The sequence below is a fragment of the Mycobacterium neumannii genome, assembly GCF_002245615.1.
In the GTDB taxonomy this organism is placed as follows: domain Bacteria; phylum Actinomycetota; class Actinomycetes; order Mycobacteriales; family Mycobacteriaceae; genus Mycobacterium; species Mycobacterium neumannii_A.
This window is the reverse complement of the sequence record NZ_NKCO01000004.1, coordinates 56,261-283,506: the sequence shown is the minus strand read 5'-3', so window position 1 is coordinate 283,506 and position 227,246 is coordinate 56,261. Positions and strand designations below refer to the sequence as shown.

Annotated in this window: 233 protein-coding genes, 2 tRNA genes and 4 pseudogenes (2 of these 239 running past the window's edge); 120 read left to right on the top strand and 119 right to left on the bottom strand. The window is 66.6% G+C overall.

The annotated features are described in order from the left end of the window. From CEX88_RS07945 to metG, 5 genes are all read right to left on the bottom strand, one after another. On the bottom strand, positions 1-714 hold the 5' portion of the coding sequence (locus CEX88_RS07945) for an NAD(P)/FAD-dependent oxidoreductase (protein ID WP_094293052.1). The gene continues 462 nt to the left of window position 1, outside the view; 714 of the gene's 1,176 nt are visible here — the first part of the coding sequence; it begins with the start codon at positions 712-714; its stop codon lies beyond the left edge, outside the window. Positions 715-840: 126 nt separating this feature from the next. After that, complete coding sequence (gene sigJ, locus CEX88_RS07940) at positions 841-1,746, bottom strand: RNA polymerase sigma factor SigJ (RefSeq protein ID WP_066845973.1); 906 nt, start codon at positions 1,744-1,746, stop codon at positions 841-843. Next, positions 1,743-2,948, bottom strand: coding sequence for an NAD(P)/FAD-dependent oxidoreductase (locus CEX88_RS07935; protein WP_094293051.1), 1,206 nt, complete (start codon positions 2,946-2,948; stop codon positions 1,743-1,745). Before CEX88_RS07935 ends, sigJ begins: the two co-directional genes overlap by 4 nt. 61 nt (positions 2,949-3,009) lie before the next feature. Then, positions 3,010-4,359, bottom strand: coding sequence for an NADP-specific glutamate dehydrogenase (gdhA, locus tag CEX88_RS07930; RefSeq protein WP_064399548.1), 1,350 nt, complete (start codon positions 4,357-4,359; stop codon positions 3,010-3,012). A gap of 8 nt (positions 4,360-4,367) precedes the next feature. After that, positions 4,368-5,951 (bottom strand): methionine--tRNA ligase, encoded by a 1,584-nt coding sequence (gene metG / locus CEX88_RS07925; RefSeq protein WP_094293050.1) that lies wholly within the window; start codon positions 5,949-5,951, stop codon positions 4,368-4,370. 24 nt (positions 5,952-5,975) lie between these two features. Here metG and CEX88_RS07920 point away from each other — a divergent pair, with 24 nt between their 5' ends. The 3 genes from CEX88_RS07920 (at position 5,976) to rsmA (ending at position 8,947) form a co-directional block, all read left to right on the top strand. Then, entirely contained in the window at positions 5,976-6,824 is an 849-nt protein-coding gene (locus CEX88_RS07920) for a TatD family hydrolase (RefSeq protein WP_094293123.1), read from the top strand. 90 nt (positions 6,825-6,914) lie between these two features. After that, positions 6,915-8,042 (top strand): resuscitation-promoting factor, encoded by a 1,128-nt coding sequence (locus CEX88_RS07915; RefSeq protein WP_064399551.1) that lies wholly within the window; start codon positions 6,915-6,917, stop codon positions 8,040-8,042. Further along, the gene (gene rsmA, locus CEX88_RS07910; RefSeq protein ID WP_094293049.1) at positions 8,039-8,947 is read left to right on the top strand and encodes a 16S rRNA (adenine(1518)-N(6)/adenine(1519)-N(6))-dimethyltransferase RsmA; all 909 of its coding nucleotides are present in this window, start codon (positions 8,039-8,041) and stop codon (positions 8,945-8,947) included. Before CEX88_RS07915 ends, rsmA begins: the two co-directional genes overlap by 4 nt. Here the strand turns inward: rsmA and CEX88_RS07905 are convergent. After that, positions 8,934-9,731 (bottom strand): serine/threonine-protein kinase, encoded by a 798-nt coding sequence (locus CEX88_RS07905; RefSeq protein WP_094293048.1) that lies wholly within the window; start codon positions 9,729-9,731, stop codon positions 8,934-8,936. The genes rsmA and CEX88_RS07905 overlap by 14 nt on opposite strands. Before the next feature lie 80 nt (positions 9,732-9,811). On the opposite strand from CEX88_RS07905, the gene CEX88_RS07900 reads away from it, so the two are divergent. The 4 genes from CEX88_RS07900 to CEX88_RS07880 all read left to right on the top strand — a co-directional run bounded on the left by CEX88_RS07900 (position 9,812) and on the right by CEX88_RS07880 (position 14,698). Next, the gene (locus CEX88_RS07900; RefSeq protein WP_094293047.1) at positions 9,812-10,786 is read left to right on the top strand and encodes a 4-(cytidine 5'-diphospho)-2-C-methyl-D-erythritol kinase; all 975 of its coding nucleotides are present in this window, start codon (positions 9,812-9,814) and stop codon (positions 10,784-10,786) included. A 340-nt stretch (positions 10,787-11,126) separates the two neighbouring features. Beyond that, complete coding sequence (locus CEX88_RS07890; protein ID WP_094293046.1) at positions 11,127-12,761, top strand: fatty acyl-AMP ligase; 1,635 nt, start codon at positions 11,127-11,129, stop codon at positions 12,759-12,761. A gap of 114 nt (positions 12,762-12,875) precedes the next feature. Then, positions 12,876-13,835, top strand: a complete 960-nt coding sequence (locus CEX88_RS07885) for an ATP-binding cassette domain-containing protein (protein WP_094293045.1) — start codon at positions 12,876-12,878, stop codon at positions 13,833-13,835. Positions 13,836-13,849: 14 nt separating this feature from the next. Next, positions 13,850-14,698: an ABC transporter permease gene (locus CEX88_RS07880; RefSeq protein ID WP_094293122.1), complete on the top strand. Its 849-nt coding sequence runs from the start codon at positions 13,850-13,852 to the stop codon at positions 14,696-14,698. Here the strand turns inward: CEX88_RS07880 and CEX88_RS07875 are convergent. After that, positions 14,695-15,744 (bottom strand): phosphotransferase family protein, encoded by a 1,050-nt coding sequence (locus CEX88_RS07875; RefSeq protein WP_094293044.1) that lies wholly within the window; start codon positions 15,742-15,744, stop codon positions 14,695-14,697. The two genes, CEX88_RS07880 and CEX88_RS07875, sit on opposite strands and share 4 nt — an antisense overlap. An 82-nt stretch (positions 15,745-15,826) precedes the next feature. Here CEX88_RS07875 and CEX88_RS07870 point away from each other — a divergent pair, with 82 nt between their 5' ends. After that, positions 15,827-16,669: an alpha/beta fold hydrolase gene (locus tag CEX88_RS07870; RefSeq protein ID WP_094293043.1), complete on the top strand. Its 843-nt coding sequence runs from the start codon at positions 15,827-15,829 to the stop codon at positions 16,667-16,669. Here CEX88_RS07870 and CEX88_RS07865 read toward each other — a convergent pair. Continuing rightward, on the bottom strand, positions 16,644-17,216 hold the full coding sequence (locus tag CEX88_RS07865; protein ID WP_238381990.1) for a TetR/AcrR family transcriptional regulator: 573 nt from the start codon (positions 17,214-17,216) through the stop codon (positions 16,644-16,646). The genes CEX88_RS07870 and CEX88_RS07865 overlap by 26 nt on opposite strands. A 121-nt stretch (positions 17,217-17,337) precedes the next feature. On the opposite strand from CEX88_RS07865, the gene CEX88_RS07860 reads away from it, so the two are divergent. The 3 genes from CEX88_RS07860 (at position 17,338) to CEX88_RS07850 (ending at position 20,229) form a co-directional block, all read left to right on the top strand. After that, entirely contained in the window at positions 17,338-18,270 is a 933-nt protein-coding gene (locus tag CEX88_RS07860) for a metal-dependent hydrolase (protein ID WP_094293041.1), read from the top strand. 9 nt (positions 18,271-18,279) lie between these two features. Continuing rightward, on the top strand, positions 18,280-19,440 hold the full coding sequence (locus CEX88_RS07855; RefSeq protein WP_238381989.1) for an Rv3169 family protein: 1,161 nt from the start codon (positions 18,280-18,282) through the stop codon (positions 19,438-19,440). A 66-nt stretch (positions 19,441-19,506) separates the two neighbouring features. Then, positions 19,507-20,229: a cutinase family protein gene (locus tag CEX88_RS07850; RefSeq protein WP_094293039.1), complete on the top strand. Its 723-nt coding sequence runs from the start codon at positions 19,507-19,509 to the stop codon at positions 20,227-20,229. A gap of 2 nt (positions 20,230-20,231) precedes the next feature. Here the strand turns inward: CEX88_RS07850 and pth are convergent, their stop codons facing one another. From pth to CEX88_RS07810, 8 genes are all read right to left on the bottom strand, one after another. Then, positions 20,232-20,810, bottom strand: coding sequence for an aminoacyl-tRNA hydrolase (gene pth / locus CEX88_RS07845; protein ID WP_094293038.1), 579 nt, complete (start codon positions 20,808-20,810; stop codon positions 20,232-20,234). Positions 20,811-20,816: 6 nt separating this feature from the next. Further along, positions 20,817-21,494 carry a 50S ribosomal protein L25/general stress protein Ctc gene (locus CEX88_RS07840; RefSeq protein ID WP_094293037.1) on the bottom strand — a complete coding sequence of 226 codons (678 nt, stop codon included), beginning with the start codon at positions 21,492-21,494 and terminating at the stop codon, positions 20,817-20,819. Positions 21,495-21,634: 140 nt separating this feature from the next. Then, positions 21,635-22,507, bottom strand: a complete 873-nt coding sequence (locus CEX88_RS07835; protein WP_094293036.1) for an oxidoreductase — start codon at positions 22,505-22,507, stop codon at positions 21,635-21,637. A 95-nt stretch (positions 22,508-22,602) separates the two neighbouring features. Beyond that, the gene (locus CEX88_RS07830) at positions 22,603-23,286 is read right to left on the bottom strand and encodes an LpqN/LpqT family lipoprotein (RefSeq protein ID WP_094293035.1); all 684 of its coding nucleotides are present in this window, start codon (positions 23,284-23,286) and stop codon (positions 22,603-22,605) included. Further along, entirely contained in the window at positions 23,283-23,624 is a 342-nt protein-coding gene (arsC, locus tag CEX88_RS07825) for an arsenate reductase (glutaredoxin) (RefSeq protein ID WP_094293034.1), read from the bottom strand. Before arsC ends, CEX88_RS07830 begins: the two co-directional genes overlap by 4 nt. Continuing rightward, complete coding sequence (locus tag CEX88_RS07820) at positions 23,625-24,605, bottom strand: ribose-phosphate diphosphokinase (RefSeq protein ID WP_094293033.1); 981 nt, start codon at positions 24,603-24,605, stop codon at positions 23,625-23,627. Between the two features lie 98 nt (positions 24,606-24,703). Continuing rightward, a complete protein-coding gene (gene glmU / locus CEX88_RS07815; RefSeq protein WP_094293032.1) occupies positions 24,704-26,182 on the bottom strand; it encodes a bifunctional UDP-N-acetylglucosamine diphosphorylase/glucosamine-1-phosphate N-acetyltransferase GlmU in 1,479 nt (492 codons plus the stop codon). An 84-nt stretch (positions 26,183-26,266) separates the two neighbouring features. Beyond that, positions 26,267-26,338, bottom strand: a tRNA-Gln gene (locus CEX88_RS07810). Between the two features lie 159 nt (positions 26,339-26,497). On the opposite strand from CEX88_RS07810, the gene CEX88_RS07805 reads away from it, so the two are divergent. From CEX88_RS07805 to CEX88_RS07760, 10 genes are all read left to right on the top strand, one after another. Then, entirely contained in the window at positions 26,498-27,103 is a 606-nt protein-coding gene (locus tag CEX88_RS07805) for a TetR/AcrR family transcriptional regulator (RefSeq protein ID WP_064350709.1), read from the top strand. A gap of 76 nt (positions 27,104-27,179) precedes the next feature. Beyond that, positions 27,180-30,815, top strand: a complete 3,636-nt coding sequence (mfd, locus tag CEX88_RS07800) for a transcription-repair coupling factor (RefSeq protein WP_094293031.1) — start codon at positions 27,180-27,182, stop codon at positions 30,813-30,815. A 278-nt stretch (positions 30,816-31,093) separates the two neighbouring features. Then, positions 31,094-31,678: a hypothetical protein gene (locus CEX88_RS07795; RefSeq protein ID WP_238381988.1), complete on the top strand. Its 585-nt coding sequence runs from the start codon at positions 31,094-31,096 to the stop codon at positions 31,676-31,678. A gap of 168 nt (positions 31,679-31,846) precedes the next feature. Beyond that, positions 31,847-32,917, top strand: a complete 1,071-nt coding sequence (locus CEX88_RS07790; RefSeq protein ID WP_094293029.1) for a nucleoside triphosphate pyrophosphohydrolase — start codon at positions 31,847-31,849, stop codon at positions 32,915-32,917. Between the two features lie 103 nt (positions 32,918-33,020). Continuing rightward, entirely contained in the window at positions 33,021-33,752 is a 732-nt protein-coding gene (locus CEX88_RS07785) for a lytic transglycosylase domain-containing protein (protein ID WP_064419064.1), read from the top strand. Between the two features lie 87 nt (positions 33,753-33,839). Beyond that, positions 33,840-35,129 (top strand): phosphopyruvate hydratase, encoded by a 1,290-nt coding sequence (gene eno, locus CEX88_RS07780; protein WP_066845906.1) that lies wholly within the window; start codon positions 33,840-33,842, stop codon positions 35,127-35,129. Positions 35,130-35,143: 14 nt separating this feature from the next. Next, positions 35,144-35,851: an FtsB family cell division protein gene (locus CEX88_RS07775; protein ID WP_066845903.1), complete on the top strand. Its 708-nt coding sequence runs from the start codon at positions 35,144-35,146 to the stop codon at positions 35,849-35,851. Beyond that, complete coding sequence (locus CEX88_RS07770) at positions 35,844-36,338, top strand: DUF501 domain-containing protein (protein ID WP_094293028.1); 495 nt, start codon at positions 35,844-35,846, stop codon at positions 36,336-36,338. Before CEX88_RS07775 ends, CEX88_RS07770 begins: the two co-directional genes overlap by 8 nt. Further along, positions 36,335-37,276, top strand: a complete 942-nt coding sequence (locus CEX88_RS07765) for a Ppx/GppA phosphatase family protein (RefSeq protein ID WP_094293027.1) — start codon at positions 36,335-36,337, stop codon at positions 37,274-37,276. Before CEX88_RS07770 ends, CEX88_RS07765 begins: the two co-directional genes overlap by 4 nt. 106 nt (positions 37,277-37,382) lie before the next feature. After that, on the top strand, positions 37,383-38,360 hold the full coding sequence (locus CEX88_RS07760; RefSeq protein ID WP_094293026.1) for an Acg family FMN-binding oxidoreductase: 978 nt from the start codon (positions 37,383-37,385) through the stop codon (positions 38,358-38,360). Here CEX88_RS07760 and dosR read toward each other — a convergent pair. The 5 genes from dosR to fdxA form a co-directional block, all read right to left on the bottom strand. Then, entirely contained in the window at positions 38,357-38,995 is a 639-nt protein-coding gene (gene dosR / locus CEX88_RS07755) for a hypoxia response regulator transcription factor DosR/DevR (RefSeq protein WP_094293025.1), read from the bottom strand. The two genes, CEX88_RS07760 and dosR, sit on opposite strands and share 4 nt — an antisense overlap. 23 nt (positions 38,996-39,018) lie before the next feature. After that, on the bottom strand, positions 39,019-39,987 hold the full coding sequence (locus tag CEX88_RS07750; RefSeq protein ID WP_094293121.1) for an Acg family FMN-binding oxidoreductase: 969 nt from the start codon (positions 39,985-39,987) through the stop codon (positions 39,019-39,021). Between the two features lie 16 nt (positions 39,988-40,003). Next, entirely contained in the window at positions 40,004-40,456 is a 453-nt protein-coding gene (locus CEX88_RS07745; RefSeq protein WP_066846076.1) for a pyridoxamine 5'-phosphate oxidase family protein, read from the bottom strand. A gap of 5 nt (positions 40,457-40,461) precedes the next feature. Continuing rightward, complete coding sequence (locus CEX88_RS07740) at positions 40,462-41,871, bottom strand: WS/DGAT/MGAT family O-acyltransferase (RefSeq protein ID WP_094293024.1); 1,410 nt, start codon at positions 41,869-41,871, stop codon at positions 40,462-40,464. A 63-nt stretch (positions 41,872-41,934) separates the two neighbouring features. Continuing rightward, positions 41,935-42,273 carry a ferredoxin gene (gene fdxA, locus CEX88_RS07735; RefSeq protein ID WP_094293023.1) on the bottom strand — a complete coding sequence of 113 codons (339 nt, stop codon included), beginning with the start codon at positions 42,271-42,273 and terminating at the stop codon, positions 41,935-41,937. 131 nt (positions 42,274-42,404) lie between these two features. Here fdxA and CEX88_RS07730 point away from each other — a divergent pair, with 131 nt between their 5' ends. Further along, positions 42,405-43,061: a TMEM175 family protein gene (locus tag CEX88_RS07730; RefSeq protein WP_126315822.1), complete on the top strand. Its 657-nt coding sequence runs from the start codon at positions 42,405-42,407 to the stop codon at positions 43,059-43,061. An 11-nt stretch (positions 43,062-43,072) separates the two neighbouring features. After that, on the top strand, positions 43,073-45,484 hold the full coding sequence (locus tag CEX88_RS07725) for a beta-glucosidase family protein (protein ID WP_094293120.1): 2,412 nt from the start codon (positions 43,073-43,075) through the stop codon (positions 45,482-45,484). A 1-nt stretch (position 45,485) separates the two neighbouring features. Here CEX88_RS07725 and CEX88_RS07720 read toward each other — a convergent pair whose 3' ends face one another. Further along, positions 45,486-45,938, bottom strand: coding sequence for a DoxX family protein (locus CEX88_RS07720; RefSeq protein WP_068194789.1), 453 nt, complete (start codon positions 45,936-45,938; stop codon positions 45,486-45,488). A gap of 92 nt (positions 45,939-46,030) precedes the next feature. Between CEX88_RS07720 and CEX88_RS07715 the strand changes: the two genes are divergently transcribed. Next, positions 46,031-46,699: a helix-turn-helix domain-containing protein gene (locus CEX88_RS07715; protein WP_094293021.1), complete on the top strand. Its 669-nt coding sequence runs from the start codon at positions 46,031-46,033 to the stop codon at positions 46,697-46,699. 18 nt (positions 46,700-46,717) lie between these two features. Here the strand turns inward: CEX88_RS07715 and narI are convergent. The 9 genes and pseudogenes from narI to CEX88_RS07670 form a co-directional block, all read right to left on the bottom strand. After that, positions 46,718-47,452: pseudogene (gene narI / locus CEX88_RS07710) on the bottom strand (respiratory nitrate reductase subunit gamma); the annotation flags it as partial. After that, positions 47,451-48,104 carry a nitrate reductase molybdenum cofactor assembly chaperone gene (gene narJ, locus CEX88_RS07705; protein WP_094293019.1) on the bottom strand — a complete coding sequence of 218 codons (654 nt, stop codon included), beginning with the start codon at positions 48,102-48,104 and terminating at the stop codon, positions 47,451-47,453. The gene narJ and the pseudogene narI, both read right to left, overlap by 2 nt. Beyond that, positions 48,101-49,768 (bottom strand): nitrate reductase subunit beta, encoded by a 1,668-nt coding sequence (narH, locus tag CEX88_RS07700; RefSeq protein WP_094293018.1) that lies wholly within the window; start codon positions 49,766-49,768, stop codon positions 48,101-48,103. The genes narJ and narH overlap by 4 nt, the downstream gene beginning before the upstream one ends. Then, positions 49,765-53,460: a nitrate reductase subunit alpha gene (locus CEX88_RS07695; protein ID WP_202931400.1), complete on the bottom strand. Its 3,696-nt coding sequence runs from the start codon at positions 53,458-53,460 to the stop codon at positions 49,765-49,767. The genes narH and CEX88_RS07695 overlap by 4 nt, the downstream gene beginning before the upstream one ends. Continuing rightward, positions 53,457-54,635 (bottom strand): nitrate/nitrite transporter, encoded by a 1,179-nt coding sequence (locus tag CEX88_RS07690; RefSeq protein ID WP_202931407.1) that lies wholly within the window; start codon positions 54,633-54,635, stop codon positions 53,457-53,459. Before CEX88_RS07690 ends, CEX88_RS07695 begins: the two co-directional genes overlap by 4 nt. 124 nt (positions 54,636-54,759) lie before the next feature. After that, a complete protein-coding gene (locus CEX88_RS07685; protein ID WP_094293016.1) occupies positions 54,760-55,464 on the bottom strand; it encodes a ZIP family metal transporter in 705 nt (234 codons plus the stop codon). A gap of 9 nt (positions 55,465-55,473) precedes the next feature. Next, positions 55,474-55,896, bottom strand: a complete 423-nt coding sequence (locus CEX88_RS07680) for a DUF4383 domain-containing protein (protein ID WP_094293015.1) — start codon at positions 55,894-55,896, stop codon at positions 55,474-55,476. A gap of 90 nt (positions 55,897-55,986) precedes the next feature. Next, positions 55,987-56,469, bottom strand: coding sequence for a DUF4383 domain-containing protein (locus tag CEX88_RS07675; RefSeq protein WP_094293014.1), 483 nt, complete (start codon positions 56,467-56,469; stop codon positions 55,987-55,989). A 343-nt stretch (positions 56,470-56,812) separates the two neighbouring features. After that, positions 56,813-58,681: a propionyl-CoA synthetase gene (locus CEX88_RS07670; RefSeq protein ID WP_094293013.1), complete on the bottom strand. Its 1,869-nt coding sequence runs from the start codon at positions 58,679-58,681 to the stop codon at positions 56,813-56,815. Between the two features lie 40 nt (positions 58,682-58,721). On the opposite strand from CEX88_RS07670, the gene CEX88_RS07665 reads away from it, so the two are divergent. Further along, complete coding sequence (locus tag CEX88_RS07665; RefSeq protein WP_094293012.1) at positions 58,722-59,585, top strand: alpha/beta fold hydrolase; 864 nt, start codon at positions 58,722-58,724, stop codon at positions 59,583-59,585. A gap of 6 nt (positions 59,586-59,591) precedes the next feature. On the opposite strand, the gene CEX88_RS07660 is transcribed toward CEX88_RS07665, so the two are convergent. Continuing rightward, positions 59,592-62,111: a sensor histidine kinase gene (locus CEX88_RS07660; RefSeq protein ID WP_094293011.1), complete on the bottom strand. Its 2,520-nt coding sequence runs from the start codon at positions 62,109-62,111 to the stop codon at positions 59,592-59,594. 181 nt (positions 62,112-62,292) lie between these two features. Here CEX88_RS07660 and CEX88_RS07655 point away from each other — a divergent pair, with 181 nt between their 5' ends. The 4 genes from CEX88_RS07655 (at position 62,293) to CEX88_RS07640 (ending at position 66,452) form a co-directional block, all read left to right on the top strand. Next, entirely contained in the window at positions 62,293-63,777 is a 1,485-nt protein-coding gene (locus tag CEX88_RS07655) for an HNH endonuclease signature motif containing protein (protein ID WP_238381987.1), read from the top strand. 94 nt (positions 63,778-63,871) lie between these two features. Beyond that, positions 63,872-64,651: an SDR family NAD(P)-dependent oxidoreductase gene (locus tag CEX88_RS07650; RefSeq protein WP_094293009.1), complete on the top strand. Its 780-nt coding sequence runs from the start codon at positions 63,872-63,874 to the stop codon at positions 64,649-64,651. Next, on the top strand, positions 64,648-66,243 hold the full coding sequence (locus CEX88_RS07645; RefSeq protein ID WP_094293008.1) for a phytoene desaturase family protein: 1,596 nt from the start codon (positions 64,648-64,650) through the stop codon (positions 66,241-66,243). Before CEX88_RS07650 ends, CEX88_RS07645 begins: the two co-directional genes overlap by 4 nt. A 17-nt stretch (positions 66,244-66,260) precedes the next feature. Continuing rightward, positions 66,261-66,452 (top strand): hypothetical protein, encoded by a 192-nt coding sequence (locus CEX88_RS07640; RefSeq protein WP_094293007.1) that lies wholly within the window; start codon positions 66,261-66,263, stop codon positions 66,450-66,452. On the opposite strand, the gene CEX88_RS07635 is transcribed toward CEX88_RS07640, so the two are convergent. Continuing rightward, the gene (locus CEX88_RS07635; RefSeq protein WP_094293006.1) at positions 66,436-66,780 is read right to left on the bottom strand and encodes a hypothetical protein; all 345 of its coding nucleotides are present in this window, start codon (positions 66,778-66,780) and stop codon (positions 66,436-66,438) included. The genes CEX88_RS07640 and CEX88_RS07635 overlap by 17 nt on opposite strands. A 125-nt stretch (positions 66,781-66,905) precedes the next feature. Between CEX88_RS07635 and CEX88_RS07630 the strand changes: the two genes are divergently transcribed. The 3 genes from CEX88_RS07630 to CEX88_RS07620 all read left to right on the top strand — a co-directional run bounded on the left by CEX88_RS07630 (position 66,906) and on the right by CEX88_RS07620 (position 69,699). Next, positions 66,906-66,979 (top strand) — tRNA-Leu (locus CEX88_RS07630). 202 nt (positions 66,980-67,181) lie between these two features. Then, the gene (locus CEX88_RS07625) at positions 67,182-68,801 is read left to right on the top strand and encodes a helix-turn-helix transcriptional regulator (RefSeq protein WP_094293005.1); all 1,620 of its coding nucleotides are present in this window, start codon (positions 67,182-67,184) and stop codon (positions 68,799-68,801) included. Between the two features lie 88 nt (positions 68,802-68,889). Then, positions 68,890-69,699 carry a class I SAM-dependent methyltransferase gene (locus CEX88_RS07620; RefSeq protein ID WP_202931399.1) on the top strand — a complete coding sequence of 270 codons (810 nt, stop codon included), beginning with the start codon at positions 68,890-68,892 and terminating at the stop codon, positions 69,697-69,699. Between the two features lie 341 nt (positions 69,700-70,040). Here the strand turns inward: CEX88_RS07620 and CEX88_RS07615 are convergent, their stop codons facing one another. From CEX88_RS07615 to CEX88_RS07605, 3 genes are all read right to left on the bottom strand, one after another. Continuing rightward, entirely contained in the window at positions 70,041-71,588 is a 1,548-nt protein-coding gene (locus CEX88_RS07615) for a serine hydrolase domain-containing protein (RefSeq protein ID WP_094293003.1), read from the bottom strand. After that, on the bottom strand, positions 71,585-72,967 hold the full coding sequence (locus CEX88_RS07610) for an alpha/beta hydrolase (protein WP_238381986.1): 1,383 nt from the start codon (positions 72,965-72,967) through the stop codon (positions 71,585-71,587). The genes CEX88_RS07615 and CEX88_RS07610 overlap by 4 nt, the downstream gene beginning before the upstream one ends. A 317-nt stretch (positions 72,968-73,284) precedes the next feature. After that, positions 73,285-73,782, bottom strand: coding sequence for a hypothetical protein (locus tag CEX88_RS07605; RefSeq protein WP_126315823.1), 498 nt, complete (start codon positions 73,780-73,782; stop codon positions 73,285-73,287). Positions 73,783-74,273: 491 nt separating this feature from the next. Here CEX88_RS07605 and CEX88_RS07600 point away from each other — a divergent pair, with 491 nt between their 5' ends. Beyond that, on the top strand, positions 74,274-74,975 hold the full coding sequence (locus tag CEX88_RS07600; RefSeq protein ID WP_094293001.1) for a hypothetical protein: 702 nt from the start codon (positions 74,274-74,276) through the stop codon (positions 74,973-74,975). Positions 74,976-75,217: 242 nt separating this feature from the next. Then, entirely contained in the window at positions 75,218-75,832 is a 615-nt protein-coding gene (locus CEX88_RS07595; RefSeq protein WP_238381985.1) for a YdcF family protein, read from the top strand. 17 nt (positions 75,833-75,849) lie between these two features. Here CEX88_RS07595 and CEX88_RS07590 read toward each other — a convergent pair whose 3' ends face one another. Together CEX88_RS07590 and CEX88_RS07585 are read right to left on the bottom strand one after the other, a co-directional pair. Further along, positions 75,850-76,788: a R2-like ligand-binding oxidase gene (locus CEX88_RS07590; RefSeq protein ID WP_094293000.1), complete on the bottom strand. Its 939-nt coding sequence runs from the start codon at positions 76,786-76,788 to the stop codon at positions 75,850-75,852. After that, on the bottom strand, positions 76,785-77,465 hold the full coding sequence (locus tag CEX88_RS07585; RefSeq protein WP_094293116.1) for a TetR/AcrR family transcriptional regulator: 681 nt from the start codon (positions 77,463-77,465) through the stop codon (positions 76,785-76,787). Before CEX88_RS07585 ends, CEX88_RS07590 begins: the two co-directional genes overlap by 4 nt. Positions 77,466-77,643: 178 nt before the next feature. Between CEX88_RS07585 and CEX88_RS07580 the strand changes: the two genes are divergently transcribed. Then, positions 77,644-78,960 carry a hypothetical protein gene (locus CEX88_RS07580; RefSeq protein WP_094293114.1) on the top strand — a complete coding sequence of 439 codons (1,317 nt, stop codon included), beginning with the start codon at positions 77,644-77,646 and terminating at the stop codon, positions 78,958-78,960. On the opposite strand, the gene CEX88_RS07575 is transcribed toward CEX88_RS07580, so the two are convergent. The 4 genes from CEX88_RS07575 to CEX88_RS07560 form a co-directional block, all read right to left on the bottom strand. Next, positions 78,917-79,432: a hypothetical protein gene (locus tag CEX88_RS07575; RefSeq protein ID WP_238381984.1), complete on the bottom strand. Its 516-nt coding sequence runs from the start codon at positions 79,430-79,432 to the stop codon at positions 78,917-78,919. The genes CEX88_RS07580 and CEX88_RS07575 overlap by 44 nt on opposite strands. Then, on the bottom strand, positions 79,429-79,986 hold the full coding sequence (locus CEX88_RS07570; protein ID WP_082961740.1) for a hypothetical protein: 558 nt from the start codon (positions 79,984-79,986) through the stop codon (positions 79,429-79,431). Before CEX88_RS07570 ends, CEX88_RS07575 begins: the two co-directional genes overlap by 4 nt. Further along, a complete protein-coding gene (locus CEX88_RS07565) occupies positions 79,983-80,597 on the bottom strand; it encodes a hypothetical protein (RefSeq protein WP_066845819.1) in 615 nt (204 codons plus the stop codon). The genes CEX88_RS07570 and CEX88_RS07565 overlap by 4 nt, the downstream gene beginning before the upstream one ends. A gap of 111 nt (positions 80,598-80,708) precedes the next feature. Beyond that, the gene (locus CEX88_RS07560) at positions 80,709-82,070 is read right to left on the bottom strand and encodes an NAD(P)/FAD-dependent oxidoreductase (protein WP_094293113.1); all 1,362 of its coding nucleotides are present in this window, start codon (positions 82,068-82,070) and stop codon (positions 80,709-80,711) included. A 94-nt stretch (positions 82,071-82,164) separates the two neighbouring features. Here CEX88_RS07560 and cynS point away from each other — a divergent pair, with 94 nt between their 5' ends. Then, a complete protein-coding gene (cynS, locus tag CEX88_RS07555; RefSeq protein WP_094292999.1) occupies positions 82,165-82,614 on the top strand; it encodes a cyanase in 450 nt (149 codons plus the stop codon). Between the two features lie 5 nt (positions 82,615-82,619). On the opposite strand, the gene CEX88_RS07550 is transcribed toward cynS, so the two are convergent. Continuing rightward, positions 82,620-84,230, bottom strand: coding sequence for a cysteine peptidase family C39 domain-containing protein (locus CEX88_RS07550; RefSeq protein ID WP_126315824.1), 1,611 nt, complete (start codon positions 84,228-84,230; stop codon positions 82,620-82,622). 16 nt (positions 84,231-84,246) lie between these two features. On the opposite strand from CEX88_RS07550, the gene CEX88_RS07545 reads away from it, so the two are divergent. After that, on the top strand, positions 84,247-84,786 hold the full coding sequence (locus CEX88_RS07545; protein ID WP_126315825.1) for a hypothetical protein: 540 nt from the start codon (positions 84,247-84,249) through the stop codon (positions 84,784-84,786). A gap of 12 nt (positions 84,787-84,798) precedes the next feature. Here the strand turns inward: CEX88_RS07545 and CEX88_RS07540 are convergent, their stop codons facing one another. From CEX88_RS07540 to CEX88_RS07530, 3 genes are all read right to left on the bottom strand, one after another. Further along, positions 84,799-85,026: a hypothetical protein gene (locus CEX88_RS07540; RefSeq protein ID WP_094293112.1), complete on the bottom strand. Its 228-nt coding sequence runs from the start codon at positions 85,024-85,026 to the stop codon at positions 84,799-84,801. A 151-nt stretch (positions 85,027-85,177) separates the two neighbouring features. Beyond that, a complete protein-coding gene (locus CEX88_RS07535) occupies positions 85,178-85,852 on the bottom strand; it encodes a LuxR C-terminal-related transcriptional regulator (RefSeq protein WP_094292996.1) in 675 nt (224 codons plus the stop codon). 231 nt (positions 85,853-86,083) lie between these two features. Beyond that, complete coding sequence (locus CEX88_RS07530; RefSeq protein ID WP_094292995.1) at positions 86,084-86,419, bottom strand: hypothetical protein; 336 nt, start codon at positions 86,417-86,419, stop codon at positions 86,084-86,086. A 187-nt stretch (positions 86,420-86,606) separates the two neighbouring features. Between CEX88_RS07530 and CEX88_RS07525 the strand changes: the two are divergent. Next, a pseudogene (locus CEX88_RS07525) lies at positions 86,607-87,961 on the top strand (acetamidase/formamidase family protein). 22 nt (positions 87,962-87,983) lie between these two features. Here CEX88_RS07525 and CEX88_RS07520 read toward each other — a convergent pair. Together CEX88_RS07520 and CEX88_RS07515 are read right to left on the bottom strand one after the other, a co-directional pair. Then, positions 87,984-88,478 carry an SRPBCC family protein gene (locus CEX88_RS07520; RefSeq protein WP_066845797.1) on the bottom strand — a complete coding sequence of 165 codons (495 nt, stop codon included), beginning with the start codon at positions 88,476-88,478 and terminating at the stop codon, positions 87,984-87,986. Positions 88,479-88,522: 44 nt separating this feature from the next. Further along, positions 88,523-88,861, bottom strand: a complete 339-nt coding sequence (locus tag CEX88_RS07515; RefSeq protein ID WP_202931398.1) for an ArsR/SmtB family transcription factor — start codon at positions 88,859-88,861, stop codon at positions 88,523-88,525. Positions 88,862-88,928: 67 nt separating this feature from the next. Here CEX88_RS07515 and CEX88_RS07510 point away from each other — a divergent pair, with 67 nt between their 5' ends. Together CEX88_RS07510 and CEX88_RS07505 are read left to right on the top strand one after the other, a co-directional pair. Continuing rightward, positions 88,929-89,582, top strand: a complete 654-nt coding sequence (locus tag CEX88_RS07510; RefSeq protein ID WP_094292993.1) for an SDR family oxidoreductase — start codon at positions 88,929-88,931, stop codon at positions 89,580-89,582. 199 nt (positions 89,583-89,781) lie between these two features. Continuing rightward, positions 89,782-90,669, top strand: coding sequence for a DUF4344 domain-containing metallopeptidase (locus tag CEX88_RS07505; RefSeq protein ID WP_238381995.1), 888 nt, complete (start codon positions 89,782-89,784; stop codon positions 90,667-90,669). Positions 90,670-90,672: 3 nt separating this feature from the next. On the opposite strand, the gene CEX88_RS07500 is transcribed toward CEX88_RS07505, so the two are convergent. From CEX88_RS07500 to ectA, 7 genes are all read right to left on the bottom strand, one after another. Further along, the gene (locus CEX88_RS07500) at positions 90,673-91,380 is read right to left on the bottom strand and encodes a Type 1 glutamine amidotransferase-like domain-containing protein (protein ID WP_094293111.1); all 708 of its coding nucleotides are present in this window, start codon (positions 91,378-91,380) and stop codon (positions 90,673-90,675) included. Next, complete coding sequence (locus tag CEX88_RS07495; RefSeq protein WP_238381983.1) at positions 91,377-92,054, bottom strand: hypothetical protein; 678 nt, start codon at positions 92,052-92,054, stop codon at positions 91,377-91,379. Before CEX88_RS07495 ends, CEX88_RS07500 begins: the two co-directional genes overlap by 4 nt. A gap of 102 nt (positions 92,055-92,156) precedes the next feature. Then, positions 92,157-93,500 carry a hypothetical protein gene (locus CEX88_RS07490; protein WP_126315826.1) on the bottom strand — a complete coding sequence of 448 codons (1,344 nt, stop codon included), beginning with the start codon at positions 93,498-93,500 and terminating at the stop codon, positions 92,157-92,159. A gap of 671 nt (positions 93,501-94,171) precedes the next feature. Further along, complete coding sequence (gene thpD, locus CEX88_RS07485) at positions 94,172-95,086, bottom strand: ectoine hydroxylase (RefSeq protein ID WP_066845785.1); 915 nt, start codon at positions 95,084-95,086, stop codon at positions 94,172-94,174. After that, positions 95,083-95,478: an ectoine synthase gene (locus tag CEX88_RS07480; RefSeq protein ID WP_066845783.1), complete on the bottom strand. Its 396-nt coding sequence runs from the start codon at positions 95,476-95,478 to the stop codon at positions 95,083-95,085. Before CEX88_RS07480 ends, thpD begins: the two co-directional genes overlap by 4 nt. 26 nt (positions 95,479-95,504) lie before the next feature. Next, positions 95,505-96,794, bottom strand: coding sequence for a diaminobutyrate--2-oxoglutarate transaminase (gene ectB / locus CEX88_RS07475; protein WP_094292990.1), 1,290 nt, complete (start codon positions 96,792-96,794; stop codon positions 95,505-95,507). Positions 96,795-96,811: 17 nt separating this feature from the next. Continuing rightward, positions 96,812-97,336, bottom strand: a complete 525-nt coding sequence (gene ectA / locus CEX88_RS07470; protein ID WP_274381092.1) for a diaminobutyrate acetyltransferase — start codon at positions 97,334-97,336, stop codon at positions 96,812-96,814. 435 nt (positions 97,337-97,771) lie between these two features. Between ectA and CEX88_RS07465 the strand changes: the two genes are divergently transcribed. The 7 genes from CEX88_RS07465 (at position 97,772) to CEX88_RS07435 (ending at position 102,836) form a co-directional block, all read left to right on the top strand. Next, a complete protein-coding gene (locus CEX88_RS07465; protein ID WP_238381982.1) occupies positions 97,772-98,053 on the top strand; it encodes a DUF732 domain-containing protein in 282 nt (93 codons plus the stop codon). A 132-nt stretch (positions 98,054-98,185) separates the two neighbouring features. Beyond that, the gene (locus CEX88_RS07460) at positions 98,186-99,112 is read left to right on the top strand and encodes an esterase family protein (RefSeq protein WP_238381994.1); all 927 of its coding nucleotides are present in this window, start codon (positions 98,186-98,188) and stop codon (positions 99,110-99,112) included. A gap of 48 nt (positions 99,113-99,160) precedes the next feature. Next, positions 99,161-99,871, top strand: a complete 711-nt coding sequence (locus CEX88_RS07455; RefSeq protein ID WP_094292988.1) for a GAF and ANTAR domain-containing protein — start codon at positions 99,161-99,163, stop codon at positions 99,869-99,871. A 155-nt stretch (positions 99,872-100,026) separates the two neighbouring features. Then, on the top strand, positions 100,027-100,374 hold the full coding sequence (locus CEX88_RS07450; protein ID WP_068195307.1) for an STAS domain-containing protein: 348 nt from the start codon (positions 100,027-100,029) through the stop codon (positions 100,372-100,374). Positions 100,375-100,406: 32 nt separating this feature from the next. Then, positions 100,407-100,856, top strand: coding sequence for an ATP-binding protein (locus CEX88_RS07445; protein ID WP_094292987.1), 450 nt, complete (start codon positions 100,407-100,409; stop codon positions 100,854-100,856). Between the two features lie 170 nt (positions 100,857-101,026). Then, on the top strand, positions 101,027-101,434 hold the full coding sequence (locus tag CEX88_RS07440; protein WP_094292986.1) for an STAS domain-containing protein: 408 nt from the start codon (positions 101,027-101,029) through the stop codon (positions 101,432-101,434). A gap of 385 nt (positions 101,435-101,819) precedes the next feature. Continuing rightward, positions 101,820-102,836 carry a YncE family protein gene (locus tag CEX88_RS07435; RefSeq protein ID WP_126315827.1) on the top strand — a complete coding sequence of 339 codons (1,017 nt, stop codon included), beginning with the start codon at positions 101,820-101,822 and terminating at the stop codon, positions 102,834-102,836. 15 nt (positions 102,837-102,851) lie between these two features. Here CEX88_RS07435 and CEX88_RS07430 read toward each other — a convergent pair whose 3' ends face one another. After that, on the bottom strand, positions 102,852-103,733 hold the full coding sequence (locus CEX88_RS07430; RefSeq protein WP_238381981.1) for an alpha/beta fold hydrolase: 882 nt from the start codon (positions 103,731-103,733) through the stop codon (positions 102,852-102,854). A gap of 99 nt (positions 103,734-103,832) precedes the next feature. Here CEX88_RS07430 and CEX88_RS07425 point away from each other — a divergent pair, with 99 nt between their 5' ends. Then, positions 103,833-104,126, top strand: coding sequence for a hypothetical protein (locus CEX88_RS07425; protein ID WP_094292984.1), 294 nt, complete (start codon positions 103,833-103,835; stop codon positions 104,124-104,126). A 56-nt stretch (positions 104,127-104,182) separates the two neighbouring features. Here CEX88_RS07425 and CEX88_RS07420 read toward each other — a convergent pair whose 3' ends face one another. Both CEX88_RS07420 and CEX88_RS07415 read right to left on the bottom strand, forming a co-directional pair. After that, positions 104,183-104,497 (bottom strand): hypothetical protein, encoded by a 315-nt coding sequence (locus tag CEX88_RS07420; protein WP_197696760.1) that lies wholly within the window; start codon positions 104,495-104,497, stop codon positions 104,183-104,185. 18 nt (positions 104,498-104,515) lie between these two features. Beyond that, positions 104,516-105,715 carry a lipid-transfer protein gene (locus tag CEX88_RS07415; protein WP_094292983.1) on the bottom strand — a complete coding sequence of 400 codons (1,200 nt, stop codon included), beginning with the start codon at positions 105,713-105,715 and terminating at the stop codon, positions 104,516-104,518. 214 nt (positions 105,716-105,929) lie between these two features. Here CEX88_RS07415 and CEX88_RS07410 point away from each other — a divergent pair, with 214 nt between their 5' ends. Further along, positions 105,930-106,979 carry an NAD(P)H-dependent amine dehydrogenase family protein gene (locus tag CEX88_RS07410; RefSeq protein WP_094292982.1) on the top strand — a complete coding sequence of 350 codons (1,050 nt, stop codon included), beginning with the start codon at positions 105,930-105,932 and terminating at the stop codon, positions 106,977-106,979. Between the two features lie 49 nt (positions 106,980-107,028). After that, positions 107,029-107,874: a patatin-like phospholipase family protein gene (locus CEX88_RS07405; protein ID WP_094292981.1), complete on the top strand. Its 846-nt coding sequence runs from the start codon at positions 107,029-107,031 to the stop codon at positions 107,872-107,874. On the opposite strand, the gene CEX88_RS07400 is transcribed toward CEX88_RS07405, so the two are convergent. Then, positions 107,871-108,869 (bottom strand): patatin-like phospholipase family protein, encoded by a 999-nt coding sequence (locus CEX88_RS07400; protein WP_094292980.1) that lies wholly within the window; start codon positions 108,867-108,869, stop codon positions 107,871-107,873. The two genes, CEX88_RS07405 and CEX88_RS07400, sit on opposite strands and share 4 nt — an antisense overlap. A gap of 42 nt (positions 108,870-108,911) precedes the next feature. Then, complete coding sequence (locus CEX88_RS07395; protein ID WP_094292979.1) at positions 108,912-109,337, bottom strand: lipoprotein LpqV; 426 nt, start codon at positions 109,335-109,337, stop codon at positions 108,912-108,914. 265 nt (positions 109,338-109,602) lie between these two features. Here CEX88_RS07395 and CEX88_RS07390 point away from each other — a divergent pair, with 265 nt between their 5' ends. Then, positions 109,603-110,148, top strand: coding sequence for a cysteine dioxygenase (locus tag CEX88_RS07390; protein WP_094292978.1), 546 nt, complete (start codon positions 109,603-109,605; stop codon positions 110,146-110,148). Positions 110,149-110,150: 2 nt separating this feature from the next. Next, a complete protein-coding gene (locus CEX88_RS07385) occupies positions 110,151-110,519 on the top strand; it encodes a rhodanese-like domain-containing protein (RefSeq protein WP_094293106.1) in 369 nt (122 codons plus the stop codon). Here CEX88_RS07385 and CEX88_RS07380 read toward each other — a convergent pair. The 3 genes from CEX88_RS07380 to CEX88_RS07370 are packed head-to-tail and all read right to left on the bottom strand — an operon-like array spanning position 110,516 to position 114,071. Further along, positions 110,516-112,228, bottom strand: a complete 1,713-nt coding sequence (locus CEX88_RS07380; RefSeq protein ID WP_094293105.1) for an alpha/beta hydrolase — start codon at positions 112,226-112,228, stop codon at positions 110,516-110,518. The genes CEX88_RS07385 and CEX88_RS07380 overlap by 4 nt on opposite strands. Positions 112,229-112,237: 9 nt before the next feature. After that, on the bottom strand, positions 112,238-113,023 hold the full coding sequence (locus CEX88_RS07375) for an enoyl-CoA hydratase (protein WP_094292977.1): 786 nt from the start codon (positions 113,021-113,023) through the stop codon (positions 112,238-112,240). Continuing rightward, the gene (locus CEX88_RS07370) at positions 113,016-114,071 is read right to left on the bottom strand and encodes an enoyl-CoA hydratase/isomerase family protein (protein ID WP_094292976.1); all 1,056 of its coding nucleotides are present in this window, start codon (positions 114,069-114,071) and stop codon (positions 113,016-113,018) included. Before CEX88_RS07370 ends, CEX88_RS07375 begins: the two co-directional genes overlap by 8 nt. A gap of 165 nt (positions 114,072-114,236) precedes the next feature. Here CEX88_RS07370 and CEX88_RS07365 point away from each other — a divergent pair, with 165 nt between their 5' ends. Continuing rightward, on the top strand, positions 114,237-115,094 hold the full coding sequence (locus tag CEX88_RS07365; protein WP_066847260.1) for a Bax inhibitor-1/YccA family protein: 858 nt from the start codon (positions 114,237-114,239) through the stop codon (positions 115,092-115,094). 66 nt (positions 115,095-115,160) lie between these two features. On the opposite strand, the gene CEX88_RS07360 is transcribed toward CEX88_RS07365, so the two are convergent. Together CEX88_RS07360 and CEX88_RS07355 are read right to left on the bottom strand one after the other, a co-directional pair. After that, positions 115,161-116,378 carry an acetyl-CoA C-acetyltransferase gene (locus CEX88_RS07360; protein ID WP_066847263.1) on the bottom strand — a complete coding sequence of 406 codons (1,218 nt, stop codon included), beginning with the start codon at positions 116,376-116,378 and terminating at the stop codon, positions 115,161-115,163. A 34-nt stretch (positions 116,379-116,412) separates the two neighbouring features. Next, the gene (locus tag CEX88_RS07355) at positions 116,413-117,375 is read right to left on the bottom strand and encodes an SGNH/GDSL hydrolase family protein (protein ID WP_094292975.1); all 963 of its coding nucleotides are present in this window, start codon (positions 117,373-117,375) and stop codon (positions 116,413-116,415) included. 205 nt (positions 117,376-117,580) lie between these two features. Here CEX88_RS07355 and CEX88_RS07350 point away from each other — a divergent pair, with 205 nt between their 5' ends. The 4 genes from CEX88_RS07350 to CEX88_RS07335 all read left to right on the top strand — a co-directional run bounded on the left by CEX88_RS07350 (position 117,581) and on the right by CEX88_RS07335 (position 121,696). Continuing rightward, entirely contained in the window at positions 117,581-118,642 is a 1,062-nt protein-coding gene (locus CEX88_RS07350) for an alpha/beta hydrolase fold domain-containing protein (RefSeq protein ID WP_094292974.1), read from the top strand. A gap of 41 nt (positions 118,643-118,683) precedes the next feature. Then, positions 118,684-120,084: a cystathionine beta-synthase gene (locus CEX88_RS07345; protein ID WP_094292973.1), complete on the top strand. Its 1,401-nt coding sequence runs from the start codon at positions 118,684-118,686 to the stop codon at positions 120,082-120,084. A gap of 110 nt (positions 120,085-120,194) precedes the next feature. Further along, positions 120,195-120,797 carry an RDD family protein gene (locus CEX88_RS07340; protein ID WP_094292972.1) on the top strand — a complete coding sequence of 201 codons (603 nt, stop codon included), beginning with the start codon at positions 120,195-120,197 and terminating at the stop codon, positions 120,795-120,797. Between the two features lie 17 nt (positions 120,798-120,814). Continuing rightward, on the top strand, positions 120,815-121,696 hold the full coding sequence (locus tag CEX88_RS07335) for a hypothetical protein (protein WP_094292971.1): 882 nt from the start codon (positions 120,815-120,817) through the stop codon (positions 121,694-121,696). A gap of 4 nt (positions 121,697-121,700) precedes the next feature. Here CEX88_RS07335 and CEX88_RS07330 read toward each other — a convergent pair whose 3' ends face one another. Further along, positions 121,701-122,873, bottom strand: coding sequence for an acyl-CoA dehydrogenase family protein (locus CEX88_RS07330; RefSeq protein WP_094292970.1), 1,173 nt, complete (start codon positions 122,871-122,873; stop codon positions 121,701-121,703). Between the two features lie 54 nt (positions 122,874-122,927). Between CEX88_RS07330 and CEX88_RS07325 the strand changes: the two genes are divergently transcribed. Continuing rightward, positions 122,928-124,091, top strand: coding sequence for a cystathionine gamma-synthase (locus CEX88_RS07325; protein ID WP_068195331.1), 1,164 nt, complete (start codon positions 122,928-122,930; stop codon positions 124,089-124,091). Positions 124,092-124,094: 3 nt separating this feature from the next. Here the strand turns inward: CEX88_RS07325 and CEX88_RS07320 are convergent, their stop codons facing one another. From CEX88_RS07320 to CEX88_RS07310, 3 genes are all read right to left on the bottom strand, one after another. Beyond that, a complete protein-coding gene (locus tag CEX88_RS07320) occupies positions 124,095-124,757 on the bottom strand; it encodes a GOLPH3/VPS74 family protein (protein WP_094292969.1) in 663 nt (220 codons plus the stop codon). A gap of 61 nt (positions 124,758-124,818) precedes the next feature. Continuing rightward, positions 124,819-125,313, bottom strand: coding sequence for a transcription elongation factor GreA (gene greA / locus CEX88_RS07315; RefSeq protein ID WP_064394952.1), 495 nt, complete (start codon positions 125,311-125,313; stop codon positions 124,819-124,821). Positions 125,314-125,559: 246 nt separating this feature from the next. Beyond that, positions 125,560-125,982, bottom strand: coding sequence for a DUF4307 domain-containing protein (locus CEX88_RS07310; RefSeq protein ID WP_094292968.1), 423 nt, complete (start codon positions 125,980-125,982; stop codon positions 125,560-125,562). 119 nt (positions 125,983-126,101) lie between these two features. Between CEX88_RS07310 and mca the strand changes: the two genes are divergently transcribed. From mca to CEX88_RS07290, 4 genes are read left to right on the top strand one after another with little or no spacing between them, the layout of a single operon-like run. Next, the gene (gene mca / locus CEX88_RS07305; RefSeq protein ID WP_094292967.1) at positions 126,102-126,971 is read left to right on the top strand and encodes a mycothiol conjugate amidase Mca; all 870 of its coding nucleotides are present in this window, start codon (positions 126,102-126,104) and stop codon (positions 126,969-126,971) included. Beyond that, positions 126,968-127,255, top strand: a complete 288-nt coding sequence (locus CEX88_RS07300; RefSeq protein ID WP_094292966.1) for a hypothetical protein — start codon at positions 126,968-126,970, stop codon at positions 127,253-127,255. Before mca ends, CEX88_RS07300 begins: the two co-directional genes overlap by 4 nt. Next, positions 127,215-129,251 carry a thioredoxin domain-containing protein gene (locus CEX88_RS07295; RefSeq protein ID WP_420799199.1) on the top strand — a complete coding sequence of 679 codons (2,037 nt, stop codon included), beginning with the start codon at positions 127,215-127,217 and terminating at the stop codon, positions 129,249-129,251. Before CEX88_RS07300 ends, CEX88_RS07295 begins: the two co-directional genes overlap by 41 nt. Before the next feature lie 10 nt (positions 129,252-129,261). Beyond that, positions 129,262-129,633: a nuclear transport factor 2 family protein gene (locus tag CEX88_RS07290; RefSeq protein WP_066847297.1), complete on the top strand. Its 372-nt coding sequence runs from the start codon at positions 129,262-129,264 to the stop codon at positions 129,631-129,633. Here CEX88_RS07290 and trhA read toward each other — a convergent pair. Continuing rightward, positions 129,630-130,370 carry a PAQR family membrane homeostasis protein TrhA gene (trhA, locus tag CEX88_RS07285; protein ID WP_094292964.1) on the bottom strand — a complete coding sequence of 247 codons (741 nt, stop codon included), beginning with the start codon at positions 130,368-130,370 and terminating at the stop codon, positions 129,630-129,632. The genes CEX88_RS07290 and trhA overlap by 4 nt on opposite strands. A 55-nt stretch (positions 130,371-130,425) precedes the next feature. On the opposite strand from trhA, the gene CEX88_RS07280 reads away from it, so the two are divergent. The 4 genes from CEX88_RS07280 (at position 130,426) to CEX88_RS07265 (ending at position 133,639) form a co-directional block, all read left to right on the top strand. Further along, a complete protein-coding gene (locus CEX88_RS07280; protein ID WP_094292963.1) occupies positions 130,426-131,217 on the top strand; it encodes a (2Z,6E)-farnesyl diphosphate synthase in 792 nt (263 codons plus the stop codon). Positions 131,218-131,249: 32 nt separating this feature from the next. After that, complete coding sequence (locus tag CEX88_RS07275) at positions 131,250-132,602, top strand: hypothetical protein (protein ID WP_094292962.1); 1,353 nt, start codon at positions 131,250-131,252, stop codon at positions 132,600-132,602. 114 nt (positions 132,603-132,716) lie between these two features. After that, positions 132,717-133,139 carry a hypothetical protein gene (locus CEX88_RS07270; protein ID WP_094292961.1) on the top strand — a complete coding sequence of 141 codons (423 nt, stop codon included), beginning with the start codon at positions 132,717-132,719 and terminating at the stop codon, positions 133,137-133,139. Positions 133,140-133,231: 92 nt separating this feature from the next. Further along, positions 133,232-133,639, top strand: coding sequence for a hypothetical protein (locus tag CEX88_RS07265; protein WP_064420114.1), 408 nt, complete (start codon positions 133,232-133,234; stop codon positions 133,637-133,639). A 4-nt stretch (positions 133,640-133,643) separates the two neighbouring features. On the opposite strand, the gene coaA is transcribed toward CEX88_RS07265, so the two are convergent. Continuing rightward, entirely contained in the window at positions 133,644-134,591 is a 948-nt protein-coding gene (gene coaA, locus CEX88_RS07260; RefSeq protein WP_066847312.1) for a type I pantothenate kinase, read from the bottom strand. 30 nt (positions 134,592-134,621) lie between these two features. Between coaA and CEX88_RS07255 the strand changes: the two genes are divergently transcribed. From CEX88_RS07255 to CEX88_RS07240, 4 genes are all read left to right on the top strand, one after another. Next, positions 134,622-135,833 (top strand): DUF885 domain-containing protein, encoded by a 1,212-nt coding sequence (locus CEX88_RS07255; protein WP_094292960.1) that lies wholly within the window; start codon positions 134,622-134,624, stop codon positions 135,831-135,833. A 188-nt stretch (positions 135,834-136,021) separates the two neighbouring features. Continuing rightward, complete coding sequence (locus CEX88_RS07250) at positions 136,022-137,485, top strand: glycine hydroxymethyltransferase (protein WP_066847316.1); 1,464 nt, start codon at positions 136,022-136,024, stop codon at positions 137,483-137,485. A gap of 60 nt (positions 137,486-137,545) precedes the next feature. Continuing rightward, positions 137,546-138,373, top strand: a complete 828-nt coding sequence (locus tag CEX88_RS07245; protein ID WP_094292959.1) for an acyl-ACP desaturase — start codon at positions 137,546-137,548, stop codon at positions 138,371-138,373. A gap of 220 nt (positions 138,374-138,593) precedes the next feature. After that, positions 138,594-139,907, top strand: coding sequence for a PhoH family protein (locus CEX88_RS07240; protein ID WP_094293104.1), 1,314 nt, complete (start codon positions 138,594-138,596; stop codon positions 139,905-139,907). 6 nt (positions 139,908-139,913) lie between these two features. On the opposite strand, the gene CEX88_RS07235 is transcribed toward CEX88_RS07240, so the two are convergent. The 5 genes from CEX88_RS07235 to glpX all read right to left on the bottom strand — a co-directional run bounded on the left by CEX88_RS07235 (position 139,914) and on the right by glpX (position 148,281). Further along, on the bottom strand, positions 139,914-140,111 hold the full coding sequence (locus CEX88_RS07235; protein WP_094292958.1) for a hypothetical protein: 198 nt from the start codon (positions 140,109-140,111) through the stop codon (positions 139,914-139,916). A gap of 105 nt (positions 140,112-140,216) precedes the next feature. After that, positions 140,217-142,985, bottom strand: a complete 2,769-nt coding sequence (locus CEX88_RS07230; RefSeq protein ID WP_318284628.1) for a helix-turn-helix transcriptional regulator — start codon at positions 142,983-142,985, stop codon at positions 140,217-140,219. Between the two features lie 64 nt (positions 142,986-143,049). Next, entirely contained in the window at positions 143,050-145,707 is a 2,658-nt protein-coding gene (locus CEX88_RS07225; protein WP_238381980.1) for an ATP-binding protein, read from the bottom strand. 97 nt (positions 145,708-145,804) lie between these two features. Further along, positions 145,805-147,229, bottom strand: coding sequence for a class II fumarate hydratase (locus tag CEX88_RS07220; protein ID WP_094292956.1), 1,425 nt, complete (start codon positions 147,227-147,229; stop codon positions 145,805-145,807). A gap of 23 nt (positions 147,230-147,252) precedes the next feature. Then, positions 147,253-148,281 carry a class II fructose-bisphosphatase gene (gene glpX / locus CEX88_RS07215; protein WP_094292955.1) on the bottom strand — a complete coding sequence of 343 codons (1,029 nt, stop codon included), beginning with the start codon at positions 148,279-148,281 and terminating at the stop codon, positions 147,253-147,255. Between the two features lie 54 nt (positions 148,282-148,335). On the opposite strand from glpX, the gene CEX88_RS07210 reads away from it, so the two are divergent. Beyond that, positions 148,336-148,983 carry a DUF4245 domain-containing protein gene (locus tag CEX88_RS07210; RefSeq protein WP_094292954.1) on the top strand — a complete coding sequence of 216 codons (648 nt, stop codon included), beginning with the start codon at positions 148,336-148,338 and terminating at the stop codon, positions 148,981-148,983. A 105-nt stretch (positions 148,984-149,088) separates the two neighbouring features. After that, positions 149,089-150,036, top strand: coding sequence for a dienelactone hydrolase family protein (locus tag CEX88_RS07205; protein WP_094292953.1), 948 nt, complete (start codon positions 149,089-149,091; stop codon positions 150,034-150,036). On the opposite strand, the gene CEX88_RS07200 is transcribed toward CEX88_RS07205, so the two are convergent. From CEX88_RS07200 to CEX88_RS07190, 3 genes are all read right to left on the bottom strand, one after another. Then, positions 150,017-151,204 carry an AI-2E family transporter gene (locus CEX88_RS07200; protein ID WP_094292952.1) on the bottom strand — a complete coding sequence of 396 codons (1,188 nt, stop codon included), beginning with the start codon at positions 151,202-151,204 and terminating at the stop codon, positions 150,017-150,019. The two genes, CEX88_RS07205 and CEX88_RS07200, sit on opposite strands and share 20 nt — an antisense overlap. Before the next feature lie 11 nt (positions 151,205-151,215). Beyond that, positions 151,216-152,043, bottom strand: coding sequence for an SDR family oxidoreductase (locus tag CEX88_RS07195; RefSeq protein WP_094292951.1), 828 nt, complete (start codon positions 152,041-152,043; stop codon positions 151,216-151,218). A gap of 65 nt (positions 152,044-152,108) precedes the next feature. Next, positions 152,109-152,882 (bottom strand): SDR family NAD(P)-dependent oxidoreductase, encoded by a 774-nt coding sequence (locus tag CEX88_RS07190; protein ID WP_094292950.1) that lies wholly within the window; start codon positions 152,880-152,882, stop codon positions 152,109-152,111. 76 nt (positions 152,883-152,958) lie between these two features. On the opposite strand from CEX88_RS07190, the gene CEX88_RS07185 reads away from it, so the two are divergent. Then, positions 152,959-153,408, top strand: coding sequence for an SRPBCC family protein (locus CEX88_RS07185; RefSeq protein ID WP_202931406.1), 450 nt, complete (start codon positions 152,959-152,961; stop codon positions 153,406-153,408). Between the two features lie 20 nt (positions 153,409-153,428). On the opposite strand, the gene CEX88_RS07180 is transcribed toward CEX88_RS07185, so the two are convergent. The 4 genes from CEX88_RS07180 to CEX88_RS07165 form a co-directional block, all read right to left on the bottom strand. Then, the gene (locus CEX88_RS07180) at positions 153,429-154,304 is read right to left on the bottom strand and encodes a formylglycine-generating enzyme family protein (RefSeq protein ID WP_420799198.1); all 876 of its coding nucleotides are present in this window, start codon (positions 154,302-154,304) and stop codon (positions 153,429-153,431) included. A 76-nt stretch (positions 154,305-154,380) separates the two neighbouring features. Next, positions 154,381-155,259 carry an HAD family hydrolase gene (locus CEX88_RS07175; RefSeq protein ID WP_094292947.1) on the bottom strand — a complete coding sequence of 293 codons (879 nt, stop codon included), beginning with the start codon at positions 155,257-155,259 and terminating at the stop codon, positions 154,381-154,383. A 4-nt stretch (positions 155,260-155,263) separates the two neighbouring features. Beyond that, positions 155,264-156,808 carry an arylsulfatase gene (locus CEX88_RS07170; protein ID WP_094292946.1) on the bottom strand — a complete coding sequence of 515 codons (1,545 nt, stop codon included), beginning with the start codon at positions 156,806-156,808 and terminating at the stop codon, positions 155,264-155,266. A 103-nt stretch (positions 156,809-156,911) separates the two neighbouring features. Continuing rightward, positions 156,912-157,631 (bottom strand): alpha/beta fold hydrolase, encoded by a 720-nt coding sequence (locus CEX88_RS07165; protein WP_094293102.1) that lies wholly within the window; start codon positions 157,629-157,631, stop codon positions 156,912-156,914. Positions 157,632-157,726: 95 nt separating this feature from the next. On the opposite strand from CEX88_RS07165, the gene CEX88_RS07160 reads away from it, so the two are divergent. Continuing rightward, on the top strand, positions 157,727-158,005 hold the full coding sequence (locus tag CEX88_RS07160) for a dsRBD fold-containing protein (RefSeq protein ID WP_064395004.1): 279 nt from the start codon (positions 157,727-157,729) through the stop codon (positions 158,003-158,005). 15 nt (positions 158,006-158,020) lie between these two features. Here CEX88_RS07160 and CEX88_RS07155 read toward each other — a convergent pair whose 3' ends face one another. The 4 genes from CEX88_RS07155 to CEX88_RS07140 form a co-directional block, all read right to left on the bottom strand. Beyond that, entirely contained in the window at positions 158,021-159,133 is a 1,113-nt protein-coding gene (locus tag CEX88_RS07155; protein WP_094292945.1) for a 3-beta-hydroxysteroid dehydrogenase, read from the bottom strand. A gap of 63 nt (positions 159,134-159,196) precedes the next feature. Continuing rightward, entirely contained in the window at positions 159,197-159,409 is a 213-nt protein-coding gene (locus tag CEX88_RS07150; protein ID WP_066807947.1) for an exodeoxyribonuclease VII small subunit, read from the bottom strand. Then, positions 159,396-160,643 (bottom strand): exodeoxyribonuclease VII large subunit, encoded by a 1,248-nt coding sequence (gene xseA, locus CEX88_RS07145; protein WP_094292944.1) that lies wholly within the window; start codon positions 160,641-160,643, stop codon positions 159,396-159,398. Before xseA ends, CEX88_RS07150 begins: the two co-directional genes overlap by 14 nt. Positions 160,644-160,662: 19 nt before the next feature. After that, complete coding sequence (locus CEX88_RS07140; protein ID WP_066847356.1) at positions 160,663-161,247, bottom strand: lipid droplet-associated protein; 585 nt, start codon at positions 161,245-161,247, stop codon at positions 160,663-160,665. Between the two features lie 73 nt (positions 161,248-161,320). On the opposite strand from CEX88_RS07140, the gene CEX88_RS07135 reads away from it, so the two are divergent. Further along, positions 161,321-162,322 (top strand): 4-hydroxy-3-methylbut-2-enyl diphosphate reductase, encoded by a 1,002-nt coding sequence (locus CEX88_RS07135; protein ID WP_094293101.1) that lies wholly within the window; start codon positions 161,321-161,323, stop codon positions 162,320-162,322. 22 nt (positions 162,323-162,344) lie between these two features. On the opposite strand, the gene CEX88_RS07130 is transcribed toward CEX88_RS07135, so the two are convergent. Beyond that, the gene (locus CEX88_RS07130) at positions 162,345-163,472 is read right to left on the bottom strand and encodes a DUF6542 domain-containing protein (RefSeq protein ID WP_094292943.1); all 1,128 of its coding nucleotides are present in this window, start codon (positions 163,470-163,472) and stop codon (positions 162,345-162,347) included. Positions 163,473-163,556: 84 nt separating this feature from the next. Between CEX88_RS07130 and ychF the strand changes: the two genes are divergently transcribed. Continuing rightward, entirely contained in the window at positions 163,557-164,630 is a 1,074-nt protein-coding gene (gene ychF / locus CEX88_RS07125) for a redox-regulated ATPase YchF (protein ID WP_094292942.1), read from the top strand. A 10-nt stretch (positions 164,631-164,640) separates the two neighbouring features. On the opposite strand, the pseudogene CEX88_RS07120 reads toward ychF, so the two are convergent. From CEX88_RS07120 to CEX88_RS07100, 5 genes and pseudogenes are all read right to left on the bottom strand, one after another. Then, positions 164,641-165,075: pseudogene (locus tag CEX88_RS07120) on the bottom strand (arsenate reductase ArsC); the annotation flags it as partial. A gap of 55 nt (positions 165,076-165,130) precedes the next feature. Next, positions 165,131-166,184: pseudogene (arsB, locus tag CEX88_RS07115) on the bottom strand (ACR3 family arsenite efflux transporter); the annotation flags it as partial. Next, entirely contained in the window at positions 166,184-166,531 is a 348-nt protein-coding gene (locus CEX88_RS07110) for an ArsR/SmtB family transcription factor (RefSeq protein ID WP_094292939.1), read from the bottom strand. The gene CEX88_RS07110 and the pseudogene arsB, both read right to left, overlap by 1 nt. 97 nt (positions 166,532-166,628) lie before the next feature. After that, positions 166,629-167,171 (bottom strand): DinB family protein, encoded by a 543-nt coding sequence (locus CEX88_RS07105; protein WP_094292938.1) that lies wholly within the window; start codon positions 167,169-167,171, stop codon positions 166,629-166,631. 60 nt (positions 167,172-167,231) lie between these two features. Further along, complete coding sequence (locus CEX88_RS07100; RefSeq protein WP_094292937.1) at positions 167,232-167,714, bottom strand: ArsI/CadI family heavy metal resistance metalloenzyme; 483 nt, start codon at positions 167,712-167,714, stop codon at positions 167,232-167,234. A 101-nt stretch (positions 167,715-167,815) separates the two neighbouring features. On the opposite strand from CEX88_RS07100, the gene CEX88_RS07095 reads away from it, so the two are divergent. From CEX88_RS07095 to CEX88_RS07080, 4 genes are read left to right on the top strand one after another with little or no spacing between them, the layout of a single operon-like run. Continuing rightward, the gene (locus CEX88_RS07095; protein ID WP_094292936.1) at positions 167,816-168,175 is read left to right on the top strand and encodes an Rv2640c family ArsR-like transcriptional regulator; all 360 of its coding nucleotides are present in this window, start codon (positions 167,816-167,818) and stop codon (positions 168,173-168,175) included. A 40-nt stretch (positions 168,176-168,215) separates the two neighbouring features. Further along, positions 168,216-168,581, top strand: coding sequence for a DUF1801 domain-containing protein (locus tag CEX88_RS07090; protein WP_066847373.1), 366 nt, complete (start codon positions 168,216-168,218; stop codon positions 168,579-168,581). Beyond that, positions 168,578-169,114 (top strand): GNAT family N-acetyltransferase, encoded by a 537-nt coding sequence (locus CEX88_RS07085; RefSeq protein ID WP_094292935.1) that lies wholly within the window; start codon positions 168,578-168,580, stop codon positions 169,112-169,114. The genes CEX88_RS07090 and CEX88_RS07085 overlap by 4 nt, the downstream gene beginning before the upstream one ends. 22 nt (positions 169,115-169,136) lie before the next feature. After that, positions 169,137-169,688, top strand: a complete 552-nt coding sequence (locus tag CEX88_RS07080) for a VOC family protein (protein ID WP_094292934.1) — start codon at positions 169,137-169,139, stop codon at positions 169,686-169,688. 7 nt (positions 169,689-169,695) lie between these two features. Here CEX88_RS07080 and CEX88_RS07075 read toward each other — a convergent pair whose 3' ends face one another. Continuing rightward, positions 169,696-169,962 (bottom strand): hypothetical protein, encoded by a 267-nt coding sequence (locus CEX88_RS07075; RefSeq protein ID WP_094292933.1) that lies wholly within the window; start codon positions 169,960-169,962, stop codon positions 169,696-169,698. A 124-nt stretch (positions 169,963-170,086) separates the two neighbouring features. On the opposite strand from CEX88_RS07075, the gene CEX88_RS07070 reads away from it, so the two are divergent. The 3 genes from CEX88_RS07070 (at position 170,087) to CEX88_RS07060 (ending at position 172,124) form a co-directional block, all read left to right on the top strand. After that, positions 170,087-170,572, top strand: a complete 486-nt coding sequence (locus CEX88_RS07070; protein ID WP_094293100.1) for an SRPBCC family protein — start codon at positions 170,087-170,089, stop codon at positions 170,570-170,572. A gap of 155 nt (positions 170,573-170,727) precedes the next feature. Then, a complete protein-coding gene (locus tag CEX88_RS07065) occupies positions 170,728-171,003 on the top strand; it encodes a WGxxGxxG family protein (protein WP_066807980.1) in 276 nt (91 codons plus the stop codon). Between the two features lie 302 nt (positions 171,004-171,305). After that, complete coding sequence (locus CEX88_RS07060; protein WP_094292932.1) at positions 171,306-172,124, top strand: LmeA family phospholipid-binding protein; 819 nt, start codon at positions 171,306-171,308, stop codon at positions 172,122-172,124. Between the two features lie 86 nt (positions 172,125-172,210). On the opposite strand, the gene CEX88_RS07055 is transcribed toward CEX88_RS07060, so the two are convergent. After that, positions 172,211-172,888: a guanylate cyclase gene (locus CEX88_RS07055; RefSeq protein ID WP_094293099.1), complete on the bottom strand. Its 678-nt coding sequence runs from the start codon at positions 172,886-172,888 to the stop codon at positions 172,211-172,213. Positions 172,889-172,930: 42 nt separating this feature from the next. On the opposite strand from CEX88_RS07055, the gene CEX88_RS07050 reads away from it, so the two are divergent. Further along, the gene (locus CEX88_RS07050) at positions 172,931-173,107 is read left to right on the top strand and encodes a hypothetical protein (RefSeq protein WP_094292931.1); all 177 of its coding nucleotides are present in this window, start codon (positions 172,931-172,933) and stop codon (positions 173,105-173,107) included. Here CEX88_RS07050 and CEX88_RS07045 read toward each other — a convergent pair. Continuing rightward, a complete protein-coding gene (locus tag CEX88_RS07045) occupies positions 173,089-173,874 on the bottom strand; it encodes an adenylate/guanylate cyclase domain-containing protein (RefSeq protein WP_094292930.1) in 786 nt (261 codons plus the stop codon). The genes CEX88_RS07050 and CEX88_RS07045 overlap by 19 nt on opposite strands. Positions 173,875-173,899: 25 nt before the next feature. Between CEX88_RS07045 and CEX88_RS07040 the strand changes: the two genes are divergently transcribed. Beyond that, a complete protein-coding gene (locus tag CEX88_RS07040; RefSeq protein ID WP_094292929.1) occupies positions 173,900-174,856 on the top strand; it encodes a hypothetical protein in 957 nt (318 codons plus the stop codon). 94 nt (positions 174,857-174,950) lie between these two features. On the opposite strand, the gene CEX88_RS07035 is transcribed toward CEX88_RS07040, so the two are convergent. Then, complete coding sequence (locus CEX88_RS07035) at positions 174,951-175,808, bottom strand: alpha/beta fold hydrolase (protein WP_094293098.1); 858 nt, start codon at positions 175,806-175,808, stop codon at positions 174,951-174,953. Between the two features lie 99 nt (positions 175,809-175,907). Here CEX88_RS07035 and CEX88_RS07030 point away from each other — a divergent pair, with 99 nt between their 5' ends. The 13 genes from CEX88_RS07030 to CEX88_RS06970 all read left to right on the top strand — a co-directional run bounded on the left by CEX88_RS07030 (position 175,908) and on the right by CEX88_RS06970 (position 190,107). Continuing rightward, a complete protein-coding gene (locus CEX88_RS07030; protein WP_238381978.1) occupies positions 175,908-176,522 on the top strand; it encodes a TetR/AcrR family transcriptional regulator in 615 nt (204 codons plus the stop codon). Positions 176,523-176,779: 257 nt separating this feature from the next. Then, entirely contained in the window at positions 176,780-177,547 is a 768-nt protein-coding gene (locus tag CEX88_RS07025; protein ID WP_064397605.1) for an MlaE family ABC transporter permease, read from the top strand. Then, positions 177,544-178,398 (top strand): ABC transporter permease, encoded by an 855-nt coding sequence (locus tag CEX88_RS07020; protein WP_064397607.1) that lies wholly within the window; start codon positions 177,544-177,546, stop codon positions 178,396-178,398. Before CEX88_RS07025 ends, CEX88_RS07020 begins: the two co-directional genes overlap by 4 nt. Before the next feature lie 2 nt (positions 178,399-178,400). Continuing rightward, a complete protein-coding gene (locus CEX88_RS07015) occupies positions 178,401-179,861 on the top strand; it encodes an MCE family protein (RefSeq protein ID WP_094292928.1) in 1,461 nt (486 codons plus the stop codon). Positions 179,862-179,898: 37 nt separating this feature from the next. Next, positions 179,899-180,930, top strand: coding sequence for a virulence factor Mce family protein (locus CEX88_RS07010; RefSeq protein WP_066847593.1), 1,032 nt, complete (start codon positions 179,899-179,901; stop codon positions 180,928-180,930). Further along, positions 180,927-182,279 carry an MCE family protein gene (locus CEX88_RS07005; RefSeq protein ID WP_066847596.1) on the top strand — a complete coding sequence of 451 codons (1,353 nt, stop codon included), beginning with the start codon at positions 180,927-180,929 and terminating at the stop codon, positions 182,277-182,279. The genes CEX88_RS07010 and CEX88_RS07005 overlap by 4 nt, the downstream gene beginning before the upstream one ends. Then, entirely contained in the window at positions 182,276-183,601 is a 1,326-nt protein-coding gene (locus CEX88_RS07000) for a virulence factor Mce family protein (RefSeq protein WP_094292927.1), read from the top strand. Before CEX88_RS07005 ends, CEX88_RS07000 begins: the two co-directional genes overlap by 4 nt. Next, the gene (locus CEX88_RS06995; RefSeq protein ID WP_420799197.1) at positions 183,598-184,752 is read left to right on the top strand and encodes an MCE family protein; all 1,155 of its coding nucleotides are present in this window, start codon (positions 183,598-183,600) and stop codon (positions 184,750-184,752) included. Before CEX88_RS07000 ends, CEX88_RS06995 begins: the two co-directional genes overlap by 4 nt. 1 nt (position 184,753) lies before the next feature. Next, a complete protein-coding gene (locus CEX88_RS06990) occupies positions 184,754-186,253 on the top strand; it encodes an MCE family protein (RefSeq protein ID WP_068195451.1) in 1,500 nt (499 codons plus the stop codon). 142 nt (positions 186,254-186,395) lie between these two features. Further along, positions 186,396-187,118, top strand: coding sequence for an Mce protein (locus CEX88_RS06985; protein ID WP_094292926.1), 723 nt, complete (start codon positions 186,396-186,398; stop codon positions 187,116-187,118). Next, on the top strand, positions 187,115-187,912 hold the full coding sequence (locus CEX88_RS06980; protein WP_420799196.1) for a hypothetical protein: 798 nt from the start codon (positions 187,115-187,117) through the stop codon (positions 187,910-187,912). The genes CEX88_RS06985 and CEX88_RS06980 overlap by 4 nt, the downstream gene beginning before the upstream one ends. Positions 187,913-187,919: 7 nt before the next feature. Further along, positions 187,920-188,828 carry an alpha/beta fold hydrolase gene (locus CEX88_RS06975; RefSeq protein WP_094292925.1) on the top strand — a complete coding sequence of 303 codons (909 nt, stop codon included), beginning with the start codon at positions 187,920-187,922 and terminating at the stop codon, positions 188,826-188,828. A gap of 10 nt (positions 188,829-188,838) precedes the next feature. Next, positions 188,839-190,107 (top strand): WS/DGAT/MGAT family O-acyltransferase, encoded by a 1,269-nt coding sequence (locus tag CEX88_RS06970; RefSeq protein WP_094292924.1) that lies wholly within the window; start codon positions 188,839-188,841, stop codon positions 190,105-190,107. Here CEX88_RS06970 and CEX88_RS06965 read toward each other — a convergent pair. After that, positions 190,104-191,603, bottom strand: a complete 1,500-nt coding sequence (locus tag CEX88_RS06965; RefSeq protein ID WP_094292923.1) for an HNH endonuclease signature motif containing protein — start codon at positions 191,601-191,603, stop codon at positions 190,104-190,106. The two genes, CEX88_RS06970 and CEX88_RS06965, sit on opposite strands and share 4 nt — an antisense overlap. Positions 191,604-191,855: 252 nt before the next feature. On the opposite strand from CEX88_RS06965, the gene CEX88_RS06960 reads away from it, so the two are divergent. Both CEX88_RS06960 and CEX88_RS06955 read left to right on the top strand, forming a co-directional pair. Then, a complete protein-coding gene (locus CEX88_RS06960; RefSeq protein WP_064397629.1) occupies positions 191,856-192,377 on the top strand; it encodes a DoxX family protein in 522 nt (173 codons plus the stop codon). 59 nt (positions 192,378-192,436) lie between these two features. Then, positions 192,437-194,179 carry a DUF3556 domain-containing protein gene (locus CEX88_RS06955; RefSeq protein WP_094292922.1) on the top strand — a complete coding sequence of 581 codons (1,743 nt, stop codon included), beginning with the start codon at positions 192,437-192,439 and terminating at the stop codon, positions 194,177-194,179. On the opposite strand, the gene CEX88_RS06950 is transcribed toward CEX88_RS06955, so the two are convergent. Beyond that, the gene (locus CEX88_RS06950) at positions 194,176-194,967 is read right to left on the bottom strand and encodes a FadR/GntR family transcriptional regulator (protein WP_064397634.1); all 792 of its coding nucleotides are present in this window, start codon (positions 194,965-194,967) and stop codon (positions 194,176-194,178) included. The genes CEX88_RS06955 and CEX88_RS06950 overlap by 4 nt on opposite strands. Positions 194,968-195,280: 313 nt before the next feature. Between CEX88_RS06950 and CEX88_RS06945 the strand changes: the two genes are divergently transcribed. From CEX88_RS06945 to CEX88_RS06935, 3 genes are read left to right on the top strand one after another with little or no spacing between them, the layout of a single operon-like run. Then, positions 195,281-196,438, top strand: coding sequence for a thiolase family protein (locus CEX88_RS06945; protein ID WP_066847446.1), 1,158 nt, complete (start codon positions 195,281-195,283; stop codon positions 196,436-196,438). Further along, on the top strand, positions 196,435-197,232 hold the full coding sequence (locus CEX88_RS06940) for a crotonase/enoyl-CoA hydratase family protein (RefSeq protein WP_066847449.1): 798 nt from the start codon (positions 196,435-196,437) through the stop codon (positions 197,230-197,232). Before CEX88_RS06945 ends, CEX88_RS06940 begins: the two co-directional genes overlap by 4 nt. A gap of 38 nt (positions 197,233-197,270) precedes the next feature. Further along, on the top strand, positions 197,271-198,413 hold the full coding sequence (locus CEX88_RS06935) for an acyl-CoA dehydrogenase family protein (protein WP_094292921.1): 1,143 nt from the start codon (positions 197,271-197,273) through the stop codon (positions 198,411-198,413). Between the two features lie 101 nt (positions 198,414-198,514). Here the strand turns inward: CEX88_RS06935 and CEX88_RS06930 are convergent, their stop codons facing one another. Further along, positions 198,515-199,276, bottom strand: a complete 762-nt coding sequence (locus tag CEX88_RS06930; protein ID WP_066847453.1) for a fasciclin domain-containing protein — start codon at positions 199,274-199,276, stop codon at positions 198,515-198,517. A 172-nt stretch (positions 199,277-199,448) separates the two neighbouring features. Here CEX88_RS06930 and CEX88_RS06925 point away from each other — a divergent pair, with 172 nt between their 5' ends. Genes CEX88_RS06925 through CEX88_RS06915 form a run of 3 tightly spaced genes read left to right on the top strand, consistent with a single transcriptional unit; the run spans position 199,449 to position 201,887 of the window. Then, positions 199,449-199,973, top strand: coding sequence for a gamma carbonic anhydrase family protein (locus tag CEX88_RS06925; protein ID WP_094292920.1), 525 nt, complete (start codon positions 199,449-199,451; stop codon positions 199,971-199,973). 46 nt (positions 199,974-200,019) lie between these two features. Next, positions 200,020-201,168: an NAD(P)H-binding protein gene (locus CEX88_RS06920; protein WP_094292919.1), complete on the top strand. Its 1,149-nt coding sequence runs from the start codon at positions 200,020-200,022 to the stop codon at positions 201,166-201,168. A gap of 26 nt (positions 201,169-201,194) precedes the next feature. After that, the gene (locus CEX88_RS06915; protein ID WP_420799202.1) at positions 201,195-201,887 is read left to right on the top strand and encodes a CPBP family intramembrane glutamic endopeptidase; all 693 of its coding nucleotides are present in this window, start codon (positions 201,195-201,197) and stop codon (positions 201,885-201,887) included. A 1-nt stretch (position 201,888) separates the two neighbouring features. Here the strand turns inward: CEX88_RS06915 and tet(V) are convergent, their stop codons facing one another. Continuing rightward, positions 201,889-203,136 carry a tetracycline efflux MFS transporter Tet(V) gene (gene tet(V), locus CEX88_RS06910; protein WP_202931405.1) on the bottom strand — a complete coding sequence of 416 codons (1,248 nt, stop codon included), beginning with the start codon at positions 203,134-203,136 and terminating at the stop codon, positions 201,889-201,891. Between the two features lie 153 nt (positions 203,137-203,289). Continuing rightward, positions 203,290-204,108, bottom strand: coding sequence for an enoyl-CoA hydratase (locus CEX88_RS06905; protein WP_094292916.1), 819 nt, complete (start codon positions 204,106-204,108; stop codon positions 203,290-203,292). 88 nt (positions 204,109-204,196) lie between these two features. Here CEX88_RS06905 and CEX88_RS06900 point away from each other — a divergent pair, with 88 nt between their 5' ends. The 3 genes from CEX88_RS06900 to CEX88_RS06890 are packed head-to-tail and all read left to right on the top strand — an operon-like array spanning position 204,197 to position 207,087. Continuing rightward, the gene (locus tag CEX88_RS06900) at positions 204,197-205,288 is read left to right on the top strand and encodes a CaiB/BaiF CoA transferase family protein (RefSeq protein ID WP_094292915.1); all 1,092 of its coding nucleotides are present in this window, start codon (positions 204,197-204,199) and stop codon (positions 205,286-205,288) included. A gap of 19 nt (positions 205,289-205,307) precedes the next feature. Continuing rightward, positions 205,308-206,060, top strand: a complete 753-nt coding sequence (locus tag CEX88_RS06895; RefSeq protein WP_094292914.1) for a 3-hydroxyacyl-CoA dehydrogenase — start codon at positions 205,308-205,310, stop codon at positions 206,058-206,060. Positions 206,061-206,088: 28 nt separating this feature from the next. Next, the gene (locus tag CEX88_RS06890) at positions 206,089-207,087 is read left to right on the top strand and encodes an NAD(P)H-dependent flavin oxidoreductase (protein ID WP_094292913.1); all 999 of its coding nucleotides are present in this window, start codon (positions 206,089-206,091) and stop codon (positions 207,085-207,087) included. 114 nt (positions 207,088-207,201) lie between these two features. Here the strand turns inward: CEX88_RS06890 and CEX88_RS26500 are convergent, their stop codons facing one another. Further along, on the bottom strand, positions 207,202-207,333 hold the full coding sequence (locus CEX88_RS26500; protein WP_090346444.1) for a hypothetical protein: 132 nt from the start codon (positions 207,331-207,333) through the stop codon (positions 207,202-207,204). Positions 207,334-207,451: 118 nt separating this feature from the next. Then, positions 207,452-207,994, bottom strand: coding sequence for a DoxX family protein (locus CEX88_RS06880; protein ID WP_066847472.1), 543 nt, complete (start codon positions 207,992-207,994; stop codon positions 207,452-207,454). 152 nt (positions 207,995-208,146) lie between these two features. Between CEX88_RS06880 and CEX88_RS06875 the strand changes: the two genes are divergently transcribed. The 3 genes from CEX88_RS06875 to CEX88_RS06865 are packed head-to-tail and all read left to right on the top strand — an operon-like array spanning position 208,147 to position 211,725. Next, a complete protein-coding gene (locus tag CEX88_RS06875) occupies positions 208,147-210,429 on the top strand; it encodes an MMPL family transporter (protein ID WP_094292912.1) in 2,283 nt (760 codons plus the stop codon). Next, positions 210,426-211,106 (top strand): TetR/AcrR family transcriptional regulator, encoded by a 681-nt coding sequence (locus tag CEX88_RS06870; RefSeq protein ID WP_094292911.1) that lies wholly within the window; start codon positions 210,426-210,428, stop codon positions 211,104-211,106. The genes CEX88_RS06875 and CEX88_RS06870 overlap by 4 nt, the downstream gene beginning before the upstream one ends. Continuing rightward, positions 211,087-211,725 carry a class I SAM-dependent methyltransferase gene (locus CEX88_RS06865; protein WP_094292910.1) on the top strand — a complete coding sequence of 213 codons (639 nt, stop codon included), beginning with the start codon at positions 211,087-211,089 and terminating at the stop codon, positions 211,723-211,725. Before CEX88_RS06870 ends, CEX88_RS06865 begins: the two co-directional genes overlap by 20 nt. A 26-nt stretch (positions 211,726-211,751) precedes the next feature. On the opposite strand, the gene CEX88_RS06860 is transcribed toward CEX88_RS06865, so the two are convergent. Further along, complete coding sequence (locus tag CEX88_RS06860; RefSeq protein WP_094292909.1) at positions 211,752-212,465, bottom strand: NAD-dependent deacylase; 714 nt, start codon at positions 212,463-212,465, stop codon at positions 211,752-211,754. Between the two features lie 36 nt (positions 212,466-212,501). Here CEX88_RS06860 and CEX88_RS06855 point away from each other — a divergent pair, with 36 nt between their 5' ends. After that, positions 212,502-212,867: an Rv1152 family transcriptional regulator gene (locus tag CEX88_RS06855; protein ID WP_066847485.1), complete on the top strand. Its 366-nt coding sequence runs from the start codon at positions 212,502-212,504 to the stop codon at positions 212,865-212,867. Between the two features lie 10 nt (positions 212,868-212,877). Here CEX88_RS06855 and CEX88_RS06850 read toward each other — a convergent pair whose 3' ends face one another. The 3 genes from CEX88_RS06850 to CEX88_RS06840 form a co-directional block, all read right to left on the bottom strand. Beyond that, entirely contained in the window at positions 212,878-213,654 is a 777-nt protein-coding gene (locus CEX88_RS06850) for a class I SAM-dependent methyltransferase (protein WP_082961790.1), read from the bottom strand. An 89-nt stretch (positions 213,655-213,743) separates the two neighbouring features. Further along, on the bottom strand, positions 213,744-214,265 hold the full coding sequence (locus CEX88_RS06845; protein WP_094292908.1) for a DUF1697 domain-containing protein: 522 nt from the start codon (positions 214,263-214,265) through the stop codon (positions 213,744-213,746). Next, positions 214,265-215,101 carry a class I SAM-dependent methyltransferase gene (locus CEX88_RS06840; protein ID WP_202931396.1) on the bottom strand — a complete coding sequence of 279 codons (837 nt, stop codon included), beginning with the start codon at positions 215,099-215,101 and terminating at the stop codon, positions 214,265-214,267. The genes CEX88_RS06845 and CEX88_RS06840 overlap by 1 nt, the downstream gene beginning before the upstream one ends. 30 nt (positions 215,102-215,131) lie before the next feature. Here CEX88_RS06840 and CEX88_RS06835 point away from each other — a divergent pair, with 30 nt between their 5' ends. Together CEX88_RS06835 and CEX88_RS06830 are read left to right on the top strand one after the other, a co-directional pair. Next, on the top strand, positions 215,132-215,575 hold the full coding sequence (locus tag CEX88_RS06835; RefSeq protein WP_066847492.1) for a PPOX class F420-dependent oxidoreductase: 444 nt from the start codon (positions 215,132-215,134) through the stop codon (positions 215,573-215,575). A gap of 42 nt (positions 215,576-215,617) precedes the next feature. Then, positions 215,618-215,785 (top strand): DUF5302 domain-containing protein, encoded by a 168-nt coding sequence (locus CEX88_RS06830; RefSeq protein WP_094289178.1) that lies wholly within the window; start codon positions 215,618-215,620, stop codon positions 215,783-215,785. Here the strand turns inward: CEX88_RS06830 and CEX88_RS06825 are convergent, their stop codons facing one another. The 4 genes from CEX88_RS06825 to CEX88_RS06810 form a co-directional block, all read right to left on the bottom strand. Continuing rightward, entirely contained in the window at positions 215,786-216,955 is a 1,170-nt protein-coding gene (locus tag CEX88_RS06825) for an MFS transporter (protein ID WP_420799195.1), read from the bottom strand. 111 nt (positions 216,956-217,066) lie between these two features. Further along, positions 217,067-218,698, bottom strand: coding sequence for a solute symporter family protein (locus CEX88_RS06820; RefSeq protein WP_094292906.1), 1,632 nt, complete (start codon positions 218,696-218,698; stop codon positions 217,067-217,069). After that, complete coding sequence (locus tag CEX88_RS06815; RefSeq protein WP_094292905.1) at positions 218,695-219,045, bottom strand: DUF485 domain-containing protein; 351 nt, start codon at positions 219,043-219,045, stop codon at positions 218,695-218,697. The genes CEX88_RS06820 and CEX88_RS06815 overlap by 4 nt, the downstream gene beginning before the upstream one ends. Before the next feature lie 244 nt (positions 219,046-219,289). Continuing rightward, entirely contained in the window at positions 219,290-220,192 is a 903-nt protein-coding gene (locus tag CEX88_RS06810) for an acyl-ACP desaturase (RefSeq protein WP_238381977.1), read from the bottom strand. Between the two features lie 319 nt (positions 220,193-220,511). Between CEX88_RS06810 and CEX88_RS06805 the strand changes: the two genes are divergently transcribed. Beyond that, the gene (locus CEX88_RS06805) at positions 220,512-221,090 is read left to right on the top strand and encodes an HhH-GPD-type base excision DNA repair protein (RefSeq protein ID WP_066847508.1); all 579 of its coding nucleotides are present in this window, start codon (positions 220,512-220,514) and stop codon (positions 221,088-221,090) included. Here the strand turns inward: CEX88_RS06805 and CEX88_RS06800 are convergent. Together CEX88_RS06800 and CEX88_RS06795 are read right to left on the bottom strand one after the other, a co-directional pair. Further along, entirely contained in the window at positions 221,087-221,467 is a 381-nt protein-coding gene (locus CEX88_RS06800; RefSeq protein ID WP_064397985.1) for a recombinase family protein, read from the bottom strand. The two genes, CEX88_RS06805 and CEX88_RS06800, sit on opposite strands and share 4 nt — an antisense overlap. Positions 221,468-221,559: 92 nt before the next feature. After that, positions 221,560-222,219: a nitroreductase family protein gene (locus CEX88_RS06795; protein ID WP_094292903.1), complete on the bottom strand. Its 660-nt coding sequence runs from the start codon at positions 222,217-222,219 to the stop codon at positions 221,560-221,562. A gap of 47 nt (positions 222,220-222,266) precedes the next feature. On the opposite strand from CEX88_RS06795, the gene CEX88_RS06790 reads away from it, so the two are divergent. Beyond that, entirely contained in the window at positions 222,267-222,413 is a 147-nt protein-coding gene (locus CEX88_RS06790; protein ID WP_066808023.1) for a DUF1059 domain-containing protein, read from the top strand. A gap of 198 nt (positions 222,414-222,611) precedes the next feature. Here CEX88_RS06790 and CEX88_RS06785 read toward each other — a convergent pair whose 3' ends face one another. Both CEX88_RS06785 and CEX88_RS06780 read right to left on the bottom strand, forming a co-directional pair. Continuing rightward, positions 222,612-223,634, bottom strand: coding sequence for an Rv1157c family protein (locus CEX88_RS06785; protein ID WP_094292902.1), 1,023 nt, complete (start codon positions 223,632-223,634; stop codon positions 222,612-222,614). Positions 223,635-223,700: 66 nt separating this feature from the next. After that, positions 223,701-224,273, bottom strand: coding sequence for a hypothetical protein (locus tag CEX88_RS06780; RefSeq protein WP_094292901.1), 573 nt, complete (start codon positions 224,271-224,273; stop codon positions 223,701-223,703). A gap of 172 nt (positions 224,274-224,445) precedes the next feature. On the opposite strand from CEX88_RS06780, the gene CEX88_RS06775 reads away from it, so the two are divergent. After that, the gene (locus CEX88_RS06775; protein WP_094292900.1) at positions 224,446-225,606 is read left to right on the top strand and encodes a mannosyltransferase; all 1,161 of its coding nucleotides are present in this window, start codon (positions 224,446-224,448) and stop codon (positions 225,604-225,606) included. Here CEX88_RS06775 and CEX88_RS06770 read toward each other — a convergent pair. Continuing rightward, the gene (locus CEX88_RS06770) at positions 225,584-225,868 is read right to left on the bottom strand and encodes a 4a-hydroxytetrahydrobiopterin dehydratase (protein WP_094292899.1); all 285 of its coding nucleotides are present in this window, start codon (positions 225,866-225,868) and stop codon (positions 225,584-225,586) included. The two genes, CEX88_RS06775 and CEX88_RS06770, sit on opposite strands and share 23 nt — an antisense overlap. Before the next feature lie 27 nt (positions 225,869-225,895). On the opposite strand from CEX88_RS06770, the gene CEX88_RS06765 reads away from it, so the two are divergent. Further along, complete coding sequence (locus CEX88_RS06765) at positions 225,896-226,288, top strand: (deoxy)nucleoside triphosphate pyrophosphohydrolase (protein ID WP_066808028.1); 393 nt, start codon at positions 225,896-225,898, stop codon at positions 226,286-226,288. Here the strand turns inward: CEX88_RS06765 and CEX88_RS06760 are convergent. Continuing rightward, positions 226,282-226,545 carry a hypothetical protein gene (locus CEX88_RS06760; RefSeq protein WP_068195547.1) on the bottom strand — a complete coding sequence of 88 codons (264 nt, stop codon included), beginning with the start codon at positions 226,543-226,545 and terminating at the stop codon, positions 226,282-226,284. The two genes, CEX88_RS06765 and CEX88_RS06760, sit on opposite strands and share 7 nt — an antisense overlap. A 73-nt stretch (positions 226,546-226,618) precedes the next feature. Continuing rightward, positions 226,619-226,789 (bottom strand): hypothetical protein, encoded by a 171-nt coding sequence (locus CEX88_RS06755; RefSeq protein WP_094292898.1) that lies wholly within the window; start codon positions 226,787-226,789, stop codon positions 226,619-226,621. Positions 226,790-226,844: 55 nt separating this feature from the next. On the opposite strand from CEX88_RS06755, the gene typA reads away from it, so the two are divergent. After that, positions 226,845-227,246: the 5' portion of a translational GTPase TypA gene (gene typA / locus CEX88_RS06750; RefSeq protein ID WP_094293093.1), read on the top strand. Its footprint extends 1,488 nt past the window's final position; 402 of the gene's 1,890 nt are visible here — the first part of the coding sequence; the start codon lies at positions 226,845-226,847; the stop codon falls past the right edge of the window.

Genomic DNA, 227,246 nt, shown 5'->3' with positions numbered 1-227,246 from the left:
GCTGGCGGCGGCCAGACCCGGCACACCGAATCCGGCGGTCCATACCGTCACCGCGCTCGGCACCTCGCGGCCGTCGGCCACCACGACCCGGTCGGCCGCGACTTCCGCGACGGCGCTGCCCTCGACGATGATGACGCCCAACTTGGCCAACCGCTTGGCCACCGATCGGCGCCCGCTGGCCGCCAGCGAAGGCCCGAGGACATCGGTCACCAACGTGACGGGGCGACCCGCCTCGGCCAGCTCTGCCGCGGTCTCGATCCCGGTCAACCCGCCGCCGACCACGACGACCGGCGCCGACTGCAGAACATCGGCCATCCGCGCGGTCAGCCGCTGCGCCTGCTCCAATTCACTGAGGGGGTAGGCGAATTCGGCGGCCCCCGGCACCGCCGCCGGCATGGTGCCCGTGCTGCCGACGGCGTACACCAGATAGTCGTAGGGCAACGACGCACCGGAGCTCAGCATGACGGTGCGGGCGGCCGCGTCGATCCGGTCTGCTCCGTCGACGACGATCCGCACGGCGGGCGACAGCACGGCCGAGTAGTCGGCGACGGCGTCGTCGTTGCCTGCGACCAACTGGTGCAGGCGGATCCGTTCGACGAACTCGGCGCGCGGGTTCACCAGCGTCACGCGGGCGTGCGGGGCGAGCCGATTGGCGGCCATCACGCCGGCGTAACCGCCGCCGATCACAACGACGTGGGTGCTGGGCTCGGTCATTTCGATCTCCTCGGGTCATCCGGCCTGCCGCGCCCGCCGGGATGGCGGTTCGGCTCAGAGCCGGTCTGACCTCAAGACACCGGGCATCTCCGCAGTGTGACATCTCGAAGGCGAATGTGGCACAGGTCACTGCCGGCTGATGCTGCGAGGGGTCGTGATGCCCGCCAGCTTGTCCGGGTTGCGCATGGCGTACAGGTTCGTGATCTTGTCCTCGATTACCTCGAACACGAACAACCCCTCGAGGTGGTCGCCGGTGTAGACGACGACGGCGGGCGCACTGTTGTAGACGGCCGTCTCGAAACGGATTTCCGGTGTCTCCCTGGCTACCTCGAACAGCCGCGCCATGAGCGCGGCCACCCGGCGGGCGCCGACGACCGGCCTGCGGATCGCGGTGGCCTTGCCGCCGTGGTCCGCGGTCCAGGTGACGCCGGGCGACAACAGCGACATCAGGCCGTCGATGTCGCCGGTGGCCGCCGCGGCCAGGAACTGTTCGGTGATCTGCTCGGTTCGCTGTTCGTCCACCGGGCCGAAGCGGTTGCGCCGCGCGTGAACGTGTTCGCGGGCGCGGTGCGCCATCTGGCGCACGGTCGACGCGGATCTGCCCACCGCGCCCGCGATCTCGTCGTACTCGAAGCCGAACACCTCACGCAGCACGAACACCGCGCGCTCGTCGGGGGTCAGCGTCTCGAGCAGCACCAGCATCGCCATCGACACCGATTCGGCCAGCACGACATCAGAGGACGCATCGCGTGACTCGAGTAGCAGCGGCTCCGGTAGCCACGGACCGATGTACTCCTCGCGGCGACGTGACCTGGCGCGCAGCGCGTTGAGTGCCTCGCGGGTCACCAACTGCGCCAGATACGACTTCGTGTCGCGCACGGTACTCAGATCGACGTCGGCCCAGCGGAGATAGCTGTCCTGCAGCACATCGTCGGATTCGGTTGCGCTGCCCAGGATCTCGTAGGCGATCGTGAACAGCAGCGGCCGAAGGACGGTGAACCGCTCGGCATGGTCTCCCGGTGTGGTGGTCACCTCTTCGTGACCACCTTCGCAGCGGGAACCGGCTGTTGGGGACGGGGCCCGCCCTTGAGCCAGAACGTCCAGGCCGGCTTGCGGGCCGAGCGGCGCATCGCCCACAGGGTGCCCTTGCAGACCGCCTCTTTGAACTTGGCGACGGCCCGACCCGCGAAATAGACGTCCACCGTGGTGTCGTCCTTGCGGGTGAACTGCAGCGTCGCGGTGCGGCGCCCCAGGCTGATGCAGGATCCGGCGTACGCGTACTCGAATGCGGCGGGCGTCGTGCCCGCGATGCGGCTCAGCACGGTGTTCGCCGCCTGCGGAGCGAGTTGCGTTGCCGTGGCACAGCACATCCGCAGCGGCTGATCTGACGGAGCCGCACAGTCACCGGCCGCGACGATACGCTCGTCGTCCACGCTCGTCAGTGTCTCGTCGGTGATGAGGCGACCAATTGCGTCGGTACCTAGTCCGCTCGCCGCCGCGAGTTCAGGAACACCGAACCCGGCGGTCCAGACGGTGATCGCACTCGGGCGCACCGCTCCGTCGGCGAAAACCACCGCGCCGGCGCGTACCTCGGTGACCACGTCGGCCTCCATGACCGTCACGCCGAGCTTGGCAAGCGCCTTGGCGGTGGAGCGTCGGCCAGGTTCGGACAGCGACGGTCCCAGGCGCCCGCCGCAGACCAGCGTCACGTTGCGGCCCTGTTCGGCGAGTTCCGAGGCGGTCTCGATGCCCGTCAGGCCTGCGCCCACGACGGTGACGGGGGCGGCGGGATGCAACCGTTCCAGTGCGGTGCGCAGTCGCTGTGCCTGCTCGAATTCCGCTATCGGGTAGGCGAACTCGGCCGCACCGGGGATGGTTTTCGGCACCGTGCCGGTGCTGCCGACGGCGTAGATGACGTAGTCGTAGTCGAGTTCGCGCCCGGACGCCAGGCGCACGGTGCGTGCGGCGGTGTCGATGCGCGTCGCGGTGTCGACGACGAGCCGGATGCCTTCGCCGAGCAGCGTGCCGTAGTCGACTCCGGCGTCGTAACCGGCGGCTACCAGCTGGTGGAGCCGAATCCGTTCGACGAACTTCGGCCTGGGGTTGACCACCGTGACGTCGACGTCCTCGCGCGTCCGCAGGTGGTTGGCCGCCAGGATTCCGGAGTAGCCGCCGCCGAGGACGACGACGCGGGTGTGGGCGGTGGAGTCTGTGCGTGCGATGAAATCAGTCATGCCCTCTAGACACCGGCCGGCGCCGGGACGTGACAGTTTGTGATGCGCGTCACATATGACGTCAGACCAGGCCCAGTGCCAGCATCGCGTCGGCGACCCGGATGAACCCCGCGATGTTCGCGCCTGCCACATAGTTGCCGGGTTGGCCGTACTCCTCGGCGGTGACCAGGCAGCGGTTGTGGATCCGCCGCATGATCTGCTCCAGGCGCTGTTCGGTTTCGACGAACGTCCACGAGTCCCGCGAGGCGTTCTGCTGCATCTCCAAGGCGCTGGTGGCGACGCCGCCGGCGTTGGCCGCCTTGCCCGGTGCGAACGTCACACCCGCGTTGGCGAAGTGCTTGAGCGCGGTTGGTGAGCACGGCATGTTCGCGCCTTCGGCGACGACGCGGCACCCGTTCTCGATCAATGCCAGCGCTTCGTCGCCGTTGATCTCGTTCTGTGTGGCGCACGGTATCGCGATCTCACACGGAACGTCCCATACGTTGCGGTCGGCGACGAACTCCGCTGTGCCACCGCGCATCTCGACGTAGTCGGCGATCCGGCCGCGGCGCACCTCCTTGATCTCCTTGAGGACGTCGAGGTCGATGCCCTTCTCGTCGACGACGTAGCCGCTCGAATCCGAACACGCGACCACGGTGCCGCCCAGTTCCTGGATCTTCTCGATCGCGTAGATCGCCACGTTGCCCGAACCGGACACCACGGCGCGCTTGCCCTCGAACGTGTCGTTGTTGGCCTTGAGGATCTCGTTGACGAAGAAGACCGTCCCGTAGCCCGTGGCCTCGGTGCGGACCTGGGAACCACCCCACGTCAGTCCCTTGCCCGTGAGGGTGCCCGACTCGTAGCGGTTGGTGATCCGCTTGTATTGGCCGAACAGGTAACCGATTTCACGCGTGCCGACGCCGGCGTCACCGGCGGGTACGTCGGTGTACTCGCCGAGGTGGCGGTACAGCTCGGTCATGAACGACTGACAGAACCGCATGATCTCGCTGTCGGAGCGGCCCTTGGGGTCGAAGTCGGCGCCGCCCTTGCCGCCGCCGATCGGCATTCCGGTCAGCGAGTTCTTGAAGATCTGTTCGAAGCCCAGGAACTTGACGATTCCGAGGTACACCGACGGATGGAACCGCAGGCCGCCCTTGAACGGCCCCAGCGCGGAGTTGAACTCGACGCGGAAGCCGCGGTTGATCTGCACGGTGCCGCGGTCGTCGACCCAGGGCACCCGGAAGATGATCTGGCGTTCGGGCTCGCACAGCCGCCGGATGACCTCGGAGTCGACGTATTCGGGGTGCTTCTCCACCACCGGTCCAAGGCTGTTGAGCACCTCGTAGACGGATTGATGGAATTCGGTCTCGCCTGCGTTGCGTTTGGCGACCTCTTCGTAGAGGTCGTGCAGTTTCTCGTGTAGTCCGTTCACTTTTCGAATCACTCAGCCTGGTAGCGGGGGAACACACCGGTCGGGGCCGGTAGGGCGGTGCCTGGCTTCAGCCGGGTGCTGATAGCGGCGAAGGTTCGGCCGTCGGGGTTCTGCCCGAGCAGATCGAGCAGCTTGGCCGACGAGTCGGGCATCACGGGCTGCGTCAGCAGCGCGGCGATCCGCACGACCTCGAGCGTCGTGTATAGCACTGTGCCGAACCGACGCTGATCCTGCGCCGCCTCCGACTTGCGCAGCACCCACGGTTCCTGGGCGGAGAAGTACCTGTTCGCCGCGCCAAGGACCGACCAGATCGCCTCGAGCGCCAGGTGCATCGCCACGGCGTCGTAATGGCCACGCACCCGGTCGATCAGCGCGTCGGCCGATTCGAGCAAAGCCGCGTCGTCGGCGATGAGGTCCCCTGGCTCAGGGACGATTCCGTCGAGGTTCTTGGCCACCATCGACAGCGAGCGCTGCGCCAGGTTGCCCAACTCGTTGGCCAGGTCGGCGTTGATGCGGCCGATGATCGCGTCCTCGCTGTAGCTGCCGTCCTGACCGAACGGCACCTCACGCAGGAAGAAATAGCGCACCTGGTCGAGCCCGAACGTGTCGACGAGGTTCACCGGGTCGATGATGTTGCCCACCGACTTGCTCATCTTCTCGCCGCGGTTGAGCACGAATCCGTGCGCGAAAACCCTGCGCGGCAACTCGATTCCCGCCGACATCAGGAACGCAGGCCAGTAGACGGTGTGGAACCGGATGATGTCCTTGCCGATCATGTGCAGATCGGCCGGCCAGTAACGCGTGAAGGCTTCCGACGAGGTGTCCGGGAAGCCGACGCCGGTCAGGTAGTTGGTCAGCGCGTCTACCCACACGTACATGACGTGGTCGGGATGGTCGGGCACCGGCACGCCCCAGTCGAAGGTGGTGCGCGAGATCGACAGGTCTCTGAGCCCGCCGGAGACGAAGCTGACGACCTCGTTGCGCCGCACTTCGGGCTCGATGAACTCCGGGTGCGCCCGATAATGCTCCAGCAAGCGGTCCGTATAGGCCGACAGCCGAAAGAAGTATGTCTGCTCCTCGGTCCACGTCACGGGCGCGCCGGTCTCCACAGCGACCCGCACGCCGTCGGCGCCGACGTTCGTCTCGGCGTCGGTGAAGAACCGTTCGTCGCGTACCGAGTACCAACCGTGGTAGGAGTCCAGGTAGATGTCACCGGCGTCGTTCATCCGGCGCCAGATCTCCTTCGAGGCCTCGAAGTGGTCGGCGTCCGAGGTGCGGATGAACCGGTCGAACGAAATGTTCAGCTTCTCCTGCAGGCGCTCGAACACATCCGAGTTCTGCCGCGCCAGGTCGGCCGTGGAAATGCCCAGCGTTTTCGCTGCCTCGGCCATCTTCAGCCCGTGCACATCGGTGCCGGTCAGGTACCGCACGTCGAATCCGTCCAGCCGCTTGAACCGGGCGACGGCGTCGGTGGCGATGTACTCGTAGGCGTGGCCGACGTGCGGATCGCCGTTCGGGTAGGCGATCGCAGTGGTGATGTAGAAGGGCGCGCCTGGGCTAGGCGCTCGCGCCCCGGGGACAGCGGTAGTCATTTCAACTCAGCTTATGGTGTGGCGGTGAACGCGAAGCGCTCAGGCGGAAGGGAGCGGCCCCCCGCTCCGGATCCGCTGAGCCCGTTGATCGACGCGCACACCCATCTCGACGCATGCGGTGCGTCGGACGCGGCCGACGTCACCGCGATCGTCGACCGGGCGGCAGCGGTCGGCGTCCGGGCCGTCGTCACCATCGCCGACGACCTCGACTCCGCGCGCTGGGCCACCGAGGCCGCCGACGCCGACGAGCGGGTCTACGCCGCCGTCGCCCTGCACCCGACGCGAGCCGACGCCCTGACCGACGACGCCAAGACCGTCGTGGAGCGACTGGCCGGGCATCCCCGCGTCGTCGCGATCGGCGAGACCGGCCTCGACCTGTACTGGCCCGGCAAGCTTGAAGGCTGCGCGGAACCGGCCACCCAACGGGACGCATTCGCCTGGCACATCGACCTCGCCAAGCGGACCGGTAAGCCGCTGATGATCCACAACCGTGAGGCCGACGACCAAGTGCTCGACGTGCTCGCCGCCGAAGGCGCCCCTGACATCGTGATCTTCCACTGCTTCTCCTCGGGACCGGAGATGGCGCGTCGGTGCATCGACCAGGGCTGGCTACTGAGCCTGTCGGGCACCGTCAGCTTCAAGAACGCCAGAGCCCTGCGCGAAGCCGCACAGCTGATTCCGCCCGGGCAAATGCTCGTCGAGACCGATGCGCCGTTTCTGACGCCCCACCCGTACCGCGGCGCGCCCAACGAGCCGTACTGCCTTCCCTACACTGTGCGGGCGGTGGCGGAGATCGTCGGTAAGCCGGCGGAAGCCGTCGCACGTGAAACCACCACCACAGCCGAGCGCGCGTACAGCCTCGCGAGTTGCTGACTCGAGGCCTCTCCGTTACCGTGCTGTGACCGAAAGCGAAGCACCGCAAGGGCGCGGAGTTCCGTCCGATAGTCGGGGATATACGACGTTTTGAACACTTTCACAAAGCTCCACGAGGCGCGTTCACCGCTACTTCGTCTGCTGGTCGGTGCGACGTTGCTCGCACTCACCTTCGCCGGCGGTTACGCGATAGCTGCGCACAAGACCGTCACGCTGACCGTCGACGGGTCGTCGACGACGGTGGCGACCATGAAGTCGCGCGTGATCGACGTGGTCGAGGAGAACGGCTTCGAGGTCGGCGACCGCGACGACCTGTTCCCGGCCGCCGATCAGCCGGTGAACCAGGCCGACACCATCGTGCTGCGCCGCAGCCGTCCGCTTCAGCTTTCACTGGACGGCGAGGACAGCAAGCAGGTGTGGACGACCGCGTCGACGGTCGACGAGGCTCTCGCGCAGCTGGAGATGACCGACAAGGCGCCCGCGGCCGCCTCGCGCGCCAGCCGGGTTCCGCTGGCAGGAATGTCGCTGCCCGTGGTCAGTCCCAAGACCGTGTACATCGACGACGGCGGAGCGACGCGCAGCGTCACCCTGGCCGCCCCGAACGTCGCGGGTCTGCTCGCCGAGGCGGGCGCCCCGCTCGAGCAGCGTGACGCAGTGGTTCCTGCCGCATCGGCCCCCGTCACCGACGGTATGCACGTGCAGGTGACGCGCAATCGGATCGACAAGATCGCCGAGCGTGTGCCGCTGCCGCCCGGCCTCAAGCGCATCGAGGACCCGACGCTGAACCAGAGCCGCGAGGTCGTCGAGGACCCGGGGATGCCGGGCACCCAGGACGTGATCTTTGCCGTGGCGAAACTCAACGGTGTGGAGACCGGCAGGTTGCCAGTAGCCAATGTCGTTGTAACGCCGGCCCGTGAAGGGGTCGTGCGAGTGGGCACCAAGCCCGGAACCGAGGTGCCGCCGGTGTCCAACGCAGCGACCTGGGACGCCCTTGCCCGGTGCGAAGCCGGAGGTAATTGGGCGATCAACACCGGCAACGGATATTACGGCGGCGTTCAATTCGACCAAAACACATGGGAGCGCAACGGCGGTCTGCGCTATGCTGCGAGAGCCGACTTGGCAACAAGAGAAGAACAAATCGCGATTGCTGAAGTCACTCGGGCGCGACAAGGGTGGGGCGCGTGGCCGACTTGTAGCGGGAGGATTGGTGCGCGCTGACCATTCGACTACTCGGGCGGACCGAGATACGACAACTGGCGAAGGCGATCGACTTTCGGCCGCGCAAATCGTTCGGCCAGAACTTCGTCCATGACGCCAACACCGTACGGCGAATCGTTTCGGCGTCCGGTGTCCACAAGCACGACCACGTTCTCGAGGTCGGGCCCGGACTGGGCTCGCTGACGCTGGCGTTGCTCGACCGCGGCGCGCGGGTGACCGCCGTCGAGATCGACCCCGTACTGGCCCGGCAATTGCCGACCACCATCGCCGAGCATTCGCACAGCGAGATCAACCGGCTCACCGTGCTCAACCGCGACATCCTCGGATTGCGCCGCGAAGAACTCGACGAGGAGCCCACGGCCCTGGTCGCCAACCTGCCCTACAACATCGCCGTGCCGGCGCTGCTGCATCTGATGGCCGAGTTCCCCTCGATCCGCACCGTGATGGTGATGGTGCAGGCCGAGGTGGCCGAGCGGCTCGCGGCCGAACCGGGCGGCAAGGATTACGGCGTTCCAAGTGCCAAGGTGCGCTTCTTCGGCAAGGTCCGCCGGCACGGCATGGTGTCGCCGACGGTGTTCTGGCCGATCCCCCGGGTGTACTCGGGCCTGGTCGGCATCGAGCGCTACGAGACGTCGCCGTGGCCGACCGACGAGAGCTTCCGTGAGCAGGTGTTCGAGCTGATCGACATCGGGTTCGCGCAGCGGCGCAAGACGGCGCGCAACGCGTTCGCCGAATGGGCGGGTTCGGGTAACGAGTCGGCGCGCAGGCTGCTCGCCGCCAGCATCGATCCCTCACGCCGCGGTGAGACCCTGTCCATCGCCGACTTCGTCCGGCTGCTGCAACGGTCAGAAGAGGTCGACAAGCCGGTGGTTCGGGAAACCAAGGGCTCGATCAGCGTCCGCTGACCGCACGCACGACCAGCGCGACGAACTCCCGGCAGGACTGGTAGCGGTCCGCGGGCGCCTTCGCCAGGGCTTTGGCCACGATCGAGTCGAAGGTGCGTGGCAGCCAGTCGAATTCAGCCGAGAACCGTGGTGGCGGGCGATGCAGGTGCGCCTCGACCAACCCGACCCGGGAGTCCTCCCGAAACGGCGGTGACCCGGTGATCAGTTCGACCGCCGTGCAGGCCAGTGCGTATTCGTCGGTGGCTTCTGTCGGCGCCCGACCCGCGATCAGCTCCGGCGCCGAGTACGGCAGCGAGGCCTCCACCTGCGACGGGCGGCGGCCTATGTCGTCGGTGATCTCGGCCGCGACCCCGAAGTCGATCAGCACGGCGTGCGAGCGGTCGAGCTCGACCAGGATGTTGGCGGGTTTGACGTCGCAGTGCACGATCGCGCGGTTGTGCATGTAGTCCAGCGCGTCGGCGATCTGGCCGAGGGCGGCGAGGCGGTCGGGGACCGTCGGCAGGTTCTGCGCTCCGCCGCCCGCGACGAACTGCATCGTCAACCACCCCGGGCCCCGCTCGTACACGGTGACGATATGGGGGTGGTCGAGCCGGCTCGCGAACTCGAACTCACGCCGCAGCCGGGCCACGTGCGCTCGATCGCGAGCGTGTTCGGCGAGGACCTTCAACGCGACCACCCGCTGCGGGTTGTCCGCGTGATGCGCCCGGTAGACCGTGGCCGATCCGCCCTGGCCGAGGACCTCGTCGACCACGTAGTCGTCGAACCGGTCGCCGGCGGACAGCACGAGCTCACACTAGTGCCGCCGACTGCGCCGACTCGCCGACAGGACGACTGGTCGGCGACTCCTTTCGATAGTGTCGTGCCGTGCCGGGCTGGAACGGGAACACCGCCTCCGAGTGGGTGCCGACGGGGTCGGTCACCGTGCGAGTGCCCGGCAAGGTCAACCTCTACCTGGAAGTGGGTGACCGCCGCGACGACGGCTACCACGAGCTCACCACCGTGTTCCACGCCGTCTCGCTGCTCGACGAGATCATCGTCAGCAACGCCGACATGCTGTCGCTGGAAGTGTCCGGTGAAGGGGCCGAATCGCTGCCGGCCGACGAGCGCAACCTTGCGTGGCAGGCGGCGGAGTTGATGGCCGAACACGTGGGGCGGGCACCGGATGTGGCGATCTCGATCGACAAATCCATCCCGGTCGCCGGCGGGATGGCCGGCGGTAGCGCTGACGCGGCGGCGGTGTTGGTCGCGATGAACACGCTGTGGGAGTTGGGGGTGCCGCGGCGCGATCTGCATGCGCTGGCGGCCCGGCTGGGCAGCGACGTGCCGTTCGCTCTGCACGGGGGGACCGCGTTGGGCACCGGGCGCGGTGAGGAGCTGGCGACGGTGTTGGCGCGCACGACGTTTCACTGGGTACTGGCCTTTGCCGACGGTGGGTTGTCGACCCCGGCGGTGTTCGCCGAGATCGACCGGCTGCGCGACTCTGCGGGCCCGGATCGCGAGCCGCCGCCGCGCCTCGAGGACGCCGAACCGGTGCTGGCCGCGCTGGCCTCCGGCGATCCGGCTCAACTCGCCCCGCTGCTCGGCAACGACCTGCAGCCCGCCGCGCTGAGCCTCGATCCGGAGTTGCGCCGCACGCTGCGCGCGGGCACGGAGGCCGGAGCCTTGGCAGGCATCGTGTCCGGGTCGGGGCCGACGTGCGCTTTTCTGTGCGCCTCGGCGGGCCAGGCGGTCGACGTCGGCGCGCAGTTGGCGGGCGCGGGCGTGTGTCGCACCGTGCGCGTGGCCAGCGGCCCCGTCCAGGGCGCGCGGGTGGTGCCGACGCCGTCGACGTCGGCGTGACCTCATGTCGCCGGGGAACAGTTTGGTCACGAGAGGGTGTGACCCAGACCTCAATACTCGCGAGAGTTTGGCGGCTACTTAAGAGTTGCATAAGATGACCGATGGTGAAGATTAGCTGTCATGCATCGGACACGACTTTCTTTCCCGCCGGAGACCTCGGTGGGCGCCTTGTCGGATACGGCGAAGGCCTCGGTGCATCGCCAATTCGAGACGAAACCGCTCCCGACTCGTGTGCGCGCCTTCGCGACCACATCTCTGATCGGGCGGAGCATATGACGAGGATTTTTGCGCTGAGCCCCATGCCGCAGGCGCAGCGGCTCCAGGAACCGAGGAGGGTGTCGTGAGCCGATTCACCGAGAAGATGTACCGCAATGCCCGCACCGTGACGACGGGCATGGTCACCGGTGAACCGTACGAACCCGTCCGCCACACCTGGGGCGAGGTGCACGAGCGCGCCCGCTGCGTCGCAGGCGGCCTCGAGAAGGCCGGTATCGGACTCGGCGACGCGGTCGGCGTGCTGGCCGGCTTCCCCGTGGAGATCGCCCCGACCGCCCAGGGCCTGTGGATGCGCGGCGCCAGCCTGACCATGCTGCACCAGCCCACCCCGCGCACCGACCTCGCGGTCTGGGCCGAGGACACGATGAACGTCGTGCGGATGATCGAGGCCAAGGCCGTCATCGTCTCTGAACCGTTCATGGTCGCCGTCCCGGTGCTCCAAGAGCAGGGCATCACGGTCCTCACCGTGTCGGACCTGATGGCCTCCGATCCGATCGACCCGATCGACGTCGGCGAGGACGATCTCGCGCTGATGCAGCTGACCTCCGGCTCCACGGGCTCGCCCAAGGCGGTCCAGATCACGCACCGCAACATCTACTCCAACGCCGAGGCGATGTTCATCGGCGCCGAGTACGACGTCGAGAAGGACGTCATGGTCAGCTGGCTGCCGTGCTTCCACGACATGGGCATGGTCGGCTTCTTGACCATCCCGATGTACTTCGGCGCGGAACTGGTCAAGGTCACCCCGCTGGACTTCCTGCGCGACACCCTGCTGTGGGCCAAGCTCATCGACAAGTACAAGGGCACGATGACCGCGGCGCCGAACTTCGCCTATGCGCTGTTCGCCAAGCGGTTGCGCCGCCAGGCCAAGCCGGGTGAGTTCGACCTGTCCACGCTGCGGTTCGCGCTGTCGGGCGCCGAGCCCGTCGAGCCCGCCGACGTCGAGGACCTGCTGGATGCCGGCAAGCCATTCGGCCTGAAGCCCGACGCCATCCTGCCCGCCTACGGCATGGCCGAGACCACGCTCGCGGTGTCGTTCTCTCCGTGCGGCGCGGGACTGGTGGTCGACGAGGTCGACGCCGATCTGCTGGCCGCGCTGCGCCGCGCCGTACCCGCGACAAAGGGCAACACCCGCCGGCTGGCCTCGCTGGGACCGCTGCTGCGCGACCTCGAGGCCCGCGTCATCGACGAGCAGGGCAACGTGATGCCGCCGCGCGGCGTCGGTGTGATCGAGCTTCGCGGTGAATCACTGACCCCCGGCTACATCACCATGGGCGGATTCATCCCGGCGCAGGACGAGCACGGCTGGTACGACACCGGCGACCTCGGCTACATCACCGACGAAGGCAACATCGTCGTGTGCGGCCGGGTCAAGGACGTCATCATCATGGCCGGCCGCAACATCTACCCGACCGACATCGAGCGCGCCGCATGCCGTGTCGAGGGGGTCCGGCCGGGATGCGCCGTCGCGGTGCGTCTCGACGCGGGCCACTCGCGGGAGACGTTCGCCGTCGCGGTGGAGTCCAACGCCTGGCAGGATCCCGTCGAGGTGCGCCGGATCGAGCAGCAGGTCGCCCATGAGGTGGTCGGCGAGGTCGACGTGCGTCCGCGCAACGTCGTCGTGCTCGGACCCGGCACCATCCCGAAGACGCCGTCGGGCAAGCTGCGCCGCAGCACCTCGGTCTCGCTCGTCACCTAGTCCCCTAGGTGCGCGAGCGACCGTGTTTGCACCCCGACACTCCGCGTAGCGCCTGCATTTTGCGGTCGCTCGCCACGTAATGAGCTGTCCGTGAGTGGCGATACGTTCGGTGTCATGCCTTCCGCTCCCGCCATCGAGGCGATCGATCTTGTGAAGCGCTTCGGCGACGGCGAACCGGCCGTCGACGGCGTCACCTTCACCGTTCCCCCCGGTACGGTGCTCGGGCTGCTGGGCCCGAACGGCGCCGGCAAGACCACCACCGTGCGGATGATGACGACGTTGACCGCACCGACCAGCGGCACCGCCCGCGTCGCCGGCTACGACGTCGTGCGCGAACCCGATCAGGTGCGCCGCAACATGGGCCTGACCGGGCAGGTCGCCACCGTCGACGAGCTGCTCACCGGCCGCGAGAACATCCGGATGATCGGCGGGCTCTACGGCATCCGCAAGAGGGACCTCATCAAACTGGGTGATCAACTGCTGGAACAGTTCTCGATCGCCGACGCCGCCGATCGCGTGGTGAAGTCCTACTCGGGCGGCATGCGTCGCCGGCTCGATCTCGCGGTGAGCCTGCTCGCCTCGCCGCCGGTGTTGTTCCTCGACGAGCCGACCACCGGCCTGGACCCTCGCAGCCGCAGCGAATTATGGGACGCGCTAAGAGGTCTCGTCGAGCAGGGCACCACGCTGCTGCTGACCACGCAGTACCTCGAAGAGGCCGATCAGCTGGCCGACAACATCCTGGTGATCGACAAGGGGCGCATCATCGCCGAGGGTTCGCCACTTGAGCTCAAACAGCAGGCAGGCAATGCCAGCCTTGTCGTCACCGTGACGAGCACCGAGGACCTCTCCGCGGCCCAGGCGCTGCTCGCCGCGGACGGTAGCGAAGTGTTCGTCAACGCAGGCGCACGCGAGTTGACCGCGGCCGCCGAGGGCCTCGACGACATGATCCGCGTCGCGGCGATGCTGCGCGATAACGACATCGCCGTCGACGACATCGGGTTGTCGCGACCGAGCCTCGACGACGTCTTCCTCTCGCTGACCGGTCACCGCAGCGAAGAGGAGGACGGTGCATGACCATCGAAGGTGACATGACTACCGTGGCGCCACCGGCACACGCCCAAAGGAAACGGGTCGCGATTCGACGAACCAACATTACCCAGCAGTCTTGGATCATGGTCAAGCGCAACATGATCCACACCAAGCGCATGCCCGAGATGCTGAGCGACGTCACCACCCAGCCCATCATGTTCGTGTTGCTGTTCGCGTTCGTATTCGGCGCGTCGATACCCAACCCGGGAGGCACCAACTACCGCGAGTTCCTGCTGCCGGGCATCCAGGCGCAAACTATCGTGTTCTCGGCATTCGTCGTGGCATCCGGTATCACCGCCGACATCGAGAAGGGCATCATCGACCGGTTCCGCTCGCTGCCCATCTCGCGATCGTCGGTGCTCATCGGTCGCAGCATCGCCAGCCTGATCCACTCGTCGCTGGGCGTGGTGGTGATGGCGCTGACGGGCCTGGCGATCGGCTGGCGCATCCGCGGCAGCGTCGCCGAGGCGGTGCTGGCCTTCGCTCTGGTCCTGGTCTTCGGTTTCGGAATGATCTGGTTCGGCATCCTGATCGGCTCACTGCTGCGCACCGTCGAGGCCGTCAACGGCGTGATGTTCACCGTCTTGTTCCCGATCACGTTCCTGGCCAACACATTTGTCCCGACCGAGCCGATGCCTCACTGGCTGCGGGTCATCGCCGAGTGGAACCCGGTGTCGTCGCTGGCTCAAGCGATGCGCGAACTGTGCGGCAACGGCGGACCCGCGCCCGACAGTGCGCAGCTGCCGCTGCACCATCCGGTGCTGGCGACCATCCTCTGGTCCCTGCTGCTGACGGCGGTCTTCGCGCCGTTCGCCCTGCGCGCCTACGCCCGCCGCACCGGCAGCTAGGCGCGAATCGCGGCCACCGTCCATGCGGGCAGGATCGGCGCCCGGGTGAGGAAGTGCTCCGACTGCCCGGTCGCCCGCAACAGGACCTGCGTCCGCAGGATGCAACACCCCATGCGGACCATCGCGAATATCTCGTACCAGTCGAGATCTTCGAGCGGCCTGCCGAGCATCTCCTCGTAGCGTCCGATAACCGAAGCGCGGCTGTCGAAGCCTTCGAGTTCGGGGTCGAGGTCCAAGCCGTTGACCTCGAGCATCTGCTTTCGGGTGGCCAGCCACCACGCGACATCGGCTTCCGCGGGGCAGACGCAGGCCTGCTCCCAGTCCAGCGCGCCAACGAGTTCGCCGGAGTCGTCGAAGATCGCGTTGGACAACCGCGCATCGCCCCAGCAGATACTCAAATCAGTTGTGGCGGAGGGTGTGCGGCGCGTCAGCCAGTCGAAGGCTTCGGTGATGACATCGGGGACCTGGTCATCAGTGCCCCACCTGACGTACTCGCGCCACCACTCGAGCTCGGCGCTGACACCGACTCCCTGGGGTCGGGCCAGCCACGGGGCCTGTTCGGGCGGCACCCGATGCAGGCGCGCCATTGTTTCCAGGAATGAGTCGTGCACTCGGCGCTGCACGGTCATGCCGGCGTCGTGCAGCCAACCGCGCGTGGCATAGCTGGTGTCCGACGGTGTGTGGCCGACGATCCGTGGCATCACAAGGAATTTCGAGCCGATCCACGACTCGTAGGGCTCGTAGACGATCGGTGACGGCGTCGCGACACCGTGTTCGTGGAGAAGTCGCTGCGTCGCGGACTGCGCGTCGAGGTCGTATTCGGGAAAGATCCCGCCGCCCGCAGGCGGTATCCGGATGACGTGCTCACTGTTGCGTCCGCCGGTTTCGACGTTGAACACCAGTGTTTCGCTCGACCAGCCCGCGGCCCGGTTCGCCGGCCGTAGTTCGGATAGGACGACCTCGTCGGTGTGCCGGTTGGCGAACCAGTCCCGCAGCCTGGCGCGGGTGGCCTCGAGGTCGCGTTTGACCAGAGCGATGCCCGCCATGGAGAAAGGCTTACACGCGGGTGGTGAGATGTAAAGGAGCAACCTGTTACATCCGATATCTCGTATGTAATACGCTCGCGGAGTGACCCGACCGCAGGCGCTCACCTTCGGCGACATCGACGACCACGACCGGCCACTGGCTGTCCTGGTTCACGGCTTCCCCGACACCCCGTTCACGTGGCGCCACCTCGGACCGCATCTGGTCGGCCGCGGCTATCGCGTCATCGCGCCGTGGCTCCCCGGATTCGACACACTGGTCAGCCACCCGGTCAGCGTCGGCACGTACGTGCGCCACGTACGCCAGGTCGCCCACGCGAGCGGAGCCGACGACCGCGCGGTGCTGATCGGTCACGACTGGGGTGCGCACGCGGGCTACGGCGTGGTCGCGGGCTCGGCCCCGGTCTTCGGGCGTTTCGTCGCGCTCGCCGTACCGCCGATCGGTGTGCTGGCGACCGGCCTGTTCACCTATCGGCAGCTCAAACGGTCGTTCTACATCTGGTTCATCCAGCAGGTCGGGTTGGCCGAGGCGGCGTTGCTCGCGCCGGGATTCTGGGAGTCCCTGTGGGCGGACTGGTCACCGGGATACGACTGCGCCGAAGACATCGCCGAACTGCGCAGGCACGTCACCGCCGAGAACATCACCGACGTCGTCGGGCCGTACCGCGCGTCGTTCAATCCGGAGTTCGGCGATCCCGAAGCCGCCGACGAGACCGCGGCGACGGCCGTGCCGCCCCCGGTCCCGACGCTCTACCTACATGGCCGCGACGACGGCGCGATCGGCGCCGAGCTGCTCGCCGACCTGGACGAGTACCTGACGACCGCCGGGTCGTCGCACGAAATCATCGACGGAGTCGGGCACTTCCTGCACCTCGAACAGCCCGAGCTGATCGCGGCCAAGATCAGCGACTGGCTGGACGCGGGGTGAGCGATGCGGAACGGCCGTTGCGCGCGGCGTCGAGGCCTGCGGCGTGGCGCAGTTCGGCGAGGAAGTTCTCGGGGCTGGCTCCTCCGAGCAGGTAGTGGCACACCGCGATGCGCACCACGGCCGCCGCGGCGACGTCCTTGTTGTCGCCGGGGATGATCCGTGCGATCCGCTCGTGCATGATCGGCAGCACACGCCTCATCTGCGCGAGCACGTGTTCGGGTTCGGTATCGGCGAGCGATCCTAGGGAGTAGGTGCTCTGGAACTCGACGATGAAGCGCAACGCCGCATCGAGGCGGTCGCGGCCCACGAGGCCCGCCATCGCGCTCGCGATTCCCGCATCGAAGTTGTCCTGTTCGTAGAGGCCGAACGCCTCGAGCAACCCCTCCTTGGAACCGAAGTGGCGGTACAGCGTCGGGCGGGAGACGCCCGCCTGGGCGGCGACATCGGACAGCTGCAGCTTCCGCCGACCGTCACGGGCCAGCACGACGAAAGTGGCCGCGAGGATGCGCCGCCGCGTCGACTGCTCGGCATCCTCGGTGCGGGCCACGATCAACCTTTACATCTGCAGGGTCAAATGTCACACTAACGCTACATCAAGCCCGAGCACCCCATTGACGGGTGAGTCACCGGATGCGCAGTGCCACGTCCCGGTGCGGAGGAGAGCAACGGTGACCGACCTCATCGTCCGCAAGATCGGATGGGAGTTCGACGCGTCAGTGCCGTTCATGTGGCAGCCGGCCAACCCGAATTTCGGACTGTTCTGCAATGCGTTCACGTTCATCGCGGTGCCCTTCGAGCGCTACATCGTCAGTGCGGTGCGGATGGCCGCTGACCGGTTGGCCGAAAGTCCCGGCGTCGCGGAGGAAGCCGAGGGGTTCCTCAAGCAGGAAGCCCAGCATGCCGCCGCGCATCGCAAGCACATGCTCGCGCTGATCGACCGATACCCCGACCTCGAGCAGTGCTACGCTGACGCCTGCGCGGCCTACGACGAGCTGCTGAGGAACGAGCCGGTCGCCTTCCACCTCGCCTACGTCGCCAACCTCGAAGCCACGTTCACCCCGCTGTTCAAAGTTATTCTCGACCACCGTGATTCGCTGTTCGGCGGGGGCGATGTCCGGGTCGCCTCGCTGATGATGTGGCACTTCGTCGAGGAGATCGAGCACCGCAGTTCGGGGCTGATCCTGTGCAATCACGTCAACCCCCACCCGTGGTCCCGCGTCAAGCACATCAAGAGGACGTTCAGCCATGTCGCCGCCATCGCGGACGCGATCGCGACGGTGTTCGACGAGGTCGTCCCGATCGAGGATCGCGGCGTCTCCACCCGCGAGTTGTTGTCCGGCGACTTTCTGACCGGTGAACTCAAACACCGCCTGCCCATCGTGCGCCGCCGACGCGACGGCGGGGGAGCACCCACGATCTTCCAACCGGTGCCGACCGCCGACCTGGCGAAAATGGTATGGCGACTGGCGCTTTCGCAGACGCCGTACCACGATCCGGCCGATCAGCCGCTGCCCGCGTGGGCGCAGATCTGGATGCGCGCCTACGACAACGGCGCAGATATGACGACGTTCGCCCGGTCGTCGTCCACCACGGAAAGGTGACATCGATTGTTGACGACGAACTACGGCGGTCTGGTGCCCGAAGACGAGTCGCTCACCCACCAGATCGTCGACACGTTCGCAACGGTCAGCCAATCGGATCCGTCGTGGACGGAGAAGATCTGGACGCTCGCGCATGCGCGGGACAACTCGCTGCAGGTCGTGCTCGGCGTCGGAAAGTACACCAACCGTGGTGTGTTCGACGGTGCGGCCGGGGTGTGCCGCGGCACCGAGCAGTGGACCGTGCGCGGCGGGCGCCGCCTGTCGGCCGATCCCTCCTCGACCGCCGTCGGGCCGATCCGCTATCGCGTGCTGGAGCCGCTGCGGTCGATTCAGGTGAGCCTCGAGCCGACCGAACACGCGCCGATCTCGTTCGACGTGGTCATGCAGGGCAGCTTCGATGCGGCGCTGGAGGATCCGTGGCCCGACCGCAGCCCGGACGGGTACCGCGTCTCCCATAATGTGTTGCGCTACCACCAGATCGGCGTGGCGTCGGGCTGGGTCGAGGTCGAAGGCCGTCGCTCCGAGATTCGGCCCGACGAGTGGATATCGGTGCGCGATCATTCTTGGGGCCTGCGCCCCGGGGTTGGTAAGCCCATCCCCGGCCTGCCTCGTGGCGGGCGCAAGATCAAGCAGATGTTCATGACCTGGCTGCCGATGACGCTGACGCGCCCCGACGGATCAGCGTACTCGCTGTTCGTGATGTACCAGGAGGAGCGTGGCGACGGTTTTCTCGAAATCCGTTGTCAGGCAGAGCAACAGAACGACGACGGCACAACGCACCGGTTTGTCTCGGTGGAACAGGATCTGCACTTCAACGACGAGAACCGGCGACTGACCCATGGCACGGTCACGTTGATCGACTCCGACGGATCGCGGCGACCACTGACTATCACCGCGGCCGGACCGACGGGCTTTCACCTCGGCACGGCCGGCTACTACGGCTGGAACGACTGGGTCTACGGCCAGTGGGTCGGCGATCTGCGCGTGGAGGGCTACCACGTGACCGACTGCGACACCGCGGAGAACGCCCGCAAGCTGCATCAGCTGCGGGATCTGCTGGTCCGCGTGGACGATCCGGTGGGCGGCGGTTCCGGGCTCGGCAATGCCGAGACGTTCGCGCTGGGCGAGTTCCCCGAGCGGGGGCTCACCGCCCAGAACTCGTTCCTCTGAAAAGTGTGACGCGGACCGCGGACCGCGCGCGGAATACATCGTCAACGGCTGGGCGTTTGGCCATGCATGAAGACGAGACTGCCGCTGCGTCGGCTGATGATCATAGTTGCGGCAGTATTCATCTCGGGTGCGGCGCTGGGCGCACCGCTGATGACGTCGGCAGCACCGGCCGCTGCGGCGCCCACCGGGGAGTGTCCCGACGTGCAGGTGGTATTCGCTCGCGGCACCGGGGAACCGGCGGGCGTCGGCCGCGTCGGCCAGGCGTTCGTCGACACGTTGCGACCGCTCGTGGGTGACGAGTCCGTCGCCGTCTACGCGGTCAACTATCCCGCGACACGGGACTTCCTGCGCGCCGCCGAGGGCGCCAACGACGCCAGCCTGTTCGTCCAGAACATCGCCACCACCTGCCCGGACACCAGGATCGTGCTCGGTGGGTACTCACAGGGTGCCGCCGTCATCGACGCCATCGCCCTGGCGAACACGCCCACACTCGGCTTCACCCAGCCGATGCCCGCCGCGGTCGCCGACCACGTGGCCGCCGTCGCGGTGTTCGGCAACCCCTCCATCCGCCTGCTCGGCGGTCCGCTCACCGCGCTGAGCCCGGCCTACGGGGCCAAGACCATCGACCTGTGCAACGGCGCGGATCCGGTGTGCTCCAACGGAAATGACGTCGCGGCGCACAGCCTCTACGTCGAGTCGGGGCTCACCGCTCAGGCGGCGCAGTTCACCGCCGACCGCCTCGGGGCCGCCGCGCCGATCACCACGCTGTCCGGCCACACCGGAGGCTGACGTCAGCCCCAGGCGTGCACGATGTTCTGCGCCGGCTCCACGCCCTGTGCCACCAGAATCTCGGTGGCGTCGGCGGCCTGCTCGCAGATCGTCGGCACGTCCTTCCACTCCGCGGACGTGAAGGTGCTCAACACGAACTTCGCGCCTTCGGTGCGGCCGGGCGGCCTACCGATGCCGATCCGGACGCGCTGAAAGTCGTTGCTGCCCAACGACGAAGCCACCGACCGTAGCCCGTTGTGTCCGGCCACACCGCCGCCGAACTTCAGCCGGATCCGGCCGAAGTCGATGTCGAGCTCGTCGTGGATCACCACGATGTCGGCCGGTGGCACCGAGTAGAACTTGGCCAGCGGTCCGACCTGCCGACCCGACTCGTTCATGTAGGTACGCGGTTTGGCCAGCACCACCGAGCGTCCGGCGAGGCGGCCGGTGACCACCTCGGCGCCGGACTTCTTGTGCACCTTGAATCCCGAGCCGATGCGATCGGCGAGGATGTCGGCGACGAGGAACCCGAGGTTGTGCCGCGTTGTGGCGTATTGCGGTCCCGGGTTGCCCAGGCCGACCACGAGTAGTGGTTCGGCCATGCCGGACTACTCGGATTCTTCGGCGGGAGCCGCTTCGGCGGAGTCGCCCTCGCCCTCGTCGGCGCCCTCGGCGACCTCGGCTGCTGCCTCCTCCGGCGCCTCACCGCCGCCCTCGGCCTCGAGCTCCTCGGCCGTCGGCGCGATGACGACGTTGACCACCAGCGAATCGGGGTCGGTCACCAGCGTGACACCCGACGGCAGCTCGAGTGAGCCGGCCGTGAACTGCGTGCCGGCCTCGACACCTTCGACCGAGACGACGACGTTCTCCGGAATCGACTGCACGTCGGCTTCGACCTCGATCGTGTTGGTCTCCTGGGTGACCAGGGTCCCGGGCACCGCGTCACCCTCGATGACGACGTTGATCTCGACGACAACCTTCTCGCCACGGCGCACGACGAGCAGATCGGCGTGCGTGATGGTGCGGCGGATCGGGTGGATGTCGAGAGCCCTGGTCAGCGCGAGCTGCTCCTTGCCGTTGATATCGAGGGTGAGCACCGCGTTGGTGCCCGAGTTGCGGAGCACGGCCGCGAAGTCACGGCCGTCGAGTTCGAGGTGCTGCGGATCGGTGCCGTGACCGTAGAGGACCGCGGGCACCTTGCCGTTGCGGCGGGCGCGGCGCGATGCGCCCTTGCCGGTCTCGGTGCGGACCGCCGCGGTCAGGTTGTTGGGGGCGTTCTTCGCCATGATGTGGGTGCTCCTGTCGTGTGCTCAGCACGGCGGGGCTCAACCACAAGGTTCGCGTCGATAACGGTGGCCTCCGCTGGCGCGGCCACCCTCGCCGTGATCACCGGCCAGGGTAGCCGGAAACGGTGCTGCGCCCCAAATCAGAGCGGGAAGGCGGTCTCGGTGAGCTGCTCGGAGAGCTCCCACAGTGCCGTCGCCATCCGGCCGTCGCGAGCCAGCGGGCTGCGGAAGCCCGTCGGCCCGGTGGGACCGCGGCTGCCGAAGCGCGGGCCGACGAACGTGTCGCCCGGCAGATCCTCGGCCACCGCGTACAGGGTCTGGCGGGCACCGAAGTCGGGCTCGGTGGCGAACACCCGGTTGGCGGCGAGCCAGAAGCGGGTCCCGATCGGGTTGCCGGTCTGGCCCTGCAGGTTGGTGGCGGAGTAGCCCGGATGCGCGGCGATCGCCCGGATCGGCGAGCCCACCTCGTCGAGTCGACGCTGCAGGTCCTTCGTGAACAGCAGGTTCGCGAGTTTGGACTGGCCGTACGCCGGCCACGCCAGGTACGGCCGGGCCTTCCAGTGGAGGTCCTTGAGGTTGATCCGGCCGAAGATGTGCATGACCGAGGACACCGTCACGACGCGGTCGCTGATCTTGGGCAGCAGCAGGTTGGTCAGGGCGAAGTGGCCGAGATGGTTGGTGCCGATCTGGCTCTCGAAGCCGTCGACCGTCAACGCGTACGGGACGGCCATGATGCCGGCGTTGTTGACCAGCACGTCGACGGCGTCGACACCATCGGCGAACGCGCGCACGGACGCCAGGTCCTGCAGGTCGAGCTTGCGGACCTCGACGTCCCCGGTGATCGTCGCCGCGGCCTCGTCACCCTTGGCGGTGTTGCGCACGGCGAGGATGACCTTGGCGCCTGCTCCGGCCAGTTCGCGCGCCGTGATCAAGCCGATGCCGCTGTTGGCGCCGGTGACGATGACGGTGCGTCCGGTGAAGGAGGGCAGATCCGCGGCGGTCCAGTCGCTCATGCCGACCACCCTAGTGACGTACCGCGAAATGGCATTCCAGCAGGTGTCCACTCGCACTTTCGCTGCTGGAATGCCATTTCGCGCAAAAACTGGCGCTACTTCGGCGGCGGCTTGGGGACCGCGACGTTGAAGCCGCCGATGATCTTCTCGATGTCGGGGGCCTCTTCGGCGGCTTTCTGGGCGAAACTCGTCACCGTGAACTGGACGAGATAGCGCTGCTTGGCAGGCGGTGCGCCGGTCGCGATGACGATGCGGTTGTAGCTGTGCATCCGGGTGCCGTTGAGGTCGTAGCTGCCCTCGATCATCGCCGACGGGAAACCCTTGAAGTCGTCCATGGACGCGTTGAGGCGCTTGAAGTTCTGCGACATCTCGGCGTCGACGTAGCCGTGCTTGATCGCCTCGCGCGGATCGAAGTCACCGGTCAACTTCATCACCACCAGCATCGCGATCGGGTACGTCTCGCCCTTGGCGATCACCCTGGTTCCCGGCGCGAAGTTGGTGTTGAAGTACGGCTCCCACCCGGCAGGTGTCGGATATGAAACGGTGAGATCGGTGAGCTTCTCGGGGAACACGGGCTGCCCGGTCACACCGGCCTGTTCCAGGAACGCCGCGACGGGCACCGGCTTGTCATCGGGGTTGGCGGTGGTCGGCGGCGGCGGTGACGACGTCGACCACACCGACTGATAGTTGGGCGGGTCGGTGCCGCAGCCGGACACAGCGGCGATCGCACCGACAACCGTCACCGCAGCGGCGAGAACTCGAAAGCCTCGACGGCTCACAGAATCTCGCGCACCGCGTCGATCGGCCTGGCCAACCGGGTGCCCTTCGGCGTGACGACGAACGGCCGCTCGATCAGGATCGGGTTGGCGGCCATCGCGTCGAGGAGCTCGTCGTCCGAGGCGTCCGCCAAACCCAGTTCGCCGTAGAGGGATTCACGCTTCCGCACGGCGGTGCGCACGTCGATACCGGCGTCGGAGATCATTTTCTCCAGCTCGGCGCGGGTCGGCGGCGTCTTCAGATATTGCACGATCTCAGGCTCGATTCCGTTCTCCCGCAACAAGTCCAACGTCTTGCGCGAGGTCGAGCACTTGGGGTTGTGGTAGATCGTCGAGGACATCTATGCCGACCCGTCGAAAAGGCTTGTCACCGAGCCGTTGTCGAACACCGCGCGGATCGTGTTCGCCAGTAGCGGTGCGATCGACAGCACGGTCAACTGCGCGAAGTGCTTGTCCTCGCCGATCGGCAGCGTGTTGGTGACGATCACCTCGCAGGCACCCGAATCGGCCAGCCGCTCGCGGGCCGGATCCGAGAGCACACCGTGTGTCGCCGCGATGATCACGTCGCCGGCGCCGTCGGCCTTGAGCAGCTTGACCGCACCGGCGATGGTGCCACCGGTGTCGATCATGTCGTCGGTCAGCACGCAGGTCTTGCCCCGCACGTCGCCGACGACGCGGTTGGACACCACCTCGTTGGGTTTGAGCGGGTCGCGCGTCTTGTGGATGAACGCCAGCGGGACGCCGCCGAGGGAGTCCGCCCACTTCTCGGCGACGCGAACCCGGCCGGAGTCGGGGGAGACGACCACCATGTCGTGATCGGAGTAATGCTCGGCGATGTAACCGGTGAGCAGCTTCTGCGCCCGCATGTGGTCGACCGGTCCGTCGAAGAAACCCTGGATCTGGTCGGTGTGCAGGTCGACGGTGACGATCCGGTCTGCGCCCGCGGTCTTGAGCAGGTCGGCGACCAACCGCGCCGAGATCGGTTCGCGCCCGCGGTGCTTCTTGTCCTGCCGTGCGTACGGATAGAACGGAAGGATCGCGGTGATCCGCTTGGCGCTGCCGCGCTTGAGCGCATCGATCATGATCAGCTGTTCCATCAGGTGCTGGTTCAGGGGCGCCGGATGGCTCTGCAGCACGAAGGCGTCGCAACCGCGGACGGATTCGTCGAACCGGACGAAGATCTCGCCGTTGGCGAAGTCCCGCGCGGTCTGCGCCGTCACGGGTACGTCGAGTTCCTTGGCGACCTGTTCAGCGAGTTCGGGGTGCGCCCGACCCGAGAACAGCATCAAATTTTTGCGATTGTCGGTCCACTCGGTGCCCACGCTGCGCCCTCAAGGTCGGGGATCGATACCGGCTAATCCTACGTAGCTTGACGCGCCGGCCGTGCCCGGGTGGCCAGATCGTGAACGGCCGGGGCCGCTCACCCGGATTCGACGTCGTCCGTAGCCTGCCCGCCCTCGCCGGCCGATGCCTGCTCTGCGGCCCGCGCCGCCGCCGACCCCGGCCGCTTGCGCGTCACCCAACCCTCGATGTTGCGCTGCGGGCCGGCGGACACAGCCAACGCACCGGGCGGTACGTCGTCACGCACGACGGTGCCCGCCCCGGTGTAGGCGCCGTCGCCGACGGTGACCGGGGCGACGAACATCGTGTCCGACCCGGTGCGGACGTGCGAGCCGATCGTGGTGCGGCTCTTGGTCTCGCCGTCGTAGTTGACGAAGACGCTCGACGCCCCGATATTGCTGTGCTCGCCGATGTCGGCGTCGCCGACGTACGTCAGATGCGGCACCTTGGTGCCGGTGCCGATCGTCGAGTTCTTGGTCTCGACGAACGCGCCGAGCTTGCCGTCGGCGCCCAGCACGGTGCCCGGCCGCAGGTAGGTGAACGGCCCGACCGTCGCGCCGTCCCCGATCACCGACGACGTGGCGTGCGTCCGGCACACGGTCGCGCCGTCACCGACCGTGACGTCGGCCAACGTGGTGTCGGGCCCGACCTCACACCGCCCGCCGATGCGGGTGCCGCCGAGCAGCTGGGTGCCCGGCTTGACCACGGTGTCGCGGCCGATGGTCACGTCGACGTCGATCCACGTCGTCGCGGGATCGACCACCGTGACCCCGGCCCGCTGGTGCGTGGCGACGACGCGCCGGTTCAGCTCCGCGCCGAGTTCGGCCAGCTGCACGCGGTCGTTGACCCCCGCCACCAGCATCGAGTCGTCGACGTGCTTGGCCCGTACGACCAGACCGTCGGACCGCACGATCGAGACGACGTCAGTCAGGTATTGCTCCTGCTGGGCGTTGTCCGAGCTCAAGCGGCCCAGCGCCGACCGCAGCGCGGCGGCGTCGAACGCGTACACCCCGGCGTTGACCTCGGTGATGGCCCGCTGTTCGGGGGTGGCGTCGGCCTGTTCGACGATGCCCATCACTTCGCCGTCCTGGGTGCGCAGGATGCGGCCGTAACCCGTCGGGTCGGGCAGCGTGGTGGTCAACACGGTCACCGCCGTCGGCCGCCTGCTGTGCGTGCTGATCAGGTCGGCCAGCGTGTCGGCGTCGAGTAACGGCACGTCGCCCGAGGTCACCACCAGCGTGCCCGCGAAGTCGGCCGCCAGTGCCGCCAAACCGCACTGCACGGCGTGTCCGGTGCCGAGCTGCTGCTCTTGGGTGGCGGTGTCGATCGGGCGGCCGAGCTCGGCGGCCAGCCGCTCGACCTCGGGGGTCACCCTTTCCCGGTCCTTGCCGACCACGACGACCAGGTGCTGCGGGGCCGCCTTGGCCACCGCGTGCAGTGCGTGGGCGAGCATGCTGCGACCCGCCAGCGTGTGCAGCACCTTCGGGGTGTCGGATCGCATCCGGGTTCCGGCGCCGGCCGCGAGCACGACCACCGCGGTTTCAGGGGCTGCCGTCATCCGGTCTCCTGCCTATCGGATGTGCGGTTTCATACGCGACACGCCGGTCACGCCGCATGTGAGCGCACAATCGCGGCCAAATTGCTCCGTCGCCAGGACTCGAACCTGAACTATCTGAACCAAAATCAGAGGTGCTGCCGATTACACCACGACGGATCGGACAACTCGTGATGCTAGTCCAATCGCCGGACCCCTCTTCGTTTGTTCCCGACGGCAGGCGCCTCGCCGTCTGATCGACGCCCGACCACGACATCTGCATCTAACCTGGTAGCCGTGGCAGCACTCGACAAGGAGGTCAGGGCACCGCGGGCGCGGATGACGGGCGCCGAGCGGCGCCACCAGCTCATCGAGGTCGCGCGCAAGCTCTTCGCCGAGCGCGGCTACGAGGGCACCTCGATCGAGGAGATCGCCCAGCGCGCGAACGTCTCCAAGCCCGTCGTCTACGAGCACTTCGGCGGCAAAGAGGGCCTGTACGCGGTGGTCGTCGACCGCGAGATGTCGGCGTTGCTCGACGGGATCACCTCGTCGCTGACCCGGATGACCAACAACCGCTCGCGGCTGCGCATCGAACGGGTCGCGCTCGCCCTGCTGACCTACGTCGACGAGCGCACCGACGGCTTCCGCATCCTGATTCGCGACTCCCCGGCGTCGATCACCTCAGGCAGCACCTATTCGACGCTGCTCAACGAGGCCGTCAACCAGGTGTCCTCGATCCTGGCCGGCGACTTCTCCCGCCGCGGACTGGACCCGGAGATGGCGCCGCTCTACGCCCAGGCGTTGGTCGGCTCGGTGTCGATGACCGCGCAGTGGTGGCTCGACGTGCGCGAGCCCAAGAAAGAGGTCGTCGCAGCGCATCTGGTCAACCTGTGCTGGAACGGGCTGATGCATCTGGAGAACGATCCGCCGTTGCTCGACGAGTGACGTAGATCTCGTCGGCGGATCCGCGCAAACCCTCGTCGCGGCAAGCCTTTCGGCGCGTGCCTACGATGGAAGCATCATGACCGCATCGGGGACCCTGTCCGTCCCAACCCCGATCGCCGGGCTCGTCGAACTGGCCCTACGAGATCCCTCCCTCGCCGAGATCTCGCGCCGCGCCGCCGACAAGCCCGCCGATCTCGCCATCGTCGGCCCGGCCGCCGCCCGGGTGTTCGTCGCATCCGCGATCGCGCACGCCTCTGCGCTGGTCGTCGTGACCGCCACCGGGCGCGAGGCTGACGATCTGACCGCCGAACTGCGTGGCGTGTTCGGTGAAACCGTCGCGATGTTCCCCTCGTGGGAGACGCTGCCGCACGAACGGCTGTCCCCAGGAGTCGACACCGTGGGCGCGCGGCTCATGTTGCTGCGCAGGCTGACCCATCCCGACGACGCGCGTCTCGGACCGCCGCTGCAAGTGGTGGTCACCACCGTGCGGTCGCTGCTGCAGCCGATGGTGCCCGACGTGGCCGACGTCGAACCGGTGACCTTGAGCGTGGGCGTCGAGGCGGAGTTCGACGATTTGATCGCCCGGCTGGTCGAACTCGCCTACACCCGCGTCGACATGGTCGGCAAGCGCGGCGAGTTTGCGGTGCGCGGCGGCATTCTCGACCTCTTCCCCCCGACATACGAGCATCCGGTCCGCATCGAGTTCTGGGGCGACGAGGTGTCTGAGATGCGGATGTTCGCGGTCGCCGACCAGCGGTCGATCCCCGAGATCGACATCGAAACCGTCATCGCCGTTCCGTGCCGTGAGGTGCTGCTGACCGACGACGTCCGCGAGCGCGCCGTCGAACTGGCCCACGAGCACCCCGTCCACGAGAACACCCTGCCCGGCACCGTGCCCGACATGCTGGCCAAGCTCTCCGAGGGCATCCCGGTCGACGGGATGGAAGCCCTGCTCCCGCTGTTACGTCCCGACGCACTGTCGACGTTGTCGGATCTGCTGCCCGACGGCATGCCGCTGCTGATCTGCGATCCGGAGAAGGTCCGCACCCGGGCCGCCGATCTGATCAAGACGGGCCGCGAGTTCCTGGAGGCGTCCTGGTCGACGGCGGCGGTGGGCGGTGACACCCCGATCGACCTCGAGGCTTTGGGTGCGTCGGGTTTCGTCGAACTCGACGATGCGCGCGCCGCGGCCCGCGAGGGCGGACATCCGTGGTGGACGTTGAGCCAGCTGTCCGACGAAGCCGGATTCGAGGTGGACATCCGGCCCGCCCCGTCGGCACGCGGTTCGCAAGCCAGCATCGGCGAGATCTTCGCCATGCTGCGCGCCCACGTCGCGACGGGCGGTTGCGCCGCGGTCGTCACGCCCGGCGCGGGCACCGCGCAGCGCGTCGTCGAGCAGCTCGCCGAATCCGATGTTCCGGCAGGACTTTTGGAGCCCGGTGGCTCGCTCAAGGACGGCGTCGTTGGCGTGCTCAAAGGCCCCCTGCACGACGGTGTCGTGATTCCGGGCGCGAATCTGGTGGTCATCACCGAGACCGACCTCACCGGCAACCGCGCGACCGCCACCGAAGGCAAGAGGCTTGCGGCCAAGCGGCGCAACGTCGTTGACCCGCTGGCGCTCACCGCAGGCGACCTGGTGGTGCACGACCAACACGGCATCGGCCGGTTCGTCGAGATGACCGAACGCGTCGTCGGCGGCGCCCGTCGCGAGTACCTGGTGCTCGAATATGCCTCCTCGAAACGGGGTGGCGGCACCGACAAGCTCTACGTGCCGATGGACTCGCTGGACCAGCTCTCCCGATACGTCGGCGGGGAGTCGCCGACGCTGTCGCGGCTGGGCGGCAGCGACTGGACCAACACAAAGACCAAGGCGCGCCGCGCAGTTCGCGAGATCGCCGCCGAACTGGTGTCCTTGTACGCCAAGCGACAGGCCTCGCCCGGCCACGCGTTCGCCCCCGACAGCCCGTGGCAGGCCGAGATGGAGGACGCGTTCGGCTTCACCGAGACAGTCGATCAGCTGACCGCGATCACCGAGGTCAAGGCCGACATGGAAAAGCCGATCCCGATGGACCGGGTGATCTGCGGCGACGTCGGCTACGGCAAGACCGAGATCGCGGTGCGGGCGGCGTTCAAGGCGGTGCAGGACGGTAAGCAGGTCGCGGTGCTGGTGCCGACGACGCTGCTGGCCGACCAGCACCTTCAAACCTTCTCCGAGCGGATGGCGGGGTTCCCGGTCACCGTCAAGGGCTTGTCGCGGTTCACCGACCCGGCCGAATCGCGCGCGGTGCTCGAGGGCATGAAGGATGGCAGCGTCGACATCGTGATCGGTACACACCGCCTGCTGCAGACGGGCGTGACGTGGAAGGATCTCGGCCTGATCGTGGTCGACGAGGAACAGCGTTTCGGCGTCGAGCACAAGGAGCACATCAAGTCGTTGCGAACCCACGTCGACGTGCTGACCATGAGCGCCACCCCGATCCCGCGCACGCTGGAGATGAGCTTGGCAGGCATCCGGGAGATGTCGACGATCCTCACCCCGCCCGAGGAGCGCTACCCGGTCCTGACATATGTCGGGCCCCACGACGACAAACAGATCGCCGCCGCGCTTCGCCGCGAACTGCTGCGCGACGGGCAGGCGTTCTACATCCACAACCGGGTCAGGACCATCGACCAAGCGGCCGCGCGGGTTTCGGCACTGGTGCCCGAGGCGCGCGTGGTCGTCGCGCACGGCCAGATGCCCGAGGAACAGCTCGAGCGCACAGTCGAGGGTTTCTGGAATCGCGAATACGACATTCTGGTCTGCACGACGATCGTCGAGACAGGCCTGGACATCTCCAACGCCAATACGTTGATCGTCGAACGCGCCGACACCTTCGGTCTGTCCCAGTTGCATCAGCTCAGGGGCCGGGTCGGTCGTAGCCGTGAACGCGGCTACGCGTATTTCCTGTATCCGCCCGAGGTTCCACTCACCGAGACCGCTTACGACCGGCTGGCCACCATCGCGCAGAACAACGAGCTCGGCGCGGGCATGGCAGTGGCCATGAAGGACCTGGAGATTCGCGGCGCGGGCAACGTGCTCGGCGCCGAACAGTCCGGACACGTCGCCGGTGTCGGCTTCGACCTCTATGTGCGTCTGGTGGGTGAAGCCGTCGAGGCCTATCGGGCCGCCGCGGACGGCGAAACCGTTGCCGCACCGGAAGAACCGAAGGACGTACGAATCGATCTGCCCGTGGACGCGCACCTGCCACCGGATTACATCGGCAGCGACCGGCTCCGGTTGGAGGGCTATCGCAGGCTGGCGGCGGCCGCGGATCAGGAGGCGGTGGACGCCGTCGTCGAGGAACTCGTCGACCGGTACGGTCCGCTGCCCGAGCCCGCGCGGCGCCTCGTGGCCGTCGCGCGTCTGCGGTTGCTGTTGAAGGCCTACGGCGTCACCGAAGTCAGCTCGGTGTCGGAGTCGACGGTGCGACTCTCCCCGCTGCAGCTGCTCGATTCGCAACAACTCCGGCTCAAGCGGATGTACCCGAGCGCCGGCTACCGGGCGACCACGTCCACGGTGCAGGTGCCGATCCCGCGTGCCGGTAACGGCATCGGCGCACCGCGGATCCGCGACCTCGAGTTGGTGCAGATGGTCGCCGACCTGATCTTGGCGTTGGACGGGAAACCACAGGGTAGCGTCGACATAATTTCAAGCCCGAATTCGGCTGATTGATCGCCTGGTCAGGCGGGTTTTCAAGAGTGCCGCGCCCGGCCCGAACCCAGCAGCGCTGTTAACGCACCGTCATCCCGTTGCGACAAACACGTCGGGGGGTCAAGGTGTTGCTTGCCTTCTAGACCGAGGGAAGTCGTCCAAACCGAGGGCGTCGACCACCTACGACAGGTGGATAAGCAATTTCCTAAACCGAACATCACACGATGCCACCGAGGAGTCGGTGCGTGTCGCGATGACGCAAGGCGAAGGAGTTTTCGATGGACTTCAAGAAACTGGCAGTGACCACCACGATGACCGGTGCACTCGGGCTCGGCGCGCTTGGCCTGGGCGCAGGTCTGGCACAGGCGCAACCGCACATCAACATCCCGCAGCCGCCTCCGGTTCCCGTTCCGAGCGTGAACGTTCCCGATGTGAACATTCCGGCTGTCCACGCGCCGGATGTCGACGTGCCGGCTGTGAACGTTCCTGACGTGAATGTTCCGGGTGTGAACGTTCCTGACGTGAATGTTCCGGGTGTGAACGTGCCGGATGTGAACGTGCCCAGCGTGAACGTTCCCAATGTGAATGTTCCGCGGGTGAACCTGCCCGATGTGGATGTTCCGAGCGTGAACGTCCCCGATGTGGACCTGCCTGAGGTGCAGTTCCCCGAGGTGGACAACTACTTCAAGCTCCCGAACGGGCACATCCCGCCGGGGCAGCTGAAGAACTCGCCGTTCATCAACGGGGTTGCCAACCCGTTCTACGGAATCCCTCCCGGCCAGCTGAAGAAGCTTCCGGATGTGCACGGGATCGTCAACCCGTTCTTCGATGAGAAGCCGGGCCATTGGGTCCTCCCGGACGAGCCGTTCGAGCCGGTGTCCTGAGCAACCCGATACGGACACGATGGCCGTCCTGCCGCCAGGCAGGGCGGCCATCGCCGGTCGGGGCGCACGAAAGCGGGGAGCCAGGTTCTGCGCGCTTCGGGGGCGGACGAGGTGTTGGTATAACCGAGGTCAGCGATTCGGACAAAACGCGTGAGGGGGTGTAGCCCGATGACCGTCGTTTTGGTCGACCCCCGGCGCCCGTCCCTGATCCCGATCGACGCGATCGACCTGCTGGCCGGCGACGTGCAGTACACCGAGGAGATGCCGATCAAGGTGCCCTGGTCGTTGCCCTCGGCGCGGCCGGCATACGACGGCGAGGACGCGCCGGTGCTGCTGTCCTCGGATCCCGAGCACCCCGCGGTCAAGGCCCGGTTGGCGGCCGGAGACAGGGTGATCTCGGCGCCCGAGGTCGCACCGGGAGAGCGGCTGGTCGACGCCGTCGCGATGATGGACAAACTGCGCACCTCCGGGCCCTGGGAGAGCGAGCAGACGCACGATTCGCTTCGCCGTTACCTGCTCGAGGAAACGTACGAGGTCTTCGACGCCGTGCACAGCGGCGACGCTCACGCACTGCGCGACGAACTCGGAGACGTGTTGCTACAGGTCCTTTTTCACGCCCGCATCGCCGAAGACGCACCACAGAATTCGTTCGGCATCGACGACGTCGCCGACGCGCTGGTACGCAAGCTGGGCAACCGCGTACCCGCGGTGCTGGCCGGAGAGCCGATCTCACTGGACGACCAGCTCGCCCAGTGGGAGGAGCGCAAGGCGCTGGAGAAGAAGGCGAAGCGGGCGCATTCCACGATGGACGACGTGCCGACCGCGCAGCCCGCTCTGGCGTTGGCGCAGAAGGTGATCGAGCGAGTGAGCGCCGCTGGGCTGCCTGCGGACCTGATTCCCCATGCGGTCACGTCGGTGACGGTGGCGGTGGGTAGCGATGCCGAGAACGTCTTGCGTTCGGCTGTTTTGGAGTTCATGGATACGGTGCGACGCGCGGAGCGGGCGATCGCGGTCGACCGTCGAGGTGACGATGTGCCAGAGGAGCTCGACGCCAGCCCACTCGGCGCCGTGACCGAAGACGAGTGGCGCGCGCACTGGCCGTCCGATCGCGCGGACGAAACAGACGGCGAGGACGACGCGATGGAATCAGATGAGACCAATGACGACGCCGATGAGACCACAGAGGCAGAGGTGGCCGATGAGGCTGCTGAGGCCGAAGTTGCCGATTCGGCGTCCTGACCCCGTGAAGAATTTGTGCACCCGAATCGCTCCCGACGCTGAGCCGCGACGTCCCGAACACGTGGGACCATGGGCAGCGACCGAAGTTGGTTGAGGGAGTTTGGTGTCGCCGGTGCGTTGGCTGCGTGCTGTCGCCGTTCTAGGAGCGACGGCGCTGCTCTTGGCTTCTAGCTGCTCGTGGCAGCTCGGGACGCCCATCCCTGAGGGCGTACCGCCGCCGCCAGGCGATCCGGTGCCTCAGATCGACACCTACGCCAAGGGCCGCCCGGCCGATCAGCTGCACGAATGGGCCGCCGAGCGCGCCCCCAAGCTGGGCATACCGGTCGCCGCGCTCGAGGCGTACGCCTATGCGGCCCGGGTGGCGGAGGTGGAGAACCCGGACTGCAAGCTGGCCTGGACGACGCTGGCCGGGATCGGGCAGGTGGAAAGCCACCATGGCACGTACCGCGGCGCGGCGATCGGCGCGAACGGCGACGTCGAGCCACCCATTCGGGGGGTCTGGCTCGACGGCACCAACGGCAACCTCGAGATCTTCGACGACTCCGCGATCAGCCATGACGGCGACTCGAAGCATGCCCGCGCGATGGGCCCGATGCAGTTCATTCCCGAGACGTGGGGCCACTACGGCGTCGACGCCAACAACGACGGCCAGATCAGCGCCGACAACATGGACGACGCCGCGCTGTCGGCAGCGGGCTACCTGTGCTGGACCGGCAAGGACCTGGCCACCCCGCGCGGATGGATGAACGCGCTGCGTGCCTACAACCATTCCGACCAGTACGCGCGGACGGTGCGGGACTGGGCGACCGCTTACGCCAACGGGCACCCCCTCTAGACACGCCTGCCCAATAGGAAGGCTCTAGGCTCGTCGGTTGACGCGAAAACTTCTCGCCCCCACACCGAGGACACCAAGGAGACGCCAGTGCCCACTATCGATCAGGTCGGAGCCCGAGAAATCCTCGACTCCCGGGGAAACCCGACGGTCGAGGTTGAGGTTCTGCTGGGCGACGGGTCGTTCGCCCGCGCCGCCGTGCCGTCGGGCGCCTCGACGGGTGAGCACGAAGCCGTCGAACTCCGCGACGGCGGCTCACGGTACGGCGGGAAGGGCGTCGAGAAGGCGGTCGAGGCCGTCCTCGACGAGATCGCCCCGGCCATCATCGGGCTGCAGGCCGACGATCAGCGCCTCGTCGACCAGGCGCTGCTCGACCTCGACGGCACACCCGACAAATCACGGCTCGGCGCCAACGCGATCCTGGGCGCCTCGCTGGCGGTGGCCCGGGCGGCGGCCCATGCGGCCGATCTCGACCTGTTCCGCTACCTCGGCGGCCCGAACGCCCACATCCTTCCGGTGCCGATGATGAACATCCTCAACGGCGGCGCACACGCCGACACCGGAGTCGACGTGCAGGAGTTCATGGTCGCGCCGATCGGCGCGGCGTCGTTCAAGGAGGCGCTGCGCTGGGGTACGGAGGTCTACCACTCGCTGAAGTCGGTGCTCAAGGCCCAGGGCCTGGCGACCGGTCTCGGCGACGAAGGTGGATTCGCGCCCGACGTGGCGGGCACGACCGCCGCGCTCGACCTGATCCTGTCGGCCATCGACTCCGCCGGGTTCAAGGCGGGCTCGGAAATCGCGCTCGCCCTCGACGTGGCCGCGACCGAGTTCTACGCCGACGGTCAGGGCTACAAGTTCGAGAACGAGGTGCGCACCGCCGAGCAGATGGGCACCTTCTACGCGGGTCTGCTCGACGCCTATCCACTGGTGTCGATCGAGGACCCGCTGTCCGAAGACGACTGGGACGGCTGGGTCGCGCTGACGTCGGCCATCGGGGATCGCGTGCAACTCGTCGGCGACGACCTGTTCGTCACCAACCCGGAGCGACTCGAGGACGGTATCCAAAAGGGCGCCGCCAACGCACTTTTGGTGAAGGTGAACCAGATCGGCACGCTCACCGAGACGCTCGATGCGGTGGCGCTCGCCCACAACAGCGGCTACCGCACGATGATGAGCCACCGCAGCGGCGAGACCGAGGACACGACGATCGCGGACCTCTCGGTTGCGGTGGGCAGCGGCCAGATCAAGACCGGCGCGCCGGCCCGCAGCGAGCGCGTCGCCAAGTACAACCAGCTGCTGCGCATCGAGGAGAACCTCGGCGACGCCGCCCGCTACGCCGGCGACCTCGCCTTCCCGCGGTTCGCCATGGAAGCCAGATAGCCCGGTAACGGCCCGTGCCCGAAGCGAAACGGCCCGACCCCAAGCGCCGGTCACCGACCTCCCGACCCGGGAAGTCGGGCAAGGCAGGCGGTGCGGGGAAGGGCCGTCCGCGGGTCGCCGCACGCCGCGAGCCCCGTACCACCGACTCGCGGCCCGCGACCGAGGCAGCGGCCGAGGCCCCGACCAAATCCCAGGAAACCGGCGTCGTCATCCGGCGCGCCATCGCGGAATCGGCCGAGCAACAGTCCGAGCAACGGTTCGGGTCCGCGGCCCGGCGCGCGGCCATCCTCGCGGTGGTGGTCTGCGTGCTGACGCTGACGATCGCCGGGCCGGTCCGCACCTATTTCGCACAGCGCACGGAGATGAAGCAACTCAAAGCGACCGAACAGCAACTGCGGGCCCAGATCGCCGAGCTCGAACAGCAGAAGGTGAAGCTGGCCGACCCGGTGTTCATCGCCGCGCAGGCCCGCGAACGGCTCGGTTTCGTGATGCCCGGCGAGATTCCGTACCAGGTGCAGCTGCCTCCCGGTGCGGTGGTGCCCGGCACACCCGATCAGGAACCAGAAGCCGTCAACCGCGGTCAGCCGTGGTACACCGCGCTGTGGCACACGATCGCCGATGAGCCGCATGGGATCACACCCGGTCCACTGCCCGGAGCGCCACCGGCCACACCCGGTGCGCCCCCACCGCCGCCTCCGGCCCCGCCCGCTCCCGGTGGTTGACCCCGCAGACCTCGACGCCGTCGAGCGCCAGCTCGGACGCGCGCCGCGCGGTGTCCTCCAGATCGCCTACCGGTGTCCTAACGGTGAGCCCGGCGTCGTCAAGACCGCGCCGAAACTGCCTGACGGCACGCCGTTTCCGACGTTGTACTACCTCACCCACCCGGTGTTGACCGCCGCCGCGAGCAGGCTGGAATCGTCGGGCATGATGCGGAGGATGACCGAGCGGCTGCAGATCGACGCGGACCTGGCGCGGGCGTACCGCAAGGCGCACGAGTCCTATCTCGCCGAGCGCGACGCGATCGAACCTCTCGGGACGACGTTCTCCGGTGGCGGCATGCCGGACCGGGTCAAGTGCCTGCACGTGCTGATCGCCCACTCGCTGGCGAAGGGTCCTGGCATCAATCCTTTCGGTGACGAAGCGCTGGCGGCGCTGGCCGAGGATCCCGCGATGGAAGGCATCATCGATTCCGAAAGGTGGGGCCCATGAGTAGGGTTGGCGCGATTGACTGCGGTACCAACTCGATCCGCCTGCTGATCGCCGACCAGGTCGATGGCAAGCTGGCCGACGTGCACCGCGAGATGCGCATCGTCCGATTGGGTCAAGGTGTCGACGCCACAGGACAATTCGCGCCGGAGGCACTGTCGCGCACGGAGTCGGCGTTGGCCGACTATGCCGAGCTGATGCGCCACCACGGCGTCGACGACGTCCGGATGGTGGCGACCTCGGCGACCAGGGATGCCGCGAACCGCGAGGTCTTCTTCGCGATGACGGCCGAGGTGCTGGGCGCCGTTGTGCCCGGTGCGGTCGCCGAGGTGATCACCGGCGCCGAAGAGGCCGCGTTGTCGTTCAACGGTGCGGTCGGCGAACTAGACTCGGCGGCAGCGCCTTTCGTGGTCGTCGACTTGGGCGGCGGGTCCACCGAAGTGGTGCTCGGTAGCGACGAGATGACCGCAGGCTATTCGGCTGACATCGGATGCGTCCGGCTCACCGAACGCTGCCTGCACTCGGACCCGCCGACCGCAGAGGAGATCGCTGCGGCTCGTGACGTGGTGCGAGAGGGGCTGCACGAGGCGTTCCGGGCGGTGCCCGTCGAACAGGCCCGCACCTGGGTGGGAGTGGCAGGCACCATGACGACGTTGTCGGCGCTGACGCAGAAGATGCCCGTCTACGACTCGGATGCGATTCACCTGTCCCGTGTGCGGTTCGGCGAACTGCTGAACGTGTGCGAGGGGCTGATCGCGATGCCGCGAGCCCAACGCGCGCAGCTGGGGCCGATGCATGAGGGCCGCGTCGACGTCATCGGCGGCGGGGCGATCATCGTCGAGGAGCTGGCCGCCGCACTGCAACAGCGGGCGGGTATCGAGGAGCTGACGGTCAGTGAGCACGACATCCTCGACGGCATCGCGCTGTCGATCGCCGGCTGACTGTCGACCTCGTCCCCTCGCATCGGGGACCTTCGTCACTAGCTGCAGACCCTGCGTTGCGGCCACTGTGGATACAGGAACACTGACACAGGAGAGCAGGACCGCCATGAACGCTCACTTCCCCGACCGGGACACCGTGCGGACCGCGTTGTCGCTGGCCACCAGGGCGCCCTCCATCCACAACTCGCAGCCGTGGCAGTGGCGGGTGGGCGACGAAAGCCTGCACCTGTACGCCGATCTGGACCGTCGGCTACCCAATGCCGATCCGGACAGCCGCGACCTGCACCTCAGTTGCGGGATCGCCCTGCACCACGCCGTCGTCGCGCTGGCGGCGCTCGGCTGGCACGCCCGGGTCCACCGGTTCCCCAACCCGGCAGAACCGCAGCACCTGGCCGCCATCGAGCTGAGCCCTCAGCCGGCAGGCGAACTCGACATCGTTCTGGCCGCAGCGATCCCGAGGCGCCGCACCGACCGTCGCCTCTACAACTCCTGGTCCGTTCCGGAGGCCGACATCGCCTTGATGGGTGCGAGGGCGGCGCGTTACGGCGTCATGCTCAGGGAAGTCGCACAACTGCCCAAGTTGCAACATGTTGTGGCGCAAGCGGTCCGGGAGCACGCCGCCGACGACGCGTATCTGCGCGAGCTGACCGCATGGAGCGGACGGCACGCGTCGGTGGCCGGTGTGCCCGCCAGGAACACCCCACTGTCGGATCCCCACGCCGCGATACCTGCCAGGCACTTCGCCGGCCCCGCCCTTGCCCAGCCGTCCGACGCATCACCTGAAGACGACTCGGCGACGGTGCTGGCGCTGGGAACGAAGGACGACACGCCGTTGGCGCGGCTGCGCGCCGGGGAGGCCTGCAGCCTCGTCCTGCTCACGGCGACCGCGCTGGGCCTGGCGAGCTGTCCGGTGACCGAACCGCTGGAGATCGTCGAGACACGGGAAGCCGTGCGGGAGGACGTTTTCGGCGATTACGGCTACCCTCAGATGCTGTTGCGCGTGGGTTGGGCGCCGGTGAACGCCGACCCGCTGCCGTCCACGCCGCGGCGCGCGCTGGCCGATATGGTCGAGTGGTTGGACTAGTGCTGCCGGCGGTCCAGCTTGGACACGAACACCGCGGCCTGCGTCCGGCGCTCCATACCGAGTTTCGCGAGCAACCGTGACACATAGTTCTTGACGGTCTTCTCCGCCAGGAACATCCGTGCGGCGATCTGCCTGTTGGTCAGGCCTTCGCCGAGCAACCCGAGCAGCGTGCGCTCCTGGTCGGTCAACCCGGAGAGCGGATCTTTGCGGTCGGCCGAGCCGCGCAACTTGGCCATCAGCGCCGCCGCTGCGCGGTTGTCGAGAAGCGATCTGCCCGCACCGACATCCTTGATCGCCTGCGCGAGCTCCATGCCCTTGATGTCCTTGATGACGAACCCGCTGGCGCCTGCCAGGATCGCATCCAGCATGGCCTCGTCGGAGGTGTACGAGGTCAACATCAGACAGCGCAGGTCGGGCAGATCGGACAACAGATCGCGGCACAGTTCGATTCCGTTGCCGTCGGGAAGCCGGACGTCGAGGACGGCGACATCGGGCCGGACCGCGGGGATCCTGACCATCGCCTCGGCGACCGATCCAGCCTCGCCGACCACCTCGAGTTCGGGGTCCGATCCGAGCAGGTCGACCAGTCCGCGGCGGACGACTTCATGGTCGTCGACCAGGAAGACCGTGACCATGTGAGCCCTTTCCGATCAGCGCCTCAGCGGCGAATCTCCATCACTTCCCGCACCGACCGTCTCGGTGTCGGTGCCGGCGTGTTTTCGATCGTCGGCGCTTTGCCCACCCGAATCAAGGCCTGGGGGACCGCGTCGCGTCCTGTCAGCCGGCGGATGGCGTCGCGTCCGGCCTCCACTTCGGTGAGATGTGTCATCGTGCAGGTCGCCAACCCGGCGGTCGTGAGGTCGAGCAATATCGTGGACAGCGCCTGACCGCTAGTGAACGCGTCCTCGCGGGTGTCCGCCGGCGTCGACAGCACGACGATGTCCGCCTCGTCGAGCGCGGTTCCGCCTCGGCGGTCGAGGTGACCGCTGGGGCGGAAGCTCCGGTTGACGCCCACGCGCCGCCGTTCGGACTCCGACACCAGTGCGCTGGGCGGAATGCCTTCGGAGAGCCGGAAAGACGCGGTCCACCACTGCAATTCGCCGTGGTAGCGATCGTCGTGCGAACGCAGCGACTCGGTGAGCCGGGACGCCTCGGCCAGCTCGGGATGCGTTGGGGCCTGCAGCGTGTCGACGAAGGTTCCCTCGGGTCGGTTCGACAGCACGACGTCGAGGGTGTCGTCGGGCGCCCGGAACGGCAGACGGTCGGTGCGGCGGGCCAGGATGGCGTCGGCGCGGTCCCGTGCGCTCGGTGTGACGGGCGTCGGGGCGCAGACGTGGACCGACGCGAGATGCTCGGGCCTGTCCGGGTCGGGGACCGTCTCGACCGAGGTGTCCCAGCCTGCGGCGGCCATCGCGACGCGAAAGTGGTCGAGCGCTGCACCGCAGGCGATCAGGGCCTCACGCCCCGAGCTGTCGGCCGAGCGGATCACCCGAGAGCGGTCGGCATGAAGCTCGATCGTGGTCTTGCCGATCACCCATCGCCACGGTTGGCTGTTGTGCAGCGACGGGGCCCGGCACGCCAATTCGACCGCGTTGACGACGACCTCGATGTCGACCGTCGTGGGCATGGCCGGCTTCTCGGTCTCAAGATGTGACGGCATCATGGTCGGTGCTCCGGTACTGCGGGAGGCCGCGCTCGCGAAACCGGCGGCCGGTCATCTTCTCGGTGCGGATCCGCACGAAGTGGTCCCGGCGACCGTCGACCCACGGCTGCAGGAATGTTCCTGACAACTCCACCAATTCGTCGACGTCGGTGATCGGTTCGGCGTGCCCGACGACGGTGACGCTCCAACCGGTCCGCAGGTCGGCGTCGAGCTCATCGGCCTGGAAGGCCACGACCTGGTTGTCGGTCGCGGCGGCCAACTTCGGTCCGCCCGCGACCCGGATCACCACGTCGTCATTCCAGAGCCGGAAGTTCACCGGCTGCACCGCGGGCAATGCGTCCTCGGTGAAAACCAGCCTGCCCACCCGTACGCCGCCAAGCAGGTCCAGACACTGCCTGCGGTTGAGGGTCTCCAGTTCCTGACCTTTGGTCATCGTCATCAGCCTCCTTGGACCAGAGCGAGGGTGCCGACCGGTGTGCAACGCCAGTGTCCGTTGCTCAGGTCGGCCAGGCGGGTAACGGCGCGCTCGATGCCGTCGGCGAGTTCGTTGACGTCGGGCGCGGCGTCGTAGTCGCCGATGATGCCGAACGCGAGGTGGTCGGCGTAGCTGAGGATCGCGATGCCGGTTCGCAGCCTAAGTGCCAGTGGCGGAATCGGCAGCAGCCGAATGACTTCGCGCCCCTTGAGCCGCATCCGCTTGCGGGGGCCGGGCACATTCGTGGCCAGTGTCACGATGCCGCGCTGGGGGAGCCGGGTCAGGGCCCGAACCGCCCACGCCGTCAGCGGGAACGGAATCGCGTTGGCCGCGGTGAGGAAGAGGTTTCCGGCCTCGCGCTGTCCGCTCGCCTTGGACTTGCCCAGTCGTGCGTGCACGGTTTGCAACTGCTGGATCGGGTCGTCCTTCTCGACGGGGAGGTAGGGCAGCATCACCGATACCCGGTTGTCGGGTTCGCCCGCCGCATCGGCGGACCGCACCGACACCGGCACCAGGGTGCGCAGCGCCGTGCGCCGGGGGTTCTCGCCGCGGCGCAGCAGGATGGTGCGGAAGCTGTCGGTGATCGCCGCCAGCGCAACATCGTTGACCGTGACGTCGAACCGCTCACAGATGTGCTGCACCTCCGGCAGCGACACCTCGACAGAGGCGTAGCGGCGCATGTCGGTCACCGGACCGGTCAGCGACGACGGGGAGGCCGGCCGCAGCAGCCCGCCCGCGATCTCGACGGCCCCGTGGAGTGCCTGGGTCGCGGTGGTGGTCACGTCGCGAGACGTCCGCCACGCAGATGCCATCCAGTCGACCGGATTGAGCGAAAGAGCGGGAAGGCGCCAGGGTTTCGGCCTCGGTTGGGCGCCGCTGAGCGCCGTTGCGAACGTCTCGGTGCCCTGTCCGTCACACAGATGGGCGAGCAGATGCGTGGCCGCGACCCCGTCGGCGATGCAGTGGTGGATCTTCATCAGCATCGCCCACCGGTTGTGGGCCAGGCCGTCGACGACCCAGCACTCCCACAGAGGCCGCTCGCGGTCCAGGCGCCGCTCCATCACTTCGGCGGCCCAGCGGAACAGCGCGGCATCGTCGCCGGGGCGGGGCAGCGCCGCCCGACGGATGTGATGGGAGACGTCGACCCCCGCGTCCTCCACCCACTCCGGTGCGCCGAGGTCGAGTGGATGGGTGCGCAGGATCTGCCGGAAGCGCGGGACGGCCATCACGCGTTCGGTGAGATCGGCGACCAGGGAATCGAATTCAGGCATCGGCCCGGCGAGCACGGCGATCGCCCCGATCGCAAGGCTCACGTGAGGGTCGGAGTCTTCGGCGTGTAGGAATCCCGCGTCCAGTGTGGTGAGCTGCTCCATACCCTTACTGTCGGCGACCGGCGGATGTGGCAGTAGGGCCTTAGGTCCCTACTTCGCCCGTGATCAGCGCGGCGGCATGCCCGCCACGAGGGGTGCGTCGGCGCCGACCGGGCCGAGCTTGGCAGCACCGCCCGGAGAACCCAGGGGCGCGTCGCGGCCCGGCAGGACCCCGGTGAAGAACGCGGCGTTGTCGGCGAGGTGGCCGTGCTCGTCGTCGGGCAGATCCGTTTCGAAGTAGATCGCACCCTCTTCGCACGCCAGCCTGCACGCGCCGCAGTCCACACACTCGTCGGGATTGATGTAGAGCGACCTTGCGCCTTCGTAGATGCAATCGACCGGGCATTCGGGGACACAGGACTTGTGCATCACGTCCACACACGCACTGCTGATCACATAGGTCATGGCCGCAGTGTAGGAACGGTCGGCCGCGCTCGTCGTGGGTCCAAGGCCTGCGGAATCGAGGACCAAAGTCCCTGCCGCCGTACACGCGGTATCGCTCCGCCGGTCCGTCGCGGGAGTGATACTGAACCATTGTGGCGGCTGAACGGGCCGAGGCTGCTCGGCCCTCCGGATACCGGACGACCCGGATGGAAGCGTTCAGCGATGGTGTGTTCGCCATCGCGATCACACTGCTGGTGCTCGAGATCGGTGTGCCCGACGACTCGGCGGCTGACCTGCTGGGCGCCGTGGTCCGCCAATGGCCGTCGTATCTGACTTACCTGGTGAGCTTCTCGACGATCGGCGCGGTGTGGCTCGAACACACGGTGATCACCGAGTTCCTGAATCGGGCCACCGCCGCGCTCATCCGACTGAACCTGCTGCTACTGATGCTCGTTTCATTCCTCCCGTTCCCGACTCGGCTGTTGGGCGACTACATGGGCGAAAGCGATGCCCAACGGGTGGCGGTGACTGTCTACGGCATCAACCTGCTCCTGGTGTCGGCAGTGGTATCGCTGATGTGGCGTTATGCGGTGTGGCAGCGCTTGATTCGGACCGAAGTGGCCGACGCGGACGTCAGGCTCATCACCAAGAGGCTCACCCCGGGGCTGGCCGGATATGCCGTGTTCATCGGGGTCGGGCTGTTCTTTCCGATCGTTGCCGTATTCGGCTACCTGGTGATCGCGGTGTATTTCATCGTTCCCATCGCTGCGCTGCGGGGAGCCAGACGCGCAAGCCGATTGGAGGAGTGAAAACGACAGCGATGACGGATCCCATGACCCGTGCGCACGGCCTGTTGCGCCAGATGACGGTCGACGAGAAGGCGATGCAGCTGTCCTCGGTGTTCCCGCTGGCGCTCTTCACCCCGGAGGGGATCAACCGCAGCCGGCTCGACGCGTTGCTCGGAAACGGCATCGGGCATGTCTGTGCTCTGGGTTTGATCGGACACAAGGCACCCGAAGTTCTCGCGAAGGCGACCAACGCGATTCAGCGTTACCTGGTTACCGAGACGAGGCTGAAGATTCCCGCGATATTCCACAACGAGGCGATGAGCGGTGTCGTGGCGCCCGGCTTCACCGCATTCCCGACTCCGATCGCGATGGCCGCGACGTGGGACACCGAGGCGGTGGAGGAGATGACGGGTCTCATTCGCCGCCAACTGCGGTCGGTCGGCCTGCGCCATGCGCTGGGGCCGGTGATGGACATCGCTCGCGATGCCCGTTGGGGCAGGATCAGCGAGACGTTCGGCGAGGACGCCTATCTCGTCAGTGCGATGAGTGTTGCCTACACACGAGGTCTGCAGTCGCACGACCTGGTGCGTGGCGTGGCCGCGACCGGTAAACACTTCATCGGCTATGCGGTCACCGAGGGCGGGCAGAACATGGCGGCGACCGCGATCGGGGCCCGCGAACTCTACGACGTCTACGCCCGGCCGTTCGAGGCCGCCATCCGGTTGGCGGGGCTGGCCAGCGTGATGCCCAGCTACAGCGAGTTCGACGGTGTGCCGGTCTCCGCCTCGCACGCGGTGTTGACGGCCCTGCTCCGCGACAAGCTGGGTTTCACCGGGACAACGATTTCCGACTATGTCGCGGTCGGCTTCCTACAGACGCGGCAACGGGTGGCCGAAACCGCCGAGGACGCCGGTGTTCTCGCGCTCATGGCGGGGATGGACGTCGAGACTCCGGAAGTCTTCGGCTACGGCGAGGTGTTGGCGAATGCCGTGCGCAACGGCAGGGTCGCTGAGTCGGTGCTCGACCGGTCCGTGCTGCGGGTGCTGCGCGACAAGTTCGCGCTCGGACTCTTCGACGATCCGTACGTCGCCGAGGACCCGATCGTCATCGACACCGTCGCGCGTGAGGGCGCCGATCTTTCGGCCGGGCTGGCCGGGCGGGCCGTGACGCTCCTCAAAAACGACGGCGACCTGCTGCCGTTGAGCCGAGACCTGGGGCGGGTCGCGGTCATCGGCCCCCACGCCGATGATGTGGCTGCGGGGTTCTCGACCTACACGTTCGCCGACGCGGTCAAGATGTTCGAGGTCCGTGCCACCGGTGGCGAGATCGCCATGGCGGGTATGGAACTCGGCGGCGAGGTTCCACATGAAGCGCTCATGGCGATCGCGAGTGAACTCGGGCCGGTGTTCGCGACCGACCGGCGCGCCTATATCGAGTCCAACTACTCGGCCGTTTCGCTCGCGGACGCCGTCCGAGAGTTGTTGCCGCATGCGGAGGTGCTCGCCGTCGCCGGCACGGGTGTGACCCCGACCGAACCGGTTGACATCGGGGCCGCCATCGCCGCGGCCGGGGATGCCGACGCCGTCATCCTGGCGGTCGGCGGACGATCGTCGTGGTCCGGTCAGCGCACCGAGGGGGAGGGGTCGGACACCGCCGACATCGCACTGCCCGCGCAGCAGGTGGCGTTGATCGAGGCGGTCAGCACGCTGGGCAAGCCGACCGTCACCGTGCTGTCGATGGGCAGGCCGTATGCACTCGACGGCCTCATCGACGAACTGCCCGCGGTGCTGACCGCGTATTACGCCGGCCCGTATCAGGCGACCGCGATCGCCGACGCGATCTTCGGAATCACGAATCCCGCTGGGAAGCTTCCGTTCACGATGCCGCGACATGTCGGCCAGGTGCCCATTCATCACGCCCAGAAGACCGGCAGCGGTTACCGACGCACCGACGCCGACCCCCACAGCGGCTATCTCGACATGGCGGCCACGCCGCTGTTCGGATTCGGTCATGGCCTGAGCTACACCACGTTCGCCTACGGTCCGCTGGAGCTCGCGAGCGACACCGTCGATGCGGGCGGCGCGGTGACCGCGGCCGTCGCCATCACCAACTCCGGGCAGCGACGCGGGTCCGATGTCGTGCAGCTGTACGCCGCCGACACCGCGACCGGTGTCACGTTGCCCGCCCAACAGCTCGTCGGTTTCACCCGTGTCGACCTCGAGCCGGGTGCGTCGAAGTCGGTAACGTTCACGTTGCCGTTGAGTGTTCTTGCCTATACCGGGGTTTCGGGCGAACTCGTCGTGGAGCCGGGTCCGGTGGAGTTGAGCGTGGGCACGAGCTCGACGGATATCCGAGCCCGTGCCACAGTCACCGTCACCGGTGGCACGCGCACCTTCCGCGGCGACGAGCGGGCGTTCTTCTCGTCCGTGGCGGTCGGCGCCTGATTCAACGCCTGGCCCGGGTGTGCAGCGGCGCGTCGTAAACGGAGGCCAGCCGGCCCAGCGTCAACGCACCCAGCAGCAGGCCGAAGTCGCGCAACGCGACGTCGTAGAACCCGGGGTAGGTGACCAGGTTGACGATGATGCCCGCGAGCCAGAGGGCGACGACGTACGCGGCGTATCGCGGTTTGACCGCGACCGCGATGCCGGCGACGATCTCGACCACGCCGACGATCAACATCGTCTGGTGCGCGGTGAACGGGCTGATGTCAACGATCCACGGCGCGAGGTAACCCTCCCAGTCGGTCAGTACGTTGGTGAACTTGTCGAGGCCCATCACGATCGGCAGCACCGAGAACCCGATCCGCAGGATCAGGTAGGCCGCGTAGACGGGATCGGTGCGGGCGCGCAGCAGCGGGCTCGCCGAGTGGTCGGTTGATGGCGCATTCGAGGTGGTCATGGTGCCGTTCCTTTCTATAAATAAATGTTATATCTTTTAGAGCACACCCTTTGCCACGGTTTGTCAAGAGTTTTTGGTGATAGAATTTGGGCGTGGTCTCACAGTTCGCCGACCCCGCCTCTTTGGCGGCGCTGACCAGCCTGGACGATCCGATTCGCCGTCGGCTGTACGAGTTCGTCGTTGAGCGCGACGAGCCGGTCTCCAGGGAGGCGGCCGCCGCGGCGATCGGCATCGGCCGCACCCTGGCCGCCTATCACTTGGACAAGCTCGCCGACGGTGGGTTGCTGGCCGTCAGCTATCAGCGCCCCGCCGGCCGTGGCGGTCCCGGCGCCGGACGGCCGGCCAAGCTCTACGCGAGGACCGCCGACGAGATCGTGGTCAGCGTTCCACCGCGCGACTATCTGCTGCTCGCTCGGCTGCTGGTCTCGTCGATCGAGCAGGATGCCGGAGGCGCGGTGCGCTCGGCCCTGGGCACGGCCGCCCGCGAAACCGGGCGCCAGGCCGCGGTCGACGCCGACGGTGATGTGGTGGTCGCGCTGCGCGACTGCGGTTATCTTCCCCAGTCGGATGCCGACGGCGGTATCACCCTGCGCAACTGCCCGTTTCACTCGGTGGCCAAGGACCACCTGGAGGTGGTCTGCGGGCTGAACCTCCAGCTCGTCGAGGGTGTGATCGATGGCAGCTCAGCACCCGACGCGCGCGCGGAGCTCAACCCTTCAGAAGGCCGGTGCTGCGTTCTGGTTCACGGCGCAACGGGTTGACACCCTCCTGAGCGCAGATCACCAACCGCGGCGGTGCGGGCGCGAACCGACCAGCTCACCCTTGTCGACGACATCGCGGCTGCGGTAGACGATGTAGGGCCGGAACAGGTAGCCGATGGGTGCGCTGAACACATGGACCAGCCGCGTGAACGGCCACAGGCAGAACAGCACCAGCGCGATGATCACGTGGATGTGGAACCACAGCGGCGCCTGGGCCATCAGGTCGCCGCGTGGTTGCAGAATCCAGATGGACCGGAACCAGGGCGACACCGTCTGCCGGTAGTCGTGTTCGGCGCCGACGGGCGTCGCACCGATCAGGGTGCACGCGAGGCCCGCCACGATGGCCATCACCAGGACCAGGTACATCACCTTGTCGTTGGCGGTGGTCGCGAGGAAGACCGGGCCGGTGGTGCGGCGGCGGAACACCAGCAGCGCGATACCCGTCAGCGTGGTGACGCCGGCGATCGCGCCGAGCACCATCGCCTGGAGGTGATAAGCGTGATCGCTGAGTCCGATTGCGTCGGTCCATGATTCGGGAATCACCAGACCGATGATGTGTCCGACGATCACCACCAGGATGCCGAAGTGGAACATCGGGCTGCCGATGCGCAACAGCCGTGATTCGTACAGTTGCGACGAACGGGTGGTCCAGCCGAACTTGTCGTAGCGGTACCGCCACCAGATCCCGACCGCGACGATCGCCAGCGTCACGTAGGGCACCACGTCCCAGAAGATCTCCCAGCCTGACATGTCAACCTCCTGGTGCGCGTCGTGGCGGCACGGTCAACGTAAACGGTTGTAAACCAACCGATTCGGCGGGCGGTCCGGCAGCGGCAAGTCGCTGAGCCCGTTGAATGTCCTGTTCGGTACGGACCGGAAGCGTTTCGCAGACGGCCGCCACGGCGTGTGCGTACGGCGATGCGGACTGCTGCAACGCATCGCAAAGCAGGTCGATCGGGGCACGGTGCTCTATGAGCAGACGCCGTCCCGCACCGGGGTCCACGGTGGCGGCGAACTCGAGTACCACGGGCAGGTAGTCGGGAGCCTCGCGTTCGGGCGGGCTGACGCCCGCCTCCCGGTAGGTGCGAGCGAACGCCAGCATGTGGTTGCCGCGGTTGCGGGTGTCGCCCGCCGTCCAGTACGTCAGGTACATCGTGGTGCGCCTTCGCATGTCGAAGGTGTCCACATAGTCGACCTGCGCTTGCATCGGGTCCTTGGTGCGCAACGCCGCGATCGTGCTGGCGAGGAGGTCTGCGGTCGCGGCGGGAAGGTGCGTCAGCAGTTCCTCGACGGTGGCCAGCCGCTCGGCCTGCTGGTCGTCCGGATAGGTCAACAGCAAGGCGGCCGCCTGCCACACGAGGCGGTGCTCGAGGGTCGACTCCCGTCTGCTCCTGAGCAGTTTCATCGGTCCGCGCTCCGCTCGGGAAAGATCCCGCTGGGTTCGCCCCTGCCGTCCCAGTTGAGCAGGTTCACCCGCGACGGGCGGGACTCGGTGACCGCGATGCCCTCACTGGTCTGCCGGTGATGCAGCGCATGGAAGCTCTCCACCGCGACGGGCACCGGGCCACCGCTGGCCTCGCCGAACGGCCCCGACTCGTACATGCCGGGTCCGCCCTCGAACGACAGCGAGCAGCCCGGTTCCTCGAGCGCCTGCGACTCGAGGGCGTGGGCATCGGCGACGTAGGCGGTCGGAATGACATAGCGCTCTTCGTATTTCGCCAGTGCCAGCAGCCGGTACATCTCGTAGATCTGCTCTTCGGTCATTCCGACCGCCTGCGGGATGTGGGGCTGGGTCTCCCGGCCCAGGTTGATGTCGCGCATGTAGGACCGCATCGCGGCAAGCCGCCGCAGCACGCCTTCGACCACCGCGGTGTCCCCGGCCGTGAACAGGCCGGCGAGGTACTCGATCGGAATGCGCAGCGCCTCCAAAGCGCCGAACAGGTTTCCGAGCGCCTCACCGTCATGGCCGTCGCGGGCGACCGCGTCGACCACGGGGGACAGCGGCGGGATGTACCAGACCATCGGCATCGTCCGGTACTCGGGATGCAGTGGCAGCGCAACCTGATAGCGGTGAATCAGCGCGTACACCGGCGAACGCTGGGCGGCCTCGATCCACTCCTCGGAAATGCCCTCCGCGTGGGCGCCTGCGATGACCTCGGGATCGTGCGGGTCCAGGATGATCGACTTCTGCGCCTCGTAAAGGTCGGTGTCGTTCTCCGTCGCCGCCGCCTCGAGCACCCGGTCGACGTCGTAAAACACCAGACCCAAATACCGCAACCGGCCGACGCAGGTCTCCGAGCACACCGTCGGCAGCCCCACCTCGATACGCGGGTAACAGAACGTGCACTTCTCGGCCTTGCCGGTCTTGTGGTTGAAATACACCTTCTTGTAGGGACATCCGGACACACACATCCGCCAGCCACGGCAGCGGTCCTGGTCGACGAGCACGATGCCGTCCTCGGAACGCTTGTAGAGCGCCCCGGACGGGCACGACGCGACACACGAGGGATTCAGGCAGTGCTCGCAGATCCGCGGCAGGTAGAACATGTACGTCTGCTCGAGTTCGAGGCGGACCTGCTCGTTCACCTTCTGCAGCACCGGATCTCCGGCCACGATCTCCGGTGAGCCGCCGAGGTTGTCGTCCCAGTTCGCCGACCACTGAACCTTCATCGGTTCACCGCTGATCAAGCTGCGGGGTGGGGCAACCGGCATGTGCTCACCCAACGGCGCGTTCGTCAGGTTCTCGTAGTCGTAGGTCCACGGCTCGTAGTAGTCGTTGATGCTGGGCATCTTCGGGTTGGCGAAAATCCGCAACAGCTTGCTCAGCCGCCCGCCGTCGCGCAGCCTCAACCGACCCCTACGGTCGCGTATCCATCCGCCACGCCACCGCTCCTGATCCTCGTAGGTCCGCGGATAACCCTGGCCCGGACGGGTTTCGACGTTGTTGAACCAGACGTACTCGGTGCCGGGCCGGTTGGTCCATGCCTGTTTGCAGGTGACCGAGCAGGTGTGGCAGCCGATGCATTTGTCGAGGTTCATCACCATCGCCATCTGCGCCATGACTCTCATTCGTAGACCACCTCCTGGTTGCGACGCCGCACCACGGTCACCTCGTCGCGTTGGTTGCCGGTCGGACCGAGATAGTTGAACGCGAACGCCATCTGCGCGTACCCGCCTGCCAGATGGCTCGGCTTGATCAGCAGCCGGGTCAGCGAATTGTGGATACCGCCGCGCTTCCCGGTGGTCTCGCTGAGCGGCACATCGATGGTGCGCTCCTGCACGTGGTAGACGAACACCACGCCCTCGGGCATCCGATGCGACACGATCGCACGGCACACCAGCACACCGTTGCGGTTCACCGCCTCGACCCAGTCGTTGTCGCGCACCGATATCTTCGCCGCATCGGCCGGGCTCATCCACATCGTCGGCCCACCGCGCGACAGCGACAGCATGAACAGGTTGTCCTGATACTCCGAGTGGATCGACCACTTCGAATGCGGGGTCAGGTAGCGCACCGTCAGTCCCACACCGTCGTGATCACCCACCGCCGACGCACCGAACAACCGCGACATGTCCAGCGGCGGACGGTAGACCGGTAACTGCTCGCCGAGTTCCTCCAGCCAGTCGTGGTCCAGATAGAAGTGCATCCGGCCGGTCAGCGTGTGGAACGGCTTGAGTTCCTCGATGTTGATGGTGAACGGCGCGTAGCGGCGCCCACCGGTCTCGCTGCCCGACCACTCCGGGCTGGTGATCACCGGAACCGGCCGCGCCTGGGTGTCGGCGAACGTGATGCGGCGCTCCTCACTGCCACCGGCCAGATGGACCAGTCGACGCCCGGTTCGCCGCTCCAATTCGCGGAACCCCTCGACCGCCAGCCGGCCGTTGCTGGTGCCGGACAGTGCCAGGATCGCCTCGGCCATCCGTTCCGCGGTGTTGATCGCCGGACGGCCTTCTGCGCGACCGGAGCTCATCACACCGAACTTGGCCGCGAGTTCGTCGACCTCCTTGTCGGGTCGGACGGTGACACCTTTGGTGGTCAGCCCCAGTCTCTCGACCAGCGGCCCCAGCGCCGCCCACTTCTGGGCGATCGCCGGATAGTCACGCTCCACCACGGCGATCGGACCCATGGTCTTACCGGGTACCGGGATGCTCCCGTCGGTCCGCCAATCCTGCTCGACACCACCGGGATACGCCATCGCGCCGGGAGTGTCGTGCTGCATCGCGCCGAGCACCACGTCGGTGCGCACCCCAAGATGTTTGGCCGCCAGCCCGCTGAACACCCGGGCGATCGCACCGAACGCCTCGAAGTCGGAATGGGTTTCCCACGGCGGGTCGACGGCGGGGTTGAACGCGTGCACGTACGGGTGCATGTCCGTGGTATTCAGGTCGTGTTTCTCGTACCAGGTGGCGGCTGGCAGCACCACGTCGGAGAGCAACGTCGTCGACGTCATCCGGAAGTCGATCGACATCAACATGTCGAGCTTGCCCTCGGGGATGTCGTCGGTCCACGGTATGTCGTTGGGCCGCACCGCCTCCGGTGTCGGCTCAGCCTGAAGGTTCGAGTCGGTGCCGAGCAGATGACGCAGGAAGTACTCGTTGCCCTTACTCGACGAGCCCAGCAGGTTGGCCCGCCAGACCGACAGCACCCGAGGCCAGTTCGACGGGTTGTCCGGGTCGGTGACGGCGAGTTTGAGCCCACCGTCGGCGAGCTTCTCGGTGACGTAGGTGGAGATGTCCTGTCCCGCGGCGCGGGCCTCGTCGGCCACGTCGAGGCTCGAGCGGTCGAACTGCGGATAGAACGGGCTCCAGCCCATCGCCGTTGATGCGGCGAGCACGTCCATGGTGTGGCGGTCCCTGAACCGGCCGCGGCCCAGAGGGCTGGACAGCGCGTCGGCCCGGTAGCCGTCGTAGCGCCACTGATCGGTGTGGACGTACCAGTACGAGGTGCCCGGCATCTGTCGCGGCGGCCGCGACCAGTCGGTGCCCATCGCCAGCGCCGACCATCCCGTCACCGGGCGGCACTTCTCTTGTCCGACATAGTGTGCCCAGCCGCCGCCGTTGCGACCCATCGCGCCGGTGAGCAACACCAGCGCCAGCACCGCCCGGTAGGTGGCATCGCCGTGGAACCATTGGCATATTCCGGCGCCCATGATGATCATCGACCGGCCGCCGGACTCCTCGGCGTTACGGGCGAACTCGGTGGCGATCCGAATGGCTTGTGACGCAGCCACTCCGGTGATCGACTCTTGCCACGCGGGGGTGTAGGGCTTGGGATCGTCGTAGCCGGTCGGCCAGTCACCGGGTAGGCCTGGTCGGGCCACGCCGTACTGGGCCAGCATGAGATCGAACACCGTGCACACCAGGTGTTCGCCGACCCGTCGCACCGGCACGCCTCGGGTCAGCGTTTCGCCGTGGCCGTCGAAGGTGTCGAATCGCGGCAACGCCACTTCGGCCGTTTCACCGCCCTCGGTGAACAGCACCGTCAACGCCGGTACGAGATCACCCAGTTCGAGGTTCCACTTGGTGACGCCGTCGTCGCCGAAGCGGAATCCCAGTGAGCCATGCGGTACGGCCACGGAGTCGGTCGCCGCGTCCAGCAGCACCGGTTTGAAGGCCGCGTTCTCCTGTGCCGCCGCTTCACCGCCGAGGTCGGCCGCGGTCAGGTTCTTACCGGGAACGAGCCTGCCGTCGCGGTCTTCGAGCTTGACCAGGAAGGGCAGGTCGGTGAACTTGCGAACGTAGTCGACGAAGAACGGAACGCGCTGTTTGACAAAGAATTCCGAAAGCACGACGTGGCCCATCGCCATGGCCAACGCACCGTCGGTGCCCGCGGCGCACGGCATCCACTCGTCGGCGAACTTGGTGTTGTCGGCGTAGTCGGGGCTGACGCTGACGACCTTCGTGCCGCGGTAGCGCACCTCGGTCATCCAATGCGCGTCCGGTGTGCGGGTGACCGGAACGTTGGAACCCCACATCATCAGATACGAGGCGTCCCACCAGTCGCCGGATTCCGGTACGTCGGTCTGGTCGCCGAAGACCTGCGGGGAAGCCACGGGAAGGTCGGCATACCAGTCGTAGAAGGACGTCATCACGCCGCCGAGCAGTTCGATGAACCGCGATCCCGCGGCGAAGGAGACCATCGACATCGCGGGGATGGGGGAGAACCCCGCAATCCGGTCGGGCCCGTACCGCTTGATCGCGTGTATGTGGGCCGCGGCGATCATCTCGGTCGCCTCGGCCCAACTGACCCGCACCAGACCGCCTTTACCCCTTGCCCGTTGGTAGCGCCTGCGGCGTTCGGGGTCGTTCTGGATGTCGGCCCATGCGAAGACCGGATCGGACAGACGCGACTTCGCCTCGCGGTACATCCGGACGAGTTCGCCACGCGCGTACGGGTAACGGACCCGCGTCGGCGAGTAGGTGTACCACGAGAACGCCGCACCGCGCGGACAGCCTCGCGGCTCGTACTCCGGCCGGTCCGGGCCCACCGACGGGTAATCGGTCTCCTGGGTTTCCCAGGTGATGATGCCGTCCTTGACATAGATCTTCCAGGAGCACGAGCCGGTGCAGTTGACGCCGTGCGTGGAGCGGACCACCTTGTCGTGGCTCCACCGGTCGCGGTAGAAGATGTCGCCTTCGCGGCCGCCGCGGCGGTGGATGGTCCGCCCGTCGTCGGAAGCCTCACCGGGAGTGAAGAATCGGCCGCTGCGTTCGAGCAGTTCTTCGATCGGGCCGCCGATGTGGGGCGGGGTGATCGTCACGGTGTGGCCTCCTTCGGTTGCGGCTCATGAGCGTGCAGCCGCAGTGCGGTGTAAGCGAACGCGATCAACGCGGTCACTACGAGCAGGATCAGGCCGACCGAGTAGTCGTTATCGACCGAGTCATAGGTCGAGCCCATAACCAGCGGCGGGAAGTAGCCGCCCAAACCACCGGCGGCCGAGACGATTCCGGTGATGGACCCGACGGACTTCGCAGGTGAGCGGCGAGCCACCCATGCGAACACGCCGCCGGTGCCGATACCGAGGAACACCGCCAGCGCGATGAAGGTGGCGGCCGACCACACATCCGGCGGCGGCTGCAGCATGGCGATCAGCGCCATCAGCGCGGTGCCGCCGAAGGAACACAGCACGACGTACTTCGGCGCGATCCGGTCGGCCAGCGCACCACCGACGGGACGCGCGAGCACGGCCGCCAGCGCGAACCCCGCCGTGCGCGCGCCGGCGTCGACGGCCGAGAAGTGGTAGATCGTCTTGATGTAGGTGGGCAGATAGTTGCTGAACGCCACGAACCCGCCGAACACGATCGCGTACAGGAACGACATCTCCCAGGTGACGCGGAGTTTGGCCGCTGCCTTCAGCTTGGGCATCACCCGATCGGTGTTGGGCGCGAAGGTCGGTGAGTCGTGCATCAACACCAGGCACAGCGCCGCGGTGATCGCCAACGCGACCGCGATGATCACGTGGGTGGGGAAGAGCCCGAACCAGCCGACGAACCGGGGCGTGAAGAACGCCGAGAGCGCGGTGCCCACCATGCCCATCCCGAAGACTCCAGTGGCGAATCCGCGCCGCGAGGGGTCATACCAGTTGTTCGCGAACGGGATCCCGACGGCGAAGATCGTGCCTGCGATGCCCAGGAAGAAGCCGCACACCAGCAGCATCGGATACGAGCCTGCCGACCCCGCGGCGCCGACCGCCAGCACCGGGATGATCGAGACTAAAGAGATCGCGATGAACAATGCGCGCCCGCCGAACCGGTCGGTCAGCGAACCCACGACTATCCGGCCGAGTGCGCCCACCAGGATCGGTGTGGCCACCAGCATCGAGGCCTCGGAGCTGCTCAGCGACAGATCGCCCGCGTACGTCGTCGAGAGCGGGCCGATCAAGTTCCATGCCCAGAAGTTGATGGCCGAGACCCAGGTGGCCAGCGCTAAGTTGATGCCCCGCCGCGCGCCGGTGTGCGGCGTCGTAGTCGCCGTACTCACTCACCCAGACAACCACGTGGGAAAGGCGCCCGTGTGACTTTCGGCTGACGCGCTGCAACACAACGACGTTCAGACGACTCTAGCCGCTCAGCGACAAGCCGGCCGCAACGGCGAAACCCAGCACCGCGGCGAGACCCGCTTGGTCTCGAGCTTTCTCGGTGGCCTCGGGGATCATCGACGTGACCAGCATGACCAGCAACGCGCCTGCGGCGAAACCGTCTATTCCACTTTGTAATTGGTTGCCCGCGGTCTCCTGAAGCTGGTAGCCGGCCAAAGTGGCGAGCGCGCACAGCAGCGCGACCACAACCCAGCCCAGAACGATCCGCTGCCGGGGCGTGCCTGCCGTCTTCAGGTCGCTGGCCGACCCGATGGCCTCCGGGAGGTTCGAGACGAAGATCGCGACCATCAGCGACACACTCACCTCGCCGCCACCGGCGATTCCGATACCCAGTACCGCCTGCTCGGGTATGCCGTCGAGCAACGCGCCCAGCGCGAGGGGTAGTCCGGCAGCGGCGCCGCCGCGGCCGCCGATTCGGGCGACCCCCATGTCGGCGAGAAAGAACGCGATGCCGCCGACCGCCAGACCGAGCGCCACCGGGACGGCTCCGCCGACACGGATACCCTCTTCGGCCAGTTCGAACGAGATGCTGGCCACCAACGCTCCGGCGCCGAAGCCGAGCACCAGCCCGATGAGCCGGGCGTTCCAGTCGCGCACGACCCCGGCCAGTGCGCCGATGATCAACGAAGACGCCGCAACGCCGCCCCAGAGCAACGCCGTGAGCATCGTCCCAGCTTAGGCGCGAATTCGCCTGCGGTGCTTGGTCGGGTCGTGCTGACCGGCGAGTGTCAGCCCGAGTATCGACATGACGACACCCAGGCCGAACCACATCCAGTCAAACGCGTTGGCCACGGCGTATCCGTACGCGAACAGCGCGAAGTAAGCCAGTCCAGCGCCGAGGAAGTACGCCCGAGCGGCCGCGTACGTGCGTGCCATCAGCAGCCCTAGCGCGCCGATCACCAGGTTGGCCACGTTGCCCAGTCCGGACACCGAGATCATGCCGAGCAGGCTGGCGCCGGATCGGTGGTCGGCCCACGCCAGCCGGTCGTAGTCCTGGGTCACGCCCGGTATGAAGCCGAGGGCGCCGAGGAGGAACAGGGCGACGCCGGCGATCACCGCCGCCGCCTGCACGGCCATGTACTTCGGTGGTCTTGCCATCCCTCGCCTCCGTCCAAAGCCGTTATTGACGGACTCGCAGGTGATACCCGCCGGGGGTCGTCGCTAACCGGCGCGATGCGGCGTCGACGCCTACCGCGTGTTCCGGCCCAACGCGGTGTTGGCGTCGCGGCGGCGCGACAGCAGCACGCCCAGCGCGATCATGCCGACCCCGAGGAACAGATGAAGCCAGTTGTCCGCGGTGTTCAACGGCACGAAGTTCGCCGCGCTGTCATGGTCGATGACCAGGCCGTACAGGAAGAGCAGCAGGTAGATGACGCCGCCGCCGATCAGGTAGATGCGGGCTGCGTCGAATGTGCGCGCCATCAGCACGCCGGCCACGCCGAACAGCAGGTGCACGATGTTGTGCAGGATCGAGACGTTGAAGATCCCGAGCAGCATGGCTCCGGAGTGGTGCCCGGCGAACGTCATCGTGTCGTAGTTCGTCGTGATTCCCGGGATGAAGCCCAAAATGCCGACCAACAGGAACACTGCGCCGACGGCAAGTGCGGCCTTCTGAACATGTGAGCCGTACCGGGAGGCGGCCGTCGGGCCCGGTGGGTGGCTGCTGACCATGATGAGTTCCTTTCCTCGAGTGAGCGCAGGGCTACCCGCGGAAAGGCGGCGCAAACGTAGACGCGCGTAACGAAATCGGCACGGTAGAGGCCGCGGCTCAGGCTCTTCTGGTCTCGCCTGGACCGATCACGTCCGGTGCCGGACTACTTCTTGATGTAGCAGTTGGGCGGGTTCCCGCAGTGATGACCTTGATCGCACTTGTGGCAGTGGCATGTACAGCCGCTCTTGGCCTTGACCGCAGATGTACGCATCGCGAATCAACTCCTTTGTTGTGAGCCGCGTGCATCGGGCAGGCACGCACTCACCAACGAATATAGGCCGATCCGAGCAGCGTCGGGGCGGCTCAGTTCTTCAGGATCGGCTTGAGCGCTTCGATCACCGCTGGGTCTTCGATCGTCGACGGCAACGGCTCCTCGCGGCCGTGGGCGATGCCCCGCATCGTCTTGCGCAGGATCTTTCCGGACCTCGTCTTGGGCAGCGCGGGAACGACGTCGACGAGCTTGAAACACGCTACGGCGCCGATGTTCTCGCGCACCGACTCGATGAGCTGCTCGGCAAGCCCGTCGGCCGAAGCCCCCTGCTGCAGGACGACGAAGCCGCGCGGCACCTGGCCCTTGATCTCGTCACGCACGCCGATGACCGCGCATTCGGCGACCGCCGGATGAGTGGCCAGCACGGCCTCGATGGATCCCGTCGACAACCGGTGTCCGGCGACGTTGATGACGTCGTCGATGCGGCCCATCACGAAGAGGTAGCCGTCCTCGTCGAGATAGCCGCCGTCGCCGGTGAGGTAGTAACCCGGATGCTCCGACAGGTAGGAGGCCTTGTACCGGTCGTCGTCGCCCCACAGGGTGGGCAGGGTGCCCGGCGGAAGCGGGAGCCGGATGCAGATGTCGCCTTCCTCGTTGGCTGCGCAGGGCGAGCCGTCGACGTGCAGAATCCTGACGTCGTAGCCGGCCATCGGAACCGTCGGGGATCCCGGTTTGATCGGCATGGGTTCCAGGCCCATCGGGTTGGCGGCGATCGCCCAGCCGGTTTCCGTCTGCCACCAGTGGTCGACGACCGGGACACCGAGTTTCTGCGCCGACCACTCGTAGGTGTCCGGGTCGAGTCGCTCACCGGCCTGGAAGAAGTACTTCATCTTCGACAGGTCGTAGCGGCCGATGTGCGTGCCGTCGGGGTCCTCCTTTCGGATCGCACGCACGGCCGTCGGCGCGGTGAACAGTGCCTTGACCCCGTGCTCGGACGCTACCCGCCAGAACGCACCCGGATCGGGCGTGCCGATCGGCTTGCCTTCGTAGAGCACGGTCGTGGCGCCCAGCAGCAGCGGTCCGTACACGATGTAGGAGTGGCCGACCACCCAGCCGACATCGGATGCGGCCCAGAAGACTTCGCCGGGTTCGATGTCGTAGACGTTGCGCATGCTCCAGAGCAGCGCCACCGCATGCCCGCCGTTGTCGCGGACGATGCCTTTGGGCTTACCCGTGGTCCCGGAGGTGTACAGCACGTAGAGCGGATCGGTCGCGGCCACCGGCACGGGGTCGACGGCCGCCGCGGCCGCGACGTCCTCCCAGTCGAGGTCGCGGTCCGGAGCCAACTCACAGCGCTGCCGGTCGCGCTGCACGATGACGCAGTTGCGCGGCGGGTGCGCGGACATCTCGAGTGCGGCGTCCAGCATCGGCTTGTAGGCGACGATGCGGGACGGTTCGATACCGCAGGACGCGGAGACGACGACTTTCGGTTGCGCGTCGTCGATGCGCGCCGCGAGTTCGTGCGCGGCGAACCCGCCGAACACGACCGAGTGGATCGCCCCCAGGCGCGCACACGCCAGCATCGCGATCACCGCCTCGGGGATCATCGGCATGTAGATCACCACGCGGTCGCCCTTGGTGACCCCGAGACCGCGCAGCCCCCCGGCGAATTTCGCTGTCGCGTCGCGTAATTCGCGGAAGGTATAGGTGCGTTGCGTCCCGGTGACCGGTGAGTCGTAGATCAGCGCGGGCTGATCGCCCCGGCCGTCGTCGACGTGTCTGTCGAGCGCGTTGGCGCACGTGTTCAGCTCACCGTCGGCGAACCACCGGTAGAACGGCGGGTTGGAGTCGTCGAGGATCTGTTTCGGCTCGCGGGTCCACGTCACCGCGCGTGCGGCATCGGCCCAGAATCCTTCTGGATCAGCGATGCTGGCGTCGAACAGCGCTCGGTATCCGGCCATACCGGCACGGTAGCGCGACGGCAGTTCCTATAGTCGCGTTATGGCTTCTGCTCCTCCGCCGATCGAAGGAGTGCGCCGAACCGACGTCACCGCCCGCGGTGTGCGCTTCCACGTCACCGAGGCCGGCCCCGCCCACGGGCGCCCGGTCGTCGCGCTGCACGGGTGGCCGCAACACCATTGGGTGTACCGCGACCTCTTGGGTAACCCCCCAGCGGGACTGCGGATCATCGCGCCGGACCTGCCCGGCTACGGCTGGTCGGGTCCTGCTCCGCACCGGTGGAAGAAGGACGATGTCGCCGCCGACGTACTGGCGCTGCTCGATGCGCTGGGTCTGGACCGGGTGTTGCTGGTGGGCCACGACTGGGGCGCGTACGTCGGGTACCGCATGGTGTTGGCGGCGCCGGAGCGTTTCGACGGCTACCTGGCGATGAACATGGCGCACCCGTGGGTGGGCCCGCGCGTCGTGGCGCCACAGCTGTGGCGGTTCTGGTACCAGGTGCCGCTTGCCACGTTCGGCGTTGCGGTGCTGCGGTACACCGGCTTTCTTGACCTGCTGTTCAAGGCCGGCTCGCAGTTGGATCCGGAGACCGCGCGGGTTTACGCCGATCGGTTCCGAGATCCGGTGGTGGCCCGCGCCGCGCGCGACACGTACCGAAGCTTCCTGCTCCGCGAGCTACCGGCCGCCGGCCGCGGGCCGAAGCCGCCGCGCGCCACCGTGCCGATCCGGTGTCTGTTCGGGCGCGATGACGCGGCTGTCCATCCGTCGCTGGCAGCGGAGGAGACGGCGGATGCCGACGACTACCGACTGGAGATGGTCGACGCCAGTCACTTCATCGTCGACGAGCGACCCGATCTGGTGCGTGAAGCGCTGATCGCCCTGGCCGAGGAAACCGCCCGGGCCTAGTTGCCATCACACCTGATCCGGCGCGGCGGGCAGGTCGATCTCGACGGTCAGGCCCCCGCCGGGGGTGTCGGAAGCCGAGATCGTTCCGCCCATCGCCTCGACGAATCCCGAGGCGACCGACAGGCCGATTCCGATGCCGATCGAGTCGTCGTCGCTGAGCCGCTGGAACGGGGCGAACACCTGCTCTTCGCTGCCTCGCGGAATACCGGGACCCTCGTCGACGACGGCGATGAGCACGCGGTCGCCCACCTGGCCCGCGGTCACCCGCACCAGGCTGCCGTCGGCGTAGCGCAGCGAGTTGTCGATCAGGTTGGCCAGGACGCGCTCCAGCAGTTCGTGGTCGGCCAGGGCCGCGTCGCAGTCGATCTCCACCTTCACCCGTTCACTGCCCGGTCGGGTGATTTCGTCTGTGTCCGCGCGAATTCCGAGCAGCGCGCGTTGGACGACGTGCTCCAGTTCGACGCGCGCCATCTGCGGTCGTACCGCGCCGGCGGCCAGGCGTGCCGAGTCCAGCAGGTTGGCCACCAGTGAGGTCAGCTGATCGACGGACTCCTCCACCGTGGCCAGGAGTTCGGCGGTGTTGTCGCCGGAGAAGTCGACGTCGCTGCTGCGGATCCGGGACGTCGCCGCCCTGGCGGCCGCGAGCGGGGTGCGCAGGTCGTGGCTGACCGCTGTGAGCAGCGCGTGCTGCAGTTTGTCCGCTTGGCCGACGACTTCGGCCTTGTTCGCCTCGGCCAACTCTCGTTGCCTGACCAGGTTGACGGCCTGCTTGCCGACGCCGCTGAGAACGCGACGGTCGCGCGTCGTCAACGCCGGTCCGGACAACAGCATCCAGTACTCGTCGTCGCCGATCTCGACGGGCGTGTCGGCGTCGTCGACGTCGGTGCAGGGGTCGGTGCCGGTGTGGGCGAGCAGTTCGCCGGTCTTGCTTCTCACGATGCTCACGGCGCGCTGGGAGTACGTTTCGCGGACCCGCTCCAGCAGGCTGTCGAGGTCCGCTTCGTTCAGCACGCCGTCGGCGAACAGCGCCAGCAGCGTGGCTTCCTGACTGGCTCGCCGCGCTTCTCGCGCCCGTCTCGAGGCCCGGTCGACGAGGGCGGCGACCGCGACGGACAGGAGCAGCATGATCACCGTCGCGACAAAGCCGTCGCTGTCGTGCACGGAGAACGCGTTCGCCGGAGCCACCAGGAAGTAGGTGATCAGCGCTCCGGACAGGGCGGCGGCCGTGACGGCCGGAGCGAGCCCGCCGAGCATCGCCGTGCCCAGCACCCCGATGAAGAACAGCGCGCCCGGGCCGCCGATGCGCAGGAACCCCTCCGGCAGCAGCAATGTCAGCGCGCAGACCGCGACCGGAATCGCGATAGCGGCAAGCCATGACGTGAGCCGGCGCTGTCGTGGCGAGAGCCGGGACCACGAGATGCCGGTGCTGGCCTGGTCGTGGCTGACCATGTGCACGTCCAGACCGCCGGCCTGCTGGACGACGGCCTCGCTGATGCCCTCGTCGAACATGCGCGACAGCCGTGAACGTCGGGATGTTCCGACCACCAACTGTGTGGCGTTGATGTCGTGCGCATAGGCGATCAGAGTGGAAGCGACGTCGTCGCCGACCACCGTATGCATGGTCGCGCCCAAGCTGGCGGCCAGTTCACGCACGGCCTTCTTCTGCTGATCCGAGATGGCCGTGAGGCCACCGCCGTCGACGATGTGCACCACTCTGAGGTCGGCGCCCGATCGGGAGGCGATGCGGGACGCCCGTCGCACCAGGACCTCAGACTCGGGGCCGCCCGTTACCGCCACCACCACACGTTCGCGGGGTGCCCATCGATCGCTGATCTTCTTGTCGGAGCGGTACTTGGCCAGCGCCGCATCGACCTGATCGGCCAGCCACAGCAGGGTCAATTGCCGTAGCGCCGTGAGGTTTTCGGGTCGGAAGTAGTTCGACAGTGCGGCATCGATGCGCTCCGGCGGGTACACGTTGCCGTGAGCGAGCCTGCGCCGCAACGCTTCCGGCGTGATGTCGACCAACTCGATCTGATCGGCGGCGCGTACTACCTCGTCGGGTATGCGGTCGGGTTCCTCGACTCCGGTGATCTGGGCGGCAAGGTCCGAAACGCTCTCCAGGTTCTGGACGTTGACGGTGGTGATCACCGTGATGCCGGCGTTGAGCAGTTCTTCGACGTCCTGCCAACGCTTCTTGTTCTTGCTGCCCGGGGCGTTGGTGTGGGCGAAGTCGTCGACGAGCACGACCTTCGGCCGCCGCTGCATGATCGCGGTGACGTCGATCTCCTGGTGCTGGACGCCGGGTTTGCCGGGGTTCTCGACCATGCGCGCAGGTATCACCTCGATACCCGCTAGCTGCTGGCCGACCTTGCGCCGGCCGTGGGTGTCGACGACGGCGGCAACCACGTCAGTTCCGCGCTCGAGACGGCGGTGCGCCTCGGCGAGCATGGAGTAGGTCTTGCCGACACCGGGCGCCGCGCCGAGGTAGACGCGCAGGTCCCCGGTCTTTCGTCCCAGTATTCCCATCGCTGACCAATTTACGTTGTGTAATGCGTGGCTCAAACCCTCCTTGTCGTCGCTGAGTGGTCGCGGCACTGTGCTCGCCGGGCCTTTGGTTCACAGTATTGCGCGAAATCACCTGTGTCTCTTTGGTTTCAGTAGTCACAAGTCGGCCTGGGTTGTCGGTGGGTGGGGTTAGCGTTGCAGTGTGGGATTCGAACGTATGAGCGAAGTGATCGCGGGGATGGCCGAGCAGCTGTCCGCGTTGGTCGGCGAGTCGTTCGACGCGTTGAGCACCTCTGAACAGTTGGCGCTGACAGCGCAGTGGGAGAGCTTCACCCGTGGTTCGGCGACCGTGGGCCACCGCCTGGTGGCCGGACTCCAGCAGGCCCCGCTCGCGGAGTTGGGGGAAAACAGCGTGCCCGGGGCGTTGGCGGTGTTGCTGCGCCTTTCCAAGGCCGAGGCGCATCGGCGGGTGGCCGAGGCAAAAGAGTTGGCGCCGCGCCAGGCGATGACCGGCGAGACACTCGAACCGGTGCTGGCCCACACCGCCGCGGCTGTGGAGCAGGGCCTGGTGGGTGCCGAGCATGTGCGGGTGATCCGGCGGTTCTTTGACCAGCAGGTGCCGGCCTCGATGCCCTTTGACGTGCGCGAGGCCGCCGAAGCGCAGCTGGCGCAGCTGGCCACCAAGCACACTCCTGAGGAGTTGCGCGCGGCCGCCCAGCGGTTGGCGGCGTATTTGAACCCGGATGGGGATTTCTCCGAGGAGTTGCGCGCGGCGCAGCGCTGGTTGCGTCTGGGTCGGCAGCGCCTTGATGGGATGAGTGAGCTACGTGGACTGCTTGATCCGGCCACGCGGGCGGCGTTGGAAGCAGTCCTGGCGGTGTGGGCGGCTCCTGGGCGCTGCCACCCCGACGGCGAAACCGAGGGTGAGGACGGTCAGCGATGTGCGGATCAGGATCCCTCGGCGCAGGCCGATCCCTCGGCGGAGACGGTGGCCGCTGATCGGCGCACGGTTGGCCAGCGCAACCACGATGCGCTCAATGCCATGTGCCGGAAGTTGCTCGCCTCGGGCACGTTGGGCAGCAATAACGGGTTGCCGGCGACGCTGCTGATCACCACGACGTTGCAGGAACTGGAGTCGGGCACCGGGCATGGGTTCACCGGGGGCGGGTCATTGGTGCCGATGAGCGAGGTGATCCGCCAAGCCGCTGAGGCGCATCACTATCTGGCGATCTTCGACAAGGCCACCGAAGAACCCCTCTACCTCGGGCGGGCTAACCGTTTGGCGTCCAAAGCCCAACGACTGGTGCTCTTCGCCAGGGATCGGGGCTGCACCCGGCCCGGCTGCACGGCCCCGGCTTACCACTGCCAGGCGCATCATGGGGACAATGATTGGGCCGCTGGCGGTCAGACGGACATCGACGAGCTGACTCTGGCGTGTGGCCCCGATAATCGGCGGGTCAAACCCGGCGGCTGGCGCACCTACAAACGCAAAGACGGGCGCACCGCATGGCGTCCTCCGCCCCAGCTCGACACCGGCCAAGCCCGCGTCAACAACTACCACCACCCCAACCGCTACCTCATCCCCGACGACGGAGACGACGAGGGTGACGACGAGGGAGCCCCCGAGGACAGCGGAGAGCGTGCTGACGACGGTGATGACCACAGCGATGATCGTGACGCCGGCTGACGGCTGCCTTTCGCCCGGCGATGATCGTGACGCCGGCTGACGTGGGCGTGTGGAGCGCGCGTTTGGTCAACGCCTCGTCGGGTAGCCCGCCACCATGGCTCACGGACGACCACTCGCGCTTGTGACGGGCGCTTCGAGCGGTATCGGTTTCGAGTTGGCGAAGCTGTTCGCAGACGACGGCTACGACCTCATCGTGGCCGCGGACGATGACGGCATCCACGCCAGCGCCGACAGCCTCGCCGCCGGCGGCACCGAGGTCCGCGCGGTTCAGGTCGATCTCCGCAAAGAGGACGACGTCGATCGGCTGTACGCCAGCGCCACCGAGGGCGGCCGCCGGTTGGACGCCGCCGCCCTCAATGCCGGCACCGGCGGCGGTGGCAGCCGATTTGTCGACCGTGGGCTCGAAGAAGACCTGAACATCATCGACCTCAACGTCCGGGGAACCACGCAACTGGCCAAACTGGTGCTCGCTGACATGGTCAGCGCCAACTCGGGCAAGCTTCTGTTCACGTCGTCGATCGTGGCGATGATGCCCGGCTCGTATCAAACCATCTACAACGCCTCGAAATCGTTTGTGCAGTCGTTCGCCGAAGCGCTGCAGGACGAGTTGCGCGACACCGACGTCGTCATCACCTCGCTGATGCCCGGCCCAACCGACACCAACTTCTTCCGCCGGGTCGGCATGCTCGACACCTTGGTGGGACGCATGCCGAAGGACGACGCCCACAAGGTCGCCAAACAGGGGTACGACGCGCTGATGGAGGGGAGGAAGAAAATCGTTGCCTCATCACCACTTTCGAAAGGGCTCGGCCTGATGAACCGGTTCCTGCCCGACTCGGTGAAGGCCGCCTCCAACAGGCTGATCTCGAGGTGAGTGTGTCGGGCTCTGCCGATGCTGTGGTAATCGGAGCCGGCCACAACGGTTTGGTCGCCGCAGCCATGCTGGCCGACGAGGGCTGGGACGTACTGGTTCTGGAAGCGCAGGACCAGCCCGGCGGCGCGGTCAAGAGCGCCGAACTGTTTCCCGGCTATGTCAGCGACCTGTACAGCGCGTTCTACCCGCTGTCGGTGACCTCCCCGGCTCTCCAAGCCCTGCACCTCGAGGAGCACGGCCTGCGCTGGTCGCATTCACACGCGGTCGTCGGCCATGCGAGCTCGGCCGATGACGAAGACGCTCCGCTGATTTGGCGCGATCTCGACCGCACCGCAGAGGATCTCGACCGTCGCACACCCGGTGACGGCGAGCGTTGGCGCGACTTGTTCGCCCAGTGGCAGCGCATCAAGGAACCGCTGGTGGAGACGTTGTTCGCGCCGTTCCCGCCGGTGCGTGGAGCGGTCGGTCTGCTGCGTGAGCTGGGCACCGCCGAGGCGCTTCGGTTGGCGCATCTGATGCTTCTCCCCGCAGGCGTGATGGCTGAGAAGCTGTTCGAGGGCGAGGCCGCGCGACTCCTGTTGCTGGGCAACGCAATGCACGCCGATGTTCCCATCGACGCGCCGGGCAGCGGCGTCATGGGATACATGCTGATCATGATGGCTCAGGACGGCGGCTTTCCGGTTCCGGTCGGCGGCGCCGGCCAACTGACCGCAGCGCTGGTGAACCGGGCGACGTCTGCGGGCGCCCGCATCCAGTGCGGACAGCAGGTCGACCGGATCGACGTCCGTGGCCGACGCGCGGTGTCCGTTCACACCTCCGGCGGCGAGACCGTCCGAGTGCGTCGGGCGGTGATCGCCGATACCTCGGCGCCGATGCTGTACCGCGACCTGCTCCCGGCCGACGCACTCCCCGAATCCGTGCTGCAGAGCATCGACCGGTTCGTCTGGGACACACCGGTGTTGAAGATCAACTACGCCCTCGACGCGCCGATCCCATGGCGTTCGCAGAGTCTGAACGATGCGGGCACGGTACATCTCGGCGCCGACCACGACGGCCTGATCCGGTGGATGGCCGACCTCAACACCGGCACCGTGCCGCTGCATCCGTTCCTTCTGTTCGGGCAGATGACCACCGCCGATCCGAGCCGGTCGCCAGCAGGCACCGAAAGCGCCTGGGCGTACACACATCTGCCGCGAGGCGTCGCCGATGACGCCTCCGCCGATCAGCTGTCGGCGGCGGTGGACGTGGTGTTGGAGAAGCATGCGCCCGGGTTCAGCGATCACATCGTCGGCAAGACGATTCAGCGGCCGTCGGACCTGGAGGCCAGCGACGCGAATCTGCATGCCGGTGCGGTGAACGGCGGGACATCACAACTGTTCCAGCAGTTGATCTTCCGACCGTTCCCGGGTTTCGGCGGCGCGGAGACGCCGGTCGAGAACGTCTTCCTCGGCAGCGCGGGCGCGTCCCCGGGCGGGGGAGTGCACGGTGTGTGCGGCCGCAACGCCGCACATGCCGCACTGGCCGCCGCCGGGAGACTGGGTTGGCCGCGCCGACAACTCAACCGCGCGATCCTGTCACTGATGACGCGATGAGCCGCGCCAGGTGAGGGATGCGGGCCAGTTGCGGCGACGTCGCGAAGAAAGTGTTCGGATGGCAGACGCTGCGGCCAGAACAACTCGAGGTGGTGACCGCGGACCGGATCACCGTGCTGTTCGACCTCTACGGGTACCGGACGCTGGACGTCGACGCCGCGCGGGACAACGACCTACTGGACGTGCGCGCGGCTAGTAGCCCGGCGTGACGACGTCTTCCAGTTCCTGCAACTCGGGCGACGGCCCAGGCTGTGGGTGGGGTGGCACCTGATTACCGGTGGACCCGGTGCATTCGGCACCGCTGACCCCGGGCGGGCAGGCGTTGTTGACTGCTGAGGCGGTGTTCGGAACCAGATAAGGCACGCACGTCCCGCTGTAGAGGTCGCTGTCCTCGCCGGCGGGGCAGGCCGCGAGGTGACTGGGGACGCTGGGCGAGGTAGCGACGACGGCCGCAACCATCGGGGCCATCGTCGCGAGCGCGGATCCACCGGCGATTGTGAGCCGTCGTCCGATGCGGAATCTCGTCAGCGCTGACATCCGAGTGCCTTTCCTAGTGGAACGACCTACACGTCGACATTATCTTGACCGCGCATCAGGTGTGCCAGGTCCGGCTGCACGACGATCGCGCGCGGTACCGTGCTCATCGGCGCAGCACGGGGGCGGCCCCCATAGCCCAATTGGCAGAGGCAGCGGACTTAAAATCCGCACAGTGTCGGTTCGAGTCCGACTGGGGGCACCGGAAGTTGCTGGTAGATGCGTTCTCGCGCCTACCGGATGGGCTCGCATTTCTCCCTCACCCGGCGCCACCCCGGCAGGCGGCGAGATCGCGGCGGCGAGGTCGGCGCGGCAGCTATCTTGTGGGGCTGCCGGCGACACCGGGAAGCGCAAGAAGTAGCACGCCGTCGCGCAAACCCGCCGGTATCCGCCAGACTTTCTTCATGGCCGCGATGAACATAGCTTCGAGCGCGTTTGAACGCCAGGCGTGGACCGAAGTCTACGAGTGTCTCTCCGACGCGGATGAACCACTCGATGCTGACGATCTTGAGCGCCTGGCGACTGCCACCTACTTGATCGGTAAGGACGACGAGAGCGTGCGGGCCTGGGAGAGGGCTTACTCCGCGTGCTTGGCTGCCGGCGATCCGGGCCGAGCCGCCGAATGCGGGTTCTGGTTGGCGCTAACGCAGTTGCTGCAAGGCAACACGGCGCGCGGCAGCGGTTGGCTGGCACGAGTGGGTCGGCTGGTGGAGGACCGCGAGCTAAACTGCGCCGCGCGCGGGTACTTACTCACTTCCGCAGGCCTTGGGGCGTGGACGGGTGGGGATTCCGCGGGAGCGTACGAGATGTTCGTTGAGGCCGGCAGGATCGCCGTACGGTTCGGTGATCGCGACTTGGCGGCTCTGGCCTGGCTGGGTCAAGGCCAGGCATCGGTCACCCAGGGCGAAACGGCTCGCGGCGTGGCACTGCTCGATGAAGCGATGGCGAGCGTCACCGCGGGGGAGGTGTCGCCCATCCCCGCCGGCATCGTCTATTGCGGCGTCATCGAGACGTGTATGGGCGTGTTCGACCTGGGGCGCGCGACCGAGTGGACCATCGCCTTGAGCGATTGGTGTGACGCCCAGCCTGACCTCGTTCCATACCGCGGTCAATGTCTGGTGCATCGCTCGCAGATCCTGCAGATCCACGGCGAATGGCCCGAGGCGACGACGGCCGCCCGCCTCGCTTGCGAGCACTTGTCGCGACCCGCTGCGCACCCTTCCTTAGGATTGGCGGCTTACCAGCGAGCGGAGCTGCACCGGCTGCGTGGAGAGTTCGACGACGCTGAAATCGCCTACCGGCAAGCCCATCAGTTCGGTCGAGAGCCGTTGCCTGGATTGGCCCTCCTGCGACTGGCCGAAGGGCACGTCCATGCCGCGATTGCCGCGATTCGTCGCGCGGTAGACCTAAGCCCCGATCGTGTCGGTCGGCCGGCAATATTGGCTGCGCACGTCGACATCATGCTCGCGGTCGGTGACGTCCCGGCAGCGCGAGCGAGCGCTGACGAACTTGCCGAGATCGCCGAAGCCATCGACGCGCTGTTCCTGCACGCCATCGCAGCTCACGCCGACGGGTCGACGTTGCTCGCCGAGGGCGACGCCCCCGCGGCTCTTGCTGCCCTGCGCCGGGCATCTGCGGGTTGGCGGGACTTGGCAATGCCCTACGAAGCCGCCCGGACGCGGGTTCAGACCGGGCTCGCCTGCCGAGAGCTCAGCGACTTCGACGCGGCGGCACTGGAGTTCGACGCCGCGCATGATGGCTTTAGCCGGCTCGGCGCAGTGCCCGACACGGAACGTCTGGCCGAGGTCATCGGGACCCAGGGGCGGTCGGCGGGGGGCCTCACCCCGCGAGAATGCGAGGTGTTACGGCTTGTCGCCGCGGGCAAGACCAACCGAGAGATCGGCGCGAGCCTCGTACTCAGCGAGCACACGGTCGCACGTCACCTGCAGAACATCTTCGCTAAGCTCGGCTTGTCATCTCGGGCAGCCGCCACCGCCTACGCCTACGAGCAACACCTCGTCTAACGGGTGGTTAGAACTGATCACTCGCACCGCGGCGATATGGTGAATTCGGTCGATGCGCCGACGGCGGTCTGATTCATATCGTCCGACCATGTCTCAACAGGTTGATTACCGTGACCTCCGGCGGACGGAAGCCGAGAATTACGCACGCGACTTCGTCCCGCTCATTCCCGCGCCGCTCGCCGGCGATCTCATCGAGGTGGCGGCACCCGAGCCGGGTGAATACGTCGTCGACGTCGCATGCGGGACCGGCGTCGTCACCCGCCTGGCCGCCGAACGAGTCGGGACCACAGGGAAAGTCGTCGGAGTGGACCTCAACCCCGGAATGCTGGAGGTTGCCCGCACAACCGCCGCACCGTCCGGTGCCGTGATCGAGTGGCGGGAGGGAAGCGCTGAAGCTCTTCCGCTCGCCGATGAGTCCTACGATCTGGTGTTGTGTCAGCTCGGGCTGATGTTCTTTCCCGACCGGCCCGCAGCCGCCCGCGAGATGCGGCGCGTGCTGTCGCCGGGTGGCCGCGTCGCGATCAACGCGCCGGGAACCATGCCGCGCTTTTTCGAGATCATGGTGGACGCCCTTGGTCGTCACATCAACCCTGACCTACCCGGATTCCTACGTTCGGTCTTCTCCCTGAGCGAGACCCAACTGCGCCAGTTGCTGGAAGTCGCCCACTTCCAAGACGTGACCGTCAAAACCATGACGAAGACGTTGCGGCTACCACCGCCGGCCGAATTCCTGTGGCAGTACCTTCAAGTCACACCTATCGCAGGGGTCGTCATGTCGGCGGGCGCCGACCGCAGACAACAACTTGAAAATGAGGTCGTTGCACGCTGGCAAGACTTCATCGATCGCGGCGGCATGCTCGTCGAGCAGCCGATCGTCGTCGCAACTGCTGAAAATTAGCACCTTCAAGCAATTTCACAAGACGCCCCCTGATCGAGCAAGCCTTCATCGTCGGCCTTACCAATCGTGACTGCCATCGGTATTACATCGACGGCCGTTCGCCTACCCGTTCGACCCGTGCACGACGCCCCCAAGGCGTACTCCCTCCGGTTTCCGTCGGTCGTTGATGCCTAACAGGCAAGCGGCACAATGGTATCCGACGCTGCGACCATCGTGAGAAAGCCGATCGCCAGGACTCAATCGAGCACAGGTGGCGGTTAGACTACGCGACCGCCTTAGGGCTTGCGGACGCTGCCGATAGGCCAACGGCAAGCGGCGAGCGCAGAACGCTGTTCGTCAGATCATTGCCGCCGGTAAAGGCGGCCGTGCATGCGCAACCAGGCGACGTTTCCGTTCGGGTCCCGCACGAAATTGGAACGGGTGCCGAGGGTTTGACCGTCTGGACCCAGGTCGAGTCCATAGTCCGGCCGGTAGAAGGCGAAGCCCAGATGTGCGCTGGTGTCGGCGTCCTCATCGGGGTGAGTGCTGGGATCGGCCAGGTCGCTCATGGTGCCGTGCAGTCGGCCATCCCTGCCCTCGAACTCGATGACAACCTTTTCGAGGCTGCCGGATTCGGTGATCTGCTCCGTCACGTACCGCCCTTCGTAGGGCGCGAGGTCCGCCGCGCTCAAAGTTTGCGGTTCCGCTGGCATATTGCTGACCCCAGCGAACCGGCGCAGCGCCCAATCATCGGCGAACAGATCGGTCGTGAGCTGCGCCCCACCCTCGGAGTTGGTGAGCAAGGTCATCGCGAAGTTTCGGCTGGGCACCATGAAGAAGCCCGACCTTTGGCCTTGCCAGGTGCCGCCGTGCTGCACGATCGTCTCGTTCTCGGCCGAGGGGCGCAGCATCCATGTCACCCCCATCCCGGTGAGCTCGACCTGCAGCGTGCCGCCGGCACCGGGGTTGGAGCGCATCGCGGCAAGTGCTTGTTGGCTCAGCAGCCGAGTGCCGTTGGGAGCGGTACCGTCACCAAGGTGAAACCTCGCGTAACGCAACTGATTCCGCACGCTAGATATCAATGATCCGGTCGGGTTGCAGCTGCGCGGGAACTCCCAGAAGCCGTTGTCGACAACGGGTTTACCGTCAACCACGTTGTGGGATGCCGCGATATTGAAGCCGATGATCTGGTCCGAGAAGTACCGGGTGTGCCTCAGCTCGAGCGGATCGAGCAGTAGATTCCGTACCGCCGCCTCGTAGGTGGACCCGGTGACGACCTCGATGATCCGCCCCGCCACGACCAATCCTGCGTTGTTGTAGGCGAATACGGCTCCCGGCGGTGTCAGTTGCGGTAACCGGGTCATCGACGCGACATAGCGCGACAACGCGTCATCACCATGGCCGAAGTCCTGCAGATCGTCGCCCAACCATCCCGCTGTGTGGTTGAGAAGCTGGCGCACGGTGACGGTGACGCTGGCAGATGGGTCCGCTACCGCGAAGTCAGGAAGATAGCGGCGGACCGGAGCGTCGAGGTCCACTTTGCCCTGATCCACCAGCCGCATCAGCGTCGTACCGGTGAAAGTCTTCGTGGTGGAACCGATACGGAACACCGTATCGCCGTCGACCGGTACCGGATGGTCGACATTGGTGACACCGTAGCCCTTTATGTACTCCTGGCCGCCCGCCAGGATGCCGACTGCCACCCCCGGTATCGCATAGGCCTTCATACCCTCTTCGATCTTGGCGTCGAGTTCGTCGAATCCCGTTGCCGCGTCGGACGCGGAGGTCGTCGTGGGTTCTGATGAAGGGCTCGAAGAACACGCGGACAGCGCCAGCGCAGCGGCCCCGGCGACGGCTCCGCCCAGCAGGCCGCGACGCGATATCCCCGCGACATCCGACGCTGTCGTCATGGTGGCGGAATGATCTCGTACGAAGGTGGTTGTGTCGCGCCGACACAACTCGTGTCCGGTCGACCCGGATCTTCGTAGAACGAGGCGATCACCTTCGCCCCGCAGTCATTCGTGTACACGCCATGGGCGACGCCGGGCACCGTCACGACGTGGGATTGCGAGAGATGTTGCGCCACATACTCACCCCACTGGGGCCCGGTCTGTCCGTCGTAACTGCCCGACAGGACGAGCGTCGGGATCGCGCTCTCGGTGACCGCCCGGATCTCATCGGGCGCCTTGGGCACATCCCAGGCGGCGCAGGCGTCGCGCAGGAACGGCAGTTGCGGCGCTTGGGCGCGAACCGACTCGGGAAACTTCGGAAAGGCCTGCTTTGCTTTCTCGAGTTGATCCTCGACCGATTCGAACGGGACCCATTCACGGCACCACACGCTCAAGGTCAAGCCCCAGCCCATGGTCCCGACCCGCTCGGGATTGGCCCACACTTCGGCGTACAGCTCGGCGATCCGGCTGGGATTGTTTCGGGCCAGTTCGTCGATCGCGGCCGGAAACTCTTCTGGAAAGTGGGTGGCTAGCGGGACGAACCAGTTCAGCAGCGCGCCACCGTCGAGGACGACTTCGGTGTCGCCGACCGACGGGACGGCGACCGTGGTGGTGACTGGACGCTCTTCGAGCCGATCGACCAGTCTGATGAACGACTCGGCGAGGTCGGGATAGCGCGCCTGACATGCGGACTGTGCCGCGCATGCATTAGTCATGTTGTCGAACGCCTCTCTGGCGCTGCTCCACGTCCACCCGGGGGTGGCGGCCGAGGGTGGCGCCACCCCATCGAGGGTCACCGACCTGATCCCGTCGGCGTCGTGCCGCATGTAGATCAGCGCGAGATCGGTGCCATACGAATGCGAAAACACATTCCACTGGTCGACACCCAACGCTGTCCGCAGGTCCGCAAGGTCATATGCGCTTTCGGTGGAGTTGAACGCCGCAAAGTCGGCCTCCGGGGCCAGGCGGTCGCGGCACGCCCGCACCGCCTGCACATACTGATCGCCGGTGGAGGCCGCGTCATAGACCAACCCGACCCGGCGCGCGTAGAACCGATCGATCTCCGGGCAGGTCAGCGCCGGCTTCGACGAGTGAGTTCCCCGCTGCGACAACAGGATCAGATCCCGGCTGCGGTTGATGCCCACATCGTTCGGAATCGGCGGATCCGCCACCGCGTCACCGCCGGGACCCCCAGTGAGGAACACAATCGGATCCGATGAGGGTGGCTGCGTCTCCGACGGAATGATCGCCACCGCCAAACGCAGCGTGCGCCCGCCAGCTTTGGTGCGGTCCTCGGGCACCACCAATTCCCCGCACCGGGCACCTCTCAACTCGGGCACCGGTTGCGGTGTTTCGGGGCAAGGCCCGGCCACGAATTGCGCAGGCGGATGTTCCACCGTTGTCGGTGTTGTCGGCGACGGCGCGCCAGCGTGCGGTGCGCTGGAGTTGCCGCACGCGGCGCAAACCACGACCACGATGAGCGTTAGCACAAACCCCACCCGGCGCACCGGACGCGCGGTGGGCGCCCAACCGTCAACTGGTGGAAACGGTTCCGCCCGCGTCACGGTAGAAATCTTGACACACGAACCGAGCGCAGGTCATAGAAATATGCCGAACTCGCCAAGGGCTCCGCTGAGACGCGGTCTACCATCGCCCGTCATTTCAGCGCGAGGTTGACGGCGACGACGAGCCAGCCCATTCCCGCATTCAGAAAGCCGATGACCACCGTCCATGCTCGGGAAAGGCTGGCCTGGCGAGCCGCTATCACGCCCCAGAAGAAGAGCAACACCACGTTGAGGTTGAGCGCGACCGTGGTGTAACCGATGGTGACTCCACCGTCGGGATGCTCCCAATCGTCGGGCCAGTCAAAGGCTGCAGCGAGCAGCAGCACGGCCAAAGTGGGCAGGGCTGCCGCGACGACGGGCCACCCACTGGCGACATTTCGCAGAAAGGCGGCAATGTACTGTGCGCCTCCGGACTCCTCGTGGCTCGAGACATGCAACCCGTACGCGCGGGTCAGCAGGCTCAACCCCACACCAAGGAGAATCCATGCGATTTCCTGCAGGGGGTTACCTCCGGCTTGGGCGGCCAGCAAGAGAGTCGTCATGATGGTGCCGGTGAGAAACGCGGCCAGTGTGCTGGACTCCAACCTCACAAGCTGCAAGCGTAAGCCGCAATCACGCCTCGGCGCCGGACCGACGCGACCTATGACGCCTATCGTTTTTAGAGTTGCTTCCCTGGATATTGGCTCAGATACGCTGTAATGCAAGGACTTATCTTCCTGACCGGGCCACCCCAGCGCGCGGGCTCAGCGGCGATTTTCAGCACGCCCGCGAACCACCCTCGCATCGTCGCACCGATGACCGACGACGGCACGGGTGCGTGGCGTGAACACGCCGCATGATCAGGGGCACGGCCTCCGCGTTGTTCTCCGCGACATCCTGGAACCTGCGGCCCGGGCCAGATGTTCGTGGACGTCGCGTTGGATGCCGACCCGCGGGGGTCGGTCGCCTTTTCAGGTGACGGACCGAAAGCCGTGTTTCGTGCGGTCGTGACGCATCAGTGGAGGCTTTGAGGATCCGTTGAGGTCGACGCCCGATTCTCTTTTCAACCACGAAGACCGTGGCTCCACGAAAGGAAAATCCGATGACCAACACCCCGTTCACCAAGCCCGCAGGGACCGCCGCGACCTTGGGCGCGGTCAAGAAGTTCGCCACCGCTGCCGCCATCGCGGGGGCCCTGGGGCTAGCTGCCCTCGGCATGGCCGGCGCCGCGTCCGCGGCGCCCGCCAACGACTCCGGGTCGGCGCACTCCACGACCTCCTCCGGGGATCACGCCGGCTCGGTCTCCGTGCCGCACGCTGAGTCGTCGGCGCCGCACGCGGAGTCGTCGGCCCCGCATGCTGAGTCGTCGGCGCCGCACGCCGAGTCGTCCGCGCCGCACGCTGAGTCGTCGGCCCCGCACGCGGAGTCGTCGGCCCCGCACGCCGATGCAGCCTCACCGGCGGGTGACGACGTCGTCCACGCCCACCTGATTCCCGGTGTCGAGCTCGTACCACCGGCCGCCGCACCGCACGCTGAGTCGTCCGCGCCGCAGGCTGAGTCGTCGGCGCCGCATGCCGACGCGGCCTCGCCGGCGGGTGACGACGTCGTCCACGCCCACCTGATTCCCGGCGTCAAGCTCGTACCACCGGCCGCTGACGATCCGCAGACCGCTCACCCGACTCCGGATTCCACGTCGAATCCCAACGAAATCGGCATGGTCTACCCGTCCGGCAGCATCTACCCCAACCCTCCCGATTACGACCCCAACTGCGGACCCGCCTGCTACGAGGTGATTGACGAGTGAGGTGCACGACAAGCAAGTGAGTTGAGCGGGGCAGGTGTTTCCAGTGGAACACCTGCCCTTGCTCCGTTTATAGATCGGACCCCGCGGTGATGGCGGTCCGGTTCCAGCTTCTGTTCGCGTTCTCCTCAGCACATGGGACGGAGGGACCTGTGCGACGCGCCACGGCGACTACTCCGCACGCAGCAGCGGATTCATCGGCGCCGCGAGATCACTGCGGCGACGACCGCCAGTATCGTGGCCTGGTGCGATCAGTCGGGCCGATCCGACGCAGGCTCGTCGGAAGTCTGCGACGAATCACAATCGCTTCGGCCCTGGTTCTGGCAGGTGTCCTCAGCCTTGCCATCGATATCAGCGCTTTCAGTGCACGGTCGGACGCGGCGCCGGCGGATGCGGCCATCGTCCTGGGCGCGGCCGTCGACGACGACGAACCCTCGCCCGTGCTCGAGGAGCGGCTGCGGCACGCGGCCACGCTGTACGAATCAGGCCAGGTCGATTGGATCGTCCTGACGGGCGGTGTCGGACAACGAGACACGCTCTCCGAATCCGAGGCCGGCCGCGACTGGCTGATCAAGGCTGGGGTGCCGGCGGTCCGCTTGCTCATCGAGAACAGCTCGCGCACCACCAAGCAGAACTTCGCCTACGCCCGACCGCTGCTCGCCGAACATGAAATCAACCGAGTGCTCATCGTCAGCGATCCGCTGCACATGCGCCGTGCCACGCGTATCGCCACCGAATTGGGCCTTGACGCGCACCCTTCGCCGACGCCCAGTAGCCGCTACAAGACCCTCCAGACGCAGATCCCGATGTTGTTGCGCGAGGTTTACCACAGCGTGCAGTACTTCATGACGCGCCAATGACGAGCAACGCGCACGGTTTACGCCGAGGCGGCCAGCGCCTTGCTGTCCTCGTCGGCGAAGGTGTCCTCCAGCGTCAGCGGTGAGTAGTCCAGGTCGATCTCCCCGACTGGGCGGCCCCGGGCACTGCTGATGGTGCCGAATCGCCGCATTCCCTTATCGCTTGCGTACTGCTTCATCTCGCCCGCTTCCAATCCGAACGGAATCTCGTCGTAGAGGGCCGACCCGTCATCGGCGTTCTGCAGCACCAGCGGGATGAGTTCATTCATCCGCTCCTCGAACACCGTCCAGTTCGAGTCATCGGCGGCGACGTGACGCCGACAGGTGAAGGTGCCCCAGGCCATGTGGCGCCGCTCGTCGTCGCCGATGCGCCGCACCAACTCCTGCATGCCGGGCAAAATGCCGCGGTCCACGCAAATACGGTGCCACGCATAGTATCCCGTCAACGCCATCATGCCTTCGATGACGTGGTTGTAGGTCGCTGACGCGCGCACCTGCGCGGCGGGGGACGGGTCGGCGTTCAACGCCTCCAGCGAACTCGGCAGTTCGTCATAGAAAATCTTCCGGTACGACGGGAGATCATCGAGGTGGTGGTGGAGGTCGTCGGTCAGCCCGACGGCGTCCAACCACATCCGGAACACCTGGGTGTGCTTGGCTTCCTCGAACGCGAACTGGGTCAGATACATCTCGTCGCCCAAACGGCCTTCGGCCCGCATCGCGGCCATGAACGGCTGGATGTCCTGGGTGACGGCTTCTTCGCCGGCGATGAACTGCGCACACAGTCGTGCGGCGTAATCACGCTCGAGTTCGGTCAGGGACTCCCAGTCCTCCCGGTCGCGGGAGAAGTCGATATCGGCGGGATTCCAGAACTTCGCATTGCCCCCTGCGAAGAGCTTCAACGGGAGGCTGTCCCAGTTGAGGCCACCGGCGTCGAGTGACGCTGAGTTCTTTCGTGTCATCGTTGGACCTCCTTGGTCGTCCTTTGGGCTGGGTTGTTGCTGGAGAATGCTTGCGCCAGAACGGATACGAGCCTGCGCACTGCGAGTGCCGGCTGATCGGGAGTGGGATCGTCGAGCCCGAGAACCGGATCCATGCCGCGCACGTAGGGGGCCAGCGCCATGTGGGGAAAGATCATCAGCAGCAACGACAGCAGAGCGTCGGTGTCGCAATCGGCGCGCAGGTCACCGCGCGCATGTGCATCGCGCACCAGTGGCCGCAGAACCTCCAGGTAGTGGCGATGGAGGACGGTGTGCACGGAAACCCTTGCGTCGGTGTCGATCTCGAAGTTCGACGCGGCATGCAGAGCGCGGTCGTGCGGGTGGTCGGCAAAGTACGCCACCCAGGTGTCAAGCAGATCGGTGAGGAACTCGAAGAAGGGCCGGCTCGGGTCGAGTTCCCGGATTCGTTCTTCGATGTACGACCGCACTCGCTGGCTGCCGAGATCTGCGATGTAGGCGTAGAGATCGCGCTTGTCGGCGAAGTACTGGAACAGGCTGCCCTTCGCGACACCCGCGCGGCGTGCGATGACGTTCAGGCTGCCCTGCGAGTAGCCGTGCGCCCCGAACTCTGCCTCCGCCGCTTCGATCACAGCCGCGCGCCGGCTCGGGTCGACCCGAGCCCATGTGACAGTCGGCATCCACACCTCCCAGCGATGACCACTGGTCATACTACTGTGAGTGGCGTCACAGTCAAGAGGGCCTGGCCGGATCGTCATTCAGTGCTGAGACGACGCGCGACCGTGCCAAATGCACTGGTGGCTGGTGGATCAGCTCGTCAGCCCGTCGCCGCTACCGTCGCCGCCCTAGGATGTGGCGGTGCGCTCCGTGTTGCGGCCGTTCGACCTGTGGTGGCGCTATTTCCCTCAATTGGCGGCGCTGTACCTGCTCGGTTGGCTGGGTCGTCGCGGCGCCATCGAGCTGGCGGCCTGGGCCGGTTGGGACAACGACGTCTGGGCCGCGCTGATCATGCCGTTCGCCGGGATGGCGCGGCTCGGTTCGTACGTCGCGATGTTCTTGGTGCTGCGCTCGGCCATCCCCGCGCTGGCGGCGCTGCCGCGGCGATCTGCGCGCAGCGTCGACGTGTTCGCCAACATCATCGTGCCGTTCTTCGCGATCTATCTGGCCTGGAAGCTGTTCGCAGAGGACTGGATCGAGTTCGAGACGGTGGCCCTCGACTATCGCATCACCGACTCCGTCACCGAAGCGCTGACATCCACGGAGCCCACCGAGCTTCATCCCGATCAACTGCCCGTCGGCACCACCACGTGGGTGATCATCGTGTCGGCGCTGGTCGTGCGTTATGTGCTCAGCAAGCTCAAGGACAAGCTGCCGGGGTGGATGATCGCCGTCCGCGTCTACGTCGACGCGCTGTGGGTCTTCCTCACGCTGAGCTTCGCTGCCAGCGAGGGCGTCGGCTTCCTCATCAACCCGATGGGCTGGATCTCCGAACGGCGAATCGTGGTGTGGTTCAACGAGACGCGGGCCGCACTGTTTTCGCACTTCGCGCCGCTGGAAGCCTTGTGGGACGGCCTGATGGCGGTGCTGCGGACAGCATTCGGTGGAGCCACGATCCCGCTTCTCTGGCTCGCCGTCGCCGGGATCGTCTACGGCGTGTCCATGCCCGACTGGCGCCGCGCGGCTCGCCGCGTTGTGGGCAGTCGCGCCGACAGGGTGATCAACAGCGCGGCAGAGCGGCGCAAGATGCTCAAAGAGCGCGGTTGGGACGTGCCCGAGACGCTGGGCCAAAAGGTGCGCTCCTGGCTGCTCTCCAAGCTGGGCAATTACAGCACCATCGTTGATTCGGCACGGCTCATCCTTTACGGGGGAGTCTTCGCCCTGTCGCTGTACGTGTTGGGCTATCTCGGCTTGGCGTGGCTCGACATGTCCGGGTCTTTCTATCGGCCCGAGATGGGCAATGGCTACTTATTCCGGTTCGTGGCATGGCTTCTCGGTCCGCATCCGCTGCCCTTCTGGTACGGCTTCGCCGAAACGATCGCGCTCGGCTCGCACCTGATCATCGAGCCCCTTCGCATCTGCCTGATCGCGTCCACGGTGGCGTACTGCCTTGAGCAACTCGAAAAGCAGGAACCTACAACATCATCCGCGCCAGTAGCCGACCGTCAGCACTCGTGACATCGAGCGCGTCGGGCACCGCATCCTGCGGCAGCACGAACGCGAACTGCACCGGGCCGGGCTTCTCACACCTGATCCCCACACCATCGGGTGGAGTCGGCCCCAAACCGCCCGCCTTCTCCGATGCCCACCGCCGCTGACCGTCGGTGATGACAGCGCTGCAGGTTTCGGGGTTCTCACGTGCCGGACCCGACATGTCCACCGTCACCACCGTCAATACGGCGCCCTCGGGTAGCTGCGGCCCGAACCGGGAAGGCTTGCGGTTCAAGTGCCTCACCGAGTCGACCTCCCAGGTGTATCCGCCGGCGCCGCCGGACTCACCCTTCGCCACCACTACGTCCGGAACCACCGTGTCGCGGTAAGTGGTCCACTGATCGCCCAGTGTGGTCGCGATGATGACGCCGAGTGCGGCCACCATGACGACGGCACCGATCAGGTTTCGCACCCACAGCGCCGACAGCCATCTCCTCATGACGCACGTTCCAAGGGAGCCTCGAGTCTCACGGTCTGTACTCGGCGGGCGGCTGCGAGCGGAACATCGATGACAAGACGCGAGTCCAGTTGCTCGTCATAACCCGTCCACACCCGCAGCGTGATCGGTGCGGATGAGCCGGGCTCGACCAGGGCCGGCGCGACATCGAACACCCACGACCCGCGTTGCGCGATGCCGGGCCTGACGTTCCCCCGGAGAGTTTTGAGGAAAAACCGATCGGTGGGTGTGTACGTGTTCGGCCCGACGATCAGGTCACTGCGGGGTAGTTCGGTGGTGACCGGTGCCTCCAGGGTGGCGTCGACAACCACCCAAACGCCCGCGGGTGCAACCGAATCCACTTGCGAAGAGATACGGACATCGGTGACGGTAGCCGCGACGTCGCGGCCGGCGGCACGCTGTCCCGCCTCGCCGTACACGTCGAACGGTCCGGTGATGTCCGGCGGTGTCGGCAGGTTCTGCCACACCACCGCGGCCGCCGCGATCACAACGACTGTCGTGATCACCGTCAGCGCCCGGCGCGTGCGCGGATTCACGGCAGCCCCTGGACCGGAACGACCACCCGACCGTAGTTATCCGTGTCGATCCATTCCTTGCCACCGTAGGTGACCATCAGCTGCGTGAACGTCTTCTTCCACACCCGGATGGTCACCTCCTGAGTCGAAACTGCGCTGGATTCCGGGACCTGCCAAGTGAACGCCAACTGTTCGGTGAGTCCGGGTCCGAGACTCTGGATCGCAGAACCGTCGCGCAGACGGAAGGTCCCGAAGATCTCCTTGCCGGGCAGACCCTGTAGGTCGAGGAGATCGCGGAGACCTCCTGGCACGGTGCCGGTGTTGTCGACGGTTGCCACGACGCCCAGGTAGACCTTGCCGGGTTCGGCAGCGCCGATGGTGGCCAACCCACCCTTGAGTTCGCGGACGAACCTTGCCCGCTCGACCGTGATCGTGAACTGGCCGTCGCTGAACTCCTCGGCGACCTTGAACGGGGTGACTTGCTTGTCGACGGTCTCGAGGCCGCCGAACGCGGCGGTGGCCACCAGAATCAGCAGAAGCGCGGTCCGTCTGATCTGTGCGACGTTCAATCGGGACAACCTCTGCGCGACCCGATGCGTCCGCGGCACGGGGACCGGAGGTTCGCCACCCACGTTGGTGGATGCTAATCGCAACCGCGGCAGACGCGCAGTTCCTCTGCCGCGCTGCCGTCACACTCCCGGAAGGACGTCGACAGATCACTCACCCGTCGTTCGGGCCGACGGTCATGAACGGTAAGCGCGGTAATGCGGCGGTGCAGGTTCTGGAAGGTCCCACGTCGAGTACGTGTAGCGCTGTTCGGGACGATCCGCTGCGCCCAGCATGAAGGCCCGGTGATAGCGGCCGGCACGTGCGATCGAGGCCAACCAGGTGGCAACCGTGCTGATGCGGTTGCGCACACCGGTGAGGAACGCGATATGAATCAGGCCCCACGCCACCCAGCCGAGGTATCCCGACACCCGGATGCGCCCCACTTGAAGCAGCGCGTTGCCATGGCTGATGTAGGCCGCCGATCCCAAATCGCGGTAGCGGTACGGGCGGCGCGGTCGCCCGGCGAGATCACGGCGGATACAGGCCGCCGCGTGCAGGCCGCCCTGCATCGCGTTCTCCGCGACGCCAGGCAGCTTGTCACGCCCGGCGAGATCGCCGACCACGAAGATCTCGGGGTGTCCCGCAACGCTCAGGTCCGGCTCGACCTGTATGCGACCGGCGCGATCGGTTGGCGCTCCGAGGGTTTCGGCTACATGACGGGCGAACGGGACGGCTTCGACGCCTGCGGTCCACAGCACGGTGCGCGTCGAGAATTGCCTGTCGGGCCCGCCGTTCTTCGGGGTGACGGTGACGCCGTCGCGCCGGACATCGGTCACGTGCACACCGAAGTGCATCTCGACGCCGAGCTCCGCCAAGGTCTCGGTGGCTTTCGCCGATAGGTCGGGCGCGAACTTCTTCAGGACGCGCTGGCCGCCGTCGAACAGCAGCACCCGCGCCTCTTGCGGCTGGATGCTGTGGAATTCGTTGGCCAGGGTACGGGTGGCCATCTCCCGGATCTGACCGGCCAGTTCCACTCCGGTCGGACCGCCTCCGGCGACGGCAAAGGTGAGCCAGTCGCTACGCTCCGAACCGGGCGGCAGGGTCTCGGCAATCTCGAACGCGGTGAGGATGCGCTGTCTGATCTCCAGCGCGTCGTCGAGCGTTTTCATACCCGGCGCCCAGTGCGCGAACTCCTCATTGCCCATATACGACTGCCGCATACCGGCCGCCAGGATGAGGACGTCGTACTCGACGACGAACGTCGTCTCGTCGGGCCGTAGTGCGGTGACGGTGCGCGCGGACGGGTCCAGTGCGATCGCCTCGCCCAACAGGGGCTTGATGTTGTCGTATCGGGCGAACTCCTCGCGGAGGGGACGGCTGATGTGGCCGATGCTCAGCTTGCCGGTCGCGCACTGGTAGAGCAGCGGTTGGAACAGGTGGTCGGCGGAGCGGTCGAGCAGGGTGATGTCGACATCCGCTTTGGCCAATCGACGCGCGCAGAACAAACCACCGAATCCGCCGCCGATGATCAAAGCCCTGGGTCGCTGCGAACTCATCATCGCAACGGTATTACCCAGCTCTGCGCCGTCCGAAGCCCGCCGGACGCCGATGAACGCGCACCGGCGGCCCCGAGGCGAATAAGGTCAGCGCATGACCCCGATCATGACCAAGTCCGACGCAGCGGCACTGGTGGTCGCCGCCAAGACCCGAAAGAACGTGAGCTGGACCGAGATCGCTGATGCTTTGGATGCGCCGCGAGTGTGGTGTGTCGCCGCGCTGCTCGGTCAACATCCGATGACGCAACCGCAGGCCGAACGGGTTTGCGCCCTGCTCGATCTCGACGCCGCGGTGGGCGAGAGCTTGCAGCTCCAACCCGCCCGCGGTATCGACCCGGCGCTACTGTCCGATCCGACCATCTATCGGTTCCAGGAGGCGCTCGCCGTCTACGGACCCGCGATCAAGGAACTCATTCACGAGGAGTTCGGTGACGGCATCATGAGCGCGATCAACTTCAAGGTCGACGTCGGGCGCCGTGAGGATCCCGACGGAGACCGCGTGGTGGTCACGTTCGACGGGAAGTTCCTCGACTATCGCTGGTAACGCGGCTACGCCACCTGTAGAAGAACGCCGGAATCGGGACTGGAAATCCGGTGGACGCCGGGATCGGTCTCTGATGTGTTCGGCTGTTTGAGCTCCGCGATGATCGTCTCGTAGTCGTCCGTCTGCCACGCCTTCATGAAGGCGTCCAGCGGGACCTTCATATTCTTCCCCTGCTCGGCGAAGCCGCTGTCGTTGAGGTAGACGACCCGCTCGTCGAAGTCGATTCCCGTGACGACCACCTGGTGATCTGCGGCGTTGGCGCCCGTAGGCATCGGCCGGTTTTCGACAGCGCTCCAGATGGTTTCCCCGTGGAGTCCGACCGACACCGCCTTCTTGTCTTCCAGCGCGAAGGCGACCGCTCTCAACGCCAGGTTGCCCTCCGTTTTGTCGTACTCGGTGACAGTGGCCGCCACTCCGTATGCATCCAGAAGTTTCACAGCATCTTTGATGTTGACGCCGTCCTGGGTGGTGTCCACGTACATCGGGTTACCCGGGTTGACAACGCTCTCGAGCTCCTGTGCCTTCAGTATGATGGCCTCTTCGTCGGGAATCTCTGGGGTGTTCTTGAGTTGATTGATGATCATCGCCGACGACATCAACACACAGTTCTGATACGACTGCGCTTGCCAGTACTGCTTGTTTGTTTCCGGGTCGCCGTACATGCCGGTGAAGACGGCTGGGGCGGTGAACCAATCCGACAGTCCGTGGATGAATTCGGTAACGGCGTAGGAGATGTAGTTGACGAACTCGGTCACGACGACCGCTGCGGTGTGGGCCAGTTCGGAGACCACGAACGCCGCGCTGCCGACGAGCGCACCGAGGGGGTTGTCCGCATATTGCGTCTCTACTTGCTCATTGAACGCGTCTGTGCGGGCAGCTTGGGCCACGATGAATGCTTCTATGCGCACGTCTCGGGCCTTGTAGAACGCTGCGGCCCGTTCGGCTGCGGTGGGTTCCACGGTCAGTTCATCGGGTACCGACCACGACGGGTGTTCGGTGTCCGAATCGGTCGTCGTCGTCGCGACGGGAACCAATTCCTCCGGGGGGACTTCGGCGGTCAGCGTGTTGGTGACGTGCTGGGTGTCGATGGCCAACTGGTCATCGTTCATCCGCTCCAGATCGCGGCGCACCAGGTCCAGCGAGCCCACCAGGATCACGCCCGGAAGTGGCTGTACCGGCCCGTCAACTGCGGACAGTGGTGAGCCGACACCGACCGCCGACAGCAGGCCCGACACGATGCCGGTCGACGCTGTCGAGGGTCCGGCGTCGGGTGCTTGGGCCACCACAGTGCGGTGGTTGTCGGCACCGGAACCATCCGAGGGCACCAGTTCGGCCTCGATCACCAGCGTGCTGGCTTCGGCGGCGGCCTCGACACCGATGATTTCAGCCGATGCTGTGACATCGGCTGGGCCGGAATCGGTTACGTGTGCCAGGGATCGAGCGCTGATGGTGTCCTCGGGTCGGCTCGCGCTCGTCGCCCCCACAGCGGTCGCGGTGGTCCTCTGCGGGGTCACCAAAGAGTCGGTGGGCACGCGGTCGGATCGATTCTTCTTCTGCTCCCGCTCGATCGGGGCCTCAGAAACGACCGGGTCGGCCGGCGGAACCGAAGTATCCACCAGCACAGGCGAACTGGTGTCGACCTCGCCGACAGTGCTCGCAGCCGGTGTCGACGCGGCCGCAGCTGCGTCCGACTCTTTGGCCGACTCTGTCGCTGACTGCTTCGCCGATGAGTCCGCGGACTGCCGCTCGGCTGTCGACTTTTTCGTGGAGCGTGTCTCGGATGCATCTGCGGTGGGCGTTGTCGTCGAGCGTCCCGCACCGACAGATGTCCTGGGCTTTGTTCCCGAGACGGTCGACGTCGAGGAACTGCCCGTCGACTCCGAAGCTCCGTCCTTAGTCGCCGACGAAGACTCCGATGTACCCGTCGACCCCGACGGCGTGCTGCCCGTCGATCCGGATGACGAGCTCGTCGACCCCGATGAACCCGAAGACCCGGATGACGAGCTCGACGATGAACTGGAGGACGACTGTCCTCCGTCGTCGGCGATCGCCGTCCCCATGCCGCAGGTGCCGACCAACCCCGCTACACCGAGCGAGAAGGCAACGGCCCCGACCCGTAACGCCACCCTTGCCGAATTCACGAGCGGTCCGCCACCTCCGTCGGACCGCTGACCTGGCGGATCATCAGCTGCTCAGCCAGACGTACCAGAGACCGTCGCCGCCCTGACGGCAATCCCAATGCCCGTAATTGGCGTCACCCTGTGCGATCTCGACATTGGGGCCGTCGACATTGCAGGCCTCGAGCGTCGAATAGCCACCCTCCACCTGAACCTCGTCAGCGTGTGCGACGCCGACACCGAGGGTGAGGAACCCACCCACTGTCAGCGCGCCCGCGGCGATCATTCTTCTCATGCTTGTGCCTTCCATAGCTGCTGCTTCGACCCCCGCGCACTATTTGCCGGCATTTCGCCGCGCGCGCGGATTGAGAATTATTAACGCAACCGTTATGGTCCCGGCGGCAAAAAGTTATTAGTTCATCTGTTCAGATGACTACCGGACGGATTCACAGATCGTCGACGCTGAGGATCTTGTCCTGGATCGCTCGAGCAACAAGAGCCGCCTTGGTCGGCGCAGGCCGGCCGACTGCCGCATACTTCGCCCTGACCCTTTGCAGGTGAGTCGCGACCGTGGAGGGCTCGATGTACAACCGCTCGGCGACCGCATTCTTGTTCTCCGTCTGAAACCAGGCGATGAGCACCTGCTGCTCTCGGTGCGTCAGCTCCGGCCGTGCCTTCTGCCGGCCGCTGTGCAAGGTCGGAGCCGTCCTCGTGACCACGTGCGGCCGATCGGTGTGGGCGGCATCGATGGCCGCTGCCAGCACGTGTTCGGGTTCATGTTTGGCGATGCAGCTGACCGCCCCCGCGTCGAGGGTGGCGGAGACGACGTCGTCGTTGAACGAACAGGTGTAGACGACGACGCGGTGGCCTGCGCCGCAGACCTGGCGTAGCGCATCGAGGTCCGGGCCGCCGCCGTCGCAGGGCAGGTCGAACAACACCACCAGCCCGGGCGCGGCGGTCTGGTATGCCGCCGTGAACTCGGCTGGACTGGTGAAATGGCCGATGATCTCTGCGCGTGGGTGGCTGCGCCTCAACCACGACTCGATACCCGCGTATACGACGCGTTGATTGCCGACCACCACGACCGATATCGAACGCTCCTCGTCGTCCGGCGGTGGCATGCCGCAGACCCCCTATGTCGTACAGTCGCCGCTGCAGTTGTTTGCCTATGAAAGCATTGCTACGCCGCCCCCGAGTTCGGTTTGCGCTAAATCGAACTCATGGAACGGTGAGCGTCTGTGCGTCAGGCGGATGGTTGCCCATAACTGTACTGATTGAAACCCGAATAAACGCCAGGCCCCCCGGGCGGCAAGGCGCGGTACAGCAGGCAACGTCTGGTACGCCGAGACGTCTCAGCAGAACTGGTATTCGACGTCCCAGAAGCCGGGCGAAGGGATCCAGCGGGCCGAGAACTGTCCGCCGAGGGCGGGATTGGCGTCGTGGATCATTCCTGTCCCGCCGACGGCTTGGACGAAGCCCGGCGGATCCCAGGAGATCGAGACCGGGTCACCCGGCGTATCCGGCGTGCATCCGATCTGCTTGACGAGATAGCCGTCGGTGATCGTCCACTCGGCGCTGGCCTGATCCGGGCTCGGGGGAGGAGGGGAAGCGTGCGCGACAGTCGGGGCCCCGATGGTCGCCGCAGTCACCACGCCCGCCACCGAAATGATGAAACGTTGACCGCGCATCCGACACCTCCTTGCACCCACGATGTCTGTGACGTTAGACCGTTCGCGATCGGGTGGTTTCGTTTCGGCTGAGTCGGGATCGAACCGCCTCCGCGTCTGGACGTCAACGGTTTCGAACCTGACGGCAACATCGACGCAACACCGCGTGGATAGCTTCGGGCGACCGACAACCCGGGAGTCTGTGCAAATGAATGAGTTGTTCGCCGAAGCCGCCGCCGAAACCCTCGCCAGAGGGATCGGGCGTCGCGATTTCGTTCGCGCGGTGGCAGCGGTGGGTGCCGGGACGGGCATCGGCGCCGTCGCGGCCGCCTGTGCCACGGGTGACACTCCCGCAGCGACCGGCACCACGACCGGACGCTTCGAGATCCTCCAACCCGACCACGGTGACATCGCCGGCGACCACTATCTGCGTTCGACACCCGACCAGGTGCTGTGGGGCTATGTGCCGACAGTGCATGCCACGCCGGTGATTCGGATGCGTTCCGAGCAGACGATCACCGTGGACACCGTCTCCCACGAGGGCATCCTCGAGGATCAGGGCCGCAATCCGGTCGAGTACTTCGGCGGTAAGGGCGTCAGCGAATCCGACGTCCTGCAGGACGCCATTGTCGTCGCATCCGAATACGACCGCACACCGCGCAACTTCGACAAGGACGGCCCGCATGTGGTGACCGGCCCGGTGTTCGTCGAAGGTGCTCAGCCCGGCGATGTCCTGAAAATCGAGACGCTACAGGCTATTCCGCGGGTGCCCTATGGTGTCGTCTCGAGCCGGCACGGTAAAGGTGCGCTCGCTCGCAAGGCGGACGGATCCGCCCCGGACGGCATCAGTATCGAGGAAGTGATGCCGCCCGTGGCCACCGATCACAGGCCCAACGCGAACCCCGTCGAGTACGGCAATGTCTCCACTTTCACCGCCGTGGAGGACGGCCACGGCGTCATGTCCTACGGTGACGCGCGCGTGCGGTTCCCGCTGTTATCTTCATGGGCCTGATGGGTGTCGCCTTCTCCCAGGACCGGGATATCACTGCGCCGACCGCGAATTCGATTCCCCCAACCGTTGGGGGCGGCAATATCGACATCCGGCTGCTTGGCGAGGGCTCCACGCTCTACCTACCTGTTTTCGCGGAGGGGGCCCGGTTCTACGCCGGCGATCCCCACATGGCCATGGGGGACGGTGAAGTGGCGCTCACCGCGATGGAGGGCTCTCTGCGCGGCACCTACCGCCTGACGGTCTGTAAGCCGGGATCAGGAGATGCGCCATCGGTCGCATATCACTATCCGTTCGCCGAAACCGAATCCGCCTGGGTGCCAATAGGACTGTCCGATCCCGACGGGGCAATCGGAGGCAGCAGCAGCGCTTTGAACATCGCGATGCGCCGGGCGGTGGTCAACGCCCTGGACTTCCTGCAGAACGACCAGGGGATGGACCGCGCCACCGCCTACGCCTACCTCTCGGCCGCATCCGATTTCGTTGTCTCCCAAGTGGTCGACCGAACCGTTGGCGTGCATGGCCAGATCTACAAATCGCACTTCGCGGTGTGAGACGGACGCCGTGGCGGTGCTGTCACCCTCGTGACAGGTACTTGTCGAGCTTGTCCAGCTGAGCCTTGTAACCCCACTTCATGCCGAATGCGGCCATCTTGGCCTTCGCGCCGATGTTGGTGATAGTGACGTTCAGCGCGACGACCGTCATCCCGTCCTTCTCGCTGAGGATGACGTCGTTGACGTGCTCGATCGTTGACCCCTCTTCCTCGCCCTCGGTCCACGATCGCGCGTCATACGTCAGGCGCGCGCGTTCCTCAATACGGGTGAAGGTGCCGCTCATCGGCCAGCGTGTGCCCTGGTACTTACCCATCGCCTCGCCCGCTTCCATGACGATGTAGATCTTTCCGCCGACCACGAGGTCGATCTCACATTCCGGCACGAACGTCTTCTCCGGACCCCACCACTCCCGCACCATGTTGGGGTCCGTCCAAGCCTGCCAAACGGTTTCGATAGGAGCGCGGTACGAGCGTTCGAGGTTCAGCTTCTTGGTCTTCTTGAACATCTGCATCAGCATGGCGAATCCTCCTTGTGTCGATCGGCGGTCAAGCGGTGCAGCGGTCAGTCGTCATCGGCCCGGTCCTCAGTGCCTTCAGCGATGGACTCGAGATATCTGCCCAACGAGTCGAGGCGCGTCTCCCAGAGCTGCGCGAACGATTCGGCCCAGCGGCCGATCTCCTCGAACGGTGCGGCCTCCAGGTGGTAGATCCGCCGCCGAGCCACGGGTTGGCCGGCGACGATCCCCGAATCACCCAACACCCGAAGGTGCTTACTGACCTGCGGCTGGCGAATTTCGAGTGTCTCGGCGATCTCGCCGACCGAAAGCGGCCCAGCACGCAACAATTCGACGATTTTCAGGCGGCTTGGCTCGGCAAGAGCTCCGAAGACCGTCGACTGCACGGGTTTGACGCTAGGGCCCATGACGTATTCCTGTCAAGGAATATGTGCGAGAGGCTACCGTGGAGGTATGGCTCGCATCTCGATCTTCGGTGGCCACGGCAAGGTGGCCCTGCACCTGTCCCGGATCCTCAGTGAGCGCGGAGACGAAGTGACCTCGGTGTTTCGCAACCCGGATCATTCGGAAGAGGTGATGGTGGCCGGGGCCCAGCCACTGGTGGGCGATATCGAGGCGCTGGACGTCGACGCCCTCACCGAAATCGTCGAGGGACATGACGCCGTGGTGTTTACCGCCGGCGCCGGTGGCGGCAACCCGACTCGCACCTATGCGGTGGATCGCGATGCCGCCATCCGCATCATCGATGCCGCCGAACGTGCGGGGGTGGCCAGGTTCATCATGGTGTCGTACTTCGGCGCAAGCCCTGATCACGGTGTGCCGAAAGACAATTCGTTCTTTCACTATGCCGAGGCCAAGGCCGCTGCCGATGCGCATCTTCGGTCCAGCGGTCTGCGCTGGACGATACTGGGTCCGGGCCGCCTCACCCTGGAGCCATCCACCGGCCGGATCGCCGTCGGTGCCGACGCGGTCGGCGGCGAAGTTTCCCGCGAAGACGTTGCGCTGGTCGCCGCTGCCTGCCTGGCAGATGAGGCCACCATTGGGCGCACGGTCGAGTTCAACAACGGGGACATCCCGATCGCCGAGGCACTGTCGCGCCACGCGTGAGCACCTCTTAGCCATAAGGCTGCAAATCCGGTCGCCCAGTCAACTGCGCGACGGAAAAGTCCACCGGAGCCGACACCGCTGTGGTCGTCTGGCCCCCATTCCCGGCGCTGCGGTCATACGATCGGCGCAATCGTCGCACGCCGAGCGGCCCCCGGGAAGGACACCGCGCTTGACCACACACGAACCAGCACGAGAGCCTGTGCGCTGGGCGACGCCGTCACGAGTTTTGGCTCTCGTTGCCGCGGGAGTGTTGGCGGCGGGATGCGGAAGTTCGGGAGGAGAGGCGGCGGACACCCACGACGCGGCGAAATCGCCTACCTCCCAGGGGTCCCCGGCTGCGCAGAACCCAGACCCTCCACCGGACCCGAGCGCGCCCGCCGACGGCGAGATGGTCGTCTTCTATGACATGGCCACCACCCCCGAAGCGACGAATGGGCGCAACATCATGCAGGACGATCAACTGCTCGAAGCCCTCGCCAATGACATCAACGAGACGCTCAAGTTGCCCCACAACATTTCGTTGCGCGGCTCGCAGTGCGACGAGCCCAACGCCTATTGGAGCGCCGACGACAACACCATCACCCTCTGTTATGAGGATGTGGACTGGGCGCAGCGAGTCTTTACCGAAGCCGGTGACCCCGATCCGAAGGCGTCGGCGCTCAATTCCGAGTACGCGACGTTCTACCACGAGGTCGGGCACATGGCGATCAGCATCTACGACCTTCCCGTGACCGGGCGCGAGGAGGACGTGGCCGATCAGCTCGCTGCCTTCGTGCTGTTGGCGCCCGGTGAAGACGGTCATGCCGACCCCGAATCGGTACAGGCGGTCAAGGATTTCGCGCGGGCATTCGGCGCCTCCGGTGCGCAGGCCACGGAGCTGACCGCAGACGACTTCGCCGACGAGCACTCGCTGGATGAGACCCGTATGTACAACCTGGAGTGCTGGATCTACGGCTCTGATCCCAAGGCCAACGCCGACCTCGTCTCAAGCGGTCAGCTCCCCGAGGAGCGGGCGTCGGGATGCCCAGCGGAGTGGGAACAACTCGATCAAGCTTGGTCGACGTTGCTCGATCCCTACTTCAAATAGCGGTCACTCCTCGGTGGGGCACAACAGCGAGTGCACGAGACCTGTTTCCTCGTAACGGAATTCGTGCGCGGGATGTCGCACGGGCTCGACGGTGGCGTCGTGGTGCACGATGACCCCACCACCGGCGGGGATGCCGATCCCGGTTGCGGCTCCCTGCATCGAATGGATTGTTCCTGACAGCCGCGCCCAGCCGGAGCGCTCGTCGTGCGTATCGATGATCGCGGGAACGAACTTGAACACGTCGAGCAGTTCTGTGGCCGCCGACTCGGATGTCTCGACGATTCCGTAGCTGCCGAGCTGGATCGCACCGGCGGAGATGCCGACCAGGACAGCGCCATGCGCGTACCGAGCCCGGATCACGTCCGCCATGCCGGTGCTCTCGAAGACGTTCCAGCCGATCCGCACATCACCGCCGGCGAGGACGACCACGCTGGCCCGCTCGAGGAACGCGCGATCGTCCGCGCCGAACGACGAGTCGACCATGCGGAGGTCGGCGATTCCGACGTCGTCCATGGCCGCTTCGAAGATGTCGTAGAACTCCGGACGATCACCGTTGGACGCGCCGATGTAGGCGGCACTCAGGGGTGCGTGTCGAGCCAACTCGTCGACCGCGGGCTCGAGCAGCAGCCGCTCCTGTCGTTTCCAGAACAGCAGCTGACTGTCTGCCAGTAGGAAGAGCGGTCGCAGGTGGCCCTGGGGAGCCGACGTCAACTGGCGTCCCGGGACCGGGACCGACCCAGGCGCCACTTGTTCTTCTTGGGTGTCTGGTACGCATCGTGAGTCCAGGCGTCCCACATGGCCTCGGATTCCTCCTGGACCGGACTGTTGGTGACCTGCCATCCGAGGTTATCGATTTCGGTTGTGCACCAACGGATCAGCGATCCGTCGGCGCCGATCTCCTGGGCGAGTTGGACTCGCTCGTCGGTGCTGAGCTCGTCGCTGAACGCCTGCATGGTGGTTTTCAACCGCCAGTAGGGCACGATCCCGTCGCACTGGCGGCAGAGTGCCAGAAGCTCCACTCGCGCACGGCCGAGCAGGGACGTCGGGTCTTCGTCGACCGCGGGGCTGTCAGTGGTCTGCGCGCTTTCCGCGCTGGCTTCGTGCGCTTCCTCGGCCTCACCGGTCAGTTCGCGGTACTTGATGCGGAGCTCGTCGAGCTCGGCCTCGACGGCCAGGGCTCGTTTGCGCCACCATGCGGCGTGGTACTGCGCCAACTTCGCCTCGCAGTCCGCGCAGACCGCCCCTTCGCCCGCGACATCGTCGAGCGTCGTGACCTTGGTGAGCACGAGACCGCAGAGCGCCTTGTGGGCATCGCGGTTGAAGTAGTCCCCGTGGTGCACCACCGACGCTGATGTGTCCCGGACGTAGCTGTGGGGTGGTTCCACATCAGCCAAAGTAATTGAGCGGGAGCGACGTTTCCGTTGGTTCAGTGAAAACGGTCGACAGCCCCGGTGCTGTTGCCCCGGGGCTGTCGAATGAGTGAAGTACTACTTGTTGTTGCCGGAGTTGTCGCCCCCACCTTCGCCGGCGCCGTTGTCACCGGGTTTGGTGGCGGTTTCGCTGCCCTGCGTGGTGCCGGTCGGCGTGCCAACCGTCGTTTCCTTCTTTTTCGGAACGTCGACGTCCCCGACCTCTTTCGCGCCTTCACCCGTCGAGGCCTGCGTACCGGTATTGGCGCCCGGAGAGAAGTTCGCCGACGGCCTCAGCAGGTTGCGATCCGAGGGCTTCTTTGGCTGCAACTTCTTGGGCAGCAGGTCGCTGAGACGCTTGCGCTCCTGCTTCGCGGGCTTCGGCTGTTCGGAGGGCTGTTCGGAGCCTTGTTCCGCACTGAGTTCGGTCTTCTTCTCAATCGGGCGCTCAACCTGCAGCGACACCGTCGGCGCCTCTGCCGCAACGCCGGCTACCCGCTGGTCGCCTGCCCTCAGGGGGGCGTCCTGCTCTGCCGGGGTCTCGTCGCGTACGACGATGTCGCGGATCGAGCCGTTGATCCGCTCGGTCGCGCTCCACAATCCGTTGCGGAAATTTTCGACCAGATTGCCCGGGCCGCCGATCGGGGCCGGCAGGGCATCGCGAAGTCCGTAGAGCGCCGGGTCGGCCACCCACAGCGGGCCGTCGACGATGTTCTCCACCGCGGCAAGGGCTGCTTCAGTGTCACCCTGGGCGACGGCGGCGACCGCCTGCACGATGCCCACCGGACCGAGCACGGCTGCGGCGGCCAGCCGCAGGGTCGACGCGATCGCACCCTGGGTGACGCGAGAGAACGCATCGATCGGTCCGGCCACCTCTTCATATGCGACGGGGCCGGGCCGCTCGAACGCCTCGATGGTCCCGTCGACGAAGCGCTGCACCAGCGCGCCCGGGTCCTGCAGCCCCTCGTTGATCTCGAGGGTGAGCCTGTAGAGCTGATCGCGGATCGTCATAACGAGCCCGCCGGGTCCTCCCAGCGGAGCCGGCAACGCGTCACGCAACGCGAACAGCGCGGGGTCGATCGTCCACAGCGGCGCGTCGACGATGTTCTTCACGAATGCTTCAAAGCTCGCGGAGCCGTTGCCGTCGCTGATGGCTTGCGCGAGCTCGATCAGGCGAAGAGGCGCGAGCGCGGTGGTCCCGAGCCGAAGTCCAGAAGCTGCGAAGCCTTGGCCGATGCGGCCCAACCCCTCGACGACGCCGGTTGTCGGGTCGGGGTTGTTGACGGCCTCTCCGCCGGGCCGGTTGAACGCCGCGAGGGTGCCCTCGATGAAGTCCTCCAGCGCGGCACCGGGTGCGAACATCTCCAGCAAAGCCTGTTGCGCTTCGAATTGACGTTGGATCTCGCTGGTGTTCGCGGCCATCAGAGCCACGTTGTGCGATCGGCTTTCTGCGACAGTGTTCGCTGGTGCCGGTGCGATCGGACCAGCGGCGATGACGCCTGCCCCCACAAGTGCCACCCCGGTCGTCACATATTTCTTGGCGCTGGCCTTCATCAAGCCCCTCCCCTTGTTTGCGCGCTTGCTACGAGTAGCAACCTACGCCTGCGTCGATACTGATGGCAAGTTGCCCTGAAATCATCGACGGAAGGAATTGCTGCGATCGATCATGCCTGATCGTCCGATGACCGAAAAGACACTTCTGAACAGCCCAAACGCGCTCGAAACGTCCCGGATTGATCGTGAGCGCTGCGAAACGACTTCGCTGATGTCTCGAGCACCTGCACGTCCGCAGAGGAGCGGCGAGGGCTGTGGCAAATAGATGCGGCATGCGTCGACGAGTAGCTGACACCTTCTCAGAGTCCATGGCGGGCAAAGCAGGCGCCGCCTCGGTCAGGAGGCCGCTCAGGCAGCGTCGGCTCACTGTCCAGTTTGCGAAGGTCGGCAGGGCTGCAAGCGTTAAGCGCGGGTCATTACGCGACCGAATGGTAGGGGCCAAGGCGGCAAGGCCCAACGAAAGCAAACGCGATGGACCTCGAGTTCGTTGCCCGCATTCGTGGCGTGGACCGCCCCTTACAGGGCGGCCACGGCGACGTCTACTGCACCAGTGACGGGGTGCTGAAAGGTTGGCTGTCCCGGGCCGCCAGGTATTCGGGCCTCGGAGTCTCGGCTCGGTAGGGCGCCACGAGCTGGTTCTCGACGGAGTTGAAGACCAGGAAGACGTTCGAGCGCGGCAACGGCGTGATGTTCGAACCCGAACCGTGCATCACGTTCGAGTCGAACCACAGCGCGGTACCGGCAGGCCCGGTGATCTGGTCGATGCCGTAGCGGGCGGCGGCCTCGGCGAGCGTGGCCTGGCTCGGAACGCCGATCTCCTGTTTCACCAACGAGGAGGTGTGGTTGTTGCGCGGAGTGGCGCCGACGCACGGGTAGAACGTCTTGTGCGAACCCGGCATCACCATCAGCGAGCCGTTGTAGGGGTAGTTGTCGGTCAGCGAGATCGAACACGACACGGCCCGCATGGCGGGCATGCCGTCCTCGGCGTGCCATGTCTCGAAATCGGAATGCCAGTAGAACCCGGTCCCGGTGAATCCCGGCATGAGGTTGATCCGCGCCTGGTGCAGGTAGACGTCACTGCCCAGCAATTGACGGGCCACGGGCAAGACCGTGTCGAGGGTGACCACCTCGGCGATGACATCGCTGAACAGATGGGGTTGAAACACCGACCGGATGCTGCCGCCGGGCTCACGAATGATCCGCGGGTCCTCCGGGTCGGCCTTGGCGCCGATATTGTTCAACTCGCCGCGCAGCGTCGTCAGCCAGTTGTCATCCACCGCCGACCGCTGCACCAGGTATCCGTTGGCGTCGATCGACTGCAGGTCGGTCTCGAACAGCGGACCGTCCGACTCCTGGCCCCACACCGTGGGCTCCGCGCGTGGAATCGGATCGCTCGGTTCCGACAGCCGCGTGGGATATCGGTCCCTGGTGTCGGTAAATATGTTGTCGCTCAACTCGCTTGCACCGCCGGGGGAGGGTAGGTACCAGTCTCGTCGTGAACCTCTTGTCCGGTCACGGGAGGATTGAATACACACAGCATCCGCAGCTGAGTATGGCATGTGACGCGGTGGCGTTCATGCCCGTCGAGCAGATACATCGTGCCGGGCCGGAGCGGGTGTTCCTCACCGGTCTCGTGGTTGGTCAGCGTCCCCGTGCCCTCGACCACCCAGACCGCCTCGACGTGATGGCGGTAGTGGAAATCGCTGACCGAATTCGCGTTGATAGTGGTCTCGTGGAAGGAGAATCCGACTCCGTCACCCGCCAGGATGATGCGCTTGGATCTCCAGTCCTTGGCCGACACGTCGCGTTCGGTGCCGGTGATCTCGTCAGTGGTGCGCACGATCACGTCGTGCTCCTTTCGGCGTGAGGTGGTCAAGAAAGCGTTGCGGCGACCGAGTCGGCGAGGATGTCGATGCCCGCATCCAGATCCGACTCGGAAGTGGTCAGCGGGGGAAGCAGCTTGACGACCTCGTCCGAGGGGCCGCTGGTCTCCATGAGTACCCCGCGATCGAACGCCGCGCGGCACACGGCCGACGCCATCGGCGCATCCTCGAACTTGAGCCCCTGCGCCATCCCGCGCCCGCGCGCGGAGAGGCCGGGATACTTGTCGGCGATGGTTTCCAGCCGGTCTCGGACCTGCTGGCCCTTGGCGATCGTGTCGTCACTGAATGTCTCGGTCTGCCAATAGATCTCGAGTGCCTTGCTCGCGGTGACGAACGCCGGATTGTGGCCCCGGAAGGTGCCGTTGTGCTCGCCGGGGGTCCACACGTCCAGGTCCCTGCGGAACAAGGTCAGTGCCATCGGAAGGCCGTATCCACTGATCGACTTGGACAACGTGACGATGTCGGGGACGATGCCGGCCTCTTCGAAGCTGAAGAACCGGCCGGTGCGTCCGCAACCCATCTGCACGTCGTCGACGATCAACAGGATCTCGCGGCGGCTGCACAGCTCGGCGAGCGCCTGCAACCACTCCATCCTCGCGACGTTGAGACCGCCCTCGCCCTGCACGGTTTCGACGATCACCGCGGCCGGGTGGTTGAGCCCGCCGCCCGAGTCGTCGAGAACGCGCTCGAACCAGTGGAAGTCCTCGGTGGCGCCGCCGAAGTAGTTGTCATACGGCATCGGTGTGGCGTGCACCAGCGGGATACCGGCACCGGCGCGCTTCATCGAGTTGCCGGTGACCGACAGCGCGCCGAGGGTCATGCCGTGAAATGCGTTGGTGAAGTTGATGATCGATTCGCGACCGGTCACCTTGCGGGCCAGCTTGAGCGCTGACTCGACGGCGTTCGCCCCGGTCGGCCCCGGAAACTGCACCTTGTAGTCGAGGTCGCGAGGCTTGAGGATCAGCTGCTCGAAGTTCTGCAGGAACTCCGTCTTGGCGGCGGTCGCCATGTCGAGCGAGTGCACGATGTTGTCGCTGGCCAGGTACTCGATCAACGGCCGTTTCAGCTCGGGGTTGTTGTGGCCGTAATTCAGCGCGCCGGCTCCGGCGAAGAAGTCGAGGTAGCGCCGCCCGGAGGTATCGGTCATCCACGAGCCCTGCGCGACGGCCATGGTGGTCGGCCATCCACGGCAGTAGCTGCGTACTTCCGATTCGACCGAGTTATAGACCTCGGGAAGGTCGGATTCGTCGGGACGGGGGAGTGTTGCTGGCGTAGACATGTGTCCTTTCTGAGGGGTCAGTCGGCCAAAGGTGTCGTGATGGGTCCGATGCGGACAGTCGGCTCGTCTTCGTGGGACTGATCGGCCGCCAGGTGTGCGGCGGTGAAGCGGGGTTCCTCGATCAGGGGCACCCCGTGACGCCGGGCGAACGCGCCGAAGAACGCGCGCGAAGCCGAGTTGCTCGGTGCCACCGTGGCCTCCACCGTGACCGGATGGCCTCGGCGGTTGGCGCGAACGCGGTGGACGAGGCCGTCGAGCATGGCGTTGGCCAACCCGGTTCCCCGCGCAGCCGCCGAGACGGCCACCTGCCAGACGAAGAGGACTTCGGGGCGTGCCGGCGGATGGTAGCCAGTGATCAGTCCACAGATGTCGCCGTCTTTCTCCGCGACGATGGAGGTACTGGCAAAGTCCGTGGCCATCAACAGGTACGTGTAGGTGGAGTTCAGATCGAGCACTTCGGTCTCGGCCACCAGACGATGCATTGCGATGGCATCGCCCTCATTCGGCGAGCGGAGATGATTCGTCCACGAATCTGGCTGCACTGCTGGCGTTTTCGAACCAGCTGTCCGCTCCTCCGGGACTGGGTCCCGGTCGCGAATGGTCACTTGCGTTGTCACCACCGAACAAAATCATCGAATCACATCAGTTACGTCATCGGCGTTATGACGGTATGCCAGCAAAAAATGACAGGCAAGTTTCCACAGCTCACGCGCACGCGCCGGGCGGCGCCCGGGTACGGGGGTTACCTGCGCGGATGGTGAAGTGTGAGACGGCGGTCACTTGATCAAGCCGTTATCGAAACGTTACCTATCGACGGCGGAAATGATTCGTTCCCCTAACAACGGGTACGTTATGACGCGCCCGTCAGTGTGGATGGCGTGTCGTCAGGGCACGCGGGTGTCGGGGTTTCGCGCTTTGGCGCTCGGCCGGTTTCCGGGTGCGCCGCGGACATCAATGACCAATCGGAGGGGGTTTCTGTGCGACGCATCTTCGGACTATTCATCGGTGCTACCGCCACAGCAGTCGCATTCGCCGCGCCGGCAGCGGCCGATCAGGCGGAGTTTGTGCGCAAGCTTCAGGAGACGTACGTCTTCCTGTCGGCGGACCAATTGATCGCCGCGGGCAACAAGGTCTGCGCCAACGCGGCGCGTGGCGTGCCTGCCGCCGAATCGATGCTGATGGTGCGCGAGGAACTGGGCGTTTCGGTGACCGCCGCAGCTGACATCGTCAGCATCGCGACCAACGAACTCGGTTGTTGATCCGCGGCCGCTGAATCGGCGGCTGAGGTTTTGTCACAAGCTGGTCAAGCGCCGCGTGGCACGCCGAGCATGCCGCCGCCGAATTGCTAGCTTGCCCGCGTGAAATCGTCTGTGGGCAGACTCTGGGCTGCGCTGTTCGCGATACTGCTCGTCTGCGTTGGGATCCCGACGCCAACGGCCACTGCGTATTCACGTGACGGGTTGCCGGTGGAGACGCTCGAGGTGCCGTCCCCGTCGATGGGGCGAAACATCCGCGTGCAGTTCCAGGGTGGCGGCCCGCATTCGGTGTACCTGCTCGACGGCCTGCGCGCGCAGGAGGATGCCAACGGTTGGGACATCAACACCGGTGCGTTCGAGTGGTTCTACGAGTCCGGTATCTCGGTCGTGATGCCCGTGGGCGGGCAGGCCAGCTTCTACACCGACTGGTATCAGCCTGCGGTGGGAAGCGCAGGCACCGTGACCTACAAGTGGGAGACGTTCCTGACTCAGGAACTGCCCGTGTGGTTGGCGGCCAACCGGGGGCAGGCGCCGACCGGCAACGCGGTCGTGGGTCTTTCGATGTCGGGCAGCGCGGCGCTGACCCTCGCCGTATGGCATCCGCGCCAGTTCATCTTCGCCGGTTCGCTTTCGGGCTACCTCAACCCGTCGAGCGGTCTGTGGCCCACCCTGATCGGCTTCTCGATGAAGGACGCGGGCGGCTACAGCGCGACCCATATGTGGGGGCCGACGTCGGATCCGGCATGGCGGCGCAACGATCCGACCGTCAACGTCAACACGCTGGTCGCCAACAACACCGCGCTGTGGGTCTACTGCGGAAACGGCGCGACCTCCGAACTCGACGACGGCGCGAACTTCGGTGCGCAGTACAGCGCGCAGTTCCTCGAGAACATCACGCTGTCGACGAACAAGGAGTTTCAGCAGAAATACCTCGCGGCGGGCGGACGGAACGCGGTGTTCAACTTCCCGACCGACGGGACGCACACCTGGGCGTACTGGGGTTCACAGCTACAGGCGATGAAGCCTGACCTGGTGCGCATCCTCGGAGGCGCGCGCCCCTGACAGGGTTCGGTCATACGATGGCCGGGAACCGATCGTATGGGGTGAGATATGACGGATCTGCGCGGCGGCGCTCTTCACGAAGAGATCGCGCGGTTGGCGCGAAGCCTGCACAGCCAGAAGAGCGCCGACATGGACGTCGACAACCTCGTCGACGAGGTGACCGCGACGGCGGTGCGCATCCTGCCGAATGTGCACCATGCGGGAATTTCGCTGGTGGAGCCCAAGAGCCGGCGGGTGCGCTCGGTCGCAGCCACGGGTCCGGTGCCCAAGGACCTCGACACCTTGCAGGAGGAGCTTCAGCAGGGCCCATGCGTGGACGCCGTCCACGAACACATGACGGTTCGGATCAAGGACTTCCAAACCGAGGACCGATGGGTCGAGTTCATCGGACGCGCCCTCGAAGCCACCCCGGTGCGCTCCAGCCTCTCGATCCAGCTCTACACCCACGATTCGGAGATCGGTGCGCTGAACCTCTACTCGGAGCGGGCCCGTACCTTCACACCCCACCTCGAGGACCTGGCGCTGGCGGTGGCGGCGCACGCAGCGATCGGTTTGGCGACCGCGCGCCGTGACGACCAGTTCCAAACCGCGCTGGCATCACGCGACATCATCGGTCAGGCCAAAGGCATGATCATGGAGCGCTTCGCCGTCGACGCGCCCGCTGCGTTCAACCTCCTGGTGAAGCTCTCCCAGGAGAAGAACACGCCGTTGCAGCTGATCGCGGTGCGACTGGTGGACACAGTGCACCGGCCAACGTAGTAGCCAAAGCCGAGTTATTGCTGCCTGACCGGCGCGGATGGGTCCCCGTTTAGGTATCGGTACCGTGAAGCCGCTACCCTATTGCGCGGGTTAAGACTGCAGCCTCGCGCGATCGGCCATGACCGCTACGGTGGTTGCCAAACAAGAGGTGAGGCTTGGACGGACAACTTTGTACCGAGAACTGGGTGGGACGCGTCGCTGTCGTCGCCGCCTCCGGTGACCTCGACATGCTCACGGCACCGCAGCTGCGCGATGCTGTGCAGGCGGCGTTGGGCAAGGATCCGGTGGGCTTGATCGTCGATCTGACCAGCGTTGAGTTCCTGGGGTCCGCGGGCATGCAGGTGCTGATGGAGACCCACAACCAGACCGACGGCACCGCGACCAGGTTCGCCGTCGTCGCAGACGGATCCGCCACCAGCCGGCCGTTGAAGATCACGGGGATCGCCGACCTGATCGACCTGTTTTCCTCGCTGGACGCCGCGCTCGACAACATCACAGCGTGAGCTCGGGCCGGACGGGGTAAACAGAGAGCACCATGAACGCTCCGACGGAACTCGGCTTCTCCAGCAACGGCCCCGCAGACGCGCAAACCGTTGCCGAGTTCCGCAATGCCTTTGCGCAATGGCTCCGGACGAATTTCGCGCTCGACGCCGACCGGCTCAGCGACATATTGCTAGCGGTGAACGAGGCGCTGACCAATTCCGCTGAATTCGCCTATGTCCAGGCTGGACAGGCCGGAAGCATGTCGGTGACGGCCCGGTACGACGCCGAGGATCGGCGCCTGGTCGCGACCATCTCCGACCAGGGAGCCTGGCTGGAGAAGGAGCCCGACGGCAAGCCGAACACCCGCGGCCGCGGCATCCAGCTCATGCGCGCTCTGTCCGATCGGGCCACGATCGACGCCTCGGCGTTCGGCACCCGCGTACAGCTCGAGTTCGACGATTGCCGGCTCGCCTCCCAGGAGCCTTTCGCAACTTCTGCGTGATTGCGTTTGGCCGGCGGCCGGCACGGGTAAAGGCGCATCGCTGACTTCCTTCAGAAAGCGAGCGCAGGCATGGGCGAAAACTTCTCGGGCGGCGACAGCGCCCCACCCGATATCTGCGCCGAGCGCGGAATCAGGCAGCGGTAACCCGTACGCGGTCGGGAACCGGAAAAATGTCCGTCGCGGCGATCGAACGCCCGTCATCGCAGCCCAGGCGCGCGCTGTCCGTCGCCTCCAGCACCGGTGCAATCGGTGGGCCCGGCCACGTCCTCGTGACAGTGACCGGTGAGGTCGACGCCGCCAACGCCAAGGAGTTCGCGGCTCTGGTCGCTGAAACGATCGCGGACGCACAGCACGTCACCCTTGATCTGTCCGGTCTGGGCTTCTTCGCCTTCGACGGGGTCACCGCCCTTCGCGCCCTCAACGCCCGGCTCCTTCGGGCCGGTGTGCCGTGGCGCGTGCTGCCCGGTGCCGTCGTGTCCAGGGTTCTCGCACTGTGTGATCCCGAGGAGCTGATTCCGGTGGTCCGCGTGAACCCGCCGACGCCGCCTCGCAGACCCCGACTGCGGCTGGTGGGCTAGTTCGCACCCCTTCCTGTGACGGTCGTGGCGCCTGTTGTTGATTTGCTGCCGTGTCGCCTGTGATTTACCGCTCACTTTGTCGACGAAAGGTAAGAAACCTTTATAAATGCTGTCGACCACATTATTCGGAAAGTCTTGCGGTAGCAGTATTTACACAGGTCATGGACTGTCTTGGAGTTGCCGAAATTTGGTAACAATCGGGTAACGCACGCTTTTCTAAGCGGTGTCTGAGAGGTTCACAGGTCGTCTCAGGTGCCGCTTTTCGCACCGCCGCGGGATGTCGGATTTCGTCGCTAGAATCGGTTCAGACCGCGCCGATTTGGCGCGTTATGACTTGAAATCTAGGGCCGGTTGCACGCGATGCCGGTGGAGGTACCGATTTTCGATGGTTGACTTTTTGATGCCTGAACATGCGCCTACGGCGATGGGTGCGGTGAAGCTGAGCCGAGGACCGATCGGCGATATCGCCGCAACCGGCACCGGTGCAACCGTGGTGACGCACCCGGGCGACGACAGCGTCGCGGTGCTCAATCCCCGCACCCTCGCCGCTGAGGCCATAGTCGCAGTCCACGGTGAGCCCTTCGCGGTGGCAGTCCACGACGACCGCGCTTACATCAGCACGTCGTCCTGGACCCACAAGGACGAGGTGACGGTCCTGGACACCGCGACCAAGTCGGTGATCGCTTCGTATCCGCTGGCGGACAACGTCACGGCACTGGTCGTGAGCCCCGACGGCAAGCGCGTCTACGCCGGTCGAACCGGTGACGGGCGCATCGACGTCGCGGTGATCGACATCCCCGCCGACCGCGTGGGCACCATCGACATCGCGACCGGCGCGGGCATCGGCATCGATGCCCTCGCGATCGACCCGACCGGAACGCGGCTGTACGTCGCGACCACCGACGCGCGGGGCAGCGCGGTCCTCACCGTCGAACTCGAGACCGGCCGGGTCGGCGGTGCGGTGCGTATCGGTGCGCCAATTCGCGATATCGCGCTCGCCGACGGCGCGGCGTTCGTCCTGAGCTCGGACCGGACCCGCGGTGGTGTGGTCCACGTGATCGAGTTGTCCTCGGGACGCATCACCGATGTCATCGAGGTCGGCCGCGCCCCAACGCAGCTCGCGATGGGCGAGGACAAGAGTAGGGCCTACATCGTCGACTATGACCACGTCGCGGTGCTGTGCACGCTGACCCTTCAGATCGTCGACACGATCACCGTCGACGGCCGGCCGTCCTGCGTGGCAGTCGATTCGCATGGTGGCCGGCTCTACGTGGCCGACTACTCGGGCGGGGTGGCGATGTTCGCCGTCAACGCGTCGATGCCGCTGCTGTATTCGGAGTTCGTCGCGACGGACCCGATCGTCGCCCCCAAGGTGCGCGAGCTGGAGCCGGTCACCGCTTAGGGAGCGCAGAAAGGGTCACGACATTCGCAGCTCGTGCGCGGCGACGGCGAAGATTTCGTCGCCTGAGCCGATCGCGACGAAGTGCCCTGCTCCGTCGACGGGATGCCATACCGAACCCGGCATCGAATGCGACACCGCCTTGTTGATCGGATCGGGCACGAGTCGGTCGTCGAGCCCCTGCCACAGATGCACCGGCCTCGCGATCCGCGAGATGTCGAAGTCCCACGCCCGGTAGAGCACTTCCGCGTCACGGACCAAGCCGTCCGAGCCGTGAGCGAAGCATTCGGCGACCGCATTCATGAACGTCGTTTCGACCTCCGGGCGACTCAGTATCTGTCGGTCGTGCTCACCGACCGACCTGCGGAGGGTCTTGACGAATCCGTCGCGCCTGTTCTTGGCGGAGTATCCGAGCGCGGCATACATGAGGCGAAAAGCGGGCTTGAACCGTAGCGCGAGGAAGCCGCCAAGGGCATCGATCTTCGACAGGTACGGCGCCGCGGAGTTGTCACCGAAAGCGCCGTAACTGCCGGGCGCGATACTGCTGACATGGCGCAGCCGCCCGCTGTCGATGTAGGCGGCGGCCGCCAGCGCCCATGGGCCGCCTTCCGACCAGCCCGTCACGCCGAACTCCCGGTAGCCCAACGCATCCGCGATGGTCGTCAGGTCGTCGGCCCAGCCCGCGTACGACCGGACCTTCTGAACGCTCGACTGTCCCATACCCGGGCGGTCGACGCCGACGAGCCGGATCCCGTTCTTGGCCGCCGAGTCCGCCAACAGCAGGACCTCCAAGCGGCTGCTGGGCCCACCGTGGTTGTGCATGACAAGGGGACCGTTCGGGTCGCCGACCTCGGCGAGGGCCAGTCGACGACCGTCGCGCGTCCTCACTTCCGCAGTCACATCGTCCTTCCACCAAATTGCGTTGAACCTTCGTCGCGGCTGTCCCGTCGTACCACCTGAAAGGCCACCGGGGCCTTCGGGTCACGAAGGGAGCGCGGTATGCGCGCAATACTGTTGACAATGGTCGGGCTGGCCGCGGTGGCATGCGGTGTGATTCTCACGCCGGCGGCCATCGCGTCGGCGGCTGATTCGGCGGAGCTGACCATCGCCACACTCGAGGCCCAAGGCTTCGACGTCAAGGTCAATCGGATCGGGAGTGCGCCCCTCGACGAGTGCGTCGTCACCGATATCCGAAATGCTCGTGAGCGAACCGAATTGGTGCGACGAGGCGACGATCTGGTGCAGGTGGTGGCCCAGCGCACGATCACCGTCATCGCGGATTGCTCACGCTGATGCGGCGGCTTCGGTGTAGTTGGTCGCGCTTGCCGCAACAAACCACACCGAAGTCGCTAGCGACCGCTGCAGTCCAGCGACACCGAGATCGGCTTGCTGATGGTCACGGGGAACAGCACCCCGTCCTGATTTCCGCCGAGCAGGGGCACCAGCTGGGTGAACTCCTGGGGATTGCGCACGCTGGTGACCACGCAGTCGGACAGCGGGGCCGTGCCGATCTTGTCGATGGTCACGTTGTACCCCTGATCCTGCAGCTTGCTGATGACCTCCTGGGCCGATTCCTGATCGTCGGCCGATGCGACGCCCGCGGGCAGCATGACAGCCGCGCACACGACGGTGGCGACTCCGGCGAGGGTCCGTGTGGTCCGCATGCGGTCCATGATTCCCTATCAGCGCTCGGCGCGCTGGTAAGCAGTCACAACCGCGGCGCCCCCGAGCCCGATGTTGTGCTGCAGCGCGGCGGTGACGCCCTCGACCTGTCGCTTGTCGGCCGCACCGCGCAACTGCCACGTCAGCTCCGCGCACTGCGCGAGACCCGTCGCACCGAGCGGGTGTCCCTTGGAGATCAGCCCGCCGGAGGGGTTGACCACCCACCGCCCGCCGTAGGTGGTGTCGTTGTTGTCGATGAGCTTGGGCGCCTCACCCTCGGCGCATAGGCCCAGCGCCTCGTAGAGCAGTAGCTCGTTGGCCGAGAAGCAGTCGTGCAGCTCGATCACCTGAAAGTCGGCCGGTCCCAGCCCCGACTGGTCGTAAACCTGCTGCGCGGCTTTGACATTCATGTCGTAGCCAATGAGGTTCTTGGCGCTGCCGTCGAAGCTGGACCCGAAGTCGGTGGTCATCGCCTGACCGACGATCTCCACCGCCTGGTCCGCCAGGCCGTGCCTGTCGACGAAGTCCTCGCTTGCCACGATCGCCGCACCGGAGCCGTCCGACGTGGGCGAGCACTGCAGTTTGGTCAGCGGGTCGGAGATCATTTTCGCGGCCAGGATGTCGTCGAGCGTGTACTCCTCCTGGAACTGCGCATGCGGATTGTTCACCGAATGCTTGTGGTTCTTGTACCCGATCTTCGCGAAATGCTCTGCGGTGCTTCCATGTTGGCGCATGTGCTCGCGACCCGCGGCGCCGAACATCCACGGTGCGACGGGGAATCCGAACTCGTCGATCTCGGCCATCGCCGCGACGTGCTTAGCCATCGGGGATTCCCGATCGTCGTGGCCACCTTGGAGTGACCCCGGCTGCATCTTCTCGAAACCAAGAGCGATGACGCAGTCGGCGAGCCCGCCGCGAATCGTCTGCGCGGCAAGGAACAGCGCTGTCGAACCGGTCGAGCAGTTGTTGTTGACGTTGGCGATCGGAATCCCCGTCAAGCCGAGTTCGTAGAGCGCCCGGTTGCCCGAGGTCGAGTCACCGGCGACGTAGCCGACGAATCCCTGCTGGACTTCGGAGTAGTCGATGCCGGCGTCGTCGAGTGCCTTGGTGCCCGACTCCTTGGCCATCTGAGGGTAGTCCCACCCTTCACGGCGGCCCGGCTTCTCGAATTTCGTCATTCCGACACCGACGACGAAGACCCTGTTTTTGGCGGTCGACATTGATGATCCTTTCGCTGCGCTGCGATCGACAGAAACATACAGCGCGCCACCTGTCTAGCGGCCGACGAAAGCGTCGAGAAACTGCCCCGGAGCCCCGCGGCACCGAGCCCGATCTTGATTACGGCCGTCGCAGCCATTGTGGCCCGCGCGGGACGGGTTGTGGTGTAGACCTGCAAGAGTAGAACGTGTTCTAGTTTCGCGTGAGGAGTCGGTTATGGGCCTACGGGTGGTGCAGTGGGCGACCGGTGGCGTCGGCGTCGCAGCGATCAAGGGTGTGCTCGAACATCCCGACCTCGAACTCGTCGGATGCTGGGTGCACTCGCCGACGAAGGCAGGCAAGGACGTCGGCGAGATCGTCGGCATCGGGCCGGTGGGGGTGACCGCGACCAACAGCCTCGACGACATCCTCGCCCTCGACGCCGACGCGGTGATCTACTCACCGCTGTTGCCCAATCCGGACGAGGTGGCCGCATTGTTGCGGTCCGGTAAGAACGTCGTCACCCCGGTCGGATGGGTGTATCCCAGCGCCCGGCAGGGCACGCCTTTGCAAGAGGCGGCGCTCGCGGGAAATGCCACGCTGCACGGCACCGGCATCGCGCCAGGCGGGATCAGCGAGAAGTTTCCGCTCCTGTTCTCCGCGTTCTCGACCGGCGTGACATTCGTTCGGGCCGAAGAGTATTCCGACCTTCGCACCTACGAGGCACCCGACGTCGTGCGGCACGTGATGGGCTTCGGTGAGGTTCCGGAGAAGGCGCTCAGCGGACCGATGCAGAAGCTGCTCGACGGCGGCTTCATCCAGGCGGTGAAGATGATCGTCGACAAGGTGGGTTTCCGTGCCGATCCGAAAGTCCGTTCCGCGCAGGAGATCGCGGTCGCCACTGCACCGATCGAATCACCGATCGGTGTCATCGAGCCGGGGCAGGTCGCGGGCCGCAAATTCCACTGGGAGGCCCTCGTCGACGAGGAACCGGTGGTGCGAGTCACCGTGAACTGGCTGATGGGTGAGGAAAACCTCGACCCCGCTTGGACATTCGGCCCCGAAGGCCAGCGGTACGAGATGGAGGTCCGCGGCAACCCGGATGTCAACATCGTCGTCAAGGGCTTTCAGTCGGCGGTCGGCGGAGAGGGCCCGGAGTACGGCATCGTCGGCACCGCGGCGCACTGCGTGAACTCGGTGCCCGCGGTGTGCGCCGCAGAACCCGGCATCGCAACGTATCTCGATCTGCCGTTGATCAGCGGCAGGGCGGCGCAGGGCCTCGCGTAGCGTCGGGGGCCGCGCGGGCGACGCCGCTCACCTGGCACACTCACGGGCTGTGACGAGACGTGCACTGGTACTGGCCGGCGGCGGCGTGGCGGGTATCGCATGGGAGACCGGCATCCTGACCGGCATCGCCGACGAGTCGCCCGCGACCGCCGATGCGTTGTTGGCCTGCGACGTTCTGGTCGGCACATCGGCGGGTTCGACGGTCTCCGCACAACTCGGGAGCGGCCTCGGCCTGCCCGCGTTGTTCGACCGGCAGACCTCGGCGACATCGTCGGAGATCAACCCCGGCGCGGGGATCGAGACGATCACCCAGATGTTCCTCGACGCGATGACCGCTCCCGGTTCGAAAACCGAGAAACTGCAGCGGATCGGTGCGATCGCGCTCGCCGCGGACACCGTCACCGAAGACGTGCGGCGAAGGGTGATCGAGCAGCGACTGCCGTCGCACGACTGGCCCGACCGCGATCTGCGCATCACCGCCATCGACACTGAGACCGGAGAACTGGTGGCGTTCGACCGCACTTCGGGCGTCTCGCTGGTCGACGCGGTCGCGGCCAGCTGCGCGGTGCCCGGTGTGTGGCCGCCGGTCACCATCGGGTCGCGCCGCTTCATGGACGGCGGCGTCGGTAGCACCGTCAACCTGGCCGTGGCCGACGACTGCGATGTCGTGGTCGCCCTGATCCCACAGGGCCTGTCGTCGCCGTCACCGTTCGGGGCGGGCGCCAGGGACGAGGTCACCACGCGCAACGCTTTCGGCGTGTTCGCCGACGACGAGTCGCTGGCGGCGTTCGGCGCCAACCCGCTCGACCCCGCGTGCCGGACACCGTCTGCGCATGCGGGACGCAGACAGGGCCGCGGCGTCGCCGCTCAGATCGCCGAGCATCTCGGCATCTAATCCTCGGTCACGGTGGGTGTTTCGGGCTTGGTGTCGAACGCGTCCAGTGCGGCGGCCGCCAACTCGATACCGATGTCGATCACTTCGGCTGCGCGGTGGAATTCCAGGCTCCGACAAGCCGAACGGGGTACCTCGATGAGCATGTCGGGCGGATAACCGGCGAGCTGGTGCCGCGCAAGCGCGGCCTGCGCGATGTCGATCGTGCGGTTCATCACTTCGAAGCTGCCGAGCTTGGGCACCACGGACGCTTCCTTCGTCGCGTCGACGAGCTCCTTCTCGCTGTCTCCGCCCGCCGGATAGTCCTCCGGTGCCGCGCCGAAGCGGGTCAGCATCGCATTCGACTCGAACAGCGACGCGGTGCTGCGCCACACCCTCGCCAGCCACTCGGTGGTGGCGCGTTGACCCTGTCCTGCTGGTTCTACAGGTTCTTCGCTGCCGCCGGCCTCGCTGCCGGCCAAGGATACCGCGATGGTCAGGTCGGCGTTGACGGCTGCGATCGGCGCCATGGGCAGCGGTTCGAGGATGCCGCCGTCGGCGAGCAGGCGCCCGTCGAGCACATGCGGCGCGATCACCCCGGGGATCGCGATCGACGCTCGGATCGCGGCGTCCACCGGGCCCCTCTGCAGCCAAACCGACTTGCCCGCGATGAGGTCGGTCGCGACCGCGGTGTAGGGGATCGGCAGGTCCTCGATGCGCACCTCGCCCAGGATGTCGCGAACAGCGTCGAGGATCTTGGTCGCGCGCAGCACGCCCGCCGCGGTGATCGAGGGATCGAGCAGCCGCAGCACGGCACCCTGGGTGAGCGACTTCGCCCAGTCGGAGAACTCGTCGAGCTTGCCCGCCGCGTGCAGCCCGCCGACGAGAGCGCCCATGGACGATCCTGCGATGCCGACGATCTCGTAGCCGCGGTCCTGAAGTTCCTCGATCACCCCGATGTGGGCGTAGCCGCGGGCGCCACCGCTGCCCAGCGCCAGCGCGACCCGCTTGCCAGCCATGCCGCCATTGTCGCCTGCCGGCGCCGGTTGTGGCCGCCGGTTTCAGGCGCAGAGGCCGTCGGCCGCCGCCTGCACGGCGACGATGACCGCGGCCTGACGCGGCGGCGGCAACTGCGTCCATGGTGTGTCGTACGTTCCAGGCCCGGCCGAATCCGTGGATTGCACCATGCCGAGGTAGGGCTCGATCTGTGACTTCGGGTCACCACCCTGTTCGTCCATCCACTGCCGCGCTGTGGCGCAGGCCTTGAAGTACTCCTCCTCGGTCGAGTCGGCGGGAGCGCCGACCGCGGTGGTGACACCGTCGGGGGAGACGGCGACCGAACCCGGTGCCGCGGTGGGCGTTTCCGAGCTGGTGGCCGTGGGCGTCGAGTCGGCCGACGGCTCGGAGGTGTCTTCGGTACCCGACGAGCATCCCGCGACGACACCCACCATCACTGCGGCCGCCGCGACACCGTGACGCATGCGCATGCCCGTCAATCTAGGCAACGGCTTGCCCGTGACAGACACCGGGCTGCACCGATCGGTGAGGTTGCGCTCACGGTGAATCTATCCGCCGACCCCGCAAATACGTGCCTGGCCTGCGACGACAGGCGCCGAGCGTGCGGGACCGTCACCTCCTGCCGGGTTGGAATGGCACGCCCATGCCAGGCTTGCCCTCATGACGACCGGACGTCAGGAGTGTTGAAGGCCCTAGCGCCGCCCCCTGCCCGTTTCCGGTTCTCTTGGAGCTCCCATGGCCTCCCCTGCAGTTCTGCCCTCTGCCGCACCCGCGGTGTCCGCACCGACGCGGCTGCGGCTGCCCGATCTGTTGCTTGCTTCGGACCGCTGCGCCGACGAGGTGCTCACCGGTCGCTACAACCACCTGCTGCCTGCTGGCGGACCGCCTCGCGACGAACGCTGGTTCACCCGCCTCCATGGTGATGACGAGCTCGACATCTGGCTGATCAGCTGGGTGCCCGACCGGTCGACCGAGATGCACGACCACGGCGGCTCTCTTGGGGCCCTGACGGTGATCTCGGGCGCATTGCGTGAGACCCGCTGGGATGGTGGAGCGTTGCGGCGTCGCCGGCTGCACGCCGGGGATCAGGCGGCCTTCCCGCTGGGGTGGGTGCACGACGTGGTGTGGGCACCCGACGGTGACACGTCGGCCCCGGTCGCGCCCGCGCTGAGCGTGCATGCCTATTCGCCGCCGTTGACCGCGATGTCGTATTACGAGGTGACGGAACGGAACACGTTGCGCCGCAACCGGACCGAGCTAACCGATGGACCGGAGGGGTGATCGTGACAAGTCGCATCGACCGGATCCTGGACGACGCCCGCGCCCGCCTGCACCGGTTGCCCGCGGCCGAGGTGCCCGCGGCGTTGGACCGCGGAGCGATCCTGGTCGACATCCGTCCGCAAGCCCAACGCGCACGCGAGGGGGAGGTGACAGAAGCGTTGGTGATCGAACGCAACGTGCTCGAATGGCGTTGCGACCCGACCAGCGAGGCGCGGCTGCCACAGGCCGTCGGCGATGACGTCGAGTGGGTGGTGCTGTGTTCGGAGGGTTACACCTCGAGCCTGGCGGCGGCGGCGCTGCTCGATCTGGGACTGCACCGCGCGACCGATGTCATCGGCGGATATCACGCGTTGAAAGACGTTCTTGCCTAATCCTTCTCGTCGCTGCTCAGCAGCGGCCGCAGGCGCTCGGTCTTCTCCGGTTTCCAGCCCGGCGGCTGCAGGATCGCCGCCCACGCGTTGGCCACATCCCTGACGTAGACGTGACCGTGCCCGTCGGGCACATCCACAGCCACGGCCATGTCCGCCGACACCTGGAGGAACGTCACCACGGGTATCCACTGCATCCGGCCGGAGACGTCGTAACCTCGCGGCTCCTTGAGCCAATCCGGTTCGGCGAACAGCAGATCCGGGTTGAACCACGCGATCGGGTCCGACGCGTGCTGCAGGTACACCACCCGCGGATCCCCCCAGGGGCCGTCCGGCCGGCTCAAATCCTGGGCGCGGGCGGCGAAGTGGACGTTCTCGCCGTCGTCGTAGATTGGCAGCCACATCGGGGAGCCGGGGTCGCGGTCACGGGTCAGCTGCGTCCAGATCGTGTTGTTGAACGTGGGGCCGCTGAACAGGGCACCGTCCGTGCGGGCGATGAGGTTGTTGAGCGCGAGGAAAGGCGCTTCACCGCCGAATGATCCGAGGCTCTCCCCGAACACGACCAGGCGCGGTCGCTGCGCCTCGGGCATCTCTCGGATCAGCGCGTCGACGGCCTCGAACAGCGCCTGACCCGCCTGTCGTGCGTTCTCCTTATCCACGAGGAACGACAGCCAACTCGGCAGAAACGAGTACTGCATCGACACGATTGCGGTGTCGCCGTTGTACATGTATTCCAGCGCAGAGGCTTCGGCTTCGTTGATCCAGCCGGTGCCGGTGGTGGTGGCCACGGCGACGACGTCGCGGTCCAGTCCGCCGGTGCGCTGCAGTTCGCGGGCCGCCAGCGCGGCGGTGGCCTTGATTCCGTCCGCGGAATGCAGACCGGCGTAGACGCGGATCGGTTCGACGGCAGGCCGGCCGTTGAACTCCGTCAACTGCTCGACCGTCGGCCCCGCCGCCACGAATATCCGGCCCTGGTGGCCAAGGGATTCCCAGCTGGCCAGCGACTGGGGACCGCCGGACCGCAACGGTGATGTGGGCGCAGTGAAATCCGGGTCGGTTTCGTCGTTGACTGCCGCGAACGTGTTGTTGATCGTACTCATCGCGAAGCGCACCACGATGCCGTTCAGCAGCGCGATGGTGAGCGCGATCAGCAGCACCACCACCACAACCGCCGAAACCCTCGGCGGTGCAACGCGTTCGAGTTGCCGGACCAGGAAGCGCACGAGCCTGCCGATCAGCTGCCCGATCTCGACGAGCACGAACAGCGTCACGATGGACAGCACGGCGGTCAGAGGATGATCCCAGAAGCCCATACGCGGAACACCGTTGAGATCGCGGACCTCGTCCTGCCAGATGTGGAAGTAGACGATCATCAGGATCTGGCCGATGACGCCGATGACCACCAGGGCGATCCAGGCCTGTCGCGGGGCGGGCGGGCTGCTGTCCTTGGACCGCATGTAGCGCACGAGCCACACCACGAACACGCCGAGTGCATAACCGAAAGCGCCTGCGCCTCCGCTGACCAGCCCCTGGAACAGCGGACCTCGCGGGAGCAGCGACGGCGTCATCGACAGCCACAGGAAAACCAAGCCCAGCGCGGTGCCGGTGAAGGTGTAGTTGCGCACCCACCAGGGCGTGTCCTTGGATGTCTTGACCGGCTTCTCCCGCGGCTCTTCGACCGTGGTGTCGGTGTCGTCGCGGGTGTCGGTCACCACCGCAGATTAACGGTGGCGGAAGGCCGGTGGGCGCTTCTCGGTGAACGCGTTCATGCCCTCGGTCTGGTCGTCGGTCGCGAACGCGGAGTGGAACAGCCTGCGCTCGTACAGAAGGCCCTCGGCCAGGGTCGATTCGAAGGCACGGTTGACGGCCTCCTTCGCCATCCGCGATGCCGACAGCGACATTCCGGCGATGGTCTTGGCGACCGCGTTGGCCTCGTTGAGCAGTGTGTCGGCGGGCACCACCCGGGATACCAGGCCCGCTCGTTCGGCCTCCTCGGCGCCCATGTTGCGACCGGTGAGGATCAGGTCCATGGCCTTGGCCTTGCCGATAGCGCGGGTCAGCCGCTGCGAGCCGCCCATGCCGGGCAGCACGCCGAGCTTGATCTCGGGCTGGCCGAATTTCGCGGTGTCGGCGGCGATCAGCAGATCGCACATCATCGCCAACTCGCAGCCACCGCCCAGCGCGTAGCCGGCGACGGCGGCGATCGTGGGGGTGCGGGTGGCGGCGAACGAACCCCAGGCTGCGAAGAAGTCGGTGGCGAAGACGTCGGCGAACGACAGGCTCGCCATCTCCTTGATGTCGGCTCCGGCAGCGAACGCCTTCTCGTTACCGGTGATGATGATGGCGCCGATCGCCGGATCGTTGTCCAAATCGGCTGCCGCGGAGGTGACTTCGTCCATCACCTGGCTGTTGAGCGCGTTGAGTGCCTTCGGCCGGTTCAACGTGATGGTCGCGACACGGTCGTCACGCGTGACGAGAATAGTGGAGAAGCTGGTGTCGTCATTCATCTTTGAACTCCAGTTCGCGATCGGCCGGCGCGAAGTAGTCCTCCACGTCGGCTGTGGTGACCGCCGCCAACGAGGCGGGCGACCATTTCGGATTGCGGTCCTTGTCGACAACCTGGGCGCGGATACCCTCGACGAAGTCGTGGGAGCGCAGGGCCCCGCACGAGGTCCGGTATTCCTGGCGCAGCACGTCTTCGAGTGTGTCGAGTTCGGCGGCGCGGCGCAGGGCTTCCAGCGCGACGGAAACCGAGACGGGCGAGCGGCTCTCGATGAGGTCGGCCGCCTCGCCGGCAGCCGCGTCTTCGTGGGAGCGCAGGGCCGCGACGATGTCGAGGACGGTCTCACCGGCATAACAGCGGTCGATCCATTCGCGTTGCCGCAGAAGGTCACTCGGCGGTGGCTCGATGGCATGGGCGGCCAGTGCGTCATTGATCCCGGCCGCGAGGATCGCGGCCTTGAAGTCGGCGAGCTTGTCGTGGGGGACGAAGTGGTCGGCGAAACCCATCGCGATCGCGTCGGCTCCGTCGAAGTTCGCGCCCGTGAGCGCGGCGTGGTAGCCGAGTAGCCCGGGTGCGTGCGACAGGATCAGCGTGCCGCCGACGTCGGGAACGAAGCCGATGCCGACCTCCGGCATCGCCATCTTGGTGGTGTCGGTGACGACGCGCACGCTGCCGTGGGCGCTGACCCCGACGCCGCCGCCCATCACGATGCCGTCCATCAGGGCGACATACGGTTTGGCGAACCGGCCGATCTGGGCGTTGAGCAGGTATTCGTCGTACCAGAAGAGGCGCGCTTCACGCCCTTTGTCAGGTCCCTCGGCCCTGGCGCTGTGATAGAGCGCGACGATGTCGCCGCCCGCGCACAGGCCGCGTTCGCCGGCGCCGTCGACGACGACGGCGGTGACGGCATCGTCGTCGGCCCATTCGGCCAGCACACGCGACATCGCGGTGACCATGGAGTGGTTCAGCGAATTGATGGCCTTGGGCCGGTTGAGGGTGATCAGGCCGACGCCGCGGTCAACGGTTACTAGGACATCCTCGTTTTCGCCCACGAGTATGCAATCTAGAACGTTGCCCGACCTGCGAATGCTTTGGGTAGGGTTTCTCGTGAACCAGCTGGGAAAGTGATCGGCGCGGCCGGGAACCGACCAGGGACATGATTCGTTGACGGTGTGTTCGCCGATTGACGATCGACATCATCAGGAGAGGAACCCACGGTGCGGGAATCCAGCAACCCCGTATTTCGATCCCTGCCAAAGTCGCAGGGCGGATATGCGCAGTTCGGAACAGGGGCCGCCGCCTACGGTACGCAGGCGGTCCACGCCGACCCCTATGTGACGCAGTACCCGGAGCAGCGCCAGGCCGGCGTTGCCCGCCCGATGACCATCGACGATGTCGTCACCAAGACCGGCGTCACGCTGGCGGTGTTGGCGGCCGTCGCAGTGGTCACCTACTTCCTGGCGGCGGTGAACCCGGCTATTGCCCTTCCGCTGGCGATGGTCGGAGCGATCGGCGGCCTGGTGTTGGTCCTGGTGGCCACCTTCGGTCGCAAGCAGGACAACCCCGCGATCGTCTTGAGCTACGCGGGCCTGGAGGGTCTTTTCCTGGGCGCCATCTCGTGGGTGTTCGGTAGGAGTGTCGAGATCGCGGGCGGCAGCGCGGGCGCGCTGATCACCCAGGCGGTGCTCGCCACGTTCGGCGTGTTCTTCGGCATGCTCGTCGTCTACAAGACCGGCGCCATCCGCGTCACCCCGAAGTTCACCCGCATGATCGTCGCCGGCCTGTTCGGTGTCCTGGTGCTCATGCTCGGCAACCTGGTGCTGGCGATGTTCGGTGTCGGCGGCGGCGAGGGCATGGGCCTGCGCGCCGGTGGTCCGATCGCGATCATCTTCTCGCTGGTCTGCATCGGCCTGGCCGCGTTCAGCTTCCTGATCGACTTCGATTCGGCCGATCAGATGATCCGCGCCGGTGCACCGGAGAAGGCGGCGTGGGGCGTCGCGCTCGGCCTGACCGTCACGCTGGTCTGGCTGTACATCGAAATCCTGCGACTGCTGTCGTACTTCCAAAGCGATTAGCAGCTTGACGAGAAGGCCCGGCACGAAATGTGCCGGGCCTTTTCGTTTTCGCGGGCTCTTCGCGGGCTAGGAGAGCCGCTCGATCACCATCGCCATGCCCTGGCCGCCGCCGACACACATCGTCTCGAGGCCGAACGTCTTGTCGTGGGTCGTCAGGTTGTTCAGCAGCGTCGCGGTGATCCGCGCGCCGGTCATGCCGAACGGATGGCCCAGTGCGATCGCACCGCCCGAGACGTTGAGCTTGTCCTCGTCCATGCCCAGTTCGCGCGCCGAGCCGAGCACCTGCACCGCGAACGCCTCATTGATCTCGTAGAGGTCGATATCGCCGATCGACATGCCGGCGTTGGCCAGCGCCTTCTTCGTCGCCTCGATCGGGCCGAGACCCATGATCTCCGGCGACAGCCCGCTCACCCCCGTCGAGACGACACGCGCCAGCGGCGTCAGGCCCAGCTCGCGAGCCTTGGTGTCCGACATGACGATCAACGCGGCGGCGCCGTCGTTGAGTGGGCAGGCGTTGCCGGCCGTCACGGTGCCGTTCGGCCGGAACACCGGCTTGAGTTGGCTGATCTTCTCGTAGGTGGTCCCGGCCCGAGGGCCATCATCGGTGGACACGACGGTTCCGTCGGGCAGCGTCACCGGGACGATCTCGCGCTCGAAGAAGCCGTTCTTGATGGCCTCCTCGGCCCGGTTCTGCGACCGAACACCCCAGTGGTCCTGGTCCTCGCGGCTGATGCCGGTGTACAGCGCCACGTTTTCGGCGGTCTGGCCCATCGCGATGTAGACATCCGGCAGCAAGCCGTCCTCGCGCGGGTCGTGCCACTCCTCGGCACCGGCGGCCGCTTGATCCGAGCGGCTCATCGCGTCGGCGAACAACGGGTTCTTGCTGTCGGGCCAACCGTCCGCCGTACCCTTCGGGAACCGCGAAACCGTCTCCACGCCAGCCGAAATGAACGCATGTCCCTCGCCGGCCTTGATCGCGTGGAACGCCATGCGCGTGGTCTGCAGCGACGACGAGCAGTAGCGGTTCACCGTCGTCCCCGGCAGGAAGTCGTAGCCGAGCTGCACGGCCACCGCCCTGCCGACGTTGAAGCCGGCCTCGCCTGCGGGCTGGCCGCAGCCCATGATCAGGTCGTCGATCTCCCGCGGATCCAGTGCGGGCACCTTGTCCAGCACCGCGCGCACCATCTGCGCGGCCAGGTCGTCGGGACGGATGTCGACCAGCGAACCCTTCGCGGCGCGGCCGATCGGCGACCGCGCGGTCGCGACAATGACGGCTTCAGGCATGGTGTCTCCTCGCATTGACGGCTATGGGGAGAACCTAGCTCGCGGACGCCACGATGGGTGCGGGGACCCCAGTCGACCGCCGCCACAGCCGGCTCAACCCGCCCACCCGGGCCAGCAGCGCGAAGCCCTCACCCGAGCGCGTCCGCCACGGTAACTCCGGCGACGCGCCACCGAGCCAGTCGCTCAACGCATTACACAGCGCGGGCAGCAGTTGGTTGGCTGCCAGCGCATAGCCGGCGCCGGATGGGTGGAACATGTCGGGCGAGAACAGCACGTCGGGGGTGGTCCGGAAGTGCGGCGCCAGCAGGTCGGCCAGCGGCACGGGAACCCCGCCCTCGGCTCGCACCGCAGCCGTCTGAGCCCGGGCAAGCTGCAGGCCCCGGCTGCGTGTCACCGCGCGCAGGGGCTGCGGTATCGCGGTGATGACGCCGAAGTCAGGGCACGTTCCCACCACCACGACGGCGCCCGCGGCCCGCAACCTGCGCACCGCCTTTCCCAGTCGGCGCGCCGACGGTCGGATGCCGTTAGGCCGGGTGATGTCGTTGGCGCCGATCATGATCACCGCGGCGTCGGGCGGTGGGCCCGCGACGAACATCGCGTCGATCTGGCCCGACAGTCCCTTCGACGTCGCCCCGACGATCGCCTTGGTGCTCAGCCGGATCCGCTTACCGGAGACCTCGGCCAGACCCCTCGCGAGCAGGACTCCGGGCACCTCCTCGGCGGAGGAGGCGCCGTAACCGGTTGCGGTGGAGTCGCCGAAGACCATCAGATGCAGGTCGAACGGCACTTCACGGCGCCAGCGCTCGAGGGGACCGCCGCCGGGTGCGTAGACGCCGTCGGCGCGGGGCGGGATGTCCCACGCGTGCGGAATGACCCGACGAGCCTGATCGGCCTGCCCGATCAGCAGGTTGCGCGCCCCGACATAGGCCGAACCGACCGAGGCGAGCGTGGCCGCGGCTGCGAAGGCGATGGTGCTCGTCCGTCGTGGTGTGCCCACGTCGGCAAGTTTAAGTGGCTTTTCTGGGGTATCCGCGTGGCGAGAAGCGATAAGGGATCACATTGCGGTATCAACTCCGGTATCGAATATGACTCACTAATTGTTGAAACGAACGTAAGCTGTCAAGCTAAGGTGCGAGTCACGTCCAGAAAATTAGGCGTGCTCAGCACCGCGGCGGCTTGAAACGTCGGAGGGGGTGGTTGTAATGACCGCACCAAGCAAATCCAGCCATGTTCGCCCGCGAGGCATACCGCCCGCTCACACGCGTAAGCCCCGTAAGTTCCCGGTCAGTGACGGAGCGCCGGTAGAGGTCGTCGAGGACGGCCCGAGCCTTGGCGGTCGGCTTGCATCGCTCGCGGCCCTGCTAACTGTTCGACCCACGCTAGCTATCGGCAGCTATGCGCCGAAGCTGCCGTGGCCCTGGGGTTTTGTCGACTTCGTCTCGCGCATCGCGCGGCCTGCGCCGGGCACCGTGCGGGCCACGATTTCTTTGCCGAATTGCACTGCGCAACTCGTCCGGGCACCCGGTGTGCTGCCCGCGGACGGCAAACGCGGCGTCATCCTTTACTTGCACGGCGGCGCATTTCTGACCTGCGGTGTCAACTCGCACGGCCGCCTGGTGCAGGCGCTGTCGGGCTACGCCGATTGTCCAGTGCTGGTCGTCAACTACCGGATGATCCCGAAGCACTCCGTCGGCATGGCGATCGACGACTGCTACGACGCCTACCAGTGGCTGCGCCTGCACGGCTACGAGCCCGACCAGATCGTCCTGGCCGGGGACTCCGCGGGCGGCTACTTGGCGCTGGCCCTGTCCGAACGCCTGCAGCGCGAAGGCCTTAAGACTGAGGTGCCTGCCGCGATGGTGACGATGTCGCCCCTCTTTGAGATCGACAACGAGGCGCGGGCCAACCACCCGAACATCCGCACCGACGCGATGTTCCCGCCACGGGCGTTCGAAGCGCTCGTCGACCTGATCGAGGACGCGGCGCGGCATGGTCGCAAGGATGGCAAGCCCGAAGAGGTCTACGAGCCGCTCGACCACATCGAACCCGGGCTGCCCCGCACGCTGATCCACGTCTCGGGCTCCGAGGTACTGGTGAGCGATGCGCGCAAGGCCGCGCGGCGCCTGGCTGCGGCCGGTGTGCCGGTCGAAGTCCGCGTCTGGCCGGGGCAGATGCACGTGTTCCAGATCGCGGCGCCGATCGTGCCCGAGGCGAAACGCTCGTTGCGCCAGATCGGCGAATACATCCGCGAGGCCACCTGGTAGCCGACCTGGTGACGGCGGGAGTCGCCTGACACGATGGAGTCATGCGGATCGCCCGGCACGTCAGTGAACTCATCGGCAATACCCCCCTGGTACAGCTGAACTCTGTTGTGCCGCCGGGGGCCGGTATGGTCGCGGCCAAGATCGAGTACCTCAACCCCGGCGGCAGCTCGAAGGACCGCATCGCGATCAAGATGATCGACGCTGCCGAGGCCATCGGGGAGCTCAAGCCCGGCGGCACGATCGTCGAACCGACGTCGGGGAACACGGGGGTGGGGCTGGCGCTGATCGCCCAACAGCGGGGCTACAGGTGCATCTTCGTCTGCCCAGACAAGGTCGGCGAGGACAAGCGCAACGTGCTGCGCGCATACGGCGCCGACGTGGTGGTGTGTCCGACCGCGGTGCCACCCGATCATCCCGACAGCTACTACAGCGTCTCCGACCGGCTGGTCGGGGAGATCGACGGTGCGTGGAAGCCGGACCAGTACTCCAACCCGATGGGGCCCGAGTCGCACTACGAGACCACCGGCCCGGAGATCTGGGCCGACACCGACGGCAAGGTCACGCATTTCGTGGCGGGTGTGGGCACCGGGGGCACCATCACCGGCGCCGGTCGCTACCTGAAGGAAGTGTCCGACGGCAAGGTGCGGGTCATCGGCGCCGATCCGGAGGGTTCGGTGTACTCCGGCGGCTCGGGACGGCCGTATCTGGTGGAGGGCGTGGGCGAGGACTTCTGGCCCAAGGCTTACGACCCCGCGGTGCCCGACGAGATCATCGCGGTTTCTGATGCCGATTCGTTCGAGATGACGCGCAGGCTGGCGCGCGAAGAGGCGCTGCTCGTCGGCGGGTCGTGCGGTATGGCAGTGGTGGCCGCCAACAAGGTCGCCGAACAGGCCGGCCCCGACGCACTGGTTGTCGTGCTGTTGCCCGACGGCGGAAGAGGCTATCTCGCAAAGGTTTTCAACGACGATTGGATGTCGTCGTACGGCTTCCTGCGTAGCCGGATGGACGGGTCGGTGGAGGAGTCCACGGTCGGTGAAGTGCTGCGCGGCAAGTCGGGGGCGTTGCCGGACCTCGTGCATACGCACCCGTCGGAGACCGTTCGCGACGCCATCGGGATCCTGCGCGAATACGGCGTCTCGCAGATGCCCGTCGTCGGTGCCGAACCGCCGGTAATGGCCGGGGAGGTCGCGGGCAGCGTGTCCGAACGCGAACTGCTCTCCGCGGTGTTCGAGGGACGGGCCAAGCTCGCCGATGCGGTGGCCGAGCACATGAGCCCGCCGATGCCGCTGATCGGCGCCGGCGAACTGGTCAGTGCCGCAGCGAAAGAACTTCGCGAGTGTGACGCGGTGATGGTGGTCGAGGAGGGTAAGCCCGTCGGCGTGCTGACCCGCCACGACCTGCTCGGTTTCCTGTCTGATGGAAGTAAGCGCCGGGTTCGCTAGCGCCTCACCGTCATCGGGCCGGTGTTTCGCACAGAAAACTCTGCACAAAGCGGCTTCTCGGGTAGATTAGGCACGCTTGATCCCAGCTAAGCCATTGACTGGAGCCGTCCATGAGCGATGAACCGCCGCCTCCGGCAAGCGGTCCGTCTTCACCCGACGGTTCGCAGGGCGGCGGAACTCCGCCACCGCAAATGGTGACCGGCTATCCACCTCCAGCGCAACCGGTTCAAGCACTACCGAGAGAGGCTTACACGCCCTGGTTCACTCGCGTCTTGGCATGGCTGATCGATAACATCCCCACGTTCCTCATCCTCGGCATCGGCTGGGCCGTGTTACTCGCAACGCAGGAAACCACCTGCGTGACAGAGTATTCAGAAACCGACATGCGTGAGATCTGCGTGATGGAGCCGTCGATGCTGGGGCAGGCGTCGGCCGCCCTCATCGCTCCGGTACTCGTTCTTACATACGTGATCTGGAACTACGGTTACCGCCAGGGGACCACCGGCTCCAGCATCGGCAAGTCGATGCAGAACTTCAAGGTAGTCAGTGAAAAGACCGGGCAGCCAATCGGGTTCGCTATGTCGATCCTGCGGCAACTGGCGCATACCATCGACGCCGCGATCTGCTATATCGGCTATTTGTTCCCGCTGTGGGACGCCAAACGGCAGACCAATGCGGATAAACTCGTCTCCACCGTCTGCTTACCGCTGTAGTCAACCGGGAAGGTCACATGACTGATCAACCGCCCCCTCCGCCGGAATACAATCCTCCGCCACCACCCGGTGGTTATCCGCCACCGGGGCAGGCCGGTTACCCGCCTCCAGGCGGCTATCCGCCGCCGGGTGAGCCGGGATACCCTGGCGTTCAGAGGTATAGCGTCGGACAGGCGTTCTCGTGGGCGTGGGGGAAGTTCACCTCCAATGCCGCCGCACTGATCGTTCCGACGCTGGTCTACGGGCTGATCATCGCCCTGCTACAGGTGCTATTTGGCGTCCTGTCGGCCCTCGTGGAACCGGAATCGACCAGTTACACGTCCGACGGCGATGGTTTTGCCTTCTCGTTCAATGTGTCTGGACCCGCCAGCCTCACCATCACCATTGTCGGCTGGCTAGTCTCCCTCGTCGTAGGCGGAGCTATCCAATCCGCCTACTACAATGGCATGTTGCGTATCGCCAACGGTCAACCGGTAAATATCGGATCGTTCTTCAAACCGCGTAGCGTGGGCAGCGTCATCATCGCCAGCCTGATCGTCGGATTCCTTTCTTCAATCGGCTATGCGCTGTGCTTCGTTCCCGGTTTCATCGTGACCATCTTCACGATGTTCACCGTGATCGCCCTGCTGGACCGCAACCTCTCGCCGATCGACGCGATCAAAACGAGCTTCGACATCGCGAAGAATAACTTCGGTCAGGTGCTGCTGACATTGCTGGCTGTCTTCGCCATCACGGTCGTCGGGGCGTTGCTCTGCGGCGTGGGTCTGCTCGTCGCGCTTCCGCTGGTCGCGCTCATCGAGGTGTACGCCTATCGCAAGCTCAGCGGGGGCCAGGTGGCCGACCTCAACCCGCAACCATTACCGCCCGGTCCGCCGCCTCAAGTCACCCCGCAGCAGTAACCGATCATCGGAAGGCGCTGACGCCGGTCAGCGCCTCTCCGATGACCAACTGATGCACCTCCGAGGTGCCCTCGTACGTCAGCACCGACTCCAGGTTGTTGGCGTGCCGGATGACCGGATACTCCAGGGTGATCCCGTTGGCGCCCAACAGGGTTCGACACTGACGGGCGATCTGGATGGCCTCGCGGACGTTGTTCAGCTTACCGAGGCTGACCTGCTCGGGCTTGATCTTGCCCTCGTCCTTGAGCTTGCCGAGGTGAAGGGCGAGGAGTTGAGCTTTGCCGAGTTCGACTGCCATATCGGCGATTTTGGCCTGAGTCAGCTGGTAGCCCGCCAGCGGTTTGTCGAACACCTCCCGTGTGCCGACGTAGTCGAGCGCGCTCTGCAGGCAGTCCCTGGCGGCGCCGACACTGCCGAACACGATGCCGAACCTGGCCTCCGACAGGCAGCTGAGCGGCCCGGACAGTCCGCGCGCGTCGGGAAGCTTCGCGTCGGCCGGCAACCGGACGTCGTCGAGGTGCAATTCCGAGGTGACCGAGGCCCGCAGCGACAACTTGTGTGTCATGTCGGTCGCGGAGAATCCCGGCGTTCCGGCGGGCACCAGGAATCCGGCGACCCCGTCGTCGGTTCGGGCCCACACGACCGCCAGATCGGCAACCGACCCGTTGGTGATCCACATCTTCGAACCGCGCACGATCCAGTCCGATCCGTCCCGCTTGGCGGTCGTGCGCATCCCGCCCGGATTGGAGCCGAAGTCGGGTTCGGTCAGCCCGAAACACCCGATGGCCTCACCGGTGGCCATCGCAGGCAGCCACTGGTTGCGCTGCTCCTCGCTGCCCCAGCGGTGGATCGCGAACATCGCCAGCGAGCCCTGCACCGACACCAGGCTGCGCAGCCCGCTGTCCACCGCCTCGAGTTCCTGGCACACCAGGCCGTAGGCCGTCGCGGTCGATCCGCCGCAGCCGTAACCCTTGAGGTGCATGCCCAGAAGCCCGAGCTTGCCGAACTCGGCGGCCAGTTCGCGAACCGGCACCTGACCGGTTTCGAACCACTCGGCGATGAACGGCCGCAGCCGCTGTTCGCCGAACCGGCGCACGGTCTGGCGCAGCTCGATGTCCTCGGGTGAGAGCAGGGAATCCAGCTCGAGCATGTCCTCGAGGCGGGTCGCAGAATTCATGGGACATGTCTACCCGGTCGGCATGCGGCACAGTCGTGGCTAGGCTGAGCGGTGATGTCGAAGAACGAAACGCAGGGCCTTTCTACTCAGGGTCTTTCCACGAAGGCCATCCACGCCGTCCGACCCGATCTGACCACGGGTGCCGTCAACGCGCCGATCTACGCCAGCTCGACGTTCGCGCAGGACGGCGTCGGCGGGCTGCGCGGAGGCTACGAATACGCCAGAACCGGCAACCCCACCCGGGCGGCGCTCGAGGTCTCCCTCGCCGCGGTGGAGGCCGCGGCCTACGGGCGGGCGTTCTCCTCGGGCATGGCGGCGACGGATTGCGCGTTGCGGGCGGTTCTGCGGCCCGGTGACCACGTGGTGATGCCCGACGACGCTTACGGCGGGACATTCCGGCTGATCGACAAGGTATTCACCAAGTGGGGCATCGACTACACCGCCGTTGCGCTCGCCGATCTGGACGCGGTGCGCGCGGCGATCACGCCGAACACCCGGTTGATCCTGGTCGAGACGCCGACCAACCCGCTGCTGTCGATCGCCGACATCAGCGCGATCGCGCAGATCGCGGCGACGTCGAATGTGAAAGTGTTGGTGGACAACACCTTCGCCTCACCCGCGCTGCAGCAGCCGCTGCTGCTGGGCGCCGACATCGTGTTGCACTCGACCACCAAGTACATCGGGGGGCACTCCGACGTGGTGGGCGGCGCGCTGCTGACCAACGACGAGGAACTCGACGCCGCGTTCGCCTTCCTGCAGAACGGTGCGGGCGGGGTGCCCGGACCCTTCGACGCCTACCTCACCCTTCGCGGCCTGAAGACACTAGTGATCCGCATGCAGCGGCACAGTGACAACGCGGCCGTCATCGCCGAGTTCCTCGAGGGACATCCCGCGATCGAGACCGTGCTCTACCCGGGGCTGCCCACGCATCCGGGCCACGAGGTCGCGGCAAGGCAGATGACCGGCTTCGGGGGCATGATCTCCGTGCGACTGCGCGGGGGAGCGGAGGCCGCGCGCAAACTGTGTTCCCGCACAGAGGTTTTCATTCTCGCCGAGTCGTTGGGCGGCGTCGAATCGCTGATCGAGCACCCCGGCGCCATGACCCACGCGTCGACCGCCGGTTCCCAACTGGAGGTCCCCGATGACCTGGTGCGGCTGTCGGTCGGTATCGAGGACGTCGCGGATCTGCTGGCCGACCTTGAGCAGGCTTTGAGCTAGCGGCTAGGTCAGCGCCGGGCGCAGCGCCGAGGCCGTGACCGCCAGGTTCATCTCGGGCAGCGCCGTCGGTGACTCTTCGACCCAGCTGCCCAGCGCGATCTCGCCGGCGCGGGCATGCACCCACCGCCAGCCCCGGTCATTGAGGCTGAGCAGTGCGCCCAGACCGTCGATCGCGTGCAGCAGCGTGATGATCGCGGCTGCGGTCGGGCCCGGCGGCCTGCGATCGAACAGCGCCGACAACAGCGCCGAGCGCGCGTGGCCGACGCGGTTGCGGTTGGTCAGCGGCCATGCGAACTCGTGTCCGAACCGCTTGTCCGGCAGAGGGATACGTCGGATCTGACCGGTTCGCTCCAGATGGCCGACGACGTTGCTTTCGGTGTGCTTGGCCAGCCGCTTGACCGCCGATCGGGGCCGCAACGGGCGGCGCTGCAACAGCGAAAACGCCGGTTCTGCGACCGGGTCCGTCGCGCCGGCCACCGACAACGCGATCAGGCGGCCCGGTTCGACCGGGTCACCGTCGACCGACGGGCGGATTCGGCAGGCCAGGGCCAGGTCGAGCAGCACCGCGGCGGCCAACACCCGCTCCCGGCGCGGACGGTCGAGAACCGGTTGCGCCGAAGCGTTGTCGAGCAGCAGCAGGAAAAGGTCCTCGGCGATCTGCGCCATGAGCGGATGCTAAACCGCATCCGGTCCGCGACTCGAATTCGGCTGGGAGTGGGCCGGGCCGTCAGGCGTGATACGGCTCGGCCTCGAGCAGCTTCACCTTGACCGTGCTGCCGCTGGGCACCGTGTAGGTGCGCACGTCGCCGACCTTCGCGTCGAGGAGCGCCTCGCCCAGCGGGGACTTCGGCGAGTACACCTCGAGCTTGCCGTCGCTGATGCCCTCTTGGCGGGTGGCGATCAGGAAGGTCTCGGTGTCGCTCTCGTCGTCGCCGTACTGCACCTTGACCACCGAGCCGGGCAGCGCGACGCCGGACTGCTTGGGCGCCTCGCCGACCTTGGCGCTGTTGAGCAGTTCCTGCAGCTGACGGATCCGGGCCTCCTGCTGGCCCTGCTCCTCGCGGGCGGCGTGGTAGCCGCCGTTCTCGCGGAGGTCACCCTCTTCGCGGCGGTCATTGATCTCGGCGGCGATGACGGGCCGGTTGGCGATCAGCTGGTCGAGCTCCGCCTTCAACCGGTCGAATGCCTCCTGGGTAAGCCAGGTGACCTGCGTATCGGTCATATCGTCGCGCTCCTGTCCTTCTGGGTCTTGCGGCGTGCTCGCGCTTTTCTCGCGTAAGACGTCTCGTGGTACGGCGCCGGGGCTTGACGTGTATTGCCGCGGTTCACGTGCTCAAGCACAGCACCAAATGCAGCAATACACGGCTCCAGCAGGAACCGTGTACCCGACCATGGTAGCACCGACGGGCCAATCGGATTTCACGAATTCGCAGTTCGCCGTTTGCCGGACCGACGAATCAGCATGATTTCAAGGGGCCACCAGATACGACGGCACGTCGGTTCCGCACCCGTAAATATCGCCGATCACGGGCTGGCGGGTCGCTTTGACCGGTGCGGTCACTTGCACCGTCTGTTGCGAGGCCGGCGGGACCAGCACCTCCCGACGGCCCGTCTCGGCGCCGTCGATGGAGCGGGCGCGCACGATGCAGACGACCGGCTGGGACGGGTCCTCGCGGGTGACGCTGATCGTGACCGACACCGTCTCGTCGTCGACCAGTTCGTAGGCGCCCAGCTCGCCCGTCACGGGCTCGCTCTCGAACCGTCCGAACGCCACCACGGCGACCGTCACCCCCACCGCCAGCGCGAGCAACGTGAACGCGACCGCGACCCAACGGCGGCGGTTACCGGGCAGCCGCTGGCGGCCGTAGCGTGCGGCGGGGCGCTCGATCATCTGGTTTTCTATGCCCGTCGGTCGGATAGATCTACAGAACTGGAACTATAGGGACTATTGAGACGTCTCCGCGGGTTGATATCGCCGGAGACGACAGCGCGATGATAAGGCAGAGCAGGTTGAGTGAACTGCGGATGATGGCGGTGCACGCCCACCCGGACGACGAGTCCAGCAAGGGTGCCGCCACCATGGCTCGGTACGTGGACGAGGGTGTGCGTGTGCTTGTGGTCACGCTCACCGGCGGCGAGCGCGGCGACATCCTCAACCCGGCCATGGACCTGCCCGAGGTGCACGGCCGGATGGCCGAGATCCGCCGCGACGAGATGGCCAAGGCCGCCGAGATCCTCGGCGTCGAGCACCGCTGGCTCGGCTTCGTCGACTCCGGCCTGCCCGAAGGCGACCCGCTTCCGCCGCTGCCGGAAGGCTGCCTCGGGGTGGTGCCGCTCGAGCAACCGGTGGAGGCGCTGGTGCGCGTCGTGCGCGAGTTCCGGCCACACGTGATGACCACCTACGACGAGAACGGCGGCTATCCGCATCCGGACCACATCAGGTGCCACCAGGTGTCGATGGGTGCCTACGACGCCGCCGGTGACCACCTCCTGTTCCCCGACGCCGGCGAGCCGTGGGATGTCCAGAAGCTGTACTACACGCACGGCTTCGTGCGACAGCGGATGCAGCTGCTGCAGGACGAGTTCGCCAAACACGGGGAGGTCGGCCCGTTCGAGAAGTGGCTCAAGCACTGGGATCCCGAGCACGACATCTTCGCCAAGCGGGTGACCACCCGCGTCGAGTGCGCCAAGTACTTCGCGCTGCGCGACGACGCGTTGCGCGCGCACGCCACCCAGATCGACCCCAACGGGGACTTCTTCCGCGCGCCGATCGAATGGCAGCAACGGCTCTGGCCCACCGAGGAGTTCGAGTTGGCCCGCTCGCGCGTGCCCGTATCGCTTCCTGAGGACGACCTCTTCGCCGGGATCGAGGGCCGATGAACCTCCTGCTCGCCGTCGACCTGCTGGCCCAGCAGGAACCACCCAGGGACACCGGACCGGACTTCGGCAAGGCCAGCCCGTTGGGCCTGCTGATCGTGGTGCTGCTGCTGGTCGGCACGTTCCTGCTGGTCCGGTCGATGAACCGGCAGCTGCGCAAGGTGCCGGACTCGTTCGACCCGCCGGATGCGGAAGCCGACCAGATCGCCGAGCCGCCCGACGAGCCCCAGGCGCCGATCGAGTCCGATGCGCCGCCCGACGGGACGAAACGTGAGCCCGGGGGCTAACACACTCTCGCGGGCCACCAGCCCGTATCTGCGTCAGCACGCCGCCAACCCGGTGCACTGGCGCGAATGGACGCCTGAGGCGCTGGCCGAGGCTGCCGACCGCGATGTGCCGATCCTGCTGTCGATCGGCTACGCGGCCTGCCACTGGTGTCATGTCATGGCCCACGAGTCGTTCGACGATGACGAGGTCGCCGCGGTGATGAACGACGGCTTCGTCTGCATCAAGGTCGACCGCGAGGAGCGTCCCGACCTCGATGCGGTGTACATGAGCGCGACTGTTGCGCTCACGGGGCAGGGTGGCTGGCCGATGACCTGCTTCCTCACTCCCGACGGCAGGCCGTTCTTCTGCGGGACGTACTACCCGAAGCCGACCTTCCTCCAGCTGCTGGCCGCGGTCATCGACACCTGGCACAACCGCCGCGGCGAAGTCGAGCAGGCGTCCGAGAAGATCACCGAGGAACTGCGGACGATGGCGGCCGGGTTGCCCGGCGGGGGACCGCCGTTGCAGCCCGCGCTGTGCGACCACGCCGTTGCCGCGGTGCTGCAGGACGAGGACGTCGCTCGCGGTGGATTCGCCACCAATCCCGCTGGCGCACCGAAGTTTCCACCATCGGCGTTGCTCGAGGGTCTGCTGCGCAATCACGAACGCACGGGCGACATCATGCCCATCGAAACCGTCGAGCGGACCTGCACGGCGATGGCCCGCGGCGGAATCTACGATCAGTTGGCGGGCGGCTTCGCCCGCTACAGCGTCGACGCGGCCTGGGTGGTTCCGCACTTCGAGAAGATGCTTTACGACAACGCCCTACTGTTGCGGGTGTACGCCCATTGGGCGCGACGTACCGGAAATCCGTTGGCGCACAAGGTAACCGTCGAAACAGCCGCATTCATCATCGACGAACTCGGCGCCGACGGCATGTTCACGTCGTCGCTGGATGCCGACGCGGACGGGGGGGAAGGCCTGACGTACGTCTTCACCCCCGCGCAACTGCGCGGGTTCCTCGGTGACGACGACGGGCAGTGGGCGGCAGAGCTTTTCGCCGTGACCGAGGTGGGCACATTTGAGCAGGGTGCGTCGGTGCTGCAGTTGCCGCGCGACCCCGACGACCAGGACCGGTTCGTCAGTGTGCGGGCAGCGCTGCTGGCGGCCCGGCTCACCCGGCCGCAACCCGGCCGCGACGACAAGGTCGTCACCGGGTGGAACGGGCTGGCGATCACGGCGCTCGCCGAAGCCGCTGTCGCGCTCGACCGGCCCGAATTGCTCACCGCCGCAACGAATTGTGCGCGCGGCGTGTGGAATCTGCACGTCGTCGACGGCAGACTGCGGCGGGCGAGCCTCGGCGGTGCGGTCGGCGACAGCGCCGGGATTCTCGAAGACCATGGGGCGTTGGCCACCGGCCTACTGACCGTTCACCAGATGACGGGTGACCCGGACTGGCTGGAGGCCGCGATGACGCTGCTCGACATCGCGCTCGAGCACTTCGCCGACCCGGGCCGGCCCGGCCGGTGGTTCGACACCGCCGACGACGCCGAGGCATTGATGGTGCGGCCGGCCGATCCGCTCGACGGTGCGACACCATCGGGTGCGTCGTTGATCGCCGAGGCGCTGCTCACCGCAGCGCACCTCGCCCCCGCCTGGCGGGCGGATCGCTACGGCGCGGCGGCCGAGGCCACTCTGGCGGCGGCCACGCCGATCCTGACCCGGCTGCCGCGCTCGGGTGGACACTGGCTCGCCGTCGCAGAGGCGGCGGTGCGCGGGCCGATCCAGATCGCAGTGGCGTGTGACCCTGGCCGGTCGGAACTGTTGTCGGCAGCGCGGCGGCTCGCGCCGGGCGGAGCGGTCGTCGTCGGCGGCGTGGTGAATTCGTCCGAACTGCTGATCGACCGCGACCGCGTCGGCGGCGCCGACGCCGCCTATGTGTGCCGTGGCAGAACGTGCGACCTGCCGGTCACCACGGCGCCGGAACTCGCTGCCGCCCTGGGCGCGTCCGTGTAGCGTTCGGCGCATGCCGACGCCGGAAGACAACGCCAAGACCGTCACCCGTTACCTCGAACTGGCTGCGCAGGGTAAGGCCGATGACATCGCCGAGTTGTACGCCGACGACGGCACCGTCGAGGATCCGGTTGGCGGCGAGGTGCACATAGGCCGCAAGGCGATCCGCGGTTTCTACGACGCGCTCCCCACGACGGGCGCCCAGGCCGACGTCGTCACGCTGCGGGCGTTGGGCAACGAGGCGGCGTTCTTCTGGGCGCTGACCATCGACCTCGGCGAGAACAAGATGCGCATCGAGATCATCAGCGTGATGACCTTCAACGAGGAGGGCAAGATCGCGTCGATGAAGGCCTACTGGACCCCCGAAAACGTCACCCAGCTCTAGAAGACCGCGAACCACATCGCGATGTAGTGGCAGATCGCTGCCACCGCGGTGCACGCATGAAAGAACTCGTGATGGCCGAACACCGTCGGCCACGGGTTGGGCCACTTGAGCGCGTAGAGCACACCGCCGATGCTGTAGAGCGCGCCCCCGACGATCAGCAGCACGAGCGCGGCCACTCCCGCACCGTGCGTGATCGGTCCGACGAACCACGCCGCCACCCAGCCCAGCAGGATGTAGAGCGGCACGCCGACCCACCGCGGCGCCGACGGCCAGAAGCACTTGAGCAGCACGCCCGCGATCGCACCACCCCACACGATCCAGAACAGCACCATGCCGTCGGTCTGTGGCAACGCCAGCAAGGCGAACGGCGTATAGCTGCCCGCGATGAACACGAAGATCATCGAGTGGTCGAGTCGCTTCATCCACTTGCGTGCGGTCGGCGACTTCCAGTCGACCCGGTGGTACGCGCCGCTGACCGCGAACATCGCCACGATGGTGAGCGTGTAGATCAGCGTCGCGACGCCCGCGCGCGTGGACTGGACCGACCACGACACCGACACCAGCGTGGCGCCGCAGATGGCTGCGATCCCCGCCGCGTACACGTGTATCCAGCCCCGTGCGCGCGGCTTACCGATGAAATTGGCGAGACCGTCGACAACGGCTTCCGGAAAGTCCTCCGCAGGGTTCTGCGGGTCGCGGGACATATCGGAATCGGTGCTGTCGATGGATCGGGTCATGTCACCTCCACTAATGCCATGGGGGTTTTCGAACCTCACAGTAGTCTGGATCTTCGTGGAGCTCATTCCCCCGCGACTCAAAGAGCCGGCCTATCGGCTGTATGAGATGCGGCTGCGCCAGGAGCTGGCACGGTCCAAATCCCAACTGCCGCGCCATATTGCCGTTTTGTGTGATGGCAACCGCCGATGGGCACGTGACCTTGGACACGACGACGTCAGCGTCGGCTACCGGATGGGCGCCAGAAAGATCGCCGACATGCTGCGCTGGTGTCAGGAGACCGGCATCGAGATGGCGACGGTCTATCTGCTGTCCACCGAGAACCTGCAGCGTGCGCCCGACGAACTGTCCCCGCTGATCGACATCATCACCGACGTCGTCGAGGAGATCTGCGCGCCCGCCAACCACTGGAGTGTGCGCACCGTCGGCGATCTGGAGCTGATCGGCGAGGAGCCCGCGCGCCGGCTGCGTGACGCGGTCGGGTCCACCGACTCGGGTCCGGACTGCTTTCACGTCAACCTCGCCGTCGGTTACGGCGGGCGCCAGGAGATCGTCGACGCCGTCCGTCAGCTGCTGAGCAAGGAGCTGGCCAACGGCAGCACCGCTGAACAGCTGATCGAGGCCGTCACCATCGACGCGATCTCGGAGAACCTCTACACCTCCGGACAACCGGACCCCGACCTGGTGATCCGCACCTCGGGGGAGCAGCGGCTGTCGGGCTTTCTGCTGTGGCAGAGCGCGTACTCCGAGATGTGGTTCACCGACGCCTACTGGCCGGCGTTTCGGCGGGTCGACTTCCTGCGCGCGCTGCGCGACTACACCGTGCGCCATCGCCGGTACGGAATGTGATGTGACGCCGTAGTTGATGGAACACTGAGAACATGGCTGCGCTGTCGGCGGTGGTCTTCGCGCTCAGCTGGTGGTTGGGGCTGTATCTGCTGGCCCGCGACCCGCGTAAGCCTGTGCTCGTGCTGGCCGCGATCGGGTTGACGAGCTTCGCGGCGGTGGTCGCGCTGGATGCCGTGCGGACCGTCAGCGGCGCCGATGTGCTCAGCCGCATCGAGGTCTACCTCGTCGCCGTGCCGGGCATCGCCTGGTTCGCGGTGCTCCTCGAGCTGTCCCGGCCCCGCGACACCTGGCGTGGCCGTGCCGGTGAGCTCGGCCTGGTCGCCGCGGTGGCCGCGACCGCGTTCGTCGGCGCCGCGATGGCCGGAAGCGTCGACGGCCCGTTGCGCCTTGGCCACTGGGTGATGTTCGCGGCGGTCTCGGTGCCCTCGCTTGGCGCCATGGTGTACGCGGTGCTGCGCCAGTCGCAGCCGGTCCCGGTGGTCGGTTTCGTGGTGGTCGCGACGTTGTTCTTCGCGTTGGGCAACGCGATCCTGATCATCCCGCTGGGGCTGGTGCCCAGCTGGTTGGCGCTCGCTTCGACGGGTTTCGACGTGGCGCTGCTCGGTGTCGCGGTCGCGATCGGGGATGCGTTCGACGAGGGGCAGGCGTTGCGCGCCGACATGCTGCGCTCGTTCGCGGCGACGACGGTGGTGGCGGTGCTGTTCGGCGGTCAGGCGTTGATCGGTCTGGCGGTCACCGGTCACGACACCGCGCTGACGGTGCTGCTGTTCACCAGCCTGGCGGTCGCGATCGCGATCAACGTCCTGGCCGACCCGCTGGCAGGTGTGCTCGACCGGTTGGCGTTCTCGCGCTCGCCCGCCCTGCGCGCCGACCGCGCCGCCCTGCGCAGCACCGAGGCTGCGCTGCCGCTGCGCAAGGACAATCCGCTCGACGGCATCGACGAGCAGACGTTCGTCCGCCTCACCCGCCGCGCGCTCGGGCACTACGGCGACCTGTCCAAGCTGATCGCCAGCCCGCTCACCAACCTGCCGATCATCGACCAGCGGTTGGCCTCGCGCGGCGCCTCCGGCCAACCGCTGGAGCGGGCGACCGAACTCAAGGCGCTGCTGGCCGAGCGCATCGCCCGGCTCAAACCCCGCGACGGCGGCGAGTTCGGCACCACCGAGGAGTGGCGGCACTACAACTCGCTGTACTTCCCGTATGTCGCCGGGGTGCGGGCCTATGCGCAGAACGCCACCGCGACGGGACTCGACCCCGTGGCCCGCCAGGCCTGGCAGTGGTTCGTCACCGAAGTGCCCCAGCGGTCGCTGCACAACTGGCAGAACGCGGCCGCGCGGCTGATCGCTGCCGATCTGCGCGGCAACCTGGTGGCCGCTCAGGACTGACGCGCATCCGCATCGGCGCCGGCGTTGGGCCCGATACCCACGTGACCTGCGGCTGGCAGTAGCTGGCAGCGTTCTGCGTCGATCTGGCAGCGGCATCTGAGCACTGTCGGTGACATGACCACCGCAACCACCCACCTGGTAAACACCACCGGCGAAGGCGATACCACCGACTCGCTGCTGCGCGTGGCACTGCGTGCCGACGCGACGCTGTGCGGGGGTCTCGGCCTGGTCATCGCGATGGCCGCCGACCCGCTGTCCCGACTGAGCGGTCTGTCGGCCACCAGCGAGTGGATCGCCGGCGCCGCGCTCGTCGGCTACGGCGCCGCACTGTTCCTGGCGGCCGGGATGTCCGACGTCCGCCGCGTCGGTGTCGGCGTGCTGGTCGGCAACATCGTCTTCGCGCTCGTCGTGACCGCGGTGCTGGCGACCGGCGTGCTGCCGCTGACCGAAGCCGGCGTTGCGGGCATCGCCGGGTTCACCGCCGTCACCCTCGCATTCGCCTACGCCCAGTACCTCGGGGTGCGTCGCCTGACGTGACCCCCTCATGACTGGTCCGGAGCCGCCGTCGTCAGAGGTTGCGGCGTCGGCTCCGGAACGGTCCCTCGCCCCCACAAGATAAGGAAACCATCATGACCGCACTCTCAGAACGGCTGAACGAGTCGACGGACGCCCTACTGCGTTTCGCGATGCGTGCCGACGCGATCCTCACCGGCCTCGCCGGTATCGCGGCCCTTCCGCTCGCGGGCTGGCTGGCCGACACGTCGGGCACCACCGTCGCCTTCGAGTACGGAATGGCGGCGTTCTTCATCGCCTACGGGGCAGCAGTGCTGGGTCTGGCGGCGCTGCAGTCGCTGAAGGCGGCTGGCATGGCGGTGATTGTGGCCAACGTCCTCTACGCCGTCGCAGCGGTCGTGCTCGTGATCTCGAATGTGTTCCCGCTCACCACGATCGGCGTGGTCCTGACGCTGGCCACCGGCGTGTACACGCTGGCGTTCGCCGAACTGCAGTACCAGGGCTGGCGCCGGATCAACCGATAGCCGGCTACAGCTTGCGCAAGCGCAGCCGGTTGATCGAGTGGTCGGCGTCCTTGCGCAAGACCAGCGTCGCCCGTGGCCGGGTCGGCAGGATGTTCTCGATCAGGTTCGGCCGGTTGATCGAATGCCAGATGTCGCTGGCGGCGAACACGGCCTGCTCGTCGGTGAGCGTGGCGTAGTGGTGAAAGTGCGAGGCCGGGTCGGCGAACGCCGTCGTGCGCAAGCCGAGGAACCGATCGATGTACCACTTCTCGATGTCGTCGATGCGAGCGTCGACGTAGACCGAGAAGTCGAACAGGTCGGACACCATCAACGTCGGCCCGGTCTGCAGCACGTTGAGGCCCTCGAGGATCAGGATGTCCGGATGCCGGACGATCTGTTTCTCACCGGGCACGATGTCGTAGAGCAGATGCGAGTACACCGGCGCGCACGCGTACTCCGCGCCGGACTTGACCGTCGTCACGAACCGCATCAGCGCACGACGGTCGTAGCTTTCCGGGAAACCCTTGCGGCCCATCAGGTTTCGTCGTACCAGTTCGGCGTTGGGGTAGAGGAACCCGTCGGTGGTCACCAGGTCGACGCGCGGGTGGTGCTCCCATCGCGCCAGAAGTGCCTGCAGCACACGGGCCGTCGTGGACTTGCCGACCGCGACGCTGCCCGCGACGCCGATCACGAACGGCACCGGCCGGTCGGGCTGAGAGTCGCTGTCTGAGTCGCCGCCCAGGAACTCGGCGGTCGTCGCGAACAACCGCTGGCGCGCGGCGACCTGGAGGTGGATCAGCCGGGCCAGTGGCAGATAGACCTCTTCGACTTCGAGCAGGTCGATCTTCTCGCCGATACCGCGCAGCTTCTTCAGCTCGTCCTCGGTTAGTTTCAGCGGCGTCGACATACGCAGGTTCCGCCACTGACTCCGGTCGAACTCCACATATGGGCTGGGTTCACTCAGCCGCGCCATGCGCCCAGTCTTGCATTTACGGTTGAGATCATGGACGCCAGCACCTCAGATTCGTTGGTCCGCGAGTATCTGCTGCTCGGGCTGCGCTTCGACCGAGTGGAGGAGGGTTACGTCGACTCGTTCACCGGCGACCCGGCGCTGCGCCGTGCCGTCGCCGCCGAACCACAGCCCGTTCCCGCGGACCTGGCCAGGCAGGCCGACCGGTTGCTGGGGGAGCTGACCTCGGTCGACGGGCTGGAGCGAGCGCGTATGGACTACATCGGCGCCCACCTGCGGGCGCTGGCGTGCGCGGGTCGCAAATTCGCCGGTGAAGACGTGGGCTTCGTCGACGAGGTCGAGGCGTACTTCGACGTGCGCATCACCAAAGGGGACCCCGAGCGGTACCGGCAGGCCCATCGCCAGCTCGACGAAGTGCTGAGCGGGTCCGGACCGCTCGCCGACCGGATGCAGGCCTACCGCGCGGCCGAGGAGATTCCGCCTGCGCGCCTCGAAGAGTGCATCCACGCATTCTCCAGCGCGCTGCGTGACCGCGTGCGCGCCGAGTATCCGCTGCCCGACGCGGAGACCATCACCTATGAGGTGGTTTCCGACAAGCCGTGGTCGGGCTTCAACTACTACCACGGGGATTACAAGTCCACGGTGGCCGTCAACGCCGACCTCAAGCAGCAGATGTCGAACCTGCCCCGGCTGGTCGCGCACGAGTCGTATCCGGGACACCACACCGAGCACTGCCGCAAGGAGGCCGGGCTGGTCGAGGGCAGGGGACAGGCTGAGCAGACCATTTTTCTGGTCAACACCCCGCAGTGCCTGATGGCCGAGGGCTTGGCCGACCTCGCGCTGTACGCGGCGATCGGGCCCGAATGGGGTGTGTGGGCCGGCGAGATCTACGCCGACCTGGGGCTGCGGTTCGACGGGGAGCGCGCTCAGGCGGTGTCGGAGGCGACGGCGGCGCTGGCCGAGGTGCGCCAGGATGCGGCGCTGATGCTGCACGACGAGCACCGCGACGTCGACGATGTCGTCGTCTTCCTCAAGCGGTGGCTGCTGGTCAACGACCAACGCGCCCGCCAGATGCTGCGGTTCCTGTCGTCGCCGCTGTGGCGCGCCTACACCAGCACCTACGTCGAGGGGTACCGGTTGCTGCGGGGCTGGCTGGATGAACGTCCCGAAGAGGTCAGCCTGACCCAGCGGTTCGGCACGTTGCTCGACGAGCCGTTGATCCCGTCGTCGCTGCGGGCCGCCTGAGCCTGAGCAGCCGCCTGAGCCTGAGCCGCCGCCGAACGTGGGTTACCGTCACGCCGACGGCGGGTGTGGCGTGTGTCAATCCCACAGTCGGCGGCCCAGGTATGGGCATCGAGCGGCCCAGGTATGGGCATCGAGCGCCCCAGGTACGGGCATCGAGCGCCCCAGGTGCGGAAAGTAGGCTGAACCCCATGACTGCAGACCCCGTGACCTCCAACGCTGCCGCTCCCGGTGCCGAGTACGCCGAGACCGCGAGTGCCGCCTACCGGGCCGCGTTGCAGGTGATCGAGTCGGTGGAGCCGCGTATCGCGGCGGCGACACGTAAAGAGCTTGCCGATCAACGGGACTCGCTCAAGCTCATCGCCAGCGAGAACTACGCCTCGCCCGCGGTGCTGCTGACGATGGGCTCCTGGTTCTCCGACAAGTACGCGGAGGGCACGATCGGGCACCGGTTCTACGCGGGCTGCCAGAACGTCGATACCGTCGAAAGTCTCGCCGCCGAACACGCCCGTGAGTTGTTCGGAGCGCCGTATGCCTACGTCCAGCCGCACTCCGGTATCGACGCCAACCTCGTTGCCTTCTGGGCGATCCTGGCCACCCGGGTCGAAGCGCCCGAACTGGCGGCCCTCGGCGCCAAGCACGTCAACGACCTGTCCGAGGCGGACTGGGAAAAGCTGCGCAACAAGCTCGGCAACCAGCGGCTGCTGGGGATGTCGCTGGACGCGGGCGGCCACCTGACCCACGGTTTCCGGCCCAACATCTCCGGCAAGATGTTCCACCAGCGCAGCTACGGCACGGACCCGAACACCGGATTCCTCGACTACGGCGCGGTGGCCGAGGCCGCCCGCGAGTTCAAGCCGTTGATCATCGTGGCCGGATACTCGGCCTATCCGCGTCGGGTCGACTTCGCCAAGATGCGCGAGATCGCCGACGAGGTCGGCGCCACGCTGATGGTCGACATGGCGCACTTCGCGGGTCTGGTCGCGGGCAAGGTGTTCACCGGCGACGAAGACCCGGTACCGCACGCCCACGTCACCACCACGACCACCCACAAGTCGCTGCGCGGACCGCGCGGCGGGATGGTGCTCGCCCAGCCCGAGTACTCCGACGCCGTCGACAAGGGCTGCCCGATGGTGCTGGGCGGTCCGCTCTCCCACGTGATGGCCGCCAAAGCGGTCGCGCTGGCCGAGGCCCGCCAACCGGCCTTCCAGGCTTACGCGCAGCGCGTCGCCGACAACGCCCAGGCGCTTGCCGACGGTTTCCTCAAGCGTGACGCCCAGCTCGTCACCGGCGGCACCGACAACCACATCGTGCTGCTCGACGTCACCTCGTTCGGGCTGACCGGGCGCCAGGCCGAGTCGGCCCTGCTCGACGCGGGCATCGTCACCAACCGCAACTCCGTGCCCGCAGACCCCAACGGCGCCTGGTACACCAGCGGCATCCGGTTGGGCACTCCCGCGCTGACCACCCGGGGATTCGGGGCCGACGACTTCGACCGTGTCGCCGACCTGATCGTGGACGTGCTGTCCAACACCGAACAGCAGGGCACTTCGAAGGCCAAGTACACGCTGTCCGACGGCACCGCCGAGCGCGTTCACGCCGCCTCTGCCGAGCTGCTGGAGGCCAACCCTCTGTATCCGGGGCTGACGCTGTAGCCCCCCGCCGCGCCGGTCGGGAATTTTACGATTCCCACAGAATTGAGTTACTGTAACCGCATGGCACAGAAACCTGTACCGAATGCGCTGATCCTCGAACTCGAGCCGGTCGTGCAGCAGGAGCTGCGTCGTCACATCGACAGCGAGGATCTCTGGTACGCACACGACTACGTGCCGTTCGACCAGGGCGAGAACTTCGCCTTTCTCGGCGGTAAGGACTGGGACCCGTCGCAGGTGACCCTGCCCAAGGACGTCACCGACGCGCTCGAGATCCTGCTCATCACCAAGGACAACCTGGCCAGCTTCCACCGCGAGTTCGTCTTCAGCTTCATCCTCGAGGAGAAGTGGGGCCGTTGGATCGGCCGGTGGACCGCCGAGGAGCACCTGCACGCGATCGCCTTGCGCAACTACCTCGTCGTCACCCGGGAGATCGACCCGGCCGCCAACGAGGACGTCCGCGTCGAACACGTGATGAAGGGCTACCGTGCCGACACCTACAGCCAGGTCGAGCGGCTGGTGTTCATGGCCTTCTTCGAACGTGCCCACGCCGTCTTCTGCCGCAACCTCGAGGCCAAGATCACCGAGCCGGTGCTGGCGAACCTCATCGGCCGCATCGCCCGCGACGAGGAGCGGCACGAGGAGTTCTTCGCCAACCTGGTCGCCCACCTGCTGTCGACGAGCCGTGACGAAACCGTCGACGCCATCGCGCGACGCGCGGCCGAGCTCGACGTCGTCGGCGGCGACATCGACGCGTACGCCGACAAGGTACGCAACGTCGCCGAAGCCGGGATCTTCGGACCAGATCAGCTGCGTCAGGTGATCGCCGACCGGGTCGCCGCGTGGGGGCTGGCCGACGAGCCGAAGATGCGGGAGTTCACCTCCGCGTAACCGCGCGCTCATCGCCGCGGACGAGCAGCGGCGAACACTACGGCGCGCCTGCACGGCGCATGTGCCGCAACGGGAGTAGCGTCGTTTGCGATGGCTAGCGACGTGCTTTGCTGTCCGGGCGGTACCCGATCGTTGCGATCACGAGAGGGCCGGCCCCGGCCCTGGTGCCGCAGTGTCCGCCGACGGTTCGCGGGGGACCCGCGGATACCAGGAGCGCTACGTGATCGATTCGCCTCTCCGGACCTACGTGCTCGACACCTCCGTGCTGTTGTCAGATCCCTGGGCCTGCACGCGCTTTGCCGAGCATGAGGTCGTGGTCCCGCTGGTGGTCATCAGCGAACTCGAAGCCAAGCGGCACCATCATGAGCTGGGCTGGTTCGCGCGTCAGGCCCTGCGACTCTTCGACGATCTGCGGCTCGAACACGGCCGGCTCGATCAGCCCATTCCCGTTGGCACACAAGGCGGTACGCTGCACGTCGAGCTGAATCACAGTGACCCTTCGGTGCTTCCCGCCGGTTTCCGCACCGACAGCAATGATGCGCGGATCCTGACGGTCGCGGCCAACCTCGCCGCCGAGGGCAAGCACGTCACGTTGGTCAGCAAGGACATCCCGCTACGCGTGAAAGCCGGTGCGGTCGGGTTGTCGGCCGACGAGTACCACGCCCAGGACGTCATCACCTCCGGGTGGACGGGTATGGCCGAGGTCGAGGTCGTCTCCGATGAGATCGACGTGCTGTTCGCCGAAGGCGAGATCGATCTGGAGTCGGCCCGAGATCTGCCCTGCCACACCGGCATTCGCCTGCTCGGTGGTACGTCGCACGCGCTCGGCCGGGTGACGCCGGAGAAGCGGGTGCAGTTGGTGCGCGGTGACCGGGAGGCGTTCGGGTTGCGCGGCCGCTCCGCCGAACAGCGGGTGGCACTGGACCTGTTGCTCGACGAGTCGGTCGGCATCGTTTCGCTCGGCGGTAAGGCCGGCACCGGCAAGTCGGCGCTGGCACTGTGCGCGGGACTGGAAGCCGTGCTGGAGCGCCGCACGCAACGCAAGGTCGTGGTGTTCCGTCCGCTCTACGCGGTCGGCGGGCAGGACCTGGGCTACCTGCCGGGCAGCGAGAGCGACAAGATGGGGCCCTGGGCACAGGCGGTCTTCGACACGCTGGAAGGACTGGCCAGCCCGGCGGTGCTCGAGGAGGTGCTCTCGCGCGGCATGCTCGAGGTGCTGCCGCTGACCCACATCCGGGGGCGCTCGCTGCACGACTCGTTCGTGATCGTCGACGAGGCGCAGTCGCTCGAGCGCAACGTGCTGCTGACCGTGCTGTCGCGTCTCGGCGCCGGTTCCCGTGTGGTGTTGACCCACGATGTGGCACAGCGGGATAACTTGCGAGTCGGCCGGCATGACGGCGTCGCGGCCGTGATCGAGAAACTCAAGGGCCACCCCTTGTTCGCTCACATCACGCTGTTGCGCAGCGAGCGCTCACCGATCGCGGCGCTGGTGACCGAGATGCTCGAGGAGATCAGCCCCGGCGCGCTGCCGTGAACTCCGCTAGAGGCGGAGACGATTGCGACGGGCCAGGTACCAACCGGCGGCCGCCGCACCGCTGAGCGCCACCACCCGGTCCGCGCGATCGCCGCGCGGCAGGTCCAGTAGCGAGACCAGGCCCAGCACCGCGAACCCGGTGTCCAGGGCCGGCTGGCTGGTGGCGGTCGTGACCAGGGTGTTCTCGCCGTGGTCGGTCAGCATTGCGGGAGCTTCGTCGAGACGCACCGGTTCTCCAGTCGATGGCGTGGGCGAGACAGCGTTACGACGGTAAGTCCTGTGCCCCGACGGGAGGAATAGGGTGTTTCCCTATGTGTGGTCCCCCTTTTGGGGCCCGCTCGGCCGCCCGACATGTCGACCCAGTTCGGCGCGCGACTTGATTCCCAGCTTGCGGTAGATGCGCGCGAGGTTGGCTTCGACGGTCTTGGGGCTGATGAAGAGCGTGGCCGCGACGTCGCGGTTCTTCATTCCGCTCGCGACGAGTTCTGCGACCCGCTGCTCAGACGGCGTCAGTTGCCCGCTGCGCTGAGGTCCCGCGCTCGCACGCGAGAACTCCGCGCGGGCCCTGGCCGCCCACAGCGGGATGTTGAGACGCTCGAACACTTCGAAGGCCTCCCGAAGATGCGCCGACGCCGATTCCTTCTTGCGTTGCCGGCGTTCGATCTGCCCCAGGGTCAGCAGGGTCCGTGCGCGCTCGAACGGCATCGGCAGACGGAGGTGTGCGGCCATCGCCCGCTGGGCGGCCTCGTGTGCGGCGTCGAGGTCGCCGAGTGCGGCCAGCAGCATGCCGCGTGATCGTGCACCGACCGCGAGCATCCAGTCCCGGTCGGTCCGCCGGCCGTTGTTCTCCAGCGCGGTGGTGAGCCGTTCCGCCTCGTCGAGGCGATCGAGATGTATCAGCGCCTCGATCGCGTCGGGCAGGTAGGCGGCATTGGGCAGTTCGGTCGGCGTGCTGTCGGGGTCGAACTGGACGAGCATGGGTTGTAGCGCGGCCGCAGCGGCTTCGTAGTCGCCCAGCGAGACTTCGAGAAAGCCGAGGGTCGCCCGCACGCGATCTGCCATGCGTAAAGTCCCGGTCTGCCTTGCGCATTCGAGGGCGTCCTCGATCGCGCGGCGGGCGACCTCCTCGTGGCCGGCGAATGCGGTCAGCTGGGCCCGCAAGCTCTGGGTCAGGAACTGCGAGGTGTTGCCCCCGAGCTGGCGGGCCTTCTCCACGGCGTCCTCCGCGACCAGGTTGGCCGTGACGAAATCACCGCGCGCGATCGCGTTCGTCACCACGTGCTGGGAAACGAAGACATGCTCACCCTCTTCGCCCTTCTCCAGGCAGCGCGCACGGATCTTGTCCACGACATCGCGCGCTTCGTCGAGCCGGCCGGTCCACTCCAGCAGCAGCGCGTGTTGCATGGTGGGCCGGAAGACCAGCGGTGCGTATGCATCGGGGTCCTCCAGCCGCAGCGCTCGATGCAGGGTCTTTTCGTCGTACCCTTCGCCGGCGGCGAACCGCAGTATGACCAGCATGCCGAGCGCCATGCTGAGCAGATGCGGCTGGTCGAGGGTCTCGGCGTTCGCGACCGCCTGCGCGGCGGTGTTCAACCCCTGTTGAAGTTGATTGGCGTGGAAAAGCGTGTACGCCAACGTGATCAGGGTCTGGACGCGCAACGCGTGGTTGTCGTGGGCCTCGTCGAGGGCCTCGCGAAGCAGCCGCGCGCTCTCGATGAAACCGTCCCCGTACAGCCGCACCACCGCCAGTCGGCTCAACGCTTCGGCGCGCAACGCGCCGGTGGGCACTTGTTCGATGGCTTCGGTGAGGACGGCCGCCGCGCGCTCCTGCTCCCCGGCGTCGAAGTGGTGCAGCGCCGAGCGCAGCCGCCGCTCCGCGGTGTCGCCGCCGAGGCCGATGGCCAAGTCCACCAGTTCGGCGGCTGCGGCTGGCGCACCGCGCATCCGTGCCGATTCCGCCGCCATGTCGAGGGCCTCCAGCGTGGCCTCGTCGCCTTTGGTGGTGGCCAGCGCCAGGTGCCGGGCCCGAAGTTCGGGTTCGTCGACGATCTCGGCGAGCCGACGGTGCATCGCCCGGCGGCGGCTGGGGGACGCCTCGGTGTAGACCCCGCTGGCCAGCAACGGATGTGCGAACCGGATCCGGTTGCCGTCGATCGCGATGATGCCCTTGCTCTCGGCGATCTCGAGCAGTTCGACCAGCCGGTCCTCGTCACCCGTCGTCGCCTTCGACACGAGCTCGACCGTCGGCACGGCAAGGCACGAAGCGGCCAGTAGCGCGTCGTGGACGTCGGTGTCGAGGCTGCCTAGCCTCGTGCGCACCACGTCGGCCAGGGTGCCGGGCAGCGACGCGTCGATGCCCGGCGCCCGTTCATCGAGGGAGCGGGCCAATTCGATTGCGTAGAACGGGTTCCCACCCGACACCTGGTGGATCCGGTCGATGGTCGGGCGTGAGAAGGGGCGTCGCAGCCGTGCGGAGACAGCACGATGCAGATCCTGGATGTTTAACGGGCTCAACCGGATTCGATTCACTGCGTCGGGCCGGGACAACTGGAGCCAGTCGTCGACCGCACGGTCGTCGGATTCGGTACGCAGGCTGGCCAGTAGCCCGGTACGCCCCGTGAGCCTGCGCACCGCGAAGGCGATGACGTGCTTGCTCGACGGGTCGAGCCACTGCAGGTCGTCGATGGCCAGCAGGACAGGGCGGTCCTCGCTGAGCCGTTCGACCACCGAAAGGAACGCGGCGGCCACGGCTCGCTGATCGGTCACCGCGTCGTTGTCCGCGCGCAGCAGCACCTGGTCGACCGCGAGGAGTTGCGGCGTCGGCAGGTCGGCCCACGCGCGCGTGTCGGCCTCCTCGAGCAGGTCGGCCAGCGCGGTGTAGGCGAGCACCGACTCCGCGGCCGCCGGTCGGGTCGACAGGACGTGAAATCCGCGCTGGTGCGCCTGCTCGACCGCGGCCAGCCACAGCGTGGTCTTGCCGATCCCGGGGTCACCGTCGATCAGTAAGGCCGACGGGCCCAGCGCCATCGCGTCCAGGAAGGCAACGACGGCGTGCTGGTGTGTCGACTGGCCGATCACGGTATCTCGTGGGTCCCCTCGCGTCTCCCCAGAATTGCAGCTGAGCCGGAAGCGGGCGACATCCCTATACCCCTTGGCGGCCGGACTGACCCATCACCCGGGTTAGTTCGGCCCGGGACCGGATGTCGAGCTTGCGGTACACCCGCGCAAGGGTGGCCTCGACGGTCTTTGCACTGAGAAAGAGTTCACCGGCCACGTCGCGGTTCGTCAGGCCGGCGGCGGCCAGCTCGGCAATGCGCAGCTCGGCGGCGGTCAGCGCGTGCGGCCTCGACGCAGCGGAACGGAGTACCTCTCGCGCGGTCCTGGCGCGCTCGGCCCAAACCGGCGTGCCGATGGCCTCGAACGTCGCCAGCGCCTCGTTCAGCGTCGAAGCGGCCTGCCGATCGCGCAGTCTGGCCTGCAACTGCCCGAGCAGAAGCTGGGTACGAGCGCGTTCGAACGGCATCGCCAACCGTTGATGGTCCTCGAGCGCGCGGCGCGCACAGCTCGCGGCGTCGCGCAGATCGCCCTCGGCCGCGTGCAGCATGGCGCGGCACCGCCCGCCCACCGCCAGCATCCACGCCCGGTCGAGGCGACGGCCGTTGCGTTCCAGTGCGGCCACCAGCGGTTCCGCTTCGGTCGCGCGGCCCAGCTCGACGAGTGCCTCGACCGCATCGGCTACGAACTCGGCGGCTTGAATCTCGGTGGACTCCGGTGCGAACCGCGAGACCAGCGGGTCGAGAAACTCCATTGCCGCACCGTAGTTTCCGAGCGATACCTCGAGAAATCCGAGCGCAGAAAGCGTCCAGTCCTCGTGCCACGCGGTGCCACTGCGTCGGCAGGCGTCGATCGCGTCCGCCGCGGCCAGGCGGGCCTTGCTCTCTGCGCCGTCGTAGGCGGCCAGCCAGGCCTGTAGCACCAGGCTGAGCATCGCGGGGAACTCACCACCGAGTTGCCTTGCGAGAGCGGCAACTTCGTGGGCCACCCGCTTGGCCTCGGCGAAGTCCGCGCGCCATATCCGGGTCAACGCGACGTAGAAGTCGACGAAGACGACTTCGCCTTCCTCACCGCGGTCGGTGCAGCGACGCGAGATCTCCCGCATGCTCTCATAGGCGGTGTCGAGGTCACCGGTGCAGGCCAGCATCAACGCGTGCTCGACGCTCGGCCGCAGCATGATCGGCGTGAAGGTTTCGGTGTCTTCGAGTTCGAGGGCGCGGCGCATGCTGGCGTCGTCCACCCCACCGCCGAGGAAGAACTGGATCGTCGCCCGGACCCCGAGTGCGAGGCTGAGCAGGCCGGGGATACCGAGCTGTTCGGTGTAGGCCACCGACTCCTCGGCCCGCGGCCGGGCCGACGCGTGGTCACCGGTCATGTAGAGGCCGTACGCCAACGTGGTCAGCATGACCGCCTTCGCCGGGCCCTCGGTCGCGTCGTCGAGCGCCGTCGTGAGCAGCTCGACCGCTTCGGTGTAGCCGTCGTCGACGAACCGCACGACCGCGAGCATGTGCCGCGCTTCAGCGCGTATCGGTCCGGGCGCCAGATCGCCGACCACCCCCTCCAGCAGCGCGCGTGCCCTGGACGGATCTCCGCCGTCAAAGCAATACGCCGCCAACCGCATTCGTCGGTCGGTGGTATCACCGCCGAGTGCGATGGCGAGCTCGATCAACTCTGCGGCGGCGACGGGGGCGCCTCGCGCGTGAGCGGAGATGGCCGCCCGCTCGAGCGCGCTGACAGTGGCGTCGTCGCCGGCGGTCGCGGCGAGCGCCAGGTGGCGTGCCTGCAATTCGGGCTCGTCGACGAAGCCGGCGAGCCTGCGGTGCATCTGCCTGCGGTCCTCGGCGGAGACGCCGGTATACACACCGGTGGCCAGTAGCGGGTGTGTGAACCGGACCCGGCTGCCCTCGATGACGACGACGCCGCGCTGTTCGGCGGCCTCGAGCACCTCGACCGTCCGCTCGTGATCGGTGCCGACCGCGGCGGCCACCAGATTGACCGAGGGGTTGGCCACCGAGGCGGCGGCCAGGAGTGCGGCCATCGTCTCGGGATTCAGTCCGCTGAGCCGGGCTTCCACCACGGCGGCCAGCGTGTCCGGCAGCGAAACTTCCGGCCTGCCGTCGGCGACCTTGGCCAGTTCGATCGCATAGAAGGGATTGCCACCGGAGATCTGGTGGATGCGCGCCAGTTCCGCACGCGGCAGCGGATGCTCGAGGTGTTGTGTGACCACGGCGTGCAGCATGCGGGACGTCAACGGCTGCAGTGAGATTCGTTGGGTGGCATCCGGGCGCCGCAGCTGAAGCCAGGTGTAGGCCTCTGTGCCGTCGGTGCGCAGGGTGCCCAGCACGCCCACCGGCGCGGAGAGCCGACGTGCGGTGTAGGACAACACATGCGAGCTGGACGGGTCGACGCACTGCACGTCGTCGATCGCCAGTAGCAGCGGTTGTCGGGAAGCGAGGCCCTCGATGACCGACAGGAATGCCGCCGCGACGGCGCGCCGGTCGGTGGGTGCGGCATCGGCGCGGTCGTCGCGGCGGATCCGCTCGATGGCGCCGCGCTGGGCGGCGGGCAGGTCGCCGAACTCGGCGGCGTCGACGTCGGCGAGCAGTTCGGTCAATGTCGCGTAGGCGAGCACCGATTCGGTGCTTGGGTTCGTGGCCGACAGCACACGGAAACCACGGCTGCGGGCGCGCTCGGAAGCCGCCTGCCACAGCGTGGTTTTACCGATCCCGGCCTCGCCCTCGATCAACAGAGCCGACGGCGCATGCGAAGCGGACTGGAGGAAGTCCGCTACCGCCGTCTCCTCTTTTGGGCGGTCCGCCAGGTATGACGGAGAACGAAAACCCTTAGCGCTCGTCGTCTTTCACCTTGGCCATCGCCAACACGTCGAGGCGCTTGTCCAGTTCCTCCTCGGACAGCTTGTCGCCGATCAGGCCTCGATCGATGACGGTCTGACGGATGGTCTTCTTCTCCTTGAGCGCCTGCTTGGCGACCGCGGCGGCCTCTTCGTAGCCGATCGCCGAGTTCAGCGGCGTGACGATCGACGGTGACGACTCGGCCAGTTCGCGGAGCCGGTCCTCGTTGGCCACCAGGCCGTCGATGCACCGCTCGGCGAACAACTTCGACGAGTTGGTCAGGATCTTGAACGACTCGAGGATGTTGCGGGCCATCATCGGGATGTACACGTTCAGCTCGAAGGCACCGTTGCCGCCACCCCACGCAATCGCGGCGTCGTTGCCGATCACCTGCGCGGCCACCTGCGTGATGGCCTCCGGAATAACCGGGTTCACCTTGCCCGGCATGATCGAGCTGCCCGGCTGAAGATCGGGCAACTGAAGCTCGCCGAGCCCGGTCAGCGGTCCCGAGCCCATCCACCGGATGTCGTTGGCGATCTTGGTCAGCGACACGGCGATGGTGCGCAGTGCGCCCGAGGCCTCGACCAGCCCGTCGCGGGCCGCCTGGGCCTCGAAATGGTTGGCGGCAACCTGCAATTCGGCCAGGCCGGTCTGCTCGCGCAGCACGGCGACAACACGCTCGTCGAAGTCGTCGGGCGCGTTGAGGCCGGTGCCCACCGCGGTGCCGCCGATGGCCAGTTCGCCGAGCCTTGGGAGCGTGGCCTTCACCCGCTCTATGCCGGCTTCGACCTGGCGGGCGTAGCCGCTGAACTCCTGGCCCAGCGTCACGGGCACGGCGTCCATCAGATGGGTGCGCCCGGACTTGACGACGGTGCGCCACTGCCGCGCCTTGCTGGCCAGCGACTCGTGCAGCACCTCGAGCGCCGGGATCAGGTGGCGCACAGCGGCTTCCGTCGCGGCAATGTGTGTCGCGGTAGGGAAGGTGTCGTTCGACGACTGCGACATGTTGACGTCGTCGTTGGGGTGCACGGTCACGCCGTTGCGCCCCGCGATGCCGGCGATCACCTCGTTGGTGTTCATGTTCGAGCTGGTGCCCGAACCGGTTTGGAACACGTCGATCGGGAACTGGTCGTCGTGCTGACCGTCGGCGATCTCACCGGCCGCGGCGATGATCGCGTCGGCCTTGTCCGCCGCGAGCAGGCCGAGGTCCTTGTTGACCTGTGCGCAGGCACCTTTCAGCAAGCCCAGCGCCCGGATCTGGGTGCGCTCGAGACCGCGGCCGGAGATCGGGAAGTTCTCCACCGCGCGCTGAGTCTGCGCGCGCCACAGCGCGTTGACCGGCACCCGGACCTCGCCCATGGTGTCGTGCTCGATGCGGTACTCGGTTTCAGCTGCGCTGTCGGAGTCGACGCTCATGAATGTCCTTACTTCTCTTGTGGTTACGGCAGCGGGTAGACGGCGTTGCTGTCGCCGGTGAAGTCGATCGCGGAGTACTCGCTGAGTTTGGACAGCCGGTGGTACGCCTCGATCATCCGAACGGTGCCCGATTTCGAGCGCATCACGATCGACTGCGTGGTGCACCCGCCGCTGTAGAAGTGCACGCCCTTGAGCAGGTCACCGTCGGTGACGCCGGTGGCGCAGAAGAAGACGTTGTCGCCGGAGACCAAGTCCTCGGTGGTCAACACGCGGTCCAGGTCGTGGCCGCGGTCGATGGCCTTCTGCCGCTCCCCGTCGTCCTTCGGCGCCAACTGGCCCTGGATGGCGCCGCCCATGCAGCGGATCGCGGCCGCGGCGATGATCCCTTCCGGCGTACCGCCGATTCCGGCCAACATGTCGGTGCTGGTGTTGGGGCGGCACGCCGAGATCGCGCCTGCGACGTCGCCGTCGGTGATCAGCCGGCACCGCGCGCCGGCCTCCCGCACATCGGCGATCAACTGCTGATGGCGCGGCCGGTCCAGGATGCACACGGTCAGATCGGAGACCGACACATTCTTCGCCTTTGCCACCCGACGGATGTTCTCCCCGATCGGGGCGGTGATGTCGATCGCGTCGACGGCCTCGGGTCCAACCGCGATCTTGCTCATGTAGAACACCGCGGACGGATCGAACATGGTGCCGCGTTCGGAGACCGCGAGCACCGAGATGGCATTGGACAGGCCTTTGCTCATCAACGTGGTGCCGTCGATGGGGTCCACGGCGAAGTCGCATTCCGGTCCGTCCCCGTTGCCGACCTCTTCGCCGTTGTAGAGCATCGGCGCGTTGTCCTTCTCGCCCTCGCCGATCACCACCACGCCGCGCATCGACACCGAGTTCACCAGCTCGCGCATGGCGTCGACGGCCGCCCCGTCGCCGCCCTCCTTGTCGCCGCGGCCCACCCAGCGGCCTGCGGCCATGGCGCCTGCCTCGGTTACTCGGACGAGCTCGAGCGCGAGATTTCGATCTGGGGCTTCACCACGGGTCGGACTCATGGCCCAGATTGTCCCATTAGCCGGTCCGCGTTCGGGAGCTGGGATACTGGCGGAGTGACCTCGCAACCGGCTCCTGCACCCAAGCCCGCCAAGTCGCGGCTGCTGCATGACGGCCGGGACATGTTCTGGTCGATGGCGCCATTGGTGCTGGCCTGCATCGTGCTGGCCGGGATGCTGGGGATGTGCTCGTTCCAGGGCGCGGGACCCGGCGCCGGTCCGGTCCCGTCCTTCGACGCCCCCGCGGCGTTACGTGCCGATGCCGAGGCGCTGAAGATCCCGATCCGGATCCCGCAACTGCCCGAGGGCTGGCAGTCGAACTCGGGTAGCCGCAACGGCATCGAGGCCGGTCGCGCGGACCCCGCGACGGGGCAGACCCTGCGTGCCGTCAGCTCTACCGTCGGTTATCTCGCACCCAGCGGGATGTATGTGAGCCTGACCCAGAGCAACGCCGACGAGGAGAAGCTGGTCTCTTCGCTCGAGTCCGATGTCGTGCCCACCGGGGTTCAGGACGTCGACGGTGTGAAATGGGTGGTCTACGGCGGCACCGACGACGACGGCAAGCCCGCCGAACCGGTGTGGACGACGCGGCTGGCCGGCCCCACCGGACCGGCGCAGATCGCGCTGACCGGCGCCGCGGGCGCCGGCGATTTTCGTACGCTTGCGGCGGCGACGCAGACCGCGGCGCCCCTGCCGGTCCCGTAGGAGCACGATTGACTTGTTCGACGAGATTGCACCCACGCAGGCTCCATCCCGCACTTTCTCTGCATGGTTTCAATCTCGCGTGACGAGCGAACTGGAGAAGCGCCCATGACCGCACCGGACCCCGATGTCGCCGCCGGGGCGGCTCCGGACCCCGATGTCGCCGCCGGAGCGGCTCCGGACCCCGATGTCGCCGCCGGGGCGGCTCCGGACCCCGATGTCGCCGCCGGGGCGGCTCCGGACCCCAATGTCGCCGCCGGGGTGGCTCCGGAAGCCGACCTCACCGGATGGGCCGCCGCGCCCTTCACCGCCGCCGGTTACACCCACGACGTCTACCGCAAGGGCGAGGGCCCCGGTGTGGTGCTCATCCCCGAGATGCCCGGCGTGCACCCCGGCGTCCTGGCGCTCGGCGACCACCTCGTGGAGGCCGGCTTCACCGTCGCGATTCCGTCGTTGTTCGGCACGCCCGGTGCGGCGCCGATGCGCCCGGGCATGGTGCCGGTCATGCTGCGCGGGTGCGTGGCCAAGGAATTCGCCGCTTTCGCCACCAACGCCGACCGCCCCGTCGCGCACTACCTGCGCGCACTGGCCCGCGACCTCAACGCGCAGACGCCGGGCAAGGGGGTCGGGGTCATCGGCCAGTGCTTCACCGGTGGCTTCGCCCTGGCCGCCGCTGTCGACGACAGCGTTCTCGCGCCGGTGCTGAGCCAGCCGTCGCTGCCGTTGCCGCTGACACCGAAGCAGCGCAGGGACCCGGGCCTATCCGAGGCCGAGCTGAAGGTCGTCGAGCGCCGCGCCGCCGACGAAGGGTTGTGCGCGCTGGGTCTGCGCTTCAGCAAGGATCCGCTGGTGCCTGCGGAGCGCTTCAAAACGCTCAAGGACCGCCTCGGGGATGCGTTCGAGGTGATCGAGATCGACTCGGGTAAGGGCAACGAACACGGCTTCGGGGCGATGGCTCACTCGGTGTTGACGTTGGAACTGCGTCACCAGGAAGGGCATCCGACGGACGCGGCCCTCAAGCGCGTGGTCGCGTTCCTCAGGGAACGGCTGGTTTAGGTTTCGGGTCGGCTTGGGTTTTGGCCCGCGCCTTTTTGATGCGACGGCCCAGCCACCAGAACGGGTTTCGACGTTTAGGTTTTTCATCGGCCGAGTCGGGCCGGCGCATCGGCACGCCCTTGTACTCCTCGAGGTAGACGCTGATCGTGGTGACGATGACGATCATCAGCACCGGTCCGATCACGATGCCCCACGCGCCGAACATGCTGATTCCGGCGAACACGGCGAGCAGCATCAGCGCGGCGTCCAGACGGGCCTCGCGCGGCACCAGGATCGGCCGCAGGAAGTTGTCGATGTTGGTGACCACGATCAGGTGGAACAGGATCACGAACGCGCCGCCGAAGATGTTGCCGAACAGGATCATTCCGATACCGAACGGGATCGTGACGATACCGCTGCCCAACGGGATGACCGACAGCGCCGACAGCAGCACGGCGAACAGGAAGAAACCCTGATGGAAGCCCGCCAGGTAGATCGACGCGGCGCCCGCGACGCCCTGGCACACCGCGATGACGAACTGGCCCATCACGGTGCCCTTCACCATCGCGCCCATCTTCTCCATGTAGACGTCGGTGATCCCCTCGCCGAGGGGGTTGAGTTGGCGGATTATCGCCACCACGCGTTCGCGGTTCGTCAGCAGCGACACGAACACGTACACGAACAGGATCAGGGCGGTGACGGCGCCGAACAGGCCGCCGGCGGCGCCCTGCAGCAGGCCGAGCAACCACTGGCCGGCCTCCTGGGCGACCCGAGCCATCGAACTCTGCAACGACTCCGGGGTGACCGTGGTGTCGATGTAGGGCACGCGGCGCAACAGGTCGTTGACGAACTGCAGCGCCCGATCGCCGAGCGCGGACAGGTCGGTGCGGCCGACCCACTCGGCCACCCGCTCCACCATGGTGGAGATCTGCACGACCGCGAGCGTGACGAAAAGGCTCAGCGGCACGATCACCGCGGCGAACGCGGCGAGCAAGGTCAGCGTCGCCGACAGCCCGCGGCCCATCTTCTTGTTGAGCCAGGTGTACAGCGGTGAGAACAGGTAGGCGCCCACCGCTGCCACCACGATGAGGATGAAGAAGCCGCGCAGGAAGTACGCGCCGAAGGCGACCGCGATGACCGTCGCGACGGCCAGCGCACGGCGTTGCGGCAGCGAGAACTCGGTACTCATTGCCGCTATGTCTACAACGTGTCGGACCTGGCTTGCGCTTGTTTGGCGCGTTGATCGGCGATGAACCGCATCGACACCCGGTTCATCAGGGTCGGCGCGAGGCGCGCAAAGATCCACTGGGCATGCGCGACGCGAGGTTTGACCAGGATCGGCTTGTTCTTCTCGACCGCGCGCAGCACGTCGCGGGCCAACCGATCCGCGTCATAGGGCTTGCCGCCCTGGGCCTGCAGGAAGTAATCGCGGCCAACGAAGCCGCCGATGGACCCCTTGTCGAGGATCGGCGTCTCGACCGCGGCCGGGCACACCGCGAGCACCCCGACACCGCGCGCGGCGGCCTCCGAGCGCAGCGCGAGGCTGAGCCCCACGACTGCGTGCTTGGTCATCACGTAGCTGGTGACCTGCCCGGCCGCGGTCAGCCCCGCCATCGACGCGGTGTTGACGATGTGGCCGTGGCCCTGGCGCACCATCAACGGATAGGCCGCCGCCACCCCGTGCACCACGCCGCGGATGTTGACGTCGATGATCGCGTTCCACTGGTCCAGCGTCAGCAGTTCGGTGTCGCCGCCCCAGACGATTCCGGCGTTGTTGAACATCAGGTCAAGACGTCCGGCCCGGTTCACCACCTCGTCGACGGCGGCCTGTACCGTCGCGGAATCGGTCACGTCGAGGCGGGCGGCGCGGGCCCTACCGCCGAGACCGGCCGCCGTGCGTTCGGCCGCGTCGCCGTCGACGTCGGTGCACACCACCTCGGCTCCCGCGTCGACCAGTGCTCGGCACAGTGCGGCGCCGATACCGGAACCGCCTCCGGTGACGAGGGCCTGCTTTCCGCTGAACGTCATCACTGGTTGTCTGTTCTTCGCGCGAGCGCTCATCACTGGTTGTCTGTTCTTCGCGCGAGCGCTCATCACTGCCCCGCGAGCCTCATGACGTGCCCCATCACATCGGGGTAGCGCTTCATGTGCGCACCGCCGTTGAGGTCGAGCACCTCGCCGGTCAGCCACGACGCCTTCGGCGAGCACAGATACAGCACCGCTTCGGCGATGTCCTCGGGCGTGCCCGCGCGGCCCAGCGCGGTGTTCTCCACGTACTCCTCCACGACGCCGGGGACGGCCGCCGCCGGCGCGGTCAACGGCGTGTGCACGAAGCCCGGAGCCACGGCGTTGACGCGGATGCCGCGCGGCCCCCACTCGAGTGCTGCGACCTGGGTGAGCATCGACAGGCCCGCCTTGGCGGCGCAGTAGGCGCTCATCCCGGCGGCCGGCTGACGCGCGTTGAGCGAGCTGATCGACACCAGTGCACCGCCCTCGCGCAGCACCCGGCCCGCGTGCTTGGCGACGATGAACGCCCCGTTGAGGCATACGTCGACGACGGCACGGAAGTCCTCCACGGCGAGGTCGATGATCATGCCGACGTTGCTGAACCCCGCGCAGTTGACGACGACGTCGAGCGGGCCGGTCTGATCGAACAGCGCCTGCACCGAGGCCTCGTCGGTGACCTCGACGTGCACGGCGGTGTGTGGATCGCCGAGTTCGGCGGCGTGTTGACGGGCGTCGTCGACGTCGCGGTCGGCGAGCGTGACGCGGTCGCCTTCCGCGGCCAGCGCGCGGGCCGTCGCCAAGCCGATACCCGACGCCGCGCCGATCACCACAGCCGCCCTGGCCGACCGCCCGTTGCTCATACAGTTGCCCTTTCGACGCAGTAGAATGCGTTTCAACTTAGCGCTTTGACAGACTCGACCGGTGAGCGATCTGAAGATGAGCGAGTCGATTCACGTGGCCGCGGACCCGCACCGGTTGTACGAAATCGTGTCGGACGTGACGCGGATGGGCGAGTGGAGTCCGATCTGCCGCGCCTGCTGGTGGGACGACGGGGACGGTCCGCGGGTCGGAGCGTGGTTCACCGGCCGCAACGAGACACCCGAACGCACCTGGGAGACCCGCTCGCAGGTAGTCGCGGCCGAACCCGGGCGCGAGTTCGCGTGGGAGGTCAACGACGGCTGGGTGTACTGGGGCTACAGCTTCGAGCCGGCGGACGGCGGAACACGACTCACCGAATCCTGGGAGCTTCTTCCCAAGGGGGTGGCCGGATTTCGTGAGCGCTTCGGCGAGACGGCCGACGCGGAGATCGACAAGCGCCGCGAAGCCGCCCGCACCGGGATCCCGGCGACGCTGGCGGCGATCAAGGCCGCAGCCGAAACCGCGTGAGGGTCGCGACGCCGATCCTCCTACCGTTTGACGCAGCGAAACCCGATGTGGCTCATCCCCGTGTCGACGGGCTGAGGCCGGCGCGCCGCAGGGCGGTAGCGGCGGCAGTAGGAGTCGGCGCATAGGAAGGAACCGCCCTTCACCACTCGGCGCGGCACACGGAACTGCGGCTGCTGCGGGTCGTAACTGTCCTCTGCGCAACAAGCCGATGGTGACGGGTCCTCGGCATACCAGTCGGTCGTCCATTCCCAGACATTGCCCGCCATGTCGAACAGACCGTAGCCGTTGGGCGGGAACGTACCCACGGATGTCGTTCGGCCATAGCCTTTTTCCGGCCGCCACGGAAAGTCGCCGTGCCAGTAGTTGGCCAGCGGTCGTTCGGGTTGTTCGGGCTCGTCACCCCAGGTGAACTCCGCGCCGTGCAGTCCGCCCCGTGCTGCCGTCTCCCATTCGGTCTCGGTCGGCAGCGCCATTCCCGCCCACTCCGCGTACGCCTCGGCGTCCTCGTAGGCCACATGTGCGACGGGGTGGTCGGAGCGTCTACCGATGGACGACAGCGGTCCGACAGGATGACGCCACGAGGCGCCCGGTGTCCACGTCCACCACTGACCGAGGTGACGTAGGTCGACCGGACCCGGTGTACGGGTGAAGACCATTGATCCCGGCTCGAGATTCTCCCGCGGGGCGCCCGGATAATCGGCGGGGTTCAACGGACGTTCCGCAACCGTGAGATACCCGGTGGCGGAGACGAACTCGGTGAACTGGTCGTTGGTGACCTGATGCGCCATCATCCAGAACCCCTCGACATCGACCTGACGTACCGGTGCCTCCTCCGGGTAATGGCGGTCGGAGCCGAGCACGGCGGTCTGCGCCGGGATCCATACGAGGTCGGTCATCACCCCTCCGACTTCTGTTGTGCAACCAGATCGCGAACTAGCGGCTGGACAGCGGTTGGGGCGATCTGGACGCACACTAGGCGAAGACCCTGGTCCAGTCGTTGCGCATACTGACGACGATCCAGCCGTCGCTGTCGGCCCGCGCGAGGGCCTTCTCAGCACCGGCGGTGTAGGCGAACTCGCGATGGGGGTCGTCGTGCAGGACGAGCAATCGAAGCCCGCGGGCGAACTCGAGCATCTCGATGTCGCCGTTGGAGTTCCCGGCGGCAAGAATCGGTCGGCGGCCCGTACGCCCCCAGATTCGTACCGGTTTCACCGGGCCGTCGTCCAAAAATTCCGGCCGACTCGTGGTGCGCAGATCGCCGTCTGAGAAGTCGAGGCCCACCGAGCTGCCGATGACCCGCTCCGGTGGTATGCCGTAGAGCGCTTCGGTCACCGGCCGCATGAAGTCGCGACCTCCGCCCGACGCGATATAGGTGGTGAATCCGTTGTCCTCCAAATACCGCAACAGCTCAATCATCGGGGGGTACCCGCATGCCGTGTACGGCCGGCGCAGCGTCGGGTGTTCGACGGTGGCGAAGAACGCCTTCACCCGATCGGCGTGCTCTTCGACCGTCAACCCGGCGAAGGCCGAGAGTATGCCCCCGGCAAGGTACTTCAGCTCTGAGTCGTCGCCGTTGTAGTGCCTGGTGACCGCGTCGCCGAACCATCCGAGGTCTCCGGCCGCGGCGGCACGGTACGGCTGCCGGTCGGCGAGTTCCGGGTCGGCGCGGGCTTGTTCGGCCAGGCGACGCACGAGGAAGTCGAGTTGGATGTATGCCGGTTTCTCACACCACAGCGTTCCGTCGTTGTCGAAGACCGCTACGCGTTCCACGGCGGGAACGTCGTCGACTGCGCGCGAAATGAAGTCGACGATCGCCGACTTGGCCGGCCCGTCGTTCCACGACTCGAGCATCGAGTCAGCGGCCTAATGACTCGAGGAAATCGTTGAGCTTCTCCACCGCGTCGCCGATAGTGAACGACGCGGGTTCGCGCCGCGGCGGGAACTCCTTGAACGTCTCCAGGAATTGGGTGACCACCGCATTGGCCATGAACGCGATGTAGTCGTGGTCGAAGAACCAGTCCCAGTAGGTATTGGACGTGACGTCGGCGTGTTCGAACGGATCGGTGCGCAGGTTGAAGATCTTCGGCGCGCGCAGCGGAGTGAAAGGTTCGAACCAGATCTGTAGCGTGCCTTGGCAACGCTGCTCCATGAAGACGATCTTCCAGTTTTCGATCCGGACGCCCAGGACATCGCAATCGTCGGAGAAGTAGACCAATCCACGCCGCGGGCTCTTGTCCACCTCGCCGGTCAGGTAGGGCAGCAGGTTGAAGCCGTCGATGTGCACCCGATAGGTCTGGTCGCCAATTGCGTTGCCCTGCTTGAGCTTTTCGACGATGTCCGGCTGACCGGCGGCGGCCAGGAAAGTCGGTAGCCAGTCGTGGTGCTGGATGATCTCGTTGGACACCGCCCCTGCTGGAATCCTGCCCGGCCAGCGGATCATCTCCGGCACGCGGAAGGCGCCCTCCCAATTCGTGTTCTTCTCGCTGCGGAACGGTGTGGTGGCGCCATCGGGCCAGGTGTTGGCGTGCGGGCCGTTGTCGGTCGAATAGATGACGATGGTGTCGTCGGTGATGCCCAGTTCGTCGACGGCATCGAGCAGCTGCCCCACATGGCGGTCATGGTCGATCATCGTGTCGTGGTAGCCCGATTGCCAACGCCCGGCCTGCCCGAGGCTTTCCGGCTTCGTATGTGTGCGGAAATGCATATGGGTGGTGTTCATCCACGCGAAAAACGGCTTGCCCGCCTCGTGCTGGCGCTTGATGAAATCGATGCATGCCCCGACGGTCTCGTCGTCGACGGTCTCCATCCGTTTCTTGGTCAGCGGCCCGGTGTCCTCGATGCGCTGCTTACCCACTGGGCCGAACCGCTCGTCGACTTCGTCGGAGGCCTCGTCGGTGGCCCACGACTTGATCACCCCGCGCGGCAGGAAAGCCTTGCGTAGCAGCGGCGCCTCCTCGACGGTCGGGTAGTCGGGGTGCTCGGGTTCCTCCTCGGCGTTGAGGTGGTACAGGTTGCCGAAGAACTCGTCGAACCCGTGCGCAGTCGGGAGGTACTTGTTCAGGTCGCCGAGGTGGTTCTTGCCGAACTGGCCGGTGGCGTAACCCAGTGGTTTCAACAACGTGGCGATCGTCGGATCATCCGGTGACATCCCGACGTCCACCCCAGGCATACCGACTTTGCTCAACCCGGTCCGGTAAACGCTCTGTCCCGTAATGAAAGACGAGCGGCCCGCGGTGCAGCTTTGCTCGCCATACGAGTCGGTGAACCGCATACCCTCGTTCGCGATGCGGTCGATGTTGGGGGTGCGGTAGCCCATGAGACCGTCGCTGTAGCAACTGAGGTTCGTGATCCCGATGTCGTCACCCCAGATGACCAGAATGTTCGGCTTCCCGTTCGGCATGGCGACTCCTTCAGCGCTGGCCCTAGTCGCACGATAGGACGGTGGTATCCGAGTCGTGGCCGTTCGGTCAACGTGACGGCAATATCTGCCAGGCGACGCTTGGTCAGCTCCCATCGACGGTGTCGATGTGGGCGCGCACCAGCGCCGGATAACGGTCGCGGTCGGGACGGAAGATGTCGTGCGGCGAGTCGGCGAACACGTGTAGCGACGCCTTGGGGAACACCTCCCGATAGCGGTCCCAGGCGGCGTCGGAAATCAGCGGGCTGTTCGCGCTACGCACCACCAACAGCGGCGGCTGCCACTGCGCCAACGACTCCCAGAACGACTGCTTGCGGGCGGCGCGGAAGATCGCCTCCCCGGCGGCCCGGTTCAGCCGTTCGTGCACCGGAGTGCCACGCCACCGCCCGTCCAGCAGGAAGGTGGAGACCTCTTCGGGAAGCGTGATCTCCTCGGGCACGTAGTCGCCGATCGAGATCGAGCGGACCCGCCCGCGATGCGCGAGCGCCCAGGTCAGCGCGTAGGGGGTGCCCCGGGAGAACGTCATCAGGTGGACGGGACCGTGGGTGACCGCGTCGATCACCGCGCCGACGTCAGCGCCGAGAACCGTTGAGTCGTAACCACTTTCGGGTGCATTGCTGCGTCCGTGTCCGCGTACGTCGACGACCACCGTCCGTCGGCCGAACAGTGACAGCACCTCGACGTAGTCGTCGGCGACGTCGGTGAAGCCGGGTACGAAGACGACAGGCGCTCCGCGGTCGGGCCCTCCGGAGTCGAGGTAGTGCAGACGAGCGCCCGCATTGGTTGTGAACCGTGATTCGACCATCACCACCACCATGCCCGGTCGTCGCTCCCGGCGCGGGCCAAACGCCTGCGAAGCGTCGGCGAGAGGAGCACGCTGGTAGCTGGAAGGTGATCTGTATGTACGACAAAGTTCAAGACAACGCCTGGCGCATCGACATCGAGTTCAACGAGGACGAGACGCACACTCACGCGACGGTGTGCGCCACACGCGACGACGGCGAGACGGTGACCGCCCAGGGCGATGCCTACCGCAACCCGAAGGATTCGGTGCAGCCGCTGGTCGGGGAGGAGATCGCCGCGGCCAGAGGGTTGATTGCGCTGGGTGCCGAACTGCTGCAGCGCGCGTCGTCGCGGATCGAGCAGACCACGCATCAGCCGGTCCACCTCGTTCACTGACCTACCGGGCGGCGGTCAGCCCTCCGGCGGGGCGGACGCCGCGACACTGACCGTCGGATCCTTGGACGCGTTCTTCATCTGGTAGAAGAGGTCGACGTAATACGGCAGGCACTCGGCCATCGCCTGGTCGGTGGTGAACAGCGGCCGGTATCCCAGGTCTCGTTCGGCCTTGGCGATCGAAAAGTAGTTGTCGAGGTAAAGGCGTTCCACCCCAAGGGGTTCGATCATCGGTTTGGGTATTCCGAACCGGAAGTGCAACCACTGCCATGCGGTCATGGCGAACCACACCAACCGGCCCGGCACGCGGATCTTCGGGTAGCGCTCGCCGCACGCCTCGACGACGGGCCTCGAGAACTCGAACATGTTGATCGGGTCGCCGTCGTTGATGAAGTACGCCTGCCCGGGAGCGGTGCCGCCCGGGACGAGGTGCTGAGCGGCGAGGATGAAACCGTGAATCAGGTTGTGCACGTAGGAATTGTCGAGCTTGACGTTCTTGCCGCCGACGAGAACCTTGACGTGCCCGGCCAGCACGCTCTCGAACACCTTGCGGAACATGGTCTGATCTCCGCGACCCCAGATACCGCTGGGGCGGATCGAGCAGGTGAGCAGGCCGTCGACTCCGTTGGCGGCCAGCACGAACTTCTCCGCGGCGACCTTGGTCTCGGTGTAAAGGTCGTTGAATCGCTCTGTGTAGGGCAGGGTCTCGTCGCCGCCGGAGATGCGTTTGCCACCCATCACGACGCTGTTCGACGCGGTGTAGACGAAGCGCTTGGCGCCGGCGGAGCGGGCGGCGCGCACGAGGGTTTCGGTGCCGGTGACGTTGATCGCGAAGCTGCGCTTGCGGTACTCGTCGGTGACCGACGCGCCGCCCATCAGATCGATGATCGCCGCGGTGTGGAACACGGTGTCGATGCCGGCGACCGCGGCCGCGACCTGGTCGGGGTCGCAGATGTCGCCTTCGACGGCCTCGAGGCCCGGTTGCGCAGGAAGCGGCGACGGGGCCCGGTCGAAGGAGCGGACCTCGTGTCCGCGCTTGAGCAGTTCGGTCACCAGGTTGGCGCCGACGAATCCCGAGCCTCCCGTGACGAGGACCCGGCCCAGTTCGGTGGTCAGCGTTGAGTCACCCATGGCGAGCAGACTAACTGAAACGTGTTACAGTTTCGACCCCTCAGAGAAGAAAACGTTGCGCTGTCAACTTTCGTCGCCGTCTTTGGCGGCCAGCGCCTCCTCGATGCGCTTGCGGGCGCCAGCTAAGTGCTCTTCACAGCGTTTAGCCAGCTCCTCACCGCGTTCCCACAGTTTTAGCGACGTATCCAGATCGAGGCCGCCCTGCTCGAGTTGCTGGACGACCGCGACGAGTTCTTCGCGTGCTTCCTCGTATCCCAATTCACTAATGGGCTTCATCTTCTGCCCCTTCCGGCCCCTCGCTGATCGCGGTGATCGCCCCGTCTGCCACCCTGACCCGCAACCGCACACCGCTGGCGGCGTCCACGGCGGTGCGCAGCACCTGGGCGTCCGGCATCGTCTGCACCACCGCGTAGCCGCGCGCCAGGGTCGCCGCAGGGCCCAGTGTGCTCAGCCGGGCCGACAGATGTCCGATGCGATCGGTCTCGGTGGCCACCATCCGGGTGACGTCGCGGCGTGCGGTCGTGCGCACACGGTCGACCTCGTCGGCGCGCGCGGTGATCGCCGCCAGCGGCTGCGCCAGCACCGGCCTGCTGCGCAACTGATCAAGGGCGTGCTGCTCGCGGTGCACCCAGTTGCGCAGCGCGCGGCCACCTCGACGGCACAGATCGGTGATGTAGGCCTGTTCGGCGGCGGCGTCGGGAACGATGCGCTTGGCGGCGTCGGTCGGTGTCGCGGCGCGCAGATCGGCGACCAGGTCGCAGAGCGGGTTGTCGGGTTCGTGTCCGATCGCGCTGACCACCGGTGTGGTGCACTTGGCGATCTCGCGGCACAGCGTCTCGTCGTAGAAGGGCAGCAGGTCTTCGACGCTGCCACCGCCGCGGGCGATGACGATCACGTCGACGTCGGGGTCGGCGTCGAGCCCCCGCAGCGCCTGGACCACCTGCGGGACCGTGTTGGGGCCCTGCACGGCGGTGTTGCGGACCGCGAACCGCACGGCGGGCCAGCGGCCGGTGGCCACCGAGATCACGTCGTGTTCGGCATGGCTGCCGCGGCTGGTGATCAGCCCGATCGTGTTCGGCAGGAACGGAATCGGCCGCTTGAGCCGCGGGTCGAAGAGTCCCTCGGCGTGCAACAGCTGGCGCAGGCGTTCGATACGCGCCAACAGCTCGCCCACGCCCACCGCGCGAATCTGGTTGACCCGCAATGAGAACGAGCCCCGACCGACGAAGAAGTTCGGCCGTCCCAGCATGACGACCCGGGTGCCCTCGGTGAGTTTGACCGGCGCGTTGAGCACCAGCTCGCGTGGGCAGGTGATCGACAACGACATGTCGACCGACGGGTCGCGCAGCGTGATGTAGGCGGTGCTGGAGTTCGGCCGCGTCGAGAGCTGGGCGACCTGCCCCTCGACCCAGACCGTGCCCAGCCGTTCGATCCAGTCCTTGATCTTCATCGACACGGAGCGGACCGGAAACGGGTTCTCCGGTGACTGGCCCTGCTCGGCGTCGGTCATCTACCCGGCGTTGGGGTGGTCACTTGGCCGACGCGCGGGTGATCCTGTTGGCGAGCAGCGTCTGGAACGGCGCGCGGCCCTTGGTGGCCTCCTCGTAGGCCAGCAGCGCCTCCAGGTCGGCCACGCGCAGCGTGTTCAGCCGCGCGCGCAGCTGCGCCAGCGTCAGCGACTCGTAGTCGAGTTCGGTGACGATCTCGGGGGCCTCACCGATCGCCAGGTCGGTAGCTTCGCCGTTTTCCTCGCTGCCGTCTTGTTCGGACGGCGACTGCGGCTCACCGTTGCTGAACAGCGCAAAACGGCCTTCGGTCATGCGTTCGCCGTCGCTCGAGGCGGCCGAACTCGGCGCCTCGGAAGCGTCGTCGTCTTCGTCGAAGGTGGCCCACTCGGGCTGCTCGTCCTTGGGCGGGAAGATCGTCTCCAGCGTCTCGTCACCCTTGTTGACCAGGTCGGCGACGTCTTGCTGGACCTTCATCACCAGGTGCGCGAGGCTACTGACGACGGTCATCGGGTACATCAGGATGGTCTGGGGCAGCTTGCGGGTTTCCTCGATGGCGGTTACCGCCGCGCCAACCAGCAGACGGACCCCATACGGTGCGGTTGCCATGGTCACAGACTACGGGCGGCTTCTCGGCTGGTCCGAACGGCCTTGGAACGGCACTGTGCGTACCCTGGTAGCCATGCCGCCGACAATCAACATGGGGATTCCGGGCGCCTCGAGCTCGGTCGCCGGTGGCGTGACCGGGAAACGCGTACTGCTGGCCGAACCTCGCGGGTACTGCGCGGGGGTGGATCGCGCCGTCGAGACCGTCGAGCGTGCGCTGGAGAAGCACGGCGCCCCGGTGTACGTGCGCCACGAGATCGTGCACAACCGCCACGTCGTCGAGACGTTGGCCAAGGCCGGGGCCGTCTTCGTCGACGAGACCGACGAGGTGCCCGAGGGTGCGATCGTGGTGTTCTCCGCGCACGGCGTGGCCCCGACCGTGCACCAGACCGCCAAAGAGCGCGACCTCAAGGTGATTGACGCGACCTGCCCGCTGGTCACCAAGGTCCACAACGAGGCCAAGCGATTCGCCAGGGACGACTACGACATCCTGCTGATCGGCCACGAGGGCCACGAGGAGGTCATCGGGACCGCCGGCGAGGCGCCCGACCACGTCCAGCTCGTCGACGGACCGGATTCGGTCGACAACGTCACCGTTCGCGACGAGAGCAAGGTCATCTGGCTGTCGCAGACCACGCTGAGCGTCGACGAGACGATGGAGACCGTGCGCCGGCTGCGCCAGAAGTTCCCGACCCTGCAGGACCCACCCAGCGACGACATCTGTTACGCCACCCAGAATCGCCAGGTCGCCGTCAAGGCGATGGCCCCGGAGTGCGAGTTGGTGATCGTCGTCGGCTCGCGGAACTCGTCGAACTCGGTGCGCCTGGTCGAGGTGGCCTTGGGTGCCGGTTCCGACGCAGCGCACCTGGTCGACTACGCCGACGACATCGACCCCGCGTGGCTCGACGGCGTGACGACGGTCGGCATCACGTCCGGCGCGTCGGTGCCGGAGATCCTGGTCCGCGGCGTCCTGGAGCGGCTGGCCGAGTACGGCTACGACATGGTGCAGCCGGTGACGACGGCCAACGAGACACTCGTGTTCGCGTTGCCTCGGGAGATCCGCCCCGCCCGCGCGTGACGCTCGTCGAGCGCGCCCGAGGCTAGATGTCGTACTCCCAGGAATCGGCCTCCGAGCCGCGGGGAGCGCGGCGGCGGGTGCGGTACTCCGCGCGGTCGTCGGCTTCCTCGCCGCGGTAGCGCACCCGGGAGATCGGATGGTGGGTCCCGTTGCCTGACCCGTTGTTGCTGCCGTTTCGGCCGTGCGGCTCACGAGGCTGGTAGTCGTCGAAGCGACGGCGGCGCTCGGGCCGGTCCGCGGTCCGGTCCTGACTTCTGCGGTCGTAGCCGGCGCGGCGTTCGGACGGCGGAGGACCCGGCTGACGCGGGTTCGACGTGCGCGGTCTGCGCCGGGGCTCGGGCCCGGGCGGCGGCTCGGCGTGCCTGCCGGAGCGAGCGCGTCGAGGACGTTCGGTGATCGGCTCGATGATCTCGGTGGCAGGAGGGCGCACATGGCGGGACCGCGACGTCGTGCTGCGCCGGGCAGGCCGGCCGCTGCGATCGGCGGCCGCCCTGCTGGTTCGCGACGACGTACGGTCCGCGCGGGCGGTCCGGCTCGCGGTGTCGGGGCGCTTGCGGCGCGGCCGGGGGGCAACCTCGTCGTCCTCGTCACGGGGCGTGCGGGCGAACAGCGGCGAGATCTTGGCCGCCGCTGCCGTGACCGCTGCCGTGACGGCCGCGGCCAATGCGGGCTTTTTCGCCTCGCTGTCCTCGGAGGTGGCCGGAGATGTGCGGCGTGTTGACATCCCGATGTACCAGCGGCACAAACCGATCAGCAGCACGGCCGCCGACGTGAAGAACATCAGCGGGAAGCGCTCGATCAGCGGATAGCCGCAATTGATCGCCAGGTCCTTCACCCCGGTGAACTGGCCGCCGGTGAACAGGAAGTAGGCGCCCGGCACGCTGACGAACAACAGCAGCGGCGGCTGGATGACGGCGGTGAACACGGCTTGCTGGCGGACCGCCAGCACGGCCGCGAGGCAGCCGAGGACGTAGAACGCCGCGAACACGGAGCTGAGTTCTCGGCTGCCCGATCCGGCGTCGAACGCGAACCCGACCGTCGTCAGGGTGACCGCGATCAGCACGCCGCCCCACCCGGGCACACCGGGAAAGTTGGGATGCGCGGAGCGGTGGTCGGCGCCGACGGCCGACCGCGCGCGCTGTGCTGACACAGGTAGACCGTACCGGCTCTGGCTCCGTGTGGCTGTCAGCGCGGTTCTGGCGTGCCCGTCACGGTCTCCTAGACTCTGGACCCTGTGAGCTTGAACCTGGGAATCGTCGGCCTGCCGAACGTCGGGAAATCGACGCTGTTCAACGCGTTGACGCGCAACGACGTCCTCGCGGCCAACTACCCGTTCGCCACGATCGAACCCAACGAGGGTGTCGTTCCGCTGCCCGATCCGCGACTGGCCGAGCTCGCCAAGATGTTCGGGTCGGAAAAGATCGTTCATGCGCCGGTCACCTTCGTTGATATCGCCGGGATCGTCAAGGGCGCCTCCGAAGGCGCCGGGCTGGGCAACAAGTTCCTCGCCAACATCCGCGAGAGCGACGCGATCTGCCAGGTGGTGCGCGTGTTCAGCGACGACGATGTGGCGCATGTCGACGGCCGCATCGATCCGAAGTCCGACATCGAGGTCATCGAGACCGAGTTGATCCTGGCGGATATGCAGACGCTGGAGAAGGCGCTACCGCGGCTGGAAAAGGAGGCCAGGACGCACAAGGAACGCCGGCCCGCTTATGAGGCCGCCGTGGCTGCGCAGGAAGTCCTCAACGAAGGAACCACGTTGTTCGCCGCCGGGACCGACGTCGCGCCGCTGCGGGAGCTCAATCTGCTGACCACCAAACCGTTCCTGTACGTGTTCAACGCCGACGAGGCCGTGCTGACCGACGAGGAGCGCAAGGCGGAGCTACGCGAACTGGTCGCACCCGCCGACGCGGTCTTCCTGGACGCGAAGATCGAGGCCGAGCTGCAGGAGCTCGACGACGAGTCGGCCGCCGAGCTGTTGGAGTCGATTGGCCAGACCGAGCGGGGGCTGGATGCGTTGGCGCGGGCCGGTTTTCACACGCTGAAGTTGCAGACGTTTTTGACCGCCGGCCCGAAAGAGGCCCGCGCGTGGACGATTCACCAGGGCGATACCGCGCCGAAGGCGGCAGGCGTGATCCACACCGACTTCGAGAAGGGCTTCATCAAAGCCGAAATCGTCTCCTACGACGACCTGATCGAGGCCGGATCGATGGCCGCGGCCAAGGCCGCAGGCAAGGTGCGGATGGAAGGCAAGGACTACGTGATGGCCGACGGTGACGTGGTCGAGTTCCGGTTCAACGTTTAGAGCACTGCCGCTACGCACCGGGTACGCGTCGAGCGGCGACGCCGAGATCAGTGAGTAGGCGGCGGACGCGCTCTTCGATGTCGTCACGGATCGGTCGAACGGCGTCGACCGACTGGCCTGCAGGATCGGGCAACTCCCAAATCTCGTAACGCTTTCCCGGGAAGACAGGACAGGTGTCGCCGCAGCCCATGGTGACGACGACATCGGCGGCTTGGACGATCTCGTCGGTCCAGGGCTTGGGGAACTCGTTGGTGATGTCGATGCCGACTTCTGCCATGGCCTCGATTGCGGAGGGGTTGATCTCATCAGCTGGTTCGGACCCGCCGGACCAGCCAACGGCATCATCCCCGGCCATGTGGGTGAAGTAACCCAGCGCCATCTGGGACCGTCCGGCGTTGTGGGTGCACAGGAACAACACGGACGGCTTGCCGTCGGCCCCCTTTCCCGTCATCGCGCGCTCCGATCGGACGTGCCGGGTATCGGGGTCAAGTCGTCGGTGAAGCGGCGGCGAAGGGCGAGTGAGACGTAGACGAGGGCGACGAGAACGGGTACTTCGATGAGCGGGCCGACGACTCCGGCGAGTGCCTGACCCGACGTGGCGCCGTAGGTGGCGATGCCGACGGCGATGGCGAGTTCGAAGTTATTGCCCGCAGCGGTGAACGCGAGGGTGGTGGTGCGCTGGTAGCCCAACCCGAGCAGGGCTCCGAGGAGGTAACCGCCGCCCCACATCACGGCGAAGTAGACGAGCAGTGGCAAGGCGATGCGGACGACGTCGAGGGGTCGGTTCGTGATCTGTTCGCCTTGCAACGCAAAAAGAATCACGATGGTGAACAACAGGCCGTACAGCGCGCAAGGGCCGACCTTGGGCAGGAACGTGGATTCGTACCAGGCGCGGCCCTTGGCCCGCTCTCCGAGCCGCCGGGACAGGTATCCCGCGAGCAGTGGAATGCCTAGGAAGATCAACACGGACTTGGCGATCTCCCAGGGCGAGGTGCTGATCGTCGCCTGTTCCAGGCCGAGCCAGCCGGGTAGCAGGGACAGGTAGAACCAGCCGAGGACCGCGAACATGACGACCTGGAAAATCGAGTTGAGCGCGACCAGGACGGCGGCGGCTTCGCGGTCGCCACAGGCGAGGTCATTCCAGATGATCACCATGGCAATGCATCTCGCGAGACCCACGATGATCAGGCCGGTGCGGTATTCGGGCAGGTCGGGCAGCAGCAGCCAGGCCAGTGCGAACATCAGCGCTGGGCCCAGCACCCAATTGAGTACCAACGAGCTGATGAGCAACTTGCGGTCGGCGGCGACGGTGTCGAGTCGGTCGTATCGGACCTTTGCCAGCACCGGATACATCATGATCAGCAAGCCGAGCGCGATCGGCAACGAGATGCCATCGATCTCAACGTGATTCAAGGCAGTGTTCAGACCTGGAACGAGTCGTCCGAGAAACAGGCCAGCGGCCATCGCGATACCGATCCACACCGGCAGGAAGCGGTCGAGCAGCGACAACTTCTCAACAACGGCGGGATGCGTGTCCGCGGCGACGGGACCCATCACGCCGGTGCCGCCGTTGCCGCCTCGTCGGCGACCGTGCTCAGTAGCGACGAGAGGGTCATCAAAGTCTCAGTACGGACGGAGTAGTACACCCAGGACCCACGACGCTCGGAGGCGAGAAGCCCGGCGTCTTTGAGGACCTTGAGGTGATGAGAGATTGTCGGTTGGGTGACGTCGAAGTCGCCGGAAATGTCGCAGACGCAAGCCTCTCCACCGGCGTGACTGGCGACCAGACTGAACAGGCGCAGACGCACTGGGTCGGACAGGGCCTTGAGTTTGGCTGCGATGTCAGCAGCGGCAGCCATCGACAACGGTTCGCGAATCACGGGAGCGTAGGCGCAGGCCATCCCATCGTTCAGCGGGTGACGTGACTTAGACACTCATCGATATTGACAGATATCGATCCAGGGCACAAACGAACTTCGAGTGAACCGGAGCCGTCCCTCAGATTTTCCGGGTGAGGGTGAGCTGGCGGGAGTGGAAGTCGAAGTGCCGCCCCGGGTATCGGTAGAGATCCTCCAACGTCATGTAGTCGCTGAAGAACGGGTCCCACCGAGTCGGGAAGTGCATACCTCGGCCGAAGGCGCGGTCGGGTTCGTGGGCCATCCGCAATTGGAGCGAGCTCATCACGCGGTCGAGCTTTGCGCCCATTCGACGGCGGTTGTACACACGGGCGGCGGCGCGCGACCCGTAGTAATTGATCAGGTGGAAGGGGCGGGTCGATGCGTTGAGGATGCGGGCGAACGCGGCGCTCACCCCGCTCGGAAGCCGGCCGAAGATCGCTATCAGCAGCAGTAGCCGTTGAACGACCATGTACCCGAACACCATGTGGAACAACAACTCTTCGTTGGTCCATCGGGTGCCGTCGGTCGGCCTTGTCCAGTCCGAGGGTTCCGCACTGTCGAGCAGTCGGTGGAAGTCGATGCGAGCACGTTCGAGGTCGGCGATGATCGCGGCTCGATCGACGCTCTTACCGCCAGCCTCCATACTTCGATGATGCGCCCGCCGCGATCAGATCTCCACGAGGTCGCGGCGGGCGCATCGCATCTAGCAGCAGGAAGACGTTGCCGCCACGGTGTCATCGCTGTCAGCAGCCGTACCGCCGCAGCAGACGTCGCCCTCAGCGTGACCGTCACCGGGGTGCTGCGGGCTGGTGCCGAAGGTGTCGGAGTCCTCGAGCACCGTGTACACCTCCCACTTCTCGCCCGCCGGGCCCGTCACCCAGACCTTGTCCTGCTTGGCGAAACAACAGGTGGTGCCGATCTCTTCGTCCGTGAACAGCCCTTCGTCGGTCAGGCGGGCGATTTCGGCGTGGACGGTCTCGCTCGTCGCAACCTCGACTCCGAGGTGGTTGATCGTGCCGCCCTTGCCGGGATTCTCCAGCAGGACCAGCTTCAGCGGTGGTTCCGCGACGGCGAAGTTCGCATAGCCCTCCTTGATTTTGGCGGGCGGAGTGTTGAACAGCTTCGAGTAAAAGGTGATTGCTTCGTCGAGGTCGTCGACGTTTAGGGCGAGCTGAACGCGGGACATGATGTTCCTCCATACTTGTGAGACATATATCGAAGTAGCCGGCTGCCCACCACCCTCCTCACCTTTTTGATATATGTCAAGACCCGTGGCAGACTTGCTTCATGCCCAAGTCGTTGCCCGTGATCGATATGTCCGCGCCGGTGTGCTGTGCGCCGGTTGCCGCCGGTCCGATGAGTGACGACGACGCGCTCCATGTCGCGCTTCGACTCAAGGCGCTCGCTGACCCGGCCAGGGTGAAGATCATGTCGATGTTGTTCAGTTCGTCGGCGGGCGAGCAGAACAGCGGCGAACTTGCGACGGCACTTGGGTTGACCGAATCGACTGTGAGCCATCACCTGACCCAGCTTCGACGCGCTGGGCTGGTCGAATCCGACCGGCGCGGAATGAACGTGTACCACCGGCCGCACCGCGATGCGCTCGGTGCGTTATGCGCCGTCTTGGACCCAAACTGCTGCACGTAGTCTCGCCGGGGTCGTAGCGGCGAGGCGTTACATTCGAGGTATGACTGACGACTGGCGCGTCGACCGGGTTGAGGAGATTCGGTCACTGATCAAGCAAGCCGAGCCCGACGTCGTCGAGGAGATCAAATGGCGCAAGCCATCGAATCCCGATGGTGTGCCTGCGTTCTCGTTGGACGGCCTCATCTGCACGCTGGAGATGTATAAAGGCAAGGTCAAGGTGAATTTCGCCAAGGGCTCGTCCATCGACGACCCCGATGAACTCTTCAACGCGAGTCTGCAGGCACCCGTCGGGCGGTCGATCGATCTACGCGAAGACGACGAACTGGACCCAGAGGCGTTCAAGGCGCTGATCAACCGAGCCGTCGAGGTCAACCGCAGCAACAAGGCGTCGAAGCGCCGCAAGTGAGGATCGCCGACCGGCTTCCCCGCGGCGAAGGCAACGTGACGGTCCGGCGGCTGCGACACGGCGACGCGCACGCCTTCGCGGCGGGCACCGACGACGACGCGGTGCGACGGTTCGCACATCTACCGCTGCGGGAGTACTCGGCAGAGATCGTGCGCGAGCAGATCGACGGCGTCATCGCACGCGGTCTGGCCGACGACACGCTCGCCGTGCTGGCCATCGCGGACGCGTGGTCCGACGGCTTCCTCGGCAGCATTGTGCTTTTCGACATCCACGAATTCGATGCAGAGGTCGGGTTCTGGTTGGCTCCGCAGGGGCGCGGTCGCGGCGCGGCCCGTCAGGGTCTGTCGGCAGTTGTTGGTCTGGCCACCGAAGCCGGATTGACGCGGTTGACGGCACGGACCGCTCCGAAGAACGACGGATCTCGTCGGGTATTGGAAGGCGTCGGCTTCGTGCTGGCGGACGGTCCCCGGGACGAGGTCACGCCATCTGGAGAAGCGATGACCGTCGTGACATATGAGTACTACACTCCGTAGTACACAATGGCGGGAGGTCGCGATGCGGTGGCGCGGGGTCAGTCACGTGGAGTTTGCGGTGCTGGACTACGACGACTCGATCGCCTTCTACGACGCGTTGTTCGGCTGGCTCGGATACAGCAGCTTCTCGTCGATGGACATGGAGTACCAGTCGATCTACTACATGACGCGCTACGTCAACCCGCACAGCTACATCGGCATACAACCTGCCCGCACCGGCGCGAAGCTGACCCACGCCGACCAGTCCGTCGGCATCAACCACATCGCCCTGTGGGCGCGTAGCCGCAAAGAAGTCGATCGCTTCCACCGCGAGTTCCTGGTCGCGCGCGATGTCCCGGTCACCGATCCACCGAGGGAGTATCCGCAGTACTGGCCCGGCTACTACGCGGTCTTCTTCGACGATCCGATCAACGGCATCCACTGGGAGTTGGCGTGGGTGCCGAAAGTGCCGACGCCCCGGCATGTTTGGTCGTTCTACCGAGCGTTGCGGGTATTCGCCAAAGCCAGGCCGGACCTGGCGGCCACCGTGGCGGGCGTCACGTGGCAGGCGCGAAGGACCCTGCCGCGCCAGTAGACCGAAGTCAGGGGAGGGCTACCCGCACCGAGCCGTCACACGCCTGGACTGTAGGGCTGGCGACGCGCACCGAGCCGTCGCACAAGCGCGATTGCGGATGGCTTGGGCGCACCGAACGGTCATTGGGGGCAGCGACATCGGAGTATTCGATCCTCAACTCCGGATGCGGTGACGGGGTCGCATGGGCGGCACCCGCGGTGAGTGCTGCGGCGAGGGCCGCACCGCCCAACAGCGTCGCCCCGATCATCGACTTCATCGCGCCGTGTGTGTTCATGTCTGCCTGGTTCCTTTTCTCGAGGCTTCGCGTCGTATCGCGTCGCCAGTGCGATGAGTAGAAGGGGCCGGACGCGCTACCGATCCCAAGAATTGCGAGCGCCGAATCGGGTTCAATGTTGGTGATGACACGCACGGATAGCGCATCGCGGGTGGTCAAGGCGCCGTTGAGCCGCGTCTTCGAGGCGCTCGTCGACCCTGAGGCGCTGGTCCAGTGGCTGCCGCCGTCGGGGATGACCGGCCGATTCGAACACTTCGACCCCCAGCCTGGTGGTTCCTACCGAATGGTCCTGACATACAGCGACCCGCCCGCGCAGGGCGGCAAAAGCAACGCCGACGCCGATGTCGTCGAGGGACGCTTCGTTGAGATAGAGCCCGACGAACGCGTCGTTCAAACCGTCGAATTCGCATCTGCCGACGCGATTTTCGGCGGAACGATGACGATGACGTGGTCGGTGACGAGGGTCGACGGCGGCACCCGGGTCGAACTGCGCGCGGACGACGTGCCGGTCGGGATCTCGGCCGCCGACCACGCGGACGGAATGAATTCTTCGCTGCAGAACCTCGCGGACTACCTCGCCAGGCGACAGGCCGTGTTTCGCGCCGAGTGATCGGCCCACCAAGCGATGCACGCCCGATGCATTGTGAGATCTCGCCGGCATCAGGTTTGAACGCTTTCTTCTGCGTGAACACTTGCTCCCGAGCTAGGGGGGTGGGCTTGGAGTCCATGGGTCGTCTAGCTCCAACACAAAAAAGGAGCAACACAATGCATAAATCACTGGCGGTTGGCGCCGTGACTCTCGGTCTGCTGTTCGGCGGCGCTGGTGTCGCCAATGCGACTGATCTGACCGTGCCCGCAACGACCACCACGACGGTCGCGCAGGAAGTCGAGCACGAGCAGGAAAGCGACAACACCGGTCTGTGGGGGCTTGCGGGGCTCCTGGGCCTGCTGGGCTTGCTCGGACTGAAGAAGCGCAGGGACGCCGACTACCCGGCCGTTCGCAACACCGGTACGACGAACCCGCCGCCGCCGCGGGCGTAGTACCTCACTCGATCTACAAGCCCCCGCCAGGCCCGCCCTGGCGGGGGCTTCTCGAGTACTGATAGGGCAGAATCGCGCACGTGACGCAGCCGCCGCACCGCCCGGGTCCGCCTGACTGGCGGGGCCGTGGCTCGCCGCCACCGCACCCGTCACAGCGGCGACCGCCGCCCCGGCCGCCGGAGCCGCCCCGGCAACCGGCCCCGCCACCGCAAGAGCGGCCGACCGAGCAACTCCGCACCCCAAGGGGGCCGGCGAGCGCCGGTCCGACACAACGCTTTCCGCGACCACCGTCACCGGCCGACGTGCAGCCGACCCAGCAGATCCATCGACGAGAACCGATCCCACCGCCGCCACCACCAACGTTCGGGGCGCCGGGCGGCGACGAGAAGCCGCGCCGCAGACACGGTTTCAACAAAACGTCGATCGTGCTGGTCGCGGTCATCGTGCTGGCCCTGCTGGCGGGTGGCCTGGCCGCCGGCGAGCTCTATGCGCGGCAGCGCGCGGACAACATCTTGACCGAGGTCGCCGAGTGCGTGACCGAAGACGGCGTCAAGATTTCCTTCGGAGTGAACCCCCCGTTCCTGTGGCAGCACATGACAGGGCATTACACCAACATCTCGGTCACCACCGACGGAAACCGGGTGCAGAGCGCCGACGGTATGACCGCGCAGGTCACCCTCGCCGATGTGCGGTTGCAGGACACCGGAGATTCCAAGGGCACCATCGGGTCGCTCGACGCGACGCTGAGCTGGAAGTCGGCCGGTATCAAGGACACCGTTGCCGCGAACCTGCCCGGCGTCGGCAATCTGGTCACGGGCGTGCGTACCGACCCCGCGGCGGGGACGGTGATCCTGGAGGCCGGCGACAACAGTGTCAGCGCCAAACCCGTCGTCACCGACGGTGACCTCAACCTCCAGGTCCTCGACGTCACCGGGCCGCTGCCCAAGGACGCTGTGCAGACCGCGCTCAACGACCTGACCAAGAAGCTCAACGAGAACTACCCGCTCGGGATCCAAGCCGACAGCGTCAGGGTCACCGACTCCGGCGTGGTCGGCACATTCTCGAGTCGAGACGCCGCCATCCCCAAGGAGGACGCCAACCCCTGCTTCGCGCGCCTTTAGCGCTATCTCGCAGGAAGCCGGAGGCAACTACATAGGGGTAGGTGCAATGATGGTTGCCTCGGGGACCTCGCCTTTGAGGGCGTGAATCAGTCCAGCGTCACGGCGATTTCGGGGCTGAGTTGATAGCCGGGCGCGAGCGGCAGCGTGTCGCCGCTCCAGAACGAGCCCGGGTCGAACCAGTTGTAGTGCTTCTCCGAGGTGAGCAGGCCCATCTCCTCGTAGGTGATTGCGACGGTCTCGGCGCAGTACGCGGTCTGCAGCCCCACTTGGAGCTTCTCCTGTTTTCTGCGTAGCGTCGCATCGCGAACCTTCTTGTGTACGAACGGAATTCCGCGGGTGAAGTCGGTGACGGCGAGGCGCCCGCGAAACCACCGGCCGGTCAGCCGCGCGGTGCTCGGGAACGGTGTGCCGTCCATGCGGGCGACCACCTTCAACGCGCGGTCCTCCTGCTCGCGGCTGGCATACGGCGTGAGTTGGCGCAGCCAGCAGCGCTGGTGATAGTTGGTGATCCACCGCTCCACCACCTGGCGTGCGTCGTTGAGTTGAACGCCTCGTTGGTTGCGCCCGGTCCACATGTCGGTCAGCTTGTCGCCGAGTTCGGCGTGCCAGATCAGCGGCGGCAGGTCTTCGATCGCCATCGTCATCCCGACGTGGTTGACCGGGCTGTTGGTCAACGACTGAATCGCCCGGTCCGGCCCCGACCGTCCGCGAAACAGCCACAGATCGCCGGTGCGGGTCGCCTCGAGCGCCTGCTCCAACGACACGGTGGTTGGTTTCACATCCGCAGCTTAGGCAGACTGAGCGTCATGCGCGGTATCTGGAAGTGGGTCGGGCTGGCGAGTGTGGCGGGTGTGGTGGCAGGCGGGGCGCTGGTCGCGCGCGATCAGCGGCGCCGCAATTCGTACACACCCGATGACATCAGGGCGCGGCTACACCAGCGGGTGGCCGAGACCAACGCCGACGGTCATGACGCGACGGCATAGAGCCGGTGTGATCCGTTGAACCCCTTGAGTTCGGCGTCGCGGCCGTCGTCGAACTCGATGTCCTCGACGTCGGCTAGCGCGTCGCGCACCACCTCGCTCACTAGCACCTCGCCGCCGTTGGCTTCGTTCGCCACGCGGGCGGCCATCGCGACATTGCGCCCGAACAGGTCGTCACCGCGGCGCACCGACTTACCCATGTGAATGCCCATCCGGACGCGAATACCGTTGGGCGGACGACGAAGTGACTGCTGCACCTCGATGCTGCAGCGCACCGCTTCCTCCGGTTGGGCGAAGGCCACCATGAACCCGTCGCCCTGACTCTTGACCACGTAGCCCGAGTGTTTCTTCACGTGGCGGCGCACCATCTTGTCGTGGCGGCCCAGCAGTCGGACCCAGGCGCGATCACCGATGCGTTCGTTGAGCGCCGTCGACTCCTCGATGTCGGAGAACAGGATCACCATCTTGCCGCTCGGCGAGAGCCGGGCCAGGTCCGGTCGTTCGACCTCGGCCCAGTCCGCAAGGTCCTCGATCGATGATCGCACCGCCGCGCCGAGGCCGTCCTTGCGCAGGATGTTCGCGGTCTGCCACACCTGCTTCACCGCTTCGCGACCGCCGCTGAACAGCATGTTCCTGGTATCCAGACGCCGGTGGGCTTCGTCGAGTTCCTCACGCTGGCGGGTGTAACGGATCCACAGCACGGCCAGCGCGACGGCTTCGGCCGCCGCCACAATCGCCAATACGTAGGCCACGATCTGGGCACCGGTCACCCCCTAAGTATTGGATGCTGAACCGGTGACGTCTGCGGAGCCCCCGTATTACGAGAGTCGCTACATCCGCGCCAACCATCCTGACCTGCCGCAGGCGCTGTGGCTCCGGCAGACGCTGCTGCTCCCCACGGCGGGGGAGGCGGTCGCAGACGTGTGGGTGATGGTCTTCGACCCGGACGGCGCAGGCAACCGCGCGCTCAAGGAGCCGTACCCGATCGAGTCGGCCGACTACGGCTATGAGGACTGGACCGCGCGCATCGCCGCGACCGTCCTCGACGACCGGTCGGCCGAGGGGGTGGTCACCGGTGGGCGCCGCTCGGCGCGGTGGGACCTGCGCATCACGCCGGGCGACGAAGCACCGGTCCGGCTGCTCACCGACCGTGCCTACGCGGCGCGGTTTCCGACCGCCAAGACGACGGTGCGCCATCCCCTCGCGCGCTTCGACGGATTGCTCGAACTCGACGATGTCCGCCTCGTTCTCGACGGCTGGACCGGCAGCGTCAACCACAACTGGGGCACCCGGCACACACCGTCATACGCATATGGGCAGGTCTGCGGGTTCGACGACGCACCGGATACGACGCTCGAGATCGTCACTGCCCGAGCGGCGTTCGGGCCGGTGCTGTTGCCCGGTGTGACGTTGTTCGTGTTTCGGCATGCCGGTCAGGAGTTCGCCGTGCGCTCGATCCGCGGCAGCCTGCAGACCCACGGCCACTACCAGCCGTTCACATGGACGTTCGGCGGGCGGGTCGCCGACCAGATGATCGAGGGCGAGATCGTCACGCAACCGTCCGACGTGATCGGGCTGACGTACACCGACACGGACGGCGCGACGAAATACTGCTACAACTCCGCGATCGCCAGCTGCCGAATCCAGGTGGCGGGTAAGGCGTTCGAGCGCGCCGAGTTGACGGCCAACCGGCGCGCGATGTTCGAGATCCTGACCACTGACCGCCACGAGGCAGTGTCACTGCTCGCCTGACGGCGACTCGAAACTGAACTTCTGCACGAATTCTCGCAACATTTTCGCGCAAAACCTCAGTTTCGGCGCATGCGGCGACCGTGGCGGTCGTGAGTCACCGGCTGACGAATTGCACCACGACTTCGGAGAACGCGTCATTGTCATCGCCGGCGGCGGTGTGCCCGGCCTCGGAGAGCTCGACGAATTCCGCCCGGGGCACCTTCTCCAGGAAGTCCTTGACCCCCGCGGTGCTGACCACGTCGGAGAGTTTCCCGCGGATCAACAGGATCGGGATGGTCAAGCTCATCACCGCGTGCTCGAGCTTCTCCTCGCGGACGAACCGGTCGTCGATCGGCGCGGTGAGAAACGCCGGATCCCAATGCCAGAACCAGCGTCCGTCGCGAAATCGCAGGTTTTTCTTCAGGCCTTCGGGGTTGCGCGGCCGCTTCCGGTACGGCAGATACGCGGCGACCGCGTCGGCCGCCTCGTCGAGGGTCTCGAATCCGTCTATGCCGCTTGACATGAACTCGCGGATGCGCGCGCTGCCGTCCTTTTCGTACCGCGGCACCACGTCGACGAGCACGAGCTTGGTGACCTTTTCGGGTCCCGCAGCGGCGGAAGCCAGCATGCCCGTCATCCCGCCCATGCTCGCGCCGATCAAGGCGACCGGACGCCCGATCTGCTCGATGACCGCGAGCGTGTCAGCACTCAACGCGTCGACGGTGTAGTTGGCGCCCGGCGCCCGGTCGCTGTCGCCGTGTCCCCGGCTGTCCAGCGCGACCACGTGCAGACCCAGAGCGGCCAGAACGTGTCCGGTCTGCTTCCACGAGTAACGGTTCTGGCCGCCTCCGTGCAGCAGCAGGACGGAGGGCTGATGCGTCTGCGCACCACGGTTCCACTCGTCGGCCACCAAGGTGATGTCCTCCGACCCGCGGAACTTAACGGTCTGCGGTTCGCTGTCAGTCGCGCTCACGGCCGTCCTCTCCGGCTCGCCCCGGTGGCTCACGTTACCTACCGGGAATTTCCGTCGATCCCGGTGTCCGTGATGAGAGCGTCAATATACTTTGCGCTCGTGCAGCCCGAGTTTGCCGCCCATGACCGTGAGCGCATCATCGAGGCTGCTTACGCCTGTTTGTCGCAACCACACACGGGACCCGTTCCGGTCGCTGCGATTCTGCAGCGGGCGGAAGTCTCGACCCGCGCTTTCTACCGTCACTTCGAATCCAAGGACGAGTTGTTCCTCGCCATGCTGCGCGAGGAGACCGACGCGTTGGCGCGGCGCCTTGACCGCGTCCTCGAGGAGAAGTCGGGTGCTCCCGCCGAGCAACTCGAAGCCTGGATCGAAGCGATGTTCGGGCTGATCCACGACGAGGAGATGCGGATGCACTTCACCGTCATCGACTCCGACGAGGTCCGCGCGGCCAAGGGCTACCGCGAGACGCGCGAGAAGGCACACGCCGATCGTGAGCGCTCACTGGTGGAGATCCTGCGGCGCGGCCGCGACCACGGATCGTTTCCGCTGGCCGACCCCGAGCAGGATGCGGTAGCCATCAACGCGATCATCAGTCGCGTGTTGATCAGCCAGACCTTCGACGACCACGAGGGTCTGCGCCTGGCCAAGGCCCGCATGCTCGACTTCGCGCTCCGCGCGCTGGGCGCCAGGCAGGTCGTCGCCGAAGAGCGATGATTTCCGAGACCGCACCGGTCCTGCCTGCTGGTTCGCCGTGCGCGAAAGTTAGCCGGTGGCCTTTGTAATGGGGAAACTGCCCTGACTGACGTCGGCGGTTGCTCAACCGCAAAATCCCGATATACGGTTCCCGGACGTCCGGCCGTGTGTACCCTTGCGCCACAGCCATCACGGGCGCGGGTTGTTGGTGTCAGGGAAGGTCGGCGGGCTATGGCAGTGCAGATGGCAGTGCGAAGCGCGCGGGTGGGAGCCGACTGATGGTCGCTGTCAATGCAATTGCAAAGCCTGTGCGCGCGTTCGGCGGCTTCTACTCCATGGCGCTCGACACCTTCGTGTGGATGTTTCGGCCACCTTTCGCTTGGCGCGAGTTCATCTCTCAGTCGTGGTTCGTCGCAAGAGTGTCGATACTGCCGACCCTGATGCTGACCATTCCGTATACGGTGTTGCTGACCTTCACGTTCAATATTCTGTTGGTGGAGTTCGGCGCCGCCGACTTCTCCGGAACGGGCGCGGCGCTCGGAACCGTACGCCAGATCGGGCCGATCGTGACAGTGCTGGTGGTCGCGGGCGCAGGCGCCACCGCCATGTGCGCGGACCTCGGCGCGCGCACCATCCGCGAAGAACTCGATGCGCTGCGGGTAATGGGTGTGAATCCCATTCAGGCGTTGGTCGTTCCACGCGTGGCGGCCGCGACCCTGGTGTCGCTCGCCCTGTCGGCGACCGTGATCCTCGTCGGGCTGGCCGGCGCATACTTCTTCGTGGTCTACATTCAGAACGTCTCACCGGGTGCGTTCGCCGCCGGTCTGACGTTGCTCATCGGGACCACCGACGTCATCATCGCGTTGCTCAAGGCCGCGCTGTTCGGCTTGTCCGCCGGCATGATCGCTTGCTACAAGGGCATTTCCGTCGGCGGAGGGCCTGCCGGCGTCGGCAACGCGGTCAACGAGACCGTGGTCTTCACGTTCATGGCGCTGTTCGCGATCAACATCGTCGCGACCGCGGTCGCGGTGAAGGTGACGATGTGACTGTTTCACGGCCGCATTCCCAGTTCCCCTGGCTGAAAGCCCGGTTCAAGAGCGTCGCCGATCCATGGAACCGAGTCGGGATGCAAGCCAAGTTCTTCGGCCGCACCCTGACGTCGATCCGCTACACCGTCGTGCACTACCAGGTCGAGTTGATCCGGATCATCGCCCAGATGGGCCTTGGGGCCGGGGCGCTCATCATCATCGGCGGCACGGTGGCCATCGTCGGCTTCCTCACCGTGACGACCGGCGCCCTGGTGGCGGTGCAGGGCTACACCGACTTCTCCGAGATCGGCGTCGAGGCACTGACCGGTTTCGCCTCGGCGTTCTTCAACGTGCGGCTGATCGCGCCGGCGACGACGGCGGTGGCGTTGTCGGCCACCATCGGCGCGGGCGCCACCGCGCAACTGGGCGCCATGCGGATCAACGAGGAGGTCGATGCGCTGGAAGTGATGGGCATCCGAAGCATCGCCTACCTCGCATCGACGCGGGTCGTCGCCGGCTTCCTGGTCGTGATCCCGCTGTACTGCGTCGGCGTGATCGCCGCGTTCTGGGCGGCACGCTTCGGCACCACCGTGATCTACGGTCAGTCGACGGGCGTGTACGACCACTACTTCAGGACGTTCCTCAACCCCACGGATCTGATGTGGTCGTTCGGTCAAACCATCGCGCTCTCAGTGATGATCATGCTCGTACACACCTACTACGGCTACACCGCGCGAGGTGGACCCGCGGGCGTCGGTGAGGCCGTCGGGCGGGCGGTGCGCACCTCGCTCATCGTCTCGGCCTTCGTGCTGGTGATGCTGTCGCTCGCTGTCTACGGTCAATCCGGCAACTTCAACCTGGCCGGTTGATCATGGACATCGAAGACGAAGGCCTGCACCCCGCGTGGTGGACGTTGATCCTCGTGGTCATACTCGCCGCCGCCATCTGGCTGACGTACGCCCTGTTCGTCGGCGCCTTCAGGGCGACCGAGACGGTCACGCTGACATCTGACCGCTCGGGTCTGGTGATGGAAACCGACGCCAAGGTCAAGTTGCGCGGCGTGCAGGTCGGTCGGGTCTCCGCAATCCAGGGTGGCAGCCAGCCGGTGGCGTTGAAGCTGGAGATCGACAAGGACAAGCTCCAGTTCATCCCGTCCAACGTCGAGGCGCAGATCCGGGCGACGACGGTGTTCGGGGCCAAGTTCGTCGATTTGATCTATCCGAACGATCCGAGTTCACAGCACCTGGCCGCCGGTCAGGTGATCGAGTCGCGCAACGTCACCGTCGAAGCCAACACGGTGTTTCAAAACATCGTCGACGTGCTCGAACAGATCGACCCGGCCAAGCTCAACAGCACGCTGTACGCGCTCGCCGAGGGGGTCCGGGGTCAGGGCGAGCTGATCGGTCAGGCCACCACTGACGCGAATCAGGTTCTGCTCGAAGTCAATCCGCGCTACGAGACGGTGACCGCCGACTTGCGCGCGCTGCGGGATTTCAACGACACGTACAGCGCTGCGGCACAGGACATTCTGAGCACCTTGGACGCGCTCAGCACGACGAGCACCACGATCACCGCCCAGGCCAGCCAATTGGACGCGCTGCTGATGGCCACCATCGGGCTCTCCAACAGCGGAATCAACCTGCTGGCGCCGAACCAGGCGAACCTGATCAAGTCCATCAACGTGCTCGAGCCGACGACGAACCTGCTGTACAAGTACAGCCCGGAGTACACCTGCCTGCTGACCGGCGCGAAGACCCTGCTGGACACCGGCGGGTACGACGCGCCGGGTGGTAACGGCCGGACCCTGGTGCTGGATGTGGCCCTGGGCGTCGGTGACGACCCGTACCGATACCCCAATCACCTGCCGATCGTCGGCGCCAAAGGCGGGCCGGGCGGTAAGCCAAGTTGCGGCTCGCTGCCCGACGTCGCGCAGAACTGGCCAGTGCGCAACCTCGTCACCAACACCGGGTTCGGCACCGGAATCGACTGGCGGCCCAACCCCGGCATCGGTTTCCCCGGATACGCCAACTATCTGCCGACCACCCGTGCGGTGCCCGAACCGCCGAGCGTGCGCAACCTGTTCGGCGGACCCGCGATAGGTCCGATCCCGTACCCGGGAGCCCCGGCTTACGGTGCCGATCTGTACGCCGACGACGGCACCCCACTGTGGCCGGGCCTGCCGGCCGCACCGCCGCCGATGGCACCGCGGGATCCCGGTCCCACACCGGGTTCGGAGCCGTTCATCGTCCACTCGCCGGCCCAGGTGCAGCCCACGCCGCTGCGACCGACACCGCTGCCGACGCCGGCACGACCGGGCCCCCCGTTCGGATGATCCACGACGCCATGAGAGGTGACACGCCATGTCCAGCATGAACGCCAGGGTTCGCCGAGACGCGGTGCGTCTCGGCGTGTTCCTGGCTGTCTGCCTGCTCGGCGTGTTCGGACTGTTCGCGGTCTTCGGCGAGATGCGCTTCGGGGAGGCCACCAACAGCTATGTCGCCGAGTTCACCAATGTCACCGGCCTGGAGAACGGGGACTTCGTGCGCATCGCCGGCGTCGAGGTCGGCAGCGTGGAAAAGGTTGCCATTCAACCGGATACCACCGCACGGGTCGAGTTCAACGCGGACCAGTCGGTGGTGCTGACCGAAGGCAGCAGGGCCGTCATCCGATACGACGACCTCATCGGCGGCCGTTATCTGGCACTCGAGGAGGGCGTGGGCGGAGTCAAGAAGCTCGAGCCCGGCGGCACGATTCCGTTCGCCCGCACGTCTCCGGCGCTCGACCTCGACGCGCTGATCGGCGGCTTCCGCCCGCTGTTCCGTGCACTGGATCCAGATCAGGTCAACGCGCTGTCGAGTCAGCTGATCCACGCGCTACAGGGGCAGGGCGCGACCATCAACTCGTTCCTGTCCCAGACCGCAGCGCTGACAACGACTTTGGCGGACCGGGACCGGCTGATCGGGGACGTCATCGTCAACCTCAACGTGGTGCTGGGGTCGCTCGGCGACCAGAACGACCAGTTCGCGAAGGCCGTCGACGCGCTCAGCGAACTGGTCGGGACGCTCGCGGAACGCAGAGCGGACATCAGCAACGGGCTGGCGTACACCAACGAAGCGGCCGGAACCGTCGCGGACCTGTTGGACCAGGCCCGGCCACCGTTGCGCAAGGCGGTCCAGGAAACGGACCGTGCTGCGGGGATCGTGGTGGCTGACCACGAGTACTTCGACAACCTGCTGAACACCCTGCCGGATGCCCATCAAGCGCTGGCGCGGCAAGGGCTTTACGGCGATTTCTTCAACTTCTATCTCTGCGACATCGTGCTCAAACTCAATGGCAAGGGCGGCCAGCCGGTGTACGTGAAAGTCGCCGGGCAGTCCACCGGGAGGTGTGCGCCGCGATGAGGTCCTTCTCGGAACGGAATCAGACCGTCATCGGAGCTATCGGGCTCGCGTTGACGATCGGCATCGTGCTCGGGGCGCTGAACTACGACCGGCTGCCGTTCTTGCAGGGCAGCGAGTACTCGGCCTACTTCGCCGAGGTGGGCGGGCTGCAAGCCGGTAAGGCCGTGCGTGTTTCGGGATTCGAGGTCGGCCGGGTCAAATCGATCGAGCTGGACGGACCGCGCGCCCTGGTGACGTTCACCGTCGACAGCGACATCCGGCTGGGTGATCGCACCGAGGCGGCGATCAAGACCGAGGGGCTGCTGGGCACGAAGATCCTCGAGGTCACCTCCCGCGGCGACGGCCGGCAGGAGGGCACGATCCCGCTCGACCGCACGAGGTCGCCCTATGAGCTGCCAGATGCGCTGGGCGAGTTGGCCACGGCGATCAGCGGTTTGAACACCGACCAGTTGTCCGAATCGCTGCGGGTGTTGTCGGCCACGTTCTCCGACACTCCACCGGAGTTGAAGATCGCGATCGAGGGCGTGGCGCGGTTCTCCGACACGCTGAACGAACGTGACGCCCAGTTGCGCGGGCTGCTCGGCAACGCCGACAAGGCCACCAAGGTGCTGGCCGAGCGCAGCAATCAGATCGTGAGTCTGGTGACCGACACCAACGCGCTGCTGGCTGAGCTGCAAAACCAAAGCGCCGCACTCGATGAGATCTCGGGCAACATCTCGGCGCTCAGCGGGCAGCTGCAGGGTTTCATCGGCGAGAACCGCGAAACCCTTCGGCCCGCTTTGGACAAGCTCAACGGCGTGCTGACGATCATCGACAATCGCAAGGAACGCGTGCAGAAGTCGCTCTCGTTGCTGACCGACTATGTGATGTCGCTGGGTGAATCGGTGTCGGGCGGCCCGTTCTTCAAGAACTACGTCGCCAATCTGTTGCCCGGCCAGTTCCTTCAGCCGTTCATCGATGCCGCATTCTCCGACCTCGGCCTGGATCCCAATGTGAAGCTGCCGTCCGAGCTGTCCGACCCGCAGGTCGGTCAGCCGGGTACACCGGCGCTGCCGGTGCCCTTCCCGCGGACAGGTCAAGGCGGTGAACCGCGGCTGACGGTCCCCGACGCCATCACCGGCAATCCCGGCGATCAGGCGTGTGGGCCGCCCGGGCTGCCGTTGCCGGGGCCCGGCTGCTATCCATACCGCGAGCCGCTGCCGGCACCGCCCCCAGGCGGGCCGCCGCCGGGACCGCCCGCCGAGGCGCCGCCGGCCATGCGCTCGACCGCGGACCCGACACCATCTCCGGTCGCGGTGCCCGCTCCCGGTGGGCAGGCCCACCTTTCATCGTCGGAGGCCGGACGATGACGCGGGGTGCGCGCATCATGTTGGCCGTTGCGCTGGTCGTGATACTCGCCGCCGGCGCTGTCGTGTTGTTGCGCAACACCGGAGCGATCAACCGCACACACGTCGTCGCCTACTTCGACAACGCCAACGGCATCTACCCCGGCGACGACGTCAACATCGTCGGCGTCCCCGTCGGCAAGATCGAATCCATCGAACCGCAGCCCGACCGGGTCAAGATCTCGTTCTGGTACGACAGCAAGCACAAGGTGCCTGCCGACGCCAAGGCCGCGATCCTGTCGCCGACATTGGTGACAGCGCGCGCCATCCAACTGACCCCGCCCTACAGCGGCGGACCGGTGATGGGCGACGACACGGTGATCCCGCAGTCGCGCACCGCCGTTCCGGTGGAATGGGACGAGGTCCGACAACAGTTGCAGAAGCTCGCCGAGACGCTGCAGCCCACCGAGCCCGGCGATGTCAGCCCGTTGGGATCGGTCATCAACACCACCGCCGACAACCTGCGCGGTGAAGGCGCCAACATCCGCGACACCGTCATCAAGCTGTCGCAGGCCGTGACCGCGCTTGGCGATCACAGCACCGACATCTTCTCCACGGTCAAGAACCTGGCGACCCTGGTCTCGGCACTGCAGGACAGCACCGACGTGATGCGTCAGCTCAACCAGAACCTCGCGTCCGTGACCGGACTGCTGGCCAACGATCCCGGCGAAGTCGCCGACGCGCTGCGCGACCTCAACAACGTCGTCGGGGAAGTGCAGACCTTCGTCGCCGACAACCGTGAAGCGCTGGGCACCACGTCGGACAAGCTGGCGGGGGTGACCCAGGCGCTGACCGACAGCCTTGGCGAGCTCAAGCAGTTCCTGCACGTGGCCCCCAACACGCTGCAGAACTACGTCAACATCTGGCAGCCCGCCCAGGGGGCGGTGAGCAGCTTGCCGATGCTCAACAACTTCGCCAACCCGATTTCGTTCCTGTGCGGCGGAATTCAGGCCGCATCCCGGCTGAATGCCGAGCAGTCGGCGAAGCTGTGCGTGCAGTACATGGCGCCGATCCTGAAGAACCGCCAGTACAACTTCCTGCCCATCATGCAAAACGTCTTCTCCGGTGCCACGACGCGGCCCAATGAGCTGACCTACAGCGAGGACTGGCTGCGGCCGGATTACATTCCGCCGCAACCTGTCCCACCCGCAGCACCGCCGCCTCCGTCGGCGCAGGCGGCACCACCCGCACCGGCCGGCCCGCCGCTGGCGGCCGAGGCGCCGGTCTCGACGAACCCGGCCGACGGTCTGCACGGCATGATGGTGCCCCAGGGGGTCGGCCCATGATGCGGCGCAGGATTTTTCGTCCAGTAGCGGTGGTGGCCGTGTCGGCGGCGCTGCTGTCGGGCTGTTCCGACTGGCAGGGGCTGAACTCGCTTCCGTTGCCGGGCGTCGAGGGCACCGGCCCGGGTGCGTTCACGATTCAGGCGCAGATGCCCGACGTGGACAACATCGAGCCGAATTCCCGTGTCCGGGTTGCCGATGTGAACGTCGGCACCGTGCGCAGGATCGAGCGTCAGGGCTGGCATGCGCTGGTGACGATGGAACTCAACGGTGACGTCGAACTGCCCGCCAATGCGACGGCCAAGCTGGGGCTGACAAGCCTGTTGGGGTCGTTGCACATCGAGTTGGCCCCGCCGACCGACGCGCCCCCGACGGGCAAGCTGAAAGAGGGCTCGCTGATTCCGCTCGAGTCGTCGAGTGCCTACCCGAGCACCGAACAGGCGCTGGCCGCAGTGGCGCTGCTGCTCAACGGCGGCGGGATCGGCAATATCTACGACATCACCGAAGCGCTCAGTGTCGCGTTCACCGGCCGCGAGAACGACCTGCGCAGCCTCATTGAGCAGCTCGACATCGCGATCGGGCACCTCGATGACCAGAAGCAGGACATCATCGAGGCCACCGAGAGCCTGAACAATCTGATGGGTCAGATCGCCGAGCAGAAGCCGGTGGTGGACAAGGCCTTACGAACCATTCCCGATGCCCTGGTCGTGCTCAGGGATCAGCGGCAGAACCTGGCTGAGGTGCTGACCCAGCTGGGTAGGTTCAGCGCGTTGGCCGCCGACTCGATCAACCAGACCAAAGACGCTCTGGTGCAAGAGCTCAAGGACCTGGGCGTGGTGCTGGAGGAGTTGGCCGATGCCGGTCCCGCGTTGACCCGCGCGCTGAGCTTCTTGCCGACTTTCCCGTTCCCGAAGGAGACGTTGCTCAATTGGATGCGCGGCGACTACGCGAACCTGACGTTGGTCGTCGACCTGACGTTGAGCAGAATCGATTCGGCCTTCTTCACCGGAACGCGGTTCGAGTGCAACCTGACCTGGCTGGAGCTGCAGTGGGGCCGCACCATCGGCCAGTTCCCGAGCCCGTGCAACCACCATGTGCCGCCACCGGGCGGCAACCCGTTGGTCGCTCCGTATCGCTGGGATCAGGGGCCGTAGCATGCGAATGACCCGTCAGATCCTCATTCAGATGGCCATCTTCTCGGCCATCGCGATCATTGCGTTGAGCGTCATGATCTTTGGGTACATGCGGTTGCCGACTCTGCTCGGCGTGGGGCAGTACCGTGTCACGCTCGAATTGCCGGAGACCGGCGGGCTGTATCCGCGGGGCAACGTCACCTACCGCGGTGTGCAGGTCGGTGAGGTGAAAAGCGTCGATCTCACCGACAGGGGAGTCGAGGCGGTGCTGTCGCTGGACTCCGACGTCAGCATCCCCGCCGACCTCGAAGCCGAGGTGCACAGCGTGTCCGCCGTCGGCGAGCAGTACGTCCAGCTGCTCCCCCGTAGCGGCGATGGTCCGGAGTTGAGGGACGGCGATGTGATCCCGTTGGACCGCACCAGGGTTCCGACGGATATCAATACGGTGCTCGACGATACGGCCCGGGGACTGCAGGCGATTCCGCAAGAGAACTTGAGGACCGTCGTCGACGAGGCCTATACCGCGGTGGGCGGGCTCGGCCCCGAACTGCGCCGGCTGGTCCAGGGGAGCGCCACGCTGGCCATTGATGCCCGCAAGAACCTCGACCCGCTGCTCACACTGATCGACGAGTCCAAGCCGATACTTGACACCCAGACCGAGACTTCCGGCTCCATTCAGGCGTGGGCGGCGAACCTGGCGAGCATCAGCGGTCAACTGCAGAGCCAGGATCCGGCGGTGTCGGGAATCCTGGCCAAGGGGCCGGGGGCCGCCGACGAGGTGCGCGCCCTGTTCGAACGACTGCAGCCGACCCTGCCGATCGTGTTGGCCAACCTGGTCAGCATCGGAGAGGTGGCTCTCGCTTACCAGCCGAGCCTCGAGCAGCTGCTGGTCTTGTTGCCGCAGGGCACCGCGGTCACACAGGCGGTGGGCGTGCACAAGCGCAATACCAAGCAGGACTACATGGGCGACTCGCTCATCTTCAACCTCAATGCGATCCTGCCCGCGCTGCCCGCGCCGCTGCCGCTGCCGCCGCAGAACCTGCCGCCGCCGTGTACGACGGGGTTCCTGCCCGCCCAGCAGCAGCGCGTGCCGGTCTTCGAGGACTACCCCGACCGGCCGGTGGGCGATCTGTATTGCCGGACGCCGCAGGATGCGCCGTTCAACGTCCGTGGCGCGCGCAACCTGCCGTGTATCACGGTGCCGGGCAAGCGGGCTCCGACGTGGCAGATGTGCGAGAGCAACGAGCAGTACGTGCCGCTCAACGACGGCTACAACTGGAAAGGTGATCCGAACGCGACCCTCTCGGGGCAGCCGATCCCGCATGTGCCCCCGGATGTGCCCGTCGCCATCACGCCGCCTCCGCCGGGTACGCCGCCGCTGCCCGTCGCGGCCGCCGAATATGACCCCGCTTCCGGCGAATACGTGGGACCGGACGGCAAGGTGTACACCCAGTCCAACCTGGCAAACGGTGCGGCCGGCGAGCGGCCGTGGCAGTCGATGCTCGTCCCGCCGGGGAGCTGACGCTGAACTTTGCAGCATCGATACCGGCGCGGACGTGTGCCGTTTCGCGGGCAGGTTCCGACGCTATGGTGTCGGACACGTAAGTTGTAGTCGACCTGTCTACCCGACCACGACCTGGCCCGTGGGCCGCAGAGGAACTTAGATGGCAGACGAGACCACACCCGGCAAGGACGCCGCGGCCGAAGGTCCCGAGTCCACGACACCTGCCGAGACGGCACCGGCTGCTTCGGTGACACCCGCTGCTTCGACGACACCGACTGCGTCGACAACAGAGGCCGCCGACACGACAGAGGCCGCCGACACGACAGAGGCTGCCGGAGGCGCCGAGGATTACGACGCCGCCGAGGATGAAGCGGAGCCCGCCCCGCTTAAGGCGCCGATGTCGCACGTCCGGTTGGCGACGATCGTCGGCCTGGTGGTCGTGGTGGCCCTCGCGGCGCTGACGGGCTGGCTCGGATACCGGGCGTACGAGTCGCGGCAGGCCGAGGATCTGCGCAACCTCTTCCTGCAGGTCGGTCGGCAGGGCGCGCTGAACCTCACGACGATCAGCCACGAGCACGCTGAGCAGGATGTGCAACGTGTCCTGGACTCGTCGACCGGAACGTTCTACGACGATTTCCAGGCCCGCGCGCAACCGTTCGTCGAGGTCGTCAAGCAGGCGCAGTCGAAGTCGGAGGGCGAGATCGCCGAGGCGGGGATCGAGTCGTTGAACGACAACGAGGCCAAGGTTCTGGTCGCGGTGACCGTCAACACGACCAATGCCGGTGCGCCCGAGCAGGCGCCGCGGTCCTGGCGGATGAGGATCTCGGTGCAGAAGACCGGCGAGGACGAGGCCAAGATTTCGAATGTGGAGTTCGTACCGTGAGCAATAGACATCGACTTCCGCGGCGCAAGCGAAACAACGACGCCACCGACGAGGCCGCCGAGAAGGGCACGACGCCGGCATCCGAGGCGGTCGAGCTGACGGAATCGACGGCCGAGACGACGGCCGCGCCTGCGGAGAAGACCGAGGCAGTGGAGAAGACCACGGCCGCGGAGGACCCCCCGGCGGCCGAAACGACCGAGTCAGCGGAGACGACCGAGCCCGCCACGAGCGAGCCGGCCACGACCGAGCCGGCCACGACCGAGCCGGCCACGACCGAGCCCGCCACGACCGAGCCCGCCGGCAAGGGAGGCATCAACTGGGCCCGCGTCTTCGCCTTCGGCGTGCTGCCCGCCCTCGCGCTGCTGCTGGCAGGCGGAGCCGGTTATCTGAAGTGGGTCGACAACTCCGTGCGCAACGCGGACGCGGCGCGCGCCGAATCGGTCCAGGCCGCCAAAGACAGCACGGTGGCGATGCTGTCGTACAAGCCGGACACCGTCGAACAGCAGCTCAACGATGCACGCTCCCTGTTGACAGGCGAGTTCGAGGAGTCCTACACCGGGCTCATCAACGACGTGGTGATCCCCGGCGCACAGCAGAAGCAGATCTCCGCAGTGGCTTCCGTTCCGGCGGCCGCATCCGTGTCGGCCGACTCCGAGGAGGCTGTGGTCCTGGTGTTCGTCAACCAGACCGTGGTCATGGGGCAGGACGCGCCGACGGATACCGCCTCGAGCGTGCGGGTGACGTTGGAAAAGATCGACGGCGACTGGCTCATCTCGAAGTTCGAGCCGGTGTAGGGGCGTAGTGGCCGAACCCGAACTCATCGATGTCGATGCGCCGGGCGTACGGCTGCGCGCCCTCAGCTGGGGCACCGTCGGTGCGCCGATTGCACTGTGCCTGCACGGTTTTCCCGACACCGCGCACGGATGGCGCAACATCGCACCGCTGTTGGTCGACGCGGGATGGCGGGTGGTGGCGCCGTTCATGCGAGGCTACGCACCGTCGTCGACCGCATCCGACGGCAGCTACCACGTCGGCGCGTTGATGGACGATGCGCTGCGGGTGCTCGACGCGGCCGGACCGACCGGCCGCGACGTGCTGATCGGGCATGACTGGGGAGCGATCGCCGGTGCCGGGCTCGCCGCGATGCCCGACAGCCCGTTCTCGAAGGCCGTCATCATGTCGGTGCCGTTTGCCGCGGCGTTCCGACCCCTGGGCAAGACGCCGGATGCGGGCCGGCTCGCCGCACAGTTGCCCCGCCAGTTACTCCGCAGCTGGTACATCATGTACTTCCAATTACCCGGCCTTCCCGAGCGATCCGCGTCGTGGGTGGTGCCCCGGTTGTGGCGCCAGTGGTCGCCGGGTTACGACGCCACCGAGGACGTCGCCCACGTTCTCGACGCGATCGGTGCGCCCGAGAACTGGCGTGCCGCGCTCGGGTACTACCGGGCCACCGTGCGCAACAGCAAGCCGCCCGCGCAGTACGCTCAACTGCACCGGCATTGGCTCTCGGCGCCGCAGCTTCCGACTCTGTACCTGCATGGCACCGACGATGGTTGTGCCTCAGCGGATTACACCCGGTGGGTCCGGCGGCTTCTGCCGGAAGCTAGAGAGGTCGCCACCGTCGAGCGGGCCGGTCACTTCCTGCAGCTGGAACAGCCGGATGCCGTCGCGGGGCACATCGTCGACTTCATCGGCTCGACGCGCGCTTAGCCTGGGGGACATGGGGCGACGACTGGCTGCGGTAGATGCGCAGACGTATTGGATGTCGGCGAAGATTCCCAGCGATCAGTTTCTGCTCTACGGTTTCGCGGGGGACGTTGCCGATGTCGAGTCGGCCCTAGCGCGAATCCGTGCCCGGGCGCGGGGCTGTACCGAGTTACGCCTGCGGGTGCGTGACGGCAATCCGCTGACATATCCGCGGTGGGTGCCCGCGGACGTCTCGCCGAACCAGTTCGTGATGCATGCCGCGGGGGCCAGTTGGGCGGGCTGTCTGGCGATCGTGGCGGGGTTGTTGAGCTCGGACCAACTCGATCCGCGGATCATGGCATGGCGAATCCACGTCTTCCCGGCTGTCGAGGATGTTCCGGGAGCGGGACTCGGAACGGTAGCGGCGGTGCAGGTGGCGCACGCGCTCGGGGACGGTGTGCGGTCATCGGCGTTGGCTGCGTGGCTGTTCGGGAGACGAGAGATCGTGCCGAATGTTGCGGCGCCAGAGCGGTTTCTAGGGTCGAGACTGCCGTGGCGCGGTTGTGCTGCCGCGCGGGCTCACCTTGGGTTGGTGCGAGATACGTCGGCGGGATTGGTTCCGCCGCAGGCGGATTCGCGTCCTGCGCTGCGGAGCAATGCGCGACCGGAAGGCTTGCGCAGCATCCGGACGGTGGTGATGCGGCGTTCACAGATGCCAGGGCCCACGGTGACGACTGGCGCATTGGCCGCGGTGTCCGAGGCGTTGGCCGCGCACTTGCGGGAGTTCGGTGATGACACATCGCTGCTGGGCGCCGAGGTGCCGATGGCGAAGACGGGCGAGCGGCGCGCCCACAATCACTTCGGCAATGTGGGTGTGGACCTGTATCCGGATCTGCCATTCCATGAACGTGCTGCGCGCATTGCCAAGGACCTGGAGCAACGCCGGCGCAGGGCCGCCCATCCGGCGATGGTTGCGTCTGGTAGGGCGTCCGCTGCGGTGCCGGCATCGTTATTGCGTTATGGCATAGAAAAATTCGATATGACACTGCGTTCCCCGACGGTCACCGGGAACACCGTCGTCTCCAGCGTGAACCGTGGGCCTGACGATTTGCAGTTTGGAAGTTCGCCCGTCGTCCTGACGGCCGGATTTCCGGGGCTGTCTCCGATGATGGGCGTGACGCACGGCGTACACGGCATCGGAGACACCATCGCCGTCAGCGTGCATGCGGCCGAGTCGGCGATCGGCGACATCGACTCTTACGCCGAGAGATTGGAGGCGGCCTTGACCGCCGAACACCCCTAGAAGGGTGGGGGTTTGTTGCGTTCGGCCATGAGTTGGTCGACGATGGTTTGGTTGTGGCGGCGTTCGTCGGTGATGGCTTGATGGCGGGCTTGGGTGCGGGTTTGTTTGCGGCGCGGCATTTTCAGGGTGCGCGCCTGGCTGGCGTCGCCGTTGCTGTCGGTGTCGGCTGTGTGGTCGACGATGGCGGGGGGGGTGTGGCGGCACAGTTGGGGAAACAGCATTCGGCTACCGGGGTGGGTGGTGTAGGTCTGGCCCTCGCGTGAGGTCCACTCGACTCTGCCGTCGGGGTATTGCTTGTCGCGCCAGCCGGCGAAGGTTTTCAACAGATGATGTTGGCGGCATAAGCATTTGAGGTTGGCGGCTTGGGTGGGTCCGGCGGGGTAGGCGATGGTGTGGTCGAGATCGCAGTCGGTGGCGGCCACGTCACAGCCGGGGAACCGACACGTCATATCGCGGCAGCGCACGAACCACGCCAGCTTGGCTGAGGGCCGGTAGCGCGGTTCGGGCCCGGCCTGCCCGGGATGGATGAGGGGTTGGTGGGTGGCGGTGGCGGCCAGCTTGCCGGCCAGCAGCGGGGCCGGCAGCAGGCCCTTGCCCATCAGATAGCCCGGGTCGGTGGCGGCCGGCCCGGCGGGTTCGGGCTCTTGGCTGTAGGACACGTGCCCGTCGAGCATGGCCGGGGTGTCATCGCCCAGTGAGTCTTCGCGCGCGATCACATGGACCACGACCGTGCTGGGGGTGGGTGCGGCAGCGTCGCAGTCAGCGCGCCCGCACGCGCAGGCCAGCCGCTCAGCACCATGGCCGATGGCGCCCAAGGCATCAGAGCGGCGTTGTTCGGCGGTGCGCGGGTCGTGGGCGCAGACCGCGGCGGCCATGGCGTCCAGGCGGGCATCGAGGGCGTCGGCGTCGGTGGCCACCAGTGTGCCTTCGATGGTGGCAGTGCCTGATCCGTCGGCGGGGTTGTGGATGTCGATGTGGCGTCCGCGCGCGGCGTATTCGGCGCGCCGCACGGCGGCGGGGTCGTAGCGGTCCACGCAGGTGTCGATGGCGGTGTGCAGCTTTTCCGTGGACAGGGTGGCCCATCCGCTGAGGTGGGTGGCCAGCTCGTTGTCGAGTTTTCTCAGCGCGCCCGCATCGCGCACCAGGCGGCTGCGGTGGGCCACTGCGGCCACGGTGCGGTAAGTGATGGCCCCAGTGGCGAACACCTCGGCCACGCGCGGTAAGCGCCGGCGTAGGTCATCGGCGAGCAGTAGTTGGTGAGAGGCCACTCCCAGGGAGACGCCTTGGGCGGCGGCGACCTCGGCGGCGGCGATGGTCCAGTTGTCGATGCACCACTGTTCGCGATCGACGGCCCCGGCTTCGACGATCAAACGTTCCAGGACGTCGGCGGCCGCGGCCAGCCGGCGCGCGCAGGCGGCGTTTTCCACCCGCGCCCACGCCCCGATCACACCCGCACCCCGGGCACCGTCGGCGGCGGCCACCAACTCTTCGAACATGTGATCGAATCTATCGACCCGGACGTTGCGCAACCAGCGGATAGAGCGCATCTGGGGATGAACCCCAACTTGGGGATAACCCGCGTGCGGGCGGATGCCGAGAGCTGGGGATACCTGGTTCACGCGACGGGGGCGAACAAGGTCGGCTGGAACGCGGAGGGCCGGGTACGCACGCACGGCGTGGGGGTGACGACCACTCGATCATGCGAGGGGGCTGGGCAGTGGCTTAACACATGGCCTAGATTTTGTTGCATGACTGCCTACGACGTCGGAGTGCTGATCCTGCGCGTGGTTCTGGGCCTGACCATGGCCGCCCACGGCTACAACAAGTTCTTCGGACCCGGAGGCCTCAGCGGCACTGCCGGGTGGTTCGACAGCATGGGGATGAAGCCGGGCAAGTTCCACGCCCGAGTCGCCGCGACGACCGAGATGGCGGCCGGCATCGGGCTCGCGCTCGGCCTGCTCACCCCGATACCCGCCGCGGGCTTCGTGGCGCTCATGCTCGTCGCCGCGTGGACCGTGCACCGGGCCAACGGCTTCTTCATCGTCAAGGAAGGTTGGGAGTACAACCTCGTGCTCGCCGCCGCTGCCGTCGGCATCGCGACGATCGGCGCGGGCAAGCTCAGCCTCGACCACCTGCTGTTCAGCTCGACGAGCTTCTACGACCTGCTGCACGGGTGGTGGGGTCTGGTCATCTCGCTGGGTCTCGGCCTGCTCGGCGGCATCGGTCAGCTGGCGATCTTCTACCGGCCGCCCGCCAAGACCGACGCCTGACGACAGCCCGGCGCAATACCGCACCTACATAGCTAGAACACGTTCTAGTCTGTGTTCCCATGGGGTTCTTGAAACAGGACGCGCCTGTCGTCGATTACGAGGAGTGGAGTAAGGGCAGCCGCGCCGAGAAGATCGTGCCCATGGCCCGGCACTGGGCCGAGGTGGGATTCGGGACGCCGGTGGTCCTGCACCTGTTCTACGTCGTCAAGATCCTGCTCTACATCCTCGGCGCATGGCTGATCGCGATCAGCACCACGGGGATCGATGGGTTCACCAACGTCGCCTCCTGGTACAACGAGCCGATCGTGTTCGAGAAGGTCGTGCTGTACACGATGCTGTTCGAGGTCGTCGGCCTCGGCTGCGGCTTCGGACCACTCAACAACCGCTTCTTCCCGCCGATGGGCTCGATCCTGTACTGGTTGCGGCCGAACACGATTCGGCTGCCTCCGTGGCCGACCCGGATCCCGTTGACCAAAGGCGACACCCGCACACCGTTCGACGCGTTGCTCTACGCCGCCCTACTGGTGCTGCTCGTCGTGGCGCTGTTCTCCGACGGGACCGGACCGATACCCGAACTGGGGACGACGGTCGGCGTGTTGCCGGTGTGGCAGATCGCTGCCATCCTCGGCGTTCTTGCCGTGCTGGGCCTGCGCGACAAGGTGATCTTCCTGGCTGCCCGCGGCGAGGTGTACGCCTCGCTCGCGGTCTGCTTCCTGTTCGCCGGGCCCGACATCATCATCGCGGCCAAACTCGTGTGCCTGACGATCTGGCTCGGCGCAGCGACGTCGAAGCTCAACAAACACTTCCCATTCGTCATCTCCACGATGATGAGCAACAACCCGGTGTTCCGGCCCAAGTGGATCAAACGCAAGTTCTTCGAACGCTTTCCGGACGACCTGCGACCCGGGCGCGCATCACGGTGGCTGGCGCATTTCAGCACGGCGATCGAAGGCCTGGTTCCGCTGGTGCTGTTCTTCTCCAACGGGGGCTGGCCGACCTACAGCGCCGCGTTCGTGATGTTGGTCTTCCACTTCGGCATCCTGTCCTCGATTCCGATGGGCGTGCCGCTGGAGTGGAACGTCTTCATGATGTTCGCGGTCCTGGCGCTCTTCGTGGGACATCCGGGCATCGGCCTCGGCGACCTGCAGAGTCCATGGCCGATCGTCTTGTTCGCCGTCGTCGCGGGCACCGTGATTCTCGGAAACCTGTTCCCGCGCAAGGTGTCCTTCCTGCCGGGCATGCGCTACTACGCGGGCAACTGGGACACCGGGCTGTGGTGTGTGAAACCGTCAGCCTCGGCGAAGATCGAGGAGAACGTCGTCTCGATCGCGAGCATGCCGCAGGCGCAGATGGAGCGGTACTACGGCAGCCCCGAGACCGCCCAGATGTATCTCTACATGGGATACGCCTTCCGCGCGTTCAACTCTCACGGTCGCGCCATGTTCACCCTCGCCCACCGGGCGATGGCCGGGCACAACGAGGACGACTATGTGCTGACCGACGGTGAGCGCATCTGCAGCACCGCGATCGGCTGGAACTTCGGCGACGGCCATATGCACAACGAACAACTCATCGAGGCCCTGCAGAAGCGCTGCAATTTCGAGCCGGGAGAAATCATCGTCGTGCTGATCGACGGGCAGCCGATCCACCGGCAGACCCAGCAGTATCGGTTGGTCGACGCCGCGACAGGGGAATTCGAGCGGGGCTACATCCGCGTCGCCGACATGGTCACCCGCCAGCCGTGGGACGACACCGTTCCCGTCCACGTCACGTGGCAGAAGGACAGCGCTGACGCTCCCTAGCCCATGACGTCGCGGACCTGGACATCCTCGAGTCCCTGCAACAGCAGTTCCCGCGCGGTGTCGAGGTGCTTGCGCCAATGTGCTTCAGCGGCCGCGCCGTCGCCGGACCTCAACAGCTGCATTAACTTCCGGTACGAACGCATCAACTTGTCGAAGTCGGCACGGGAGACCGGCCGACGTTCCTTGAACAGGAATGCGTTGTGGCGCACCGTGATCTCGTGCAGCATGCCGGCGATGATGGACAGGGTCGCGTTGCCCGACAACTCGACGACGCGCCTGTGGAAGTCGCCCGTCGTCTCGGCCAGGGTGTCGTTCTGCCAGCCGGAGGGCACGTGCTCTTCGAGCAGGCCGTCGAGCTCGTCGAACGCCTCGGCCGAACCGGACTCGGCCAGAAGCCGCACCGCCATCGGTTCGATTCCGGCGCGCGCCGTCATCAGGTCGGCGATCGTCGCGCCGGACAACTCGAGCAGCAAGCCGGCGGGGCGGGCGACGATCTCGGGGCCGGGCACGCGAACGCGGGCGCCGGTGCGCGACCCGCGCCGCACCTCGACGAGGCGTTCGGACTCCAGGACCCGGACGGCCTCCCGCAAGGTCGGCCGGCTCACCCCGAAGTGGGCCATCAGCTCCGCTTCGTTGGGGAGGAAGTCGCCGTCCTTGAGTTGGCCGTCGACCACCATGCGGCGCAGCGTTCCGGCGACGAGTTCGGCGGTCTTCGGTGACCGCACCGTCGTTCCGGCGCCGACGCCGTCCGGGCCGATCATCGGCGCCAGCGGTGTACTTCGAGCCACTCCCACTCCCACGTTGCGGCTGACCGAGCGGCCAGCTGTACAACTCAGTAAACCATGTGTAGTGGATACTTCGAGCAATCCGACTTGCGGCGGCGCCGTCACGGTCGCGGCCGGGACGGATGTGAACCTTATCCCGTGACCAGGCAGGCCGAACCTTCGCGACGTCCGCCCACTCGCAGAATCGCCCCGTCGGCCATCTGCCCCCACCATGCCCACCAACCAGTAGGTTGACCTAGTAAACCTTGTTCGTTTACGTTCGGGGGTGGACCCCTGCGTGAGTGGGTAAATCATCGAACTTCGAAGGAGAAGCGTCATGGCTGAAGCCGTCATCGTCGAGGCAGTACGGTCGCCCGTCGGCAAGCGCAACGGCGGGCTGTCGGGGGTTCACCCCGGTGACCTGTCGGCCCAGGTGCTCAACGGCCTCGTCGAGCGCGCCGGCGTGGATCCCGCCCTGGTCGACGACGTGATCTGGGGATGTGTCATGCAGGCAGGGGAGCAGGCGCTCGACATCGCCCGCACTGCCGTGCTGGCGGCCGGCTGGCCCGAGACCGTGCCCGGTGTGACCGTCGACCGCCAGTGCGGTTCGAGCCAGCAGTCGGTGCACTTCGCAGCCGCGGGCGTGGTCGCCGGTCACTACGACGTCGTCGTCGCCGGTGGCGTCGAGGTGATGTCGCGTGTTCCGATGGGCTCGTCGCTGGCCAACGGCGGTCATCCCTACCCCGAGGCGTTCCGCAACCGCTACAGCCAGACCCCGAACCAGGGCATCGGCGCCGAGATGATCGCCGAGCAGTGGGGCTTCGACCGCACCACGCTCGACCAGTTCTCTCTCGACTCGCACGAGAAGGCTGCCGCTGCCCAGGATTCCGGTGCGTTCGACGACCAGATCGTCGGCATCAAGGCCAAGGACGAGGACGGCAATGAGAGCGTCGTGCTCAAGGACGAGGGCATCCGCCGCGGCACGCCGATCGAGAAGATGGCTCAGTTGAAGCCGGCGTTCAAGGAGGACGGCGTCATCCACGCCGGCAACTCCAGCCAGATCTCCGACGGTTCGGCGGCGCTGCTGTTCATGAGTGCGGAGAAGGCGAAGTCGTTGGGCCTCAAGCCGATCGCCAAGGTGCACACCGCGGTGCTGGCCGGATCCGATCCGGTCATCATGCTGACCGCGCCGATCCCCGCCACCCAGAAGGCGCTGAAGAAGTCTGGCCTGCAGCTGTCGGACATCGGTGTGTTCGAGGTCAACGAGGCGTTCGCGCCCGTGCCGATGGCGTGGTTGAAGGACATCGGCGCCGACGAGAAGAAGCTCAACCCCAACGGCGGTGCGATCGCGCTCGGCCACCCGCTGGGCGGCTCCGGTGCGCGCATCATGACCACGATGCTCTACCACATGCGGGACAACGGTATTCAGTACGGTCTGCAGACCATGTGCGAGGGTGGCGGGCAGGCCAACGCCACCATCCTCGAGCTGCTGTGACGGAAGCTGTGACGGCACCCGCGGCGCTGACCGAGCGCCGCGGGAACGTCATGCTCATCACGATCAATCGGCCCGAGGCGCGCAACGCCGTCAACAGCGCGGTCAGCACCGCGGTCGGCGATGCGCTGCAGCAGGCGCAGGACGACCCCGAGGTGCGCGCGGTGGTGATCACCGGGGCTGGGGAATCCTTCTGTGCCGGAGCCGATCTCAAGGCCATCTCACGGCGGGAGAACCTGTTCCACCCGGAACACGCCGAGTGGGGCTTCGCCGGTTACGTGCGGCACTACATCGACAAGCCGACCATCGCCGCGGTCAACGGCACCGCGCTGGGCGGAGGCACCGAACTCGCGCTCGCCAGCGATCTGGTGATCGCCGAAGAGCGCGCCAAATTCGGTCTGCCCGAAGTCAAGCGGGGCCTCATCGCCGCCGCGGGCGGGGTGTTCCGCATCGTCGACCACCTGCCGCGCAAGGTCGCGATGGAGCTGCTGTTCACGGGTGAGCCGATGTCGTCGGCCGATGCCCTGAAGTGGGGTCTGATCAACCGGGTGGTCTCCGACGGCACCGCGGTCGAGGCCGCATTCGAGCTCGCCGAACGCATCACCAGCAATGCGCCGCTTGCGGTGTGGGCGAGCAAGCGGGTCGCGATGGGTGTCGACGACGGCGTCATCGCCGGTGACGAGGGCGGATGGTCGAGGACCATGCGTGAGATCTCGACGGTGCTCCGCTCAGAGGACGCCAAAGAAGGACCGCTGGCATTCGCCGAGAAGCGCCAGCCTGTTTGGAAGGCCAAGTAAGCACGCTGACGAGCGCTTGCGCGAGGAAGAGAAAGCATATGAAGAGAACGATTTACGACGCCGAACACGAGGCGTTCCGCGAGACCGTCAGGGAGTACATCGAGCGCGAGCTCGTACCCAACCAGGAGAAGTGGGAGACCGAGCGCATCGTCGACCGGTCGGCGTACACCGCGGCAGGCAAGTACGGCCTCATCGGGTTCAACATGCCCGAGGAATACGGCGGCGGCGGCTCAGATGACTTCCGGTTCAACGCGATCATCGATGAGGAGACCGCCAGGTCCGGCGTGCATGGACCGGCGCTGAGCCTGCACAACGACGTCGTGGGCCCGTATTTCAAGGAGCTGGCCAACGACGAGCAGAAGAAGCGCTGGTTGCCGGGCATCACCAGCGGTGAGCTGATTATCGCGATCGCGATGACCGAGCCGGGCGCCGGTAGCGATCTGGCCGGCATCCGCACCTCGGCGGTGCGCGACGGTGACGATTGGATCATCAACGGCTCCAAGACATTCATCTCGTCGGGCATCAATTGCGACCTGTGTGTGGTCGTCGCGCGCACCGATCCCGAGGCCGGCCACAAGGGCTTCTCGTTGTTCGTGGTGGAGCGCGACATGGAGGGCTTCACCAGGGGCCGCAAGCTCGACAAGATGGGCCTGCACAGCCAGGACACCTCCGAGCTGCACTTCGAGAACGTGCGGGTGCCCAACGCCAACCTGCTTGGCAAGGAGGGTCGCGGCTTCTACCACCTGATGACCAACCTGCCCTCAGAGCGGTTGGGCATCGCGATCTCGGCCATCGCCGGAGCCCGCGGGGTCTTCAACGAGACGCTGCAATACGCCAAGGACCGCAAGGCATTCGGCCAGCCGATCGGCAGCTTCCAGCACAATCGCTTCCTACTCGCCGAGATGGAGACCGAGCTGGAGGTCACCGAAAACTACATCGACCGCTGCCTACAGGGTGTGGTCGACGGTGAGCTGACCGCGGTCGAGGCGGCCAAGGCCAAGTGGTGGGCCACCGAGGTGGCAAAGAAGGTCGTCGACCAGTGCGTACAGCTGCACGGCGGATACGGCTACATGATGGAGTACCGCGTCGCGCGCGCTTACGTCGACGGGCGGATCCAGACGATCTTCGGTGGCACCACCGAGATCATGAAGGAGATCATCGGCCGCGACTTGGGTGTCTAGCCGGCCCGCCGGCGTGGCGTCTAGCCGGCTCTAGCGCCGCCCCCAACGCCAAAGCCCCCGAAACAACGGAGTTTCGGGGGCTTTCGCGTGTGCGGGCGAGATCAGCCGATCGGAGCGTCGCCTGCCGGCATCGGCTCCACCGGCGGGGCCGGCTCGGTGGTCTCGGTCGTCGTCGTGGTGGTCGTCGTCTCGCTGGTCGACGTCGCGGACGGCGTCACGGCCGCCGGCGCGTTGGCCGGATCGAGCACCGCGTCGATCAAGTAGATCCGGGCGTTCGCCGCCTGAATGCCACCGCAGACCACCTTGGCGGTTTCGTTGATCGTCACGTCGGCGTTCTCACCGGTCACCTTGATCTCCGCACCCTGCTGGGTGGGCCGCTGACCCTTGACGTCCTTGGGTCCGAGCAACCCGAGGAACACGTGGTAGTAGTCGAAGTCCGTCAGCGCGGCGGGGTCGGCCTTCAACGCGTCCAACTGCGCGGGCGGAAGCGCGGCGAACGCCTCGTTCGTCGGCACGAAGACCACGTACGGGCCGTTCTCCAGCACGGGCACCACGTTCACGGCGGGATTGAACCCACCCGAGATCGCGGAGTAGAAGGTGCTGGCCTCCGGGATGGCTTGCAGCGCCTGGCCCACGGGCAGGTTGTTCAGCGCCTTCCAGTCGGGCACCGCCTCCTTGAAGGCGTCACAGCCCTTCCCCTCGGGGTTCGGGATCTCGACCACCGCAGTCGTGGTCGGCTCGGCCGGTTGCTCGGGTGCGGGCGCGGGCGGATCGGCGTATGCGGTCACGGCCAGCGGCACCGAAAAGGCGATCGCGGCGATCCCGGCAGTGGCACCAAGGGCTTTGCTGGTGCGAGTCTTCACTTACGGCTCCTCAGCTAGACAGGTCGAAAGGCATGTTAGAGGCAGTGCTGCGTGCCTGCCAAAGTCGCCACCTCGCCAAACACCTGCTGTGGCCCATCTGACCTGGGCTTTGTCAATCTGCCCACATAGTGCCCCGAACGGCGGTGAAAGGCCGATGCATACGATGAGCCGCATGCCTGAGCCGCTGATCGTTCCCATCCGTGGTCGCACGCCGTCGCTGCATGCCGAGGCGTGGGCGGCGCCCAACGCGAGCCTGATTGGTGACGTGACGCTCGCGGCGCGGGCCAGCGTCTGGTACGGCGCCACGTTGCGGGCCGAGGCTGAGCCCATCGAGGTCGGCTTCGGGACCAACATCCAGGACGGGGTGATGGTCCACGTCGACCCGGAGTTCCCGGTCTGCATCGGCGAAGAGGTCAGCGTCGGCCACAACGCCGTACTGCACGGCTGTGTCATCGAGGACGGGGCGCTCATCGGCATGGGGGCGGTCATCCTCAACGGCGCGACGGTGGGACAGGGCGCCTTGATTGCCGCGGGTGCGGTCGTGCCGCAGGGTTTCGTGGTGCCGCCGCGGACTCTGGTCGCCGGGGTCCCGGGCAAGGTGCGAAGGGACCTCAGTGACGCAGAGGTCAATCACAACCGATACAACGCGCAGGTGTACCAGCATCTGATCGATCTGCACCGAGACGCGAAGGCCTAGATTCTCCCGGGATTCTCCCGGCTCCGATCCGGGTACAGGCCCTACCGTGAAACGTGTTCGAACTCTGGTGACCGGCGCGACCGGTTACGTCGGCTCCCGGCTCGTCAACGAATTGCTCACCGAGGGCCACGAGGTGGTCGCCGCCAGCCGAAATCCCGACCGGCTGGCCGAGTTCGGGTGGCAGGACCGCGTCGACGCCGTCGCGTTGGACGCCCACGACGAAGCCTCGGCGCGGTCGGCGTTCGCCGACGCCGGCCCGATCGACGTCGTCTACTACCTCGTACACGGCATCGGGCAGCCCGATTTCCGCGAGGCCGACAACCGCGCGGCGGCCAACGTGGCGAGGGCGGCCAAGGACGCCGGGGTGCGTCGCATCGTGTACCTCGGCGGGTTCGTGCCCGACGGTGACGAGCTGTCCGAACACCTCGCGAGCCGCGCCGAAGTCGCCGAGGCGTTGCACGTCGACGCCGGACCGGACGTGGTGTGGCTCGGTGCGGCCATCATCATCGGCGCGGGGTCGACGTCGTTCGAGATGCTGCGCTACGTGGGTGATCGGTTCCTGGTCATCCCGATGCCGTCGTGGTCGGTGAACCCGATCGACCCGATCTCGATCTGCGATGTGCTGCACTATCTCGTCGCCGCCGCCGACAGCGAGCGTGTGCCCGCCGGCGCGTACGACATCACCGGCCCGGAAACCACGTCGTATGCCGACCTGCTGCGTACGTATGCGCGAATCGCCGGAAAGTGGCGCGCCGAGCTGCCGGTCAACGGCGTCGACACCGGTCTCGTCTCGTGGGTGACGGGGGTGGTGCTGCCGGTGCCGGGCGGACTTGCCGCCGACCTGGTGCAGTCGTTGGACCATCCGATGATGGCTTCTGACACCCGGCTGCGCGAGTTCGTGCCGGACCCGCCTGCCGGGCTGATCGGCGTCGAGGAGGCGATCACGCGGGCGCTGGCAAGCCGTCGCCGTCGACCCGTCGACGAGCTCACCGACCCACACCACCTCGCCGACACCGACCCCGGCTGGGCGGGTGGGGACACACTGCGTCTGCAACAGGTGGCCGGTGCGGTCACACCGTCGGTCGTCCGGCCCGCGCTCGGGCTCATCGGCGGGGTGCCCGGACCCGTCGCCGGGGCGGTGCGCACGGGGGTGGACACGCTGCTGCATTTCGTGCCTAAGGTCGATCTGACGTGACGGAGGAGACGCAGACGCGCCCCGGCCTGCTTCGGGAGATCCGCGAGATCGTCAGCGCGTGCCCCGTTCCGCATCACGAACCACCCAGCGTCATACGGCGCAGGCGCATCGTCGTCGCGGTCGTGCTCGTCATCGGCGCCGCCCTGCTCGGTTATTCGCTGACCCGCCCGCCGGGTGACTCGTCGTTCTACTGGCTGACGTTGGCCCTGGCCGGGGTATGGGCGCTGGGCGCGTTCCTTTCCGGCCCGCTGCACATGGGATGCATCCGCTTCCGCGGCCGCAATCAACGACCCGTGATCACCGGCACCGCAGTGGGTTTGGCGCTGGGAGCGGTGTTCGTCATCGGCGGCCTGATCGCGCGCGAGATTCCCGGTATAAGCGAATACATCACTCGCGTACTGGAATACGCCAACTACGGACCCTTGGTCCTGGTGACGTTCATCACCGTCATCAACGGGCTGGCCGAGGAGATGTTCTTCCGCGGCGCGCTCTACACGGCGTTGGGCACGATGAAGCCGATACTGATCTCGACGATCTTCTACGTCATCGCCACCGCGGCCACCACCGGCAATCCGATGCTCGGCTTTGCCGCGATCATCCTGGGCACGATCTGCGCGTTCGAGCGCCGGATGACCGGCGGCATACTCGCACCGATGCTGACCCACTTCTTCTGGGGTCTGGTCATGGTGCTCGCGCTGCCGCCGATCTTCGGCGTCTGAATCAGCGCAGCGGGTGGGCCAGCTCGTCGCGACGCATCCCGGCCGCCCACACCGCGACCGCGGCGACCAGCACGGGAACGATACCCGCGACGAGGAAAATCGTCTGTGTCGAAACGACTTTCGACAGCGGTCCGACGATCGCGAACGACACCGGCATGAACGCCAGCGAGACGAAGAAGTCCAGGCTCGACACGCGGCCCAGCATCGCCGTCGGCACTCGTCGCTGCAGCAGGGTGCCCCAGATGACCATTCCGGTGCCGTCGGTGAACCCGATGACGAAGGTCGCGACCGCCATCACCGTGAACGACGAGGTGAAGCCGAACACGATCAGCGGGATGGCGCCGAAACCCCACATCGCCATCATCACCGACAGATACCGGCGCGGCATACGGCCCGACGACACGGTGAGTGCCCCGAGCGCGCTGCCGAGCCCGAAGAACGCCAGGATGAATCCGTACATCCGCGCGCCGTCGACGAAGCGGTCCTTGGCGATGAACGGCAGCAGCACTTCGATCGGTCCCAGGACGACCAGCACGAAGATGCTCGCGAACAGCAGCGTCCACAACAGCCACGGTGTGCCGAGCACGAACACGAAGCCGTCGCGAAGATCGCGCAGCACATGTGTGTGCTCCTGTGGCGCAGGTGGTTTCAGTGCCGGCCGGGTCGCGATGAGCAACACCAGGCCGACGGCGAACAGGGCGGCCACCGCCACCGCGCCCAGTGCGGGGAACGTCGCGCCGACGATCACGCCGGCGGCGGCCGGGCCGATCGCGCGCTGGAACACCGGGCGCACCACACCCTCCACACCGTTGGCCGCGAGCAGCTGCTCGGGCGGCAGGATGCGCGGAAGGATCGCACTGTAGGCGGGGAAGAAGAAGGCCGCTGCCGTGCCGAGGGCCGCCGCGCCCACCGCCAGGTGCCAGATCTGCAGTGCGCCAAGCATCCCCAGCGCCGCGACGGCGGTCGAGGCGAGTACGTTGACTGTCTCGACCGCGATGATGATCGCGCGTTGAGGGAATCGGTCCGCGGCGATCCCGCCGACCAACACGAACGCGACGAGCGCGCCGCCGAAACAGGTCGTCACGATCGACAGCGATACAGGGTCGTTGTTCAGGTCGATGACCTGCATGGCCAGTACCACCGCGAACATGCCGTCGGCGAAGATCGACAAGGTCACCGCGGCGATCAGCAGGCGGTACTCGCGGTTGCGGAACGGTGCGAGTACGCGCCAACCACCGGTGTTGCGCACCGGCTGTTGGATCTCGAATTGCGTACTCACCTGTCGATGGTTGCCGACGCGTAGGCGCCGAGTCCACCGATTTTCTTCGTGCGAGCGACCGCTTTTGTACGCCCGAACGCCGCGTGTCGCGGTGCAGACACGGTCGGTCGCGGCAGTAGAAGGTTAGAAGTCGGAGAAGTTGACCTTGCGGCGCTGCTGGAACGCCGTGATGCCCTCGATGAAGTCCGACGAGGTCAGCAGCGTCAACTGACCTTCGCGTTCCCGTCCGAGCGCGGGCTCGAACTCGGTGAGCGTTGCCGCGTTGATCGCGTGCTTGGTCTTGCGCAGCGCCACCGCCGGTCCCGACTTCAACGAGGTGAGCACCTTGTCGACCTCGGCGTCGAACTCATCGGCCGGATAGACCGCGGCCGCCAGACCCCACTCGAATGCCTCACGCGCCGAGACCTTTTCGGCAAGCAGCGCCATCCGCGCGGCACGGGTGCGTCCCACCGCCGCGGCCACCAGAGCCGAGGCCCCGCCGTCGGGCATCAGTCCGATCTTGGTGAACGCCAGCATGAAATACGCGTTCTCCGAAGCCAATACGACGTCGGAGGCCAGTGCCAGCGAGACGCCGACACCTGCCGCCGCACCGTGCACCGCCGCGACAACGGGTTGGGGCAGGTTGACGATCGCGCGGACCGCGTCGTTGGCGGCGTCCAGCACCGAGGCCGGCCCGTCGACCTCCTTCTGCGCCTGGTCGTCGTCGCCGATGCCGGCGCCCGAGCAGAAGCCACGGCCCGCACCGCCGAGCCGCACCACCTTGACCCGCCGATCGGTGGCCGCCGTCTGGAGGGTTTCGGCGATACCGGCCAGCATCGCCCGGTTCAGCGAGTTGAGGCTGTCGGGCCGATTCAGCGTCACCGAAAGCACACCGTCGGCGAGGTCGACCCTCAGAGCGTCGATACCGGTGTATGTGGGTGCGCCCGAATCGAGGGTTGTCATGCACTGCACCCTAGAACCGGACGACTTGGTTATACAAGTAAGCTATGTCGGCGATCCGGAAGCGATTGTCCAACGAAGGGCGGTAAGCATGGCGGGACCTCTGCAGGGGCTGCGGGTGATCGAACTCGCGAGCATCGGACCCGGCCCGCACGCGGCGATGATCCTCGGTGACCTGGGCGCTGACGTCGTCCGGATCGAACGGCCGGGCAAGCTCGGGGGAGTGCCCACCAGCAAGCGCGAGGCCACGCTGCGCAACCGTCGCTCGGTGGCCGCCGACCTCAAGAGCGACGAGGGTCGCGAACTGGTTTTGCGGCTCGTCGCGAAGGCCGACGTGCTGATCGAGGGCCTGCGCCCCGGTGTCACCGAACGGCTCGGTCTCGGCCCGGAGGACTGCGCGAAGGTCAACGAACGGCTGATCTACGGGCGCATGACCGGTTGGGGTCAGACCGGCCCGCGCCGCCTACAGGCCGGCCACGACATCAACTACATCTCGCTGAACGGTGTGCTGCACTCGATCGGGCGCGCGGGCGAACGGCCGGTGCCGCCGCTGAACCTCACCGGCGACTTCGGTGGCGGCTCGATGTTCCTGCTCGTCGGCATCCTGTCCGCGCTGTTCGAACGGCAGAACTCGGGCAAGGGCCAGGTGGTCGACGCCGCGATGATCGACGGGTCGAGCGTGCTGTCGCAGATGATCTGGGGCTTCCTGCAGGACGGGCTGTGGACCGATCAGCGAGGAGTCAACATCCTCGACGGCGGTGCGCCCTACTACGACACCTACACCTGCGCCGACGGCCGCTACATCGCGGTCGGGTGCATCGAGCCGCAGTTCTACGCCGCGTTCCTCAAGGGACTGGGCCTGGAGGACGCCGACCTTCCCGACCAGAACGACGCGGGCCGCTGGCCGGAGCTGCGCGCGAAGTTGACCGAGGTCATCGCCAGCAAGGACCGCGATCACTGGGCCGAGGTCTTCGCAGGCAGCGACGCCTGCGTGACGCCCGTGCTGTCGTTCAGCGAGGTCGAGTCCGAACCGCATATCACCGAGCGCAACACCTTCTATCGCGACGGTGAGCACCTGCAACCGATGCCCGCGCCGCGGTTCTCCCGCAGCACGCCGGCGGCACCCACGCCGCCCGGCCAACCCGGAGCCGACACCGAAGCCGTCTTACGAGACTGGGCATAGAGAAAGGAACACCCTCAAAGTGGAGATCAAGGACGCCGTAGCCGTCGTCACCGGTGGCGCATCGGGCCTCGGCCTGGCCACCACCAAGCGCCTGCTCGACAGGGGCGCATCGGTGGTCGTCATAGACCTCAAGGGCGAAGAGGCGGTCAAGGAACTCGGTGACCGTGCCCAGTTCGTCGAGACCAACGTGACCGATCCTGACGCCGTCAGCGCGGCGCTGGACGCGGCCGAGAAGATGGGCCCGCTGCGCATCAACGTCAACTGCGCGGGCATCGGCAACGCGATCAAGACGCTGAGCAAGGACGGGCCGTTCCCGCTCGACGGCTTCAAGAAGGTCATCGAGGTCAACCTGATCGGCACGTTCAATGTGCTGCGGTTGGCGGCGGAGAGAATCGCCAAGACCGAGCCCATCAACGGTGAGCGCGGCGTCATCATCAACACCGCGTCCGTCGCGGCATTCGAGGGCCAGATCGGTCAGGCCGCCTACTCCGCGTCCAAGGGCGGCGTGGTCGGGATGACGCTGCCGATCGCGCGTGACCTGTCGCGCGAGTTCATTCGCGTCGTCACGATCGCACCGGGTCTGTTCAAGACCCCGCTGCTGGGTTCGCTGCCGGAGGAGGCGCAGCAGTCGCTGGGCAAGCAGATACCGCATCCGGCGCGCCTCGGCGATCCCGACGAGTACGGCGCGCTGGCCACCCACATCGTCGAGAACCCGATGCTCAACGGTGAAGTGATCCGCTTGGACGGCGCGATCCGGATGGCTCCGCGATGAGCGCTTGCGCGAAGAGAAGAGAGCAGCGATGAGCATCAGGACGAAGTTCACCGAGACGTTCGGTGTCGAGCATCCCGTCGTGCAGGGTGGGATGCAGTGGGTTGGCCGCGCGGAACTCGTTGCGGCCGTCGCGAATGCGGGTGCGCTCGGTTTCATCACTGCGCTGACCCAGCCGACGCCTGCCGATCTGGCCAAGGAGATCGCCAAGTGCCGCGATCTGACCGACAAGCCGTTCGGGGTCAACCTGACGATCCTGCCGACGATCAACCCGCCGCCGTATGACGAGTACCGCCAGGTGATCGTCGACTCGGGCATCAAGATCGTCGAGACCGCGGGTTCGAACCCGGCGCCGCATCTGCCGATGTTCCACGAGAACGGGATCAAGGTGCTGCACAAGTGCACCTCGGTGCGGCATGCGGTCAAGGCGCAGAGCCTCGGCGTCGACGGCATCAGTATCGACGGATTCGAGTGTGCGGGCCATCCCGGCGAGGACGACATTCCGGGGCTGGTGCTGATCCCGGCGGCGTCGACCAAGATCGACATCCCGATGATCGCCTCCGGCGGGTTCGCCGATGCCCGTGGCCTGGTGGCGGCGCTGGCGCTGGGCGCCGACGGCATCAACATGGGATCGCGGTTCATGTGCACCGTCGAATCGGCGATCCACCAGAACGTCAAGGAAGCGATCGTCGCGGGCACCGAGCTCGACACGGAGCTGATCTTCCGGCCGCTGCGCAACACAGCCCGCGTGGCCAGCAACGCGGTGTCGCGTGAGGTCGTCGAGATCCTCAACCGCGGCGGTCAGTTCGAGGACGTCAAGGACCTGGTCGCCGGTTCGCGCGGGGTGAAGGTCTACGAGGTCGGCGATCTGGACGCAGGCATCTGGAGCGTGGGCACCGCGATGGGGCTGATCAACGACATCCCGACCTGTGGGGATCTGGTCGCGCGCATCGTCGACGAGGCCGAGGAGATCATCAGCGGCCGGCTCAGCGACATGATCGCCGACGACGAAGAAGAGAACGTGGCTTAAGAACGGGGATCGAATTTAGCGGGGCGGGTTCAACAAGGAAGCATCACAGAACCGGCTTCGGCCCTCGAGGCCGAACCGTCGGAGCGAATGCGCGACCCCTCGGCGCGCGTTCGGTCAGACGGCGGTGCGCAGGGTGTGCTCGTCGTCGAGCTGCTCCGAGGTATCGCCTTCTACCAGGACGTCGCCGTGGTAGAGCGCCTCGAAGTCGACCTTGATGACATCGGCACTGGTGTCGTCGATCCACATGTACTCGACAGTAGGGGTCACCCTTAAGGAATCTTTGAGTCACGATTCGGAATACTGTGGCAATTCTTACCGCCAAGTAGGGTCGCGGGCTACTCACCAGTAGCGATTTGCTGGCCCGCTAGGCCCCGGCCGTGAAGTGGATGGGGTTGGTGCCCAGCAGCGCCACCCAGGTCAGGATCGCGGCTGCGAATGCCACCACCAGCAGACCCACGGCTACGCGCCGACCCCACGACACGCGGCCCCACACCTTGGCGTCGACCGAGTACGCGCCCGCCCCGAGGAACAACAGTGCAGCGGCGCCAACCCCGATCAGGAACGGCACGTTGAACGGTTCGGACCAGAAAGCCGACTGCGACACGTTGACGGCCCAGGCATCGACCATCGCCGCGATCACCGCGCACGCAGCCAACGGCGTCAGCACACCGAAGATGAGTCCCAGGCCGCCGAGCGTCTCGGCCGCGGTGACCATGAACGCGGCCAACCCCGGCAACCGCCACCCGGCGGACTCCATGAAACCGACCGTGGTGCCGAAGTCGAAGGCCTTGATGAGGCCGGCCTGAAGGATGGCCGCGCCGACACCGATTCTCAGGATGAGCAGGCCGATGTCCATCGCAGTGTCGCGCGTGGTGGTGGCGGTGGTCGCCGCGTCTGTCGTTGTCATGTCGATTACGACTACCAGGAACGTCACAACTCATCGCGAAGAATCGCAGTGAACGCGGCGGGTCCGTGATTCGTGTGTCCGAGAGTAGCGTTGCGCTGGTGACTTACCGTTGTTAAGTTACCGACGTTAGTCCAGAGCCGAGAGGACGCCGAGTGCTGCAGCGAATCGCACATCTGGCCATAGCGGCGCCCCGGCGCATCATCGCGATTGCGGTCCTGGTGATGGTCGCGTGCGGGATCTTCGGCATCCCTGTCGCCAAACACCTCTCCGCGGGCGGTTTCCAGGACCCTACGTCGGAGTCGGCGAAGGCCACCCAGCTCTTGGTCGACAAGTTCGGTCAGGGCGACATGGAGCTGATCCTCAGCGTGCATTCCGACGAGGGCGCGCAGAGCCCGACCGCCCGCGCTGTCGGGGAGGAACTCGCCGCCGAACTGCGGGCCGCACCGTCCGTCGTCGGGGTGACCTCGCTTTGGAGCGCACCGCCGACCGCCGCGCCTTCGCTGATCAGCGAGGACGGGAAGACCGGGTTGATCGTCGCCGGCATCACAGGCGGTGAAAGCGCCGCGCAGAAACATGCCAAGGAACTCTCCGAGCGTCTCGTGCACGACCGCGACGGCGTCACCGTGCGCGCCGGCGGCGAGGCCATGATCTACGTGCAGATCAACGGGCAGAGCGAAAGAGACCTCCTGAAGATGGAGGCGATCGCGATCCCGCTGTGCTTCGTGGCGCTGGTCTGGGTGTTCGGCGGCCTGCTCGCCGCCGCGCTGCCGTTGGCCATCGGTGGTCTCGCGATCCTCGGTTCGATGGCGGTGCTGCGCGGCGTCACCTACCTCACCGATGTGTCAATCTTCGCCCTGAACCTCACGGTCGCACTCGGTTTGGCGCTCGCAATCGACTACACGCTGTTGATCATCAGCCGGTATCGCGACGAGCTCGCCGATGGCGTGGAACCCGACTCGGCGTTGGTGCGCACGATGGTGACCGCCGGGCGCACCGTGTTGTTCTCGGCGATGACGGTCGCGCTGTCCATGGTCGCGATGGTGTTGTTCCCGATGTACTTCCTGAAGTCGTTCGCGTACGCGGGAATTGCGGTGGTGACGTTCGCGGCCGTCGCTGCGGTGGTGGTCGCGCCCGCGGCGATCGTCCTGCTCGGCGACCGGTTGGATTCGCTGGATGTGCGGCGGTTCGGTCGACGGCTGTTCGGCAGGCCGGAGCCGGAGCGCAAACCGATCGAGCAGTCGTTCTGGTACCGCTGCACGAAAGTCGTGATGCGCCGGGCGCTTCCGATCGGGCTCGCGATCGTCACGCTGCTGCTGGTCCTCGGCGCGCCGTTCCTCAACGCCCGCTGGGGGTTCCCGGACGAGCGGGTGCTGCCTCAGTCCGCGTCGGCGCGCCAGGTCGGCGACGAGCTGCGCAACGACTTCGCCGTCGACTCGGCCCGCAACATCACCGTCGTCATACCGGACACCAAGGGAATCACGCCCGCGATGGTGGACCGTTACGCCGCCGATCTTTCGCGGGTTGCCGACGTGTCGTCGGTGTCGGCTCCGGGCGGCACGTTCGTCGACGGTAGTTCGGTCGGGCCGCCGTCGGCCGCGACCGGCGTCAAGGACGGCAGCGCTTTTCTCACGGTCGCCAGTGAAGCGCCGCTGTACAGCGATGCCTCCGAAGCGCAGCTCGACCGGCTGGAGGCCGTGAGCACTCCCGCCGATGTTCCGGTGCTGCTGACCGGCACCGCACAACTGAACCGGGACAGTGCCTCGGCGATCACGTCGCGGCTGCCGCTGGTGCTCGGGGTGATCGGGGCCATCACCTTCGTGCTGCTCTTCCTGCTCACCGGGAGCGTGGTGCTGCCGGTGAAGGCGTTGATACTCAACGTCTTATCACTGACGGCCGCATTCGGTGCGCTGGTGTGGATCTTCCAGGAAGGCCATCTCGGCGCGCTGGGCACCACGCCGACAGGAACCTTGGTGGCCAACATGCCGGTGTTGTTGTTCTGCATCGCGTTCGGGCTGTCGATGGACTACGAGGTCTTCCTGGTCTCGCGTATCCGCGAGTTCTGGCTGCAGTTGGGCAAGGACCCGACGATGTCCGCGCGTGCCCGCAACGATGAGAGCGTGGCCCTCGGCCTGGCCAGGACCGGCCGCGTGGTGACCGCGGCGGCGCTGCTGATGTCGATCTCGTTCGCCGCGTTGATCGCCGCGGAGGTGTCGTTCATGCGGATGTTCGGCGTGGGGCTGACGCTGGCGGTGCTGGCCGACGCGACGCTGGTGCGGATGGGACTGGTGCCGGCGTTCATGCATCTGCTCGGCCGGTGGAATTGGTGGGCGCCCAAGCCGCTGGCGCGGCTGCACGAACGGATCGGCTTGACGGAGTCGGTCGAACCGTCGCTTGCCGCCGGCGAGAGCCCGGTCGAACCGGCGGGTACGCGATGAAACGGCGACGCGCTCCGCGGGGGTCCGGCGAGCAGCTGCGCGACGAAATCCTCGACGCCACCACCGATCTGCTGCTCGAGTCAGGCAACGCGAAAGAGGTGTCGATCAGGTCGGTGGCGCAGCGGGTCGGGGTGACCCCGCCGTCGATCTATCTGCACTTCGCCGATAAGGACGCCCTGCTCGATGCGGTGTGCGCACGGTACTTCGAGAAGCTCGACGAGGAGATGCAAAGTGTGGCGGCAGGACAGCCGTCGACCATCGAGGTGCTGCGTGCCCAAGGGTTGGCGTATGTCCGGTTCGCGATGAAAACCCCTGAGCTGTACCGCATTGCGACGATGGGAGACAGCCGGCCGGGCAGCGATGTGGATATCGCGCTGAACAGCTCGGCATTCGTGCATCTGCGCAGCGCGGTTGAGGGACTGATGGCGGAGGAGACCTATCCACCTGGGGATGCGACCGCGACGGCGCTGGAATTGATGACCGTTGCGCACGGGGTCGCGGCAATGCTGATCTCCAAGCCGTACCTTCCATGGGGGGATGTCGAGGACTTCGCCGACCGGGTCCTGAAGGCCGTATGTCTTGGCCATATCGCCCGGGGCGCGGTGGACCTCGATGCGCCACCACCGGAAACCGTCGCTCAGTTGAAGGGAATGCTCTATGTCGGACACGGTCGATAACCCGTTCTTCGCTCGGTTGTGGACGGTGATGTCCACCCACGAGACCGATGCCATCCGGCAGCTCAGGCGCGAGAACCTCGCCGGCTTGTCGGGACGGGTGCTGGAGGTCGGTGCGGGCACCGGAACGAACTTCGAGTTCTACCCCGACACGGTCAGCGAGGTGGTGGCCGTCGAGCCCGAACGCCGTCTCGCCGAGCAGGCGCGGCGGGCCGCGGTTGGGGCCCGCGTGCCCGTCACCGTCAGTGCCGACACGGTGGAGCACTTCGCCGCCGCGGGCAGCGAGCCGTTCGACGCGGTCGTCTGCTCGCTGGTGCTGTGTTCGATCGACGACTCGGATACGGTTCTGCGCCAGCTGCTTTCGTTGCTGCGGCCGGGTGGTGAGCTGCGCTATCTCGAGCACATCGCCAGTGACGGCGGCCGCGGGCGGCTGCAGAGAATCGCCGACGCGACAGTGTGGCCGCGACTGTTCGGAAACTGCCACACTCACCGCCACACCGAGCAGAGCATCGTGGGCGCGGGTTTCGAGGTCGAGGGTGCTCGGCGGGAATGGACAATGCCGAGGTGGGTGCCGCTACCCGTCGCCGAGTTCGCGATCGGGCGGGCGGTCAAGCCTGCATGATGTGTGTGCGCTTCGGAGCGGTGAGGCTAGTTGAGGAGGGCCGGCAGTCGCTGCAGCAGGTTCGGCAGTGCACTGGCCGCCGTTTCGCGCAGTGACGCCGTCGCGGAGTCGGACAGCGGTGTGCGTTCCGGGTTGACCTCGATGACCGGGGTGCCGTTGGCCAGTGCGATCTCGGGTAGGCCCGCCGCGGGATAGACGATCGACGAGGTGCCGACGACGATCACCAGGTCGGCGCCGCTGACCGCCTCAACCGATCGCTGCCATGCGTCCTCGGGCAGCGCCTCGCCGAACCAGACCACGTTGGGCCTGATGAGCCCGCCGCACACACACCGCGGCGGGTCGACGGTCTCCACGGGTTCGGGCATGTCGGGTAGCTCACCGGAATACGTCTCCTGGCAGCGATCGCAGCGGAACTCGAACAGGCTTCCGTGCACGTGGTAAACGTTCTTGCTGCCCGCTCGCTCGTGCAGGTCGTCGACGTTCTGGGTGGCGACGTGCACGTCGGCGTAGTCCTGCCAGGCGGCGACGGCCCGGTGGCCATCGTTGGGATGCACCGCGCTCATCATGCGGTGGCGCCACAGATACCACGCCCACACCTTCTCCGGGTGTGCCCGCCACCCGTCCGAGCTGGAGATTTCATATGGGTCGACCTTCGCCCACAGTCCGGTTTCGACATCGCGGAACGTCGGCACCCCGCTTTCGGCCGAGATGCCCGCACCGCTGAGGACCGTCACTTGCACATGACCAAACTAGCCGCTGTGGGCGATACTGAGCACGTGGCCGGGTTGGGGGATTGGGTACGCATCGACCAGCGCTCGTCGGGGGCCTTGTTCGACCAGCTCAGAACGCAGATCATCGACGGGGTGCGCGACGGCAGGCTGCCGCCGGGAACGCGGTTGCCGACGGTGCGCGAGCTGGCGGGCCAGCTCGGGCTCGCGGTGAACACCGTGGCGCGGGCTTACCGCGAGTTGGAGGCGGCGGGAATCCTCGAAACCCGCGGCCGCTTCGGCACATTCGTCGCACATGCGGATCCCGTCGACGGAGCGATGGCCACCGCGGCGAACACGTTCGTGTCGGCGGCCAAGACGCTCGGCGTCGGCAGGGACGACGCGCTGCGGTATGTGGAAGCGGCGTTCGGTTGATTTCGGCGAGCTAGCCGAATTCGAGCAGGGTGAAGACCGGTCGCACGGAATCGAACCACGGCAGCCGCTGAGCCCCCCACATCAGCGCGTTGAGCACCTTGCCGCGTCCAGGCGGCAGCGCGATGTCGTGCACCGCGCGGATCCCGGGGATCTCGTTGACGAGGTTGGCGACCTGCGAGGGCGTCATGTGGAACGGCATGGGCGGGACGCGGTAGCTGAACGACGGCCGCAACAGGCCGCGGCTGATCAACCGGGCGAACCACGCCGGTGGCAGCTCGAACAGCATTCGTCCGCCGGGGAAGCGGGCCGCGCACTCGCCGATCAGGCCGAGTGCCTCCTCCGGCTGCAGATACATCAGCAGACCTTCGGCGGTGATGAACACGCCGTGTTCGGTGTCGACCTGGTCCATCCAGCTGTAGTCGAGCGCCGACTGGGCCAGCATGCGCACCCGATCCGATGCGGGCAGCAGACGTCGGCGCAGTTCGATGACCGGTGGGAGATCCACGGTGAGCCACTGAAATTCGTGTCCCACATCAGCGGCATCGATGCGGTAGAAGCTGGTCTGGAGCCCCTCGGCGAGCGCCACCACCGTGGCGCGAGGATGGTCGCCGAGGTAGCGTCGCGTCTCGCGGTCGAACGCCAGGGCCCGCACCGCCATGTCCTGGCGGCGCGACAGCCCGAATTTGGAGAAGTCGAAGTCGATGGAGTCGGCGAGCTGGATCGCCATCGGGTCGTCGATCAGTCGGTCCGGTCGACGGGCCTCCGTGGCCCGCACGTTCAGCGTCATCAGCGCGGTCTCGGAGACACCGGTCAGTATGGTGGCGTCGGCCTTGGCGGACTCGGCGTTCGATTCGGAACTCACCTGCTCGAATGTACCTAGCGCAGGACTTTGTCCAACGTCCGCAGGTTCCTGGTGGTGGTCGACGACTTGTACCGTTTCTTGCCCATGGTCTTGCCGATCGTGGTGTCGAGCGTCGCGGCCTTGGGCACCTGCCAGTAGATGACGCCATCGCCCCGCTCGATCTTCTCCTCGGGCGCGGCCGACTCGGCCAGACCGGCGAGCTCGTCGAGCACCTGTTCGTCGGTCACGAACGTGACGTAGGAGTGGTGGTCGGGGACCTCGCGCTCGAAGGGGTAGGCGCGCGAGATCGCCGCGACGGTGTCGATCGGGTAGGCCAGCACCCAGGCGTCGTATCCGAACGTGTCGCGCAGCGCCTTCTCGGCCTTCTTCCGCACCACGTCGACCTTCGACCCGCTCTCGAACAGCACGTTGCCGCTGGCGAGAATCGTTCGTACCGAACGGAACCCGGCTTCCTCGAAGGCCTTCGCGACGTCAGCCATCTTGAGGTTGACGCCGCCGACGTTGACCCCTCGCAGGAAGGCGGCGTAGCGCGTCATCAGCCGAACTCCAGCAGGGTGTGGCTGGGCCGGCCTCTGCGCAGGAAGCCGAGGCGGTCCCACATCGGCGAGGCCAACACCTTGTACAGTCCACGCCCCGGAATCATGGGGAGGTCGTGGGCGGCGCGCACACCGGGAATGCGCCCGGCAAGCGCGACCGCCTCGTCGGGCGTCATCGCGAACGGCATCGGTGGGGTGACGTAGCGGTCGGAGAGCTTCAGTTTGCCGCGCATCGTGCGTCGACTGAACCAGGGCGGCACGTTGTCGAACACCATCCGGCCGCCGGGGAAGCGGGCCGCGCAGTCGCGGATCAGGCCGAGTGCGTCGTCGGGGTCCAGATACATCAGCAGGCCCTCGGTGGTGATGAACACCCCGTTCGACGCGTCGATGCGGTCCATCCAGCTGCGGTCCAGCGCTGACTGCGCCAGCGGGACGATACGCTCGTCGTGCGGTAACAGCTTCTCCCGCAAGGCCACGACAGGTGGGAGATCGACTGAGTACCAGGTCAATTCGTCGGTGACGCCCTGCCGCTTCAGGCGCCAGAAACTGGTCTGCAGGCCTTCGGCGAGCGCGACCACCGAGGCTTTCGGATGCGCGGTCAGATACTCGCGGGTGGCGGCGTCGAAGGCGAGAGCCCGGACCGCGTGCGACTGATTGGGTCTGCCGAACTTGCCGTAGTCGTAATCGATGGCGTCGAACAGCGTGACCGCCCACGGGTCGCGGAGCACCCCGTCGGAGCGCTTGGCTTCGCTGGCGCGAAAGTACAGCGTCCACAGCGCGGTCGCGGATACGCCTTCGAGCACGTTGCCGTCGATTCGGGGTGCAGGAGCGGTCACATCTCGATGGTAGAGACGTAGGCTTCGAGCATGGGACGCCACGTGTTCGATGACAAACTGCTCGCGTTGATCGGCGGAAACTCCCTGGGCGTCCTGGCGACCATCAAACGCGACGGTCGTCCGCAGCTGTCAAATGTGTCGTACTACTTCGATTCGCGCGCGTTGACCATCCAGGTGTCGATCACCGAGCCGCGGGCCAAGACCCGTAACCTGCGGCGCGATCCGCGCGCCTCGCTTCACGTCAGCTCGGACGACGGCTGGTCCTACGCGGTCGCCGAGGGTGATGCGGCACTCACGCCGCCCGCGGCGTCACCGGACGACGACACCGTGGAGGGTCTGATCGCGTTGTACCGCAACATCGCCGGCGAACATCCCGACTGGGACGACTACCGGCGCGCGATGGTCGACGACCGCCGGGTCTTGATGACGCTGCCGATCAGCCACGTCTACGGCATGCCGCCCGGCAAGCGCTGAAAGCGGGCGACGCCCGCCGGCCCCACGGGCTAGGCTGCCGTCATGGCTGAGACACCGGAAGACGACACCAAGCGCAAGTTCCGGGAGGCGTTGGAGCGCAAGAAGGCCAAGTCTGCAGGTGGTGGCGACCACAAGGACGGCGGCGCCAAACAGCCGCGCACGCACGGGCCGGTCGAGCATCGCAGGGAGTTCCGCCGCAAGAGCGGCTAGCTAGCGGGACGCGCGCGCTTCGCGGACCAGGATCGCCGCCAGGCAGATCCCGGCGAGCACGGCCACCGCCACCGCGAAACTCATGCCCGCCGTTCGTAATCCCCATTGCTCGGCGGCCAGGCCCTCGCCGACGACCGGCAGCGAGATGGCCACATAGCCGATGACGAAGTAGGTCGAGTTGACCTCGGCGCGGCGGTCGGCCGGGCTGTGTTCGGAGATGGCGGCCAGGCCGCGGCTGAAACTCATCCCCTGGCCCGCGCCCGACACCACGGCAGCCGCGATGAGCCCGATCAACGACGAGAGTTGAAGGGCCGCTGCGAGAATCGCCATCCCGGCGACCAGGATCGTGCAGCCGATGGCCAGCGCCCGCTGCGGCTGCACGGTGTTGGTAGCGATCTGGGTCAGGGCGGACGCGGCGAAGATCGAGCCGGCGATGAGCCCGGCGACGGCCTGGTTGTCGATGCCGACGATTTCGGTCACGAAGGCCGGCGCGACGGCGGCGAACAGGCCGGTGACGGCGAATCCGGCGAAGCCTGCGATCGCGGCGAGGATGAACACCGAGCGCACCTCGGGCGGTACCGCCAACCGCTGCAGCGCGATGCGTCCTGACCGCGGTGAGGTCTCGGGCACCAGCAGCACCGCCGCTCCCGCCAGTGCCGCCAGCACGATGTGCACGATGAAGCTCAGGTGCAGCGGCATCGGCGCGTACTCGACCAACACGCCGGCCAGCATCGGACCGGCCCCCAGCCCGCCGATGTTGGCGACGGTCGCGACCGCGGCGGCCCGGCTGCGCCAGTGCGGCGGTGCGGCCTCGATGACTGCGGCGGTGGCCGTCCCGGTGAAGACGCCCGCGGACAGTCCGGAGAACACGCGCCCGACAACCAACAGCGGCACCGAGTCCGCGACCAGGAACACCCCGGCACTCATCAGCGCCGCGACGACACCGCCGAGCAGCAGCGGGCGCCTGCCGATCGCATCGGACCAGCGTCCGAACGCCAGCAGCGCGAACAGCACACCGCCCGCATAGGCCGCGTAGACCACGGTGGTGGTCGCCACCGAGAACCGCATCTGCTCGCCGTAGAGCGCGTACATCGGCGTCGGCATCGTGGTGCCGAGCATGATCGCCGCGAATGCGTACGCCAGTAGCGGGAACGTCCAGCGCGTGCTCACGCGGGTCGGAGCCTCAGCCACGAGGAGGTGCAACTTTCCGCGCCGAAATTGCATTCCAGCAGCCGGTCACTCGGACTTTGCCTGCCGGAATGCAATTTCGCGCAGTTGAACTCAGTGGGCGACGGCCTTCTCGGCGCCGACGCCGGTCAGCGAGCGCACCTCGAACTCGGCATTGATGTCCGGATCGCCCCGGTCCGATGAGGTCAGGGTGCCCAGGGCGCCGAGCAGGAAAGCCAATGGGATCGACACGATGCCGGGGTTGGCGAGCGGGAACCATGCGAAGTCGACGCTGGGCAGCATCGCGGTCTTCGATCCCGACACGGCCGGGGAGAACACGATCAGCACGATCGTCGAGATCAGACCGCCGTACATGCTCCACAACGCGCCGCGGGTGTTGAACCGCGGCCAGTACAGCGAGTACAGGATGGTCGGCAGGTTGGCCGCCGCGGCCACCGCGAAGGCGAGCGCGACCAGGAACGCGATGTTCTGTTCGGCGGCCAGCACGCCAAGGCCGATCGCGAAGACACCCAGCACCACGACCGTGATCCGCGAGACCCGCACCTGCTCGCTCTCGCTGACCCGGTCGCTCTTGAGCACGCTGGCATAGATGTCGTGCGCGAACGACGTTGCCGCCGTGATGGTCAGGCCGGCAACTACGGCGAGGATCGTCGCGAACGCGACCGCCGAGATGATGCCGAGCAGGATCACCCCGCCGAGTTCGAACGCCAGAAGCGGTGCGGCCGAGTTCTGCCCGCCGGGGGCGGCCAGGATGGTGTCGGGCCCGACGAGCGCCGCGGCGCCGTAACCGAGGGCGAGGGTGAACAGGTAGAACGCGCCGATGAGCGCGATCGCCCAGACCACCGAGCGGCGCGCCTCCTTGGCGGTCGGCACCGTGTAGAAGCGCATCAGCACGTGCGGCAGGCCCGCGGTGCCCAGCACCAGCGCCAGCGCCAACGAGATGAAGTTGATCTGCGATGTCAACGACGCGCCGTACTGCGCGCCGGGGGCCAGGACGTCGCGGGCGGCGACGGCCTCGTTCGACGAACCCGAGACGGCCGACTGGGCTGCGCCGAGGATCTCGGAGAAGTTCGCACCGAACTTGGCGAGCACCCACACCGTCATCAGCGCCGTGCCGCCGATCAACAGCACGGCCTTGATGATCTGCACCCAGGTGGTGCCCTTCATGCCGCCGATCAGCACGTAGACGATCATCAGGACACCGACGACGGCGATCACGACGGCCTGGCCGAAATCGCTGGTGACGTTGAGCAGCAGCGCGACAAGTCCGCCCGCGCCGGCCATCTGCGCCAGCAGATAGAACAGGCAGACCGCAAGTGTCGTCGTGGCCGCTGCGAGGCGCACCGGGCGCTGCCTGAGCCGGAAGCTCAGCACGTCGGCCATCGTGAATTTCCCTGCGTTGCGCAGTAATTCGGCGACCAACAGCAGCGCGACGAGCCAGGCCACCAGGAAGCCGATGGAGTAGAGGAAGCCGTCGTAGCCGTAGACCGCGATCGCACCCGCGATGCCCAGGAAGCTGGCGGCGGACAGATAGTCACCGGAGATCGCGATGCCGTTCTGGGGGCCGGTGAACGACCGCCCGGCCGTGAAGAACTCGGCGGCGGTGGCGTTGCGCTTGCTCGCGCGGATCACGATGTACAGCGTCACCGCGACGAACAGCCCGAAGATGCCGATGTTGGCGGCGGGGTTGCCGACGTTCGGGTCGACGGCCAGCAAGGTGGTCATACCGCACCGCCTTCCAGTTTGGTGCGGATGGCCTCGGCCCGCGGGTCGAGCTCGCGGTTGGCAAAGCGTACGTACAGGCCGGTGATCACGAACGTGGAGACGAACTGACCGACGCCGATCAACAGCCCGACGTTGATGTCGCCCCACACCTTGATCGCCATGAAGTCGTGGGCGAAGGCACCCAGGATCACGTAGGCGGCATACCAGATGAGGAACACCGCGCTCATCGGAAAGACGAAGCGGCGCAACCTGGAACGCAACTCTTGAAACTCCGGGCTGGCTTGTACGGTTCGGTATTCCTCGCCGCTGATCGGGGTATCCCGATGGGGTAGGTCTGTCTGGGACATCTCAACTCCTGGACCTCGGCCGGTGGACGGATCAGTTGCTGGTAGGTGACTTTCGTTCACGGGTAGCCGCTGGCTCTCCCGACACGCCGACAGGGGAGGGCAGGTTGTGAATGCCGAGGAACAAGAGAAGGGCGGTTACCGATCTGAGCATGGTTGCGTATGCGAAACATTGCCACACCCGGTCGTGGAAGTCGGCAAAGCTCACTGCCGATGAAACGCGATCAATCGACTTACGAGAATCGCGTCACGCCATCGTGCGTTCCGCCTCGCGAGCAGCGCGCTTCTCCTCGTAGTGCTTCGCCTTCGCATCGAGCGCCGCGAGGAAGAACGAGAGCTCGTCGCGAGCCTGCTCACCAGCCGACCCGAAGTCGGTGCGCTCGAAGACTCGCCAGAACCGGAGCACGGGCTGGATCACCGCGTCATGATGCAAGCGCAGGTCGTAGATGCCGGCTTTGGCGATCGTGATCGCGTTCTTGGCGTAATCCGTCATGCCCTGTCCCGGCATCTGAAATCCAACCACTTCGTCGCGGATTGTCTGCATGGCTGCGTCGGGCGCGATGTCGAGCGCTGCGTCCATGAGGTTCCGGTAAAAGATCATGTGGAGGTTCTCGTCGGTGGATATCCGAGCGAGCAGTTGCTCCGCGAGCGGACAGCCGGTCGCGCGTCCGGTGTTTCGGTGCGCGATTCGGGTGGCCAGTTCCTGGAAGGAGACGTAAGCCAGTGCCTGTAGCACAGTCTTGTCACCGCTGTCGTAACCGGCCACCATATGCTCCATGCGCAGCGCCTCCAGCCGGACCGGATCGACACCACGCGTGACGATGAGATAGTCGCGTATCGCGATCGCGTGTCGAGCTTCTTCGGCCGTCCAGCGACCGACCCACTGCCCCCAGGCGCCATCGCGTCCGAAGCGGGTGGCGATCTCGCGGTGATAAGAAGGCAGGTTGTCCTCGGTCAGCAAGTTGACGATCATGGCCGTTTGGGCGACTGGATCGAGCGGCGAGTCCTCGGGCCGCCAATCGGTGCCCCCGAGGAACGAGAAGTCGCGCCCGCGTGACCAGGGCACGTAATCATGGGGCTGCCACTCTTTCGCAGCGCTGAGGTGGCGGTCGAGGTTCGCTGCGACGACCGGCTCCAGTTCGGACAGCACAGCGGCGTGTAGATCTGGCACGCGGCTACGCTACCGTAACTTACGGTCGAGTAGCTGCGTTTTGGAGATTTGCTATGCCGACAAGAGCAAGAACTGACTGGCGCGATAATCGTCACTCCAGTTTGCGGTGCAAATTCATGTGGCCGCAATTGTGAGCTCAAGTCCGAGCCGGCTCATCTGCTAACGCAATCGCTCCCCTCTTGCCGGAAAACATCGGGCGTCACAGGTGGTTTCGCGACGAGGTTGATCTGGGTGACGGGTGTAGCTGTTCTCAACATGGAGTGCTGCTAGCAGCATCGCGCAGTTTTAAACTGGCGGCGTGGCGAAACTGCAGCTTGTCCAAGATCCCGCGGCCGACGCGCTGCTGGAATCCAACCCGTTCGCATTGCTGACCGGGATGCTGCTCGATCAGCAGTACCCGATGGAGGCCGCGTTTGCAGGTCCGAAGAAGATCGCCGACCGCCTCGGTGGCTTCGATGTCCGCGAGATCGCCGACTACGACCCCGAGAAGTTCGTCGAGTTGTGCTCTAAAACCCCTGCAATCCACCGGTTTCCGGGTTCGATGGCTAAACGGGTACAGGCGCTGGCGCAGTTGATCGTCGATCGCTACCGCGGTGATGCGGCCGCGCTGTGGACCGAGGGCGACCCGGACGGCGCCGAGGTGCTGCGTCGGCTCAAGGCCCTGCCGGGGTTCGGGGAGCAGAAGGCGAAGATCTTTCTGGCTCTGCTCGGCAAGCAGTACGGCGTGACCCCAGAAGGTTGGCGCAAGGCCGCCGGCGACTACGGCAAGGCGGGCTCGTACCGGTCGGTGGCCGACGTTGTCGACGCCGGTTCGCTGGAGAAGGTGCGGTCGTACAAGAAGCAGGCGAAGGCAGCCGCCAAGGCCGCAAAGGGTTAGACCGCGGCGTCTTCGGAATCCAGGCGGGCCAGCGTCTTGATGACGGATGCGACGACGCGGCCGGTGGAGGTCCCGGTGTCGAGGCCCTCTTTGAGAGTGCGAAGCCGAAGGCCGCGCTCGCAGAGTTCGGCGATGGTGCGGGTGACCTCGGTTCCGGTGCGGCCGAGCCGGTCGAGCGCGACCACGACGATGGTGTCGCCGGAACGGGCGTAGCTCAACATGGAGTGTAGGCCCGCGCCGATGCGGTCGGCGGAATCAGAAAGCCGGTCGGTGAACACCCGCCGGGGGTCGACACCTGCAGCGTTGAGCGCCGCGAGCTGACCCTCGAGGCCCTGCTCGGCGGTGCTTGCTGTGGCGTAGCCCAGCGTGCAGGTCACTTTCCCAAGGTCGCATGAAACGCCTGGCGAGCGGAATCGACTAAGCCATATCGAGTCTGGTTGCCGACCGAACTGTTACCGGACGTCACCCGTCATGCGCCGAACGGCTCTCCGTCGAAGCGCTCCCAGCTGGCGATCTCGGCAACGGGTTTGCGGGTCAACTTCGTCAGCTGGCGGACCGGCTTGCCGAGCGGCAGTACAGCGGCGACCGCGTAGTTGTCCGGGATGCCCAGCAACTCACACACCCGCGGCTCTTCGGCGACGGCGGCAGTGGTGAGCACACCGCCGTACCCCTCGTTGCGGGCGGCCAGCAGGATGTTCCAGACGAACGGGTATACCGAGGCGCCCGCGACCAGACCCACACGGTCGAGGTGCTGATCGAACGCGGCCACGACGCCCAGATCGACGCAGACCACCAGCACCACCTCGGCGGTGCGCAGCGGTGACTGGTTCGGCACGTTGATCGCCGAGATGGTCTGCTCGTCAACCCGACAGGGATGCAACGGATTCCACGGGCTTTCGCCGTTGCGCAGCTGCGCGAGGTAGCGCTTGGCCCCGGGTATCGCGCATTCGATCAGCGCCTCGCGTGTTGCGGTATCGCGCACCACGACGACCCGAGTGCCTTGGCGGTTGCCGCCGCTCGGCGCGAAGCGGGCATTGTCGAGAATGCGCTCGAGGACGTCGTCGGGCAGCGGGTCGCCGGTGTACTCGCGCACTGCAGCCGTTGTGCGCATGACGTCGTAGAGATCCATGGCTATATCTTGGGCCTGTCGGTGGCGACCTATGCGAAGGTGGGGATATGAAGACGCACCTGAACTGCCCGTGTGGCGAAGCGATTGTCGGTAAGGACGAGGAGGACCTGGTCGAGAAGGCCCAGGCGCATCTGTCCGAGTCGCATCCCGGCCGCGATTACGACCGGGACGCGATCCTCTTCATGGCCTACTGATCCTGATTCCACACCGACGCAATGGTCGATCGCGGGCGGGCGAATCAGCCAAAACGTCGGTTTGACGACTACTGATCCCGGCGAGCGACCGCATTTGCACGCGCCGGCGCGGCGTGTCGCGGTGCAAACACGGCCGCTCGCGGGGATGTGTGTGGTCCCGCGAGGATGTGTGTGGGCCGGCGGGGGTTGAGGCAGACGTTACGGAACGACCGTCGAGCCGATCGTCGGCATGAACTGGCACTGCCGTTCGGTGGTCGTGACCTGTCCGAAGATCGTCGACAGGATGCTGCCGGAGCCGGTGTCGGCGATCGCCGTCAGGGTGGTCGGCCCCTCGGGGTTGATATCCGAGCGCGGCTTCAGCGTGGCGCTGCCTGACTTACCGGTGGTCAGGTTGACCCAGGTGACGTTGAGCGGCAGCTTCTGCTCGGCCGCGGGGCCGGGCGTGCCGACGGCGGTGAACACGTAAGCGGTCTGACCCGGACTGGGGCCCGGAGTCGGGATCTTCGCGGGCCCGGCCACCGAAATCGCGGTGGCGAGTACGTTTCCGCCGTCGCCCAGGCAATTGTTGCTGATCGACGGGTACATGAAGTCCTGCGTCGGCGGGGCGTCCGGGCCGAAGCCGGGGCCGGGCGCGGCGGCAGGAGCCGGTGCGGGTGCTGGACCCGGGGCAGGCGCGGCCTCCGGAACCGGCGCCGGAGCGGGAGCCGGAGCGGCCTCGGGTGCGGGCGCCGCGGCAACAGCCACCGGTGCAGCCGCAGGCGCGGGTGCCGGAGCGGGAGCGGCCGCAGGTGCGGGCGCAGGTGCGGGAGGCGCCTCCGATGCCACCGCCGCTTCCGGTACGGGTCCGACGGCGTGAGCGGGGTTGATCCCGGCCGGCAGGTGCGCCTGCTCGCCCGGCACCGCACCGGGTGCCGGGGTGTGCGCGACGAACTGGTTGACCGCCGACGCGACATTGCGCGACTCGGGGGGCGCGACCGCGTCACCGGCGAACACCGCGGCCGCGGCCATCAGCGTCGATGCGGCATTCGTCGGATCCGCGGCGGCCTGCTGGATCGCCGGGCTGATGCCCTGGACCGCCGTCAGGCCGGGCGCCTGCAGCCCGTCGATCGGCCCCGGGGGCGCGGGTTCGGCGCCGGCCACACCGGTCACGCCGCTGGCGAGCAGCGTGGCCGATGAGCCGATCGCGAGGGCGACGGTGGCGAACATCCTTCGAGCTGACATGGCTCCCTCAGAACGTGGTTGTAGTGGTCGTGTCTGCCAGTGGGTGGTTCGGCGTCGCCCCGCGGATCACGGAAGAGCCGACAGCGGCATCAGCAGCGGCGCCATACCCGCGCTGGGCAGTGCCGGGGCAGCGGCAGGCGCAGTGGCGGCCGGGGCCGCGGCGGCGGGTGCGGCAGCCGCCGGCGTGGCCGCCTGTGCGGCGGCGGGCAGGAGGCCGGTCAACGGCGTTCCCTCAGGCAGCAGGGAGGCCAACCCGGTCGGCAGGTTGGACAGCAGGTTGGCCGGGTTGGCCGGCGCGGCCGCAGGCGTGGCTGCGGGTACCGCCGGCGCCGCGGGCATACCGGGCAGCGATGACGGCGGCTGCGGAAGGGTGACCGTCGCCGTCGCCGACGGAGGCGTCGCGGCCGGGGCGGCGGGGGCCTGAGCGGTGTTCAGCAGCGATGTGAAGCCCTGCATGAGCTGCGTCGCGGCGGCCGGGTTCGACGCCAACTGCTGGATGAGCGGCAACCCCGGCACGCTGGGCGCGGGTGCCGGCGCCGCGGGCTGGGCGGTGGCGGTGGCGCTCAGCGCCAGCGCGGCCGAGACCGCTCCCGCCGCGGCGATCATGGTGGTCGCGAACAGTTTTCCGGTGCTGCGCATGGTTCTCCCAATCAGTTGTGTCGGCACGTCTTCGCCCGAAGCTACGGAGTTACTGGTGTGACTCAAGTGACACATGTGGCAGTGACTCAACCGTTACGCAAGCGAGGGGTTTCGGTGACCGGCCGATAGAGTCGGGCGGATAGACACCTCGACAAGCGCCGCCCCGTCGCGGATGGCCGAGCGACTGGCCGCTGCGGCGCCCGTGCTGTTGGTGATCAGCATCGCCGCGCGACTGGCGTGGACCTATCTGGTGCCCAACGGCGCGAACTTCGTCGACCTGCACGTCTACGTCGGAGGTGCCGGCACGCTGGATCAACCCGGCGCGCTCTACGACTACGTCTATGCCGAGCAGACGCCGGACTTCCCGCTGCCTTTCACCTATCCGCCGTTCGCCGCGGTGGTGTTCTATCCGCTTCACCTGTTGCCGTTCGGCCTCGTCGCGTTGTTGTGGCAACTCGGAATCATCGCCGCCCTTTACGGTGTGGTGCGCATCAGCCAGCGGCTCCTGGGTTCCGGCGATCGGCGGACCGCGATGCTGTGGACGGCGGTCGGCATCTGGCTCGAACCGCTGCGCAGCACCTTCGACTACGGGCAGATCAATGTGGTGCTCGTGCTGGCGGTTCTCTATGCGGTGTACAGCACGCGGTGGTGGTTGTCCGGCCTGCTGGTCGGCGTCGCGGCAGGGTTGAAGCTGACGCCCGCGGTCTCGGGGTTGTACTTCCTCGGTGCGCGGCGATGGGGTGCGGTGATCTTCTCAGCGGTCGTATTCGTTGCGACCGTGGGGATTTCGGCCTTGGTCGTCGGCGACGAGACCCGGCGCTACTTCACCGAACTGCTCGGTGACGCCAATCGTGTCGGCCCGGTCGGCACGTCGTTCAACCAGTCGTGGCGCGGTGGGATATCGCGGATCCTCGGGCACGACGCGGGGTACGGGCCGGCGGTCGTGGCGGGCATCGCGGTGACGGCGGTGCTGGCGGTCCTGGCGTGGCGCGCGATCGGCGGCGCGTCGGATCGGTTGGGTGAGATCGTCGTGGTGCAGTTGTTCGGTCTGCTGCTCTCACCGATCTCGTGGACACATCACTGGGTGTGGCTGATCCCGTTGATGATCTGGTTGCTGCACGGGCCGTTGAGCGCCCGTCTCGGCGCGCGGGTGCTGGGGTGGGGCTGGCTCGTGCTCACGCTGGTGGGCGTGCCGTGGCTGTTGAGCTTCGCGCAGCCGTCGATCTGGGTGATCTCGCGGCCGTGGTATTTGGCGTGGGCCGGGCTGATCTACGTCGTGGCCACGCTGGCGACGCTGGCCTGGATCGCCGCTACTGGCCGACGATCCCGTTGATGTCGCGGGCCATCTCGACGTCCTTGTCGGTGATGCCGTCCTCGGAGTGCGTCACCAGCGCGAAAGTTACTGTGCGCCATCGGATGTCGATATCAGGATGGTGGTCCTTGGCTTCGGCGTGCTCGCCGACCCGACGGACGGCGTCGATACCGTCGAGAAAGGCCGGGAACTTGATCGAGCGACGCAGGGCGCCGTCGGCGCGCTCCCAGCCGGGCAGGTCGGGCAGTGCGGCGTCTACTTGTTCGTCCGTTAACACAGCCATGGGCTCGACGGTATACCTTCGGTCGCGATGTCAGAGCAGATCGTGGTGGCCGGTGCGCTGATCGACGCCGGGGTGCTGCTGGTGGCGCAGCGCGAGCGGCCGCCCGAACTGGCCGGGCTGTGGGAGTTGCCCGGCGGCAAGGTGTCGGCAGGCGAGACCGACGAGGCCGCGCTGGCCCGCGAGCTACACGAAGAACTCGGCGTGGAAGTGACCGTCGGCGCGCGTCTGGGCGCCGACGTCGCGCTCGGACCGACGACGTCTCTGCGCGCCTACGTCGTCACCCGGACCGGTGGCACCCTGCATCCCAATGACCACCGGGCGCTGCGCTGGGTCACCGCCGACGAACTCGACGGCCTCGCTTGGGTTCCCGCCGACCGCGCGTGGGTGCCGGAGCTGCGCCTGGCGCTGGGGGGTCAGTAACGCAAGCCGTCGCGGACGACGCGCACCGCCGGTTGGTGATGCACCGCGTAGATGGGGTGCAGCAGCGCCGGATGCCGGCAGTGCACGCAGGATTCGCGCGATGCGGTGGTCGACGACAGCGTCAGGTGGTGACAGGTCGCGCATCGCACCACGAAAGCGGCGCCCATCCAGTTGAGCAGTCCGATGTAGATCGCCGCGACTGCGGCGGCCGCCAGCACTCCGATGAGCACCACGGTGAGGATCTCGAAGATCATCATGACCCGTCTCCCTCCCTCGGGTAACGAGGTCGACGGTAGTCACGGCACCTGCGCAAACGCTGTGAGCTCCGGACTACTTGATCTTGCGCGCCCGCTTGTGCACCTTCGCCAGGTCCTTGCCGCGCAGACCGTTGAGTTCCGCCTTGCGGACCTGGTGCACCACGACCGGGCAGCGCTTACACCGGGGCTTGCTGCGGCAGCACTTCTTCTTCGGCTTGAGGTCGGCGAGCTTGCTGGGCTTCAAGTGACGGACATCTCTCGTTTTCGTGATCGGCCGACCGCACTGCGACAATCTCGAAGTGGATTTTAGGAACGTCGCCATCGTGGCACACGTCGACCACGGGAAGACGACCCTGGTCGACGCCATGCTGCGTCAGTCGGGCGCGCTCACACACCGTGGTGACGACGCCACCGAACGCATCATGGACTCCGGTGACCTCGAGCGCGAAAAAGGCATCACGATCCTCGCCAAGAACACCGCCGTGCACCGCCACCACGCCGACGGCAACGTGACCGTCATCAACGTCATCGACACCCCGGGACACGCCGATTTCGGCGGCGAGGTCGAACGCGGGCTGTCCATGGTCGACGGTGTGCTGCTGCTGGTCGATGCGTCCGAGGGGCCGCTGCCGCAGACCCGCTTCGTGCTGCGCAAGGCGCTGGCCGCCCATCTGCCGGTGATCCTGGTGGTCAACAAGACC

Coding starts and splice junctions, on each gene's coding strand:
- CEX88_RS06820 (WP_094292906.1), bottom strand. CDS start 218,698: ATGACCACCTTGCTGGCCGTCGACCCGAACGTCGGCAACCCCGCCGCC.
- CEX88_RS07805 (WP_064350709.1), top strand. CDS start 26,498: ATGACGGGCGCCGAGCGGCGCCACCAGCTCATCGAGGTCGCGCGCAAG.
- CEX88_RS06760 (WP_068195547.1), bottom strand. CDS start 226,545: ATGATGATCTTCGAGATCCTCACCGTGGTGCTCATCGGAGTGCTGGCG.
- CEX88_RS06905 (WP_094292916.1), bottom strand. CDS start 204,108: ATGACAACCCTCGATTCGGGCGCACCCACATACACCGGTATCGACGCT.
- CEX88_RS07625 (WP_094293005.1), top strand. CDS start 67,182: ATGGCCGCGATGAACATAGCTTCGAGCGCGTTTGAACGCCAGGCGTGG.
- CEX88_RS07540 (WP_094293112.1), bottom strand. CDS start 85,026: ATGAGAAGAATGATCGCCGCGGGCGCGCTGACAGTGGGTGGGTTCCTC.
- CEX88_RS07445 (WP_094292987.1), top strand. CDS start 100,407: ATGAACGCTCCGACGGAACTCGGCTTCTCCAGCAACGGCCCCGCAGAC.
- CEX88_RS07490 (WP_126315826.1), bottom strand. CDS start 93,500: ATGGCCGCGAACACCAGCGAGATCCAACGTCAATTCGAAGCGCAACAG.
- CEX88_RS07360 (WP_066847263.1), bottom strand. CDS start 116,378: ATGCCTGAAGCCGTCATTGTCGCGACCGCGCGGTCGCCGATCGGCCGC.
- CEX88_RS07065 (WP_066807980.1), top strand. CDS start 170,728: ATGCATAAATCACTGGCGGTTGGCGCCGTGACTCTCGGTCTGCTGTTC.
- CEX88_RS07150 (WP_066807947.1), bottom strand. CDS start 159,409: ATGAAGCCCATTAGTGAATTGGGATACGAGGAAGCACGCGAAGAACTC.
- CEX88_RS07530 (WP_094292995.1), bottom strand. CDS start 86,419: ATGCGCGGTCAACGTTTCATCATTTCGGTGGCGGGCGTGGTGACTGCG.
- CEX88_RS06965 (WP_094292923.1), bottom strand. CDS start 191,603: ATGTTCGAAGAGTTGGTGGCCGCCGCCGACGGTGCCCGGGGTGCGGGT.
- trhA (WP_094292964.1), bottom strand. CDS start 130,370: ATGACCCGATCCATCGACAGCACCGATTCCGATATGTCCCGCGACCCG.
- CEX88_RS07375 (WP_094292977.1), bottom strand. CDS start 113,023: ATGAATGACGACACCAGCTTCTCCACTATTCTCGTCACGCGTGACGAC.
- CEX88_RS07935 (WP_094293051.1), bottom strand. CDS start 2,948: ATGACTGATTTCATCGCACGCACAGACTCCACCGCCCACACCCGCGTC.
- CEX88_RS07090 (WP_066847373.1), top strand. CDS start 168,216: ATGACTGACGACTGGCGCGTCGACCGGGTTGAGGAGATTCGGTCACTG.
- CEX88_RS07160 (WP_064395004.1), top strand. CDS start 157,727: ATGTACGACAAAGTTCAAGACAACGCCTGGCGCATCGACATCGAGTTC.
- CEX88_RS07840 (WP_094293037.1), bottom strand. CDS start 21,494: ATGGCGAAGAACGCCCCCAACAACCTGACCGCGGCGGTCCGCACCGAG.
- CEX88_RS07520 (WP_066845797.1), bottom strand. CDS start 88,478: ATGCTGATGCAGATGTTCAAGAAGACCAAGAAGCTGAACCTCGAACGC.
- CEX88_RS07620 (WP_202931399.1), top strand. CDS start 68,890: ATGTCTCAACAGGTTGATTACCGTGACCTCCGGCGGACGGAAGCCGAG.
- CEX88_RS07680 (WP_094293015.1), bottom strand. CDS start 55,896: ATGGCAAGACCACCGAAGTACATGGCCGTGCAGGCGGCGGCGGTGATC.
- CEX88_RS07205 (WP_094292953.1), top strand. CDS start 149,089: ATGACCGCACCGGACCCCGATGTCGCCGCCGGGGCGGCTCCGGACCCC.
- ectB (WP_094292990.1), bottom strand. CDS start 96,794: ATGTCTACGCCAGCAACACTCCCCCGTCCCGACGAATCCGACCTTCCC.
- CEX88_RS07310 (WP_094292968.1), bottom strand. CDS start 125,982: ATGATCGAGCGCCCCGCCGCACGCTACGGCCGCCAGCGGCTGCCCGGT.
- CEX88_RS07635 (WP_094293006.1), bottom strand. CDS start 66,780: ATGTCAGCGCTGACGAGATTCCGCATCGGACGACGGCTCACAATCGCC.
- CEX88_RS07080 (WP_094292934.1), top strand. CDS start 169,137: ATGCGGTGGCGCGGGGTCAGTCACGTGGAGTTTGCGGTGCTGGACTAC.
- CEX88_RS07765 (WP_094293027.1), top strand. CDS start 36,335: ATGAGTAGGGTTGGCGCGATTGACTGCGGTACCAACTCGATCCGCCTG.
- CEX88_RS07180 (WP_420799198.1), bottom strand. CDS start 154,304: ATGACCGACCTCGTATGGATCCCGGCGCAGACCGCCGTGCTCGGCTCC.
- CEX88_RS07615 (WP_094293003.1), bottom strand. CDS start 71,588: ATGACGACAGCGTCGGATGTCGCGGGGATATCGCGTCGCGGCCTGCTG.
- CEX88_RS07665 (WP_094293012.1), top strand. CDS start 58,722: ATGGCTTCTGCTCCTCCGCCGATCGAAGGAGTGCGCCGAACCGACGTC.
- pth (WP_094293038.1), bottom strand. CDS start 20,810: ATGGCCGAACCACTACTCGTGGTCGGCCTGGGCAACCCGGGACCGCAA.
- greA (WP_064394952.1), bottom strand. CDS start 125,313: ATGACCGATACGCAGGTCACCTGGCTTACCCAGGAGGCATTCGACCGG.
- CEX88_RS07100 (WP_094292937.1), bottom strand. CDS start 167,714: ATGTCCCGCGTTCAGCTCGCCCTAAACGTCGACGACCTCGACGAAGCA.
- CEX88_RS07640 (WP_094293007.1), top strand. CDS start 66,261: ATGCGGGCCAGTTGCGGCGACGTCGCGAAGAAAGTGTTCGGATGGCAG.
- CEX88_RS07885 (WP_094293045.1), top strand. CDS start 12,876: ATGCCTTCCGCTCCCGCCATCGAGGCGATCGATCTTGTGAAGCGCTTC.
- CEX88_RS07050 (WP_094292931.1), top strand. CDS start 172,931: ATGCGCGGTATCTGGAAGTGGGTCGGGCTGGCGAGTGTGGCGGGTGTG.
- CEX88_RS06790 (WP_066808023.1), top strand. CDS start 222,267: ATGAAGACGCACCTGAACTGCCCGTGTGGCGAAGCGATTGTCGGTAAG.
- CEX88_RS06955 (WP_094292922.1), top strand. CDS start 192,437: ATGGGGTTCTTGAAACAGGACGCGCCTGTCGTCGATTACGAGGAGTGG.
- CEX88_RS07560 (WP_094293113.1), bottom strand. CDS start 82,070: ATGAGTTCGCAGCGACCCAGGGCTTTGATCATCGGCGGCGGATTCGGT.
- mfd (WP_094293031.1), top strand. CDS start 27,180: ATGACCGCATCGGGGACCCTGTCCGTCCCAACCCCGATCGCCGGGCTC.
- narH (WP_094293018.1), bottom strand. CDS start 49,768: ATGAGAGTCATGGCGCAGATGGCGATGGTGATGAACCTCGACAAATGC.
- CEX88_RS07010 (WP_066847593.1), top strand. CDS start 179,899: ATGAACGCCAGGGTTCGCCGAGACGCGGTGCGTCTCGGCGTGTTCCTG.
- CEX88_RS07075 (WP_094292933.1), bottom strand. CDS start 169,962: ATGAACACACACGGCGCGATGAAGTCGATGATCGGGGCGACGCTGTTG.
- CEX88_RS06935 (WP_094292921.1), top strand. CDS start 197,271: ATGAAGAGAACGATTTACGACGCCGAACACGAGGCGTTCCGCGAGACC.
- CEX88_RS07440 (WP_094292986.1), top strand. CDS start 101,027: ATGTCCGTCGCGGCGATCGAACGCCCGTCATCGCAGCCCAGGCGCGCG.
- CEX88_RS07650 (WP_094293009.1), top strand. CDS start 63,872: ATGGCTCACGGACGACCACTCGCGCTTGTGACGGGCGCTTCGAGCGGT.
- glpX (WP_094292955.1), bottom strand. CDS start 148,281: ATGAGTCCGACCCGTGGTGAAGCCCCAGATCGAAATCTCGCGCTCGAG.
- CEX88_RS06795 (WP_094292903.1), bottom strand. CDS start 222,219: ATGGATCTCTACGACGTCATGCGCACAACGGCTGCAGTGCGCGAGTAC.
- CEX88_RS06945 (WP_066847446.1), top strand. CDS start 195,281: ATGGCTGAAGCCGTCATCGTCGAGGCAGTACGGTCGCCCGTCGGCAAG.
- CEX88_RS07875 (WP_094293044.1), bottom strand. CDS start 15,744: ATGGCGGGCATCGCTCTGGTCAAACGCGACCTCGAGGCCACCCGCGCC.
- CEX88_RS07105 (WP_094292938.1), bottom strand. CDS start 167,171: ATGGAGGCTGGCGGTAAGAGCGTCGATCGAGCCGCGATCATCGCCGAC.
- CEX88_RS07760 (WP_094293026.1), top strand. CDS start 37,383: ATGAACGCTCACTTCCCCGACCGGGACACCGTGCGGACCGCGTTGTCG.
- CEX88_RS06865 (WP_094292910.1), top strand. CDS start 211,087: ATGTCGGACACGGTCGATAACCCGTTCTTCGCTCGGTTGTGGACGGTG.
- CEX88_RS07455 (WP_094292988.1), top strand. CDS start 99,161: ATGACGGATCTGCGCGGCGGCGCTCTTCACGAAGAGATCGCGCGGTTG.
- CEX88_RS06925 (WP_094292920.1), top strand. CDS start 199,449: ATGCCTGAGCCGCTGATCGTTCCCATCCGTGGTCGCACGCCGTCGCTG.
- CEX88_RS07395 (WP_094292979.1), bottom strand. CDS start 109,337: ATGCGCATGCGTCACGGTGTCGCGGCGGCCGCAGTGATGGTGGGTGTC.
- CEX88_RS07345 (WP_094292973.1), top strand. CDS start 118,684: ATGCGGATCGCCCGGCACGTCAGTGAACTCATCGGCAATACCCCCCTG.
- CEX88_RS07135 (WP_094293101.1), top strand. CDS start 161,321: ATGCCGCCGACAATCAACATGGGGATTCCGGGCGCCTCGAGCTCGGTC.
- metG (WP_094293050.1), bottom strand. CDS start 5,951: ATGACTACCGCTGTCCCCGGGGCGCGAGCGCCTAGCCCAGGCGCGCCC.
- CEX88_RS07585 (WP_094293116.1), bottom strand. CDS start 77,465: ATGCCGACTGTCACATGGGCTCGGGTCGACCCGAGCCGGCGCGCGGCT.
- CEX88_RS07235 (WP_094292958.1), bottom strand. CDS start 140,111: ATGCTGACCGACCACGGCGAGAACACCCTGGTCACGACCGCCACCAGC.
- xseA (WP_094292944.1), bottom strand. CDS start 160,643: ATGACCGACGCCGAGCAGGGCCAGTCACCGGAGAACCCGTTTCCGGTC.
- CEX88_RS07185 (WP_202931406.1), top strand. CDS start 152,959: ATGAGCGAGTCGATTCACGTGGCCGCGGACCCGCACCGGTTGTACGAA.
- CEX88_RS06770 (WP_094292899.1), bottom strand. CDS start 225,868: ATGGCTGTGTTAACGGACGAACAAGTAGACGCCGCACTGCCCGACCTG.
- CEX88_RS06985 (WP_094292926.1), top strand. CDS start 186,396: ATGGCAGACGAGACCACACCCGGCAAGGACGCCGCGGCCGAAGGTCCC.
- CEX88_RS06960 (WP_064397629.1), top strand. CDS start 191,856: ATGACTGCCTACGACGTCGGAGTGCTGATCCTGCGCGTGGTTCTGGGC.
- CEX88_RS07350 (WP_094292974.1), top strand. CDS start 117,581: ATGACCGCACCAAGCAAATCCAGCCATGTTCGCCCGCGAGGCATACCG.
- fdxA (WP_094293023.1), bottom strand. CDS start 42,273: ATGACCTATGTGATCAGCAGTGCGTGTGTGGACGTGATGCACAAGTCC.
- CEX88_RS26500 (WP_090346444.1), bottom strand. CDS start 207,333: ATGTGGATCGACGACACCAGTGCCGATGTCATCAAGGTCGACTTCGAG.
- arsC (WP_094293034.1), bottom strand. CDS start 23,624: ATGTCCTCGACGATCTACCACAACCCCAAGTGCTCGACCTCGCGCAAG.
- CEX88_RS07155 (WP_094292945.1), bottom strand. CDS start 159,133: ATGGGTGACTCAACGCTGACCACCGAACTGGGCCGGGTCCTCGTCACG.
- CEX88_RS06990 (WP_068195451.1), top strand. CDS start 184,754: ATGCGAATGACCCGTCAGATCCTCATTCAGATGGCCATCTTCTCGGCC.
- CEX88_RS06845 (WP_094292908.1), bottom strand. CDS start 214,265: ATGACGCGCTACGCCGCCTTCCTGCGAGGGGTCAACGTCGGCGGCGTC.
- dosR (WP_094293025.1), bottom strand. CDS start 38,995: ATGGTCACGGTCTTCCTGGTCGACGACCATGAAGTCGTCCGCCGCGGA.
- CEX88_RS06880 (WP_066847472.1), bottom strand. CDS start 207,994: ATGACAACGACAGACGCGGCGACCACCGCCACCACCACGCGCGACACT.
- CEX88_RS07025 (WP_064397605.1), top strand. CDS start 176,780: ATGGTCGCTGTCAATGCAATTGCAAAGCCTGTGCGCGCGTTCGGCGGC.
- CEX88_RS07720 (WP_068194789.1), bottom strand. CDS start 45,938: ATGACCACCTCGAATGCGCCATCAACCGACCACTCGGCGAGCCCGCTG.
- CEX88_RS07295 (WP_420799199.1), top strand. CDS start 127,215: ATGCGCCGCCCGACGGGACGAAACGTGAGCCCGGGGGCTAACACACTC.
- CEX88_RS07200 (WP_094292952.1), bottom strand. CDS start 151,204: ATGAGTACCGAGTTCTCGCTGCCGCAACGCCGTGCGCTGGCCGTCGCG.
- CEX88_RS07835 (WP_094293036.1), bottom strand. CDS start 22,507: ATGAGCGACTGGACCGCCGCGGATCTGCCCTCCTTCACCGGACGCACC.
- CEX88_RS06970 (WP_094292924.1), top strand. CDS start 188,839: ATGGGGCGACGACTGGCTGCGGTAGATGCGCAGACGTATTGGATGTCG.
- CEX88_RS07190 (WP_094292950.1), bottom strand. CDS start 152,882: ATGAGCAACGGGCGGTCGGCCAGGGCGGCTGTGGTGATCGGCGCGGCG.
- cynS (WP_094292999.1), top strand. CDS start 82,165: ATGACCCCGATCATGACCAAGTCCGACGCAGCGGCACTGGTGGTCGCC.
- CEX88_RS07140 (WP_066847356.1), bottom strand. CDS start 161,247: ATGGCAACCGCACCGTATGGGGTCCGTCTGCTGGTTGGCGCGGCGGTA.
- CEX88_RS07600 (WP_094293001.1), top strand. CDS start 74,274: ATGACCAACACCCCGTTCACCAAGCCCGCAGGGACCGCCGCGACCTTG.
- CEX88_RS06775 (WP_094292900.1), top strand. CDS start 224,446: ATGGCCGAGCGACTGGCCGCTGCGGCGCCCGTGCTGTTGGTGATCAGC.
- CEX88_RS07110 (WP_094292939.1), bottom strand. CDS start 166,531: ATGGCCTGCGCCTACGCTCCCGTGATTCGCGAACCGTTGTCGATGGCT.
- CEX88_RS07535 (WP_094292996.1), bottom strand. CDS start 85,852: ATGCCACCGCCGGACGACGAGGAGCGTTCGATATCGGTCGTGGTGGTC.
- CEX88_RS07255 (WP_094292960.1), top strand. CDS start 134,622: ATGGACGCCAGCACCTCAGATTCGTTGGTCCGCGAGTATCTGCTGCTC.
- CEX88_RS07220 (WP_094292956.1), bottom strand. CDS start 147,229: ATGAGCGTCGACTCCGACAGCGCAGCTGAAACCGAGTACCGCATCGAG.
- CEX88_RS07270 (WP_094292961.1), top strand. CDS start 132,717: ATGACCACCGCAACCACCCACCTGGTAAACACCACCGGCGAAGGCGAT.
- CEX88_RS07745 (WP_066846076.1), bottom strand. CDS start 40,456: ATGACCAAAGGTCAGGAACTGGAGACCCTCAACCGCAGGCAGTGTCTG.
- CEX88_RS06890 (WP_094292913.1), top strand. CDS start 206,089: ATGAGCATCAGGACGAAGTTCACCGAGACGTTCGGTGTCGAGCATCCC.
- CEX88_RS06835 (WP_066847492.1), top strand. CDS start 215,132: ATGGGACGCCACGTGTTCGATGACAAACTGCTCGCGTTGATCGGCGGA.
- CEX88_RS07740 (WP_094293024.1), bottom strand. CDS start 41,871: ATGGAGCAGCTCACCACACTGGACGCGGGATTCCTACACGCCGAAGAC.
- CEX88_RS06780 (WP_094292901.1), bottom strand. CDS start 224,273: ATGCGCAGCACCGGAAAACTGTTCGCGACCACCATGATCGCCGCGGCG.
- CEX88_RS07330 (WP_094292970.1), bottom strand. CDS start 122,873: ATGAATTCTGCGACCCGCCTCGAGGACATGCTCGAGCTGGATTCCCTG.
- CEX88_RS06900 (WP_094292915.1), top strand. CDS start 204,197: ATGGCGGGACCTCTGCAGGGGCTGCGGGTGATCGAACTCGCGAGCATC.
- CEX88_RS07670 (WP_094293013.1), bottom strand. CDS start 58,681: ATGGCCGGATACCGAGCGCTGTTCGACGCCAGCATCGCTGATCCAGAA.
- CEX88_RS07245 (WP_094292959.1), top strand. CDS start 137,546: ATGGCACAGAAACCTGTACCGAATGCGCTGATCCTCGAACTCGAGCCG.
- CEX88_RS07685 (WP_094293016.1), bottom strand. CDS start 55,464: ATGCTCACGGCGTTGCTCTGGGGCGGCGTTGCGGCGTCTTCGTTGATC.
- CEX88_RS07290 (WP_066847297.1), top strand. CDS start 129,262: ATGCCGACGCCGGAAGACAACGCCAAGACCGTCACCCGTTACCTCGAA.
- CEX88_RS07435 (WP_126315827.1), top strand. CDS start 101,820: ATGGTTGACTTTTTGATGCCTGAACATGCGCCTACGGCGATGGGTGCG.
- CEX88_RS07195 (WP_094292951.1), bottom strand. CDS start 152,043: ATGACGTTCAGCGGAAAGCAGGCCCTCGTCACCGGAGGCGGTTCCGGT.
- CEX88_RS07095 (WP_094292936.1), top strand. CDS start 167,816: ATGCCCAAGTCGTTGCCCGTGATCGATATGTCCGCGCCGGTGTGCTGT.
- narJ (WP_094293019.1), bottom strand. CDS start 48,104: ATGAAACTGCTCAGGAGCAGACGGGAGTCGACCCTCGAGCACCGCCTC.
- coaA (WP_066847312.1), bottom strand. CDS start 134,591: ATGGCGCGGCTGAGTGAACCCAGCCCATATGTGGAGTTCGACCGGAGT.
- CEX88_RS07320 (WP_094292969.1), bottom strand. CDS start 124,757: ATGGCGCAGATCGCCGAGGACCTTTTCCTGCTGCTGCTCGACAACGCT.
- CEX88_RS07675 (WP_094293014.1), bottom strand. CDS start 56,469: ATGGTCAGCAGCCACCCACCGGGCCCGACGGCCGCCTCCCGGTACGGC.
- CEX88_RS07250 (WP_066847316.1), top strand. CDS start 136,022: ATGACTGCAGACCCCGTGACCTCCAACGCTGCCGCTCCCGGTGCCGAG.
- CEX88_RS07015 (WP_094292928.1), top strand. CDS start 178,401: ATGGACATCGAAGACGAAGGCCTGCACCCCGCGTGGTGGACGTTGATC.
- CEX88_RS06815 (WP_094292905.1), bottom strand. CDS start 219,045: ATGTCCCAGACAGACCTACCCCATCGGGATACCCCGATCAGCGGCGAG.
- CEX88_RS07660 (WP_094293011.1), bottom strand. CDS start 62,111: ATGGGAATACTGGGACGAAAGACCGGGGACCTGCGCGTCTACCTCGGC.
- CEX88_RS07425 (WP_094292984.1), top strand. CDS start 103,833: ATGCGCGCAATACTGTTGACAATGGTCGGGCTGGCCGCGGTGGCATGC.
- CEX88_RS07275 (WP_094292962.1), top strand. CDS start 131,250: ATGGCTGCGCTGTCGGCGGTGGTCTTCGCGCTCAGCTGGTGGTTGGGG.
- CEX88_RS07300 (WP_094292966.1), top strand. CDS start 126,968: ATGAACCTCCTGCTCGCCGTCGACCTGCTGGCCCAGCAGGAACCACCC.
- CEX88_RS07165 (WP_094293102.1), bottom strand. CDS start 157,631: ATGGTCGAATCACGGTTCACAACCAATGCGGGCGCTCGTCTGCACTAC.
- CEX88_RS07265 (WP_064420114.1), top strand. CDS start 133,232: ATGACCGCACTCTCAGAACGGCTGAACGAGTCGACGGACGCCCTACTG.
- CEX88_RS07725 (WP_094293120.1), top strand. CDS start 43,073: ATGACGGATCCCATGACCCGTGCGCACGGCCTGTTGCGCCAGATGACG.
- CEX88_RS07590 (WP_094293000.1), bottom strand. CDS start 76,788: ATGACACGAAAGAACTCAGCGTCACTCGACGCCGGTGGCCTCAACTGG.
- CEX88_RS07000 (WP_094292927.1), top strand. CDS start 182,276: ATGACGCGGGGTGCGCGCATCATGTTGGCCGTTGCGCTGGTCGTGATA.
- CEX88_RS07340 (WP_094292972.1), top strand. CDS start 120,195: ATGAGCGATGAACCGCCGCCTCCGGCAAGCGGTCCGTCTTCACCCGAC.
- CEX88_RS07750 (WP_094293121.1), bottom strand. CDS start 39,987: ATGCCCACGACGGTCGACATCGAGGTCGTCGTCAACGCGGTCGAATTG.
- CEX88_RS07390 (WP_094292978.1), top strand. CDS start 109,603: ATGGCCTCCCCTGCAGTTCTGCCCTCTGCCGCACCCGCGGTGTCCGCA.
- CEX88_RS06850 (WP_082961790.1), bottom strand. CDS start 213,654: ATGACGCTGAACGTGCGGGCCACGGAGGCCCGTCGACCGGACCGACTG.
- CEX88_RS07575 (WP_238381984.1), bottom strand. CDS start 79,432: ATGAGGAGATGGCTGTCGGCGCTGTGGGTGCGAAACCTGATCGGTGCC.
- CEX88_RS07790 (WP_094293029.1), top strand. CDS start 31,847: ATGACCGTCGTTTTGGTCGACCCCCGGCGCCCGTCCCTGATCCCGATC.
- CEX88_RS06765 (WP_066808028.1), top strand. CDS start 225,896: ATGTCAGAGCAGATCGTGGTGGCCGGTGCGCTGATCGACGCCGGGGTG.
- CEX88_RS07335 (WP_094292971.1), top strand. CDS start 120,815: ATGACTGATCAACCGCCCCCTCCGCCGGAATACAATCCTCCGCCACCA.
- CEX88_RS07400 (WP_094292980.1), bottom strand. CDS start 108,869: ATGGCTGGCAAGCGGGTCGCGCTGGCGCTGGGCAGCGGTGGCGCCCGC.
- CEX88_RS07070 (WP_094293100.1), top strand. CDS start 170,087: ATGACACGCACGGATAGCGCATCGCGGGTGGTCAAGGCGCCGTTGAGC.
- CEX88_RS07850 (WP_094293039.1), top strand. CDS start 19,507: ATGAAGACGAGACTGCCGCTGCGTCGGCTGATGATCATAGTTGCGGCA.
- CEX88_RS07170 (WP_094292946.1), bottom strand. CDS start 156,808: ATGCCGAACGGGAAGCCGAACATTCTGGTCATCTGGGGTGACGACATC.
- CEX88_RS07410 (WP_094292982.1), top strand. CDS start 105,930: ATGGGCCTACGGGTGGTGCAGTGGGCGACCGGTGGCGTCGGCGTCGCA.
- CEX88_RS06870 (WP_094292911.1), top strand. CDS start 210,426: ATGAAACGGCGACGCGCTCCGCGGGGGTCCGGCGAGCAGCTGCGCGAC.
- CEX88_RS07005 (WP_066847596.1), top strand. CDS start 180,927: ATGAGGTCCTTCTCGGAACGGAATCAGACCGTCATCGGAGCTATCGGG.
- glmU (WP_094293032.1), bottom strand. CDS start 26,182: ATGACGGCAGCCCCTGAAACCGCGGTGGTCGTGCTCGCGGCCGGCGCC.
- CEX88_RS07415 (WP_094292983.1), bottom strand. CDS start 105,715: ATGTCGACCGCCAAAAACAGGGTCTTCGTCGTCGGTGTCGGAATGACG.
- CEX88_RS06995 (WP_420799197.1), top strand. CDS start 183,598: ATGATGCGGCGCAGGATTTTTCGTCCAGTAGCGGTGGTGGCCGTGTCG.
- CEX88_RS06830 (WP_094289178.1), top strand. CDS start 215,618: ATGGCTGAGACACCGGAAGACGACACCAAGCGCAAGTTCCGGGAGGCG.
- CEX88_RS07510 (WP_094292993.1), top strand. CDS start 88,929: ATGGCTCGCATCTCGATCTTCGGTGGCCACGGCAAGGTGGCCCTGCAC.
- CEX88_RS06785 (WP_094292902.1), bottom strand. CDS start 223,634: ATGTCAGCTCGAAGGATGTTCGCCACCGTCGCCCTCGCGATCGGCTCA.
- CEX88_RS07420 (WP_197696760.1), bottom strand. CDS start 104,497: ATGCGGACCACACGGACCCTCGCCGGAGTCGCCACCGTCGTGTGCGCG.
- CEX88_RS07325 (WP_068195331.1), top strand. CDS start 122,928: ATGTCGAAGAACGAAACGCAGGGCCTTTCTACTCAGGGTCTTTCCACG.
- CEX88_RS07175 (WP_094292947.1), bottom strand. CDS start 155,259: ATGCTCGAGTCGTGGAACGACGGGCCGGCCAAGTCGGCGATCGTCGAC.
- CEX88_RS07880 (WP_094293122.1), top strand. CDS start 13,850: ATGACTACCGTGGCGCCACCGGCACACGCCCAAAGGAAACGGGTCGCG.